At 64.1% G+C, this 227,903-nt stretch carries 210 protein-coding genes, 4 tRNA genes, 1 other RNA gene, 1 pseudogene and 1 riboswitch (2 of these 217 cut by a window edge); of the genes and pseudogenes, 104 read left to right on the top strand and 112 right to left on the bottom strand.

The features are described 5' to 3' along the window. From AC5RU3_RS08490 to AC5RU3_RS08480, 3 genes are all read right to left on the bottom strand, one after another. Window positions 1-519, bottom strand: the 5' portion of a protein-coding gene (locus tag AC5RU3_RS08490; protein ID WP_458116194.1) for a sugar phosphate isomerase/epimerase family protein. The gene continues 237 nt to the left of window position 1, outside the view; the window shows 519 of its 756 coding nt (coding positions 1-519); it begins with the start codon at window positions 517-519; its stop codon lies off the left edge, out of view. Window positions 520-564: 45 nt separating this feature from the next. Beyond that, a complete protein-coding gene (locus AC5RU3_RS08485) occupies window positions 565-1,737 on the bottom strand; it encodes a Gfo/Idh/MocA family protein (RefSeq protein ID WP_309071372.1) in 1,173 nt (390 codons plus the stop codon). 90 nt (window positions 1,738-1,827) lie between these two features. After that, window positions 1,828-2,871, bottom strand: coding sequence for a substrate-binding domain-containing protein (locus tag AC5RU3_RS08480; protein ID WP_458116195.1), 1,044 nt, complete (start codon window positions 2,869-2,871; stop codon window positions 1,828-1,830). Window positions 2,872-3,023: 152 nt separating this feature from the next. On the opposite strand from AC5RU3_RS08480, the gene AC5RU3_RS08475 reads away from it, so the two are divergent. The 4 genes from AC5RU3_RS08475 (at window position 3,024) to AC5RU3_RS08460 (ending at window position 8,234) form a co-directional block, all read left to right on the top strand. Next, entirely contained in the window at window positions 3,024-4,544 is a 1,521-nt protein-coding gene (locus AC5RU3_RS08475; RefSeq protein ID WP_493965289.1) for a sugar ABC transporter ATP-binding protein, read from the top strand. Continuing rightward, complete coding sequence (locus AC5RU3_RS08470; RefSeq protein WP_493965288.1) at window positions 4,541-5,614, top strand: ABC transporter permease; 1,074 nt, start codon at window positions 4,541-4,543, stop codon at window positions 5,612-5,614. The genes AC5RU3_RS08475 and AC5RU3_RS08470 overlap by 4 nt, the downstream gene beginning before the upstream one ends. 71 nt (window positions 5,615-5,685) lie before the next feature. Beyond that, complete coding sequence (locus tag AC5RU3_RS08465; RefSeq protein ID WP_309071375.1) at window positions 5,686-6,768, top strand: polyprenyl synthetase family protein; 1,083 nt, start codon at window positions 5,686-5,688, stop codon at window positions 6,766-6,768. A 194-nt stretch (window positions 6,769-6,962) separates the two neighbouring features. Further along, a complete protein-coding gene (locus AC5RU3_RS08460) occupies window positions 6,963-8,234 on the top strand; it encodes an ROK family transcriptional regulator (protein ID WP_493965287.1) in 1,272 nt (423 codons plus the stop codon). Window positions 8,235-8,348: 114 nt separating this feature from the next. Here the strand turns inward: AC5RU3_RS08460 and AC5RU3_RS08455 are convergent, their stop codons facing one another. From AC5RU3_RS08455 to AC5RU3_RS08420, 8 genes are all read right to left on the bottom strand, one after another. Then, entirely contained in the window at window positions 8,349-10,433 is a 2,085-nt protein-coding gene (locus AC5RU3_RS08455) for a PQQ-dependent sugar dehydrogenase (protein ID WP_493965286.1), read from the bottom strand. 341 nt (window positions 10,434-10,774) lie between these two features. Then, window positions 10,775-12,175, bottom strand: a complete 1,401-nt coding sequence (locus tag AC5RU3_RS08450) for an alkaline phosphatase family protein (protein WP_493965285.1) — start codon at window positions 12,173-12,175, stop codon at window positions 10,775-10,777. Window positions 12,176-12,229: 54 nt separating this feature from the next. Next, on the bottom strand, window positions 12,230-13,354 hold the full coding sequence (gene eboE, locus AC5RU3_RS08445) for a metabolite traffic protein EboE (RefSeq protein WP_309124368.1): 1,125 nt from the start codon (window positions 13,352-13,354) through the stop codon (window positions 12,230-12,232). Next, window positions 13,354-14,232: a TatD family hydrolase gene (locus tag AC5RU3_RS08440; protein WP_493965284.1), complete on the bottom strand. Its 879-nt coding sequence runs from the start codon at window positions 14,230-14,232 to the stop codon at window positions 13,354-13,356. The genes eboE and AC5RU3_RS08440 overlap by 1 nt, the downstream gene beginning before the upstream one ends. A 12-nt stretch (window positions 14,233-14,244) precedes the next feature. Further along, window positions 14,245-15,747, bottom strand: coding sequence for an EboA domain-containing protein (locus AC5RU3_RS08435; protein ID WP_493965283.1), 1,503 nt, complete (start codon window positions 15,745-15,747; stop codon window positions 14,245-14,247). Then, window positions 15,744-16,637, bottom strand: coding sequence for an SCO3242 family prenyltransferase (locus AC5RU3_RS08430; protein WP_309124366.1), 894 nt, complete (start codon window positions 16,635-16,637; stop codon window positions 15,744-15,746). The genes AC5RU3_RS08435 and AC5RU3_RS08430 overlap by 4 nt, the downstream gene beginning before the upstream one ends. Beyond that, a complete protein-coding gene (locus AC5RU3_RS08425; RefSeq protein ID WP_493965282.1) occupies window positions 16,634-17,884 on the bottom strand; it encodes an inositol-3-phosphate synthase in 1,251 nt (416 codons plus the stop codon). Before AC5RU3_RS08425 ends, AC5RU3_RS08430 begins: the two co-directional genes overlap by 4 nt. Before the next feature lie 77 nt (window positions 17,885-17,961). Continuing rightward, window positions 17,962-18,915, bottom strand: a complete 954-nt coding sequence (locus AC5RU3_RS08420) for a sugar phosphate isomerase/epimerase family protein (protein ID WP_493965281.1) — start codon at window positions 18,913-18,915, stop codon at window positions 17,962-17,964. Between the two features lie 383 nt (window positions 18,916-19,298). Between AC5RU3_RS08420 and AC5RU3_RS08415 the strand changes: the two genes are divergently transcribed. The 5 genes from AC5RU3_RS08415 (at window position 19,299) to AC5RU3_RS08395 (ending at window position 24,351) form a co-directional block, all read left to right on the top strand. Then, entirely contained in the window at window positions 19,299-20,507 is a 1,209-nt protein-coding gene (locus AC5RU3_RS08415) for an ROK family transcriptional regulator (protein ID WP_309072161.1), read from the top strand. A gap of 450 nt (window positions 20,508-20,957) precedes the next feature. Beyond that, entirely contained in the window at window positions 20,958-21,914 is a 957-nt protein-coding gene (locus tag AC5RU3_RS08410) for a sugar phosphate isomerase/epimerase family protein (protein ID WP_493965280.1), read from the top strand. Window positions 21,915-22,072: 158 nt separating this feature from the next. Next, a complete protein-coding gene (pyrE, locus tag AC5RU3_RS08405; RefSeq protein WP_309070694.1) occupies window positions 22,073-22,636 on the top strand; it encodes an orotate phosphoribosyltransferase in 564 nt (187 codons plus the stop codon). Then, window positions 22,636-23,631, top strand: a complete 996-nt coding sequence (locus AC5RU3_RS08400) for a thioesterase domain-containing protein (protein ID WP_493965279.1) — start codon at window positions 22,636-22,638, stop codon at window positions 23,629-23,631. The genes pyrE and AC5RU3_RS08400 overlap by 1 nt, the downstream gene beginning before the upstream one ends. Window positions 23,632-23,706: 75 nt before the next feature. Beyond that, window positions 23,707-24,351, top strand: a complete 645-nt coding sequence (locus tag AC5RU3_RS08395) for a UdgX family uracil-DNA binding protein (RefSeq protein ID WP_493965278.1) — start codon at window positions 23,707-23,709, stop codon at window positions 24,349-24,351. Here AC5RU3_RS08395 and AC5RU3_RS08390 read toward each other — a convergent pair. Beyond that, window positions 24,348-25,070, bottom strand: coding sequence for a tyrosine-protein phosphatase (locus AC5RU3_RS08390; RefSeq protein WP_458116209.1), 723 nt, complete (start codon window positions 25,068-25,070; stop codon window positions 24,348-24,350). The genes AC5RU3_RS08395 and AC5RU3_RS08390 overlap by 4 nt on opposite strands. Further along, window positions 25,070-25,861 carry an HAD-IIA family hydrolase gene (locus AC5RU3_RS08385; RefSeq protein WP_309070698.1) on the bottom strand — a complete coding sequence of 264 codons (792 nt, stop codon included), beginning with the start codon at window positions 25,859-25,861 and terminating at the stop codon, window positions 25,070-25,072. Before AC5RU3_RS08385 ends, AC5RU3_RS08390 begins: the two co-directional genes overlap by 1 nt. 67 nt (window positions 25,862-25,928) lie before the next feature. On the opposite strand from AC5RU3_RS08385, the gene AC5RU3_RS08380 reads away from it, so the two are divergent. Then, window positions 25,929-26,576, top strand: coding sequence for a TrmH family RNA methyltransferase (locus tag AC5RU3_RS08380; RefSeq protein WP_309070699.1), 648 nt, complete (start codon window positions 25,929-25,931; stop codon window positions 26,574-26,576). Here the strand turns inward: AC5RU3_RS08380 and AC5RU3_RS08375 are convergent. Further along, window positions 26,573-27,082, bottom strand: coding sequence for a MarR family winged helix-turn-helix transcriptional regulator (locus AC5RU3_RS08375; protein WP_309070700.1), 510 nt, complete (start codon window positions 27,080-27,082; stop codon window positions 26,573-26,575). The genes AC5RU3_RS08380 and AC5RU3_RS08375 overlap by 4 nt on opposite strands. A gap of 185 nt (window positions 27,083-27,267) precedes the next feature. Here AC5RU3_RS08375 and AC5RU3_RS08370 point away from each other — a divergent pair, with 185 nt between their 5' ends. From AC5RU3_RS08370 to AC5RU3_RS08355, 4 genes are all read left to right on the top strand, one after another. Further along, a complete protein-coding gene (locus tag AC5RU3_RS08370; RefSeq protein WP_309070701.1) occupies window positions 27,268-27,591 on the top strand; it encodes a hypothetical protein in 324 nt (107 codons plus the stop codon). After that, the gene (sigK, locus tag AC5RU3_RS08365) at window positions 27,588-28,187 is read left to right on the top strand and encodes an ECF RNA polymerase sigma factor SigK (protein WP_309070702.1); all 600 of its coding nucleotides are present in this window, start codon (window positions 27,588-27,590) and stop codon (window positions 28,185-28,187) included. Before AC5RU3_RS08370 ends, sigK begins: the two co-directional genes overlap by 4 nt. Window positions 28,188-28,285: 98 nt before the next feature. After that, window positions 28,286-29,305: a class II fructose-bisphosphate aldolase gene (gene fbaA / locus AC5RU3_RS08360; RefSeq protein WP_309070703.1), complete on the top strand. Its 1,020-nt coding sequence runs from the start codon at window positions 28,286-28,288 to the stop codon at window positions 29,303-29,305. Next, window positions 29,305-29,727: a DUF3151 domain-containing protein gene (locus tag AC5RU3_RS08355; RefSeq protein WP_309070704.1), complete on the top strand. Its 423-nt coding sequence runs from the start codon at window positions 29,305-29,307 to the stop codon at window positions 29,725-29,727. Before fbaA ends, AC5RU3_RS08355 begins: the two co-directional genes overlap by 1 nt. An 88-nt stretch (window positions 29,728-29,815) precedes the next feature. On the opposite strand, the gene AC5RU3_RS08350 is transcribed toward AC5RU3_RS08355, so the two are convergent. Further along, window positions 29,816-30,469: a hypothetical protein gene (locus AC5RU3_RS08350; RefSeq protein ID WP_493965277.1), complete on the bottom strand. Its 654-nt coding sequence runs from the start codon at window positions 30,467-30,469 to the stop codon at window positions 29,816-29,818. Window positions 30,470-30,576: 107 nt separating this feature from the next. On the opposite strand from AC5RU3_RS08350, the gene AC5RU3_RS08345 reads away from it, so the two are divergent. Beyond that, complete coding sequence (locus AC5RU3_RS08345) at window positions 30,577-31,446, top strand: ACT domain-containing protein (protein ID WP_493965276.1); 870 nt, start codon at window positions 30,577-30,579, stop codon at window positions 31,444-31,446. Here AC5RU3_RS08345 and AC5RU3_RS08340 read toward each other — a convergent pair. Together AC5RU3_RS08340 and ptsP are read right to left on the bottom strand one after the other, a co-directional pair. Further along, window positions 31,412-31,630 carry a hypothetical protein gene (locus AC5RU3_RS08340; protein WP_309070707.1) on the bottom strand — a complete coding sequence of 73 codons (219 nt, stop codon included), beginning with the start codon at window positions 31,628-31,630 and terminating at the stop codon, window positions 31,412-31,414. The two genes, AC5RU3_RS08345 and AC5RU3_RS08340, sit on opposite strands and share 35 nt — an antisense overlap. A 70-nt stretch (window positions 31,631-31,700) precedes the next feature. Then, on the bottom strand, window positions 31,701-33,386 hold the full coding sequence (ptsP, locus tag AC5RU3_RS08335) for a phosphoenolpyruvate--protein phosphotransferase (protein WP_493965275.1): 1,686 nt from the start codon (window positions 33,384-33,386) through the stop codon (window positions 31,701-31,703). A gap of 111 nt (window positions 33,387-33,497) precedes the next feature. Between ptsP and AC5RU3_RS08330 the strand changes: the two genes are divergently transcribed. From AC5RU3_RS08330 to AC5RU3_RS08320, 3 genes are all read left to right on the top strand, one after another. Continuing rightward, the gene (locus AC5RU3_RS08330; RefSeq protein WP_309124003.1) at window positions 33,498-34,223 is read left to right on the top strand and encodes a TetR/AcrR family transcriptional regulator; all 726 of its coding nucleotides are present in this window, start codon (window positions 33,498-33,500) and stop codon (window positions 34,221-34,223) included. Between the two features lie 115 nt (window positions 34,224-34,338). After that, a complete protein-coding gene (locus AC5RU3_RS08325) occupies window positions 34,339-36,426 on the top strand; it encodes a PTS mannitol transporter subunit IICBA (protein WP_493965274.1) in 2,088 nt (695 codons plus the stop codon). After that, the gene (locus AC5RU3_RS08320) at window positions 36,426-37,577 is read left to right on the top strand and encodes a mannitol-1-phosphate 5-dehydrogenase (RefSeq protein WP_493965273.1); all 1,152 of its coding nucleotides are present in this window, start codon (window positions 36,426-36,428) and stop codon (window positions 37,575-37,577) included. The genes AC5RU3_RS08325 and AC5RU3_RS08320 overlap by 1 nt, the downstream gene beginning before the upstream one ends. 78 nt (window positions 37,578-37,655) lie before the next feature. On the opposite strand, the gene AC5RU3_RS08315 is transcribed toward AC5RU3_RS08320, so the two are convergent. From AC5RU3_RS08315 to AC5RU3_RS08305, 3 genes are all read right to left on the bottom strand, one after another. Continuing rightward, complete coding sequence (locus AC5RU3_RS08315; RefSeq protein WP_309124004.1) at window positions 37,656-38,129, bottom strand: cupin domain-containing protein; 474 nt, start codon at window positions 38,127-38,129, stop codon at window positions 37,656-37,658. Between the two features lie 70 nt (window positions 38,130-38,199). Further along, window positions 38,200-39,312 (bottom strand): spore photoproduct lyase family protein, encoded by a 1,113-nt coding sequence (locus AC5RU3_RS08310; RefSeq protein ID WP_493965272.1) that lies wholly within the window; start codon window positions 39,310-39,312, stop codon window positions 38,200-38,202. A gap of 130 nt (window positions 39,313-39,442) precedes the next feature. After that, a complete protein-coding gene (locus AC5RU3_RS08305) occupies window positions 39,443-42,097 on the bottom strand; it encodes a calcineurin-like phosphoesterase C-terminal domain-containing protein (RefSeq protein WP_493965271.1) in 2,655 nt (884 codons plus the stop codon). A 155-nt stretch (window positions 42,098-42,252) separates the two neighbouring features. On the opposite strand from AC5RU3_RS08305, the gene AC5RU3_RS08300 reads away from it, so the two are divergent. Next, complete coding sequence (locus AC5RU3_RS08300; RefSeq protein ID WP_493965270.1) at window positions 42,253-43,569, top strand: NAD(P)/FAD-dependent oxidoreductase; 1,317 nt, start codon at window positions 42,253-42,255, stop codon at window positions 43,567-43,569. Between the two features lie 4 nt (window positions 43,570-43,573). Beyond that, entirely contained in the window at window positions 43,574-44,479 is a 906-nt protein-coding gene (locus AC5RU3_RS08295; RefSeq protein WP_309124007.1) for an RNA polymerase sigma-70 factor, read from the top strand. On the opposite strand, the gene AC5RU3_RS08290 is transcribed toward AC5RU3_RS08295, so the two are convergent. Then, window positions 44,439-45,290, bottom strand: a complete 852-nt coding sequence (locus AC5RU3_RS08290) for a DUF72 domain-containing protein (RefSeq protein WP_309124008.1) — start codon at window positions 45,288-45,290, stop codon at window positions 44,439-44,441. The two genes, AC5RU3_RS08295 and AC5RU3_RS08290, sit on opposite strands and share 41 nt — an antisense overlap. 199 nt (window positions 45,291-45,489) lie before the next feature. Between AC5RU3_RS08290 and AC5RU3_RS08285 the strand changes: the two genes are divergently transcribed. Together AC5RU3_RS08285 and AC5RU3_RS08280 are read left to right on the top strand one after the other, a co-directional pair. Beyond that, the gene (locus tag AC5RU3_RS08285; protein ID WP_493965269.1) at window positions 45,490-46,059 is read left to right on the top strand and encodes a hypothetical protein; all 570 of its coding nucleotides are present in this window, start codon (window positions 45,490-45,492) and stop codon (window positions 46,057-46,059) included. A 210-nt stretch (window positions 46,060-46,269) separates the two neighbouring features. Next, complete coding sequence (locus tag AC5RU3_RS08280) at window positions 46,270-47,559, top strand: adenylosuccinate synthase (protein ID WP_309124009.1); 1,290 nt, start codon at window positions 46,270-46,272, stop codon at window positions 47,557-47,559. 67 nt (window positions 47,560-47,626) lie between these two features. On the opposite strand, the gene AC5RU3_RS08275 is transcribed toward AC5RU3_RS08280, so the two are convergent. After that, a complete protein-coding gene (locus AC5RU3_RS08275) occupies window positions 47,627-48,364 on the bottom strand; it encodes a SurA N-terminal domain-containing protein (protein ID WP_309070719.1) in 738 nt (245 codons plus the stop codon). Between the two features lie 100 nt (window positions 48,365-48,464). On the opposite strand from AC5RU3_RS08275, the gene AC5RU3_RS08270 reads away from it, so the two are divergent. Further along, complete coding sequence (locus tag AC5RU3_RS08270; protein ID WP_493965268.1) at window positions 48,465-49,586, top strand: alanine racemase; 1,122 nt, start codon at window positions 48,465-48,467, stop codon at window positions 49,584-49,586. Window positions 49,587-49,589: 3 nt separating this feature from the next. On the opposite strand, the gene AC5RU3_RS08265 is transcribed toward AC5RU3_RS08270, so the two are convergent. Next, the gene (locus AC5RU3_RS08265) at window positions 49,590-50,093 is read right to left on the bottom strand and encodes a DUF427 domain-containing protein (protein ID WP_309070721.1); all 504 of its coding nucleotides are present in this window, start codon (window positions 50,091-50,093) and stop codon (window positions 49,590-49,592) included. A gap of 64 nt (window positions 50,094-50,157) precedes the next feature. Here AC5RU3_RS08265 and AC5RU3_RS08260 point away from each other — a divergent pair, with 64 nt between their 5' ends. From AC5RU3_RS08260 to AC5RU3_RS08245, 4 genes are all read left to right on the top strand, one after another. Then, on the top strand, window positions 50,158-50,964 hold the full coding sequence (locus AC5RU3_RS08260; RefSeq protein WP_493965267.1) for a carbon-nitrogen hydrolase family protein: 807 nt from the start codon (window positions 50,158-50,160) through the stop codon (window positions 50,962-50,964). Window positions 50,965-51,028: 64 nt separating this feature from the next. Further along, window positions 51,029-52,162, top strand: a complete 1,134-nt coding sequence (locus AC5RU3_RS08255; protein ID WP_493965266.1) for an L-talarate/galactarate dehydratase — start codon at window positions 51,029-51,031, stop codon at window positions 52,160-52,162. 49 nt (window positions 52,163-52,211) lie between these two features. Then, window positions 52,212-52,931, top strand: a complete 720-nt coding sequence (locus AC5RU3_RS08250) for a FadR/GntR family transcriptional regulator (protein WP_493965265.1) — start codon at window positions 52,212-52,214, stop codon at window positions 52,929-52,931. A 9-nt stretch (window positions 52,932-52,940) separates the two neighbouring features. Continuing rightward, complete coding sequence (locus AC5RU3_RS08245) at window positions 52,941-53,204, top strand: glutaredoxin family protein (protein ID WP_309070725.1); 264 nt, start codon at window positions 52,941-52,943, stop codon at window positions 53,202-53,204. Window positions 53,205-53,206: 2 nt separating this feature from the next. Here AC5RU3_RS08245 and AC5RU3_RS08240 read toward each other — a convergent pair whose 3' ends face one another. From AC5RU3_RS08240 to AC5RU3_RS08220, 5 genes are all read right to left on the bottom strand, one after another. After that, window positions 53,207-53,608: a universal stress protein gene (locus AC5RU3_RS08240; protein ID WP_309070726.1), complete on the bottom strand. Its 402-nt coding sequence runs from the start codon at window positions 53,606-53,608 to the stop codon at window positions 53,207-53,209. An 8-nt stretch (window positions 53,609-53,616) separates the two neighbouring features. Then, window positions 53,617-55,134: a tripartite tricarboxylate transporter permease gene (locus AC5RU3_RS08235; protein ID WP_309070727.1), complete on the bottom strand. Its 1,518-nt coding sequence runs from the start codon at window positions 55,132-55,134 to the stop codon at window positions 53,617-53,619. 26 nt (window positions 55,135-55,160) lie between these two features. After that, window positions 55,161-55,721 carry a tripartite tricarboxylate transporter TctB family protein gene (locus AC5RU3_RS08230; RefSeq protein WP_309070728.1) on the bottom strand — a complete coding sequence of 187 codons (561 nt, stop codon included), beginning with the start codon at window positions 55,719-55,721 and terminating at the stop codon, window positions 55,161-55,163. A 47-nt stretch (window positions 55,722-55,768) separates the two neighbouring features. Beyond that, window positions 55,769-56,773 carry a tripartite tricarboxylate transporter substrate binding protein gene (locus tag AC5RU3_RS08225; RefSeq protein ID WP_493965264.1) on the bottom strand — a complete coding sequence of 335 codons (1,005 nt, stop codon included), beginning with the start codon at window positions 56,771-56,773 and terminating at the stop codon, window positions 55,769-55,771. Between the two features lie 185 nt (window positions 56,774-56,958). Next, the gene (locus AC5RU3_RS08220) at window positions 56,959-57,879 is read right to left on the bottom strand and encodes a LysR family transcriptional regulator (RefSeq protein WP_309070730.1); all 921 of its coding nucleotides are present in this window, start codon (window positions 57,877-57,879) and stop codon (window positions 56,959-56,961) included. A 101-nt stretch (window positions 57,880-57,980) separates the two neighbouring features. On the opposite strand from AC5RU3_RS08220, the gene AC5RU3_RS08215 reads away from it, so the two are divergent. Both AC5RU3_RS08215 and AC5RU3_RS08210 read left to right on the top strand, forming a co-directional pair. Beyond that, window positions 57,981-59,297 (top strand): enolase C-terminal domain-like protein, encoded by a 1,317-nt coding sequence (locus AC5RU3_RS08215; RefSeq protein WP_493965263.1) that lies wholly within the window; start codon window positions 57,981-57,983, stop codon window positions 59,295-59,297. Continuing rightward, window positions 59,291-60,313 (top strand): 2-hydroxyacid dehydrogenase, encoded by a 1,023-nt coding sequence (locus tag AC5RU3_RS08210; protein ID WP_493965262.1) that lies wholly within the window; start codon window positions 59,291-59,293, stop codon window positions 60,311-60,313. Before AC5RU3_RS08215 ends, AC5RU3_RS08210 begins: the two co-directional genes overlap by 7 nt. 7 nt (window positions 60,314-60,320) lie before the next feature. On the opposite strand, the gene AC5RU3_RS08205 is transcribed toward AC5RU3_RS08210, so the two are convergent. From AC5RU3_RS08205 to AC5RU3_RS08180, 6 genes are read right to left on the bottom strand one after another with little or no spacing between them, the layout of a single operon-like run. After that, complete coding sequence (locus tag AC5RU3_RS08205; RefSeq protein ID WP_493965261.1) at window positions 60,321-61,043, bottom strand: sulfite exporter TauE/SafE family protein; 723 nt, start codon at window positions 61,041-61,043, stop codon at window positions 60,321-60,323. Further along, window positions 61,040-62,137 carry an ABC transporter ATP-binding protein gene (locus AC5RU3_RS08200; RefSeq protein ID WP_493965260.1) on the bottom strand — a complete coding sequence of 366 codons (1,098 nt, stop codon included), beginning with the start codon at window positions 62,135-62,137 and terminating at the stop codon, window positions 61,040-61,042. Before AC5RU3_RS08200 ends, AC5RU3_RS08205 begins: the two co-directional genes overlap by 4 nt. After that, window positions 62,134-63,177 (bottom strand): ABC transporter ATP-binding protein, encoded by a 1,044-nt coding sequence (locus AC5RU3_RS08195; protein WP_493965259.1) that lies wholly within the window; start codon window positions 63,175-63,177, stop codon window positions 62,134-62,136. Before AC5RU3_RS08195 ends, AC5RU3_RS08200 begins: the two co-directional genes overlap by 4 nt. 2 nt (window positions 63,178-63,179) lie before the next feature. Then, window positions 63,180-64,166 (bottom strand): ABC transporter permease, encoded by a 987-nt coding sequence (locus tag AC5RU3_RS08190; protein ID WP_309124259.1) that lies wholly within the window; start codon window positions 64,164-64,166, stop codon window positions 63,180-63,182. 9 nt (window positions 64,167-64,175) lie between these two features. Continuing rightward, on the bottom strand, window positions 64,176-65,174 hold the full coding sequence (locus AC5RU3_RS08185; protein WP_309071568.1) for an ABC transporter permease: 999 nt from the start codon (window positions 65,172-65,174) through the stop codon (window positions 64,176-64,178). A 35-nt stretch (window positions 65,175-65,209) separates the two neighbouring features. Then, window positions 65,210-66,805, bottom strand: a complete 1,596-nt coding sequence (locus AC5RU3_RS08180) for an ABC transporter substrate-binding protein (RefSeq protein WP_309124260.1) — start codon at window positions 66,803-66,805, stop codon at window positions 65,210-65,212. A 255-nt stretch (window positions 66,806-67,060) separates the two neighbouring features. On the opposite strand from AC5RU3_RS08180, the gene AC5RU3_RS08175 reads away from it, so the two are divergent. From AC5RU3_RS08175 to AC5RU3_RS08150, 6 genes are all read left to right on the top strand, one after another. Further along, window positions 67,061-68,044, top strand: a complete 984-nt coding sequence (locus tag AC5RU3_RS08175) for a 2-hydroxyacid dehydrogenase (RefSeq protein ID WP_493965258.1) — start codon at window positions 67,061-67,063, stop codon at window positions 68,042-68,044. 111 nt (window positions 68,045-68,155) lie between these two features. Next, window positions 68,156-69,040: a LysR family transcriptional regulator gene (locus AC5RU3_RS08170; RefSeq protein WP_309071565.1), complete on the top strand. Its 885-nt coding sequence runs from the start codon at window positions 68,156-68,158 to the stop codon at window positions 69,038-69,040. Between the two features lie 141 nt (window positions 69,041-69,181). After that, the gene (kdgD, locus tag AC5RU3_RS08165; RefSeq protein ID WP_309071564.1) at window positions 69,182-70,129 is read left to right on the top strand and encodes a 5-dehydro-4-deoxyglucarate dehydratase; all 948 of its coding nucleotides are present in this window, start codon (window positions 69,182-69,184) and stop codon (window positions 70,127-70,129) included. A 34-nt stretch (window positions 70,130-70,163) separates the two neighbouring features. Further along, window positions 70,164-71,813, top strand: a complete 1,650-nt coding sequence (locus AC5RU3_RS08160; protein WP_493965257.1) for an aldehyde dehydrogenase (NADP(+)) — start codon at window positions 70,164-70,166, stop codon at window positions 71,811-71,813. Continuing rightward, complete coding sequence (locus AC5RU3_RS08155; protein WP_493965256.1) at window positions 71,810-73,138, top strand: enolase C-terminal domain-like protein; 1,329 nt, start codon at window positions 71,810-71,812, stop codon at window positions 73,136-73,138. The genes AC5RU3_RS08160 and AC5RU3_RS08155 overlap by 4 nt, the downstream gene beginning before the upstream one ends. A gap of 69 nt (window positions 73,139-73,207) precedes the next feature. Then, on the top strand, window positions 73,208-74,164 hold the full coding sequence (locus AC5RU3_RS08150; RefSeq protein ID WP_493965255.1) for an AEC family transporter: 957 nt from the start codon (window positions 73,208-73,210) through the stop codon (window positions 74,162-74,164). 42 nt (window positions 74,165-74,206) lie between these two features. Here the strand turns inward: AC5RU3_RS08150 and AC5RU3_RS08145 are convergent, their stop codons facing one another. Both AC5RU3_RS08145 and AC5RU3_RS08140 read right to left on the bottom strand, forming a co-directional pair. Next, complete coding sequence (locus AC5RU3_RS08145) at window positions 74,207-74,563, bottom strand: VOC family protein (RefSeq protein WP_309071560.1); 357 nt, start codon at window positions 74,561-74,563, stop codon at window positions 74,207-74,209. Between the two features lie 30 nt (window positions 74,564-74,593). Next, on the bottom strand, window positions 74,594-74,995 hold the full coding sequence (locus tag AC5RU3_RS08140) for a hypothetical protein (RefSeq protein ID WP_309071559.1): 402 nt from the start codon (window positions 74,993-74,995) through the stop codon (window positions 74,594-74,596). A 75-nt stretch (window positions 74,996-75,070) separates the two neighbouring features. On the opposite strand from AC5RU3_RS08140, the gene AC5RU3_RS08135 reads away from it, so the two are divergent. Next, window positions 75,071-75,730, top strand: a complete 660-nt coding sequence (locus AC5RU3_RS08135; protein ID WP_309071558.1) for a cyclodeaminase/cyclohydrolase family protein — start codon at window positions 75,071-75,073, stop codon at window positions 75,728-75,730. A gap of 578 nt (window positions 75,731-76,308) precedes the next feature. Continuing rightward, window positions 76,309-77,364, top strand: coding sequence for a LacI family DNA-binding transcriptional regulator (locus AC5RU3_RS08130; RefSeq protein ID WP_493965254.1), 1,056 nt, complete (start codon window positions 76,309-76,311; stop codon window positions 77,362-77,364). 37 nt (window positions 77,365-77,401) lie between these two features. Here AC5RU3_RS08130 and AC5RU3_RS08125 read toward each other — a convergent pair whose 3' ends face one another. Further along, window positions 77,402-79,027 (bottom strand): xylulokinase, encoded by a 1,626-nt coding sequence (locus tag AC5RU3_RS08125; protein ID WP_493965253.1) that lies wholly within the window; start codon window positions 79,025-79,027, stop codon window positions 77,402-77,404. A 287-nt stretch (window positions 79,028-79,314) separates the two neighbouring features. On the opposite strand from AC5RU3_RS08125, the gene AC5RU3_RS08120 reads away from it, so the two are divergent. The 6 genes from AC5RU3_RS08120 to AC5RU3_RS08095 all read left to right on the top strand — a co-directional run bounded on the left by AC5RU3_RS08120 (window position 79,315) and on the right by AC5RU3_RS08095 (window position 87,042). Continuing rightward, window positions 79,315-80,046: an L-ribulose-5-phosphate 4-epimerase gene (locus AC5RU3_RS08120; RefSeq protein WP_309071555.1), complete on the top strand. Its 732-nt coding sequence runs from the start codon at window positions 79,315-79,317 to the stop codon at window positions 80,044-80,046. Beyond that, window positions 80,043-81,557 carry an L-arabinose isomerase gene (gene araA / locus AC5RU3_RS08115; protein WP_309071554.1) on the top strand — a complete coding sequence of 505 codons (1,515 nt, stop codon included), beginning with the start codon at window positions 80,043-80,045 and terminating at the stop codon, window positions 81,555-81,557. Before AC5RU3_RS08120 ends, araA begins: the two co-directional genes overlap by 4 nt. 167 nt (window positions 81,558-81,724) lie before the next feature. Beyond that, window positions 81,725-82,843, top strand: a complete 1,119-nt coding sequence (gene chvE, locus AC5RU3_RS08110) for a multiple monosaccharide ABC transporter substrate-binding protein (protein ID WP_493965252.1) — start codon at window positions 81,725-81,727, stop codon at window positions 82,841-82,843. 77 nt (window positions 82,844-82,920) lie between these two features. Next, window positions 82,921-84,450 carry a multiple monosaccharide ABC transporter ATP-binding protein gene (gene mmsA, locus AC5RU3_RS08105; RefSeq protein ID WP_493965251.1) on the top strand — a complete coding sequence of 510 codons (1,530 nt, stop codon included), beginning with the start codon at window positions 82,921-82,923 and terminating at the stop codon, window positions 84,448-84,450. 4 nt (window positions 84,451-84,454) lie between these two features. Continuing rightward, window positions 84,455-85,693 (top strand): multiple monosaccharide ABC transporter permease, encoded by a 1,239-nt coding sequence (mmsB, locus tag AC5RU3_RS08100; protein ID WP_493965250.1) that lies wholly within the window; start codon window positions 84,455-84,457, stop codon window positions 85,691-85,693. Between the two features lie 89 nt (window positions 85,694-85,782). After that, on the top strand, window positions 85,783-87,042 hold the full coding sequence (locus AC5RU3_RS08095; protein WP_493965249.1) for an FAD-binding protein: 1,260 nt from the start codon (window positions 85,783-85,785) through the stop codon (window positions 87,040-87,042). Here AC5RU3_RS08095 and AC5RU3_RS08090 read toward each other — a convergent pair. The 4 genes from AC5RU3_RS08090 to AC5RU3_RS08075 form a co-directional block, all read right to left on the bottom strand. After that, a complete protein-coding gene (locus AC5RU3_RS08090) occupies window positions 87,029-87,802 on the bottom strand; it encodes a hypothetical protein (protein WP_458116242.1) in 774 nt (257 codons plus the stop codon). The two genes, AC5RU3_RS08095 and AC5RU3_RS08090, sit on opposite strands and share 14 nt — an antisense overlap. Before the next feature lie 231 nt (window positions 87,803-88,033). After that, window positions 88,034-88,759, bottom strand: coding sequence for an ATP-binding cassette domain-containing protein (locus AC5RU3_RS08085; RefSeq protein WP_458116243.1), 726 nt, complete (start codon window positions 88,757-88,759; stop codon window positions 88,034-88,036). Between the two features lie 128 nt (window positions 88,760-88,887). Continuing rightward, complete coding sequence (locus AC5RU3_RS08080; RefSeq protein ID WP_493965248.1) at window positions 88,888-89,094, bottom strand: hypothetical protein; 207 nt, start codon at window positions 89,092-89,094, stop codon at window positions 88,888-88,890. 4 nt (window positions 89,095-89,098) lie between these two features. Beyond that, window positions 89,099-89,269 (bottom strand): hypothetical protein, encoded by a 171-nt coding sequence (locus AC5RU3_RS08075; RefSeq protein WP_309072144.1) that lies wholly within the window; start codon window positions 89,267-89,269, stop codon window positions 89,099-89,101. A 220-nt stretch (window positions 89,270-89,489) separates the two neighbouring features. Here AC5RU3_RS08075 and AC5RU3_RS08070 point away from each other — a divergent pair, with 220 nt between their 5' ends. From AC5RU3_RS08070 to AC5RU3_RS08060, 3 genes are all read left to right on the top strand, one after another. Continuing rightward, window positions 89,490-90,047, top strand: coding sequence for a hypothetical protein (locus tag AC5RU3_RS08070; RefSeq protein ID WP_493965247.1), 558 nt, complete (start codon window positions 89,490-89,492; stop codon window positions 90,045-90,047). A 72-nt stretch (window positions 90,048-90,119) separates the two neighbouring features. Then, a complete protein-coding gene (locus AC5RU3_RS08065; protein ID WP_493965246.1) occupies window positions 90,120-90,680 on the top strand; it encodes an RNA polymerase sigma factor in 561 nt (186 codons plus the stop codon). Beyond that, entirely contained in the window at window positions 90,670-91,443 is a 774-nt protein-coding gene (locus AC5RU3_RS08060; protein WP_493965245.1) for a hypothetical protein, read from the top strand. Before AC5RU3_RS08065 ends, AC5RU3_RS08060 begins: the two co-directional genes overlap by 11 nt. Window positions 91,444-91,462: 19 nt before the next feature. Here AC5RU3_RS08060 and AC5RU3_RS08055 read toward each other — a convergent pair whose 3' ends face one another. From AC5RU3_RS08055 to AC5RU3_RS08030, 6 genes are all read right to left on the bottom strand, one after another. Continuing rightward, on the bottom strand, window positions 91,463-91,957 hold the full coding sequence (locus tag AC5RU3_RS08055; RefSeq protein ID WP_309072148.1) for a CoA-binding protein: 495 nt from the start codon (window positions 91,955-91,957) through the stop codon (window positions 91,463-91,465). After that, window positions 91,954-93,297, bottom strand: coding sequence for an O-acetylhomoserine aminocarboxypropyltransferase/cysteine synthase family protein (locus AC5RU3_RS08050; RefSeq protein ID WP_309072149.1), 1,344 nt, complete (start codon window positions 93,295-93,297; stop codon window positions 91,954-91,956). Before AC5RU3_RS08050 ends, AC5RU3_RS08055 begins: the two co-directional genes overlap by 4 nt. Window positions 93,298-93,348: 51 nt before the next feature. Continuing rightward, a complete protein-coding gene (gene acs, locus AC5RU3_RS08045) occupies window positions 93,349-95,310 on the bottom strand; it encodes an acetate--CoA ligase (RefSeq protein ID WP_493965244.1) in 1,962 nt (653 codons plus the stop codon). Further along, window positions 95,286-96,164, bottom strand: coding sequence for an ABC transporter permease (locus AC5RU3_RS08040; protein ID WP_309072151.1), 879 nt, complete (start codon window positions 96,162-96,164; stop codon window positions 95,286-95,288). The genes acs and AC5RU3_RS08040 overlap by 25 nt, the downstream gene beginning before the upstream one ends. Beyond that, the gene (locus tag AC5RU3_RS08035) at window positions 96,161-97,213 is read right to left on the bottom strand and encodes an aliphatic sulfonate ABC transporter substrate-binding protein (protein ID WP_493965243.1); all 1,053 of its coding nucleotides are present in this window, start codon (window positions 97,211-97,213) and stop codon (window positions 96,161-96,163) included. Before AC5RU3_RS08035 ends, AC5RU3_RS08040 begins: the two co-directional genes overlap by 4 nt. 68 nt (window positions 97,214-97,281) lie before the next feature. Beyond that, window positions 97,282-98,118: an ABC transporter ATP-binding protein gene (locus AC5RU3_RS08030; RefSeq protein ID WP_493965242.1), complete on the bottom strand. Its 837-nt coding sequence runs from the start codon at window positions 98,116-98,118 to the stop codon at window positions 97,282-97,284. 5 nt (window positions 98,119-98,123) lie between these two features. After that, window positions 98,124-98,224: riboswitch (SAM riboswitch) on the bottom strand. A 232-nt stretch (window positions 98,225-98,456) separates the two neighbouring features. Here AC5RU3_RS08030 and AC5RU3_RS08025 point away from each other — a divergent pair. The 5 genes from AC5RU3_RS08025 (at window position 98,457) to AC5RU3_RS08005 (ending at window position 101,825) form a co-directional block, all read left to right on the top strand. Next, complete coding sequence (locus AC5RU3_RS08025; protein WP_493965241.1) at window positions 98,457-99,140, top strand: nucleoside/nucleotide kinase family protein; 684 nt, start codon at window positions 98,457-98,459, stop codon at window positions 99,138-99,140. 76 nt (window positions 99,141-99,216) lie between these two features. Next, entirely contained in the window at window positions 99,217-99,708 is a 492-nt protein-coding gene (locus tag AC5RU3_RS08020) for a DUF2975 domain-containing protein (RefSeq protein ID WP_493965240.1), read from the top strand. After that, on the top strand, window positions 99,708-99,962 hold the full coding sequence (locus AC5RU3_RS08015; RefSeq protein WP_493965239.1) for a helix-turn-helix domain-containing protein: 255 nt from the start codon (window positions 99,708-99,710) through the stop codon (window positions 99,960-99,962). The genes AC5RU3_RS08020 and AC5RU3_RS08015 overlap by 1 nt, the downstream gene beginning before the upstream one ends. 9 nt (window positions 99,963-99,971) lie before the next feature. Beyond that, window positions 99,972-100,727: an ANTAR domain-containing response regulator gene (locus AC5RU3_RS08010; protein WP_493965238.1), complete on the top strand. Its 756-nt coding sequence runs from the start codon at window positions 99,972-99,974 to the stop codon at window positions 100,725-100,727. Window positions 100,728-100,808: 81 nt separating this feature from the next. After that, window positions 100,809-101,825, top strand: a complete 1,017-nt coding sequence (locus AC5RU3_RS08005) for a magnesium and cobalt transport protein CorA (RefSeq protein ID WP_309072791.1) — start codon at window positions 100,809-100,811, stop codon at window positions 101,823-101,825. A 9-nt stretch (window positions 101,826-101,834) separates the two neighbouring features. Here the strand turns inward: AC5RU3_RS08005 and AC5RU3_RS08000 are convergent, their stop codons facing one another. Next, window positions 101,835-102,881: a D-2-hydroxyacid dehydrogenase gene (locus tag AC5RU3_RS08000; protein ID WP_493965237.1), complete on the bottom strand. Its 1,047-nt coding sequence runs from the start codon at window positions 102,879-102,881 to the stop codon at window positions 101,835-101,837. Between the two features lie 505 nt (window positions 102,882-103,386). Here AC5RU3_RS08000 and AC5RU3_RS07995 point away from each other — a divergent pair. The 6 genes and pseudogenes from AC5RU3_RS07995 to AC5RU3_RS07970 all read left to right on the top strand — a co-directional run bounded on the left by AC5RU3_RS07995 (window position 103,387) and on the right by AC5RU3_RS07970 (window position 108,008). Further along, window positions 103,387-104,400, top strand: a complete 1,014-nt coding sequence (locus AC5RU3_RS07995; RefSeq protein ID WP_493965236.1) for a DUF222 domain-containing protein — start codon at window positions 103,387-103,389, stop codon at window positions 104,398-104,400. A 30-nt stretch (window positions 104,401-104,430) separates the two neighbouring features. After that, window positions 104,431-104,667, top strand: a pseudogene (locus AC5RU3_RS07990) (HNH endonuclease); the annotation flags it as partial. A gap of 87 nt (window positions 104,668-104,754) precedes the next feature. Then, entirely contained in the window at window positions 104,755-105,708 is a 954-nt protein-coding gene (locus AC5RU3_RS07985; RefSeq protein ID WP_493965235.1) for an aldo/keto reductase, read from the top strand. 12 nt (window positions 105,709-105,720) lie between these two features. Next, a complete protein-coding gene (locus tag AC5RU3_RS07980) occupies window positions 105,721-106,515 on the top strand; it encodes an alpha/beta fold hydrolase (protein ID WP_493965234.1) in 795 nt (264 codons plus the stop codon). 31 nt (window positions 106,516-106,546) lie between these two features. Beyond that, window positions 106,547-107,578, top strand: a complete 1,032-nt coding sequence (locus AC5RU3_RS07975; protein WP_309071642.1) for a GlxA family transcriptional regulator — start codon at window positions 106,547-106,549, stop codon at window positions 107,576-107,578. A gap of 13 nt (window positions 107,579-107,591) precedes the next feature. Further along, the gene (locus AC5RU3_RS07970) at window positions 107,592-108,008 is read left to right on the top strand and encodes a CoA-binding protein (RefSeq protein ID WP_309071643.1); all 417 of its coding nucleotides are present in this window, start codon (window positions 107,592-107,594) and stop codon (window positions 108,006-108,008) included. A gap of 61 nt (window positions 108,009-108,069) precedes the next feature. Here AC5RU3_RS07970 and AC5RU3_RS07965 read toward each other — a convergent pair whose 3' ends face one another. Beyond that, window positions 108,070-108,897 carry a DUF1206 domain-containing protein gene (locus AC5RU3_RS07965; protein WP_493965233.1) on the bottom strand — a complete coding sequence of 276 codons (828 nt, stop codon included), beginning with the start codon at window positions 108,895-108,897 and terminating at the stop codon, window positions 108,070-108,072. Between the two features lie 58 nt (window positions 108,898-108,955). Between AC5RU3_RS07965 and AC5RU3_RS07960 the strand changes: the two genes are divergently transcribed. Next, on the top strand, window positions 108,956-109,351 hold the full coding sequence (locus AC5RU3_RS07960; protein WP_493965232.1) for an MmcQ/YjbR family DNA-binding protein: 396 nt from the start codon (window positions 108,956-108,958) through the stop codon (window positions 109,349-109,351). Further along, window positions 109,344-109,922, top strand: a complete 579-nt coding sequence (locus AC5RU3_RS07955; protein ID WP_493965231.1) for a DUF1990 domain-containing protein — start codon at window positions 109,344-109,346, stop codon at window positions 109,920-109,922. The genes AC5RU3_RS07960 and AC5RU3_RS07955 overlap by 8 nt, the downstream gene beginning before the upstream one ends. Here the strand turns inward: AC5RU3_RS07955 and AC5RU3_RS07950 are convergent. From AC5RU3_RS07950 to AC5RU3_RS07920, 7 genes are all read right to left on the bottom strand, one after another. After that, complete coding sequence (locus AC5RU3_RS07950; protein ID WP_309123678.1) at window positions 109,822-110,364, bottom strand: GNAT family N-acetyltransferase; 543 nt, start codon at window positions 110,362-110,364, stop codon at window positions 109,822-109,824. The two genes, AC5RU3_RS07955 and AC5RU3_RS07950, sit on opposite strands and share 101 nt — an antisense overlap. Before the next feature lie 55 nt (window positions 110,365-110,419). Continuing rightward, window positions 110,420-110,803, bottom strand: a complete 384-nt coding sequence (locus AC5RU3_RS07945; RefSeq protein WP_309071647.1) for a DUF1304 domain-containing protein — start codon at window positions 110,801-110,803, stop codon at window positions 110,420-110,422. A gap of 133 nt (window positions 110,804-110,936) precedes the next feature. Continuing rightward, on the bottom strand, window positions 110,937-113,225 hold the full coding sequence (gene purL, locus AC5RU3_RS07940) for a phosphoribosylformylglycinamidine synthase subunit PurL (RefSeq protein WP_493965230.1): 2,289 nt from the start codon (window positions 113,223-113,225) through the stop codon (window positions 110,937-110,939). Continuing rightward, on the bottom strand, window positions 113,222-113,998 hold the full coding sequence (purQ, locus tag AC5RU3_RS07935; protein ID WP_375164837.1) for a phosphoribosylformylglycinamidine synthase subunit PurQ: 777 nt from the start codon (window positions 113,996-113,998) through the stop codon (window positions 113,222-113,224). Before purQ ends, purL begins: the two co-directional genes overlap by 4 nt. Next, window positions 113,995-114,252 (bottom strand): phosphoribosylformylglycinamidine synthase subunit PurS, encoded by a 258-nt coding sequence (purS, locus tag AC5RU3_RS07930; RefSeq protein WP_309123676.1) that lies wholly within the window; start codon window positions 114,250-114,252, stop codon window positions 113,995-113,997. Before purS ends, purQ begins: the two co-directional genes overlap by 4 nt. A 173-nt stretch (window positions 114,253-114,425) precedes the next feature. Further along, a complete protein-coding gene (locus tag AC5RU3_RS07925; RefSeq protein ID WP_309071650.1) occupies window positions 114,426-115,004 on the bottom strand; it encodes an SSI family serine proteinase inhibitor in 579 nt (192 codons plus the stop codon). 48 nt (window positions 115,005-115,052) lie between these two features. Beyond that, window positions 115,053-115,976, bottom strand: a complete 924-nt coding sequence (locus AC5RU3_RS07920) for a 3-methyladenine DNA glycosylase (protein WP_493965229.1) — start codon at window positions 115,974-115,976, stop codon at window positions 115,053-115,055. Between the two features lie 347 nt (window positions 115,977-116,323). Between AC5RU3_RS07920 and AC5RU3_RS07915 the strand changes: the two genes are divergently transcribed. Together AC5RU3_RS07915 and AC5RU3_RS07910 are read left to right on the top strand one after the other, a co-directional pair. Next, window positions 116,324-119,389 carry a S8 family serine peptidase gene (locus AC5RU3_RS07915; protein ID WP_493965613.1) on the top strand — a complete coding sequence of 1,022 codons (3,066 nt, stop codon included), beginning with the start codon at window positions 116,324-116,326 and terminating at the stop codon, window positions 119,387-119,389. 135 nt (window positions 119,390-119,524) lie between these two features. Beyond that, window positions 119,525-119,803, top strand: a complete 279-nt coding sequence (locus AC5RU3_RS07910; protein ID WP_375164377.1) for a hypothetical protein — start codon at window positions 119,525-119,527, stop codon at window positions 119,801-119,803. Between the two features lie 28 nt (window positions 119,804-119,831). Here AC5RU3_RS07910 and AC5RU3_RS07905 read toward each other — a convergent pair whose 3' ends face one another. Beyond that, the gene (locus AC5RU3_RS07905) at window positions 119,832-121,118 is read right to left on the bottom strand and encodes an aspartate kinase (RefSeq protein ID WP_309071652.1); all 1,287 of its coding nucleotides are present in this window, start codon (window positions 121,116-121,118) and stop codon (window positions 119,832-119,834) included. 216 nt (window positions 121,119-121,334) lie between these two features. Here AC5RU3_RS07905 and AC5RU3_RS07900 point away from each other — a divergent pair, with 216 nt between their 5' ends. From AC5RU3_RS07900 to AC5RU3_RS07880, 5 genes are all read left to right on the top strand, one after another. Continuing rightward, complete coding sequence (locus AC5RU3_RS07900) at window positions 121,335-122,267, top strand: ABC transporter ATP-binding protein (RefSeq protein ID WP_493965228.1); 933 nt, start codon at window positions 121,335-121,337, stop codon at window positions 122,265-122,267. Further along, window positions 122,264-123,385: an ABC transporter permease gene (locus AC5RU3_RS07895; RefSeq protein WP_493965227.1), complete on the top strand. Its 1,122-nt coding sequence runs from the start codon at window positions 122,264-122,266 to the stop codon at window positions 123,383-123,385. The genes AC5RU3_RS07900 and AC5RU3_RS07895 overlap by 4 nt, the downstream gene beginning before the upstream one ends. A gap of 135 nt (window positions 123,386-123,520) precedes the next feature. Next, the gene (locus AC5RU3_RS07890; RefSeq protein WP_493965226.1) at window positions 123,521-123,940 is read left to right on the top strand and encodes a YybH family protein; all 420 of its coding nucleotides are present in this window, start codon (window positions 123,521-123,523) and stop codon (window positions 123,938-123,940) included. Between the two features lie 27 nt (window positions 123,941-123,967). Further along, entirely contained in the window at window positions 123,968-125,350 is a 1,383-nt protein-coding gene (locus AC5RU3_RS07885; protein WP_493965225.1) for a purine-cytosine permease family protein, read from the top strand. Beyond that, complete coding sequence (locus AC5RU3_RS07880) at window positions 125,334-125,996, top strand: cyclase family protein (protein WP_493965224.1); 663 nt, start codon at window positions 125,334-125,336, stop codon at window positions 125,994-125,996. Before AC5RU3_RS07885 ends, AC5RU3_RS07880 begins: the two co-directional genes overlap by 17 nt. A gap of 13 nt (window positions 125,997-126,009) precedes the next feature. Here the strand turns inward: AC5RU3_RS07880 and recR are convergent, their stop codons facing one another. The 4 genes from recR to ffs all read right to left on the bottom strand — a co-directional run bounded on the left by recR (window position 126,010) and on the right by ffs (window position 130,440). Continuing rightward, a complete protein-coding gene (gene recR / locus AC5RU3_RS07875) occupies window positions 126,010-126,606 on the bottom strand; it encodes a recombination mediator RecR (protein WP_458116273.1) in 597 nt (198 codons plus the stop codon). 58 nt (window positions 126,607-126,664) lie between these two features. Continuing rightward, window positions 126,665-129,385, bottom strand: coding sequence for a DNA polymerase III subunit gamma and tau (locus tag AC5RU3_RS07870; RefSeq protein ID WP_493965223.1), 2,721 nt, complete (start codon window positions 129,383-129,385; stop codon window positions 126,665-126,667). A 9-nt stretch (window positions 129,386-129,394) separates the two neighbouring features. After that, entirely contained in the window at window positions 129,395-130,315 is a 921-nt protein-coding gene (gluQRS, locus tag AC5RU3_RS07865; RefSeq protein ID WP_493965222.1) for a tRNA glutamyl-Q(34) synthetase GluQRS, read from the bottom strand. Window positions 130,316-130,343: 28 nt separating this feature from the next. Next, window positions 130,344-130,440, bottom strand: an RNA gene (ffs, locus tag AC5RU3_RS07860) — signal recognition particle sRNA small type. A gap of 103 nt (window positions 130,441-130,543) precedes the next feature. On the opposite strand from ffs, the gene AC5RU3_RS07855 reads away from it, so the two are divergent. From AC5RU3_RS07855 to AC5RU3_RS07845, 3 genes are all read left to right on the top strand, one after another. Next, a tRNA-Ser gene (locus AC5RU3_RS07855) sits at window positions 130,544-130,628 on the top strand. Between the two features lie 213 nt (window positions 130,629-130,841). Further along, complete coding sequence (locus AC5RU3_RS07850) at window positions 130,842-131,903, top strand: ferredoxin reductase (protein WP_309069859.1); 1,062 nt, start codon at window positions 130,842-130,844, stop codon at window positions 131,901-131,903. A 22-nt stretch (window positions 131,904-131,925) separates the two neighbouring features. Next, window positions 131,926-133,110, top strand: coding sequence for a fatty acid desaturase family protein (locus tag AC5RU3_RS07845; protein WP_458116277.1), 1,185 nt, complete (start codon window positions 131,926-131,928; stop codon window positions 133,108-133,110). A 40-nt stretch (window positions 133,111-133,150) separates the two neighbouring features. On the opposite strand, the gene AC5RU3_RS07840 is transcribed toward AC5RU3_RS07845, so the two are convergent. Next, complete coding sequence (locus AC5RU3_RS07840) at window positions 133,151-134,077, bottom strand: oxygenase MpaB family protein (protein WP_493965221.1); 927 nt, start codon at window positions 134,075-134,077, stop codon at window positions 133,151-133,153. Between the two features lie 136 nt (window positions 134,078-134,213). On the opposite strand from AC5RU3_RS07840, the gene AC5RU3_RS07835 reads away from it, so the two are divergent. Next, window positions 134,214-134,672 carry a glutathione peroxidase gene (locus AC5RU3_RS07835; RefSeq protein ID WP_309069952.1) on the top strand — a complete coding sequence of 153 codons (459 nt, stop codon included), beginning with the start codon at window positions 134,214-134,216 and terminating at the stop codon, window positions 134,670-134,672. Here the strand turns inward: AC5RU3_RS07835 and AC5RU3_RS07830 are convergent. After that, a complete protein-coding gene (locus AC5RU3_RS07830; RefSeq protein ID WP_493965612.1) occupies window positions 134,669-135,529 on the bottom strand; it encodes a Cof-type HAD-IIB family hydrolase in 861 nt (286 codons plus the stop codon). The genes AC5RU3_RS07835 and AC5RU3_RS07830 overlap by 4 nt on opposite strands. A 170-nt stretch (window positions 135,530-135,699) precedes the next feature. Between AC5RU3_RS07830 and AC5RU3_RS07825 the strand changes: the two genes are divergently transcribed. From AC5RU3_RS07825 to AC5RU3_RS07805, 5 genes are all read left to right on the top strand, one after another. Continuing rightward, the gene (locus AC5RU3_RS07825; RefSeq protein ID WP_309069862.1) at window positions 135,700-136,332 is read left to right on the top strand and encodes a hypothetical protein; all 633 of its coding nucleotides are present in this window, start codon (window positions 135,700-135,702) and stop codon (window positions 136,330-136,332) included. After that, window positions 136,325-137,713: a multicopper oxidase domain-containing protein gene (locus AC5RU3_RS07820; RefSeq protein ID WP_309069863.1), complete on the top strand. Its 1,389-nt coding sequence runs from the start codon at window positions 136,325-136,327 to the stop codon at window positions 137,711-137,713. Before AC5RU3_RS07825 ends, AC5RU3_RS07820 begins: the two co-directional genes overlap by 8 nt. Further along, window positions 137,710-139,209 (top strand): multicopper oxidase domain-containing protein, encoded by a 1,500-nt coding sequence (locus AC5RU3_RS07815; protein ID WP_493965220.1) that lies wholly within the window; start codon window positions 137,710-137,712, stop codon window positions 139,207-139,209. Before AC5RU3_RS07820 ends, AC5RU3_RS07815 begins: the two co-directional genes overlap by 4 nt. Window positions 139,210-139,321: 112 nt before the next feature. Next, on the top strand, window positions 139,322-139,621 hold the full coding sequence (locus AC5RU3_RS07810) for a type II toxin-antitoxin system VapB family antitoxin (protein WP_167990481.1): 300 nt from the start codon (window positions 139,322-139,324) through the stop codon (window positions 139,619-139,621). Further along, window positions 139,614-140,294: a LytR C-terminal domain-containing protein gene (locus tag AC5RU3_RS07805; RefSeq protein ID WP_309123665.1), complete on the top strand. Its 681-nt coding sequence runs from the start codon at window positions 139,614-139,616 to the stop codon at window positions 140,292-140,294. The genes AC5RU3_RS07810 and AC5RU3_RS07805 overlap by 8 nt, the downstream gene beginning before the upstream one ends. Window positions 140,295-140,332: 38 nt before the next feature. On the opposite strand, the gene AC5RU3_RS07800 is transcribed toward AC5RU3_RS07805, so the two are convergent. From AC5RU3_RS07800 to aceA, 3 genes are all read right to left on the bottom strand, one after another. Then, complete coding sequence (locus tag AC5RU3_RS07800; RefSeq protein ID WP_493965611.1) at window positions 140,333-141,028, bottom strand: DsbA family oxidoreductase; 696 nt, start codon at window positions 141,026-141,028, stop codon at window positions 140,333-140,335. A 142-nt stretch (window positions 141,029-141,170) separates the two neighbouring features. Then, window positions 141,171-142,787: a malate synthase A gene (aceB, locus tag AC5RU3_RS07795; protein ID WP_493965219.1), complete on the bottom strand. Its 1,617-nt coding sequence runs from the start codon at window positions 142,785-142,787 to the stop codon at window positions 141,171-141,173. A gap of 115 nt (window positions 142,788-142,902) precedes the next feature. Continuing rightward, window positions 142,903-144,255: an isocitrate lyase gene (aceA, locus tag AC5RU3_RS07790; protein ID WP_493965218.1), complete on the bottom strand. Its 1,353-nt coding sequence runs from the start codon at window positions 144,253-144,255 to the stop codon at window positions 142,903-142,905. Between the two features lie 103 nt (window positions 144,256-144,358). On the opposite strand from aceA, the gene AC5RU3_RS07785 reads away from it, so the two are divergent. Then, window positions 144,359-145,867 (top strand): helix-turn-helix domain-containing protein, encoded by a 1,509-nt coding sequence (locus AC5RU3_RS07785; protein ID WP_493965217.1) that lies wholly within the window; start codon window positions 144,359-144,361, stop codon window positions 145,865-145,867. Window positions 145,868-145,904: 37 nt separating this feature from the next. Further along, the gene (locus tag AC5RU3_RS07780; RefSeq protein ID WP_493965216.1) at window positions 145,905-146,450 is read left to right on the top strand and encodes a CGNR zinc finger domain-containing protein; all 546 of its coding nucleotides are present in this window, start codon (window positions 145,905-145,907) and stop codon (window positions 146,448-146,450) included. 87 nt (window positions 146,451-146,537) lie between these two features. Here AC5RU3_RS07780 and AC5RU3_RS07775 read toward each other — a convergent pair whose 3' ends face one another. The 5 genes from AC5RU3_RS07775 to AC5RU3_RS07755 form a co-directional block, all read right to left on the bottom strand. Next, a complete protein-coding gene (locus AC5RU3_RS07775) occupies window positions 146,538-150,635 on the bottom strand; it encodes a S8 family serine peptidase (protein WP_493965215.1) in 4,098 nt (1,365 codons plus the stop codon). 253 nt (window positions 150,636-150,888) lie between these two features. Further along, a complete protein-coding gene (gene thiD / locus AC5RU3_RS07770) occupies window positions 150,889-151,719 on the bottom strand; it encodes a bifunctional hydroxymethylpyrimidine kinase/phosphomethylpyrimidine kinase (RefSeq protein ID WP_493965214.1) in 831 nt (276 codons plus the stop codon). 40 nt (window positions 151,720-151,759) lie between these two features. Beyond that, window positions 151,760-152,209: a YdeI/OmpD-associated family protein gene (locus AC5RU3_RS07765; protein WP_493965213.1), complete on the bottom strand. Its 450-nt coding sequence runs from the start codon at window positions 152,207-152,209 to the stop codon at window positions 151,760-151,762. A gap of 78 nt (window positions 152,210-152,287) precedes the next feature. Next, window positions 152,288-153,115: a PDC sensor domain-containing protein gene (locus AC5RU3_RS07760; RefSeq protein ID WP_493965212.1), complete on the bottom strand. Its 828-nt coding sequence runs from the start codon at window positions 153,113-153,115 to the stop codon at window positions 152,288-152,290. Then, window positions 153,112-153,888, bottom strand: coding sequence for a FadR/GntR family transcriptional regulator (locus AC5RU3_RS07755; RefSeq protein ID WP_309069874.1), 777 nt, complete (start codon window positions 153,886-153,888; stop codon window positions 153,112-153,114). The genes AC5RU3_RS07760 and AC5RU3_RS07755 overlap by 4 nt, the downstream gene beginning before the upstream one ends. Before the next feature lie 163 nt (window positions 153,889-154,051). Here AC5RU3_RS07755 and AC5RU3_RS07750 point away from each other — a divergent pair, with 163 nt between their 5' ends. The 4 genes from AC5RU3_RS07750 to AC5RU3_RS07735 all read left to right on the top strand — a co-directional run bounded on the left by AC5RU3_RS07750 (window position 154,052) and on the right by AC5RU3_RS07735 (window position 158,297). Further along, entirely contained in the window at window positions 154,052-155,119 is a 1,068-nt protein-coding gene (locus AC5RU3_RS07750; RefSeq protein ID WP_375164376.1) for an ABC transporter ATP-binding protein, read from the top strand. A 52-nt stretch (window positions 155,120-155,171) separates the two neighbouring features. Further along, window positions 155,172-156,371, top strand: a complete 1,200-nt coding sequence (locus AC5RU3_RS07745; protein WP_309069875.1) for an ABC transporter substrate-binding protein — start codon at window positions 155,172-155,174, stop codon at window positions 156,369-156,371. A 182-nt stretch (window positions 156,372-156,553) separates the two neighbouring features. Beyond that, window positions 156,554-157,483 (top strand): ABC transporter permease, encoded by a 930-nt coding sequence (locus AC5RU3_RS07740; RefSeq protein ID WP_493965211.1) that lies wholly within the window; start codon window positions 156,554-156,556, stop codon window positions 157,481-157,483. 10 nt (window positions 157,484-157,493) lie between these two features. Then, a complete protein-coding gene (locus AC5RU3_RS07735) occupies window positions 157,494-158,297 on the top strand; it encodes an ABC transporter permease (RefSeq protein WP_309069877.1) in 804 nt (267 codons plus the stop codon). A gap of 81 nt (window positions 158,298-158,378) precedes the next feature. Here AC5RU3_RS07735 and AC5RU3_RS07730 read toward each other — a convergent pair whose 3' ends face one another. After that, window positions 158,379-159,038: a TetR/AcrR family transcriptional regulator gene (locus AC5RU3_RS07730; protein ID WP_309123939.1), complete on the bottom strand. Its 660-nt coding sequence runs from the start codon at window positions 159,036-159,038 to the stop codon at window positions 158,379-158,381. A 188-nt stretch (window positions 159,039-159,226) separates the two neighbouring features. Between AC5RU3_RS07730 and AC5RU3_RS07725 the strand changes: the two genes are divergently transcribed. Continuing rightward, on the top strand, window positions 159,227-159,931 hold the full coding sequence (locus tag AC5RU3_RS07725) for a queuosine precursor transporter (protein ID WP_493965210.1): 705 nt from the start codon (window positions 159,227-159,229) through the stop codon (window positions 159,929-159,931). A gap of 58 nt (window positions 159,932-159,989) precedes the next feature. On the opposite strand, the gene AC5RU3_RS07720 is transcribed toward AC5RU3_RS07725, so the two are convergent. The 3 genes from AC5RU3_RS07720 to tgt all read right to left on the bottom strand — a co-directional run bounded on the left by AC5RU3_RS07720 (window position 159,990) and on the right by tgt (window position 162,361). Beyond that, entirely contained in the window at window positions 159,990-160,532 is a 543-nt protein-coding gene (locus tag AC5RU3_RS07720) for a putative endonuclease domain-containing protein (protein WP_493965209.1), read from the bottom strand. A 55-nt stretch (window positions 160,533-160,587) separates the two neighbouring features. Further along, window positions 160,588-160,923, bottom strand: a complete 336-nt coding sequence (locus tag AC5RU3_RS07715; protein ID WP_493965208.1) for a hypothetical protein — start codon at window positions 160,921-160,923, stop codon at window positions 160,588-160,590. Window positions 160,924-161,110: 187 nt separating this feature from the next. Beyond that, window positions 161,111-162,361, bottom strand: coding sequence for a tRNA guanosine(34) transglycosylase Tgt (tgt, locus tag AC5RU3_RS07710; RefSeq protein ID WP_493965207.1), 1,251 nt, complete (start codon window positions 162,359-162,361; stop codon window positions 161,111-161,113). An 84-nt stretch (window positions 162,362-162,445) separates the two neighbouring features. On the opposite strand from tgt, the gene AC5RU3_RS07705 reads away from it, so the two are divergent. Then, a complete protein-coding gene (locus tag AC5RU3_RS07705; RefSeq protein WP_309069882.1) occupies window positions 162,446-163,450 on the top strand; it encodes an FUSC family protein in 1,005 nt (334 codons plus the stop codon). On the opposite strand, the gene AC5RU3_RS07700 is transcribed toward AC5RU3_RS07705, so the two are convergent. From AC5RU3_RS07700 to AC5RU3_RS07690, 3 genes are all read right to left on the bottom strand, one after another. Beyond that, window positions 163,447-164,226 (bottom strand): SRPBCC domain-containing protein, encoded by a 780-nt coding sequence (locus AC5RU3_RS07700; RefSeq protein ID WP_309069883.1) that lies wholly within the window; start codon window positions 164,224-164,226, stop codon window positions 163,447-163,449. The genes AC5RU3_RS07705 and AC5RU3_RS07700 overlap by 4 nt on opposite strands. A 41-nt stretch (window positions 164,227-164,267) precedes the next feature. Beyond that, a complete protein-coding gene (locus tag AC5RU3_RS07695; RefSeq protein ID WP_309069884.1) occupies window positions 164,268-165,116 on the bottom strand; it encodes a DUF6707 family protein in 849 nt (282 codons plus the stop codon). Window positions 165,117-165,189: 73 nt separating this feature from the next. Then, window positions 165,190-165,729, bottom strand: coding sequence for an NUDIX hydrolase family protein (locus AC5RU3_RS07690; RefSeq protein WP_309069885.1), 540 nt, complete (start codon window positions 165,727-165,729; stop codon window positions 165,190-165,192). 127 nt (window positions 165,730-165,856) lie between these two features. Between AC5RU3_RS07690 and AC5RU3_RS07685 the strand changes: the two genes are divergently transcribed. Further along, window positions 165,857-166,447: a YdeI/OmpD-associated family protein gene (locus AC5RU3_RS07685; protein WP_309069886.1), complete on the top strand. Its 591-nt coding sequence runs from the start codon at window positions 165,857-165,859 to the stop codon at window positions 166,445-166,447. A 41-nt stretch (window positions 166,448-166,488) separates the two neighbouring features. Here AC5RU3_RS07685 and AC5RU3_RS07680 read toward each other — a convergent pair whose 3' ends face one another. From AC5RU3_RS07680 to AC5RU3_RS07665, 4 genes are all read right to left on the bottom strand, one after another. Continuing rightward, window positions 166,489-166,728, bottom strand: a complete 240-nt coding sequence (locus AC5RU3_RS07680; RefSeq protein ID WP_309069887.1) for a hypothetical protein — start codon at window positions 166,726-166,728, stop codon at window positions 166,489-166,491. A gap of 460 nt (window positions 166,729-167,188) precedes the next feature. Further along, the gene (locus AC5RU3_RS07675) at window positions 167,189-167,905 is read right to left on the bottom strand and encodes a VOC family protein (protein WP_493965206.1); all 717 of its coding nucleotides are present in this window, start codon (window positions 167,903-167,905) and stop codon (window positions 167,189-167,191) included. Window positions 167,906-167,957: 52 nt separating this feature from the next. After that, on the bottom strand, window positions 167,958-168,260 hold the full coding sequence (locus tag AC5RU3_RS07670; RefSeq protein WP_309069889.1) for a DUF4193 domain-containing protein: 303 nt from the start codon (window positions 168,258-168,260) through the stop codon (window positions 167,958-167,960). 90 nt (window positions 168,261-168,350) lie between these two features. After that, entirely contained in the window at window positions 168,351-169,010 is a 660-nt protein-coding gene (locus AC5RU3_RS07665) for a DUF2306 domain-containing protein (protein WP_493965205.1), read from the bottom strand. 121 nt (window positions 169,011-169,131) lie between these two features. On the opposite strand from AC5RU3_RS07665, the gene AC5RU3_RS07660 reads away from it, so the two are divergent. Then, window positions 169,132-169,854: a TetR/AcrR family transcriptional regulator C-terminal domain-containing protein gene (locus AC5RU3_RS07660; RefSeq protein ID WP_493965204.1), complete on the top strand. Its 723-nt coding sequence runs from the start codon at window positions 169,132-169,134 to the stop codon at window positions 169,852-169,854. Between the two features lie 19 nt (window positions 169,855-169,873). Here AC5RU3_RS07660 and AC5RU3_RS07655 read toward each other — a convergent pair whose 3' ends face one another. Then, window positions 169,874-170,215, bottom strand: a complete 342-nt coding sequence (locus AC5RU3_RS07655; RefSeq protein WP_309069892.1) for a YciI family protein — start codon at window positions 170,213-170,215, stop codon at window positions 169,874-169,876. 200 nt (window positions 170,216-170,415) lie between these two features. On the opposite strand from AC5RU3_RS07655, the gene AC5RU3_RS07650 reads away from it, so the two are divergent. Both AC5RU3_RS07650 and AC5RU3_RS07645 read left to right on the top strand, forming a co-directional pair. After that, window positions 170,416-171,432, top strand: a complete 1,017-nt coding sequence (locus tag AC5RU3_RS07650) for a DUF808 domain-containing protein (RefSeq protein ID WP_458116302.1) — start codon at window positions 170,416-170,418, stop codon at window positions 171,430-171,432. Window positions 171,433-171,541: 109 nt separating this feature from the next. Next, complete coding sequence (locus AC5RU3_RS07645; protein ID WP_493965203.1) at window positions 171,542-171,802, top strand: hypothetical protein; 261 nt, start codon at window positions 171,542-171,544, stop codon at window positions 171,800-171,802. Window positions 171,803-171,848: 46 nt separating this feature from the next. Here the strand turns inward: AC5RU3_RS07645 and AC5RU3_RS07640 are convergent, their stop codons facing one another. Genes AC5RU3_RS07640 through AC5RU3_RS07615 form a run of 6 tightly spaced genes read right to left on the bottom strand, consistent with a single transcriptional unit; the run spans window position 171,849 to window position 176,991 of the window. After that, window positions 171,849-172,712: a prenyltransferase gene (locus AC5RU3_RS07640; protein WP_493965202.1), complete on the bottom strand. Its 864-nt coding sequence runs from the start codon at window positions 172,710-172,712 to the stop codon at window positions 171,849-171,851. After that, on the bottom strand, window positions 172,709-173,032 hold the full coding sequence (locus tag AC5RU3_RS07635; protein ID WP_493965201.1) for a lycopene cyclase domain-containing protein: 324 nt from the start codon (window positions 173,030-173,032) through the stop codon (window positions 172,709-172,711). The genes AC5RU3_RS07640 and AC5RU3_RS07635 overlap by 4 nt, the downstream gene beginning before the upstream one ends. Continuing rightward, window positions 173,029-173,394: a lycopene cyclase domain-containing protein gene (locus AC5RU3_RS07630; protein WP_458116305.1), complete on the bottom strand. Its 366-nt coding sequence runs from the start codon at window positions 173,392-173,394 to the stop codon at window positions 173,029-173,031. Before AC5RU3_RS07630 ends, AC5RU3_RS07635 begins: the two co-directional genes overlap by 4 nt. After that, the gene (gene crtI, locus AC5RU3_RS07625) at window positions 173,394-174,998 is read right to left on the bottom strand and encodes a phytoene desaturase family protein (protein WP_493965200.1); all 1,605 of its coding nucleotides are present in this window, start codon (window positions 174,996-174,998) and stop codon (window positions 173,394-173,396) included. Before crtI ends, AC5RU3_RS07630 begins: the two co-directional genes overlap by 1 nt. Beyond that, window positions 174,995-175,909 carry a phytoene/squalene synthase family protein gene (locus AC5RU3_RS07620; protein WP_493965199.1) on the bottom strand — a complete coding sequence of 305 codons (915 nt, stop codon included), beginning with the start codon at window positions 175,907-175,909 and terminating at the stop codon, window positions 174,995-174,997. The genes crtI and AC5RU3_RS07620 overlap by 4 nt, the downstream gene beginning before the upstream one ends. Beyond that, window positions 175,906-176,991 carry a polyprenyl synthetase family protein gene (locus tag AC5RU3_RS07615; RefSeq protein ID WP_493965198.1) on the bottom strand — a complete coding sequence of 362 codons (1,086 nt, stop codon included), beginning with the start codon at window positions 176,989-176,991 and terminating at the stop codon, window positions 175,906-175,908. Before AC5RU3_RS07615 ends, AC5RU3_RS07620 begins: the two co-directional genes overlap by 4 nt. 20 nt (window positions 176,992-177,011) lie before the next feature. Between AC5RU3_RS07615 and idi the strand changes: the two genes are divergently transcribed. Further along, on the top strand, window positions 177,012-177,557 hold the full coding sequence (gene idi / locus AC5RU3_RS07610) for an isopentenyl-diphosphate Delta-isomerase (RefSeq protein WP_493965197.1): 546 nt from the start codon (window positions 177,012-177,014) through the stop codon (window positions 177,555-177,557). On the opposite strand, the gene AC5RU3_RS07605 is transcribed toward idi, so the two are convergent. Next, window positions 177,543-178,304, bottom strand: coding sequence for a glycosyltransferase family 2 protein (locus tag AC5RU3_RS07605; RefSeq protein ID WP_493965196.1), 762 nt, complete (start codon window positions 178,302-178,304; stop codon window positions 177,543-177,545). The two genes, idi and AC5RU3_RS07605, sit on opposite strands and share 15 nt — an antisense overlap. Before the next feature lie 35 nt (window positions 178,305-178,339). Here AC5RU3_RS07605 and AC5RU3_RS07600 point away from each other — a divergent pair, with 35 nt between their 5' ends. Then, window positions 178,340-178,927: a DUF2238 domain-containing protein gene (locus AC5RU3_RS07600; protein WP_493965195.1), complete on the top strand. Its 588-nt coding sequence runs from the start codon at window positions 178,340-178,342 to the stop codon at window positions 178,925-178,927. A gap of 3 nt (window positions 178,928-178,930) precedes the next feature. Here AC5RU3_RS07600 and AC5RU3_RS07595 read toward each other — a convergent pair whose 3' ends face one another. Then, the gene (locus AC5RU3_RS07595) at window positions 178,931-180,034 is read right to left on the bottom strand and encodes a glycoside hydrolase family 76 protein (protein WP_493965194.1); all 1,104 of its coding nucleotides are present in this window, start codon (window positions 180,032-180,034) and stop codon (window positions 178,931-178,933) included. A gap of 145 nt (window positions 180,035-180,179) precedes the next feature. Here AC5RU3_RS07595 and AC5RU3_RS07590 point away from each other — a divergent pair, with 145 nt between their 5' ends. From AC5RU3_RS07590 to AC5RU3_RS07575, 4 genes are all read left to right on the top strand, one after another. Then, the gene (locus tag AC5RU3_RS07590; RefSeq protein ID WP_309069905.1) at window positions 180,180-180,956 is read left to right on the top strand and encodes a 3-hydroxyacyl-CoA dehydrogenase; all 777 of its coding nucleotides are present in this window, start codon (window positions 180,180-180,182) and stop codon (window positions 180,954-180,956) included. A gap of 39 nt (window positions 180,957-180,995) precedes the next feature. Next, window positions 180,996-182,189 (top strand): acyl-CoA dehydrogenase family protein, encoded by a 1,194-nt coding sequence (locus tag AC5RU3_RS07585; RefSeq protein ID WP_493965193.1) that lies wholly within the window; start codon window positions 180,996-180,998, stop codon window positions 182,187-182,189. 50 nt (window positions 182,190-182,239) lie between these two features. After that, a complete protein-coding gene (locus tag AC5RU3_RS07580; protein WP_493965192.1) occupies window positions 182,240-182,515 on the top strand; it encodes a hypothetical protein in 276 nt (91 codons plus the stop codon). Between the two features lie 85 nt (window positions 182,516-182,600). After that, the gene (locus tag AC5RU3_RS07575) at window positions 182,601-183,524 is read left to right on the top strand and encodes an NADP-dependent oxidoreductase (RefSeq protein WP_493965191.1); all 924 of its coding nucleotides are present in this window, start codon (window positions 182,601-182,603) and stop codon (window positions 183,522-183,524) included. A 63-nt stretch (window positions 183,525-183,587) separates the two neighbouring features. On the opposite strand, the gene AC5RU3_RS07570 is transcribed toward AC5RU3_RS07575, so the two are convergent. The 10 genes from AC5RU3_RS07570 to AC5RU3_RS07525 all read right to left on the bottom strand — a co-directional run bounded on the left by AC5RU3_RS07570 (window position 183,588) and on the right by AC5RU3_RS07525 (window position 196,871). Next, a complete protein-coding gene (locus AC5RU3_RS07570; protein ID WP_493965190.1) occupies window positions 183,588-184,973 on the bottom strand; it encodes a TspO-related membrane protein in 1,386 nt (461 codons plus the stop codon). Next, window positions 184,858-185,571: a DedA family protein gene (locus tag AC5RU3_RS07565; RefSeq protein ID WP_493965189.1), complete on the bottom strand. Its 714-nt coding sequence runs from the start codon at window positions 185,569-185,571 to the stop codon at window positions 184,858-184,860. The genes AC5RU3_RS07570 and AC5RU3_RS07565 overlap by 116 nt, the downstream gene beginning before the upstream one ends. 93 nt (window positions 185,572-185,664) lie before the next feature. Next, window positions 185,665-186,573, bottom strand: coding sequence for an RluA family pseudouridine synthase (locus tag AC5RU3_RS07560; RefSeq protein ID WP_309069956.1), 909 nt, complete (start codon window positions 186,571-186,573; stop codon window positions 185,665-185,667). Between the two features lie 45 nt (window positions 186,574-186,618). Continuing rightward, window positions 186,619-188,547: a DUF6541 family protein gene (locus tag AC5RU3_RS07555; protein ID WP_493965188.1), complete on the bottom strand. Its 1,929-nt coding sequence runs from the start codon at window positions 188,545-188,547 to the stop codon at window positions 186,619-186,621. Window positions 188,548-188,602: 55 nt separating this feature from the next. After that, window positions 188,603-189,397, bottom strand: a complete 795-nt coding sequence (locus tag AC5RU3_RS07550; protein ID WP_309069912.1) for an Fpg/Nei family DNA glycosylase — start codon at window positions 189,395-189,397, stop codon at window positions 188,603-188,605. Continuing rightward, on the bottom strand, window positions 189,390-194,060 hold the full coding sequence (locus AC5RU3_RS07545; RefSeq protein WP_493965187.1) for an ATP-dependent helicase: 4,671 nt from the start codon (window positions 194,058-194,060) through the stop codon (window positions 189,390-189,392). The genes AC5RU3_RS07550 and AC5RU3_RS07545 overlap by 8 nt, the downstream gene beginning before the upstream one ends. Before the next feature lie 64 nt (window positions 194,061-194,124). Next, on the bottom strand, window positions 194,125-194,811 hold the full coding sequence (locus AC5RU3_RS07540) for a DUF4232 domain-containing protein (protein ID WP_493965186.1): 687 nt from the start codon (window positions 194,809-194,811) through the stop codon (window positions 194,125-194,127). A gap of 82 nt (window positions 194,812-194,893) precedes the next feature. Continuing rightward, entirely contained in the window at window positions 194,894-195,628 is a 735-nt protein-coding gene (locus AC5RU3_RS07535) for a YcnI family copper-binding membrane protein (RefSeq protein WP_493965185.1), read from the bottom strand. A 78-nt stretch (window positions 195,629-195,706) separates the two neighbouring features. Beyond that, window positions 195,707-196,306 (bottom strand): hypothetical protein, encoded by a 600-nt coding sequence (locus AC5RU3_RS07530; RefSeq protein WP_493965184.1) that lies wholly within the window; start codon window positions 196,304-196,306, stop codon window positions 195,707-195,709. A 97-nt stretch (window positions 196,307-196,403) separates the two neighbouring features. Beyond that, the gene (locus AC5RU3_RS07525; RefSeq protein WP_493965183.1) at window positions 196,404-196,871 is read right to left on the bottom strand and encodes a 23S rRNA (pseudouridine(1915)-N(3))-methyltransferase RlmH; all 468 of its coding nucleotides are present in this window, start codon (window positions 196,869-196,871) and stop codon (window positions 196,404-196,406) included. Window positions 196,872-197,084: 213 nt separating this feature from the next. Between AC5RU3_RS07525 and ectB the strand changes: the two genes are divergently transcribed. The 4 genes from ectB to AC5RU3_RS07505 all read left to right on the top strand — a co-directional run bounded on the left by ectB (window position 197,085) and on the right by AC5RU3_RS07505 (window position 205,001). After that, a complete protein-coding gene (gene ectB, locus AC5RU3_RS07520) occupies window positions 197,085-198,356 on the top strand; it encodes a diaminobutyrate--2-oxoglutarate transaminase (RefSeq protein ID WP_309069918.1) in 1,272 nt (423 codons plus the stop codon). A 59-nt stretch (window positions 198,357-198,415) separates the two neighbouring features. Continuing rightward, window positions 198,416-199,732 (top strand): aspartate kinase, encoded by a 1,317-nt coding sequence (locus tag AC5RU3_RS07515; protein WP_493965610.1) that lies wholly within the window; start codon window positions 198,416-198,418, stop codon window positions 199,730-199,732. Continuing rightward, complete coding sequence (locus AC5RU3_RS07510) at window positions 199,729-203,961, top strand: Pls/PosA family non-ribosomal peptide synthetase (protein WP_493965182.1); 4,233 nt, start codon at window positions 199,729-199,731, stop codon at window positions 203,959-203,961. Before AC5RU3_RS07515 ends, AC5RU3_RS07510 begins: the two co-directional genes overlap by 4 nt. 260 nt (window positions 203,962-204,221) lie before the next feature. Further along, window positions 204,222-205,001 carry a lysyl oxidase family protein gene (locus tag AC5RU3_RS07505; protein ID WP_458116327.1) on the top strand — a complete coding sequence of 260 codons (780 nt, stop codon included), beginning with the start codon at window positions 204,222-204,224 and terminating at the stop codon, window positions 204,999-205,001. Between the two features lie 204 nt (window positions 205,002-205,205). Here AC5RU3_RS07505 and AC5RU3_RS07500 read toward each other — a convergent pair whose 3' ends face one another. The 5 genes from AC5RU3_RS07500 to tadA form a co-directional block, all read right to left on the bottom strand. Continuing rightward, on the bottom strand, window positions 205,206-206,246 hold the full coding sequence (locus tag AC5RU3_RS07500; RefSeq protein ID WP_493965181.1) for an AAA family ATPase: 1,041 nt from the start codon (window positions 206,244-206,246) through the stop codon (window positions 205,206-205,208). 79 nt (window positions 206,247-206,325) lie between these two features. Continuing rightward, window positions 206,326-206,415: transfer RNA gene (locus AC5RU3_RS07495), tRNA-Ser, on the bottom strand. A 52-nt stretch (window positions 206,416-206,467) separates the two neighbouring features. After that, complete coding sequence (locus AC5RU3_RS07490) at window positions 206,468-206,929, bottom strand: pyridoxamine 5'-phosphate oxidase family protein (protein ID WP_309069923.1); 462 nt, start codon at window positions 206,927-206,929, stop codon at window positions 206,468-206,470. 103 nt (window positions 206,930-207,032) lie between these two features. Continuing rightward, complete coding sequence (locus AC5RU3_RS07485) at window positions 207,033-207,956, bottom strand: SDR family NAD(P)-dependent oxidoreductase (RefSeq protein ID WP_493965180.1); 924 nt, start codon at window positions 207,954-207,956, stop codon at window positions 207,033-207,035. A gap of 45 nt (window positions 207,957-208,001) precedes the next feature. Next, window positions 208,002-208,481 (bottom strand): tRNA adenosine(34) deaminase TadA, encoded by a 480-nt coding sequence (tadA, locus tag AC5RU3_RS07480; protein ID WP_493965179.1) that lies wholly within the window; start codon window positions 208,479-208,481, stop codon window positions 208,002-208,004. A gap of 22 nt (window positions 208,482-208,503) precedes the next feature. Between tadA and upp the strand changes: the two genes are divergently transcribed. The 3 genes from upp (at window position 208,504) to AC5RU3_RS07465 (ending at window position 210,987) form a co-directional block, all read left to right on the top strand. After that, entirely contained in the window at window positions 208,504-209,139 is a 636-nt protein-coding gene (upp, locus tag AC5RU3_RS07475) for a uracil phosphoribosyltransferase (RefSeq protein ID WP_299167573.1), read from the top strand. Between the two features lie 450 nt (window positions 209,140-209,589). Beyond that, a complete protein-coding gene (locus AC5RU3_RS07470; protein WP_309069926.1) occupies window positions 209,590-210,432 on the top strand; it encodes a winged helix-turn-helix domain-containing protein in 843 nt (280 codons plus the stop codon). 30 nt (window positions 210,433-210,462) lie between these two features. Further along, window positions 210,463-210,987: a SixA phosphatase family protein gene (locus tag AC5RU3_RS07465; RefSeq protein WP_309124315.1), complete on the top strand. Its 525-nt coding sequence runs from the start codon at window positions 210,463-210,465 to the stop codon at window positions 210,985-210,987. Here the strand turns inward: AC5RU3_RS07465 and AC5RU3_RS07460 are convergent. Continuing rightward, window positions 210,984-212,396 carry a dihydrolipoyl dehydrogenase family protein gene (locus AC5RU3_RS07460; protein WP_493965178.1) on the bottom strand — a complete coding sequence of 471 codons (1,413 nt, stop codon included), beginning with the start codon at window positions 212,394-212,396 and terminating at the stop codon, window positions 210,984-210,986. The two genes, AC5RU3_RS07465 and AC5RU3_RS07460, sit on opposite strands and share 4 nt — an antisense overlap. 108 nt (window positions 212,397-212,504) lie before the next feature. Beyond that, window positions 212,505-212,580 (bottom strand) — tRNA-Arg (locus AC5RU3_RS07455). A 292-nt stretch (window positions 212,581-212,872) separates the two neighbouring features. On the opposite strand from AC5RU3_RS07455, the gene AC5RU3_RS07450 reads away from it, so the two are divergent. After that, entirely contained in the window at window positions 212,873-214,732 is a 1,860-nt protein-coding gene (locus tag AC5RU3_RS07450; protein ID WP_493965177.1) for a phosphoenolpyruvate carboxykinase (GTP), read from the top strand. Between the two features lie 75 nt (window positions 214,733-214,807). Here the strand turns inward: AC5RU3_RS07450 and AC5RU3_RS07445 are convergent, their stop codons facing one another. Further along, window positions 214,808-216,214, bottom strand: coding sequence for a phosphomannomutase/phosphoglucomutase (locus AC5RU3_RS07445; RefSeq protein WP_493965176.1), 1,407 nt, complete (start codon window positions 216,212-216,214; stop codon window positions 214,808-214,810). Window positions 216,215-216,337: 123 nt separating this feature from the next. Between AC5RU3_RS07445 and AC5RU3_RS07440 the strand changes: the two genes are divergently transcribed. Next, the gene (locus tag AC5RU3_RS07440; RefSeq protein WP_309069931.1) at window positions 216,338-218,452 is read left to right on the top strand and encodes a RecQ family ATP-dependent DNA helicase; all 2,115 of its coding nucleotides are present in this window, start codon (window positions 216,338-216,340) and stop codon (window positions 218,450-218,452) included. 97 nt (window positions 218,453-218,549) lie between these two features. Here the strand turns inward: AC5RU3_RS07440 and AC5RU3_RS07435 are convergent. Both AC5RU3_RS07435 and AC5RU3_RS07430 read right to left on the bottom strand, forming a co-directional pair. After that, a tRNA-Ser gene (locus AC5RU3_RS07435) sits at window positions 218,550-218,637 on the bottom strand. Between the two features lie 63 nt (window positions 218,638-218,700). Beyond that, window positions 218,701-220,791 carry a prolyl oligopeptidase family serine peptidase gene (locus AC5RU3_RS07430; RefSeq protein WP_493965175.1) on the bottom strand — a complete coding sequence of 697 codons (2,091 nt, stop codon included), beginning with the start codon at window positions 220,789-220,791 and terminating at the stop codon, window positions 218,701-218,703. 161 nt (window positions 220,792-220,952) lie between these two features. Between AC5RU3_RS07430 and AC5RU3_RS07425 the strand changes: the two genes are divergently transcribed. Together AC5RU3_RS07425 and AC5RU3_RS07420 are read left to right on the top strand one after the other, a co-directional pair. Beyond that, window positions 220,953-223,346, top strand: a complete 2,394-nt coding sequence (locus tag AC5RU3_RS07425; RefSeq protein ID WP_309123815.1) for an excinuclease ABC subunit UvrA — start codon at window positions 220,953-220,955, stop codon at window positions 223,344-223,346. Between the two features lie 62 nt (window positions 223,347-223,408). Then, window positions 223,409-225,331, top strand: a complete 1,923-nt coding sequence (locus tag AC5RU3_RS07420; protein ID WP_309069934.1) for an FAD/NAD(P)-binding protein — start codon at window positions 223,409-223,411, stop codon at window positions 225,329-225,331. 87 nt (window positions 225,332-225,418) lie between these two features. Here the strand turns inward: AC5RU3_RS07420 and AC5RU3_RS07415 are convergent, their stop codons facing one another. Beyond that, window positions 225,419-227,903 carry the 3' portion of an ExeM/NucH family extracellular endonuclease gene (locus AC5RU3_RS07415; protein ID WP_493965174.1) on the bottom strand. The gene runs 1,994 nt beyond the window's last position, so 2,485 of the gene's 4,479 nt are visible here — the last part of the coding sequence; its start codon lies beyond the right edge, outside the window; it ends in the stop codon at window positions 225,419-225,421.

Genomic DNA, 227,903 nt, shown 5'->3' with positions numbered 1-227,903 from the left:
GAGCAGCTCAGCAGGGTCCTGTCCGCCGACAGCCACCCAGTAGGTGTCCACTTCGAGTACGACGGCGGGATCCAGTGCCTCCGCGAGGACCTCAAGTCCGGTGCGCCCGCCGAAGTCGGTTTCCAACTCCCACCAGTGGTTGTGATAGCCCACCGAAATGCCGTATTCGGCACCCAGGCCCGCCGTTTCGTTGAGTGCCTCCGCGGTCCGGACGACCGACTCCTCCGTGGTCCAGCGAACCGGGTCCACCATGGGTTCGATGACGGTTCCGATGCCCAGCGTGCGGGCGGCCTCGAAAATGAGGTCGCGATCGCCGTCGAGCAGGGGAGCGTGGCCCGTTGGCGCGCTTACCCCGTGGCGAGACAAAGCCGTCTGCAGTGCGTCGGTGTTGGCTGCGAAATTGTATGGCTCGACCCGTTCGAACCCCATTGACGCGAGCCGGCCGATGGTGCCGTCCAGGTCGGTTTCCAGGGCTTCGCGGACTGTATACAGCTGTACTGACAGGGGAGGAACGGGCATATCGGATCCTTTCGCTGGCTGACGCAGGCCGGATGAACGCCTGTACTAGATAGTTTTAGTCCAGATGCTGTCCGCTTCGGCGCTGCGCTCGACACCGTTGAGCACTTTCTGCACCTGCAGGCCGTCAGCGAAGGAAGGTTCAGGCTGGCGCTTCTCGGCGATGGCTTCAACGAAGTCCTTTGCCTGGTGGGTGAAGCCGTGTTCGTAGCCCAGGGCGTGACCGGTGGGCCACCACGCGGACAGGTAGGGGTGCGCAGGTTCAGTGACCATGATGTTGGTGAAGCCCTGTCGGGTGTCCGGGGCCGTTGCATCGTAGAAACCGAGGGAGTTGAGGTTCTCAAGGTCGAAGGAGACGGCGCCGGTGGAGCCGGCCACTTCAATGCGCAACGCGTTCTTCCGGCCGGTGGACATGCGGGTCGCCTCGAACGAGCCGACTGCTCCGCCGTCGAAGCGGCCGCTGAACAAGGCGAGGTCATCCACGGTGACCTTGCCGCGGCCGTCGGTGGCGGTGCCGGCCAACCCCGAGGCCTCTCCGAGCAGGGGCCGCTCGTGCACAAAGGTGTTCAGGATGCCGCTGACGCCGGTGATCTTCTGGCCGGTGATGAACTGTGCGAGGTCGACGGCGTGGGCGCCGAGATCGCCCAGAGCTCCCGAACCGGCGGAATCCTTCTGCAGGCGCCAGGTCAACGGCGCCTGATCGTCAACCAGCCAGTCCTGCAGGTAGTTGGCACGGACCTGGCGCACTTCGCCGATCGCGCCGGACTGCACCAGGTCCCGTGCGAAGGCCGCCGCGGGCACCCGCCGGTAGGTGAAGCCGACCATGGCGAAAACGTCCTTGCCGGCACGATCCGCAGCGGCAGCCATTGCCTCAGCCTCTTCTAGGGTGTTCGCGAGCGGCTTCTCACACAGGACATGCTTGCCTGCTTCGAGGGCTGCGATGGCGATCTCGGCGTGCGAGCCGCCGGGAGTGACAATGTCGATGACGTCGATGTCGTCGCGGGCGATGGCCGCACGCCAATCGGTGTCGGTGGATTCCCAACCCCATTTTCGAGCCGATGCCTCCACTCCCTGAGCGTTGCGCCCCACGAGGAGAGTCATCTCCGGCTGGGACGGCAGGTCGTAGAACCGCGGTGCAACCCGCCATCCCTGTGAATGGGCAGCCCCCATGAATCCGTGTCCGATCAGGGCGACCTTCAGGGGTGGTACGTCGTTCAGCATGTTTCCTCTTTATCCGGCGGCAGATGTAAAAACAGGTGGATCGAGGTGGGGTGCTCTTGCCAGCGACAGAGCACCCCACCTCTCACGGTTCTACGACTCGAAGGCCGTCGGCAGGTACTGCTCAACGTTCTCGCTGGTGACGACCGGCGCGTTCAGAACGATGCGCTTGGGAACTTCAACCTCAACGAGATCGCTCATGGCCTTGTTCTGGGCGATGAGGCGGGCGAGGCGGATGCCGTCAGCTGCCTGGGTGGAGGGGTAGATGACCGTAGCTTCGAGGACGCTTTCCCCGGCCTCGATTTCGCGCATGGCGTTGGCCGAACCGGCGCCGCCGACCATGATGAATTCATCGCGGCCCGCATTGTCGATGGCGGCGAGAACGCCGATGCCCTGATCGTCGTCATGGTTCCAGAGGGCGTCGATCTGCGGTGCGGCGGAGAGCAGTTGGGAGGTTGCTGCCTCACCGCCCTGGACGGTGAAGTCAGCTGCAACGCGGTTGTCCACGTCGAGGCCGCATGATTCCAGTGCGTCCGCGAAACCACGGCTGCGGTCCTGCGTCAGCGGCAGGGAGTCGATTCCCGCAACCTCGGCGACGACTGCGTCTTCGTTGCCGTCAAGCTGCTCGCAGATGTAGGTGCCGGCGCTCACACCCATGCCGTAGTTGTCGCCGAGGATCGTGGTGCGTGCAGCGAACGGGCTGGAGAATTCGCGGTCGACGTTGATGACGGGAATACCGGCTTCCATGGCCTGGATGGCGACCTCGGTCAGCGCTGCGCCGTCGGTCGGCAGCAGGACGATGGCATCCACGCCGTCGTTGATGAACTGCTCGACCTGGCTGATCTGCAGGTTCGCATCATTGGTTCCCTCGGCGACGCGAAGGTCGATGTCACCGTACTTCTCCGCCTCAGCCGTAGCGGCAGAGTTGATGGCTCCGAGCCAGCCGTGGTCGGCCGCGGGGCCCGAGAAGCCGATTACTACGGTGTCGCCTTCAGCCTGGTTGCCTTCAACGGATGCGTTGGTGGGCTGGGTGTTGGTTCCCTCGGCCCCCGCTGTACACCCGGTAACAAGGGCACCGACTGCAAGAAAGGCACCGGTGGTGACGAGCATCTTCCGGCCCGTACGAACAGCAAGCATGTGTATCTCCTCAGTGAGTTAGGTGCGTCTTCGCAAGAGTGCGGATGCCTCTGATGCCAGCCTCTTTGCGTGACTGCAATCACAATAACAGAAGTTTGAAAGAAATCGACGACTTTATACCGATCACCGACATAATGTGTTAGCTTCGTCTCATGTTCGAAGAAGATCACCTCCAGCCGTTGCTCGAAGTTCGGGGAATCACCAAGCAATTTGCTGGTGTTCAGGCGCTCAAGGGCGTCGACCTGCAGGTACTTCCGGGAGAAGTGCACTGCGTCATGGGCCAGAACGGGGCCGGCAAATCCACGCTCATCAAGACGCTCTCCGGAGTGCATCAGCCCGACGGCGGAGAAATCCGGTGGGAGGGTGAGCCTATTTCCCTTCCGGGTCCCACCGCCGCCCTCGACCTCGGCATCGCAACCATGTATCAGGAACTCGACGTCGTGGACGGGCTGTCCGTGGCGGAGAACATCTTCCTCGGGCACGAACGTGCCAATGGAGGCGTGCTGCACGTCAAGAAGACCAATGCGGTTGCCCGTACGCTGCTGAAGCGTCTCGGCCACGGCAGTCTTTCGCCGTCCACCGAGGTCGGCACTCTCTCCGCCGCGAACAAGCAGATCGTGAGCATGGCCCGGGCGCTGTCCCGGGACACGAAGATGATCATCATGGACGAGCCGAGCGCGATCCTGGACTCGGGTGAGGTCGCGAACCTGTTCCGCGTGGTCAGGGAGCTCACCGCCCAGGGCATCGCCGTCGTGTACATCTCTCATCGCCTCGAGGAGATCCGCCAGATCGGTGACCGGATCTCGGTCATCAAGGACGGACGCAGCACAGCCAACGGGCTGAGCGTCACCGATACGTCGAAGGCGGAACTCATTCGCCTGATGACCGGTCGCGACGTCGCAAACGTCTTCCCTGAGCCCACACCCATAGCCCCGGACGCCCCGGTGGTCCTGGAAGTGGACAACCTCGAGCTCGCCGGGCACTTCGATCCGGTCAGTTTCACGGTGCGGGCCGGGGAGATCCTCGGGTTCGCCGGCCTGGTGGGATCGAAGCGGTCCGAGATCCTCGAGACGATCTACGGTGCCCGCAAGGCGTCCTCAGGCAAGGTGTCCGTAAAAGGCAAGGTGCTGCGTCCCGGATCCGTTCCTGCCGCAGTGAACGCCGGAATCGGGCTTTCACCCGAGGAACGGAAGAGCCAGGGCCTGATCCTCGATGAGCCGATCTTCAAGAACGTAACGCTCTCGACCTTCGAGCGGTTCGCCCGCGGAGGGCACCTTAACGAACGTTCCGAACGGGAGGCAGCCCGCGAGCAGATCGCTGCGCTCGAGCTGCGTCCGGCCGACCCGGACCGTCCGGCCCGGACCCTATCCGGCGGAAATCAACAAAAGATTCTTCTGGCCCGCTGGCTGGTGCACGGAACTCCGGTCCTGCTGCTGGATGAACCAACCCGCGGCGTCGACGTCGGAGCGCGCGCTGAGATCTACGCCCTCATCCGCAGACTGGCGGCAGCCGGGACTGCAATCATCGTCGTTTCCAGTGAAATCGAGGAAGTGCTCGGCCTCGCTGACAACGTCCTCGTGATCGATGACGGCACAGTACTCACCAACATCAAAGCAAGCGACATAGACGAGCACGGCGTGCTCGACCTCGTCATGAAGGGAAGTGCCGCGTGAGCGAGCAGAAAACCAAGGTGGCTGAACCGCGCGTGGATGCGCCGGCTGACCACAGTACCCCCGCAACCAACCCCTTCCAGAACTTCCTCAAGGGATCCGCGGGACGCAACCTGGGCCTGGTCATCGCGCTTGTGCTGCTCCTCGTGGTGGGCGCGGTCACCAGTGGTGACCGGTTCCTGAACCTCGAGAACATGCTCACCATCCTGCGGTACGCCTCGATCATCGGCGTCGTGAGCATCGGCGTCACGTTCGTCATCACCGCCGGCGGTATCGATCTCTCGGTCGGTTCCGTCCTGGGCCTTACGACCGTGGTGGCCAGCCTTACCAGCGTGCAACTGGCAGCAACCCAGTCTTCCTGGATCCTCATGGTGGTCGTGGCCCTTGGAGTCGGCGCCCTTGCGGGGCTTATCAACGGGTTGGTGGTCGCCTACGGCAACGTCGTCTCCTTCATTGCCACCCTGGCCATGCTCGTCGGAGCCCGTGGACTCGCCGAATTGATCTCCGGCCGCAGCACGCAGATCGTGAACAACCGCGACTTCCTGCAGGTCCTGCGTGCTGATTTCCTTGGTGTTTCAGTCCTGATCTGGATCTTCGTGATCGTGGCAGTGGCGGGCTGGTTCCTCCTGAACCGCACCACCTTCGGCCGCCGCACCGTGGCCATCGGTGGAAACCTCGAAGCCGCACGGCTGGCTGGCATCAAGGTCAAGCGCCACATGGTTTCCCTTTACGTCCTTGCGGGCGTGACGGCCGGCATCGGCGGTGTCATGTTCCTCGGGCGAACTACTGCCGGTACGTCCACCCACGGCCTGCTCCTCGAACTCGATGTGATCGCCGCCGTCGTTGTCGGTGGAACCCTGCTCATCGGCGGACGCGGAACCATCATGGGAACCGTCCTGGGTGTGCTGATCTTCAGTACTTTGGTCAACGTCTTCACCCAGAACAACCTGGACACCTCCGTTCAGGCGCTCGCCAGGGGCCTGATCCTCGTGGTTGCTGTTCTCCTGCAGCAGCGTTTCGCGACCCGTGGCAGCCGGACACGAAAGGCGAAACTCAAGCCGGCGAAGGTCTAGCCGAACCAAGGCACAGTACCCCCCGGCTCCCGGACTCCGGGAGCCGGGGGAACAGCACCGGAGGGCAGGCAGTGAATTCTGTAAATGTGGATCATGCGCTGCACGGCGACGAGGACCTCGACCTGGTCGAGGACGTGCTGCAGGACTTCTTCGCGGAGGCCAAACTGCGCGCCGTTTCGGTCAACGCGACCTACCTCGGCCTCTGGGAGGCCCTGGAGCGGGCAGCCGCGGGCGGCAAGCGTTCCCGCCCACGGCTGGTTCTGCTCGCCTACCGGCAGCTCGGCGGAACCGACGCCGCCAGTGCTGCCCGGCTCGCCGCATCCTATGAGCTCCTGCACAGCGCTCTCATCATTCACGACGACGTCATCGACCGCGATTTCGTGCGGCGGGGCAGCCCCAATGTGTCCGGGCACTATCGGAACCGGGCGCTGCGGGCAGGCTCTTCCGCTTCTGCCGCCGAGCATGCGGGGGTGTCGGCCGGGGTGCTCGCCGGAGACCTCGCCCTTTCCGGCGCCTTCCGTTTGTTGAGGTCCCTGGAAGTGCCGGACGCGAAGCGCCGGCGCCTCAACGAGATTCTCGACGACGCAATCTTCTCCTCGGTGGGCGGGGAGGTCCTGGACATCGAGTTCAGCCGGACGCCCGAGATGCCGCCGCTCGAGGACATCACCAAGACGGCCCATCAAAAAACGTCGGTGTACTCATTCGAGGCACCGCTGCACGCAGGCGCCGTGCTCGCGGGTGCCGCTGAGTCAGTGGTGGCGGCCCTTACTTCTTTCGGGCGTTATGCGGGAATCGCCTACCAGGTCGCCGACGACGTTCTCGGCGTCTTCGGCACCGAAAGTCGCACGGGAAAGACGACCTGGGGCGACCTCCGGGAGGGCAAGCGGACTGCCCTGCTGTCTTATGCCGCCACCAGGCCGGAATGGAATAGCATCGCTTCCCTCATCGGGTCCCGCGACATGACAGCGGCGAAAGCGCAGTACGTCCGGTCTGTGCTCGTGACCTGCGGTGCCAAGGACTATGCCGTCAACCTAGCCACCGAAAACGCACACCGCGCTGTGGCGCAGCTTGAATCCGACGGGGTGCCGCCGTCCCTGCGCAACAGCCTCGAACGCCTCCTCTTCTCGGTCATTTCGGACGTCACTTCGCATTAGCCGCGTCCGCACCGGTCTTCTTTCACGGATCGTGCGCTTTCTGCCGTTATCATGAGGGTACAAATCCGGCACCAAGGCAAGCTGCCAGGAAGGACCTGAACCGGGGTGGAAGGGAAGACGTCGGCGCCTGCCATGGTGCTCTCCCTCAGCCGTTCAGTTCCAGGCGCGATTGCAGCCGGACAAGTTGCCCGAACATGACCGCACCACCGCAGGACGAACGAATCCGGCGCTCCGTCGCGGGCACCAACCTAGGCAACAACCGCGACTCGACCCGGCAGCATAACCTGTCCACGGTGCTGCGGCTTGTGCATTCCATGGCTGGTGTCTCCCGCGCACAACTCACCCGAGCCACCGGGCTGAACAGGTCCACCATCGGCGCTCTGGTCGGTGAGCTCGTCCAGCTCGGCCTCGTCGTCGAAAGCGATCTGGACCAGGCCCAGCAGCACGGTCGTCCAAGCATCATGATCGAGCCGAGTCCCTCAGCGCTGGCCCTGGCCGTCAATCCTGACATCGACGTCGTGAGCGTCGCGCTTGTCTCCCTCGGCGGCCACATCGTCAATCCGGTCCGATTCCATACCGTCAGAGCACCGTCCGTTCCCGAGGTCGTGAATATCGTCAGCGCGATCTATTCCGGCATGCGCACCTCTCTGCCGGTGGGCCACCGAATCATGGGGGTGGGGCTCGCCATTCCGGGTCTGGTGGATCCCGGAGACGGCACCGTGATCGAAGCTCCGCACCTCGGCTGGCGCGACCAGCCGCTCGCTGCGCTCCTCAGCGACACTCTGAAACTTCCGGTGATCGCTGCCAATGACGCCGTCGTCGGAGCCCGCGCCCAGGCCACTTTCGGAGCAGGACGGGACGTGTCCGACCTCATCTACCTGTACGGCGGCGCCAGCGGTATCGGCGGCGGTGTCATCAGTGGCGGGCGCCTGGTTCGCGGCGCCACCGGATTCGCCGGTCAGCTGGGGCACACCCACGTGCTTTCAGGCGGCGCTGAATGCACCTGCGGGTCCCGCGGTTGCCTCGAAGCGGAGATCACCCGGGAAGCACTGATCGCAGCGGTCGGCCTCCCCGCGGGCGAAACGGAGAATCTCGAAGACGCCGTACTGGAGAAGCTTCAGGACGAATCGGGTTCACCGGAGCTCCGGAAGTTGATCGAGCGGCAGGCTCAACTGCTGGCAATCGGGCTGAAGAGCGTGGTGAACCTGCTTAATCCATCGATGATTGTGCTGGGCGGATTCCTGAGGATCCTGGTTCGTGCTGCGCCCGACGCTCTCAGCGAAGCTCTGATCACGCCTGGGACGCGCGGACCCCGGGAGAGGGTGACCATCGAGCTGGCCCCCCTCGGCGAGGACTCCATCCTGATTGGCGCCGCGGAGCTGGCCTTCGAGCCCCTGATCCGGGACCCTGCCGGTTTCCTGCGCCCACAGCACGACGACGCCGCGACTCCGGTCGATTCCGTGTAAGGCGCATACTTCTCACCACAGAAAAAGCGGACCCGGTACCAGCAAGTGCTGGTACCGGGTCCGCTTGGTTCAACAGGTTCTGCTTCCCTAACCGGTAACCGGTGTTAGCCGGTATCAGTTAGGAATGATGACGACCTCCGCCGTGCTGGTCAGCGGCGCGGATGCCTCATCGCCGGCGTCCGTGTAGGAGGCGTTGAACACTGCCGAGAGATCATCCACGGCCGGGTCATGCCCCTCAGGGACGGTGGTCGTGATGGTGCCCGTGCAGCCCGTTGTGGTGGTCTGCGGGTGGCCGTGGGTATGGTGGCCGAGAATGTAGGAGACCTGGACTCGGGCACAGTCGACGGGCTGATCATCGGTCACGCGGACCTCGAAGGAAACGGTGTCACCGAACTGGAAGTCCTGTCCTGCAACAGGGCTGATGAACTCGACCACGGGTGCCTGGTTGCCGACCTCGATGCTCACCTCAGCGGAGGTGTGCTTGCCGCGGTGCTTGCCGCCCTGGTCGGTGACCGTGAGGGTTGCTGTGTAGGTGCCGATCTCTTCGTAGGTGAAGGTGGGGTTCGCTTCCTCTGAGTCGACTACGCCATCCGAGTTGAAGTCCCAGGCGTAGCGGAGCTTGTCGCCGTCGGCGTCGTTGGTTCCTTCACTGGAGAACTGGACTGTCAGCGGTGAAGCACCGACGGTGGGCGTTCCGGATGCCACGGCGGTAGGGCTGTGGTTGCCGTTCTCGCCGATGTAATCGATCCGGGACAGCTGTGCGTCCGGGTTCTCGCCGAAGTAGCCGTCGCCGTACTCGAGCACGTAGAGGGCGCCATTGGGGCCGAACTCCATGTCAATCGGGTTGTCGGTGACGATCGAGTCAACGACGTTCTCGATAGAGGCGAGTTCGCCGTTCTCCATGGTCATGGCCTTGATGTAATCGCGGGTCCACTCGTAGAAGAAGGACTTGCCGTCGTAGTACTCGGGCCAGGCAACCGGTGCACGGCCCTTGGTTGCCTTCTCATCGAAGTTGTAGGCAGGCCCGGCCATGGGACCGATGCCGCCCCGTTCAAGTTCGGGGAACTCAGAGGAAACGCCGTAGGAGTACCAAACCTCCGGCTGGGCTACCGGCGGCAGTTCGCGGAGACCTGTGTTGTTGGGGGACTCGTTGACTGGTGCGGAGCAGTTGAACGGTTCCCCGGACACGCCGGTGGCGAAGTCGTAATCCACGTAGGGCAGCTCAGCAGTAGCGCAGTAAGGCCACCCGTAATTCGAGGGCTCGGTGATGACGGCCCACTTGCCCGTTCCCGCAGGCCCGCGCAGGGGATTGGCGGAGCGTGCGTCAGGGGAGTAATCAGCTACGAACAGTTCGCCCGTGTTCTGGTTGAGCTCAATCCGGAAGGGGTTGCGCAGGCCCATCGCGTAGATTTCGGGCCGGGTCTGAGCGGTTCCAGGCTCGAAGAGGTTGCCCTCAGGAATGGTGTAGCCGCCACCCTCGGTGGGGGTGATGCGCAGGATCTTGCCGCGCAGGTCATTCGTGTTGCTCGAGGTTCGCTGTGCGTCGAAGGCAGGGTTGCTGTTCGGGCGCTCATCGATCGGAGTGTAACCGCCTGACGCGAACGGGTTTGTGTCGTCACCCGTAGACAGGTAGAGGTTGCCCTCGGCGTCGAAGACGATGTCGCCGCCGACGTGGCAGCAGATGCCACGATCGACCGGAACCTCAATAATCTGCTGTTCGCTGGCCAGGTCGATCGAGGAGCCGTCGAACTGGAAGCGTGAAAGAACGAGGGATCCCTTGAACGGCTCGAAGTCGGCGGCGGTTCCGGTGGTGGGGGCATCGCCCTCGTTGATCCCCGGCGTTGCCGGATCGTCAACCGGAGTGTTCTGCGGCGGTGAGTAGTAGAGGTAAACCCAGTTGTTCCCCTTCGTGCCGAACTTCGGATCGAGTGCGACGCTCTGCAGGCCCTCCTCATCATGCTCATAGACGTCGAGAGCGGCTGCCAGCGTGTTCAGTCCGGTTTCGGCACTGTTGAGCCAGACCTGACCGTCGCGGGTGGTGTGCAGGACATCGTTGTTGGGAAGGACTGCAAGGTCCACCGGCTCACCCGGCGTGTCGTTGAGTGTTACCTTCTGGAAGCTGGAGTCGGCCGGAGCGACTGCAGGAGCGGCGGGAGCGTTCTTGGCCTGCGCCGGCACAACCGCGAAGGAAGTAGCCATCAGGGCCACCATCGCCAGACCTGCACCTGCTCGTGCAGCACGCTTCATGGAAAATCTGGTGGCATCTCCTGGACGCCCGGAAGCTTGCGCTATCCCGTGTCGATTGACTGTCATCGTTCACTTTCTTCTCGCCTTTGAGGACCCGGACCAGCCGGAGTCAGGTCACCTAAAACGCTAGTAGAGGGGTGCGAGTTTAGCTAGTGGTTTGAATAAACAAAGTACATATTTCTTTGGGCTCGGAGCATCCGTTTTGGCATGTCGAATCCCGCTTTGCCGGGGCAGTAAGGGCAAAGCGGAAATGGTTCTTTTTGTTGGAGTAGTTGCTTAAGTCGGCACTGGTGCTAGTTCAGCATCCCCTGGGTCTCGAGAACCAAGCCCTTCACGGCAACTGCCGGCACCTGTCGGCCCGTGGCGACCAGGTTGTTGACGGAGGCTGGGATCTCGGCCTGTGAAGCGATGATCAGCGGTGTGCCGGCTGAAGAGTCGGGCAGCCTGCCATGGGTGCCGCGGACGTGAGTGGGGTCCAGGGGGACAGTACTCATGGCGTACCGCAGGCCCAGTTTCTTCTTCAGAAGGTTGAGCCCCGCCTTCGCCTTGGCGAATTTGTCCGCAGGATCGAAAAAGAGCTCCGCGGGGTCGTACCCAGGCTTTCGGTGAATGTCGACGCCGCGGGCGTACTCCGGTGCCCGGTCGTCGTCCAGCCAGAAGTAGTACGTGAACCACGCACCTGGTTCTGCAGTGACTACCAACTCGCCAGACCTCTCATGATCCAGTCCATAACGGCCCTGAGCCTCACGATCGAGCACCTCATCCACGCCTTGAACCTCCTGAAGAAGTGCGGCTACGCGCTGCACGTCCGCGGGGTCGGCGACATAGACGTGCGCCACCTGATGGTCGGCGACTGCGAAAGCGCGCGACGTCCATGGGTCAAGTTGTTCCCTGCCGTCCTGGACGTAAACCTCGAGCAGGCCTTCGCGCCGGAGGACCCGGTTGATGTCCACCGGAGTATGTGCCTCTTCGATGCCATACTCGGAGACCACGATCACTGCGTACCCCCGGGATTCCGCCTCGTCCAGCAGCGGGGCAATGACTGCATCGAGTTCCGCAGCGGCTCGTGCTGCCTGGGGCGAATCGGGGCCGAACCGTTGCAGATCGTAGTCGAGGTGAGGCAGGTACGTCGTCAGAAGATTCGGTGACTGGTTGCGCATGACGTGCCGGGTGGAATCCACAAGCCACTGGGTTGACTTGATGGCAGCGGTTGGACCCCAGTACTGGAACAACGGGAAGTCTCCGTAATGTGCCACCAGTTCATCGTGCAGTTCGGCTGGGCGAACATACGCATCCGGAGACTTTCGCCCGTCGGCATGGTAGATCGGCCGCGGAGTGACGGTGATGTCCGTGGACATTCCCATGGCGTACCACCAGCAGATATTTGCCGACCGATACGAAGCATCCTGCCGTCGGGCGGCTTCCCAGAGCTTCTCTCCGGTCACGAGCTTGTTGTGCTGGCGCCACAGGTACACGTCCCCGAGCTCCCGGAAATACCAGCCGTTCCCGACGACGCCATGCTGGGAAGGCATCAGACCGGTCAACATGGTCGACTGCACTGTGCAGGTTACTGCCGGAAGGACGGTCGCCAATTCGGACGACCATCCCTGCGCAGCAAGATTCGACAGGCGCGGCATGTCCCGCAAAGCCTTGGCTGTCAGCCCGACCACGTCTAGCAGCAGAACCGGTTTCACTATGTGTTTCCTAACTCACTTCGATCGGGCGCTGAATGGGGAACTCCTGCAGGGTCAGGTAAGGGACGTTGCCCGGAGGAGGTGGGTCTGTGCCCACGCGATCTCGGCAGCGATTCCCTCCACGATCCCGGCGGGTGGTTCGGGCAGGACGTTCCAGGTGTAGGTCTCGATGTCGAGATGGATCTGTTCGTTATAGGGCAGTCGTCCGACTTCGGCGACCGTTTCCCGCAGAACGTCGGCGGTTGTCTCCAGCGGAGCTGACGGAATGTGGTGGAGCGGAATGTGAAAGTGCACGCGCCAGGGGCTCTCGCCCGGCAGGTCGATCAGCGCTTCTGTCAGGTCGTCGGCGGTGAGTACACCGGATGTTCCGGATTCCCGTACCTGATGGAGATAGCGCGGTTCCGCGAAGGTGGACAGCGCTGCACGCGCGGCAGGGCTGGAAGGGTCGCTGACGTGCAGGGCAGATGACGCCTGGACCTTCACGACCCGCAGGCCGGCTGCATCGATCTGGTCGATGGCTTCCGCCGGGTCCGCGAAGGACACCGCGAGATGGCAGGTGTCCACGCACAGGCCAATGAATTCCGGGTCGATGCCTGAAACCACGCGTGCGCTTAGCCAACCGACCACGTCGGACACTGTGTCAAGCACACACCCGGGCTCCGGTTCCACCGCGATACGGACCGTTCTCCCCGTGCGGTCCCGCAGCTTTCGCAGGCGGGTACTAGCCTCGGCGAGTGCGGTGGAGGCGGCGTCGTCGTCGTGCTGCGTCCAGGGTTCCCGCCAGGCGAGCGGCAAGGTCGAAATTGATCCGGCCACGCCCTCGGGCAGCAGCGCCGCAAGAATCTCGGCGCAGTCCATGGTGTACTCGAGCCTCGCGGCCTCCGCCCAGGTGGGCTTATAGACATCATGCTTGACGACGTCGTTATGGAAGCCGCCGTAGGGAAATGCATTGATCGTATGCAGCTGCAGCCCCTCCGCCGTCAACACCTCACCAAGTGCAGCGAGATCATCGGGGCTGCCGGCCAGCCGACGCGCCAGCTCCGCGGGAATCCAGAGGCCGACGCCAAGTACATCACGTCCCGCACTGCGGCGGATGGGCCCGGAGTATCCGCGCAGCTGCCGGATGACGCCGTCGAGATCTTCGGCAGGATGGACGTTCGTGCAATAGGAAAGGAGCATCAGACGCGCGCTCCCCTTAGAACGGAATTCCCCTCGAACCCCGCAGCGGCGTCTGGCAGCTCCGCCGCGTCGAAGCCCGGGATGGGGTCGAGGATCAGCTGGCCGCTCTGTCCGTAGAATTCGACGGGGTTGCGCCAGAGGACCTGGTCGACGTCGTCCGCTGTGAAGCCAGCCGCGAGCATCGCCTCTCCGGTGCGGCGGGTCTTCAGGGGATCCGACCGTCCCCAGTCAGCCGCAGAGTTGACCAGAACGCGCTCGGTTCCGTAGCGGCTGAGGATGGCTACCATCCGCTGTTCGTCCATCTTGGTATCCGGATAGATTGAGAAACCCATCCAGGCGCCTGCTTCCTTGACGAGCTCCACGTTGGTCTCGTTGAGGTGGTCGACCACCACCATGCCGGGTGCGACGCCGGATTCCCGGACAACATCGAGTGTCCGGTGAGTGCCCGCGAGCTTTTCCCGATGCGGGGTATGTACCATCACCGGCAGGGAGTACTCACGCGCCAGTTCCAGCTGCCGGCTGAAGGCCTCATCTTCAACGGGAGTCATGGAGTCATAGCCGATCTCACCGACGGCCACCACCCCCTCCTTCATCAGGTAGCGGGGGAGCTCCTCCAGAACGGGCACGCAGCGGGGATCATTCGCCTCCTTGGGGTTGAGCGCAATGGTGGCGTGGTGCCGGATACCGAATTGCGCTGCGCGAAACCGCTCCCAACCCAGCAGGGAGTCGAAATAGTCGATGAACGAACCCACGTTCGTGCGGGGCTGCCCCAGCCAGAACGCCGGTTCCACCAGCGCGCGTACTCCGCTCGCGTACAGGGCCTCGTAGTCGTTCGTGGTGCGGCTGGTCATGTGGATGTGCGGGTCGAAGATGCGCATGGCTGGCTTCCCTTAAGAAGAGGTGGAGTAGCTGGAGGAGGACCGCAGGAGCAGGTGGACATCATCCGGAATGGAGCGTCCCGCGGCAGTGCGTTCGGCCGCGTAGTCGCTTGCCATTCGGGCAAGTTCGGTGTCTGCACGCTCGTCCAGGTCTGTGACCGCCCGGAGGCTGATCCCCATGAAGATCAGCTTCAGCACCGCATGGCGCCAGCTGTGCTGATCCAGATGGGCTGCCGCGAAGGGTCCTACGGCTGCCGCGACCAGGCTGGTTTCATTCGTTCGGAGTGCCTCCTCCGTCAGACGCAACCCCACGCCGACGACGACGCCGGGAAGGGCCGGCGATGCGGTTGCCAGGGCAGACAGTCCCCTCAATACGCCGCGGCGCTCGGACGAGTCGCCGCGGTTGTAGAGCCCGAGCAGGGTTTCGGCGAGTTGGTCCGGCGGCAGGAGCCCGCCGAGTCTGCCGATCAGCTCTCCCCGGGCGTGGTCACTGACAGCACCGAACAGGACACCGGTGGGATCTGTGTCCGGATGAAGCGGCTTCCGACCCACACGGCGGGCCGCAAGGGCGAAGATCCGCGGAAGGCTGGCAGGATCGGCGGCGACCGCCGTCGTGCTTTCTTCCAGCCACCGTTCTCTTTCCTTCATGGCGTGTACTTCCTCCCAGGCGGAACGCAGTGCTCCCATGCTTCGCACCGCGAGGCCTGGACCGTCGTAGGAATGCCGCGGCAGCTCGACGGCGGCAACTCCCCGGTAGTCGAGCTCGGCCAGGGTGGCGAGCGCCGAAGTGAGGTCCACTGTGCCCTCTCCGAAGGGCAGGTGTTCGTGGGCGTGAGGGCGCATGTCGTCGAGCTGGATGTTGGCCAGCAGCGGGCCCGCCTGAAGGAGGGCTCCGCGGACGCCGTCCGGCTCCACCACAACACAGTGGCCAATGTCCACGGTGACGCGCAGATTGTCCGGCTCATCGAGCTCGGCACGGAGGCGCAGCGCGTCGGACACCGTTTCAACGAGCATTCCCGGTTCGGGCTCGACGGCCACCAGCACGTTTCGGCCGCGTGCATATTCCACGATCTCAGCGACCCTGGGAATGAGCCGCTGCCACCCGGTTTCCGGGGAAGCTCCGTCCGGAAGTACGCCGGAGAAGAAGGAGACGCACTCTGCATCCAGAGCGGCCGCGATGTCGACCGCGCGGCAGAGGAACGAGACTCTGGTGGCCGCCTCTTCGTCGACGAGAGCCGGCTTGTGCTTGTGGCGGGGATCAAGCAGGAAGCGCGTGCCTGTTTCGATGACGACGCGCAGCCCTAGCTCCCTAAGCGTCTCCCGCAGCGCCTGCAGTTGCGCGTCAAGGTCCTCGGCGAACGGATCAAGGTGTGGATGTCCCAGGGTCAGCGCTACGGCGCCGTAACCCTGCTCGGCGAGCAGCTCGAGCGCGATGGGGAGGGGATGGTCTGTGAAGCCGTTGGTTCCGTACCCCAGGCTGAAAGGCATCGGGGGCAGCGGTGGCGCTGCTGTCATGACTCGCTGATCCTCCGGCTTCGGGGACCCGAACGCAGGATCTTCCCGCCCAGATCCACCGCCGCCAGGACCGCGGCAGCAGCAGAGTTCCCGTGGCGCAGCGTGAGTGCCGCCTGCAGCGGGATCATCGCGCGAATGCCGGCCTTGGTGGCGACAAGCGCGTTCATCGCGTCCGGATTGCCGGCTGCCCGGAGCTGTGCGGGTGCACACCGGGCGGCGTACGCTGCCACCGCAGCAAGCACGGAAAGGACCCAAGTAGGGCGACCGGCGCCGGCTTTCAGGGCACCGGTGGCTACCGAGCCGGCTAACAGTGCGGTGCCGGCAGCGACCCCGGAGGCCGTCGTCGTCGTTGTTCCGTTGACTTCGCCGCGCGAAAGGAGGGTGACAGCCACCGTGTGGCCACCCATGATGCCCGCAGCGCCAAGGGCAGGGCGAAGATGGGCGGACCCGGCGCCCATGAGGACGTCGAGCGCACGGCAGGAGCCCATGGTGAGTGAGCCGAACACGGGGTGGTTTTTCGCCAGCAGATCATAGGTCCAGATGGAGACGGCGAGGGGCGCTCCCACTGCCAGGGCGCGCCTGCCTCCGCCGACAGCGCTCAAACCCAGCCCGGCAACAGTGAGAGTTGCCGCAGCAGCAAGTGCATTGCGCGCGCGGATCCTCCCGGACGGAATGGGTCGCTCCGGCCGCTCGCGGGAGTCGATCTCCCGGTCGGCATAGTCGTTGAGCGCCATGCCGCCGGCGTAGAGGCAGGCGCTTGCGAGTGGAAGGGCAAATCGCCGGCCGCTGAGCGGGTGCCCTGCGGCAGACCCGCCTGCAAGGGTGTCGCCAAGGACGGTCAGGATGGCCGGTGCACGCACCAGTTCAAGGTAGTTGTGGATCGTGCTCACAGTTGATCGGAGCTCCCTGCGCCGGCGGTGAGCTTAGTGGTGGCCGCTTTTGTCCACTCGACGAGGTTGCGGGTCTGGTGTGCGAACGCGTGCTCATCACTGCCCCAGGGATCCTTGAAGAAGAACCCCAGTGCTTCAACGTGACCGTACTCTCCGGCTGCGTGGGCAAGGGCCATCAGACGTGAGAGATCCAGCACCATCGGCGCAGCCAGCATGGAGTCATATGCGCTCCAGGTGGTCTGCAGGGTGAGACGGGAGCCGAGGAATCCCTCAATATTGATGTGATCCCACGCCACCTTTGTTTCACCCAGATCCTGGACGTTATCGATGTGCAGCGGAGTGACAGCGCCTCCGGTCAACTCCTGGAGCCCGCGGTTCTTGGACTGAAGCTTTCCCGAGACCGCCTGCGGGTCGGCGAGGGTTGCTCCGTCACCGCCGCCGAGCAGGTTGGTCCCTGCCCAGGAAAGGACACGGAGCCCTCGGGCGGCGAGCGCGGGAGCAAGGACCGAGCGAAGCCAGGTCTGGCCGGTCTTGCCGTCCTGCCCGGCGGTCGGAACGCGATGGTGCGTGGCAAGCTCACGCAGGGCGGGCACGTCCAGTGCGGTGGAGGGCGTAAAACAGATGTAGGGGGAGCCTGCCAGAATGGCGGCGTAGGCGGCGACCGAACTTGGCGGCAGCACGGCACGGGTCGGATCCTCGAGAGCAGCCAGCAACAGGTCTACGTCAGAATGTTCCGCGATCGGCTCAACCGGCGCCTCGGTGGACGCGACATCCAGGACAATCACGCGGGCCAGCGCGTTGGCTTGCCGGAACTCCGAGATGTCGTGGGCCAGCCGGCGAGCGACGTCGGCCTGTGACTCCGATTGTTGTGCTGGATCGTAACCCGGCCGCACCCGCTGGTCGGCCTCCACAAGCTGTGCGCGGACGGACTCGAACAGGTGCAACGGGAGCATCCCCGATTCAACGAGTGCCTCGGCGCGCTTCACCATGCCGACACCACTGATGTCATGGCCACCCACCACGAGGTCGCTGAAGTCAGGAAGGGCTACACCTCTGAAGGGCTCCTGTTCGGTTACGCAGCCCGTGGCCGGAGTAAGCCCGGCGGAGATGGCAGCCAGGCCAACTGCGGCGGTCGTTGCCACGGAGCCGCGGGCACCAATGAGCCAGATGCCGGTCTTCCCATAGGGGTAGGACGTTTGTTCCGTGCGTGTAGTGACGCCCGGCGTCCCTTCCGGTGATGTACCCAAGTCGAGGTCCTTTCAAAGTGCAGTAGCGCGAAGTTTCTCCGGGCGGCTCCACGGAGCCGCCCGGAGAAAACTACGCGTCAGAAGGAGTAGCAGGTAAGGAAGTTGAAGCTGTCCTCGGCGAATTCGCGGGTTGCCGGGGCGCCGTCGCGCTCCACCACGTAGTACTTCACCGATCCCTGTGCGGCATCGAGGATAGGTGCCCAGTCGATTTCGCCTTCTCCCACGTCGGTGGGGATGGCCCGCGCGTCACCGTTGAGCAGGCCGTCCTTCACATGCAGGAGCTCGATCCGGTCGCCGTGCTCTTCGATCAGCTGAACGACGTCGATTCCTGCGTCAGCAGCCCAGAGGACATCCAGCTGGAAGGTCACATAGCGCGGGTCGGTGTTCTCGACGAGGATTTCCCAAGCGCTCTTGATCTCACCGGTCTCCGGGTCAGCGAACTGCGTGGTGAATTCGCCCTGATGGTTGTGAACGAAGATCTTGCCGGTGCCGGCCTTCTTCGAGCGCTCGCCCAGCCGGTTGAGAGCATCTGCCGTGGCCAGCGTGTTCTCGAGCGTGCTGATCCCAGGCGATGCAGATCCACCGGAGCCCATGTACTTCTGTCCGATGGTCTTTGCATAGGCGATCGTCGCGTCGAACTGTGCCTCGTTGGTGCTGCCGTGCGACGTGGGAGCCTTCAATCCGTATTCACCGAGCAGTTCGGCGAACTGCTCGGCAGTGCGGCCCTCATAGGTCCCACCGAAAGGCTCGACGTTCTTGTATCCGATGTCGCTGAGCTCTGCGAGTACAGCCTCTGTGCCAGCTGAACGGGTCCAGCCTGCATAGCTGAACATTTGGATGGAGATCTTGCTCGCAGGGATGCTTCTGCCCGAGCATTCGGAGGCTGAGTTGGCGTTCGATGATGCTGCGGCGGCGACTGCGGGGCCGGTCAAGACAGCTGTTGCTGCGATGGCAAGTGATGCCGCTGCTGCCAGTCTGCGGGTTGATCCCCGACGTGAGCGCGTGCCGCCGGAATGGATGTCCTTGATCAAAGCTTCCTCCTTGAAGTGATGCTGCATCTGATGCCGAGTTCAATCCGTGATCTGTTCCGAGATTTCGTCCGTGCAAATCTGACTCTCCTGCCCCGGGTGGCCTAGCCAGAGTGCCGAAGAGACGTCGATCACAATGAACCTAACACGACTAATGACGACGAACAACGAATGTATCGCTCCTGTCGATATATTGACGTAACCGTATGCAGGTGTTAGATCGATCAGGCCAGAAGCGCTGGTCCTTCAGTATTTGATCTCGACAAAAGCGCTAAACGCCTGTCTCTCGGCTGGTATTTCTGCCCGCCCGTGATCCCGAAGCCGGGGCGCCGGCGGTGACCACCAGGGCAGCCCCGTTTCGTCGAAAGGTGTGCTGTAATTGGTCGATGAGTGACATAAGTAGCTTCAACGGCCTCGGTTCTTCTGGAGCGAGCGAGCTCTTCCAGATCCTGCGCGACGGTCGTCCCCGCACCCGCACAGAGCTCGCGGAGCAGATGGGGCTGGCGCGCTCGACCATTACGCTGCGCATAGAGGCGCTCATGGAGCTTGGGCTCGTCGGTTTCGTCGACGATGCTGTGTCCACCGGTGGCCGCCCCTCATCCCGTATCGCCCTCAAAGCGGGCAGCAAGATCGTGCTTGGCGTTGACATTGGAGCATCACACCTTCGCGTTGCGGTCACGGACCTGACCGGCCATCGCCTGCGAGAGGCTACCCGCACGATCGAGGTGACGCAGGGGCCCGACGTCGTGCTGCACGCCGTCGTCGAGTTGGCAACCGAACTGCTGGAAGATTCTGGGCGGGCGATGACGGACCTCCTGGCCATCGGCATCGGAGTTCCAGGGCCGGTTGAGCACAGGACCGGCAGGCCGATCAATCCCCCGATCATGCCCGGGTGGAACGGATTCGATGTCCCGGGTTACCTGCAGGCGCACTTCCACGTGCCCGTTCTCGTCGACAACGATGTGAACATCATGGCTTTGGGTGAGCGCAACGTCGCCTGGCCCAATGTGGACAACCTCATCTTCGTGAAAGTTGCGACCGGCATCGGTTCGGGCATCGTCTCGAGCGGCATGCTGCAGAGAGGCGCCGACGGCGTCGCCGGCGATATTGGCCACATCCGGGTCCATAACGGCGGCGGCGTTCCCTGCCACTGCGGGAACAAGGACTGCCTGGAAGCGGTGGCGTCAGGGCCGGCGGTCGCCACAAAGCTGCGTGCACTGGGCCTGGAGGCGAACTCGAGTGAAGATGTGGTCCGGCTTGTCGGATCGGGCACCACGGAAGCTGTGCATGCTGTGCGTCAGGCCGGTAGGGATGTGGGCGAGGTGCTCTCCGCCTGCGTGAGCCTGATCAACCCCTCGGTAATCGTCATCGGTGGCTCGATGGCCCTCACGGGCGAACACTTCATCGCGGGGATCCGTGAGGTCGTCTACTCGCGCACGATCCCGCTTGCCACGCAGCACCTGCAGATCGTCCAGTCCAGTTCCGGACTCGACGCGGGCGTCCTCGGCGCCAGCATGCTCGCCATTCACCACGCCATGTCGCCGCAGCGCATTGACGCAATGGTGATGGGCCTGTCCGGATCCATGGCGGGCTAGAAGGTTCTACAGCTGTCGGCGACTTTTGCTTGACAGACAACAAAACCCCAAATTAGTCTCAGATCACACAGCCCGGACGACGGCGACGCTGCCCCTGAGTACGCGCACCGGTATCCGGCCAAGCACGAGAGCTATTACTTTCAGCTTGGATTTCACGTGGGAGCAACACGTGAAATCAGGGAATTCATGACCGTTCCGGCGTGCACAAACGTCGGCGCCGTGACTTCCTGCCACCATCGCGTCTGCGCATGTTGACGGCAACGGTGGAGTGCCGAGCGCGCGGCGAAGACGCTGCGCGTCAAGCAACCAATCGTGGGCGACGCCGTCGTCCGGCCATCAACGGCGTCTGCCGTGAGTCCCCCAAGTTACCAACCCGCTGCAATGCAGCAGCAGACGCGCTTCCACCAAAGCCGGTGGCGTGCGTCATTTCCTGCCAGAAAGGCAAACAATATGTGCTTCGGATTCAATGCCCCAGGCGCCCTTCGTCGTTCACTGGAAGAGAAGGGCGTCGACCGGCGCAGCTTCCTGAGGGGAGCAATGGCGGCGGGTGTGGGTGTGGGTGTCGGTCTCGCCGGGCTCGGCGGGACGGCTGCCATCGCAGCTCCCGCGGCGAAGGGTGCAGGCCGCCCGGTTCCTCCGGGACTCATCAGCATCCAGCTGTACACGCTGCGTTCGATCATGCGGGGTGAAGGGGTCGATGCTACGCTCGCGACCCTCGCTGACTTCGGTTACACCAAGGTCGAGCTGGCTGGGCTGTACGGACGCACTGCCGAAGCGATGCGGTCGACTCTGGATTCCCTGGGAATCACACCCTCCTCGAGCCACGACGGAATCAGCGCCACTCCCGCGGCGCTGGAGACCAAGATCGCCGATGCTGTGACGTTGGGCCAGACCCACATTAATGTGCCGTTCCTTGTTTCCAACTCGGCAGACGACTGGCGCCGCTGGGCCGACCAGATGAACGCCGAGGCTGCCGTTGCCCGCGAGGCAGGCCTTAAGTACGGCTACCACAACCATGCGCACGAGTTCACCACCGATCTCGGCGGCGGCGTCACGCCGTGGGACATCTTCACCACCCGCCTCGACCCGAAGCTGGTTCACCTCGAGGTAGATCTCTACTGGGCAGTGACCGGCGGCGTCGGAGTGGGCGCAGCAGACCCCATCCAGTTCGCCATCGACACCATCCAGCAGGCTCCCCAGAAGGTCCTCCAGTACCACGTGAAGGACAAGGAAAACCTTGTCGGCGATCGCAACTTTGCTGATCTTGGAACTGGAATCATCGACTTTGCGCGCATCTTCCGTGCGCACACGCCGAAGGAATTCATCGTCGAGAACGACCAGCCGGACGTCACGCCGCTGCAGACGGCCGAGGTCGGCTACAACTACCTGCGGACGCTCCGCTTCTAAGGACCGTTCCCCGCACTACCGAAGCGGAAGCCGGGTTGGCACCTTCCATCGGAAGGCGCCCACCCGGCTTTCGCCGTCGTCGGCCTGCGTGGGACCGACGCGGCGGGCGCGTGCTTTGCGAATCGGGTCACCGCTTCGCCCCTACTAAACTGTTGCTCATGACCGATATCCCCTCCGCCCGTGACCGACTCCGCGATCTCATCCTGGAATTGGCGGTGGTAAGGGGAAGAGTAACCCTTTCCAGCGGCAAGGAAGCCGACTACTACATCGACCTACGCAGAGTCACGCTGCACCACGAGGCTTCAGGCCTGGTCGGCGAGGTCATGCTGAAAATGCTCGACGACGCCGGCATCACCTTCCAGAGCGCCGGCGGCCTGACGATGGGCGCTGACCCGGTCGGGACTGCCCTCATGCACGCCGCAGCACGCGACGCACGCGCCATCGACGCCTTCGTTGTCCGCAAGGCCCAAAAGACCTACGGCATGGGCCGCCAGGTGGAGGGTCCGGATGTAGCCGGCCGTGACGTCGTCGTTCTGGAAGACACCTCAACAACCGGCGGGTCCGCCCTAACGGCGGTGGAGGGCGTCCGGAAGGCCGGAGGAAACGTCGTCGCCGTAGCGGTGATCGTGGATCGCGACACCGGTTCCAAGGAACGGATCGAGGCCGAGGCGGGCGTTCCCTACCTCTTCGCGTACAGCAAGGACGAACTCGGTCTGGAGTAATGGCGAACGATCCAGAGCGGCTACTGGAATACGCGCATGGCCTGAAGGGCATGTCGCGCCGGCGGTTCCTCACCGGTTCCGCGCTTGGACTGGCGCTGGCCACTGACCTCTTCGTCACACGGCAGATCCAGGAAGCCCGCGAGGAGTTCACCATACTTCCGGTGGCGGACGAGTACGCCGACTCCGCTTTCCCCAACGCCCGCTGGATCCTCTTTCCCGGTTACAAGACCAGCTGGGAGGAGGGGGTCTGGATCATGAACTCCCTGCGCCCCGTATTGAGCCGGAGGGCGCGGCTTGCCGTGATGGGCTACTCCAACCGCGGTCTCGACGTGTCCACCATCGTGAGCGCCTTGCGACGGTACGTCCGTACGCAGCAAATCGAGACGCTGTACTTCTACGGCCACAGCTTCGGGGGAATGGTGGCGGTTGAAGTTGCGTCCCGGCTGCGTGAGGTCGGCGTCAACGTACGTTTCATCATGCTCGATTCCAGCCCCCACGACCGGTTCGACGTCATCGACAAGGCAATGTTCGACGGCGTTGTCTACCTCTATGAGGCCGGGTACCGGGTTCCGACAGTACTTCGGGGCGGCTACGAGCTCGCTGAGCGCATCGTGCACAAGAACGAGCGCTCCTGGTCACAGATCCTCGACCAGACTTTAGAGCAGGTCTCGCCGCTGGCTCCATCGAGCGTGCTGATCCAGTCCCAGGCGTCGTACATCTTCCACTTCAACGTCACGCGGTTCAGTCTCGGTGACACGGAAATGGCGTTCATCGGCAACCCCAATGACGGCACGGTCAATTACGCGACGGCGAGACCAGGCTGGGCTGCGGCCTTCCCCGACAATATGGTCTCCGCTGACTCCGTGACGGAAGGGGCGCTGCCGGCGCATGCAAGCCCGCAGTGGAACCCGCTGATCTACCAGGCCGTGGTGCGCGACGTACAGCAGGACTTCCTTCCACTTCCACGGGGCGGCAGGACGAAGAGCGTCCGCTGACCGAACAGGCCCCGTGCATTCTGAACTGTCACCTGCCTATAGTTCCCTCAGGTTCACTTTGCCGAGGAGGCTGACGTGGTCGATGAGGAACGTCCCGGCGCTCAGCAGTGGGTGCCGGACAAGGCCGACATAGCCGACCTTGCAAGCGCTGCCGCCCACTGCCGGGGATGTGAGCTCTACCGGGACGCCACGCAGGTTGTTTTTTCGGCTGGTCCGAGCAGCTCCGGACTGATGCTGGTGGGGGAGCAGCCGGGAGACCAGGAGGACCAGCGCGGACGCCCCTTCGTCGGTCCGGCAGGCCGATTGCTTGCGGAAGCGCTCACCGCCGCATCGATCGAGACGACATCGGTCTACCTCACTAACGCCGTCAAGCACTTCCGTTTCGAACGCCGCGGCAAGGCCCGCATCCACAAGACGCCCGACGTCGGCCACATCACCGCCTGCATGCCGTGGCTGGAAGCTGAACTGAAGATGGTCCGTCCAGCCGTCGTCGTCTGTCTGGGTGCTACCGCCGGGCGGGCCGTGCTGGGCAGGCCCGTGCGGGTGGGCGCCGAACGCGGCACGCTCCTGCCGGGGCCGGAGAAGCTGGCACCGGCGCAGGTTCTGCTCACCACGCATCCCTCCGCGCTGCTTCGACTGCGTAGCTCCAAGGACCGCGCGCCCGCATTCGCCCAGCTCGTCGACGACCTCGTGACGGCGCGGGACGCAGTACGGTCCTAGCTCCGCAGGGATTTCCTCAGCGACCGCAGGTCAGAAGCACTCATTCCCGCGCCGAGCAGGTAGTCGTCCACGGAACCGTGGTCGCGGCGCAGCCCTCTCAGGAAGGTCGCCATCGCTTCCGCCGGCGCGGTAAGGATGACCGGCAGGTCCTTCGGGACGTCATGCGCGGGCAGCTGACCCGCCCACAATTCTGCGAGCGCGGGCAGAATCTGCGGAAGCGCTCCAGTGGTGTGGGCGTAGTCCTCGATGATCAGCTCGTCCTCCACCCCTGCAACCAGAAGTACGACGGCGGTGACCACCCCGGTGCGGTCCTTGCCTGCCGCGCAGTGCACCAGTGTGGTGCGGCCATCAATGATGGGCCGCAGCGCAGCGAGTACCGCGCCCGGCCGCGCGGTCAGCCAGCTGAGGTAGTAGTTACCAAGGTCCTCCGGCGTCTTCAGGCGCAGGGTGGCGGTGGGGTCCGCCTCGGAGGGGTCAAGGGGCGCGGCCACCACATCGATGCCGGCGTCATGTGCAACCTGCCAGGGGACCCGGCCGGCCTCGCGTTCACTGCGCAGGTCAACGATGGTCTCAATGCCCTGGCGGTGTAGGAAGTCCATCGTGGCCTCGGCGTCCCATCCGAAGGGCTGGCTGGAACGGAACACCCTGCCCTGCACCGGCGCGTGGGGACTGGCCGCCGTGAGCTCGGCGATGTCCCGCAGGTTGAGGATGCCGGTCATCAGATCTGCTCGATGAGGTCCTGTACGGAGTCCACAATCTGGGCCGGGCGGAACGGATAGGCATCGATATCGGCCCGTTGGGTGATTCCCGTCAGCACCAGAACGGTATGCAGCCCAGCCTCCATTCCCGCGATGATGTCGGTGTCCATGCGGTCGCCGACCATCGCCGTGGTTTCCGAATGCGCGTCGATCTGGTTCATGGCCGAACGGAACATCATGGGGTTCGGCTTGCCAACGATGTAGGGCTCGCGGTTGGTTGCCGCTGTAATGAGAGCCGCTATTGCGCCGGTGGCGGGCAGCGGTCCCTCCTTCGACGGGCCGGTTGTGTCCGGGTTCGTGGCGATGAACCGTGCCCCGTCGATAATGAGGCGGATGGCCTTGGTGATCGCTTCGAACGAGTACGTGCGCGTCTCGCCGAGCACCACGTAGTCCGGATTCTGGTCGGTGAGGACAAAGCCCGCCTCGTGTAACGCCGTCGTCAGTCCGGCCTCGCCGATGACGTAGGCGCGGCCCGCGTTAGGAGAAGACCGCAGTTGGTCCCGCAGGAACTGCGCAGTGGCTAGGGCCGAGGTCCATAGGTTTTCCTCCGGAACCTCAAGCCCGGAGGCCTTCAGCCGGGCGGCGAGGTCACGCGGGGTGTAGATGGAGTTGTTTGTGAGGACCAGGAACCTGCGGGAGGTCGCTACCCAGCGGTCGATCAGCTCGGCGGCTCCGGGGATGGCCTGGTTTTCATGAACAAGGACACCATCCATGTCAGTCAGCCAGCACTCAATGTGTTCGTTTTCGCGCATTCGCTTCTTCCGTGACGGCAGGACAGGGCATAAATCTCGGGTCAGTCTTTCACCTTAGTCTTGAGGGGTGAAAGAAACCGTGGATAACCCGTCGGCACCGGTGGGCGTTGGGCCCTGGGAAGGTGTCTGGCCGTCGGGTCCCCAGTGGGACCCGGAACTGCTGGCCCACGGGGATGCCCGCAACGTCGTTGACGAGTACCGGTACTGGCGGCACGACGCAATTGTGGCCGACCTCGATTCCAAGAGGCACGAATTCCATGTCGCCATCGAGAACTGGCAGCACGACCTCAATATCGGCTCTGTTGTCCGGACGGCCAACGCCTTCCTCGCCCGTGAGGTCCACATCATCGGACGACGCCGGTGGAACCGGCGCGGCGCGATGGTCACCGACCGCTACCAGCACGTCCGCCACCATCCCACAGTCGAGGAATTCGTCGAGTGGGCCGAGTCGGCCGGCCTCAGGGTGATCGGTATCGACAACTTCCCCGACTCGGTTCCGCTGGAGACGTACGAGTTGCCCCGTAACTGTGTCCTCGTCTTCGGTCAGGAGGGGCCGGGGCTCACGCCCGAAGTGCATGCCGCCGCAGATGCCACACTGTCCATCGCACAGTTCGGCTCCACGCGGTCAATCAATGCGTCCGCTGCCGCAGCTATCGCCATGCACGGCTGGGTACGCCGTCATGTGTTCGGACAGTCGGTGGTCCCTGGGAGCTAGCCCCGGTGTCCGGCATCGATCGTGTCGAGGGCCTCGCGCATGCGCCTGAGGAAATCGACGACGACGGCGGCATCTTCGGGGGAAAGGGTCGTGGCCACTTCCATCATCCTTCTGTGCATGTCGCCCATGGTCTGGCGCACTTCGCAGTCGGATTCCGTGGTCGCCTCCAGCACCAGTGCCCGGCGGTCCCGTGGGTGGGGCTTTCGACGGACGTGCCCGGTCCGGGCGAGGCGGTCGACCAGGGTTGTCGTCGACGCCGAGGAGATGCCGAGCTTGGCCGCCAGCTCCTTGGGACTGACCTCGTGTCCGTCCTTTTGCGCCTCAAAGAGATAGCGCAGCGCCTGTAGATCGGTTTCGTTCATGCCCATTGATGAGCGGGTGCGACGGCGCATTGCAGTCTCTGCGGCCCGATAGTCCCGAAGGGCGTTGAGCACGTTCATTCCTTCTGCTGTCTGCCCATACCAGTAGCCCGGGGGAGTGGGAAGGGCCTGCGGACTGGTGCTCATGATGCGATTCTAGCATTTTTACTAGTCGCCCTTGCAGGACGGTCGCCTTGTAGATAGGTTACCTAGTGAAACATCGTTTGAATTACTAGTTTGTCTAGTCATCAGGAACGGAAGAACCCGCAATGACGATCGCCGCCCACCCGATCAGCACGAATCATGACACCCCTTTCCATTGCGGTGAAAGCATGTTCGAGACACCGCCGGCACGCAACCCCTTCGGACCTATTGCGGGATACACGACCTGGCGTTGCTCCTGCGGCTTTCAGCAGGACGCTCCCGTGCTGAGCGCAGCAGGGAAGCTGCGAGCAGTTGCGGAACCGCGCATAGATGAGACCAGACTGGTTGCAGCACTGTCCCAGGTGGAACGGCTGCGGTGGGAACTCGACATCGCGACCTTCGACCTTCGCATAGCCGTGGAGGACGCAATACAGCGGGGAGCATCGCCGGCTGACATCGCTTCCGCTATTGATCTAGGCCCTGATGAGGTGCAGTCGCTGGTCTCCCGATGAGTGTCCTTGAGGATTCCGCCCCCGTCGCTCCAGCTGCGGAACCGGACCTCGCAGGTCTGCTCATGCGGGCAGGAAACGGTGACGAGCAATCCTTCGCCACGCTCTATCGCCATACCAGCGCACGCGTTTTCGGCCTGGTGCGCAGAATCGTCGTGGATTCGACAATTTCCGAGGAAGTGACGCAAGAGGTATTCCTGCAGATTTGGGACCGAGCCGCGGACTTTACGCCGGAACTCGGCTCGCCGATGGCATGGATCATGACCCTCGCGCACCGTCGGGCGGTGGACCGGATCCGGTCGGAGCAGGCTTCCCGGAACAGGCTTGCCCGCTGGTCCGCATCGGAAGTCCAGACACCGTTCGACGAGGTGATGGAAACGGTTCTTGCGCGGGCTGAGACCATGGCGGTTCGGGCAGCATTCGCCGCGTTAAGCGACAAGCAGCGGCAGGCCATCGAGATGGCCTACTACAGGGGTCTCACCTACGCGCAGGTGGCGGAGGTCCTGGAGGCCCCGCTGGGCACGGTCAAGGGCCGCATCCGTGACGGGCTTGGACGGTTGAGGAGCGTCCTCGAACTGGAATCACCCCTGATGTCATAAGGTTTCCGCGCGATTAGAGCCGTCGTTAGGATGGGACGGGAGTGCGGCGTCCTGCCACACGAGCCTTCGGTCGTCCAGAACCCACACGAGGAGTTGTCATGCCCATCGCCACACCGGACATTTACGCTGAAATGATCGATCGCGCGAAGGCAGGCGGCTTTGCCTACCCCGCGGTCAACGTGACGTCCTCGCAGACGCTCAACGCAGCCATCCGCGGCTTCGCTGAGGCCGGTTCTGACGGCATCGTGCAGGTCTCCACCGGTGGTGCAGCGTACTGGTCCGGCGCCTCGGTGAAGGACATGGTGGCCGGTTCCCTCGGATTCGCCGCCTTCGCGCGCGAGGTTGCCAAGAGCTATGACGTGAACATCGCCCTCCACACGGACCACTGCCCCAAGGACAAGCTCGACGGGTTTGTGTTGCCGCTGTTGGCCGCATCCGAGGAGGCCGTCAAGCGTGGTGAGGACCCGCTGTTCCAGTCCCACATGTGGGACGGTTCCGCTGAGACCCTCGAAGAGAACCTGCGGATCGCCCAGGAAATCCTGCCCCGCGCTGCTGCTGCCAAGATCATCCTCGAAGTTGAGATCGGCACCGTCGGCGGCGAGGAAGACGGCGTCGAGAACGCCATCAATGACAAGCTCTACACCACGGTGGAAGATGCCCTCGCCACCGTTGATGCCCTCGGTGCAGGTGAGAACGGCCGCTACATCACCGCGCTGACCTTCGGCAACGTGCACGGCGTCTACAAGCCCGGCGGCGTGAAACTGCGCCCTGAGATCCTCAAGGACATCCAGGCGCAGGTGGGCGCCAAGATCGGCAAGGACAAGCCGTTTGATCTCGTGTTCCACGGCGGCTCCGGCTCCTCGGACCAGGAAATTGCCGACGCGGTCTCCTACGGAGTGATCAAAATGAACATCGACACTGACACCCAGTACGCGTTCACCCGCCCGGTTGCAGATCACATGTTCAAGAACTATGACGGTGTGCTGAAGGTCGACGGCGAGGTCGGAAACAAGAAGACCTACGATCCCCGCGTGTGGGGTGCTTCTGCCGAGGCCGGCCTGGCTGCCCGCGTTGTCGAGGCTGCCCAGTCACTCGGATCAGCCGGTAAGAAGCTCTAATGTCCGACGAATTCCGCAAGAACCTGCTCGGTCCGGAGCCCACGCTGCTCCCAGAGGAGCCGGATGTCGTTTCGCGGTTGGAAGCAGGGGAGGAGGCTGTCGACCTGGCAGCCAAGCACCCGACGTCGTCGTTGGTGTGGGCCATCCTCGCCGACGAGGCGTACCGCGAAGGCCGGACCATCGAGTCCTACGCCTACGCGCGCACCGGCTACCACCGCGGGCTCGACGCGCTCCGGCGCAACGGGTGGCGCGGCGCCGGACCGGTGCCCTACTCCCATGAACCGAACCGTGGCTTCCTGCGGGCGCTGAACGCACTCGGCCGTGCGGCGGCATCAATCGGCGAGATCGACGAGGCGGAACGCATCGCCAAGTTCCTGCGGGAATCCGATCCTGAGGCTAGCGAGAAGCTCTCGGGATCCTGATTCGTCGGGCCAGGGGTCCGCAGACGTGAGGCCGCCCTCCCATCGGGAGGGCGGCCTCACCCGTTTCACCTGGATGCTGCGGGCCGGGTCAGACGGTGTCCGCAGTAGCTTGCTGGGAGGACGATTCGGTTTCCGCGGCCGGAAGCAGCGTCGTCGTAACGTTCACGAGCTGTGGTTTCTTCGGGGCAGAGCTGAAGCCGAAGCGGACCCGCGGCCGGACGTTCGACAGCGAGCCGAGCGATTCGCCCGCCCAGGAAGCCGTCGCGGCTGTAATGGATCGCGCTCCCGTGACTCCGTAGTACTGCCTTCTGCCGTCCTTGATCGTTCCGGCGGTACGGACGCCCGGCATGAGGATTTTCGCGGCGGGATTGATGGCCGAAAGCCAGCGGGGATGGGTGCCGATTGCCGGCGGAATGAGACCGAGCAGCCTGCCCAGTCCAGTTGATTCGCCCAGCTCCGCGCGCACAGTGAGCGGACCGGCATCGAGGGACAACCGTTCTTCGTCCATGCTCACCGTGAGTGGGACAGTCCGGACAATATCGAATGAATATGCGCCGGACACATAGTCGGCCACCGCTGCCGACGGCGCGAGGAGAGTCCGCGTTCCCTCCAGGCTTTCGACCATGACATCGGTGAAGGCTCCGAAGCGGGATGTTTCCCACATACCGATGACTATGCGGACCCCCGAGGTGGTGCCGAGGCTGGCGATATGTCCTACGAACTGTTCAGTGTCGGCGCTCATGGTTTCCATTATGTACGGTGGGCTGACGCGCGCCACCGGGCCGGCGAAGTGACAATAGTTGACCCGGCCGTAACGTACCGGCAACCGGGGTCGACCATAGTCGTTCCATGAGGCGCAGAACGCATATCTCGGCCGCAGCTGACCTTCGATGTGACTCCTGCGGTGCCTTCCCCCATCCAGGGAGAGGACGGTTGACTCTGGCGAACGTGGCGGTGATGCTCCCGATCGAACTGGTGGTGCACGCGCTCGTCATCGGTACCGAGCTCTCCTATTTCCTCAAAGTAGTTGTGCTCGCTGTTACTGCAACAGCCCTTGTCATCTGGGTTGCAGAGCCGTCAGTGATGCACCTTCTCCGTTCGTGGCTTCACGCGTCGGCCCTCCGTCATCGCAACAGACTTGTCGAGGCGCCGGCACTGTGGAGGGCACGGGTGATCCTTGCGGACAGGCCCGGTGCGTTGGAGAAAATCACGCACCGGCTGGCCGGGTTGAATGTGAATATCCTTGCTATTCACGTGCACACGGTGTCCACCGGCAGCCTCGATGAACTGGTGCTTTCCGCCCCCGGCGGGCTCGCAGAACGCGACATCGTCGATGCCCTCTCCGCACCCGGGAACGCGGTGGTGGGAGTATGGCCCACCACGCCTCTCGCCCTGGTTGACGGGCAGACACGGGCTCTCAGCCTTGCCACGTGTATCGCCAGGGATCCCGATGCGCTCCCCGAATCCCTGGCCGAAATGCTGGGGGGAAACATCGTTCCGCACCAGCAAGGCGCTCTACCGTCCGGGCCGGATGTCCTGAAGGTGCCGACCGCGTGGACGGGCCCCCTCGTCATTCAACGCGAGGGGAACCCGTTCACGCCTGCCGAATCGGCCCGGGCCCACCGGCTGGCCGAGCTGGCGGAGATCGTCGACCGGAAGAGGCAAGTGCAGGCGCCGAAGTGCCCTAGCCCTCCCCGCGCTGCTCGTCTTCCTCGTTGACAGGCCTGTCGTCGTCGGCCGGGTCGGTTGCAGCGCCCGACGGCGTGGCGCCGCCCTCGCCGGTCCAGTCGCCCTGGTTACTGGCATCGTTCGCGGGATCTGACTGGACATCCGGTTCGACCGACGGCTTCCCGGGAAGGTCTTCCTGAACCTTCTGGGGTTCGTCCGAGGTGCTCTCGCTCATGGGTCTCCTCACATAGGTGCTGGCGTACTCGATACCCGATTCCATGCCCGGCGGGCAGGGCGCGTCAAGCTCAAAGCCCCAGTTCCTCAAGCACCGGCAGCTTTTCGCGCACCCGGCTCCGGGCCTCATCCGCGGTTCGCGCGGCCAGCGCCAGCTGCGCGAGCTCCTGCGCCTGATCCAGGGTCACGGTCTTGAGCACCGCTGCGACTGCGGCCAGTGAACGCGCCGTCATCGACAGTGTGCTGACTCCCAGACCCACCAGAACGACGGCGAGAGCCGGATCAGCAGCTGCCTCACCGCAGACGCCCACCGGCTTTGAGTTGCCTTCCGCGGCGGCACCTTCCACCGAAAGTCGCACCAGCCGCAGCACGGCCGGCTGCCACGGAGTGTTGAGCGCGGCAAGCGGGCCGAGTTGGCGGTCCGCTGCCATGGCGTACTGGGTGAGGTCGTTGGTTCCGAGGCTCGCAAAGGACACCTCGCTCAGGATGGTATCCGCCGTGAGCGCCGCGGACGGTACCTCAACCATGACACCCGGTGTCTTCAACCCGGCTTCAGCGCACATGGAGCTGAAATCCGCAGCTTCGTCAGCCGTGGAGATCATCGGCGCCATGACCCAGACATCGGCCTCCGACTGCTGTTCGGCACGCGCAATCGCTTCAAGCTGCCGCTTGAGTACTCCAGGAGACGTGAGGTCGGTCCGGTAACCGCGGACGCCGAGGGCGGGATTGGGCTCGGTTGCGTCGGTCAGGAAGGGGAGCGGCTTGTCAGCGCCGGCGTCCAGCGTGCGAAGGACCACCTTCTTGCCCGGGAACGCTGCGAAGACGCCCAGGTAAGCGTCCGCCTGCTCGTCCACGCTGGGTTCGCTGTCCCGCTCCAGGAAGCAGAATTCCGTACGGAACAGCCCAATGCCCTCGGCGCCGAGCCCTGCGGCCGCAACTGCGTCCTTGGCCCCGCCCACATTGGCAAGGAGCGGGACCAGGTGGCCGTCCGCCGTCGTGCCCTGGCCGTCGAAGTCTGCCAGCAGCGACGCCGTTTCTGTCCACGCGACTGCAGCGGCCCGTTCGGTCTCGCCGGGTTCGACGACGACGGCGCCCGCCGCGCCATCAACGTAGACCTCGGCGCCGTCCGGCAGGTCGTCCACCCCGCGCGCCGCCACCACGGCGGGAAGGCCGAGGGAGCGGGCGATGATGGCGGTGTGGGATTGGGGTCCGCCGCCGGAGGTCACGAGGGCAAGGACGAGTCCCGGATCGAGCGTCGCTGTATCAGCAGGGGCAAGGTCCTCGGCAACAAGCACGAACGGCGTCGAAGAGGCGGGTATGCCGGGAGCCGCCTGCCCGCGCAGCTGCGCGACGATGCGGGACCGGACGTCGAGCACGTCGGTAGCGCGCTCGGCCATGTACCCGCCGAGGTTGTGCAGCATCTCGGCCACGGAGGCAGCGGATTCCCAGACCGCCCGCTGATTGGAGGTCCCCTTGGCGATCAGCTTTGCAGCGCCCTTCAGCAGCATGGTGTCCTTGGCCATCAGCGCCGTCGCCTCAAGGACGGCCTTTCCGTCCCCGGAGGCGCGCTCAGCGCGTGCCTTGAGCTCATCATGGACCGCGGACGCGGCTTGTTTGAGTTCCGCCGTCGCCTCCTCGGCCGTTGTACCGGAGCTCAACTGCTCACCCGAGGGAGGCTCGCTGACGGGTTTGGGCATCTGGCGAACCGGTCCGATCACTCGGCCCGGGCTGACGCCTACTCCTTGAAAGTTCTGCACTGAAGGTCCTCGTTTCCTACCGATATGTGTCGCCCCGCAAGAATTTACTCTAACGAAATCAGCCTGTGACGCAGTTCATATAGCGTTGCTATAGGTGCTAGGCTAGCGGCCATGAGTTTCGAAGGCCAGCCACCGGCGAAGATGAGACTGCTCCGGGCAGCCGCAGAACTGCTGGCTAATTCCGCCGGAGCTCCCGTGTCAACCCGCCAGATAACTCAGCTGGCGGGAGTCAGTGCGCCCACCCTTTATCACCATTTCGGTGACAAGGAGGGGCTGTTCGATGCGGTGGTTTCGGCAGGGTTCGAAGAGTACGTTGCGGGCGAGCGGGACTTCGCCCCGTCCGGTCAGCCGCTGGAGGACATCCGGCGGATGTGGGATAACCACGTGCAGTTCGGGCTCAACCAGCCGGAGCTCTACCTGGTGATGTTCGGCAATATCCGTCCGGAAAGCCGCCCTGCGATCGTCGCGGATGCTGAGGCGCTCATGGAGGAGATGCTGAACAAGGCTGCTGCTGCCGGCCAGTTGAGCGTTCAACCGCGGGAGGCGGCCAGGAGCATCCTGGCCGCAAACGTGGGAGTAACACTCATGCTGATCGCAGAGCCTGTTGTTGACCGGAACCTCGACCTCTCCACAATGACCAGGGACGCCATGATCTACGCGGTGTCCTCAGACCAGGCAGAGCAGAATGGGGGCGGGGATTCCGGAAGATCGTCGGTTGTGGTGGCCGCGATCGCGTTGAATGCCGCGTTGCAGGCTTCGCACTCCGATCAATTGTCCAGTTCCGAACTCAAGCTCTTCCTTGAGTGGCTCCACCGGATCTCCACCAGTCCCACTTAAGCAACCACAGCGGGTCACCGGACGAACGAGCGGAGTTCGGGGGAGCCGCGAAGCGCTAGTTCCACATCTATCGGACCATCCTGCGCAGGCGCAGGAATCACGGTTAGGAAATCACATGGCAACAGAAACAGTTGCAAAGCCCCGCGGCGGTATGAGGGTTGGCGTCCAGAAATTCGGGACGTTCCTGTCCGGCATGATCATGCCCAATATCGGTGCGTTCATTGCGTGGGGCATCATCACCGCGCTCTTCATCGAGAAGGGCTGGCTACCGGTACCCGAGCTCGGCGGCTTCGGCACCAACGCGGAAGGTGATCCGAACACCGGCCTCGTCGGTCCCATGATCACCTACCTGTTGCCGCTCCTGATTGCCTACACCGGCGGCCGAATGGTTTACGACGTCCGTGGCGGCGTCGTCGGCGCCATCGGCACCATGGGCGTCATCGTGGGTGCCGGCATCCCGATGTTCATCGGCGCCATGATCATGGGCCCGCTCGGCGGCTGGACCATGAAGAAAATCGACAAGATCTGGGACGGCAAGATCAAGCCCGGCTTCGAGATGCTGGTCAACAACTTTTCGGCCGGTATCTGGGGAGCGCTGCTCGCCCTGCTCGGCTTCTATGCGATCTCGCCCCTGGTCGAGGCGTTCAGCACGGCCGCCGGAAACGTTGTTCAGTTCCTGGTCAACAACGGCCTTCTGCCGCTCACCAGCATCTTCATTGAACCCGCGAAGGTGCTGTTCCTGAACAACGCCATCAACCACGGCGTGCTCACCCCGTTGGGCGTCCAGCAGTCGCTGGAAGAGGGCAAGTCGATCCTCTTCCTGCTCGAGGCCAATCCCGGCCCGGGCCTCGGCATCCTCCTGGCCTACATGTTCTTCGGCCGTGGTGCTGCCAAAGCCTCGGCTCCCGGTGCGGCGATCATCCACTTCCTCGGCGGCATCCACGAAATCTACTTCCCGTACGTCCTGATGCGTCCGCTGCTGATCCTTGCCGCCATTGCCGGCGGCATGACCGGAATCGCCACGCTCGCCGTCACCAACTCCGGCCTGGTGGCCCCGGCTGCTCCGGGGTCCATCATCGCTGTCCTGGCACAGACCGCCCGCGACAGCTACTTCGGAGTGGTCCTCTCGGTCGTCCTCGCAGCGGCAGTGTCCTTCCTGGTGGCCTCTGTCATCCTGAAGACCGCAGAGCGCAAGGAGGGCGACGACGACGACCTCGCCGCCGCCACCTCCCGGATGGAATCGATGAAGGGCAAGAAGAGCTCGGTTGCCTCGTCCCTGACCGGCGCCGGCAACGTCGCGGTGCTGGCCGGACCGATCCAGAACATTGTTTTCGCCTGCGACGCCGGCATGGGCTCGAGCGCCATGGGCGCCTCGGTACTCCGGAACAAGATCAAGGCTGCCGGTTACCCGGACGTGAAGGTCACCAACGCATCGATCGCCAACCTTCGTGACGATTACGACGTCGTGGTCACACACCAGGACCTGACCGACCGGGCCAAGCCCGCGACGTCGAGCGCCGTCCATGTCTCGGTGGACAACTTCATGAACAGCCCCCGGTACGAAGAAATCGTGGAGTTGGTCAAGGAGAGCCGCAGCGACAAGGCTGCAACTGGCGCCGCTGCGTCAGCCGGCCCTGATGCGGATGCCGGTTCCTTCGGTGGAGCGCACGCGTCCGAAGCCCATCCGGCCGGCGCCGTCGCCGATGAGGATGCCGCCGCTACGTCTGCCCGGCATGCCGCCGGAGCTTCGGCGCAGAGCGAGGAGTCGCCGTCGGACATCCTGGTGGCAGAGAGCGTTGTGCTCAGCGGTTCCGCTACCTCCCGTGACGCGGCCATCGATGAGGCGGGGCAGCTGCTGCTGGCCCGCGGTGCTGTGGATGAGGACTACATCCGCGCGATGCATGAGCGCGAGGAATCCGTCTCGACGTACATGGGAAGCTTCCTGGCTATCCCGCACGGCACCAACGCGGCAAAGGACCACATCCGCAAGTCGGCAGTTTCCGTGGTTCGTTACCCTGAGAGCCTGAGCTGGAACGGCAAGGAGGTCAAGTTCGTGGTCGGCGTCGCAGGCGTGAACAACGAGCACCTGCACATCCTGTCCTCCATCGCGAAGGTATTCACAGACAAGGCGCAGGTGGCGCAGTTGGAGGCCGCAACTTCGGCAGAGGAGATCCTCGAAATCTTCAGGAAGGTCAACGCATAGTGAAGGCAGTCCACTTCGGAGCAGGCAATATCGGGCGCGGCTTTGTCGGGCTGCTCCTCCACCAGGCGGGCTATGAGGTGGTGTTCGCAGATGTGGCGGACGCGCTGATCAATGACCTGGCCGGCGCGGACAGCTACCGTGTCCACGAGGTGGGGGACCAGCCCGCAGTGCACTCGGTCGACAACTTCAGGGCGGTGAACTCAAACACCGAGGAGAGCCGACTGATTGAGGAGATCAGCGCCGCTGACATCGTCACCACGGCGGTGGGGCCGCACATCCTGAAGTTCGTTGCTCCGGTGATCGCCAGAGGGTTGGCCGCCCGGGCCGCAGCCTCCGCTCCGCTGCAGGTGATGGCGTGTGAAAACGCAATCAATGCAACGGATATCCTGCGCGAGGCGATCGAGGGCTCGTGGGACTCCGGCACCGGCCAGCTCGCTGACCGCGCGGTCTTCGCCAACACGGCGGTGGACCGGATCGTCCCGAACCAGGAGCCGGGGCAGGGCCTCGATGTCACGGTGGAAACGTTCTACGAATGGGTCATCGACCGGACTCCGTTCGGCGACAGTGCGCCGGTGATTCCGGGTGCACTGTTCGTTGACAAGCTCGGCCCATACATTGAGCGAAAACTGTTCACGGTCAACACCGGCCACGCGACGACGGCCTACTTCGGCTATCAGGCTGGGTTGGAAAAGATCTCCGATGCCATGGCTGATCCGCAGCTTGCCGCCGACGTTCGCGCTGTACTCGATGAGACCAAGCAGCTGCTGGTTGCCAAACACGGTTTCGACGCGGGTGAGCAGGAAGCCTACGTCCAGAAGATTCTGGGCCGCTTCACCAATCCGCACCTGCCGGACACGGTGAACCGGGTGGGCAGGGCGCCGCTGCGCAAACTCAGTCGCCACGAAAGGTTCATCGGTCCGGCTGCGGAGCTCGCCGAACGGGGCACCACCCCGGAGGCGCTGCTGAGAGCGATCTCTTCCGCACTGCGTTTCGACGATCCCGCGGACGCTGAAGCGGTCGAGTTGCAGCAGATGCTGAAGTCGTCGGAGGCAACGGAAGCAACCGAGCGGATCACCGGTCTTACGTCCGAGCATCCGCTGTTCTCGGACGTGCGCAAGCTCGTGGAAGAACGTCAGACAGCGTTGGTCTAGGTTCTGCCGATCCAACGAAACGGCGCCGTGCCCCATCAGGGGTGCGGCGCCGTCGTCGTTTGTTATGACTGCGGATACTTAAGCAGACTCTTCACCCTTGTCGTCGACTTCTTCTACCCAGCTCGGCGGCTCGTCGCGGCCCTCGTCCTCGTCCTTCTCGGCGTCTTCGGGGGTGTCCTGCACAATGCCCTGCGCATGGTGCGTGGGCGCGTAGATGGTGTAGAGACGGAGTGCTTCATCCCCGGTGTTCTCGACGTCATGCCAGGTTCCGGCGGGCACCTGGATGCTCCAGCCGTCCTCGACGTCCTGCTGGTAGGAGAGGTCGTCTTTCGAGGGTCCCATCTTCACGCGACCCTTTCCGGCGTCGATGCGCAGGAACTGGTCCGTGCCGTGATGCACTTCCAGGCCGATCGCACCGCCCGGCTCGATCGACATGAGCGTCACCTGCAGATGCTTGCCCGTCCAGGCGACGCGGCGGTAGGCAGAGTTTTCCGTAGTGGCGCTCTCGATGTTGAAAGAATTCGGCTTCGGTCCGTTGTCATTGATGTCCATAACTTCATCCTTGACCATCTCGCCGAGGATCGCCACAGCGAAGAATTAACTGCTTATGTGAAAGCTCAGCTCAAGTCCAGTAAAGAAGCCGCGCAGCCGGCAGGCGCCGCTGCAGCTCGTCGGTGAACCACTCGCGCATTTCCGTCATGGTCTGTTTCGGATACACGTATTTGATTCCGCCGAACTTGGAACGCTTCTGACTGCGGAGATCTTCATCCATCTCCAGTTTGGTCCGGGGATACCACCCCAGCAGCACCTCCTTGCTTGCGGGGGTGAAGCGGTGCGTGATGATTTCAGCCGTGAGATCGAGGTCGGCGATGCCGGCGACTGCGTCGGAAACGTCATCCAACAGGGCGCCATACTGCTCCTGCCAACCAGGTATCGGCATGATGGGCGCGATTGTGAGGCCAACCCGGTAACCCGCACTCGCCATGGTGCGCAGCGCCGCGAGCCGCGCGGGCATGCGTGCGGTCCCACCTTCGAAACGGTTCGCTACCTCTGCAGCGTTCACCGAGAACCGGACCCGCGTCCTACGGGCGTGGTCGAGCGCCACCAACTCACCGACGTCGTCGAACTTCGTCGTGAAGCGCAACGACACGTCGCTTCCGAACTCACCCGACCCGACGCGGGAGATTGCGGCGGCAAGCGAGCCGGTCACGCTCTCGATTCCCAGTGGATCGGTGTAGCAGGACAGCTCGAAAGTCGTACCCTCGACGCCGCGCTCAGGGGTTCCCCGCGTGACTGAGCCTCTGTCGGCGTGGGTGGAGATCCCGTTCAGCACATCGTCGATGTTGGCGTACACCCGGGTGATGGGCGGGCCCTGTAGGGAGCCGGCGAGATAACAGTACTGGCAGTGCGCGGGGCAACCTTTGGCAAGATCAATCCGCCAGTCGGCGCTCGGCGGGATGGGCTGCGGCTTGAGGGTGCTGGGAGGGGCAACCACTACGGCGAGGGTGTTCTTCGCCGATGCGTAGGTCTCGCGGTCACTCTCACCGCGAAGGCCGGTCAGGGCATTCCCGGGCATGAATCGAATGTCGTCGACGCCGGCACCTTCGCATCGGCGAATGATCTCGGCTGTGTGGGGTAGATCGGCTGCGGCCCGCGTGATCATCACGTGCTTGGGAACCCACAGGCGGGTAGGCGAAATAGCGGTCAGATCCAGGTCCTGGTATGCCGTTGTCATCACTTTGTACAACAACGCGGAGGCCCCGTGTGTTCCGTCTTCTGGACCGTAAATGGGAGCCGCCGGTGCCGAGACGCACATCGGGTGGTTGCCGCGGAGGCAACCACCCGATGTCGTATCGAGCGAGATATTACTCGGTGACCTCGAAGGTGATCATCTCAGTGAACTCCCGGCCGTGAACGTCGGTCGCGGTCACCGTGGCGGTGTGCTTGCCGATGGCCAGGTCGGTCGGTAGCTTGATGCGCCACAGATGAGACGTACGGTCGTGGACGCCGCCGCCGTGCACCAGCTGTTCCAGAGTGGCTACTGGATCGGTGTACTCTGCTCCGATCAGCGGTACATCGCCTGCCGTCATTGACTGGGTGCGTGTAGCGTCCGAAGATTTCCCGCCATCAATGGACACCTGCACAGTAGAGCCGGTGGCACCCATCCAGAAGTTGGTGGTCAACCAGGTTTCACCGAGCTCCGCTACGGTCACGGCGTGTGGATTCTCTGGAGCTGGGGCCCGACCAGGCAGACCCTTGTACTGGTCGAACCAGGCGCGGTAGGTCGGGGAGTTGATGCTGAGCGCCATCTGGTCTGTGCCGTCGTCGCCGGTGGCGGTGAAACGTTCCCGAACCTCAGTGTTCTTGATGTCCAGCGTCAGCACGCCGGGAGGAGTGCCGTCGCGCTGCACCGAGGTGGGGTATCCCTCTTCGGTTACACGGCCGTCGTACCACTGGCCGGAGACCGCAGGAACGGTCAGGTGCGTGAACGGCAGGCCCTTGTCGCCGACATCGTCCAGCCAGCCGGCCATCAGGTCGCCCTTCCGCAGGTTCTCCGACATGTGGGTGTGACCGGCCACGGAGATGACTTCACGGCCTTCGAGAATCTTGTAGATCTCCTGCAGCGGGTTCGTTTCGTGGGTTTCGCTGTAGTAGAACTCGAGCAGGGGGCTATGGGAAGCCAGGACGATGACCTGGTTCTTCGGGACGGATGCGATGTCCTGACGCAGCCACTCCAGTTGGCGATCGCTGAGGCCCGAGTCGTAGTTGTTGCCCGACGGGCCGGGGTAAACGATGTTGCTCAACGCCACCACGTGGGCCTTGCCTGCCTCGTACGAGTAATACTCCGGCCCGAACTGGGCGCGGAAACTATCGAACTCGTGTTCACCATCGCGGGAATCGAAGTCGAGGTCGTGGTTGCCCGGCAGGAAGCGGGCCGGACCGTTGAGCATGGAGGCCAAGTTGCGAGTCTGCGAGAAAAGAGACAGATCGTTGCCCACGAGGTCTCCCAGGAACAGGGCCCCGCACCCGGCGTAGTCTGTGCGGGCTGCGAGGTCGGCAAAGACACCGTTGCGCGCGAATCTGACCTCCTGTTGGTTGTAGGTCTGGACATCGGCACCGAGCACGCAGTGCTGTTCGGGCGACTGAGTGAGGTCGCTCTTGACCACAGGGAAGTTCACCTTGTCAGGCAGGGCGCCTGTGGGGGCTATGCCCCCGTACTTCAGGGCGGGGGAGCCGGCAGGCAGGTGGTTGTAGAAGAACTGCGCGACGTTGTCCTCGTCTACCGGCACCTGGTATCCGCGTGGCTGGGTGACGAAGACGGTCATGTTGTCGAATGCCGGCAGTTCGTAGCGACCCTGCCCATCGGTGGTAACGACCTCCCGGCCGTTGGAGACGGTAACTCCCGGCATGCCGGGCTCACCCCGATCCTGGGTGGAGTTTCGGTTCTTGTCGTTGAAGACAATGCCATCAAGGGTCGGTTCTTCGGCTCCCGCTGCTTCGATGATCTCGACGCTGCCCCGGTAGGCTGTAGCGGCCCAACTGTCCTTCTCGGGTTCACTGGCCGCACCCTCGACGTCGATGCGTCGCACCTGGGTGTCGATGCTGTGGGTTCCGTCCGAGACGGTGAAGTAGTACTCGTACCAGAGCTTGTCCATCGGGTCGAACACGTCGAGGATGTGTTCGTAGCGGTTATCCTGCCCAGCCTTCACATTGTGGGTCTTGAATTCGGCGTCAACGTTGCTGCGCAGATGCAGCGTAACCGTGCGAACCTGCTGATCGTCAGTGGCCGTCGCTTTGAAGGAGAAGTCGGCCATGGGATCGATGCTTCCAGCGGTCGTATCGGTCACCGACGGGGCAATCGAGTCCGGCGGAAGCACCACGAGCCCGGAAGGAACCTGATCCGGGGTAACCTCGCCGGGCGTAGCTGGAGCCGTCGTGATCAGCGTCTGGCGGGTCGGATCATCAGGGTTGACCGCGTAGTGGATGCCCTGATCAGGGACGGTGTTGTCGGCGCCGTCGAGGTTGTAATAGGCACGGTTGAGGCCGAAGCCCGTGTTGGTCGAAATTTCCAGTCCGCGCGGCGAGCCGTTAGCCATGCCACCGGTGAAGATCTCCACGAGGTTTTCGTTCATGACGAGGGACGTGCCGAATTTGGCATTGAAGTCCACGTCAGTCAGTGAGTCGTTACGACCGTTCTTGATCCAGAAGACCAGTGTGGCTCCGGGAGCGATGGAAACATTCCGCTGCTTGGCGGGCCAGTCCACCACGTTGGAGTTGCTGAGGTCCGCGCGAGGGTAGAGGTAGCGCAGGGTGTAGTCACTGAAATCGACGGGCTCCGACGAGGCGTTGTAGACCTCGATGAACTCAAAGGCGTCGGCGCCGCCCATGTTGGAGGTGTCGGGTGTGACCTCCGTAATCTGCAGCGGTGCTGTTCTCAGCGTCGGGTCGGGCTGCAGGGCCGGTGCTGGAGCGGCAGTGGCGGCAGGGCCAACCATGGAGCTGATGGCCAGCAGAACCATAGTGCCGGCGGTCAGGCATAACGGCCGGGATAAGCGGAATCTTTCGGGAAGAGGCGATTGGCGCACGAAACTGAACTTCCTGTTGAGGGTTGCCCTGTTGGGCGGAGAGCACTATCGACTCTTTCCCGGCGGAATGAACGGGAGTCAAAGGATGGGTGTCTAATCCGTCAGCTGACGGTTTCCGCGGGTGCAACTTGTTCGGTCATCGCCACCGGCGTCTGCAGGGCGTCACGGCAGCTGTCACATCGGGGACGTCGGCGGTGTCTCATGTGCGTAGAGGCAATTCAATCTGGGAGGACCAAGTGTCAACATGCAGTCGTGTGGTCATCATCGGTGCGGGGTACGCAGGAGTGATGGCCGCCAACAGGATCGCTGGAGATCAGCGGATGCAAGGATCTGTCAGCGTGACCGTACTCAATCCGATGGCCGATTTCGTGGAGAAGATCCGCCTGCATGAGGTCGCAGCAGGAAGCCGGGAGTCAGCGTTTGTGCCGATGCGCTCGCTCCTCCATGAGCGCGTGGTAATGGTTGAAGGTACTGCTTCCCGTGTCGATCCTGAGCGTCGCAGGGTGCATCTGACCGGTGACCCCATGCCGCTCGAATACGATCTGCTGCTGTATGCGGTGGGCAGCACGCACGAACAGTCGAACGTCCCCACCGGGGCGTTCGCCCTTACCAGCCACGACGACGCCGATCGGTTACGGGCCCGGCTCTTCCGGTTGGATCCGGGTTCAGTGATCAGCGTGGTTGGGGCAGGCCTGACGGGGATCGAGGTGGCGGCCGAGATCGCTGAACAGCACCCCCGGTTGGCCGTGCGGCTCCTTTCCCGCGGGCGCATCGCCGAACATCTGTCAGAACCAGGGCGCCGCGCGATCACACAACGGCTGTCAGCTCTCCGCGTCGAGATGATGGAGAATACGGACGTGCAACGGTGCGATACTTCTTCGATTCAAAGGTCGGACGGCACCTCCCTGGGATCGGCCTGCACTGTGTGGACTGTAGGGCTCAGCGCGCCCAGCCTGGCCCGAGACAGCGGGCTGCCTACCGATTCCCGCGGGCGTCTCCTGGTCGACGAATCCCTAAGGTGTCTGCGATACCCCGACATCTTCGGCGCGGGCGACGCGATCCGAGCCCCGGAAGCCGTCGCTGGTCACCTGCGTATGAGTTGTGCGACAGCCCTGCCGTTGGGTGCCCACGCGGCCGACAGCATCCTGGCTCGGCTCGACGGGCGAACGCCGGTGCCGCTCTCGGCAGGGTATATGCTCACGTGCATCAGCTTGGGGCGCCGGTCAGGACTCGTTCAGGCCGTTCGGGCGGATGACCGCCCCCGCGGCGTCATACTGAAGGGTCGGCTGGCAGGGATGACGAAGGCGCAGGTGTGCAGGATGACGTTGTCCTGGATCAGGAGTGAGCTTCGTCGAAGCGGTTCGTACAGTTGGCCGAAAGGCCCCCAGCCAGCGGAGGCGAGGTAGAACTGTGGGCGCCGCTGGTCTTTTCGAGGAACACCGTTCGCTGCTCTTCACCATTGCCTACGAGATCACCGGTACGGCGACGGATGCCGAGGATGTCCTTCAGGACAGTTTCCTCAGGTGGACCGACGTTGACGCCGCAACGGTCCAGAATCCGCGCGCCTATCTTGCCAAGACCGTGACGCGGCAAGCTTTGAATTCCCTGCGCACGGCTCAGCGCAGACGCGAGGATTACGTAGGCCCCTGGCTTCCTGAGCCCATCGTCGTCGCTCCTGATGTCGCCGATAACGCTGTACTGAGCGAGTCCCTGTCCTTCGCAATGCTCGTGGTGCTGGAGACCTTGTCCCCGGATGAGCGCGCTGTGTTCGTCCTGCGTGAGGTTTTCGATTTTCCCTACGCGGAAATCGCTGAGGCCACCGGAAAGACGCAGGCAGCCGTCCGCCAGATCGCGAGCCGGGCGAAGGCCCACGTTCGCGCGCGGCAACCCCGGTTCGACGTGGATGCGCAAAGGCAGAAAGCGGTCTCTGACCGGTTCCTTACGGCCCTTCTGGGCGGCGATATGCAGTCCCTGATGGATGTTCTCGCCCCGGGAGCGGTCCTTCTTTCCGACGGCGGAGGGAAGGTCTCGGCGGCCCGCAAGCCTGTGGTCGGTGCGGACAACATCGCTCGTTTCCTGCTGGGAATTGCCAAGACTCCCGTTCCGGAGATGCGGGTGGAGGCCACACTGCTGAACGGCATGCCCGCCCTCGTTGTCTTCAGCGGAACGAGGATTGACGTCGTCGCACTGATTCAGTCGAGTAATGACTGCGTGACGGGCGTATACCTGGTCAGAAACCCTGACAAGCTCGGCGCCGCCAGTTCGGCCGCAGGCTTCACCGACGCCCTAACCGCTCCGCGAGGCCGATCGCGTTGAACGGGGCGTGCACCTTCACGTCATTGTCGAAATACACGTAGACCTCGCGCCCGCGGCCGTCCGGGCAGGTTTTGCCGGACAGCCAGCCGCCGCACAGCGCAGCCCACTCGTCCAGTTCCGCATCCGTGTAACCGCTCGTGTAGAGCTCGGTGCTGCCATGCAGCCGGACATAGACGACGTCGCCGGTCACCTCACGGAACTGGGGCCACTTTCCTGCCGAGTCGGCCACCACCAGCCCGACGGCGTGGCGGCGCAGGATCTCCAGGCTCTCCTCGCTGCCGAAGCTCTCGTGGCGGGGCTCGAGTACGTGGTGAATGCGCCGTTCCGCGTCCGTTGTGACCCAATCGCGGTCCTTGAGCCGCTCGTCGTGGCCGCGCGCGAGCTTGGCGGCCGCCGTCGTCGTTGTTGGCAGTAGGGAGAGGAAGTTCTCCAGCAGCTCAGGATCGAAGCGGCGGGTGGCCGGCAGTTGCCAGAGAACCGGCCCAAGGCGCGGGCCCAGGGCCAGCACGCCCGACGCGAAAAAATTGGCCAGCGCCGTGTCGGCGTTTCGCAGCCCGAGCATGTGCGTGATGTAGCGCGGGCCCTTGACGGAGAAATTGAAATCGGCGGGCACGCTGTCACGCCAGCGGAGGAAGCTGTCCCGGTGCTGCAGCGAGTAGAAGGTCCCGTTGATCTCAATGGTGTCCAGTTGCGATGCGGCGTACTCAAGCTCGAGCCGCTGCGGAAGGCCGCTCGGGTAGAAGGACTTGCGCCACGGTGCGTAGCGCCAGCCGGAGATGCCGATTCGGGCTCGGGGCTGGGAATCTGGCATGGCCGAACGCTATCGCGCAGAGCAGTATCGGCACCAGTGCACTACCTAGTTGGTGGAGGTAATTTTCCTTGTTGGCGGGTCAGCACGGGCGTAAAATGCAGTCCTCAGCCGCTGTTGGGGGACAACAGACAAGGAGCCGGAGACACACTTTCCTCTACCTCCACTGCGACAAGGTCGCTCACGACAGAAGCTGAAGATCATGGATTCCGCTCTTCCCCGCGTTGCGCTGCGTACAACGTATTCGCCCCCGCGAATCGCCCTTCTGGCCGTGGGAGCCACCGCGGCCTGGATCCTTTCCGTATCGATTGGCGCCGCCCTGCGTGTGGATCCGGGCGTGGCGAAGATTGCCTTGATTGCGCACACCATCTCCCTGGTAGCCGCATTCGGTGCCGTCCTCCTCGTCGACTGGGTGGGATTCCTCTGGCTGATCTCACGACGCAAGCTCGTGGAAACCAGCCGAATCGAGTCAGCCGCCATGCCGATCATCTGGGGTGGGCTGGCCGGCCTGCTGGTCACCGGCGCCCTGGTCAACCCGGCCATGGAGAATCCGCTGACCATCGTCAAGGTCTCGGCCGTCCTGATGCTGATGCTCAACGGGATTCTCCTGATTCCGTGCATGCGCCGGTTGAATTCCATGCCGGCGGGAACCAGGTTCGGTGACGTGCCGTCCGGTATGCGGATCCACCTGCTCATCTGCCTCGCAATCTCACAGACCTGCTGGTGGACGGCCATGGTGGTCGGATTCATCAACAGCTCCGACCTGTTCTGACGTCAGGTCGCGGCGGCGGCGTTGTATGAACAACTGCTTTGTGCCGACAGCATCCCCAAACCGAAGTCCGCTAAACTTGCGTGGTAAGAGCCCCGGACTTCGAAGCGGAGAACGCTTGCGGAAGCCTTGGGGCATTCTCATGCACGGCGGCACACTTGGCGCGGCTCGCGGCGCGCCTGTAGTTGCCGCCAAACAATGGGGGAGGATCCCATGCCAGCAATTGTGATTGTCGGAGCCCAATGGGGCGATGAAGGCAAAGGCAAGGCCACAGACCTGCTAGGCGGGCGCGTGGACTACGTCGTGAAGCCGAACGGCGGCAACAACGCCGGGCATACCGTCGTCGTCGGCGGTGAGAAGTACGAGCTCAAGCTCCTTCCCGCCGGCATTCTCAGCCCCAACGCCGTACCGATCATCGGCAATGGCTGCGTCATCAACCTCGAGGCGCTCTTTCAGGAGATCGAGGGGCTCGAGGCCCGCGGGGCGGACACCTCGAAGCTGCGCGTCTCCGCGAACGCGCACCTGGTCGCCCCCTACCACCAGGTCCTAGACAAGGTCACCGAACGCTTCCTCGGCAAGCGTGCCATCGGCACCACCGGGCGCGGTATCGGCCCGGCGTACATGGACAAGGTCGCACGCCTGGGCATCCGGGTGCAGGACGTCTTCGATGAATCGATTCTCCGCCAGAAGGTCGAGGGATCGCTGAAGCAGAAGAACGAACTCCTGGTCAAGGTTTACAACCGCCGCGACGTTGAGGTCGAGGAGATTGTCCAGTACTTCACCTCCTTCGCCGAAAGGCTCCGGCCGCTGGTCATCGACTCGACCTACGTGCTGAACGAAGCGCTCGACGCCGGCAAGGTGGTCCTCATGGAGGGCGGGCAGGCGACCTTCCTCGACGTCGACCACGGCACCTACCCGTTCGTGACGTCGTCGAACCCCACCGCCGGTGGGGCGTCCGTAGGATCCGGCATCGGGCCTACGCGCATCAACCGCGCCGTGGGCATCATCAAGGCGTACACCACCCGCGTCGGTGCCGGGCCGTTTCCCACCGAACTGTTCGACGAGATGGGCATCTACCTGCAGAAAACGGGCGGTGAGTTCGGTGTGAACACCGGACGTCCGCGACGCTGTGGCTGGTACGACGCCGTGCTGGCGCGCCATGCTTCCCGCGTCAACGGGTTCACCGACTACTTTGTGACCAAGCTGGATGTCCTGACCGGTATCGAGCGGATCCCGGTGTGCGTAGCGTACGACGTCGACGGCGTCCGCCACGATGAGATGCCCATGACCCAGACCGAATTCCACCATGCGAAGCCGATCTTTGAGTACTTCGAAGGCTGGACCGAGGACATCACCGGAGCGCGCACCCTCGAGGACCTGCCCGAGAATGCGCAGACGTACGTGCGCGCGTTGGAGAAAATGTCCGGTACACGGTTCTCCGCGATCGGCGTCGGGCCGGACCGCGACCAGACGATCGTGATCAACGACCTCATCGGCGGCTAGGTCCGCTGTAACAGAAACGGCTAGGTTCCCGCAAAGGAACCTAGCCGTTTCTTGTTTGGCTTGCTGTCTACAGATTGTTGACGACGTCGGCGCTTTCCCGAAGCTCTTCCACCAGGGCGACTGCCACGTCGGATTTCTTCTGCTGCTTGACCTGCTGTTCAAGCTGCGGCTTCAACTCCTCATACGGCGGAAGCTCGCCGCCCTGCTGCGCGGCGGCGCCTGAGGCTTTGGCTTCCTCATACGCTGCCTTCAATTCCTCTTCGGAGGGAGCGGCGTCTGCTCCTTCCTCGGCGAGAAGCGCATCAAGGCGAACCTGCTGCTTGATCTGCTCCGTGGCCTCTTCCTTCGCAATGCCCTGCTCCTCAAGGGCAGCGAAGAGCTCATCAGCCGAGGCGAACTGGTTTGACGCGACCAACTCGTCGGTTGTCGCCGTGATATCCTCCTCGCTCGCCTCGATTTCACGCTTGTCGGCTTCCTGAATGAGGAGTTTGTTGCCGATGAGGTTGTCGAGGGTCTGGGTCTTGAGCTGCTCCTGGTCGACCTCCTGCCCCGTCATCTGGGACTGCATGGCCATTTGCTGGAACGCGCCCTCATAGGAGGTGCTGAACTCCTCCTTGGTGATGTCCACGCCATTCACGGTGGCGACGACGTCGGGCACTCCCTCAAGATCGGGCGTCGGCGCTTCCGCCGGGGTGCTTGCCGCGCTCTCACTCGGGGCAGGCTCAGCCTCGGTGTTGCCGGCGCAGCCGGTGGCGAACGCCAGCGAACCCGCCAGAACCGCACTCATCAGCCACTTCTTCTTCACAGACACTCCTACTGTTGATTACCGACCTGAGACTCTAGCAGCGACCTATGTGCGACGGCTTGACGCTCGCTGGGCGGAAGCTGGACGGTAGGATGCCGGAATGGCGGCAATGCAGAACTTCAATGCGGATATTTCTCTCTTAAGCCTCCCGCAACTGCTGCTCGATGTCGATGCCATCGACGCCAATATTGCCCTCAAGGAGCAGTGGGCGGCTGAGCACTCGATGGTGCTCGCACCCCACATCAAGACGACGATGACGCGTGAGATAGTCCAGCGGCAGCTTCCCGGGTCCTGGGGAGTAACGGTGGCAACGCCGGCGCAGGCGGCTCACGCTGTCGCCTGGGGAGCACGGCGAATCCTGATCGCCAACGAGGTGGTCTTCCCGCCGCTGGTTTCCGAGCTGCGCCGGCTCCTGGAGCGGAACCCTTCGGTCAGCCTGTACTGCCTCGCCGACTCCCACGCAGGCGTCGCCGCCCTGAGCCGGGGCTTCGAGGACGCGGAACGACCCCTCCATGTACTGCTCGACGTCGGAGTGGCCGGCGGCCGCACCGGCATTCGGAATGCTGCGGATGCTTCGGTCCTGGCCGCAGCGATACGGAAGGCACCCGGACTCCTCTTCGCCGGTGTCAGCGCCTACGAGGGAATCGCGCCGAACCTCCGCACACCCGAGAATCTTGCAGCGATCGACGCGCACTGTGAGGCGGCGGTGCGAATCTTTGCCGGACTTCGCGGCGGGTTCGACGTCGAACAACCCGTCTACTCGGTGGGCGGCTCGGCGTTCCAGGACCGCGCGGCGCAGTTTTTGCCCGAAGGGTCTGTGAATGTCCTTCGCTCGGGCTGCTATGTCATCCATGACTCGGGTACGTATGCGGAAGTCTCGCCGCTGCGGGGCCTGCGCGCCGCTGCGGTGGTGCGCACCGTCGTCGTTTCGGTGCCGGAGGAGGGGCGGGCAATCCTGGGAGCGGGTAAACGGGAGCTGGCGTACGACGCCGGCCTGCCCAGACTCACCGCGCACCACCGGGACGGCATCACGCTCGGGGAGCCGACCGGCGTCGTCGTTCGGCTTTTCGATCACCACGCTGTGGTGAAGGACGCCGGTGACCTACGCGTCGGGGATCTCGTGGACCTGGGCATTTCGCACCCGTGCTCCGTATTCGACCGGTGGCGGACTGCCCTGGCGGTGCACGGTAATGCCACCGAGGTGTGGCACCCGCAGTTCTGAGCCCTACCAGCCCCAGGTACCCGGTGCTCCCTTGAACGGGCCCACCACCCTGGAAGTGATCCACCCGCCGTAGAAGTCGCCGGGCTGCGCCTGAACCTCCTCGCCGTCAACAAGGCAGCGGTCCATCCTGCCGGGATAGACGGCGACCGTGCCGGCCAGCCTTTCGTAGCCGACCGTCGGGTTGGGGTAGGTCCACGCGGCGCGTTCGGCGCGTGCGGAGCCGGCAACGACGTCGTAATAGGTGGCCTCACCCTTGAATTCACACCAGGTGGTTCCCTCCACAGGCCGCAGACTGTCCGGCGCAAAATCGGCTGCCGGGAGGTAGAAGCCGGGTGGGTGGCTCGTCTCCAACACCCGCAGCGCGCCGCTGGACCGGGCAATCTCGCGCCCACCGAATTCGATGACGACGACGCCCGGATACGTCTCGACGCGTGGTGGGCGCGGGTAATCCCACACCGACTCCTGGCCCCGCTCCGGCTGCTCACGCTTCACCCTGTTGATACCCATGGGCGCCACGCTACTCTTCTGTACCCTTGAAGCAGCCCCAGTTCCTACTCGAAAGGGCCGCGTGATGAAGGTCAGTGTTGGACAGTTCAGGCCGGGCGGCGACGTCGCTGCCAACGTTGCGACGATGCGGGATCTCGCACGCGAGGCCGCTGCCGAGGGGTCTGAACTGATCGTCTTCCCCGAGGAATCGATGTTCTCCATCGGCAAGGTCGAGGGTGTCCTCGCCGAAGCGGTGGCTGCCGGATGGTCCGTCTTTGTCCAGCAGCTGTCTTTCCTTGCTGCGGAACTCAACATCGCCGTCGTCGCGGGCGGATATGAGACGAGCGGCGAGGAGCGGCCGTACAACTCCCTGGTGCTCATCGACGCCACCGGCAGGATCGTGGATACCTACCGCAAGCTCCACCTGTACGACGCCTTCAGCTATCAGGAGTCCCAACGGATCAAACCGGGCGACGGCGGTATCACCGTGGTGCCGGTGGGGGACCTGACCGTCGGGCTGATGACCTGCTATGACCTCCGCTTCCCGGAGCAGGCGAGAGCGCTCGCCGACCATGGCGCCGACGTCGTACTGGTGCCCGCCGCTTGGTTCAAAGGGGACCACAAGATTGAACACTGGGAGACGCTTCTGCGCGCCCGGGCCATCGAGAACACTGTGTGGATTGCGGCGGCTGGGACATCGTCGTCGCACACCATCGGACACTCGGCGATCCTGGATCCGATGGGGGTTCCGCAGGTCTTCCTGGATGACGAGGAGCGGGGTGTGGTCACTGCGGATGTCACCCGGAAGCGAATCGAGGAGGTCCGGGAGTTCCTCCCAGTGCTGCGGAACCGCCGCTTCGCGCCGAACGAGAAGATCGTCGAAGCGCGTTAGCTTGTATGATAAGTAAGCGAGTTGTACGATAAGTTGTCCGATCCGCTCTCCCGAAGGTTCCGCGATGACTTATTCCCCCGATGCAATCCGCCACGTCAAGCTCTCCACGGCAACGCTGCCGCTGGCTACGCCGATTTCCGATGCGAAGGTCTTCACCGGCCGCCAGAAACCGATGACCGAAGTGGTGTTCCTTTTCGCCGAGATCGTGACGGAGCAGGGCGTTTCGGGTCTCGGGTTCTCCTATTCCAAGCGGGCGGGCGGTCCGGCGCAGTACGCCCACGCACGTGAAGTGGCCCAGGCCATGATCGGCGAGGACCCCAACGATATTGCGAAGCTGTATAACAAGTTGCTGTGGGCCGGTGCTTCGGTGGGCCGCTCCGGTGTCGCCACGCAGGCGCTCGCGGCGCTCGACATCGCGCTGTATGACCTGAAGGCCAAGCGGGCGGACCTTCCGCTGGCCAAGCTGCTCGGCGCTTACCGGGACTCCGTGCGCACCTACAACACCTCCGGCGGCTTCCTCAACGCCTCGATCGACGAGGTGAAGGAGCGCGCAACCCAGTCCCTGGCCGAGGGCATCGGGGGCATCAAGATCAAGGTGGGCCTGCCCGATTCGGCTGAGGACCTGCGCCGTGTGGCAGCCGTTCGGGAACACATCGGCCCGGATGTGCCCCTCATGGTGGACGCGAACCAGCAGTGGGACCGAGCCACCGCACTGCGCATGGGCCGCAAGCTTGAGCAGTTCGACCTCGTCTGGATTGAGGAACCCCTCGACGCGTACGACGCCGAGGGGCACGCCGCGCTGGCACTGGCACTTGATACTCCCATCGCCACCGGCGAGATGCTCGCCTCCGTTGCCGAGCACGAGCGCCTGATTGCCACCCGCGCCTGCGACATCATCCAGCCTGACGCCCCGCGCGTCGGCGGCATCACCCAGTTCCTCCGCCTCGCCACGCTCGCGGACCAGGCCGGTCTGGACCTCGCTCCGCACTTCGCCATGGAAATCCACCTGCACCTCGCTGCGACTTACCCCCGGGAGCCCTGGGTGGAGCACTTTGACTGGCTCGACCCGCTGTTCAACGAGCGCCTGGAGACCCGAGAGGGCCGCATGATCGTTCCGAATCGCCCCGGCCTCGGCGTCACGTTCAGTGACCAGGCACGGGCGTGGACCACGGACACCGTCGAGTTCGGCACGCGCTGAGCCGTGCATAACAGCCTCACGCTGTCATCGCCATGCCAGCATTAAGAGCATGAAACAAACGCTGGCCATCTCACTCGTCGATAGCCTCCGCCGGCGTATTGTCGACGGCACCATTCCCTCCGGCGAGAAGCTGCCCAGCGAAAGCGCGCTGATCAGCGAGTTCGGCGTCAGCCGCACCGTTGTCCGCGAGGCGGTGTCGCGTTTGCAGGCCGAGGGGCTGGTGCACACGCGTCGGGGGAGCGGCAGTTTCGCCCTGACGCCGCCGTCGGCTGATGAGGAACCAGCCGGTGGCATGCGCCGGCCTCGTACTCTCGAGGAGCGGCGTGCGCTACTGGCGTTCCGCACCGGCGTCGAGAGCGAGGCCGCCGCGCTTGCCGCGACCAACGCCGGGGCGGGAGCTGTTGCTGCCCTGGATGATGCCCTTGCCGCCTTCGACGCGGCCGGGAACCATGCGGCCACGGCGGTCTCCTGCGACTTCGCGTTCCACCGGGCAGTGGCGGAGGCCAGTGGGAACTTCTACTTCGTCGACGCGCTGCTGTCCCTGGGTCCGGCGATGATCGTCATGCCTCCGGAACGTCTGGAACCAGCCGACGACGGCGGGCGGCCCGAGCGGCTGCGACGCGTCGCCCTTGAGCATGCTGCCGTGCGCAACGCCATTGCGTCGAAGGATCCGTTCACAGCCGCAGCGGCCATGCGCCTGCACCTGGCCAACTCGCGTGACCGGCTGGAGGGCACAATCTCCCGAGAGCAGTTCAAGCGCCGGACGTAGGATTGTTGCATGACTGCGAACCCAGAGATTATCCGCATGTACGGTGCTGACTGGTGCCGCGACTGCATCCGGACCAAGCGACAGCTCGACGAGCTCGGCATCGACTACCAGTACATCAACCTGGTCGACACCCCGGATGCGGCGGAGGACGCCCGGAAGATCTCTGGCCGGACGAACATCCCGGTGGTGGTGTACCCCGACGGCGCCCACCAGGTCGAGCCGACCAATCCCGAGGTTGAGGCAAAGCTCCGCGAGCTGAATCTGCTGGCGTAGTACTAGTCCTGTGCGGAAGGCTTGACGGCAAGAACCGGGCGGTCGGCCTGCAGGAGGATCCGCTGGGCGTGTGAGCCCATGATGAACTTGCCCACCTGTGACCGTTGACGGAGTCCGATGACGATCAGGGAGACGTTGTGCTCTGTGGCAAGCTCCAGGATCTCTTCCGCGAGGTCGTCCCTGTGGGAGGGGCGCAGCACGCGTGAGGGGATGCCGGCGTCGTCGGCGGTTGCCTGCAGGCGCTGCAGGTCCTCATCGCTCGCCACGGACTTGTCCACGCGCGAACCTTCGCGCACGGAGTTCACGATCAGGAGCTCCTCCTGGCGGAGTTTCGCTTCGCTGATGGCTGCTGCAACAGCCGCCTCACCGACGGGGGTGGGAACATAGCCAACCATGATGCTCATAACTTCTCCTAGGAATCGGCGCTGACGCGGGCGTTTTGGCGCTGCTGGCGCTTTGCCAGAGCGGACTGGATCATGGGGCCCACTGCTACGAGGACGAAGATCGCCAGCAGCACGGCTGTGATGGGACGGGTGAAGAATCCGGAGACGTCGCCTTCAAGAACGAGAAGCGAACGCCGCAGGTTTGACTCCAGCAGCTCACCCAGTACGAACGCCAGCACCAGGGGACCGGGCTCGAAGCCGAACTTCTTCATGAGGTAGCCGAGTGCGCCGAAGAGCACCACGAGCAGGACGTCAAACATGGAGTTGCGGATGGTGAAAGCGCCGAGGATGGTGATGAGCGCAGTAATGGGCGCCAGGATGGCCCCCCGGACCCGCAGGATTTTGACGAACAGGCCGACGAGCGGGATGGACATGATCAGCAGCAGGATGTTGCCGATGTACATCGAGTTCACGACGCCCCAGAACAGTTCCGGGTCCTCGGAAATCAGCTGCGGACCGGGGGTGACGCCCTGGATGAGCAGCGCTCCGAAGATGATTGCCATGGTGGCGTTGGCCGGAATGCCCAGGGTCAGCAGTGGAATGAAGGAGCTCGTGGCCGCGGCGTTGTTGGCGGTTTCAGGGCCGGCGACGCCTTCCACTGCACCCTTTCCGAACCGTTCCGGCCGCTTGGCGCGCTTCTTCTCGACAGCGTAGGAAACCATCGAGGAGATCGTCGCACCGCCGCCGGGCAGGATGCCGAGGAAGAACCCGAGGACAGAACCGCGGGCGATCGCTCCGGAGGACTGACGGAGGTCCTTGCGGGAAGGCCAGACATTCGCGACCTTGGCTGGTGCGCTTGCCGCGCGGTGGCGCTCTTCGAGGTTGTACAGGATCTCGCCGACGCCGAAGAGACCCATCGCGATCGGGACGAAGTCGATGCCGTCCGCAAGGCTCAGGTTGCCGAAGGTGAACCGTTCAGCACCGGTGAAGACATCGCGGCCCACAGTCGCCAACAGAAGCCCGACGGCGGCGGCGATGAGCGCCTTGATCTTGGTTCCGCCGCTGATGGTTGAGACCAGCAGGATACCTACGAGTGCCAGTGCGGTGTACTCCGGTGGGCCGAAGTCGAGTGCGAAGCTTGCAACCAGGGGAGCGAGGAAAGTGAGGCCGATGATGGCGACAGTGCCGCCGATGAATGAGCCTATGGCCGCGATGCCCAGAGCGGTGCCAGCCCGGCCCTGCTTGGCCAGAACATAGCCGTCGAACACGGTGACGACCGAGCTTGCCTCACCGGGCAGGCGCAACAGGACTGAGGTGATCGTGCCGCCGTACTGCGCGCCGTAGAAGATGCCGGCAAGCATGATGATCGCGGTCACGGGCTCAATGCCATAGGTCAGCGGGAGCAGTATGGCGATGGTGGCTGCGGGCCCGAGGCCCGGCAGCACGCCGATGAGCATGCCAATGACCACGCCCATCAGGCAGTAGAGAAGGTTTTGCGGGACCAGTACGACGCCGAAACCGTCGAGGACCGGGTTCAAAAATTCCATGGCGAATCCTTTGTGCCTGGTGGCGCTTAGAGCAGGTGGGGGATCGATGTCCCCAGACCCAGGATGAAGATGGCGTAGAAGGCAACGACGACGAGCACCGAATAGAGCGTTGCTGCCCGCCAGGTTTCACCGCCGAGGAACTTCATCCAGATGAAGCACAGGAGCAGTGCCGGAATCTCGAATCCGATGACCGGCATCAGCCAGACCATGCCCAGCAAGGTCACGAAGCCAAAGCCTGCCATGCGGGACAGGGGCGAGAACTTCTCGCCGTCCACGCCCCCGCGGCGGCCGATAACCAGCTGCGCGAGGGCGAGGACGGCGATGATCAGGCTGATGATGAACGGCCATGTGCCGGGGCGTGGCTGCCCGGGCGTCCCGAGGCCGAGACCAAGAGCGATCAGCATGCCTGCAACGCCGACGCCGGCCGCCACCAGTGAGGCGGCCAGATTGGCGATTGCACCGGAAGGCGGCGCAGCGTCGGCTGCCCATTCGGCGGCTAGTTCTTCCGGCGTCAGGTCCGGCAGATCGATGGCGCTTTCGAAATCCGTCGGGGCCGTGTGGGCCTGATCGTCACGCTTCCGATTCATGGCAGTGCTCATTTCAACTGATGTTCTCGACCGGGCAGGATGACCTATTACTCGCCTGCGAGCGAGATGTCGTATTCCTCTACCAGCGCCTTGTACTGCTCAGCGAGGGCGTTCCACTCTTCGACGACCTCTTCACCGGAGACTTCCCACGGCGCGAGGATGTTCTCCTCGTTGAAGGTCTGGTAAGCCTCGGTGCCCTGGGTTGCGTCGACGGACTCCACCAGACGGGCCTTTGCGTCCTCCGACAATCCCTTTGGTGCGGCGAGGGCGCGGTACTGCGAGACCGGAACCTCGTAGCCCTCTTCGATAGCGGTGGGTACGTCAGACAGGAACTCGCTGCGCTCCTTGGCGAACGTGACGATGGGGGTAACGGTGCCGGCTTCGATCTGCGGGAGAGCCTCGCCGAGCTGGATGGTAGCGACGTCGACCTGGTTGCCCATGACGGCGGTCAGAGCCGGTGATCCCGAATCGAAAGGTACAGCGGTTCCCTCGATCTCAGCCTGCGCGAACAGGACTGCCTGCGCGAGCTGGGAGCCGGTGCCGACGCCGGTCGTGCCGAAGTTCAGGTTGCCGCTGGCTCCCTTGATGTCCTCGAGCGACTCGTAGCCGGACTCCTTGCTGGCGACGAGTACGTAGTCATCCTGGGAAAGCCCCGCGATCACATCGAGGTTGTCGAGGTTCACGGCTTCATCTTCGCCGACGGCGAGCGGCGTAATGGTGATCAGTGATGCGTTCAGGAGAATAAGGTTCTGTCCATCCGCCTCCATGCCGGCGACTTCCTGTGTAGCCAGGGCGCCATTGGCGCCGGCCTTATTGACCACCGGTACTGCAACCCCGAGGTCTTCTGCCATGCCTTCGGCCATAGCGCGGGCGATCCGGTCAGTAGAACCACCGGCGTCCTGACCAACGGTGATGGTGACGGGGCCGCTGGGGAATTCTTCCGTGGATTCAGCGCTGCCGCCGCCGACGTTTCCACCGCAGGCCGACAGGGCAAGTACACCGACAGCTGCAGTGGTTGCGGTCAGCACGCGGCGGGTAAAGGATGCTTTCACGAGTTGGTACTCCTCATTCAGGAACGGCGATGTTCGACTCAGTGGGGTTTGTGCGGGATGTGATGGCACTCACGTCCCGACCCTGAGAAGACTTTACGGAGGGGCAGTGATGCATGTCCAAGCCCACTAATGCATGGAGTGATGCTCCCAGAGCATCAACTCCGGGAGGCGAGATGGGAGATGCCCTAGGTGTCCGCCCGGGTCTCCTGGTCCGAATCCTCAAGAATTACCCGTAGCAGCCGGAGCACCGCGGGGTTGGTGCTGGACTCGCCCCAGGCCACGTGCAAGTCTGCCCGGTTCAGATCAGCAAGGCCGGCCTGACCCCGGAGCTCCTCGAACTGCACCCCGGAGGGGGCAAACTCCTTCGAGGATGCCGGCACCAGAGTGACTCCCAGTCCCGCTGCCACGAAAGCGAGTAGGGCGGGCACCTGACTGGCAAACTGAGTGACTTTGGGGTGGATCGATGCACTCTCATAGAGCCGCATCACCAGGTCGTAGAAGTAACGGGCTTCGGCGGTGGAATACATCATGAGCGGAAGCCCGTCCAGCTGCTTCAGGGAGACTCCGTTACCCGTCGCGAGTTCATGGCCCTCCGGCAACGCCGCCACCAGCCGGTCTTCCAGAAAAGGACGGGTAACCACGCCGGGACGGGCGACGATGGGGCGAAGCAGTCCAATATCTATCGATCCCCTCGTGATCGAGTCCAACTGGTCGACTGAGACCGCTTCACGTAGGACAAAGGAGACTCCAGCCATGTGCGCTCCGGCCTTCCGAAGGATTCCAGGCAGGGCTACCTGACCCGCGATTGCGGTGTAGCCAATCACAATCGTGCCGGCATCGCCCGAGGACACGCGCCGAACTTCGAGAGATGTCTTGTTGCAGAGGTCGAGCACGCTACGGGCAGCGGGCAGTAGGACCTTCCCGGCGGCCGTCAGCTCAACTTTCCTGCTGCTGCGCTCGAACAACTGCGCGTCGAGTTCCCGCTCAAGCAGCTGAATCTGCCGGCTAAGTGGAGGCTGGGTCATATTGAGGCGTGCGGCGGCAGCGCCGAAGTGCAACTCCTCAGCAACTGCAACGAACGACTCCAGCTGAATCAGGGAGAACATGGATTCACTCCTTGCATGGTTTCGTGCACATTTTAGCTTGGACAGCATGAATGCTGCCGTCTAGCGTGAGAGGAATTCACGGCCGCTCTGAAAGGACCCCTATGTCGGCCTCTCCAGAAACCCAGCTTCAGCACATCTCCATACACACCGGTCAGATAACCATCACAGGTGTGACGGTCACGCCGGTTGCTCTCGTCGATCCGCCACTCCTCAACACGGTGGGTGTCCACGAACCCTTCGCGCTGAGGGCGATCCTCCAAGTGCATACCGACGCCGGTATCACCGGTCTTGGTGAGACCTATGGCGACGCTGGCCACCTGGCCCGTCTCAGTAGGGCCGCAGCAGCGGTCACCGGAGCTGATCCTTTCAATATCAACGACCTTCGCATCCGGATCACCCGAGCGCTGGCAACCGACAAGACGCAGGGCGGCCACGGGATGAGCGGTATGGTCACCGGCTCCTCCACAGCGGACCGAGTGCTTTCCCCGTTCGACGTTGCTGCACTCGATATCCAGGGCAAAGCCCTCGGATTACCGGTCAGTGCACTGCTGGGAGGTGCAGTCCGCGATACTGTCCCGTTCAGCGGCTACCTGTTCTACAAGTGGGCGGGGCATCCAGGACAGTCCGACGACGGCTGGGGTCCGGCGCTGGATGCCGACGGTATCGTTGCGCAGGCACAGCGCATGGTGGCCGACTACCGGTTCGGTGCACTCAAGCTTAAAGGCGGAGTGTTTGCCCCGGACGAGGAAGCCGCCGCTATCGAGGCACTCCGCGCCGAATTCCCCGATATGCCGCTGCGCATCGACCCCAACGGCGCGTGGACCGTGGAGACGTCAGTCCGGATAGGTCGAAGATTGGAGGGCGTCCTTGAGTATCTCGAAGACCCCACTCCCGGAATCGAAGGCATGGCCGAGGTCCGCCGCGGTGTAGACCTGCCGCTCGCCACCAATATGTGCGTAGTCAGCTTCAATGACGTTCCTCCGGCGGTTGCGGCCGGAGCCGTTGACGTCGTGCTGTCGGACCACCATTTCTGGGGCGGCCTGCGCCGGTCACAGGCCCTGGCTGGAATCGCGGAGACTTTCGGACTGGGGCTCTCCATGCACTCCAACTCGCATCTCGGCATCAGCCTCGCGGCGATGGTGCACCTCGCTTCGGCTACTCCGAATCTGGATTATGCGTGTGACACACACTGGCCGTGGAAACGTGACGATGAGGACGTCGTCCTTCCCGGATCCCTCTCGTTCCAGGACGGCGCGGTTGCTGTGCCGACGGCGCCCGGCCTCGGCGTGGAACTTGACCCGGATGCCTTGGAACGGCTGCACCGGCAGTACCTGGACAGCGGCCTCACCGAACGTGACGACACCGGGTACATGCGGCGGATCCAACCGGAGTACGAACTCAAGAGCCCGCGGTGGTGACAACCGAAGCGGGGGAGCGCAACCAGCTTCAGCGCCTTCCCCCCGTATTGGACGTGGTGGTCACTGACCCGATCATCTCGCGCTTCGCCGACAGATTGATGACTGGTGCACCGGATCACCGCTGGCATTTCGTAGCTGATGCGGCTCCGGAGGAAAGCTTTCACGCAATGACCACCGCCGACGTCGTTGTTTGTTCACGGCTGGACTCCCGGCAGGCCGCAGCCTGCGGCGCTCGCCTGGTTCAGGTCACCGGTGCGGGACTCGACCGGGTTGCTGTCGGCGCTCTGCCGGCGGAGACGGCGGTCACGAACACCTTCCACCACGAACGGCCCATCGCGGAGCACGTGCTCATGTGTATTCTCGCGCTCACGCGCAGGCTTCCAAGTGTCAGCGGTGAGTTGCGGCACGGGACCTGGCGGACCATCGCCACTGATGGGCATGTGCCGTTGCACCGCACACTGGACACCATGACGCTTGGCCTCGTGGGATTCGGCGGAATCGGCAGCGCGACCGCGAGCCTGGCCCATGCTGTGGGAATGGAGGTGGTGGCGGTTCGCAACCGCCCGGACGTCCCTGTGCCGGACGGCACCTGCCCGCGCTGGGTAGGGGGAATCTCGGACCTGCCGCGCCTGCTGGCGGAGTCCGACGTCGTTGTCATCACCGTTCCGCTCTCGCCCGCGACTGAGGGCATGATCGGATCTGCCGAACTGGCGGCGATGCGGGAGGATGCACTGCTGATCAACGTCGCGCGCGGCCCGGTGGTAGACCAATCCGCGCTGTACGCGGCTCTGAGGGATGGCAGCATTGGAGGCGCCGCAATCGACGTATGGTGGGGCGCTCCGGAGAGCGGACGCACCCCGCCCGCGGATTTCCCTTTCGCGGACCTTCCCAACGTCCTGGCCACGCCGCACTACTCGGGGCACGCGCGCTCCACATTCGAACTGCGAGCCGATGACATCGCCGAGAACGTGAACCGGCTGGCTCAGGGCCAAGCCTTGAGGAACCGGGTCCGTTAGCCCAGGATCAGCCGCCGACCGCGAGACGGACGATCAGAAGCACGGCCCCGCCGGAAGCGGCCGCCAGTGCTACACGCCGCAGCCGCCTGGCGTCCAGAAACCGGTTGAGTAGCCGTGAAACTGCAAAGCCCAGGAGCACGACCGGTGCGAGCCAGAGGAAAGCAGTCAGGGTTGTCGTGGTCACGGCGCCGGCCGCAGTGAGCAGAAGGACCGACACAATCGAGCCGACGAGGAAAAAGGCGCTCATGGTTGCGCGCAGGCGGGCCGGTGGCTGGCCCTGCCAGACAATGGCCATCGGCGCTCCGCCGATCGCGGTTGCAGTGCCCATGATGCCGGAGAGGCCGCCTGCGGTGATCAGAGCCGGGCGGGTGGGAGCCGGGCGCCAGCCCAGGTAGGCCGACCCGACGCCGATCAGGACGCTGGCTGCAACCAGCCAGGACAGGGCGGCCGTGGACATGGCGACGGCCAGCCACGCCCCGAGAACACTTCCGGGAATCCTGCCGACGAGCGCCCACGCCGCGCCCCGAAGGTCGAGCGAAGCCCGGTCGCGGATGGTCACCAACAGGGTCACCAGGCACGCCAGGAGGACTACCAGCGCCGGCAGCAGATCCGGAGCAATGAGGGCAATGACTGGAGCGGCGATCAGGCCGGCGCCGAAGCCGATGGATCCCTGGATGGCGGTGGCGGCACAGACCGCCACCGCCAGGATCACATAATCCGCAGGACTCACTTACCGGCCGGGGCAGGCGTCAGTCCAGCTTCGGCTGTGTCAGCAAGGGGAAAATGGCACTCGACAGCGTGCAGGGCGTCGGTGCCTGTCCGCCGCTGCGGCAGGCCAAGGGACACCCGCCCGGCATCCGCCGCAGTCTGTGCCGGCGGCGCCTCGCGGGCACAGATGTCCTGTGCCTTCCAGCAGCGGGTACGGAAACGGCAGCCCGACGGCGGATCCAACGGGGACGGTAGCTCTCCCCTGAGGACGATCCGCTCGGCGGGACGGTCCGCGGGGTTCAACTTGGGCGACGCCGACATCAGCGCTGCGGTGTACGGATGCAGCGGTCGTTCGAAGACATCGCTGGTAGTGCCCGTTTCGATGATCCTGCCCAGATACATGACAGCGACCCGGTCGGTGACGTGGCGTACCACTGACAGATCGTGGGAGATGAAGATATAGCTGACACCGAGTTTGTCCTGCAGCTCATTGAGCAGGTTCAGGACCTGCGCCTGTACCGACAGGTCCAAAGCCGATACCGGTTCGTCCAGAATGACCAGCTCAGGATTCAGGGCAAGCGCGCGGGCAATGCCGATCCGCTGACGCTGCCCGCCGGAGAATTCCTGGGGAGACTTCTTCGCATCGGAAACCCGCAGGCCGACGAGTTCCAACAGCTCATGCAAGCGAGCCTCACGTTCCCGCGGCGAGGGGAACAGATCGCGGTGCGTGGCCCACGGCTCAGCGATGATGTCGCCGGCCGTCATCCGTGCATTCAGTGATGCGAAGGGGTCCTGGAACACCATCTGGACCCGGCGGCGCCAGGCCAGCAGCTCTTTGCCTCGAAGGCTGAACGGGTCCTTGCCATCGAAAGTCACGGTGCCGCCGTCGGGCTTTTCGAGCAGCATCAGGGTCCGCGCCAGGGTGGACTTCCCACAGCCGGACTCGCCCACCAGACCAAGCGTTTCACCGCGGCCGACGGAGAGGTTGATGCCGTCCAGCGCCCTCAGCTCGTTGCTGCCTGAACCGTTGCCGGGAACGTGGAAGATCTTGGTGACGTCGCGGACCTCAAGGGCAGTGGTGCCGTGTTCGTGTGTCCGCTCAAGCTGTGCGGTCATGACTTGATCTCCTGTAGGGGTATCCGGGAATCGAGGAGCTCCGAGAAATGGCACGCTGCGGCGCGGCCGGGGCCGGTTTCACGAAGAGCGGGCCGTTCGGCGCGGCAGATCTCCTGGGCCAGCGGGCAACGATCCTGGTAGACGCAGCCCGGTGGGATGTTCTTCAGTTCGGGCGGACTTCCCGGGATCGAGGAGAGCGTGGCACCGCGTTCCGCGTCGGTAGGAACAGACTCGAGCAAGCCCTTCGTGTATGGGTGACGAGGGTTCGCGAAAACTTCCTGCACTGCACCAGATTCCACCACGTTGCCCGCGTACATGACGCAGACGGTGTCGGCTTCCTCGGCGACCACGGCCAGATCGTGGGTGATGAGCACAACTGCCATGTCCTCTTCTTCGCGCAATCGGCGCAGCAGGTCCATAATCTGTGCCTGCACGGTGACGTCGAGCGCCGTCGTCGGCTCATCCGCGATGAGCAAGCGAGGACTGAGCGCTACCGCCGTCGCAATGAGGATGCGCTGGCGCATGCCGCCCGAGAACTGGTGCGGGTAAGAATCGACTCGCGACTCCGGCCGGGGGATGCCCACCCGCTCCATCAGCGCGATAGCCTCCTTCCGCGCATCGGCGGCGGAGAGACCGCGGTGAATCCTGAACGATTCACCGATCTGCACTCCCACCGGGTAGACCGGGTTCAATGCCGTAAGAGCGTCCTGGAACACAATGCCAAGCTCAGCACCGGCGATCTTGCGTCGCTGCTTTGCGCCCATGCCGGCAAGTTCCTTGCCTTCCAACTGCATGGAGCCTCCCGCGACGTGCGCCACGGGGTCCAAAAGTCCGGCAATGGCCTTAGCGGTCATCGACTTGCCGCAGCCTGATTCACCGAGCAGTGCCAGGGTCTGTCCAGCCCGGGCAACGAATCCGGCCGAACTGACGGCCCGCACAGTTCCGAAGGGGGTGCGGATGTCAACGTCGAGTCCTTCCACCCGCAGCACTACGGGATGGGAATTCTCGGATGGGGGGACTGCTTGTGTAGTTTCAGTCATGGTCACTTGGACTCCTTGGCAGCAAGGCGGGTCACGAATTTTCTACGTCCCGGCAGTGCAAGCCGCCAGCGCTGTCCCGGATCGGTTGCGATGCGCAGCCAGGCGGCGAGCATGTTGGCTGCGATCGCGGTGATCACGATGGCAACGCCCGGGAAGATGGACAGCCACCAGGCCGTCTGCAGGTACTGCCGGCCCTGGGCCACCATCAGGCCCCAGCTGACATCCGGCGGTTGGATGCCGATGCCCAGGAAGGACAACGACGACTCGGCAAGCATCACGTAGCAGAACTCGAGCGTGGCCAGCGTGAGCAGGGTGGGAGTGACCACCGGAATGACGTGGCGACGGATGATCGCGTTCGGCTTTGCGCCGAAGGTCCGTGCCGCGTCGACGAAGGTTCGGCTCTGCAGCTCAGCCGATTCCGCCCGGGCGGTCCTGAGGTAGATCGGGATTCGGGTCAGCGCCAGGATCAGGACGATGTTAGCGATGGAGGGGTTGAAGACATAGAGCACGACGACGGCCAGCAGCAGCGAGGGGAAGCTCATGATCACATCGGCAATGCGCATTGAGACGTTCTCCCGCCAGCCCCGGTGATATCCCGCCCAGATACCCCACAGCGAACCGATCAGCAGGGCGACAGCCACGGCGGGAATCGCGACCAGCATGGTGGTCCTCGTCGCGACAACCAGCCGGGCCAGAACGGAACGTCCCAACGAGTCTGAGCCGAGGATGTACTCCCAACCGTTGGCCGGGACGAACGGAGCCTTGTTGGCGAACAACAGGTTCTGGCGGGTAGCCAGTTCCCCCATCAGCATCGGCCCGAAGACTGCCGTAGCCAGCACGATCAACAGGATGACGGCACCCACGGAAGCGAATTTGTCACGCAGCAGCATGCGCAGCATGCTCGGGTGGTTGTTCTTGGCGGCCGTGGGCCTGCGCTTGGCCTGCCGGCCGCCGTCGGGACCGGGCTCGGTGCGCGAAGTATCGATCATCGGATTCTCCTAGGCCTGGGCGGTCGCGGTTGGTGTTGGATCAGCGGGGGTGACCGGCTTCTCGGGTGTTCTCTTCCGCCGGAACCTCGCGCTCGCTGGGCGGACTCGAGGGTCAAGCAGCGCATAGGCCAGATCGATCAGGATGTTCAGCACGAAGATAGCGATCGCGGTCAGCAGGACCGCAGCCTGCAGGACCGCAAAGTCGCGCTGCAGGATCGAGTCGATCATCAGCTTTCCGATTCCGGGCCAGCCGAAAATGGTTTCGACGACGACGGCGCCGTTGATCAGGCCGACCGTCAGGTCACCGGCCACAGTCAAGGCCGGGGCGGCCGCGTTGCGCAGGGCATGCCGCGTGATCACCCTCTTCTGCGACGCTCCCTTGCTGCGGGCCAGTTTGATGTAGGGCTCGGACAGGGCGGAGACCATCGCGCCGCGGACTACCTGAACGAGCGCTCCGAAGGGGCGCATCATCAGCGTGGCTATCGGCAGTATCCAGGACGCCGAACTGCCGACGCCGGAGGTGGGCAACCAACCGAGGGTGATTGCGAAGATCCAGATGCCGACGATCGCCAACCAGAAGTCCGGGATCGACGCCGCGGCCATAGACACGAAGCTGGCGATACGGTCCGCTATGCCGTTCGGCTTGAGCGCTGCCCAGCTGCCGACAATGACGGCCAGGACGATGGCCAGGATCATTGTGGTCAAGGCCAGTTGGAGAGTGGCCGGGAAAGCCCGCAGCGCCATGGCGGCCGCGGACTCTCCCGTCCGGAGGGAGGTGCCGAAGTCCAGTTGCAGGACTCCGCCGAAGTAATCGACCATCTGGGCCCACAGCGGTTGGTCGAGGCCGTTTCGGGTAGCGAAGTCCTCCCGCATCTGCTCGGTTGCATTCAGCGGCAGGTACAGGCTCGCCGGGTTACCGGTCATTCTCGCCAGGGCGAAGACTCCGATGACGACGACCACCAGCGGCAGTGCACTGGAAACGATTCGTTTCCTGAGATAGGTCAGCATGGCTCCCTCTCCTATTCCACTCTCCGGATTGGGCGCTACTGAGCCGGCTTGATCTCGGCCAGTCGAAGCTCGTCACCGGTGGACGAATTCGGCTCGTAGTTGATGTTCTCAGCCTTCCCGATCATGCCGGTCTGATGCATGATGTGCGCGAACTGGACGATCTCTTCGTTCTGGTAGGCGAAGATTTCCTCGAAGGCACTCTGGCGTTCTTCGCCGGTAGCGGCGTTCGCCTCTTCGATCATGGCGTCCAACTCAGGGGTGCCGAATGCGCTTTGCGCGCCGTCGGTCTCCATGTACTGGCCCACGGTGAAGGCGGCGTCACCGGCCTGGTTGCCGTGCTGGGTCATGTGCAGGATGGCGCCTTCGTCCTCGACGAACGGACGGACCTGGTACTGCAGGTGCTGGCTGGTTTCCAGCAGCTTCAACTCGACATTGAGCCCGGCCTGGGTCAGCTGCTCCTGGAGCACCTGGCCGAGTTCCTCGATCTTCGGGAACTGTGCGTTGCGGACGATCAGGCTGATCGGTGCACTGGTGTCGACGCCGTCGGCCTTCGCTTCCTCGACCAGGGACTTCGCCTGTTCCAGATCGAACGGCCAGCCCTCAAGCCCGGTGTTGTGGCCAACGATGCCTTCGGGCACTAGCTGTGCTGCAACCTTCTCCCTGCCTGCGTACAGGCTTGCCACGATGCCTTCCTTGTCGATTGCGTAGTTGACAGCCTGACGGACCCGGATGTCGTCAAAGGGCGGCTTGTCGGTGTGCATGCGCAGCGCGACTGTTTCGTTGTTGGGGTAGGGGACGCCGAGGTCGCCGATCTGGTCCTCGGGGGCGAGGCCCATGGCGATATCCGCCTCGCCGGATGTGATCATCGCCGCGCGGACCGTGCCCTCGTCACGCCACTGGTACTCAGCCTTGGGGAAGGCGGGCTTCTCACCCCAGTAGCCGTCATACGCCGACACTGTGATCTTCTGGCCGGCCTGCCACTCGTCCAGCTTGTATGGGCCGGTGCCGATCGGCTCGCGGACCTTCTCGGTATCCGAGGTCTCACTCGGAACGACCTCCAGGAAGGAGATTCGCAGGGGCAGGATGGGGTCGGCGCCGGCGGTGGTGACCGTCAGCGTGGTGTCGTCGACAACCTCGACGGTGAGGTCGTCATCACCGAACACGTAACCCTCGACGTTGCAGCCGAGCTCTGAGTTAACGGCGCGTTCGATGGTGTGCGCAGCGTCCTCGGCGGTGAAGTCGCTGCCGTCGTGGAAGGTCACGCCTTCCCGCAGCTTGAAAGTCCAGGTGGTGTCATCTTCCGAGCTCCACTCGGTGGCCAGCTTCGGCTCGAGCTCACCGGAGCTGGGGTTGCGTTCCACCAGGGGCTCGGTGATGGTGGAGCGATCGACGACGCCGGTGCTCGTCAGGTTCGATTCGCAGGGCTCCAGTGTGGGCGGCTCCTGCTGTAGGACGACCCGCAGGGTATCCGAGGCTGCATTGGCGTCTCCTTCGGCGTTGTCGGAGTTGGCCACCGCACATCCGCTCAGCAGCATGGTGCTGCCTACTGTTGCAGATGTCAGGGCGAGGGCCAGACGGCGCCTGGTTGAGCCTGTCTTGTCAGTGGACCCGAAGGTGGGTTCAAACGTCATTGTTTCCTCCGCAGGAGCGAGTGATGAATACCGGAGCGAGTGCTCGAACGTAGCCGGCAGACTCAGCATGTGATTGGCATCACGGGCCGTCAAGCAGTGATACCTATGTGAAGAGGCCCTCCACGAAGGGAAATGGACGGTGCAGGACCGCAGAACCGCACCAGTACGCGGGAAATAGGGATCCATGCCTCAGAGGTATCGATCCATCCAAATTGCGTGTTGGACCGGAATGAACGGTTTCCCTACTGTCACTGCATGACCACCGACACAGCCGAGCAGTCTGAGCATCCCCCCGCAGCCAACGGCGAGCACATCCTGCAGGTAGGGCCAGTAAACCCGACCGTTGCCTCGGCGCTCGCCGAGGAGTTTGGTGCGTTGCGCCTGCCGGATGGTCCCCAGCGCGGCGCCTTTCTGGCCGACTACGCCGAGGGAATCCGCATTGCAGTGTGCTCCGGCCGCTATGGTGTGGACTCGGACCTCATGCGCAGACTTCCGAACCTCGAAGTGGTGGTGAACTTCGGCGTGGGCTACGACGCCACCGACGTCGCCCAAGCCAAGGAACGCGGCATCTCCATCAGTAATACTCCGGACGTACTGACCGAATGCGTGGCAGACACCGCCCTGGCCCTCTACTTGGACGTGTTGCGACAGACGAGCGCCGCCGACCGCTTCGTGCGAGGCGGCGGTTGGGAGTCCGGCTCGTCCTACCCACTGACGACGAGAGCCTCCGGCAAGAAGGTCGGCATTCTCGGACTGGGTCGTATCGGCAAGGCAATCGCGGCGCGACTCGAAGCCTTCGGCTGCGAAATCCACTACCACAACCGGCGACCTGTCGAGGGACTGGACTACACGTACCATCCGTCGCCCAGCGAGCTGGCCGGGGCGGTAGAGGTTCTGGTGATCGCTGCGGCGGGCGGACCAGACTCCGTAGGCCTCGTGGACGCCGAGGTCCTGGCTGAGCTGGGACAGGGTGGTTTCCTGATCAATATCGCCCGCGGAACCGTTGTCGATGAGCGGGCGCTGGTCTCCGCGCTTTCCGAAGGTCGCCTGGCAGGAGCGGGATTGGATGTGTTCGAGTCCGAACCGCATGTTCCTGCCGAACTGAGGCAACTCGAAAATGTCGTCCTGCTGCCGCATGTGGGAAGCGGTACCCGCGAGACACGTGCGGCCATGGCTGAACTGACGCTTCAGAACCTGCGCAGCTACCTGCAGGACTCAACGCTGGTCACGCCCATCTAGCCCTCGTCCGGAATAACCGTCCACAGGTATGCGGCCCGGGGAGCTGTACCCACAGCGATACGATGTTGCACGTCATAGCCTGAACGGCTCGGTCATACCTGCGAGGCATCAATGTTCACCCTGGATCAAGCTCGTAGCTTCATCGCGGTATCCGAGGAACTGCACTTCGGGCGGGCAGCGGAGCGTCTGAACATGACCCAGCCTCCACTGAGCCGGCAGATCCAGAAGCTGGAACGGAGCGTCGGCGTCGAACTTCTGGAGCGGGACAACCGAAAGGTTTCCCTCACAGCCGCGGGCCGCGCCTTCCTGGCCGAGGCCCGTAAGATCGTCGTCGCCGCAGAGCGTGCACCCAAAACTGCCCAACGCATTGCATCGGGGATGTCCGGCCAGCTTCGGGTCGGCTTCACTGCGGCTTCCGGATTCAGCATTCTGGGTTCCCTGCTGTCCGAGATTGCCGAGGGACTACCGGACGTCGACGTTGAGCTGCAGGAACTCGTCACAGGTGAGCAGGTGGCAGCCATCATCGACGGCGACCTCGACCTCGGTCTTGCGCGGCCCGCGTTCGATGAGGACATCTTCCAATCCCACCTGCTGTTCACCGAGGATCTTCAGCTCGCTGTGCCTGTGGGCCATCCCCTGGACAGATTCAATCGTTCGCTGAGAGTGGCAGACCTCAAGGGCGCCCCGCTGATCATGCACTCACCCACCAAGGCCAGTTACTTCTACGATCTCGTCGTGCGGAACGTACCCGTTGAGCATGGGAACGTTGTCCACACGGTGAGTCAGATCGTGACCATGGTGGCTCTTGTTGCCGCGGGCAGGGGAGTTGCGTTCGTGCCGGAGTCGGCCAGAATGCTCGGGATCGCCGGCGTGTCCTACCTGCGGCTGGCGGACATCGAGCCGGACGCCGTCGAACTCTATGCCATCTGGAGTAGGGAGATACGTAACCCCGCCCTCGTGAGGCTGCTCGAGATTATCCAGATGAAAGGGCAGTAGATGCTGGTGATAGCTTTCGAGCATCAATCCATACAAAAGTGGGCTTAGACACGCATCGATTGGCTTTCTACTCTGGAAGTACACCCACCATTCGAGCACCCCATCCCGCCCCGCGGCGGACTGCCCTAAGGAAGATGCACCGTGGCCCAGTACGCACCACAAGAACTTGCCCAGAAGCTCAAGGACGGATTGCTGTCCTTCCCGGTGACCGCGTTCACGCCGGAGCTGGCCTTCGACGAAGAGACCTACCGCAAGCATCTGTCGTGGCAGACCAGCTTCGACGTCGCCGGCCTGTTCGCTGCCGGTGGCACAGGCGAGGGCTTCAGCCTGACTCCGGCAGAAGCCGCGCAGGTCATCCGGGTCGCCGTCGATGAAGTCGGCGCCAAGGTCCCCGTCCTTGCCTCGGCCGGTGGCTCCACCGCGAACGCTGTACAGAACGCTCAGGATGCTGAGGCCGCCGGGGCCGAGGGCCTTCTGCTCCTTCCTCCCTACCTGACCGAATGCGATCAGGACGGTCTCCTCGCACATGTCAGCGCCGTATGCGCCGCAACGAACATTGGCGTGATCGTCTACAACCGCGCCAATGCCATCTACTCGGCGGACACCGTTGCACGGCTCGCCGAGCGGCACCCGAACTTCATCGGCTTCAAGGACGCCATCGGCGACATTGAGCACCTGACCAAGGTGTACGCCAAGAACGGCGACCGACTGTTCTACCTGGGCGGCCTGCCGACCGCTGAGACCTTTGCCCTTCCGCTGCTTCAGCTCGGAATGAGCACCTACTCGTCGGCGTTGTACAACTTCGTACCCGAGTTCGCCCTCGAGTTCTACGGTGACGTCCGCCGACAGGACCACGCAGCAGTGACCGAGAAGCTGCAGCGTTTTGTGCTCCCGTACCTGGACATTCGTGACCGCGTACGCGGTTATGGCGTCTCCATCGTCAAGGGAGGGCTCACCGTGATCGGTCGCTCGTCCGGTGGTGTGCGCCCGCCGCTGCAGGACCTGACCGAGGCAGATCTCGCAGATCTCGGCGCCCTTATCGACGCTGCGGGTATCCGACCCGCCTCTGCAGCACTTTCCAACGCCTGAAAACACGACGGTTATCGATCCGCAAGGAGCACTCATGCCTACACAGCACGCCACCCTTCAGGGCCACTCCATCATCGCCGGGGAGACATTGTCCGGGAACGGGGGAACCGTCAACGGGTTCAACCCGGCGACCAATGAAACTTTGGAGCCCGCCTACTCCCTGATCGATTCCTCCCAGCTCAAGGCCGCCACAGCCGCTGCCGAGGGAGCCTTCGATTCCTTCCGTACCCTCGAACCGGAAACGCACGGAGCCTTCCTCGAAGGGATTGCCCAGCGGATCGAAGCTGCCGGTGACGAGATCGTCGACCGCGCGATGCTTGAGACCGGGTTGCCCGAGCCCCGCCTGCGCGGGGAGCTCGCCCGTACCACCGGCCAGCTGCGCCTCTTCGCTGCAGTGGTTCGTCAGGGCGATCACCGTGGTGTTCGCATCGATCCGGCGATCCCCGAACGCACTCCGATGCCGCGTGCCGACATCCGTCAGCGCAAGGTCCCCCTCGGCCCCGTCGGCGTTTTCGGTGCGAGCAACTTCCCGCTTGCCTTCTCCACCGCCGGCGGTGACACTGCTTCGGCCCTGGCCGCGGGCTGCCCCGTCGTCTTCAAAGCCCACAACGCGCACCCCGGAACCAGCGAGATCGTGGGTCGTGCAATCACCGAGGCCGTGCAGGACGCCGGACTTCACCCGGGCGTGTTCTCGTTGATCTACGGTCCCGGTTCGAGCATCGGTCAGGCTCTGGTCGCCGACCCGGCCATCAAGGCTGTTGGTTTCACTGGATCCCGGGGAGCAGGAACGGCGCTCATGGCCACTGCCGCAGCCCGTCCCGAGCCCATTCCCGTCTACGCGGAAATGAGCTCGATCAACCCGGTCATCTTCTTCGAAGGTGCGCTCCGGTCATCAGACCTCGATGAACTGGCGAAGGCTTACATCGCATCCGTGACGGGTTCCAGCGGCCAGCTGTGCACCTCGCCCGGCCTGGTCTTCTTGCCGACGGGCGACGCCGGTGACAGCTTCCTCGCCGCAGTGAATTCCGCGCTGGCGCCCTCCGCAGGACAGACCATGCTGACCCGCGGAATCGCCGATTCCTGGAACGCCGGTGTGGAGGCTCTCGGCTCCCAGGAGGGCGTCGAGCTGGTTGCACAGGGCACAAAGGGCAGCACCGAGAACGCTCCCGCGCCGGCTGTGTTCGGTACCCAGGCGGAGACCTTCCTGAACAACCCCGTGCTGCACGAGGAGATCTTCGGTGCTGCGTCGCTCGTAGTGCGTTACTCCTCCACGGAAGAGCTCGTGGCTGCGGCCAAGCGCTTGGAGGGCCAGCTGACGGCCACACTGCACCTCACTGAGGCTGATCACGAAACCGCAGCCGGCGTCCTTCCTGTGCTGGAGCGGAAGGTGGGCCGTATTCTCGTGAACGGGTGGCCCACCGGCGTCGAGGTTGGTCACGCAATGGTTCACGGCGGTCCATTCCCCGCGACCTCCGACACCCGGACTACCTCGGTCGGCACGCTGGCAATCGAGCGCTTCCTGCGCCCTGTTGCCTACCAGAACATCCCGGATGCGCTGCTGCCTGCTCCTCTGCAGGAGGCGAATCCCTGGAAGCTCAACCGCCGGATCGACGGCGCTATTGAACTGGCGACAGCGGGCAGTGAAGCAGAGGGCACCGTGAAGGCGACGGGGGAGGACGCGTGACCACACAGCCGACTGTCGCCGGCGTCGAAGTTGTCCCGGTCGCCGGCCACGACTCGATGCTGCTGAATCTTTCAGGAGCGCACGGTCCCTTCTTCACCCGTAACATTGCGATCCTCACTGATTCCGACGGACGTACCGGTTTGGGCGAGGTGCCCGGCGGCGAGGCCATCCGCTCCACCATCGACGAAGCCGGCCAGTATCTCGTGGGTAAGCCGGTGGCTCAGTTCCGCAGCCTCCTGCGTGAGGTCGCGGCACGGTTCGCCGACCGCGACGCCGGTGGTCGCGGGTTGCAGACCTTCGACCTGCGCACCACAGTGCACGCCGTCACCGCGATCGAGTCGGCACTGCTGGACCTGCACGGCCAGTTCCTCGGTGTTCCTGTGGCCGAGCTGCTCGGTGACGGGCAGCAGCGCATGGCCGTGCCGATGCTGGGCTACCTGTTCTATGTGGGCAACCCGGACCTGACGGACCTTCCATACCTGCGGGAACTGGAAGGCTCCGACGACTGGGAGCGCGTCCGCCGTGAGGAGGCCATGACCCCGGAGGCTGTGGTTCGTCTCGCCGAGGCTGCGCAGGCGCGCTACGGGTTTTCCGACTTCAAGCTCAAGGGCGGCGTCCAGGCCGGCGACCTCGAGGTGGACGCAGTCACAGCGCTCAAGGAGCGTTTCCCGGAAGCCCGCATCACCCTCGACCCGAACGGCGGTTGGCTGCTTGAGGACGCCATCCGGCTCGGGAAGCGGATGCAGGGTGTTGTTGCCTACGCTGAGGACCCCTGCGGTGCGGAGGGCAAGTTCTCCGGCCGCGAGGTGGTCGCCGAGTTCCGTCGTGCCACCGGGCTGCAGACGGCAACCAACATGATTGCAACGGACTGGCGCGAGATGGCCCATGCGGTGCGCACCAACGCCGTCGATATCCCGCTGGCCGACCCGCATTTCTGGACCATGGCGGGTTCGGTTCGCGTCGCGCAGCTGTGCCACGAGTTCGGCCTCACCTGGGGATCTCACTCGAACAATCACTTCGACATCTCGTTGGCAATGTTCACCCACGTGGGTGCGGCAGCTCCGGGCGAGATCACGGCACTGGACACGCACTGGATCTGGCAGGACGGCCAGGGGCTCACCAAGGATCCGTTGCAGATCCGGAACGGGGAGATCCGCGTCCCGGACGCTCCGGGCCTCGGCATCGAGTTGGACCGTACCCGCCTCGACGAGGCGCACGCGCTCTACCTTGAGCACGGTCTGGGTGCGCGCGACGACGCTACGTCGATGCAGTACCTCATTCCGGAGTGGACCTTCGATCCGAAGCGGCCTTGCCTGGTCCGTTAGAGGATCCGTTGAAGGCCTCGTCCTTCCGAATAGGGGGATTGTTGTGAGTTCGTAGCGTCAGGAGGGTATGTGGAGGGGGTTCTTTTCGGCTTCGGCATTGTGCTGTTGCTGATCGGCGTCGGTATTGTCGCCTCGATCCTCCTCCCTACCCGGACTGCCGCGATGCAGCAGGGACTCACCCCGGTGATCTACTACATCACCAACCCGGTGCTGATGTTCATCCTGCTTGCCGAGACTGAACTCAGCGAAGTGCTCAGCGTCTATACGCCGATCGCGCTGGTTGTGGCCGCCATAACCAGCGCGATCTATGCGTTGCTGAGCCGGTTCGCGCTTAAACGACAGGCCGCACAGACTGCAGTCGGCGCCATGGCGTCCTGTTACGTCAACGCAGGCAACATCGGCATCCCGATCGCGCTCTACGCGGTGGGTAGCTCAGCCCCGGTGGTTTCAGTGTTGCTGGCGCAACTGCTGGTCATCGCCCCGGTTTTTCTCACCATCTTCGCCTGGTGCGGCAGAAAGAGTACGACGACGGCCCCCGGTCGCGACGGCGTGACACCGACGCTGGGACGGACCGTGCTGCGATCGGTAGCTAATCCGGTGACCACCGGTACTGCTGCAGGAGCGCTGTTCGCGGCCACCTCACTGACGTTGCCGCCCATCATCTGGACACCCCTGGAAATGCTCGGCCAGGCATCCATCCCGTTGCTGCTCGTGGTCTTCGGGATGAGCCTTCGCGGGCAGAAGCCGCTGGCGCAGCGGAGCGTGCGCGCCGACGTCGTGCTGGGCAGTGTGGTGAAGCTGGCACTGATGCCGGTGATCGCATGGTTGGTTGCCTACTACCTCTTCCGGATCGAGGGGACCGCGCTGCTCGGTGTGGTGGCAATGGCGGCCTTGCCCACAGCGCAAAACGTGTTTTTGTTCTCTGCCCAGTTCGGCCTAAAGGTGACGCTGGTTCGCGACATCATTCTGGTGAGTTCGCTGCTGGCCCTGCCCGCATCCCTTCTGGTGGCGTTACTGCTGGGTTGAGCCGACGCCGGCCGCCAGAGGGGGATACGGGCTTTCGATGGGTCAGCCCGAACAGAGGCAGAACGGATGCCCTGCCGGATCGAGAAACACCCGGAAGGTTGTGCCGGGCTGGTGCTCGTGCCTGGTTGCACCCAGTTCGAGCACAGCGGCCTCGCCGGTGTCGAGATCGTCGACGATCACGTCCAGATGCATCTGTTGCGGTGAGCGCTGCCCGGGCCATTCCGGCGGAGAATAGTCCTCCACCTTCTGGAAGCAGATGCACTGGCCGTACTCCGCCTGGATTTCTACCCAGTCGGGCTCCTCCTTCACCTTCCAGTCGAGGAGGGCTCCATAGAACCGTGCGAGGGCGATGGGATCGGGACAATCGATGACAGTGGTGGGAAACCGTGCAATAGCCATGCTCCACACCGTACGACCCGTCGCGGACAATTAGCGTCCGGATCCGGAGCTTTTTCTTCCTGCCGGCGTTGACGGGGGAGACGGCGTTGACTCTGCACGGCGCCTCACCGACTCATCCGGCAGCGTGATCCCGGACCAGCCGACCTTCGACCGTGCCCGCGCACGCTCGATCGCTCCAGGTACGAGGGCGAGATCGGCTCCGGCCTCAAAACAGATTTGGGCTGCCAGGGGGTGTGACCAACTGCTGCTGGGCTTGCCCTCAATGGACCCCAGGTAGAAGCCTGCGACCTCCGCGAGAATCGCAGGGGTGACGCCCTCGATACGTTTCACTTCCTCCACTGCTGCAGTGAGGTCGAACGGTCTATGGGTGGCGTGGCGGATGGCGGTCCCCGCCACCCACGAAGCAACGATTCTCGGGTTCTGCGTGAGCATGGCGCCAGCATAGAACCCGGCTCCGACAGTGAACCAGCGTTTCCCGGACACGCGCGCGTAGGACAGACTTGCTCCATGGCTGATTCGGATGAGATCACAACGCAGAAGTCCACCGTCGAGGAATGGACCCGTGCCCTCGCGGAATCCATCGGCTCACCCGGCGGTGGGGCAGGCGCGGGCGTGATGCTCGCGATCGCCGCCTCGCTGACGTCCATGGTGGCCGGCTACACCGACGCCGAGACCGATCAGGAGCACCACCTCACGGAGTTGCGCACCCGCGCCCAGGACCTCAGGCAGCGGGCTCTGCAACTGGCCGACGACGACGCCGCCGCCTCCCGCGCCTTCGGGGCGGCGTTCCGGCTGGATCCTGGGGATGAACGTGACCGGGCGATTCGCGAGGCGTCACTCGGTGCAGCGCGGTCCTCGGCGACGCTCGGTGATCGTGCCATCACCGCCATCGACGACCTGGTCTGGCTCGCCAATGAGGGCAACCGCGCCTTGATCGCCGACGTCGTCGTAGCTTTCGGCGCCCTTCGCGCAGCCGTGACCGGAGCCCGCACGAACGTCAGTTTCGACCTGGCGACCCTGCGGTCGTCCGGTCTCACGCTGGAGGAAGTCCGAGACCAGCACACCGGCCTCTGGGACACCGTCGCGAGGCTCGATTCGGCCATTGAGCGAATCGACAAGTCCATGGCCGCAGTCGATGACCGGGCTGCGCCCACGGACTCGCTGTAAGCAATCCTCGGGCATAACCCATTTCTATCTTTCTGCAATTACCCGACAATTCGGGAACAAGAGCGTGATTCCGCCAGGACTGGATTGAATACATAAAGTCGGTATGGTCTGGCTTGAGAAAAGAGCCCAGAAGAAGGCGAAGGCTGAGTCCAGCGAGCTGCTGTTCGTGAAGCTCCGCAAGAACCAGCGGTGACCGGAAGCCGAACATGTCCGGCCCCAGCGCTGTCCCTGCTCGCCCGGTTCCTTAGAGGTCGGCGTGGGAGCGCCTGACACGGACATGTTTGGCGTCCCTGCCGGCGGGCGCGCCGGATTCTGGCCTCAGCCACCCGCCGCCCGGGTAATCCGGAAACTGCTGCCCGGAGATGGAACACTCCTAATTGATAGTGCTTCCCCATGTGTTCATTTTCGGACGAATTTAGGAAATGTGCCTCCTTTTATGACTGGGCAGCGCATGAGAGCGTCTTTTCTTTCCGGCAGTGCACCATTCCGCATTTCGTTGAATCGGCAGAGTAGGCGCTTTTCTTCATATACCGGCACTCAGGTGCGGTTCACTTGACTCATCCAGTACCGTTTCGGGTGTGACCGTTAACAAGGAGTCGACGCCGTCGTCATCTCCACACCCGAAGCCCGCCGTGGGCGCCCGCTCGGCGAACATTCGGGACGTCGCGAAGGCAGCGGGTGTCTCTCATCAGACGGTTTCCCGCGTCATCAACGGGCATCCCAGTCTGCGGGAGGGTACCCGGCAGCGTGTGCTGGACGCCATGGAGGCTCTGCAGTTCCGGCCCAACCGGGCCGCCCGCTCGCTGGTGACCAGCCGTTCCGGCATGATCGGTGTGCTGGTGACGAACGGTGCCTACTTCGGTCCGGCGTCGACCCAGGCGGCGATCGAGTCCGCCGCTGCCAGTGCTGGTTACCTCATCGATACCGCGACGCTGACCTCTCTCAACGAGAACGCCTTCAAGGAGGCCTTGGAGCGCCTGGTCGATCATGCGGTCGAAGGGCTGATCGTCCTCGCGCCGCAGGAGGCCACGCTGCGTCAGCTGGCTCACCTGCCGGTCCGGCTACCGATGGTGACCGTGCATTCGACCTCGCCCGCCGACGACCACGGGCTTTCCGTGGACCAGGTGGCCGGGGCGCGGCTTGCCACCCGGCACCTGCTGGAACTCGGGCACCGCAGGGTCGCTCACATCGCGGGCCCTGAAGGCTGGGTCGAATCAAAGGAAAGAATCCGTGGATTCCGTATTGAGATGGCGAACTGGGGCCTCGATGCATCGCGGATCGTCGCGGGGGACTGGACGTCAGACAGCGGCTTCCGGATCGGTGAGGACCTCCTCGCCAAGAACCCGCCGACAGCCGTCTTCTCCTCCAACGACCAGATGGCGCTCGGGCTCATCCACGCCTGCCGTGACAGCGGTTTCCGCGTCCCCGAGGATGTGAGCGTGGTTGGATTCGATGACGTGCCCGATGCAGCGCACTATGCGCCGCCCCTCACCACCGTCCGCCAGGATTTCGCCGAGCTGGGACGACGCTGCGTCGCGCACCTTCTCACCCAGTTAGGGGTTCCGGTCCAGGATCCCTCCCGGACGGTGGTGCCCGAACTCATCGTCCGCAGGTCAGCGGCCGCACCCCGGTAGAACGCCTCAAGACGGCCACCGTGATGCTGGTCCGCGTTCATTCCACGGGCAGGGCGCTGATTGCGGCGCGTTCGACCTGAAGGCCTCGGTGGTAGCGGTCGAGGTAGGTGGCGAAGCCGTCGACGTCGGCCGGGTCAGGCTCAGTTGTTTCGAATTCCGCGCCGCCGAATACGTGCTTGCGCAGGTAGGCGTCCAGGTCGAGCTCGTTGCCGGCGGCGTTGGCCGAGGCGTACGAAGCCAGTACCGCGATGCCCCAGGGCCCTCCTTCGGACGCGGTCGCCGCGACGGAGACGGGTGCGGCGAGAGCGCCGGAGAGGAAGCGCTGCGCCACGCCTGCCGTGCGGAACATGCCTCCGTGTGCAAACATCTGATCCAGCTCGACGCCTTCACCCGCCAGGACGCGCATGCCCAGGGCGAGGGTGCCGAAGACTCCATAGAGCTGGGCGCGCATGAAATTGCCAAGGGTGAAATCGCTGTCAGGGGTGCGTAGGAACAACGGCCGGCCCTCAGAGAGTTCAGCAATCGGCTCCCCGGCGAGGTGATTGTAGGCGAGCAGGCCGCCGGCGTTCGGAGCGCCGTCGAGCGCTTCACGGAAGAGTGTATTGAAGACATCATCCGGCTCCAGGGCAGCCCCGGACGCGGACACCGCACCGGAAGCCGCCGCGAAGCGGGAGAAGAGTCCCACCCATGCGGCGAGCTCGCTGGCACCGTTGTTGCAGTGCACCATGGCCACCGGATCGCCGGAAGGAGTTGTTACCAGATCCAGTTCGTGGTGCACCTGCTGGAGTGGACGTTCGAGTACCACCATCGCGAAGATGCTTGTGCCGGCGCTGACGTTCCCGGTGCGGGGAGCAACCGAGCAGGTTGCCACCATTCCGGTACCGGCGTCACCCTCCGGCGGGCAGAGCAGTGCACCGGGCTGGAGGGTGCCCGTGGGGTCCAGAAGTGCGGCTCCTTCAGCTGTGAGCTCGCCTGCAGGCTGTCCTGCCACCAGTACGTCGGGAAGGAGTTCGGAAAGGGTCAGACCGGGGGCTGTTTGGGGTGCCAGGCTGTCATAGCGCGCCAGCAGTTCGGCGTCGTAGGTGTTGGTGCGGGAGTCGATGGGGAACATTCCGGAGGCATCGCCCACGCCAAGAACCTTCCGCCCGGTCAACTCGCGGTGCACATAGCCGGCGAGAGTCGTGATGGAGCGAATCTGCGACACGTGCGGTTCACCGTCCAGCACTGCCTGATGCAGGTGTGCGATAGACCACCGCAGGGGAATGTTGACCCCGAAGAGTTTGGTGAGTTCGGCTGCGGCCGGTCCGGTGTTGGTGTTGCGCCAGGTGCGGAAGGGGACGAGGAGTTTGTCCGCATCGTCGAAGGCCAGATAGCCGTGCATCATTGCCGAGACGCCGATGGCGCCCAGGTTCTCCAGCCGTGTGCCGTAACGGCGTTCGACGTCGGCGAGCAGGTCCGCGTAGGCCGCCTGTATACCCGTCCACACGTCTTCCAGGGAGTAGGTCCAGAGGCGGTCGACCAGCTTGTTTTCCCAGTCGTGGCTGCCTACAGCCAGAACAGTCGAAGGATCCTCGCCGACCAGGCACGCCTTGATGCGTGTCGATCCGAGCTCGATTCCGAGGCAGGCACGGCCCGCGGCAATTACGTCCTTGGGGTCAGTCATGAACAGAATCTCCTTCGATTGAACACGCATGCTCAGACGCATGCCTGCAGGAAACCAACTGGGTGGGGGCCTATCGGTTCAGGACCAACCGCAACGGTACCGACTGTCTGATCCTGGGTTGCTTGACACCAAACGCTGGGTCCAGCATATAGTGTGAACGGTCACATCGGGTAGTTCCCAATGCAGGGTGCTGGGAAGGTTGGCAGCTTCCGTCGTGGCGACAAAGACGCGAAGCGGTACCCAAGGAACTCCACCGGACCGCCTACCCGAAAGCGATGGTCGAACGCATGACTAGCACCACTGAGTCCTTCACTGATCGTGAACTGGACGCCATCAACGCCGTTCGGCGGGATGTGGCCAAGCTGCACGCCGAACTGGTCCGGTACAACCTCGTTGTGTGGACCGGCGGCAACGTCTCCGGGCGCGTGCCGGGAATGGACCTCTTCGTCATCAAGCCCAGCGGCGTCGACTACGACGAGCTGACACCGGAGAACCAGATCCTCTGCGATCTTGAAGGCAACGTCATCGCGGGATCGCCGGGCTCCGAGCGGTCACCCTCCAGCGACACCGCAGCGCATGCCTACGTCTACCGCAACATGCCGCGGGTAGGCGGAGTGGTGCACACCCACTCCACCTATGCCACCGCGTGGGCCGCCCGCGGCGAGTCCATCCCATGCGTCATCACGGCCATGGCCGATGAGTTCGGTGGGGAAATCCCGGTGGGCCCCTTCGCGATCATCGGAGATGACTCGATCGGCCGGGGAATCGTCGAGACTCTCACCGGCCACCGCTCCCGGGCGGTCCTGATGCAGAACCACGGACCGTTCACCATCGGCAAGGATGCCCGTGACGCCGTCAAGGCAGCCGTAATGCTCGAGGATGTCGCCCGGACCATTCACATCTCCCGCCAGTTGGGAGACCCGCTGCCCATCGAACAGCGCCACATCGAATCCCTTTTTGACCGCTATCAGAACGTTTACGGGCAGTCGACGCCCGCAGGAACCGGAGCCGCACTGTGACCACCCTGAAGACCTCCCTCGATGAATACGAGATCTGGTTCCTGACCGGCAGCCAGGACCTCTACGGCGACGAGACACTCCGCCAGGTCGCCGACCAGTCCCAGCAGATCGTGAAAATGATCGAGGACTCCGATGTCCCGGTCAAGGTCGTGTGGAAGCCCACGCTGAAAGACTCGGGGTCCATCCGGCGGATGGCGCTTGAGGCGAACGCCAGTGACAACACCATCGGCGTCATTGCGTGGATGCACACCTTCAGCCCCGCCAAGATGTGGATCGCCGGGCTCGACACCCTGCGCAAGCCCCTGCTGCACCTGCACACGCAGATCAACGTCGAACTGCCCTGGGCCGACATCGATTTCGACTTTATGAACCTGAACCAGGCCGCCCACGGCGACCGCGAGTTCGGTTACATCCAGACACGGCTCTCCGTGGCGCGGAAGACCGTCGTCGGACACGTCTCCAACCCGGCCGTGACCGCGCAGATCGCTACCTGGTCCCGTGCTGCGGCGGGCTGGGCTGCCGTGCACGAGCTCAAGGTCGCCCGTTTCGGTGACAACATGCGCAACGTCGCCGTCACCGAGGGCGACAAGACTGAGGCGGAACTGCGCTTCGGGACCTCCATCAACACGTGGGGCGTCAATGAGCTGGTCGACGTCGTCGAGGCGCAGCAGGACTCCGACATCGACGCGTTGGTGGAGGAGTATGAGGCGGCCTACGACGTCGTGCCCGAACTCCGGCGCGGAGGCGACCGTCACGAATCCCTCCGGTACGGGGCGCGGCAGGAACTGGCGCTGAAGTCGTTCCTCGAGGGCGGCTCGTTCGGAGCCTTCACGACGACGTTCGAAGACCTCGGCGGCCTGCGCCAACTCCCGGGACTCGCGGTCCAGCGCCTCATGGCCGCCGGTTACGGCTTCGGTGCAGAGGGTGACTGGAAGACTGCGGTGCTGGTCCGCGCGGCCAAGGTGATGGGCGCGGGTCTTCCCGGCGGCGCATCGTTGATGGAGGACTACACCTACCATCTGGTGCCTGGGGAGGAGAAGATCCTCGGCGCCCACATGCTGGAGATCTGTCCCACCCTGACCACCTCGAAGCCCACCCTTGAGGTTCACCCTCTGGGGATCGGCGGCAAGGAAGACCCCGTACGGCTGGTGTTCGACACGGACCCCGGGGACGCTGTCGTCGTCGCCATGTCCGACATGCGCGACCGCTTCCGTCTCACGGCCAACGCCGTCGAGGTTGTCCTGCCCGATGCGCCCCTGCCGAACCTGCCGGTGGCCCGTGCCGTCTGGAAGCCCCAGCCGGACCTGGCAACATCCGCGGCGGCATGGTTGAGCGCGGGAGCTGCTCATCACACTGTGATGAGCACTGCCGTCGGGCTCGATGTCTTCGAGGACTTCGCAGAAATCGCCGGCACTGAACTGCTGCGCATCGACAGCACGACGACGCTGCGTGAGTTCCAGCGCGAGCTGCGGTGGAACGCTGCGTACTACCGCCTAGCTCAGAAGCTCTAGTAACAGCAGGATAACGATCGTGATCGGTCATTCCCAGCGCAGCCGTGACGGCCTATTGTTGCGCTAGCTGTGACCGCTCACATAGCCATTCAGTACTGCGGGGACCGTCCGTCCCCGTGGATGCAAGGATCTTCCGGGCACCGGTGCCCGGCAAGGGAAGGAACAACATGAAGAAGAACATGCTTATGGGAGTGGCTGCGGCCAGTGCCTTGGCGCTATCCCTCTCGGCCTGCGGCGGCGGCAGCCGCGGCGGTGGTGGCGAAGCCGCCGAGGAAGGATCCAACGAGGGTGCACGGATCGGCGTTGCCATGCCGACCCAGCAGTCTGAACGCTGGATCGCCGACGGCGAGAACATCAAGACCAAGCTCGAGGAACTGGGCTACGAGGTCGACCTGCAGTTCGCCAATGACGACATTCCCACCCAGGTGTCGCAGATCGAGAACATGATTAACGGCGGCGCCAAGGCGCTCGTGATCGCTTCCATCGACGGAACCACGCTGACCAGCGTGCTGGATACCGCCGAAAGCCAGGACATCCCGGTCATCGCGTACGACCGTCTCATCAACGGCTCGGAAACTGTCGACTACTACACCACCTTCGACAACTTCGAGGTGGGCGTGCAGCAGGCAACGTCGCTGCTGATCGGCCTCGGCGTGCTGGACGAGAACGGTGAGGAAACCGGCGAGGAAGGCCCGTTCGACGTCGAGCTGTTCGCGGGCAGCCCCGACGACAACAACGCCACGTTCTTCTGGGACGGCGCAATGGAGACGCTGCAGCCGTACCTGGACAGCGGCGTCCTGCGCGTACCGAGCGGCCAGACGGACTTCGAGCAGGCAGCAATCCTCCGCTGGCTCCCCGACACCGCCCAGGACCGCATGGAAGACCTCCTGACCGTCGGCGGCGGAGAGACCCTCGAGGGCGTGCTGTCTCCGTACGACGGCCTCTCCATCGGCATCATCTCGGCGCTGACTTCCGGCGGGTACTCGGCGGATGACCTTCCCGTGGTCACCGGCCAGGACGCCGAGGTTGGTTCTGTACAGTCCATCGTGGCCGGTGAGCAGTACTCGACCATCTTCAAGGACGTTCGCGAACTCGGCGAGCGGGCAGTCATGATGGTTGACGCACTCATGAAGGGTGAAGAGCCTGAGGTCAACGACACCGAGACCTATGACAACGGCGAGAAGATTGTGCCTTCCTTCCTGCTCGAGTCGCAGATCGTGACCGTGGACAACTACGAGGAAGTCCTCATCGACAGCGGCTACTACACCGCCGAAGAAGTCCAGTAGGACCTTCCCTCCGATGCTGTGGCCGGTGGCCTCCGCCGCCGGCCACAGCAGTTTCCCGCACGATGTAAGGAAGCATCATGGCAGAACATATCCTCGAGATGCGCGGCATCACCAAGACATTCCCTGGCGTCAAGGCGCTTCAGGAAGTCAGTCTCGAAGTGGCCCGTGGTGAAGTCCACGCAATCTGCGGAGAGAACGGCGCGGGTAAGTCCACGCTGATGAAAGTACTCTCCGGCGTGTACCCCCACGGCACTTATGACGGCGACATTGTCCTCGAGGGCAAGACCGTCGAGTTCAAGGACATTAAGGACAGCGAGCAGCACGGCGTGGTGATCATCCACCAGGAGCTGGCGCTCTCGCCTTTCCTGTCCGTTGCCGAGAACATTTTCCTCGGCAACGAGCGCGCGAAGAACGGGCTGGTGGACTGGAATGAAACCAACACCATGGGCGCGCAGCTGCTGCGCCGGGTCGGACTGAACCTCAATCCGACAGTCCGGGCCGGGGAAATCGGTGTCGGCAAGCAGCAGCTCGTGGAGATCGCCAAGGCTCTCTCCAAGGACGTCAAGCTGCTCATCCTCGATGAGCCGACGGCGGCCCTGAACGATGAGGATTCGGCGCACCTGCTGGGTCTGGTGAGCGACCTCCGCCAACAGGGGATCTCCTGCATCATCATCAGCCACAAGCTCAACGAGATCCGGGCGATCGCCGATTCCGTGACCATCATCCGCGATGGCCGCACTATTGAAACCCTGAGTTTGCACGACGGGTCGGTGACCGAGGAACGCATCATCAAGGGCATGGTGGGCCGCGACATGGAACACCGTTATCCCGAACGCACCCCCTCCATCGGCGACGAGATCTTCCGCGTCGAGGACTGGACCGTCCACCATCCGCAGGAGCACTCCCGCGTGGTGATCGACAAGGCACATCTGTCGGTACGTGCCGGTGAGATCGTGGGTATCGCCGGCCTCATGGGGGCCGGGCGTACCGAGCTGGCCATGAGCGTCTTCGGCCAGAGTTACGGCTCGAACATCAGCGGCTCGCTGTACAAGAACGGCAAGCAGATCCAGGCCAAGACGGTGGGGGATGCCATCAAGCATGGCATCGCTTATGCGACCGAGGACAGGAAACGCTACGGCCTGAACCTGCTGGACGACATCAAGCGGAACATCTCCGGGGCAGCACTGAACAAGCTGGCCACCCGGGGCTGGGTCGATGGGTCCCGCGAAACGATCGTGGCGAACGACTACCGCAAGTCTATGAACATCAAGGCCCCCTCGGTGGCTGCGGTGACGGGCAAACTCTCCGGAGGCAACCAGCAGAAGGTTGTGCTCTCGAAGTGGATGTTCGCCGACCCGGACGTTCTCATCCTTGACGAGCCCACCCGCGGAATCGATGTCGGAGCCAAGTACGAGATTTACACGATCATTAACCGGCTCGCCGCCGAGGGTAAAGCAATCATTGTGATCTCCTCCGAGCTTCCCGAACTGCTCGGCATCTGCGACCGCATCTACACGCTCGCCGAAGGCGTCATTACTGCGGAAGTTCCCATCGCCGACGCTACCCCCGAATACCTCATGCAACACATGACCAAGGAAAAGGACTAATTCCATGGCAACCACCGTCAAGGACGCCGAACTGACGAAGGCACCGCCTCCGACCGTCGCGGGCGGGTTCGCTTTCTTCACCAGCAGGCTGCGGCAGATCGGTATCTTCGTAGCACTGTTAGTCATCGTGGGACTGTTCCAGGTCCTCACCCGGGGTGCACTGCTGCAGCCGGACAATGTCTCGAACATCATCGTGCAGAACAGCTACATCCTGCTCCTGGCCATCGGCATGGTGATGATCATCATCGCCGGGCATATCGACCTGTCTGTCGGATCGGTTGCGGCTTTCGTCGGCGCGATGTCCGGTGTGATGATCCAGGACTGGAGTTTCCCGTGGTGGGCAGCCATTCTCGTGTCCCTGCTGATCGGCGGTCTCGTCGGTGCCTGGCAGGGCTTCTGGGTGGCGTACGTCGGTATACCGGCGTTCATCGTGACGCTCGCCGGCATGCTCATCTTCCGTGGCCTGACCCAGATCACGCTTGAGAACCAGCGCATCAGCGGTTTCCCCACGGAGTACCGCCAGCTCGGCGGAGGCTTCCTCTTCCCGGGTCTGTTCCCGGCCGAGACCAACATCCTGGACTGGACCACGGTGGGCCTCGGGATCATCGCGGCTGCACTGTTGGTCATCAGCCAGCTCCGCGGACGGCAAACCCGCGCCAAGCTCAACCTTGAAACAGAGCCTATCGGCTGGTTCATGACCAAGCTGGCCTTCGGCGTCATCGTCATTCTCGGCCTGACCTACCTGCTTGCCAGCTCGCGCAGCGGTACCCCGATCGTCCTGGTTCTGCTGGGCATCCTCGTGGTGGTCTACAGCCTGGTGATGAACCGGGCCGTCTTCGGCCGCCACATCTACGCCCGCGGCGGTAACCTGCAGGCAGCCCAGCTCTCAGGCGTGAACACCAAGCGCATCGACTTCATGCTCTTCGTGAACATGGGTGTGCTCGCGGCCCTCGCCGGACTGGTCTTCACCGGACGCCTGAACTCGGCCGGGCCTGGTGCAGGCAACCTGTTCGAACTCGACGCCATCGCGGCAGCGTTCATCGGCGGTGCTGCGGTTACCGGTGGAGTCGGCACCGTCGTCGGGGCCATCACCGGTGGCCTGATCATGGGCGTGCTGAACAACGGTATGTCCCTGATGGGTGTCGGCACCGACTACCAGCAGTTCATCAAGGGAATGGTGCTCCTGCTCGCCGTCGCCTTCGACGTCTTCAACAAGCGCAAAGCATCCAACGCGCTGAAGTAGCCCCGTCCCAACCAGTTCACAGGACACGCCCCTTATACCCAGCTGTAAGGGGCGTGTCCTGCAATTTCAACGAAATCAGGAGCAGGCACATGGCGAACGACGTCGGCACCAACTGGGCGGGAAATCTCGCCTATGGCGCTTCCACCGTGCACCACCCGTCCACGGTTGATGAGGTCCGGCGGCTCGTTGCGGCTTCACCGTCCATCCGGGCGCTGGGATCGCGGCATTCCTTCAATGACATTGCGGACGGCACGTCGGAGCTCCTGTCGACGGCAGCCCTGACCGGTCCGGTCAGCATCAACCGTGAACGCTCCACCGTGACCGTCGGAGCCGGCATCCGATACGGCGAGCTGGCGGGGGAGCTGGAGAAGGAAGGTTTCGCGCTGGCGAACCTCGCCTCGCTGCCGCATATCTCGGTAGGTGGAGCGGTTGCCACAGGGACCCATGGTTCCGGCAACCGGAACCGCAGCCTGGCTGCCGCCGTCGTCGGACTGGAACTGGTGAGCGGAGGCGGGGAGCTGGTGCGCTTTGCAGCGGGTGATCCGGACTTCGCCGGTACCGTCATCAATCTGGGTGCCCTGGGAATCGTCACGAGCGTGGAGCTGGAGATCGAACCGGCATTCGAGGTGGAGCAGACGGTCTACGAGCGTTTGCCGCTTGAGAATCTGCTCCACGATTTCGACGGCGTGACGGGCGCCGCTTACAGCGTCAGCGTCTTTACCACGTGGCGGGATCCTGACGTCGCCGACTCGGTGTGGGTGAAGCGGCGCCCTGACCGTGATGCGCCGCTGGGGGATACCCTGTTCGGTGCACTCCCTGCCGACGACGAGAGGCACCCGCTGCCCGGGCTGCCGGCCATCGGCTGCACCCCGCAGTTGGGAATGTCCGGCCCCTGGTACAACCGTCTGCCGCACTTCAAGCTCGACTTCACGCCGAGCAACGGCGTGGAGCTGCAGTCCGAGTACCTGGTTCCCCGGGATCGTGCCGTTGACGCCATCAGTGCCGTGCGGGAGCTCAGCGCGGAGATCGTCCCGCTCCTGCAGGTCAACGAGATCCGCACGGTAGCCGCCGACGAGCTGTGGCTCAGCTCGAGCTACAGGACCGATGCAGTGGGCCTCCACTTCACCTGGGTTCAGGACCAGCGTGCTGTCGAAGCGCTCCTGCCGAAGCTGGAGGCGGCGCTTGAGCCGTACTCAGCACGGCCGCACTGGGGCAAGCTGTTCACCCCTGGTGCCCACGACCTTGACCGGCTCTACCCGCGCCTCGAGGACTTCCGGCTACTCGCGAAGCGCTTGGACCCTGACGGCATCTTCACCAACCCGTTCACGGCCGCCGTTATGGGGCGCTGATTCCCCGTGGTCCCTGGGACCGCCTTGCGAGAACAACCATGGCCGCGGCCAACAGCGCGATCAACCCCGCGCTGACACTGGGCAGGATGGGGAACCCGGCTGCTTCGGTGCCGGGTGTCCCGCTTCCAGCGACGGGCGCCGGGTCAGGCGACTCGCTTTCCTCCGGTGGCTCGTACATAGGCGCCCAGGCATAGGGCGGCATCGCGAACGGGGCCAGCTTCTTGGCTGCCTTTGTTTTCTCCGCAGGGGTGGGTTCCTCGACGGGAACCACCTCCACCGGCACTGTATAGACCTGGGGCGGGGCGGGGACTATGAGCTGCTGGGGAACGACCGGTGCCGGCGCCTGTTGGACCGGAGGCGCCGGGGCAGGTGCGGGCTTGGGGGCCGGCGCGGGCTCAGGCTCGGGGGCAGGCTCAGGTTCGGGCGCTGGAGCGGGCGGTGGCGGCGGTGGTTTGTCAGGTGCCGGCGCCGGTGCGGGTGCCGGGGCAGGTGCTGGCCCTTCCACGGGGGGCTCGGGGGACGGCTCCTCCACGGGGGGCTCGGGAGGGGGTGCGGGTGCCACGGGCGGCTCGTCGCGGCCACCCCGACCCCGGTTGTCTTCCTCCGGCGGCTCGTTGCTGGGACCCGTAGCCGGTCCCGACGGGGAAGTGTCACCGCCGGAGTCATGGTCCGCATTGGCGGCCGGTGCGGCGGCGAACGTCGCTCCGATGAACAGTGCTACCGCAGCGGTATATCTCAGCCAGTTGTTGGTGTGTTGCACCTGTATCTCCCAACGCTGCACCAGCGGCACGCGCCGGCAGCTCCACATTCCGGCGCGTTAGCTCGTTGGATACCAGCTACCCGACCGTAAGTGTGCTTACGAGTTTACACAACGGCTTTCGATTTGTATCCGGTCAAGCCGAAATTGCGCCGGTGTTTCAGTGCCCGCCCGCGGTGCTGTCCTGGCCAGTGTCGCCCATGCTGGGGCGCTGAACGCACCTGAGCTCCGACGTCAGCGCTGCTTGCGCTGCCCGTCCCGAATTTCGCAGATGGAAAGCGCTCCGGATACTTCCTCGGCGGCGCTGCGGCCGAGGACCACAACCCGGTCGGCAAGCCGCACCGCTTCCTCCATGCTGTTGGTTGCAAGGAGGACCGTGGTCGGGAGGGCTCGGTGGAGGGTCTGCAGCACGTTGTGCAGCACTGTCCGGGCAGCGCCCTCGACGGCCGCGAACGGGTGGTCGAGCAACACTACGCCGGGTCCGCTTGCCAGTGCCCGGGCCAGGGCCGCGCGCCGCACGATCTCGGCGGTCACATCGGTGGGCAGAAGCTTGGCGAACCGGTGAAGCCCCGCGAGATCGAGAAGCTCGGCAATTTTCGCCTTGCCCTCGCTGGCGCTGGAACCCTTGCGGAGGCCCAGTGCGAGGTTGGCCTGCAATGAATGGGTCGGCTGCAGGCCGGCGTCCCTGGGGGTCCAGGAGCAGCGGTCGTCCGTGCGCCGGACAGGTTCCCCGCCCACCAGCACCGAGCCCGACTGTGGGTGATCCAGTCCGGCGGCCGCGCGCAGGAGGCGGGAGGCACCGTCGTTCTCTGTGCCCACGAACGCGAGCACCTCGCCGGCGCGAATATCGAGACTGACATCCCGGAGGCCCTCGGCATGCAGCTTCACGAAGGAGACGGGCAGCGGCGTCGAAGCCCGTTTGAGCGCCGTGTGTGAGGGTGGAACCGGGCTGGGACTCATCGGTTTGCTCCGTAGGTATCCGGGTGTCCGGGGCACCCACGGTGCCCGCCAGTAATCATCCCTAACCTAGTCGGAGCGGGCGTGAATCCCGCCGTATAACGGTTGTTTGACGTTATATTGCGCCCGACTCAGTAGCGGTATGTGTTGAATGTTTCTTCCATGGTGCGGTCGAGCGGTGTCTCCACGGCGCACACGATCAGCCCGATCCATACGTTTCGTGCGAGGTCCGGCAGGCGCCAGGAGGAGAGCGGTATGCGCTCGGACGCGGGGATCGAGGTGCGGCCGATGTAGGCGAACAGTGCCAGCGGTACTCCCAGGATGACAAGGAGCTCCATGGCCTTACACCCCCTCCGGCGTTGGATTCGAGTAGGAGCGGCTAGGCAGTGCCGAATCTCCCCAGCCCGTGTGGGAGAAGATCGAGGGAGTGTGCCCCCTGCCGTCCGTGCGGACGGTGTGGAGGACAGCCGCGGTGAGTGCGGCCAGCAGAACCAGTACGACGATGATTTCCATACCTCGATGGTCCTCCTCGCCTCCCTGCCCCAACAGTGGCAGAAAAGACCACTATCAATAATTTTCAGCCACTATTCGACGAAGCCTGAAAGTTCTTTGGAACGTGCGTAACCCGCGGCATCGCTGCGTCGATTACCTGCATGTGAGGGTGCGCCGCTTCGTCCCCCAGCGGGGGCGGTGCACCCCCGAACCTCATGATCAAGACCGACCAAGGAGTTCCATGAACCTGCACGATCGTTTCAGCGCCCTCAGCCTGCCCGCCAAGGGCGCCGCCCTTGCCGCCGTCATCGCCGTCGGCGGTGCGGGCGTCGCAGTTGCCGCTCCCTCCGTTGAAGGCGCTGCCGACGGTGCTGCTGAAGTAACTGCGGTGGTGGCACCCGCTGAGGCTGCCGTGCCCGCCGTTCCCGCCCTGCCCGCCGTTCCTACGGTTTCCGAGGAAGATGTACCGGCCGTACCGGCGACCCCTGCCGTGCCTGCCGTACCGGCTGTTCCGGCATCGCCCGCCGCTTCCGCTCAGGCCGCCGCGGATGTCAAGGCAGCCGAAGACGCCGAAGCCAACGCAGAGGCTGAGGTTGACGCCGAAGCCGACGCCGACGTGCGTGGTTCCGGGGTAGCTGTCCCCGCGGTTCCGGCTGCGCCCGCCGTGCCTGGCGTTGACGGTGCACCCGCGACCCCGGCCGTACCCGCTGTTCCGGCTGAGGTTACCCTGCCCGAGGTCGCGATAGGAGCCGGCGTCGAGGTTGGTGCTGAAGCCAAGGTTGAGGGTTCGCGCCGCTAACACTGCGTCGCTAGGATTGCGGGGTTTGGGTGCGGCGCAATGCCGCACCCGCCCCCGGATCGAGAGGTACATGTGAGTTCCACGCTGACGGACGATCTGCTGGGTGCTGCCCAGGCAGGCGACACTGAGGCGTTGAACCGTATCTACACTGAACTTTCGCCGAGGATCCTCGGTTACCTGACCGCCCGCGGCTCGGAGGATCCCGAAGCACTCACGCAGGACGTCTTTCTCGCCCTGTTCAGCAGATTGCCTTCCATCACGGGCGGCGAGCAGGGCCTGCGCACCTTCGCCTTCTCCGTGGCGCACGCGCGTCACGTCGATGAAACCCGGAGACGCACCCGTCGGCCGGCCCTGTTCTCCTATGATCCGTCGGTAGACCACCGGACGACGGCGTCCGCTGAGTCCTCTGCCCTGGGCAACCTCACCGCCGAAGGAGCCCTCGGGCACCTCCGCTCCCTGAACAGCGACCAGAGCGATGTGCTCGCCCTGCGGATCGTCGCGGACCTGCCGCTCGATGAGGTGGCACGCGTGCTCGGGAAATCAACCGGTGCCGTGAAACAGCTGCAGCGTCGCGGACTCCACAAACTCAAACAACTTCTTGTCGATAAGGATTCGAGCAACCATGGTGCATGACCCCAGCTCCCGGGCGACGGCGCGGAACCTGCTTGCCGAGTCCGACGTCGTTGCCTCCGAAGAACTGACTGTTGCGCTCGCCGAACTCAGGGGTGTCGGTCAGCGGCCGGCGCCGCCGATCTCGCCTGCGCTCGCTGAAGCCATGCGTCAGGCAGCGGTACCTGGTGACCGCTCGTCCGAGTCCGACGGAAATGTTGTTCCGCTGCGATCCCGCAAGGCCAAGCGTCGGGGTGCAGCGGTGGGCGGCGTCGTCGTGCTCGCTATGGCTGCCGGTATGGGGGGAGTGGCCGCGCTCGGTCCGGGCAACGCCGTCGAGACCGCGATCGAGTCCGTGATCCGCTGGGTGGCGCCGTCGGAACCTGCCGAACCCGCCTCGGACAAGCAGCCCGACCCAGCTCAGCCCGCGCCGGTTCCCGCTCCGGACGTAACGCCGGTCCCTCAGGCGCCGGTGTCCGCGCCGGCTCCTGAGGGACCGGGCGCAGTGGAGCCGGGCACCCGGGGCGGGGAAGGCTCACCGACGGCCCCAGAGCCCACGACCAGCGCCGAGCCTGAGAACCACGCCCCGGCGGACCGGAAGGGGACCAGCAAAGACCTGCCTGAGGTGGGACGGAGAGTTGTTCCGCCGGTTGAGCTCCCGGAGTTGCCCGTCGAGGCTCCCCGCCCGGTTCCGACCCCCCGTTCCGTCCTTCCAGTCGATCCGCCCGGACTCACAGTTCCCGGAGGAACACCGAAGCCCGCGCCGAGTGCGGATCCCTCCCGCTGAAGCCCTTCCGTTTAAACCACTAAGCGGTGACCTGCCGCTTCGAAGAAATGACGCCGGTGTTGAAGCCGGCCAGGTTCAGCCCGCCGTGGAAGCGCGCGTGCTCGATCTTCACGCAGCGGTCCATCACCACGTTCATCCCTGCGGCCTCGGCGTCCCGGGCGACGTCCTCGTGCCAGGAACCGAGCTGGAGCCACAGGGTCTTGGCACCGACCGCTTTGGCTTCCTCGAGGACCGAGGGCAGATCGTCGTGCTTCCGGAAGACGTCCACAATGTCCGGCTGCTCCGGCAGGTCGGCCAAGGACTTGTAGACCGGCTGGCCGAGGATTTCGGTTGCGGTCGGGTTCACAAAGTACAGCCGGTACGGCGCGGACGACTGCAGGTACGTCGAAACGAAGTAGGATGCCCGCGAGGGCTTGTCCGACGCCCCGACGATGGCGATCGATGTGGCATTGCGGAGGATGTTGAGGCGCTCCGGTGCAGAGGGCCCCTCCCAGGAACGTTCCTGCGTACTCATGCCTTCACTCCCTCGTTCTTGAATTCGAGCGCTTCTTCGAGGTGGGCGGGCGTTCCTGCCACCGCCGTATCCAGCGCCTGGTCGAGGTCCCACAGGATGTCCTCGAGGTCCTCCAGCCCCACGGAAATCCGAATGAGATCCTCAGGAATGCCTGCCGCAACGAGCTGCTCCGCGGACAGCTGCTGGTGCGTCGTGGAGCCCGGATGGATGACCAGTGTCCGGGCATCTCCAACGTTGGCCAGGTGCGAGGCAAGCTGCAGCGACTCGATGAACTTCTGACCGGCCTGCCGCCCGCCTCTCACGCCGAAGCTGAAGACCGAACCGGGTCCCTGGGGCAGATACTGCTTCGCCCGCTCGTGGTGCACGTGCGAGGCGAGCCCCGCGTAGTTCACGTACTCGACCCGGGGATCGTTGTCGAGCCACTCGGCCACGGCCTGCGCGTTGGCGACGTGCTCATCGACGCGCTGCGCCAGCGTCTCCACGCCCTGCAGGAGCTGGAATGCGGACGACGGCGACAGCGACGGCCCGATGTCACGCAACTGCTCGGTACGCAGCTTGGTGAGGAAGCCGTACTCGCCGAAGTTGGCCCACCACTGGATGTTCCCGTAGGACGGGACGGGCTCGGTCATGGTGGGGAACTTGCCGTTGCCCCAGTTGAACCGCCCGCTTTCGACGATGACGCCGCCCAGCGTGGTGCCGTGGCCGCCGATGAACTTGGTGGCCGAGTGGATCACGATGTCCGCGCCGTGCTCGAGCGGACGGATCAGGTACGGCGTGCTCAGGGTGGAATCGATGATCAGGGGAACACCGGCGTCGTGCGCTATCTTGGCTAGCCCGGCGATGTCGGCGATCTCGCCGCTCGGATTGGCGATGACCTCGGCGTAGACCGCCTTGGTGTTCTCCTGGATGGCGGCCGCGTAGTCCGCTGGATCAGTTCCCGGGACAAAGGTGGTGTCGATGCCGAAGCGCCGGAGCGTCACGTCGAGCTGGGTCACCGTGCCGCCGTAGAGCTGGGACGCCGCGACGATGTGGTCGCCGGCCTGGCACAGCGCTGCGAAGGTGATGAACTCGGCGCTCATGCCCGACGCCGTCGCGACCGCACCGATGCCGCCCTCGAGGGAGGCGATGCGCTCCTCGAACGCCGCGACGGTGGGGTTGCCGATGCGGGAGTAGATATTGCCGTACTTCTGCAGCGCGAAGAGGTTCGCGGCGTCGTTCGTGTCCTTGAACACGAAGGACGTGGTCTGGTAAATCGGCACCGCCCGGGCGCCGTGCGTGGCGTCAGGGGTGCCGCCGGCGTGCAGGGCACGGGTGCGGAAGCCGAAAGTGCGGTCAGCCATGGAATGGCCACCTTTCCTGGAGGGTGTATCTGGTTCTTCTCAAGTATTGCGCTATCGCGCGGCGAGCACGTCAGCGATCTTCGGAACGCAGCCTTCGTTCTGAAGGCTGGTGGTGTCACCGAGCGGCGTTCCCTCGTAGAGCTGCGTCAGCAGTCTGCGCATAATTTTCCCGGAGCGCGTCTTGGGAACATCCTCCACAACGACGACGGCGCTGGGTCTGGCAATCGGGCCGATCGCCTTCGCCACGTGGTTGCGGAGTTCGGTCTGCAGTGTGGCGCTGTTGCCCACCTCACCGTGCACGACGACGAACGCCGCGATCGCATGCCCGGTCACCTCATCGGTTACCGGGCACACTCCGGCCTCGACCACCCGCGGATGCGATACGAGCGCTGACTCGATCTCGATCGTGGAGAGTCGATGGCCGGAGACGTTGATGACGTCGTCCACGCGCCCGAGGATCCAGGTGTGGCCGTCGTCGTCGTACTTGGCGCCGTCGCCGGCAAGGAACCAGCCCTGCTCTGCGAACTTGCGCCAGTAGGAATCGAGGTAGCGCTGAGGATTTCCCCAGACCGTGCGGGCCATCGCCGGACCGTGGCGGTCCACCACGATGAGTCCCTGCTCGCCGGGACCGACCGGTTCGCCGTCGTCGTTCACGATGCGGGTGCTCACGCCGGGAAGCGCGCGGGAGGCACAGCCGGGTTTGAAGGAGGCATCGGTGGGGCGGGGGGAAAGGACCGTCGCGCCGGTCTCGGACTGCCACCACGTGTCCACCATAGGGGCACTTCCGGAGCCGATGTTCTCCCGGAACCAGCGCCATGCCTCCGGGTTCGTGGCTTCGCCCACCGTGCCGAGGACCTTGATGGAGGAGCGGTCGTACTTGGCCGGGACGCCGTCGGGGAACCAGCCCATCAGCGAGCGGATGAGGGTGGGTGCCGTGTAGTAGCTCGTGACGCCGTACCGTTCGATGATCTCGAAGTGGCGGCCGGGATGCGGAGTGTTGGGGGTGCCCTCGAAGATGACCTGGGTGGCGCCGTTGGAGAGCGGTCCGTAGATTTCGTAGGTGTGGGCGGTGACCCAGGCGAGGTCGGCCGTGCACCAGTGAATATCACTGTCCCGCTTGGCCGGGTCAGGGTCGCTGAAGAGGTACTCGAAGCTCCAGGACGCCTGCGTCAGGTAGCCGCCCGTGGTGTGCACCAGGCCCTTCGGCTTCCCCGTGGTGCCGGAGGTGTACATGATGAACAGGGGGGTTTCGGCGTCGAAGGCCTCGGCCCCGTGTACGGGGGAGGCGGAGGCAACGGCGTCGTGCCACCACACGTCGCGGCCCTCGTGCCAGGCGATCTCGCTTCCCGTCCTCCGGATCACCAGAACGTGCTCGATCGCGTTGTTGCCGGCAACGGCGAGATCGGCGTTAACCTTCACCGGAACCGCTGCTCCGCGCCGGTACTGCCCATCCGTGGTGACGAGCAGCTTGGCGCCCGTGTCCTCGACGCGAAAGCGCAGGGCCTCCGCCGAGAAGCCGCCGAAGACCAGCGAATGCACGGCTCCGATCCGCGCGCACGCCAGGGTCACGACGACGGTCTCCACCAAAACAGGCAGGTAGATGACTACGCGGTCACCCTTGCCGATTCCCAACGCGGTCAGGGCGTTCGCCGCACGACTGACCTCTTCCTGAAGCTCGGAATAGGTGACAGTACGCCGGTCTCCTGGTTCCCCCTCGAAGAGGAGCGCAGGCTTGTCACCGAGGCCGGCCTCAACATGCCGGTCCACGCAGTTGTAGGCCGCATTCAGTGTGCCGCCGGCGAACCACTCGATGCGCGGGCCAGACAGCTCACCGCCGGGACCGGGGCGTGCCGGCTCGAAGGTATGTGCCGTCTGCCATTCCGAGCTCCAGTGCAACCGGCGCGCCGCCTCCTCCCAGAACGCAACGCGCTCGGCTTCAGTGGCCAGATCCGGTTCGATCAGCTCAGGTTCGGTCAACTCGGCAGTGCTCAGGTCCAACGCCGGACCGCCCATCTCTCGGCGATGCCGAGCAGCGCGTCGGTGGTCTTGCCGATCACCGCGAGCAGGATGATTGCGAGGAAGATCCTGTCTGTCCGCCCGTTGTTCGTCGAGTCCGTGAGGAGGAACCCGAGACCGAGCGACGAGGCAATGAGTTCGGCAGCCACCAAAAACAGCCAGGCCTGCGCGAGCGCCAACCGCAGCCCGGAGAAGATCGCGGGAACGACGGCGGGAAGCTGCACGGTCGTGAGCAGCCGGAAACCCTTCAGCCCGAAGGCACGCGCCGCCTCCACGAGGTTCCGGTCGACGTGCCGCAGCGCGAGGTAAAGCGTGGTGAAGACCGGGAAGAAGGCGCCGATCAGGATCAGCGTGACCTTCGAGTCCTCGCCAATCTTCATCCACAGGATGAGTAGCGGAACCCATGCCAGCGAAGGCACAGCACGCAGGGCGCCGATCACGGGAGCGAGCAACACGTCGGCCAGCCGGGAGAGCCCCAGTAATGCGCCCAGAGCCAGGCCGAGCGTGGCACCGAGGGCAAACCCGATCAGTACGCGCTGGGTGGAGATGGCGATGTGGATCCACAGCTCACCGCGCTCAGCGAGCTCGACGGCGGCGTTCAGCACCGCCGTCGGCGGGGGAAGCTGCACCGCACTGAAGACGCCCACCACAGAATTCAGCTGCCAGGCACCGAGCACCAGGGCGGGAACAACAAGCCCCAGCAGCAGCCGGACCGGGCGGCGGCTCAGCAACCCGGCGGAAGTGTCCGCCGGCTGGAGCGGTGAGACGCCGTCGTCGTCCGCGGTGGTGAGGGTGTGGCCGGTAGCCTCCAGACCCTCCTTGCTGATGGGGGTGGCGTTCTCATGGATCATGAGGAGGCCTGAATCGCTTCGGGGTCGGCGTTGGAGACGTAGGAGTCATCGAAGAGGGTCTCGAGGGCCTCATCGATCTGCTCCTGCGAGGAGACGTCGCCGGTCTCGACGAAGTTCGGGCCAACCTTCTCGAGGACTGCACGCTGCGCCTCGCCCGGAGCAGGATCGACGTCGAGGTTGGTGCGCTCGATGATCACGGCCTTGGCAAGCTCGACGTCGATGCCGGCGACCTCGGCGAGGATCTCCGCCGTCTCCTCGGGGTTTTCCTTGGCCCACTGACGGGCCTTCTCGTACGCGTTTACCACGGTCTGGGCCAGCTCGGGGCTTTCGGTCAGGAACTCCTCGTTGGCGTTGAGGAATCCGTAGGTGTTGAAGTCGATGTTGCGGAAGAAGAGCTCAGCGCCCTCCTGCTCGGCCGATGCCATGATCGGATCAAGTCCGGCCCACGCGTCGACCGAACCGTTGTGCAGGGCAGCCCAGCCGTCGGCGTGCTGCAGGTTCTGCACGGTGACCTCGGAGGGGTCGATGCCCGCGGACTCAAGGGACTGGATCAGGAAGAAGTAGGGGTCAGTGCCCTTCGTGGCTGCGATCGACTTGCCCCGGAGGTCCTCAAGGCTCTCGATGCCGGTACCCTCGACGGTCACCATTGCCGACCACTCCGGCTGCGAGTAGATGTCGATGGTCTTGATGGGCGAGCCGTTGGACCGGGCGAGGAGGGCAGCGGATCCGGCGGTGGAGCCGACGTCGACCGCTCCTGCGCGCAGCGCTTCGTTGGCCTTGTTGGATCCGGCGGACTGGATCCAGTTGACGGTTACGCCTTCGTCTTCCAGCTCGGCTTCCAGCCAGCCCTGGTCCTTGATGACCAGGCTCAGCGGGTTGTAGGTGGCAAAGTCGATGTTCAGTTCGGTGGCCAATTCACCGGATCCCGCCTCTTCGGTGGAGGCGGCGTTCTCGCCGGCGAGGCAGCCGGTCAGTGCGAAAGCGCTGCTTGCGGCGAGCGCTACGGAGACGACGGCGCGGCGGGTGAAGGGTGAGCGGGTGCGGATCATGATTTTCCTTTGCATGGACGGCAGCCATCGCGCGGACGGGCACGACGGCGGAACAAGTGGTGGGTGCGCTAGTGGCCTTTGACGCCGAGAGTGGCGAGCAGTGAGCTCCGCATTCGACCGAGCTCAGCCGAATTGCGGTCGCGGGGGCGCTCGCCCGGCACGGTGAGCACCTCGGTGACGGATGCTCCGGGGTGAGCCGGGTCCGCTGATTTGCCCAGCACGATGATGCGGTCAGCAAGCTGGAGGGCTTCGTCGACGTCGTGCGTGACGAGCAGGACCGTTGTGGGCTGCGCGCGGTGGATATCGAGCAGGAGGTCCTGCATCTTCAGGCGGGTCAGTGCGTCCAGCGCACCGAATGGCTCATCGAGCAGCAGTACACCTGGGTTGCGTGCGAGTGCCCGGGCCAGCGACGCGCGCTGTGCCATGCCGCCCGAGACCTCACGGGGGCGGTGCTCGGCGAAGTCGGCTAGCTCGACGAGACCGAGGAGCTCCGTGACTTTTGCCTTGCCGGTTGCAGCGCTGGTTCCCTTGGGCAGTCCGATTGCGATATTGGCACGCAGGGAGAGCCAGGGAAGGAGGCGGGGTTCCTGGAAGGCGAAGGCGCAGCGGTCGTCGATCCCGTTGACGGCGGTGCCGTCGATCAGAACCTTGCCGCCGGTAGGTGAGTCGAGGCCGGCCGCGGCCCGAAGCAGGGTTGATTTTCCGCAGCCGCTCGCTCCGACAATCGCCAGCACTTCACCGGCGCGAACCTCGAGGTTGATGTCCCTCAGGACCACATGCTCAGCGCTGCCGCTGCCAAAGGAACGGACCAGTGAGGAGAATGTCAGGGGAAGGGCTTGCTTGCCGGCGGCGCCGGGTTGTGTCTTCCGGGACGCCTGCTGCTGTGCACTCAAAAGGGTACTCATGAAACACTCCATCGCTCCTGGCAGTAGCACCCGTTCCCCTGCGAATAGCAGGTAAGGGTTGCTGCGGCGTCAACGATCCAGGTCTCTCGGCCGCTCGGGATGGTGAGCTTCAACTAAACGACTTTCTGAGCCTTCGGCGCAACATGTGTCGTAACAAAACGCGTTCCGCCAGTCCCGAGGGCGTGCCGAGGGGTACTCGAACGGCCAGTCCACCGCCCGCGTTATCAGCTGGCGGTGTTCCGGCCGGGCACGCTGGCTGGGAAGGACCGCGCAATCGGGATCCTGGCGGCACCAGACGCTGAGAACGATCATGCAGCGTCCCGTGTCAGGATGGCGGGGTGCATCTCTCGAAACTGGTTGACCGCATCGCGGGGCTGTCCGCACCGGAGGGTGGCGCCGTCGTCGTCGGAATTGCCGGACCGCCGGGATCTGGGAAGACCACGCTCGCCGAGCGGCTGGTTGCCCGACTGAACCGGGACCAGCCGCAGCCGGAAGGGCAGCGGTATGCAAACGTGCCCATGGACGGCTTCCATCTTTCGGACCAGGAGCTTGGGAGGCTCGGGCTTCTGGGCCGCAAGGGTGCGCCCGAGACTTTCGATGTTCACGGTTACGCCGCACTGCTCGAGCGCCTTCGCGCGCCTCGGGATGCGGTGGTTTACGCTCCGGGTTTCGAGCGGACCATTGAGCAGCCGATTGCCGGTGTACTCCCGGTTTATCCCTCCGCGGGAACCATCCTCACCGAAGGCAACTACCTGCTGCTCGAACGCCCAGGTTGGCGGGACATCCGCAGCATGTGCACTGAGGTCTGGTACTGCGAGCAGGAGCGCAGTGTGCGGATCGAGCGGCTGATTGAGCGGCACGTCGCGTTCGGGAAGAGCCGCGCTGCAGCGGAAACGTGGGTAGAGCAGGTTGACGAGCCGAACGCGCGGCTGATTGAGGAGTCGAAAGCCAGGGCGGATCTGGTGGTCCGTACCGGGTGGCGGGACTCACTATGCGCGTGGCGGGGCGGTGCTCTCGCGTAGGGACGTCGCAGGCGGCGTTGTCTAACCTATCGTCTTTCGATATATTCTCCTTGTAAAACAATCGAAGGAGTCCTCGATGGGTAAGTTGGCCATCCTCGCATTACAGGTCGTTATCGCGATGGTGATTGCGGGGTCGTTGTTCATTCAGCTTTGGATGGTGCCGTTGATCTCTACCGACCTAGAGGAAGCGGGCGTGCCTACCGGGCTGCGCATTACGTTCAACGCCATCGTTGTGTTCGGGATCCTCACCGTGCAGGTCAGCGCCGTCTGCGTATGGAAGTTGCTCACGATGGTCCGCAGCGGCACGGTCTTCTCTCACGGTGCCTTCCGGTATGTCGACATCATCTTTGGGGCCATCACCGCTGCCTCGTTGCTCGTGTTCGCGCTTGCCGTACTTCTCGCACCGGGCGAAATTGCCCCAGGCATTATTCTGCTGATCTGTGGGGCGTCGCTTCTGATCGGTGGCGTTGCGTTGATTGTGCTGGTGTTGCGGATGCTTTTGGCACAGGCAGTGGCGCGTGACGCCGAAGCCAAGCACCTGCGCGACGAACTCGACGAGGTGATTTGATGCCGATCATCGTAGACATCGACGTCATGCTGGCCCGCCGCAAGATGCCCGTCGGTGTACTGGCGGAGCGCATCGGAATCACTCCCGCGAACCTGGCGGTGCTGAAGAATGGCCGCGCCAAGGCGGTCCGCTTCACCACGCTCGAAGCCATCTGTGAAATCCTCAATTGCCAGCCCGGTGACGTGCTGCGGTGGGAACCTGATGAGTCGTCGGCTTCCGCCAACAACGACGGCTGCGGTGCCGATTCAGGATAAAATCACCGAGTGAGTGGGTTCGGGCCGAAGAACGGTGCAATAACGAGGATTCTCACCGGAGACGAGGCATTCACGGCCAGTCCGGTGGCGGCAGCGCTCTTCGACCCCAATGGTGTCGTCCGGGCGATCAACCCGGCCTTCAGTAAACTGACCGGCCGTCCGGCAGACTCGCTGGTCTCGATGGACGCTTTCGAAGCCTTCCCGGACAACCCCGAAAATCCCGAAGCGGACGGCGTGGCGCGGATGAAGGCGTCTTTCGAGCAGGTTCTCACCTCCGGCGTCGCGGACAACATGATCATTCAGCGGTATGACATCGCTGATCCGTTATCCGGGAAGTTTGTTCAGCGGCACTGGGTCCCGATCAACTCGCCCGTGTTCCATGAGGGACGCGTCGTCGGCATACGCCAGCAGGTCAAAGATGCCACGGTGCTCAGGGGTGATGCGCTGCGTGTGATGGAACACTACCGCGATCTCATGAACGGACTCCTGGTGACCACCGAGCAGATGGAAAACCATCAGGCGATTGTGAACGCGTTCACCGATGGCATCACCCAATTCAGGGACCTTGAGGCAGAGGTGGCACAGTTGCGGGAGGCTCTCACATCGCGCGCCACCATCGAGCAGGCCAAGGGCATGCTGATGGTCACCCGGCGCTGTTCGGCGGACGAAGCCTTCGACCTGCTGCGCAAGCTGTCCCAGGACACCAACGTGCGTCTGGCTGATGTGGCTGCAGCACTGATCTACCAGTTGCAGACGTCAAACTGACGCGGGGCTTCGGCCGTGGGAGTGGGTGCACGTGAGAGACTCGCCCAAGCACTGGAAGGAACGAGAGCAAAGGACAATCGGGTGACGATCGTTGACAACGGCGTATACGTGGACGGCCACCGTACTGCCAACCCGGTGAACCTGGATGAGACTTTCGAACTCAAGCGTGACCACGGCGGGATGGCCTGGATCGGGTTGTACCGGCCGGATGCCGCCGAGATTCAACGGGTTGCTGAAGAGTTTGCCCTACACGAGCTGGCCGTTGAGGATGCGCTTCACGGTCACCAGCGCTCCAAGTTGGAGCGTTACGGTGAGACACTGTTTGCCGTCCTGCGTCCTGCACGCTACCTGGACGCGGAGGAGATCGTCGAATTCGGTGAACTTCATGTTTTCATCGGGCCCGACTTCATCGTCACCATCCGTCAGGCTGAGTCGCCTGACCTGGCGAAGGTACGACGACGGCTGGAAGCACTGCCGGAGCTCCTCGCCCTCGGCCCGCAAGCGGTGCTGTATGCAATTCTCGATGAAGTGGTTGACCAGTATGCGCCGGTAGTTGCGGGACTCGAGAATGACATCGACGAGATTGAGGATGAGCTCTTCAACTCCGCTCCTGACGTCGCACGCCGCATCTACGAACTTTCCCGCGAGGTCATCGGCTTCCAGCGCGCAGCACATCCGCTGCGTCCTATGCTCGATGCCCTGCTGCGCGGGGCCGAGAAGTACGACATGGATCTGGAGCTACAGCGCCGCCTTCGCGACGTTCAAGACCATGTGATTCGGGTGATCGAGCGTGTTGATTCCTTCCGAATCCTGCTGCAGAGTGCCCTCTCCGTCCACGCGACACTTGTGACACAGCGGCAGAATGAAGAGATGCGTCATCTTTCGGAAGCCAGTCTCGCCCAGAGCGAGGAAGTGAAGAAGATATCCTCCTGGGCGGCCATTCTTTTTGCACCCACACTGGTGGGCACGGTGTACGGGATGAACTTCGAACACATGCCGGAGCTTGGCTGGGCGTTCGGCTACCCCTTTGCGCTGGCCCTGATGGTCCTGATGGGGATCGGTCTCTATCTCACCTTCAAGCACAAGAAGTGGATGTAGCGCGCCGGTTCAGTAGAACTCGACGGTATCGACAACGTTCAGCATCGGCTCCCCGTCCAGTAAACGCCTCGCGTTCTCCGCGAACAACTCTGCGATTTTCCGCTCCTCGTCCTCATAGGTTCCCGCGTTGTGAGGACTTACGACGACGTTTGAAAGCTCCCAGAGCGGACTGTTCGTTGGAAGCGGTTCCTGTTCAAATACGTCAAGAGCAGCGAACCCGACGCGGCCGTCGATCAACGCCTCGGTCAGTGCCTCCTCGTCGATGGTGGTGCCCCGACCGACATTGACGACTGTGATGCCCGCCTTGACCTGTTCCAGCAGGGTGCGGCTGAGCATGTGACGGGTGGCATCGGTGGCCGGAAGGCAAAGCACCACGGCGTCGACGTCGGGAAGCAGGCTGGCGAGTTGCTCCGGCGGGACGATCCGTGAAACGCCCTCTGCTTCAATGCTGCGCCGGTGAACACCGACCACCTCAACTCCCAGCGCACTGAGTTTGCGGGCCACCGCCCGCCCGATCCCGCCCAAGCCGACGACGGCGACGCGCTGGTCCGCGATCAGCGGTACCGGACGCCGTGCTCCCCATGTATGTGCGCGCTGGTCCCGGAGCAGTTGCGGCAAATTCTGCGAGCCTGCCAGCACTCCGAAGACAGCAAATTCGGCCAGCGGCTCGGCATGAACTCCACCCGATGTGGTGAACGTGATGCGTTGCAGCTCCTCCTCGGCCAGCTTCGCCGCTCTGACCTGGTTGCCGCCACCTGCCGGAGTTGTGTGGACCCACCGCAGTCGGCGATTGGCGCGTGCGGCCCTCCCCAGCTCCGCGCCGGACTGACCCGGCACTCCGTACAGTGCGTCCGCACTGTCGATGAGAGCCTCATACGCCGCCTGCTGCTGTGGTGTCCGCTTGAAGTTCCTGTCGCCCAGATGATCCCCCGGGTAAAGCTGTGGCGGCAGCAGCGTCTGATCCCTCACCAGTTCGATCCGCGGCTCCAGTTTCTCGATAAGCTCGCACAGCTGCTCAGGCAGGGGAGTGGGAACGAACACGCGCAGATCCGCCATGATTCTCCTGTCGACTAGGGGTGTGATCGAGCATATGGGATGCCGGTGACCGCGTTCCGCGGGTGCCGTGTTTCGAGGTTCCGGAAATGTCAGTGGCGGGTGTTTGGCTTTCCTCATGACGTTGGAAATGGGGCTGGAGGAATCATCGCTGTATGCCGATGACTATGCTTGGCATGACTTCCTGACTGAGCGTGACTTCCGCCCTGAGGATCTTTGGGAGTTCGACTGTGAACTTTGGTCTCCAGGGGTCGGCAGTACACAGGCAGAAGGGACCGCCAATGCCCAGCCGGAGTCGGGCGGACAAACACCCGGTCGGCCAGAGGCCCAGCTTCAGCCTTCAATGCGGGTGTGGGAATCGGCGCCTCCCACGCATTCCGCGGCTACCGGAACGGACACGGATCATGCCAATGGGTTCGGCTTGGGTTCTCCGGATCCTGCTGGTCTTTGCGGGCGGGTGGTACTCACTGGGCTCGAAGCTCTTGATAACAGCGATACAGCAGACGCCTTGAAAAAACTTGCCGGGCTCCGGTCCTGGATTGATGCGATAGAAGCGCGCATTGTCGCTGCGCTCGCCGACAGGACTCGGGATGAAGTTCTGCACCGATTCCCGAGTGGGAACCGCGCGGAGGACATGGCTCAGTCCGTTGCAGCATCAGAGGTGGCCTTCACACTGAACATCCCGGAACGCACCGCGCACCGTCTGGTTGAGGAATCCGTGCAGCTGACCGCGAAGCATTCCGCCACCCTGGAAGCGCTTGAAGCCGGATCGATTTCCCGTCGTCATGCCATCCTGATTGCGGATGAGTCGCTCGGCATGCCGCCGAACGCTGTGCCGCTCTTTGAGCGGGCTCTGCTTGATCAAGCCCCTGATATGACTGTCCCCAAGCTTGCCCGCAGGGCACGCCGCCTCCGCGAAGAGCATCAGCCGCAAACCCTTCGCTTCCGCAAGGTCAAGGCTGAAGCAGAGCGGCACGTTGAGCTGCAACCGGATGATGACGGCATGGCCTGGCTGCACGTCTACCTTCCGGCGGAGCAGGCATGCGGCATCTACCAGCGGTTGACCAGTACGGCACGAAAGCTGAAGACACCGGATGAGTCCCGTACCCTCACTCAACTCCGGGCAGACGTGTTCGTGGACCTGCTCACCCACAACTGCAGCACCAATGAGAATTCAACGTGGCAGGGTATCACCGCGCACGTGAATGTCACCGTGCCGGTCCTCGCGATGCTGGAGGTTCTTAGGCAGGACGCCGGCGTCCCGGAAGACGACTCAGCGGGCATTCAAGAAATCCCCGGCGGTAGGGCGACCGGCAACGTGGACCCGCACGGCCTCAACCAGTTCGCGGAGCTGGAGGGATACGGCCCGATCGATTCTGCTACGGCCGCTCGACTGGCTGCACATGCGCCGTCTTTCACTCGAATACTCACTCATCCGGTCACCGGATCGGTATTGGACGTCGGACGCGAGACTTATCGACCGCCAAAACACCTACAGGACTGGGTTCGTGCCCGCGACTGAACGTGCAGGCATCCCGGTTGCAACCGGGCCGCGGTTGCCTGCGAAGTCGACCACACCGTGCCCTGGTCAAGAGGAGGAACAACCAGTCATTTCAACCTGGCATGCCTCTGTCCCAAACACCACCTGTACAAGTCGGAGGGCGTCTTCAGATACCGCCAGCCCGAGCCAGGAAAGATCGTTGTTCGTTCGCGCGCAGGGACCGAACGGACGTCGACGCCCGATCCGCCGTTCGGAAGCGCAATGGAGGGTGAAGCGGTAAGTTCCTAGGGAGAGCTCAACGTCACCATCAGTGCAGCCGTCACGCGCCAGCGCCTAAGCCGAAACGCTGACACGCCGAACAGAAGTGGAGAACCCGTGCCTGACCAGCCACACAATCCCATCGATCCCCGTCCCTTGGGAGTTACCGGCATTCTGGCCAGCCCGATCACCCTCGGAACCTCGTTTCTTGGTGCGGGGACCAGCCCGGGTAGTGCTGACGAGGCAGCCGCCGTCGAACTCGCGCGGACAATGCTTCACGGCCCTTACGCACTGATCGATACGTCCAACAACTACGCGAAGGGACGCAGCGAGGAGGTACTCGGTCTCGCACTCTCCTCGGGGGGAGTAGCGGAAGGACGCTCCATCGTCACCAAGGTCGACGAGGATCCAGCTACCCGAGCGTTCGACCGGGATCGCGTCCGGCGATCCTTCGAAGAGAGCTGCCGGCGGCTGGGTGTGGACAGATTAGGGCTGCTCCACCTGCACGACCCCTACTCCATCACCTTTGAAGAGGCAGCAGCACCCGGCGGTGCAATCGCCGGAATGATCGAGCTCAAGGAAGAGGGCCTGGTTGATGCGATCGGCATTGCCGCCGGAACTGTGAGCCTGATGAGGCAATACGTTGCAACCGAAGCGTTCGATGTCCTCCTCACGCACAACCGTTACACGCTCGTCGATCGAAGTGCACTCCCTCTGATCGAAGACGCAGTGAATCAGGGAATGGGCGTGTTCAATGCCGCGCCCTTCGGCGGCGGTTTGCTTGCCCGCGGGTCCGCAAGCGGCGCAAACTACGCCTACACCGCTTCTCCACCGGAACTCCTCGAGTGGGTCGGCAACGTCGAGCACCTGTGCGCTGACCACGGCATCGAACTGCCGACGGCGGCGCTTCACTTCTCCCTCCGCTCACCGCTTGTAGACTCCACGATTGTGGGCATCTCATCAGCCAGGCGCATCGACCAGTTGGAACGCATGCGCCAGACAGACGTGTCGGCGTCGTTCTGGGAGGACCTGGAGGCGCTCGGGACACCGCCGTCGAACATCGACGACTGACTGGTTGCACCGATGCAGTTCGCCGTCACGAAGGATGGGACCCGCTTGGTATGGCGTTCCGACGGAACGGGACCCCCGCTTCTGCTGATCGCCGGCCAGGCAACAGCGCTGACAGGGTGGGATCCGCTTGTCCCTACCCTGTCGGAAGCATTCCGGGTGATCCGATTCGACCACCGCGGCGTCGGTGGGAGCGATGACGGCCCAGCGGGCCACCCGAGCACTCGGGATTTCGCTGCCGACGCCGTTAGTGTGCTCGACGCCGCCGGGATCGAGCGGGCACATGTTTATGGTCACTCAATGGGCGGACGCATTGGCCAGTGGCTGGCGATCGACTATCCGGACAGGGTCGGCGCGCTCATTCTCGCCGCCACATCCGCGGGCGGCTTTCTGGGCAGGGACCGCGATCCGGAAGCTACCCGAGCTCTCACCAGCGGTGATCCCGACCAGTTGCAACCCCTCTTTTTCGATGCCGGATGGGCAGCCGCCCATCCGGAAGCTGTTCGTACCTTCTTCACCTCGCGCGCATCACCCCAGGCGAAACGCCAGCAGTTCAGGGCAAGCAAGGAGCACAACACACAGGATCACCTGGGATCCATCCAAGGTCCGCACTCATCCTCCACGGCACAGCCGACGTGCTCACTCCGATCGACAATGCCCAGGTGCTGCGGAACCTCATCCCCCGTTCCACCCTGGCGAAGGTTCCCAACGGTCGGCACGGTTTTCACCTGGACCATCCGCAAACGCTCGACTGGATCCAACAGTTCATCACACGGAAAGCGCCGCAGATTTAGCGTGGCAGTATCTTAACTGTAGGCCAGAAATCTGCCACACTTGATCCATGCTGAAGCGAGTTGCCGTCATCGCCCTGCCGGGAGTAACGCCGTTCGAGTTCGGGGTCGCGTGCGAGGTGTTCGGTGTCGACCGCTCCAAACGCGGTGTAGGCATACCGGCCTTCGACTTCTCAATTTGCACTCCTACACCGGGACTCGTTCCCACCAATCTGGGGTTCTCCATAGCCGTCGAGGAAGATCTGAGCGCTACCAAGACCGCAGACCTGGTCATCATGCCGCCGTTCGGGGCAGACGCACCGGGACAAGGCGAAGTACACCGCGCCTTGCAGGCGGCTCACGAGCGGGGAGCCTGGGTGCTGTCCGTCTGCAGCGGCGCCTTCGCTCTGGCCGAAGCGGGTCTTCTCGACGGGCGTCGCGCGACGACCCATTGGATTCATGCCCATCAGCTCGCCGAGCAGTTTCCAAACGCCCGGATCGATGAGAACGTGCTCTACGTCCAGGACGGCACCATCATCACCAGCGCTGGAACGGCTGCCGGAATCGATGCGTGCCTTCACCTCGTGCGTACCGAACTCGGTGCAGCTGCCGCCACAAGCATTGCCCGCTCGATGGTTGTGCCGCCGCACCGCGCGGGAGGCCAGGCGCAATACATCGACCGTCCCATCTCCGTCACCCAGTGCGACACGCTGGAAGACATCCTCGTCTGGATGGACGAACATCTGGACGAGGAACACAGCGTCAGCGCCCTGGCGGCACGCGCGCACATGTCGGAGCGCACCTTCGCCCGGCGCTTCAAGGCAGAGACGGGCACGACGCCGGCTGCCTGGCTCACCGCCCAACGTGTCCTCCGCGCGCAGAGCCTGCTGGAGGAATCCGACCTGAGCATCGAAACCATCGCCCGCGAGGCAGGGTTCGGTCAGGCGGTGCTTCTGAGACACCACTTCCAGCGTGCGCTCGGCACCTCACCGGCTGCGTACAGGAGAACCTTCCGCGGTCATCCGACGCTGGTGCACGGTGCCGATCCACATCGAGCCGACCCACAGCGTGCCGAACCTTCCAACCACCTGCAACCTGCCTGAACAGGAGCCATACATGTCGCACCAGAACGACCCGGCAACCATCAAACGGCTCCTGACCACGCCAGGCCGCTGGGCCGTCGTCGGGCTTTCGAATAATCCGCGGCGGGTGGCGATGGGGGTGTCCCGCTTCCTCATCGACCAGCTCGGGATGGACGTCGTTCCCGTGAGCCTGAAGGGGGACGATGTCTACGGTCGCCAGGGTTACAAGCGACTGGCTGACGTACCGGGGAAGATCGACGTCGTCGACTGCTTCGTGAACAGCCAGAAAGTGGGGAAGGTGGTCGACGACGCCATCGCCGTCGGTGCAAAAGCAGTCTGGCTGCAACTCGGCGTGATCGACGAGGCGGCAGCCAAGCGCGCTGCGGATGCCGGACTCGAGGTCGTCATGGACACGTGCCCGGCTATCGAGGCGCCACGGATGGGGCTGTGACCGCCAACTGCTCCTGAGCTGGATGCGGCTCAGCCGCGCTCACCACTACACGCGCTTACCACTACATGCGCTGGTAGCGGGAACGCACAATCATGAAAATCCCGTACGCGATCAGCCCGAGCGCGACGGCGCCAAGGATCCACACGCCGAACGGCTGCTCCTGAAGCGACTTCAGGGCGCCGTCGAGTCCCGTAGATTCCTCCGGGTTATTCCTCACGGTAGCGATGGCAAGCAAAAGGCCAAGAACACCCAGCGCGATGCCCTTGGCGACGTAACCAACGGTACCCAGCATGGTCACGGCCCGTCCGGCAGATCCGGAGGGCTTACCCGTCAGGTTCTCCTCGAACTTCTTGGTGATGCCGCGATAAACGAAGTAGCCGCCGATGGCGAGAATACCTACACCGACAGCGAGCAGCAGTGCGGTTCCCGCCGGGTTGGCCATGAGTGCTGCGCTGGTGGATTGCGTGGCGGAGTCGCTGTCGCTGGAGCCGCCCATCGCATACTGAAGGAAGGCCAACCCGATCGCCGCGTAGATGACAGCCTTCCCGCCGTTCTTCAAGCGGAACGTCGCCTTTTTCTTGCCGCTGAGCCTGCGCGGCGTGAAGAGGGCCTCGCTGAGCAGGAAAAGCGCCAGCGCTGAACAACCAAGGAAACAGACCCACAGCAGGATTCCACCACCCGGAGAACCCGCGAGTGAGGCCATGGCCCCGCTCTGGTCCGCGCTTCCGGATCCGCCGCTCGCTACCCGGAAGGCAATGACGCCGATCAGGATGTGCAGGATGCCCGCCGCGACGTACCCTGCCCTGGCTGCAAGGAGGAACGGTTTCGAATCGGTGGCGTCTTCTGCCCCGTCAGCAACCTTTCGCGCCTGCCTGCCGATGTCTCCCATGTGCGCTCCTTGATCGTGGTCCTTATAGTGTGTCACCGCTTCGCTGTACGCTCACTATGTGGATGCAGCACAGCTTCGCGAGACCTGTCTCTCCTTTCCGGGAACCTTCGAGGACTTTCCCTTCGGGCCCGAAGCCTCGGTCTTCAAGGTGCGCGCACCCGGCGGAACAGCGAAGATGTTCGCGCTTTCGGATCTCGGTTCCCCGTCCCTGTCCATCAGCCTCAAGTGCGAGCCTGATCTCGCCGAACAGCTGCGGTCAGCACACCCGGAAATCACCGGCGCCTGGCACATGAACAAAACCCACTGGAACGGCGTGGACTGCACCGGAACGCTGCCCGACGACATCCTTCGTGACATGATCGAGGATTCCTACGACCTGGTGGTCGCTTCTCTTCCCAGAAGGAACCGCGAGTCGCTCGGCTGGTCACGTCTGATCCGAGGAAGCAATGCCTGAGATCACGCACAACGCAGTCGGGTTCACCCGGGGCGGTGTCTGGCCATCAGGTTTCAGACCCATGCGCCACCGCATCAGGGTGGGCGCTGGGGAGAACCAGTTCCGGCAACTCGCTGACGGAATCCTTGCGCTCGACCTGCACCGCGGCTCCAAGCTGCGCATCCACGCCTCACAGCCTCGCGCCGCCGTCGGGGGACTGGTGGTAGTGGGCTTCGGCATAGGAAACCTGCGCTTGAATTCTCCCTGCGAGGTGGTGTGGGTCGAAGACCCGGAGGAGCACGACGGCGACACCCGCCGCGCCGGGTTTGGTTACGCCACCCTGCCCGGACACCCGGAATGCGGGGAGGAAAGCTTCACTGCAGTCCTGGAACCCGACGGGGCGGTCTACTTCGAGCTGCACGCCTACAGTCGGCACGCCAACTGGTTCTACCGGCTCGGAGCTCCGGTTGCACGGTTCTGCCAGGAGCTGGTTACCCGCCGCTACCTGCGGGCTGCCCGTCGCCTTGCCGCCGGGACGGATTCATTCCCCAGACGAAGAGCGACGCCCCGAGCGGGTAACGCTCCTCGCTGACAGAGCCGTAGCCTGCCCTCCGCAACACCGCGGCCGACGCATCGGACTGCGCGTAAGCCTCGATCGAACGCACTTCCGGGCTCTCACCGGCATACTCCGTCAGGCGGTGCAGCGCTTCCGCGGCCATGCCGCAGCCGCGCCGGGACGGCACGATCCCATAGAAAATCTGAAGAGCTCCCGCCTGCGGCGGGCCGTCGAACCCGATGGTCCCGATCACGGAGTCATTCGCCATCTCGACGATGAGCCACACACCGAAGCGTCCGCCGTCGTCGGCGTAGAGCAGTCCTGACTCAAAGAGATGGCGCGCAGCGTCCACATCAGTGGGCTGGGGATAGTCCAGCGCCCAGGAGGGTTCCCGCTCCTGGCGCGCGATCAGATCGGCGTGCGCGGCCCGCATGGGAAGCAACTTCAGCCGCGTTGTGATGAGGGGCCTCTCCCGCATCATGCTGAGGCGCCGGTCAGCTGCGGGCGCATGCCGAGCGCCGCCCGGAAAGCAGTCAGGCCGGTACCATCGGCAGGGTCAGCAGCGCAATGAGCGGCGGAAGCCCTTGAACCAGCGCGGCCACCCACAGTGACCGGTTGGTCACAACCAGAACGACGGCGGCGAGCACCATGATCGCGAGCGCGAGGACGATCATGCCGTACCCGACGAGCGTGCCGGACAGCGACAACCCAACGATCACACCGGCAGCAAGAAACAGGTTATAGAAGCCCTGATTGAAAGCCATCGGGCGGATGATGTTCGCGTGTTCCTGGGAGGAGATCCCGAACTTCCGCCACGCAGATGGGTGGCGCCAGCGCACGCTTTCAAGCACGAAGATATACACGTGCAACAAACCCGCGATCATGGCGAAAAGCGCGCTCAAAAGCGGAAATGTCATGGATCAACCCTATCTGCTGGGCTGCTTTCACTCGGGATGGGGCACGTAACGATATGGCAGAGCACCGGTGTCATGACACCGGTGCTCTGCCTGATGGAGACTGACCTGATCGAATTGGCGCGATCGATACGGGTCAGCCGAAGTGCTTCGGAAGCGTAGCTTCGTGTGCTTCTTTCAGCTCGGCCAGCGGGAGTGTGAAGTGGCCCTGGACGTCGAGCGCCTTGTTCTCGGCGTCAACCACACCGATCCGGATGCGCGGGAAGTTCCGTGCCGTGCACATGTCGTTGAAACGAACTTCCTCGGAGCGCGGAACCGAGACGATGGCACGCGCCTGCGACTCCGAGAACAGCGCGGTGAACGGGTCGATGCCGTCACGCTCACACAGCTCGTCGATCCCGATCCGGGCACCGACACCGAAGCGCAGGGCCGCTTCCGAGAGAGCCGCAGCAAGGCCGCCTTCGGAGAGGTCATGTGCTGCGTCGATCATGCCGTCACGTGAGGAGTTGACCAGGATTGCCGCGAGGGTCTTCTCGGCGTCGAGGTCAAGCGCCGGGGGTTGCCCGCCGAGGTGACCGCGAAGATTCGCCCACTCGGAACCGTCCAGCTCATTCCGTGTGGTGCCGAGCAGGTAAATAGCCTGGCCGTCCTCGCGCCAACCGGACGGAGTCCGGCGTGCGACGTCGTCGAATACGCCCAGCACACCGACTACGGGCGTGGGGTGGATGGCGACGCCACCGGTCTGGTTGTACAGCGAGACGTTGCCGCCGGTGACGGGAACGCCGAGCTCCTGGCAGGCGTCGGCAAGGCCGCGCACCGACTCGGCGAACTGCCACATGACCTCTGGGTCCTCGGGGGAACCGAAGTTCAGACAATCGGTGACGGCCATCGGCTTGGCACCGGACGTGGCAACGTTCCGGTAGGCCTCAGCCAGAGCCAGCCGGGCGCCGTCGTACGGGTTGAGGTAGGAGTAGCGGCCGTTGGCGTCCGTGGAGAGCGCGATGCCCAGACCGGTCTCCTCATCAACGCGGACCACACCGGCGTCGTCGGGCATCGCCAGAGCGGTGTTGCCCTGCACGTAGCGGTCGTACTGGTTGGTGATCCAGTCCTTCGAGCACATGTTCGGGGAGGCCATCAGCTCCAGCACCGCGGCTCGAAGATCAGTGGGCGCTTCAGCGCTGAAGGAGTCAGCCTGAACGCCGTCCAACCACACCGGGCGGGAGTACGGGCGTTCGTAGACCGGGCCGTCGTGGGCAACCGTGCGGGGGTCGACATCGACGATCTTCTCGCCGTCCCACTCGATGATCAGGCGGCCGGTATCGGTGACCTCACCCAGCCACGAGTACTCGACGTTCCACTTGTCCATGATGGCTTCGAACGCCGCAACGTTCTCCGGCGTCACCACGGCCATCATGCGTTCCTGCGACTCCGACATCAGGATCTCGCCGGGAGTCAGCGACGGGTCGCGAAGGAGGACGTTTGTCAGCTCGACGTGCATGCCGCCGTCGCCGTTCGAGGCAAGTTCGGAGGTGGCGCAGGAGATGCCGGCGGCACCGAGGTCCTGGATGCCCTCAACGATCGAGTTCTTGAACAGTTCGAGGCAGCACTCGATGAGTACCTTCTCGGCGAAGGGGTCACCGACCTGAACGGCGGGGCGCTTGGACGGCTTCGCGTCGTCGAAGGATTCCGAGGCCAGCACCGAGGCGCCGCCGATTCCGTCGCCGCCGGTGCGCGCACCGAACAGCACTACCTTGTTCCCGACGCCGGACGCGTTGGCCAGGCGGATGTCCTCATGGCGGAGGACGCCGACAGCCAGGGCGTTCACCAATGGGTTGCCCTGGTAGACGGAGTCGAAGACGACCTCGCCGCCGATGTTGGGCAGGCCGAGCGAGTTTCCATACCCGCCGATGCCGGACACGATGCCGTGGACCAGTCGCGGGGTGTCGGGGTGGTCGATTGCTCCGAAGCGCAGCGGATCCATGACCGCGACGGGACGGGCGCCCATCGAGATGATGTCGCGGACGATCCCGCCGACGCCGGTTGCGGCACCCTGATACGGCTCAACGAACGATGGGTGGTTGTGGGACTCGACCTTGAAGGTCACCGCCCAGCCGTCACCGATATCGACGACGCCGGCGTTCTCACCGATGCCGACAAGCAGGTGCTCCTTCATCTCCTCGGTGACCTTGTCGCCGAACTGGCGCAGATGCACCTTCGAGGACTTGTAGGAGCAGTGCTCGCTCCACATCACGGAGTACATGGCCAGCTCTGCAGCGGTAGGACGGCGTCCGAGGATCTCGACGACGCGGTCGTACTCGTTCTCCTTCAGCCCCAGTTCCGCCCAGGGAAGCGGCTGCTCGGGGGTCTGCTCGGCGTGTTCGACCGTGTCGATATTGAACTTCTTGGAGGTTGTCTCTGTGGTCACTTGTTAACCAGTTTCTGCAGTACCGAGGTGAAAATACCGAGCCCGTCCACGCCGCCGCGGACTTCGACCTCACCGAAGGCGGAGGAGTCCGGGCCGAAGCCGGGTTCAACCGCGTGCTCGGGGTGCGGCATGAGGCCCACAACGTTGCCGTGCTCATTGGTGATACCGGCGATGTCGCGGCGGGATCCATTGGGGTTCCCGCCCACGTAGCGGAATACAACGCGTCCTTCGCCCTCAAGCTCGTCCAGCGTGCGCTCGTCCGCGACGAACTGACCGTCCTGGTTCTTCAGGGGGACAACAATTTCGCTGCCTTCACCGTATGAGGAAGTCCACGCCGTCGAGCTGTTTTCGACCAACAGGCGCTGGTCCTTGCACAGGAAGTGGAGGTGGTTGTTCTTGACCATCGATCCGGGAAGCAGGTGCGCCTCGGTGAGGACCTGGAAGCCGTTGCAGATGCCGAGTACGGGCAGGGAACCGCCGGACGCCGCAGCGGTGATCTGTTCCATCAACGGCGCAAAGCGCGAAATCGCGCCTGCGCGGAGGTAGTCGCCGTAGGAGAAACCACCGGGAATGATGACGGCGTCAACGTCCTTGAGGTCATGGTCGCCGTGCCAGAGCTGGACACCGGTGCCACCTGCTATGCGCACCGCCCGCAGCGCGTCGCGGTCATCGAGCGTGCCGGGGAAGGTGACGACTCCGACGCGGACTCCGGACAGGCTTTCATCGACAACTTCGGCCGCTGAGTGGCCGATCAGCGGAGTCTCGATGGTCACTGTGCGTCCTCGATGACCTCGACCCGGGTCACATCCTCGATGACGGGGTTCGAGAGCAGTGTGGCGGCCGCGTTGCGGGCGTGATCCAGCACTTCCTCGGTAACATCGCCTTCAACGGTCAACTCGAAACGCTTGCCCTGTCGGACCTCGGCGAATCCAGTGAACCCGAGACGGGGGAGGGCGCCGGCGATAGCCTTGCCCTGCGGATCGAGGATTTCAGGTTTGGGCATGACGTCAACAACGATCCGGGGCATCCGGCAACTCCTGTGAGGTGTAAACACTGGTTAGGTGCAGTTAAATGCGGTTGCCCGACGGGTGCCGTCTCACGCCTGATTTTTCGAAAGAATGGTCCAGCGCTCCGCGAGCTTGCTGTTCCATTCTACCGGCCGAACACAGCGGGCCGTGACTCGGGAGTTGGCGCGGGCAGCTAACTGGCGCCGGCGGTTCCGAGAATGGCTTCCAGCGCGTTCCAGCGCGCAATCTCGCAGCCATCAGTGGCGGAGAAGGACGCGTACACGCGGTGCCCGTCGACGGTTCCCTTCACCGTGGCGGTCTGCGGGCCGCCGTACTGCTGCGTGCACATCCTGTTGGGGTCCGGCTGCGCATTGAAGAAGGCCGCACCGAGCCGCTTGACCGCCTCGCAGGCAGCTTCCGGATGAGGAACTGTAGTGGTTTCTCCAATGCCGTCCGGCGTGCACTCAAGGAAGTACTCGACCGGCGCGGACTCCGGGCTGAGCTTGATACTGATGGCCAGCATGGCGGTTCCGACTGCTGCAGGATCCGACGGGAAGCTGGGTGTGGGCTTCGGTGATTCTGGGGACATACTGCTCTCCGGGGCTGTTGGCGACACAGATGGTTCGGCCGGCTCGGAAACGGGCGAGCTGGGAGGGGCGGCCAGTTCCGTGCCGGGTTCGCCGGGCGACCCGCACCCGCTGAGGGAGAAGGCCAGCACAGTGCCGACAAGCATGGCCACATTTCTTGCGGCGATGCCGCGTGCAAAACCCATGGGAAACCTCCTCGTCACCCTCGATGTTCCAGCTGGTTCCTGCCCGGATCAGGGGTCAACGGTCAGGTGCAGTTGATTGATGTACTCATTCAACTGTGCACGCTTTAGCTGGGATTCAGCCGAGAACGCACGCTGTGCCCGCACATAGTCCGCCCGCCCGCCGGGTGTCTCGATGGCGATGGGAGGGTAGCCCCACTCCGCCAGGTCATACGGCGAGGCCTGCATGTCCATGGCGCGGATTCGCCACGAGAGTTCGAAGCAGTCCATCACCAAATCACTGGGCAGGGCGGGAGTCAGCTTGTATGCCCATTTGTAGAGGTCCATGTTTGCGTGCAGGCAACCCGGTTGCTCGAGATCCCGCTGGGCTGTCCGCGTCGGCTGGAGCTCATTCAGCGCAACCGCCTGCGGGGCATAGAAACGGAAGGCGTCAAAGTGGGTGCATCTGATTCGGTTGGCCTCCACCACCTCGTCCGTTCCCTGGGCGCCCAACCGCAGGTTCAGGTATTCGTGCCGGATGGAGTTCTCCTCCGACTTATAGGCCATCGCCCACTCGTGCAGACCGAAACAGCCGAACTGCGCAGGGCGGGCGGCAGTGCCGGAAAGGATGACGCGGGCAAAGTCCACCGCCTCCCTCCGTGCCTCGAGGAAAGCAGCGAGATCGAGCGTCACGGCGCCGTCGTCGTTCTTGAGTCCGAGCTGCTGCCGTTCTTCGGAGATGAGGTTCCGGTAGAACTTCCAGGCCCCACGTTCGACGGCGGTGGGCCCGGTGAGAACCGTATGCGCACCCGGATGCCACTTCAGCAGCTGAGCCGGCTTCTGCGTGTAGTAGGTGAACAGGAAGTCCTCCACCGGATGCTTCTGCTGTGCCGCCCGCCGGCGCAGGTAGGGCTCGGTGTACGCTCGAACCCGCTCGGAATGGGCGATGGCACGGGGCTCCCACTCTTCGGGAGTAAGGACGGTCACAGGCACCATCCCATTATCCCCTGATGCCTGAAGCAACGGTCTTTTACCACTATCCCGTCGGAAATTGAATGAACGGGCGTTCTCAAAACCCGATTTTGCTCCAAAGCTCTGTTTACGGGCAGGTTCTGCTCAGGACCGCCCCTTGGGAACCCTACTCGGGGGTAGCCTATGTGAGGCTCCGGTAGTGATTCAGGGCACAGACCCCCACACCAGCTGCTTTCAGTCCGGCATTGTCCGGTCGCTTTTTCGATGAAAGGTAACCTCGCGTGAAAGACCCTCAATACAGGAATCCGCGGGCAGGTGGTCTGCGCAGAGCTACAGCTCTCGTGCTGGGCCTGCCGTTGATTCTCGGTTCCATGACGGCGGTCCCCGCCGCTGCAGCACCGACTGGCCCCACTGCTACCCAGCAGATCCAGACGGTCAAGAAAGTGGATCCCAAGGACTACCCGGCCGGCCGTTACATTGTGGTGCTCAGTGAGGAGCCCGCAGCAACGTACGACGGCGGTGTCCCCGGCATCGCAGCCACCAAGCCGGAAAAGGGCGAAAAGCTCAGCGGCAAGAAGGACTTCCAGAAGTACAAGAACCACCTTGAGAAGAAGCAACAGGCCGTTGCGGCCCAGGAAGGTGTGGAGATCAACCGCACCTACACCGCTGCGCTCAACGGCTTCAGCGCGACGCTGACGTCCGAGCAGGCTGTTGAGCTCGCCAAGGATCCGAACGTACGCATGGTCGCTCCGGACGTCGAGAACGCGCCGGATGACTACACCAGCATGGAAATCCTCAACCTTCCCGGAAGCAAGGGTGCCTGGAAGACGCAGTTCGGCGGCGAAAAGAACGCCGGCGCCGGAACCGTCGTCGGGATCATCGACACCGGCTACACCCCGGACAACCCGTTCTTCGCAGGCAAGCAGGTCAAGCCGCTCAAGGGCAATGCGAAGGCGCGTGTCGGAGAGCCCTACCTGACCAAAGACGGCCAGATCGCCATGCTGAAGGCAGACGGCTCAACCTTCGTCGGTGAATGCCAGGAAGGTGAAGGCTTCACCGGCGAGGAGTGCAATTCGAAGGTCCTCGCGGCCCAGTACTTCGCCGAGGACTTCATCGAGTTCGTTCCCGAGGCGAATCGGGCACCCGAGGAAGTGCTGTCGCCGGTCGACGTCGACAGCCACGGAACCCACACGGCAAGCACGGCAGCAGGCAACAACAAGGTCACCCAGACCGTAGCGGGCCGTGACTTCGGGGTGTCCTCCGGAGTCGCGCCGGCTGCCAAGCTCTCCATCTACAAGACCTGCTGGGCCGACGACGACCCGAACACCGGCGGCTGCTACTCCTCCGCCGCTGTTGCCGCGATCAACCAGGCGATCCTCGATGGCGTGGACGTGCTGAACTACTCGATCTCGGGCAGCACAACCACCACCACGGATCCTGTGTCGCTCGCGTTCCTGTCCGCAGCTTCGGCAGGGATCTTCGTCGCCACCTCGGCCGGTAACTCCGGGCCGACCGCCAGCACCGTCAACCATGGCGCGCCCTGGCTGACGACCGTCGCAGCAAGCACCTTCAGCCACGCCCTGCAGGGTACGGCCGAGTTCTCGGATGGGACGAAGTTCCGCGGAGCCAGCATCATGAGCGCCGGCGTTCCGGCGAGCCCGGTAGTACTCAGCGGTAACGCGGCAGCTGCCGGTGCTGTGGACCCGGCACTGTGTGCACCGAACTCCCTGGATCCTGCCCTCGTGACAGGCAAGATCGTTGTCTGTGACCGCGGCGTGTACGACCGCGTTGCGAAGTCGGCCGAGGTTGCCCGGGCCGGCGGAATCGGCATGATCCTGGTGAACCTCTCCGACTCCTCCATGGACACCGACAAGCACGCCGTTCCCACCGTGCACGTCAACGCTCCCCAGAGCCTGGTGCTCAAGGAGAAGGTTGCCGCCAACCCTGACATCCGGGTCGCGCTGATACCTGAGGACACCACCGGCGAGGCACTGCCGCCCGTTCCGCAGATCGCAGGCTTCTCCTCTCGGGGACCGCTCCTTGCGACTGGCTCGGATCTGTTGAAGCCGGACATCGCTGCACCCGGCGTTGCCGTCCTCGCAGGCGTTTCACCGATCGGTACCGGAGGCGATGACTTCGGCTTCCTTTCAGGCACCTCGATGGCATCACCGCACGTCGCCGGTGTGGGCGCACTGATCCTGGCCAAGAACCCGGCGTGGTCGCCGGCTGCGGTGAAGTCCGCCATGATGACCACCGCTGATCCGGTGAAGAACGCTGAAGGCGGCGTGGACGGTGACGTCTTCGCGACCGGTGCAGGTCAGGTCGATCCCACCAGCGTGCTGAGCCCCGGACTGATTTACGACGCGGGTGTACGCGATTACCTGCAGTTTGTTGAAGGCACCGGCTTCGCCGATGTCGCGGGCATCGAGGGCATCAACGCGAAGGACATGAACGTTCCGTCCTTCGCGGTCGGAAACCTGACCGGCAAGGTGACCGTCACCCGCACGGTGACTGCGCTCACCCCAGGGCTTTACAACGCCACGGCGAACGTTCCCGGCGTGAACGTCACGGTGACCCCTTCGGTCCTGAACTTCAGTGCGGCAGGGGAGAAGCGCACCTTCCAGGTGACCTTCGAGAATGCGGACGCCGCACTCGGCCAATTCGCCAAGGGTTCGCTGGTGTGGCAGGGCGCTGACAAGGTAGTGGCTTCACCGATCGCGGTCCGCCCGCAGTCCGTGGTCGCTCCGTCCGAGCTCTCCTTCACATCCGAAGGTCCGGACGGCAGTGGAATCATCCCTGTTACCGCGGGAACGAATGCTCCCGTCTCGATGATGCTCGAGGGGCTCTCCAAGGCCAACAGCGAGGCGCTTTCCCTCGTTCCCGGCCCTGTGGCCACGAGCGACAACGCGTCGAACTTCGTCACCGAGATCACCGTTCCCAGGGGGACGCCGTTCGCGAAAATGTCGGTTCTTTCCTCCGATGACACGGCGGACTTCGACCTCTTCGTGTTCGATCCCAACGGCCGCCTGTTCCAGGTTGCCACCGCCTCGGCGAGTGAGACACTCAGCCTGCCGAACCCGGTTCCGGGAACCTACACGGCAATCGTGAACCTTTACGCAAGCACCGATGGGCGGGCGACCGCTGCAACATTCGACGCCGCGATCCTGGGCGCCGACGAGGGCAACGCCTCCATCTCGCCCAACCCGCTTGACCTTGACAACGGCCAGTCCGGAGAAGTGACCCTGAACTGGACCGGCCTCGAGCCTGGCTCATATGTCGGCCGGATCACCTACACAGGATCCACCTCCGTGACCTTCGTTTCGGTCACGGTCAGCGGTTCGGGCGACGTCGAAGCGGTCGCGGTTCCCGAGGTCAGCGGCGCAGACAAGCTGCCCGCAGGACCGCGTGAGGACACCACGCCGACGAACGGTAAGTAGCAGTACGCAGGTTACGCGAAATCCCCCGCACCGGTCTGTCCGGTGCGGGGGATTTCTGCATCAGGCCGGAGCTTTTTCGACCATTCGGACTTAAGATGTGGGTACTCGAACAGCCGCAGAGAGAAGGCGATACCCATGGCTGAGAGACCCCGGCGCCGCTGGATCAAAAACCCCGCCACCATCTTTCTGGGACCGCCCGAACGGGATGCCTTGGATGGCCCGGTGGTACACCGGCATGATGAGTTCGAAACAGCCTCAGAGGCCGAACTCGCTGAACTCAACATCGAGGTGGATTCCGACGGCCATCATTACGCCGTCCGCAAGCATCCGGACCACCAGACAGTTCGCCGAACCGAACCCGTCCAGAAATACACGGACTACTTCACGAAGCCGGTCCTCCACACGGAGGAATAGCCTCGAGAGTTAGCAGGACGACGGCGTCCTAGCGGCCCGTGCCCGCGTAAACGGTCGCAACGGCGTCGCCGTCGAGATCAAACGCCGCGTGCACGGCGCGAACCGCCGTGTCCAGCAAATCGGCACTGGTGACCACCGAGATGCGAATCTCGGAGGTGGAGATCATGTCGATGTTCACGCCGGCGTCGGACAATGCCCGGAAGAACTTGTAGGAGACGCCGGGGTTGGAGCGCATTCCGGCACCGATGAGGGACAGCTTGCCGATCTGCTCGTCGTATTCGATGCTGTCGTAGCCCACGAGGTCCTGTGCCGCCTTCAGCGCCGTCAGCGCATCGGCGCCTTCGACGATGGGCAGGGTGAAGGAAATGTCCGTGTGCCCTGAGCCATGCGTGGAAACGTTCTGCACGATCATGTCGATGTTGGAGTGGGCTCCCGCAACGATCCTGAAGATCTCAGCTGCCTTGCCGGGGATGTCGGGCACGCCGACAACGGTAACCTTTGCCTCGGAGCGGTCATGGGCAACACCGGAGATGATGGGCTGTTCCAAGGGTTCTCCCTCTTGAATCTTGATGGTGTCGTCGGGGTTGGGAAGAACCCAGGTCCCCTCGAGTTGGCTGAATGATGAGCGGACATGCAGCGGCACGCCGAAACGCCGGGCGTACTCGACGCAGCGAAGGTGCAGGATTTTCGCGCCGGACGCGGCCATCTCCAGCATCTCTTCGCTGGAAATGGTTGCGATCTTCTTCGCCGAAGGGACAACGCGCGGATCGGCCGTGTAGATACCGTCAACGTCGGTGTAGATTTCACACACGTCAGCCTTCAGGGCTGCAGCGAGTGCTACGGCAGTTGTATCCGACCCGCCACGGCCCAGCGTCGTGATGTCGTTGCTGTCCTGGCTCATCCCCTGGAAGCCGGCGACGATTGCGATGTCGCCCTTGTCGATGGACGTCCTGATCCGGTGCGGCGACACTGCGATGATCCTGGCCTTGCCGTGGATCGCGTCGGTGATCATGCCGGCCTGGCTGCCCGTGAAGGACTGTGCGCTGGACCCGGCCTCGTGGATGGCCATTGCAAGCAGGGCCATCGAGATGCGTTCCCCGGCGCTCAGGAGCATGTCCATCTCGCGGGGGTTGGAGGTGCTGCTGACCTGCGCTGCGAGGTCAAGCAGTTCATCGGTGCTGTCGCCCATCGCTGAAACGACGACGACGACCTGGTTGCCGGCCGCTTGCGTCTCCACGACGCGCTTGGCGACGCGCTTGATGCCCTCCGCGTCGGCCACGGACGAGCCACCGAACTTCTGAACAATCAAGGCCATGCGCACGCTCGCTGATATTGGGTGACGGTGTCCGGCGGTATGGACGGCGCCGGTAGCAGGTCAACTACAAGGGGGTTTCTTCAAGTCGGCCACGGTCGATGAACGGCCCGTAACCGCACACCATGTTAACCGTTCGATTTCGACTCACCCAATCACAAGTCCTATTGTGCAGCGTTTCCAGACCAGGTTTCCTCACCCTGTTGTTAGGGTCGCCTCATGACCAATGGGTATGGGGGAATCATTGCCAGAGGTATCAAACGAAGTTTCGGCTCCGTTGATGCGGTTCGCGGTATCGATTTTGAGGCGCCGCCGGGAGAGGTGACAGCGCTGATCGGGCCGAACGGATCCGGCAAGACCACGCTGCTGCTGATCCTCGCATCGCTGCTGGCGCCGGATGCGGGCACGCTCACGGTCGGGGGATCGGACCCGGCGACCGATTCCGCAGCCGTCCGCCGCAAGGTCGGCTGGATGCCGGACACCCTTGGGGTCTGGGAATCGCTCAAGGCGCGCGAGATCCTCACCACCGTGGGTGCGCTGTACGGATTAACGACGGCGGCTGCTTCCACGCGAGCCGCCGAACTGCTCGACGCCGTCCGGCTCACGGAATACGGTGACGCCCCGGCCCGGGTCCTCTCCCGCGGTCAGCAGCAGCGTCTCAGCCTGGCGCGGGCGCTGATCCATGACCCGGAGGTGCTCCTGCTGGATGAACCGGCGTCGGGACTCGATCCGGGCTCCCGAGTGGAGCTGCGCATCATGCTCCGGCGGCTCGCCGGGGAGGGCAAGACCATCGTCGTCTCCAGTCACGTGTTGTCCGAACTGGACGAAATAGCAGACCGCGCCGTCTTCGTCAGCCGCGGGGAGTCCGTCAAGACCCAGACCCTCGACGAGGCAGGAAGTCAGCTTCGCCGCTACTGCATCCAGGCCGAACCGATGTCGGCCCTCGCCGACGTCCTGTCAAGTCACGGCGTCGTCTTCGAAGAGCGGGGCGACTCCCGGCGGGTCGAGTATCAGGTGTTGCTCAGCAGCACTGAGCAGGCAGCGTGGCTGCTGCGCACGCTCGTCCTGGCCGACGTCGTCGTGACCGCCTTTGCGCCGGCCGGCGGCGCCCTCGAAGAGACCTACATGAGCCTGGATACGGAGCGGCAATGAGCACGCAGTTGATCGAGAGTAGCCGCCCCCTCAGCCTCGGATATGCGACGGGGGTGCGTTCCATTTTCGGGCTTGAGATGAAGCAGAGGCTACGGGGCCGCGCCTGGTACATCATGATGGCCGTCTGGTTCCTTGTGATCGGTCTGGTGTTTTCGCTGGCGACCCTTACGACGTCGGCCACCGGCGGAGCGGGACCCTTCCTGTTCGACCTCGTGGTCGGCTTTGTGCTGTTCTTCGGGCTGCTGGTGGCGCCGGGCCTGTCCGCAAACGCGATCAATGGTGACCGCGCCGGCGGAACGCTGGCCATCCTTCAAATTACGCTCCTGACCCCTGGCCAGATCCTGTGGGGTAAGTGGCTCGCGTCCTGGGTGGCCTCGTTGGGATTCCTGGCGCTGAGTTCGCCGTTCATCTTCTGGGCGCTGGCTCTGGGTGGCGTCAACCCGCTCGAGGCCGTGGTCTCCCTGGTGGTGCTTGCCCTCGAGCTCGGGTTGGTGTGCGCCCTCGGCGTCGGGATCTCCGCCCTCGCAACCAGGCCGTTGTTCTCGATCGTCACCACCTACATGATGGTTGCCCTGCTGGGTCTCGGAACCCTGATCGCGTTCGGGCTAAGCATGACTCTGGTGATGGAGGAAGACGTCCCGGTAGTGCAGTCGTACTACAACTACCCGCCGGAGGTGCAGCTCAGCCAGGAGATTCCTTCGGAGGAGGACCTCGTGTGCGTCACCGATGAAATCACGACGACGGTCTGGCACACCGAACGTACAGCTTGGTTGCTCGCAGCCAACCCGTTCGTCATTGTCGCGGATGCTGTGCCTTATGACAGGGCCGCGGATGACCTCCCGGTGGGGTCGTTCAATGAGACCTACCGGGCGCCCGGGGTTATGGAGAGCATCAGCGATCAGGTTCGTCTTGCCCAGGCGGGTCCGGACTACAACGTCACCTGTGCCGAGGCCCAGTTCTTCGGGCCGCGGTCGCGGGACATCGAGTCTGAGCCGTTCCCGATCTGGCCGCTCGGGCTTGCCCTGCAGGGTGGGCTGGCTGCAGTGGTGCTCTGGGCGGGCCGTCGCAGGTTGGTCACCCCAGCTCGCCGGCTCTCACAGGGCACCCGCATAGCCTGAGCGCCTCCCCCTTAGCGTCGGAAGGGGCACCTATCCTCCGTCCGTTGTGACGGTTGACACGACACGCGAGGTTACCTATAGTCAACATTTATTGCCTGCAAAGCACCCATGCTTTCGGCATTTCGTAAGGAAAATATGAACAACCACGCGCTTCCCCAGCCGTCCGAGCGTGAAGTTGCCGAAGCCGCCTCCCGGATCGTGGAAGCATTTGCGGCGACGGATACTGAACGATATTTTTCCGGTTTTGCCACCGATGCGAGCTTTATTTTCCATTCCGAGCAGAGCCGACTCGAGAGTCGCGCGGCTTATCAAGCGATGTGGTCAGAATGGGTGGCAAGCGGTTGGACGGTCATAGCTTGCGACTCATCCAACCAGCAGGTCACAGTCTTCGCCGGGGGCGCCGTCTTCAGCCACGACGTAGCCACCACGGTCCGCACCAGCGATGGTGAAGAGTCGTATCGAGAGCGGGAAACCATCGTCTTCCGTTGTGAACCAGACGGTGCGCTCCTGGCCGTTCATGAGCATCTGTCGCCCTCTCCCGCCCGGACAGCGTAGTTCCCGCCCTCACTTCCAGGAGCCCTCATGAATCTCTATCAGCGCCTCGATGCGCGTCTTCAGAAAAATGCCGACGGTTTCGGTCCGATACGCGGCACGCTTCCGCTCGGCCGGATAGGAATGATCTGGCTGGCAGCCAACTTCGTTGTGACTACGCTGCTGACGGGGACTCTCTTCGTGCCGGCTGTCAGCTTCACCGATGCTCTCCTCATGATTCTCATCGGCACGGTCGTCGGCGCCGTTGTCCTCACCCTGGTCGGTAATATCGGCACCCGAACAGGACTGCCGACCATGGCGATCACCCGTGGAGCCTTCGGTACGAGAGGCAGCCTCCTGCCGGTGGCCGCAAACGTCATCATCCTGCTGGGCTGGAGCTGGGTGCAGGCGATGCTGGCGGGTGTGACCGTCAATTATCTGGTTGAGTCAACCACCGGCTTTTCCAACCCGATGCTCTTTGCTGTGCTTGCCCAGACACTGGTCGTCGCATTGGCGATTCTCGGGCACGAAGGTATCGCAAAGGTAGAGCCGTGGCTCGCCGTCGTCATCTTGGCGATCATGGCGTATGTTTTCGTCACCGCTTTCACCACTTTCACTCCGGCCGAGTTCGCTGGCATTGAAGCGGACGCGTCCCTGGGATTCACCCGCTTCGTGGTGTTGGACATTGTGATCGCCACGGCGGTTTCCTGGACAGTGCTTTCTGCCGACTTCAACCGGCTCGCGAAGTCAAGCCGCGCAGGCATCCTTGGTTCCGGCATCGGTTACGTTGTTTCCACCGTGCTTGCCATGAGCCTGGGCGCCACAGCCATCGGCTATGTTTTCCTGTCCGAGGATCCCGCTGCACCGTTCGATCCCACTGTCATCGTTGCTGCTTTCGGGGCTCCGTTGGCAGTCGTCATCTTCATGTCGGTCATGGCCACCAACACCATGGTCGTCTACGGAATGGTGACCTCCGTGGTCAATGCGCAGGCGCACTGGAAGTTCCGCTTCCTACCGACAGCACTCACCGTGGGAGTGATCTCCATCATCGGTTCCACCTGGCTTGCTCTGCTGAACCAGTTCACCGACTTCCTGGTGATGATCGGCGCGTTCTTCATCCCCGTGTTCGCGATCATGATCGTGGACTACTACATCATCAAGCGTGCAAGTTACACCCGGGACATCCTCCGCGAGGGCCAGGGATCATACTGGTACACGGCCGGGATCAATTGGTCGGCAATCGCGGTGTGGGTGATCGGCGCCGCAGCTTCCTACGTGCTGACCTACTCGTGGCCTAGCCCAATCGGGGCAACCTTGCCGGCTTTCGTTCTCAGTTTCGTCCTCTACCTTGCCCTCTCGTACAAGAGCCGCCGTTCCGGGCGCGAATCCGCAGGCCATCTGGCCGAGGAGGTACAGGTTGACGCGGTACGTTGACCTCACCCACCCCATCAGCGCCGGGATGCAGGTCTTCCCGGGCGATCCTGAAGTGGCCTTCGCTCCTGCACTAACTCTCAGCGAAGACGGCGTATCAGTTGTTGCCCTACACCTCGGATCGCACTCCGGAACACATATCGACGCCCCATCCCACAGCGTCGACGGTGGTCGGACAGTCAGCGATATCAGCGTGGACGAGTTGTCGGGGGAGGCGGTGATCCTGCATCTCACCGGCGCTGCGCCCGGGGAGGAGATCACTTTTTCCAGGATCGCCGATCAGATTCCGGATGCGGTGCCGCCGATAGTGGTCCTGGCCACAGGGTGGGATCGGATGATCGGCTCCGACGCCTACCTCGATCACCCTTACCTTGCCCCTGACGCAGCTGCTGAACTCTTACAGCGCGGCATGCGCGTCCTCGGCGTTGACACGCTCAGCCCGGATCCCACGCTACAGGCGGACTCTTTCCGCTTGCCTGTACATGACATTGTGCTGGGTGGCGACGGCTTGATCGTTGAGAATCTGCGCGGTGTCAGCAAGCTTCCAGCCCGCTGCTGGATTGGGATCTTCCCGCTGCCCCTGCTGGACCTGGACGGCGCTCCTGTCCGTGCCGTGGCCCGCACGGACGGATCATTGCAGGAGAACTGACGTTTCGCGCTCCCTAGGAGACGGTGCGGCGGCCTTCGAAGGCGCGGCCGAGGGTGATCTCGTCCGCGTATTCGAGGTCACCGCCGACCGGCAGTCCGGAAGCGAGGCGCGTGACCTTGATGCCGATGGTCTTCAGCATCCGCACGAGGTAGGTGGCCGTGGCTTCGCCCTCGAGGTTCGGATCGGTGGCGATGATGATTTCCTGAACCTGGTCGTCAGAGAGCCGGTTCAACAGTTCCCGGATGCGCAGTTGATCCGGACCGATCCCCGCGATCGGATTGATTGAGCCGCCGAGCACGTGATACTTGCCTCGGAAGGACCGCGTCCGTTCGACGGCGATGACGTCCTTCGACTCTTCGACCACACAGATCGCGGACGGATCACGCCGTGGATCGCGACAGATGCCGCAGGTCTCCTGTTCGGCGACGTTCCCGCAGATGGTGCAGAACTTCACCCGCTCCTTGACGGTAACGATGGCGTTGACGAGCCGCTTCATGTCGTCCCCGTCTGCCTCAAGAATGTGGAACGCGATGCGCTGTGCCGATTTGGGGCCTACGCCGGGTAGACGTCCCAGCTCGTCAATGAGCTCCTGAACTGCGCCTTCGTACACGGATTTGCCTTAGCTGTAGGTGGTGACTCGACGGCCCGGCCGGGACCGGGTGGCCTTGTTACTGGTCGAGGCTGCGTTCCTCGATAAGCCGTCCGTTGAGGATACGTTCGATGGCCTGCCGGCCGACCAGTCCGGATTCCTCGATGGTTTCATCGTCTGCGCTGGGTATGTCCTCGACGTACTTCAAGTCTACGGCGCCCGTTACAGGCTGCGGCTTGGGTTTGGCCGCCTCCGCCCGAGCGGCTTCATCGAGCAGCTGTTGGTAGCGGCTGGGGCGGGACGGCGGTTCCTCGTCGAAAGAGGGTTCCTGAGGACCGGGATCATCAGGGTCACGGGCCGGTTCTGCCGGCGTGAAAGAAGGGACGTCATTGGGGTTGCGCGGTCCGGCAGCGGGCTCGCGGGGTGCGGGCTGTGCAGCTGCGTTATGGACGGGTGCCGGCGGAGCGGGTGATTGCTGGGCAGGGGCCGGCTGAGTGGACGCTTGTTGCGCGAGGGCATTCGCGGGCACCTGCTGCGCGGAATATTGCCGGCTGGTCTGCTGCGGAGGCGTCTGGGATGCGCCTGCCTTGCGCACGGGTGCCTGCTCCGTGCGCGCGTTACCGGTTGGCTCGATGCCCGCGGGCGTCTGCTGCGTCTGGTTCTGCTGGATTGTGGCGGGCGCAGTCGGCCGGGCAGATTCTCCCCAGCCAGGCCGGGCTCCGGTTGCGGCCACTGGCAGCCCCCAGGAATCCTCTCCCGGGGAAGGTGTGCCGGCACCGCTCGATGCGGGGCCACTGGCGCCGGATTGCCCCTGCGCCTCTGCCGGCTGGTTCCGGCTAGTAAGTGCTTTTGGGTCGGGTTCACCCGCTGCCGCGGCGCCGTCATGGATGGCTTCAATGCTGCAGTTCAACCCAAGCACCTTGCTGATGGCCTGCTTCAGGTTGTCGCTGTGCTGACCGCGTTGAAAACCCAGCGCATTGCCCTGTGACGCAAACGCAAGGGTGAGCTGATTGTCGCTGAAGGAGCGCGGCTTTGCATCGGTGTTGACGTTCAACCACGTGCTGCGCTTGATCCGGGCCAGTTCGTCCATGATCTCGGGCCACGCCCTGCGAATCATCTCTATCTGACCTGAACCCTGGGCCGGAGCGGATTGACCCGACGGACGCTGCTCAACCGGGCGCTGCTCAACCGGGCGCTGCTCAACCGGACGCTGCTCCGACTGGGACTGCTCGGACTTGGGCTGCTGGGCCCTTGGTGCTGCTGCTGAACGGGATTCGGTGCTCTGCTGATCCCACGGATCCGAAGGTTCAGGAGGCACGCCCCATCCGCCGCCCCAGTCGGCAGCACCGGGTTCCTGCGCATGTTCCGTGGCGCGCTCGAGTTTCTCGGCCGGAGCCGGGGCCTGCTGTGGCTTTGAGTCGGCAGGAACCTGCGTGCCCGACGGCTGCCTGTCCGGGCCAGCCGCTGAAGAGGCTGCAGATACAGGGGCAGCAGCCGGTGCCTGAGGCTGTGCCGACGCAGCTGCCGGTGCCTGTGCCGGTGCCGGTACCTGTGCGGCAGCGGCCGGAGCGGAGGGCTGTGCGGTGCGCTCGGCAGTAGCTGGGGGAGCCCCGGTACCGGCCTCAGGTAGGCCATCGGCGTAGCTTAGGCGGCGTTCGATGCGGTCGACCCTGGCCAGGGTGCCCTGCTCCGACTGGTCCGCAGCGGGCAGCAGGATGCGAGCGCAGAGCAGCTCGAGGTGCAATCGCGGAGAGGTGGCGCCGGTCATCTCGGTGAGCGCAGTGTTGGTGATGTCAGCGGCGCGCGAAAGCTCCGCGCGTCCCAGTTGTTGAGCCTGGGTGCGCATGCGGTTCAGCTGATCGTCAGGTGTACCGCGCAGGATGGACGCCGCCGCATCAGGAACTGCGGCGACAATGATCAGGTCGCGGAACCGCTCGAGAAGGTCCTCGACGAACCGCCGCGGATCATGGCCCGTCTGGATGACCCGGTCAACAGCACCGAAAACGGTAGCGGAATCATCGGCGGCAATGGCATCGACCACGTCGTCGAGCAGCGAGGCATGCGTGTAGCCCAGCAGCGACACCGCGAGTTCGTAGTCAAGGCCGGAGGTTCCGGCACCGGCCATCAGTTGGTCCAGCACCGACAGGGAGTCGCGCACCGACCCGCCGCCTGCGCGCACCACCAGGGACAGAACGCCGGGCGCCACCGGGATGTTCTCCTGGTTGCACAGCAGCTCAAGGTAAGCCATCAGGGGTTCTGGGGGAACCAGCCGGAATGGGTAGTGGTGCGTGCGCGACCGGATGGTTCCGATCACCTTGTCCGGCTCCGTGGTCGCGAAGATGAACTTGATGTGTTCCGGGGGTTCTTCGACGATCTTCAGCAGCGCGTTGAAGCCGGCGCTGGTGACCATGTGGGCCTCATCGATGATGAAGATCTTGTAGCGGTCACGGACCGGAGCGAAGGTGGCGCGCTCACGGAGATCACGGGCGTCATCGACGCCACCGTGGGATGCTGCGTCGATCTCGATGACATCCAGGCTGCCGGAGCCGTTCCGGGCCAGCTCAACACAGCTGTCGCAGGTGCCGCAGGGAACCGGTGTGGGGCCCTGCGCACAGTTGAGGCAGCGGGCCAGGATGCGGGCCGAGGTGGTCTTGCCGCAGCCGCGTGGACCGGAGAAAAGATAGGCGTGATTCACCCTGTTTTTGGAGATGGCCGTCATCAAAGGCTCGGTGACGTGCTCCTGGCCGATCACGTCGGAGAACGTCTCCGGACGGTACCGGCGGTAAAGGGCTGTACTCACAGAAGAACTCTATCGGTTGGGTGGGACAGGAGCGGCATCGGTGGAGGAGAGGTGGGAGGGGTCGACAATCCACGGCTCGCGGGGCAGCAGGCGAGGATCGAATGCCCCCAGCGCAGCCTCCACTGAGCTATCCGGAAGACCGAGTGAACGCAGGATAAGCGCCCGGATTTCGGCTGCATCCCAACCCTTGGCGCCCAAGGCTTCGAGGGTGACTGCGCCGTCACGCTTGGCCAACCGTCGACCTTCCGGGTTCAGCGCCAAGGGCACGTGAGCATACTCAACAGCGGGAAGCCCCAGCAGGGACCCGAGATAGGCCTGCCGCGGTGCGGAACTCAGCAGGTCATCGCCGCGTACCACCTGGTCGATGCCCTGTTCCGCATCATCGACGACGACGGCGAGGTTGTAGGCGGGCACCCCGTCATTGCGCACCACTACGAAGTCATCAACCAGCCCGGTGTAGGGACCGTGCAGGACGTCGCGAATTCCATAACGGTCGACGTCGGCGCGGAGCCGGAGCGCGGCCGGCCGGACGCGCCGCGCGGCTTCGCGCTCGAACTGGGACAGGTCCCGGCAGGTGCCGGGGTAGTGGCCGGGAAGGACATGCGGCGCCGAAGCCGCCTCCGCGATGTCTCGCCGGGTACAGAAGCACTCGAAGAGGCGCCCGTCGCGCAGCAGGCGAGCAACGGCGTCGTCGTAGAGGTTTTGGCGTTCGCTCTGGCGGGTGATGTCACCGTCCCAGGAGAGCCCGACGGCGCTCAGCTCGGCTAGCTGCACCGCTTCAGCGCCGGCACGGACCCGGTCGAGATCCTCGACGCGCACCAGGAAACGGCGGCCGGTGGACCGGGCGAAGAGCCAGGCCAGGATCGCAGTGCGGAGGTTGCCCACATGAAGTTCACCGGTGGGGCTCGGCGCGAAGCGACCTGCGTTCACGGATCCTCCAAACGCGGCTGGCAGGGAACGTAAAGACCCCTCATGCACCTGCCAGAGCCCGCCTACCCTTGCTACCTTCCGGTCCTGGGGGAGTTCAACAGGATGACACCACATGAGGGGCCGCGAAATAGTCTACAGGAATCGGAGCAGGGGCTTCGCCGGTCGCCGGAGAGCACCCGATTCGGCACATCAGGCATGTGCGGGTATTCTGGAACCTGCTCCAAACAAGGAGGATTCGCCTAGCGGCCTATGGCGCACGCCTGGAACGCGTGTTGGGTTAACGCCCTCGGGGGTTCAAATCCCCCATCCTCCGCGCTGCACACAGAACACCCCGGCTTTACAGCTGGGGTGTTCTGCATTTCACTGGACTTTGAAGTGATCGTAAGCATGCTGAGTAAAGTGTATTGTGCAATGAGTCTTCCGAAGCATAAGTATGGAGTTCACACTGAATACAGCATCGGCTGTGTGGCCTGATACCTTCAGCCATGTGCCCATCCTGTAAGGAGTTGCGATTGGACCTGCAGGCATGACCCGGCTACCGAAGCTGAGACACGCGTTCTCGGCACTGACCACACCGCTCGCGCCGGAAGATTTTCTGTCGCTATTCAACCCGGTGTTTTCGTCACGCCAACTGCGCGGCATCGTCACGAAAGTGGTGCCGGAGACCGCAGACTCCGTGACGATCTACTTCCACCCCGGCAGGGGCTGGAAAGCACACCGCGCAGGGCAGTGGGCGCGCATCGGCGTGGAACTGGACGGAGTCCGCCACTGGCGCTCGTATTCCCTGAGCACAGCTGCCGGTCAGGATCCCGCCATCACCGTTACCGACATGGGTGCCGTGTCCGGCGTCCTTGTCCGTGAGACCAAACCCGGTGACATTCTTTTCCTTGCCCCGCCTCAGGGCACCTTCGTACTCCCTGATCGGCCGCGGCCGCTTCTGATGCTGACAGCGGGGAGCGGCATCACCCCGGTGATGTCCATGATCCGCACGCTTGTTCCCCGCCGGCCGGACGCGGATGTTGTGTTGATCCATTCCGCTCGCACGCCCAAGACAAGCCTCTTCGTCGAGGAGCTCCGCGAGCTCGCCGACCAGTTCCGACAGTTCAAGGTGAAGCTCTGGTTCACCGGTGAGCATGGCCGCATCGATTTCAACACTCCCGCCGTCCTTGACCGGTTGTGTTCCGATTGGCGTGAGCGCGCGGCCTACGCGTGCGGACCGGAGAAGTTCCTGGAAAACGCAGAGTCGCTGTGGGAGCGCCAGGCGAAACTGCCGGCCGGGAGCCTCACCATCGAACGCTTCAGCACCGCTTTGGCGGAAGGCACCGGGAACGACGGCGGACTGGTCACCTTCGAAGCCTCCGACCGGGAGGTTGAGGCGGACGGCAACACCCCGCTGCTCGAGGTCGGGGAAGACGAAGGCCTCCTCATGCCCAGCGGCTGCCGCATGGGAATCTGCCACAGCTGCCTCATCCCGCTTCGGGCAGGACAAGTCCGGGACCTTCGCACCAACGAAGTACATGGAGAACCCGGGCAATTGATTCAGACGTGCGTTTCGGCAGCAGCCGGACCCGTAAACCTCGACATATAACTCGGATCGAAGGAGTGAGAATATGACGAACCTTGTAGATCAGGTGTCAGAGGACACTGCGGTTGAAAGACCGGCAACCCGACGACGGCCGGGAGCGCTCGCCGAGACCGGGCATCCGCTTGTCCGCCCGCCGGCAGCTGCGCATCTTTCCGATGAGCAGGTTGCCGAACTGGCCCGTGAACTCGACGCCATCCGCGATGAGGTGCTCGGCCGACGGGGGAAGCCTGATGCCGCCTACATCCGCCGCGTCATCAAGGCTCAGCGCATCCTCGAGTTCGGTGGACGTGCAGCATTGCTTGTCGGACGGAACAAGGCAGCGTGGGTGGCAGGCACCACCATGCTGAGCTTCGCCAAGATCCTGGAGAATATGGAGCTCGGTCACAACATCCTGCACGGCCAGTGGGACTGGATGCGGGATCCGGACATCCACTCCACAACCTGGGACTGGGACTTTGTCACGCCCACACGGTCCTGGCAGCATACCCATAACGACCTGCACCACCGCTGGACCAACGTGGTGGGCAAGGACCGCGACGTCGGCTACAACCTCCTGCGCATGGACGACGACCAGCCCTGGCGGCCCTTCAACCTGGGCAACCCGGTGTACAACGCCGTGCTCGCGCCGCTCTTCGAGTGGGGCATCGCGCTCTACGATCTTGAGTTGCCGGAATACAAGGACGGCACCAAATCAAAAGACGCCCTTCGCCGGGACCTGCAGGCACTTGGGCGCAAGGCCGCCAAGCAGTTCGGCAAGGATTACGTCGCCACGCCCGTCGTCGCAATGCTTACCGGCTCGGGCAGGCAGGCCTTGACGGGAACCCTGACCGCGAACGCAGTCCGTAATGTCTGGGCCCACGCAGTGATCTTCTGCGGTCACTTCCCAGCCGGCACGGACACCTTCACCGAGGAAATGGTCGACGGCGAAACCCGTGGTGACTGGTATGTGCGGCAGATGATCGGTTCGGCGAACATCTCCGGCTCGAAGTTCATGCACCTGATGACCGGAAACCTCTCCCACCAGATCGAGCACCACCTGTTCCCTGACCTCCCGTCGAACAGGTACCACGAGATCGCCCCGAAGGTCCGCGACATCTGCAAGCGCTATGGACTGCCGTACACCACCGGGCCCCTGCTCAAGCAGGTCGGGTCCGCGTGGGCGAAGGTCTTCCGGCTGGCACTGCCGGACCGTAAGGCACCGGCCAGCTAGTCCGGTCTTCAGCTAATTCGGTCGCCAGCTAGTCCGGTCTTCAGCTGGTCGCCGGGTCCGGCGGGTGCTGCCCCTGCACCCGCCGGATCCGCCGAAGCGCTGCTGCCTCACTCGGTCCCTGCCTGCCCAGACCGAGCTTGATGGCTCCCAGCACCAGCAGGACAGCCGGCTTGACCGGCAACGGTAAGGGCCCGATGTGCGGCAACGACAGGCCGAGCAGTTCCCGGTGCCGAGGGGTGAGCGTGGCCACCGCCCCGGCGAAAAGGATCCGGTAGCCCAGACGCTGGGACCGCGGAAGCGGGGGTCGCTTGATGTGGGCCAGCGCGTCCTGGACCTGGTGGCTGGAAGCGAGTTCGCCGTCGTATGCGGAGAGCTGATCACGCAGTTCAGCGACGCTGCGCGGCGGGTCAGTGACGCCCATCAGTTCTCCCGCGATCGCCCACTCCTTCACGTACTCGTCCGGTCCGCCGGGAAACTTCAGCCCGTACTCCCGGTGCGCGCTGAGGAACGCGTCAGTGAACGCCAGATGCACCCACCGCAGCAGATGAGGGTCGTTGGCGGCGTAGGAACGCTCGACGCCGGCGGCGTCCACGTACGTGCCGGTCACCTTCTCGTGCAGGCGGCGTACCCAGCCTGAAGCGCTCTGCGCGGCGTCGGTGGACCCGTACGTGACGGTGAAGATCCAGCGGATGGTGTTCGCGAGCCTGCCCAGCGGGTCCTCGCGGAAGTCGGAATGGGCATACACCCCCGCCATGGCACCCGGATGCAGCGCCTGAAGCAGGAGTGCACGGATGCCGCCCACCGTCGGAGTCATGGAGCTGTGAACCGACCAGACGGCGGAACCGGGAGCGAAGTAGCCGGCGTCGTTCCCTTCCGCGAGTTCCTCTGTCCAGGCGGGCGGTTCGGCACCGGTGCCGGTGAAGGTGTTCTTGAGTTCAACCCGCAGGCGGGAGAGGGGTGACGCCATCGCTCCAGTATGCAGGTTCCTCCTGAACGTCCCATCCGGATGAGGGGCGGTCGACGAACTGCAATCGAGTACCAAAGACAACGACAGCCAAGGAGCACGAGTGTCCGCGCAGAAACTTCATGACATCCCTCTGACCATGATCGACGGCACCGAGCGGACCTTCGGCGACTTTCAGGGCAAGACCGTCCTGGTGGTGAACGTCGCCTCGCAATGTGGTTTCACACCCCAGTACGCGGCGCTTGAGGAGCTCTACCGGAGGTATGCGGACCGCGGCTTCGTGGTGTTGGGCGTGCCCAGCAATCAGTTCATGGGGCAGGAACCCGGAACCGACGAGGACATCCAGGCATTCTGCTCCAGCACCTTCGACGTCACGTTCCCACTGACCCGGAAGACCGATGTCCGCGGCCGGGACCAGCACCCGCTCTATGCCGAGCTCACCAAGTTCAGGAACGGCGTGCTTCCGGGCCTGGTGAAGTGGAACTTCGAGAAGTTCCTGGTGAACGACGCCGGTACCGTGGTTGCGCGGTTTGCCCCCACTGTCGAGCCTGACTCCGACGAAGTTGTGTCTGCGATCGAGAAGACTCTGAACGGCTAGACGGCGGAAACGGCAGCCTCGGCGCAGCGCAGCAGGAAAGCGGCGCCCGCGTCGTCGTGGATGAGGTCACCCTCGGTGAGGACGGGGTAGGGCTTCTCCGGAATGCCGTCGGCGGGCCGGACGTCCACATGGGCGACGCTGTAGCCGTGCTCGTGCAGGTAGTCCGCCATGGCGTAGTCGGTGCGTGAATCGCCCACGGTGCGCCAGACATGCGGAACAGCGCCGTCGATCAGGGTGAGGGCGCGCTCCGCGCCGAGGTCCTTGCCGACGCGCACCGATTCAATGTCCGTGGAAATGATGGTGGGGTCCACCCGGTAGTCGACGCTGTCGTCGCTGTCCGGAAGGTGGTGCGCCAGGCGGCACACGCCCATGTCGAAGTGCTGCATGATCTCAAGGACCGCGGCGTCGAACGGTCCCTGACGGTCGAGGTAGTCCTCGTTCTCCACATCGAGGCGCTGCTCGATTGACACCATGGCGCGCTTGGTCTCGTCAAAGAACATGTGGTCAGCGAACTTCTGCTCCACCAGCGTCCGCACCTCGCTCCCGAACTCCTGGGGCAGGGCCAGAGTCTGGTCGACCTGGACGGGCGTGGGGCCGTCGGAGTCGAAACTGAACCAGGTGGCGCCCTTCTCACAGATGGCGTGGAACCTGACGCCCTCCGGGATGCCCGCAGCCAGCATCGGCTTCATGACCTCTTCGCGGATGAAGTCATCAGACCGGCCCGTGTTGAAGATGACCGGCCAGCCGGCTGCCGCGAGGCGGATGAGGGCGTCGATGATCTCGAACCGGACGCTGCGCGAGACGGGGCTCGCAACCGGCCCGTCGACGTCGAGCAGCAGGCCCATAGGCGTGGGCATGGACGCGGAAGGAGGCACCGAAGAAGTCACTGCCCCAGTATCCGCGGAACCGGGGAAGGCAGCGAAATCCATGACGGCGAAATCGCCGGAACTGCTCGAGCAGGGTTTCTCCAAGGTCCTGGTCGGAAGATTGAAGCCTGCAGCATCCATGCACGTATTAAGGGCGAGTAATGGCGATTGAAAAAATCGCGCTGGCCGAGCAGGGTGCGGCTGACCTGATGCCTGGGGAGGCAGCCGACTATCCCACCGGACTTACGCGGAGAGTTTTTGGCATTCTGATAGGCACCGGTGCTCTGGGCACCGCTGCGGGCTGGGGGATAGTCTCCGCCGCCGGTGGCACCGAGGAGGTTCCGACGTCGTTCGGGTCCGTCCGGATTGCAGCGGCTGAGCGGCAGGCACGGCTGGTAGGCGGGGTCGGAGGGCACGCAGCCGGTGGCCACTCCTCGAGCGGAGCCGCTCCGCCCGGCGCGGGGTCCCAACCGTTCAATCACACCTGGGGCGAACATCTCGCCGTCGAGCTGGACGTGCGCAACACCTCCGAGCGGAACGTCTTGTTCGCTCCCGGGCAGCTGCGCCTCGTGGTGACAAAGACGACGACGGTCACCAACCGGGCCGCCGACGTATCCAAGATCCTGCTGACTCCCGGTTCCCAACGCAGCCTGTGGATCAGCTTCCTGGTTCCAACCGGCGCCGCGGGTCTCGCAGCCCAGTTCACGGATCCCTGGGGCGGTCCGGCGCCGCTGGTGCTGGCCCTTCCCCGTATTTCCCTTCGACCAGGCTCCCTGGAGGATCATCATGGCTGAGCAGTTGCCTCCTGACATACTGGCCCGGGCGGACCTCCTCAAGCTCGGAGCAGCGGCCGGACTGGGCTTTGCAGCGCTGCCGCTGGTTCAGCCTGCCGCGCCCAGGCACCGAGTTGCCCGCACACCCGTCCCGCTGGCCCTAGCGCCGATCCCCGGCGTCCTGGACGTCTACATCAACGACGGCTACCTCAAGATGGTCGACGACACCCTCGTCTACCATCGCGGATTCGGCAGCCGGCCCACGGACATTGACGACGCGAGTCCCAGCCTCACCATGGACCCGACGATCATCACCGTGGGGGGCGATGTGATCCCCAGCCGTACCTACCCGTTGGAGAGGCCGCTGCCGCCGCGTGGCACCCCGACTCCGGTGGGTCCGGACCCGGCCAACCCCGGGCAGTACTTCATCCGGCGGAACTACTGGGCGAGTTACTTCCCCCAACGCACCATCATCGCGGAGTTGGGAAGCACGGTTCGGATGCGGGTGCAGAACCGGCTGAACAAGCCGCACACCCTGACGGTCTTTGGAGCGGCACCCGGTGGTGCGGACTACACCACCGGCGCTATCGGCCCCGATGCAGTGGCCATGATCGAATTCCCCTGTCCGCCCCCGGGCACGTACATCTTCGCTGATCCCACGAATGCGCCGGTCGAACGCGTGCTCGGACTCTTTGGGGTGCTTGTAGTGATGGACCCGGAGCACCAGTGGGACATCGCAGCGGACCGCGCAACCTTTGAGCGTCAGTGGCTGTGGATTTCCCACGCGGTGGAACCCCGCTGGGCGTCCATGGAGGCCGCGGGCCAGACCGTGAATGCCGCACAGACCAGGGCCGTACCGCGGTATTTCACCCTCAACGGGCGCAGCGGATTCGAGTCCCTCGGGATCACGTTCGACGAGGCCGTCAACCTTGCCACCGAGGAGGAAACCCTGATCTCCGGATATCCCCGACAGCTGGACGTCCGTCAGTTCGGAGAGGGCACGGAAGCGGGCACGCTCAGAGGCGGACAACTGGTGCGGCTGGTCAATCCCGGAATCGTCTTCCACCAGATGCACTTCCACGGCAACCACGTCTGGGTGGTCCGCCGAAACGGCGTGGACTGGCCGCGGCACGAGGGCTTCGTTGATGCAGACGGTCACGTGGTCCTGCAGCAGTGGGAGGACGTCGTCGAACTCGAACCCATGGACCGCAAAGACATCATCATCCCCATCAAGCGGCCGCCGGACGCCATTGATCCCGTGTGGTTCGCGCGTACCGGCGACTGGGTCTACCCCATGCACTGTCACGCCGAACCGTCCCAGACTGCTGCGGGCGGAATGTATCCGGGCGGTCTAGTTGCCCACTGGACCCTGAAGGGTCCCAACCCAGGAGGCAATCAGTGAGTATCTTCAGCCGTAAGCGCTCGGTTCGCACGACCGAGAAACTGCAGAAGCTGGCCGAGCGCCGTCGTCGGGAGGAAGAACGACGGCGTCAGGAGGAGGCGCGCAAAGCCAAGCGGACGCGGAAACCGACAGCATCGCCCAAGCCGACAGCGACGGTGAAGCCCTCCGTGAAGCCGAGCGCGAGCGCCAAGCCTTCGGCATCTGCTTCAGCGAAGCCGACCGCGTCCGCAACAGCGACCGCAACCTCTACGGCGACCGCTACGGCGACCGAGACCGCGACCGCTACTGCGACCGCTACAGCGACCGAAACCGCGACTGCCAGCGCTTCCGCGACTCCCTCGGCGACCGCTGTACCGACGGAGGCGCCTGACCCCGTCGTCGTACCGGAACCCCAACTGCACCACCGGTTCCAGAGCCAGGTGGACTTCAGCTCCGACCAGCTGGAGGTCTCCAACCCGGTGACGGAGTTCCTCCAGACGGCTGCGGTCTCTGTTGACTTCGATTTTCACAGCCGCGACCTCGTCCTGGACGACGGCGCCGAATTCGAGATGTGGAGTTTCGAGGATGACCGGTTCGAGCGCGGGTTCCCCGGGCCTACGCTCAGGGCTCAGGAGGGAAAGATCTTCCATGCCACCGTCCATCCGAGCAAGGGCCCCCACACCATCCACTGGCATGGCATGGAACCCGACCCCCGGAACGACGGCGTGGGCCATACCTCCTTCGAGGTCGACGGGCAATACACCTACCAGATGCAGCCGGAAGCAGGCCGTCCCGGTGACCCCAACTATGGCGCCGCGGGGACGTACTTCTACCACTGCCACGTCAACACGCCGCTGCACGTCCAGATGGGCATGTTCGGCCCGCTGGTCATCGACCCCGTGGTTCACCCGGATTACCCGGTGAGTCCCGGCGCCCGCCGGGCGTTTGTGGACGGACCGGAGTACGACATTGATACAGAAGCGCTGTTCGCTCCCTACTGCCTGGACCCGCGCTGGCATGAAATGAACCATGCTGACGGGCTCTCAGGCGAGGACGCCGGTCTGAACCGGTTCGAGCCGCGCCACTTCTACCTCCTGGGTGGTGAACTGGCCCGGCGCCCCGCAGGCAAGGAGATCGTCTGGAGTCTGTCCAGGCTTCGCGCCAACGTGGTGGGCGGTCCCAAGAAGCCGACTTTGTTGCGGACGGTGAACGCGAACTACCTGCCCAATCTGGTGACGTTTACCGACGCCGGAGGAGCGGAGGTGCCGATTGCCGAAATCATCTCGCATGACGGACGCCCCTTCCGGGACACCTCGGTGCCCAACGCGCCGGCTCCACCATGCAGGGACGCAGAGTACCCGCTGACTACAAGCAGGCTCGCCTACGGGGCAGCTGAACGCTATGACATGCTCCTTCTACCGCCCGCACCCGGCAGGTACTACCTGAACGTCCAGTGGGAAGACTGGATCACCGGCGCCGTGATCGCAAAACGAAGTGTGCCGATCGATGCAGCCTGATCAGGAACGGTTCCTCCAGCCGAGCGCTTGAAGCTATAACCATTTGGCGACGACGGCCGCGCCGCCGTGGCGTCACATTCCCTTGCGGCGATATCTTGCCTAGGCTGTATTGGTGATCTTTAAAGCAGTGAGCGATGGACGCCCCTACCCCGACCATGGACACGTGACGCCCAAGGACTGGGCAAACGTGGCCCCACGCCAGGTTCGGCTGGACGAGCTCGTCACAACCAAGACCACCCTCGACCTTGAGGCGCTGCTGGCGGAAGACTCCACATTCTTCGGCGATCTGTTCCCGCACGTGGTGCAGTGGAACGACACGCTCTACCTTGAGGATGGCCTGCACCGCGCGGTTCGCACCGCGCTGCACCAGCGAACCATCCTGCACGCCCGCGTTCTGGTTATCGATGGCTAGAACGCCCAAGCGGAAGCCCGTCCGGTCCAAGAGGAACCCGATCGAGTGGCACGGACACCGCATTGTTACTGAAAACGACCTCGAAACGGTTTTCGCAGACGACGGCAACGTAGAGCGCCCGCACATCTACATGCGCAGGCTGCGCCACGGCATCGTTCTGGTGTTGCTCGTAGCGCTACTGGCCGCAGCAGTGTTCTTCGCGCTCGCCCTGGCGCGGGGAGACATCAAGCTCCCGGTGCCGGAGGCAACGCCCACCCCCGTCAGCGCCTGCCCCCTCGGGCCGTTCGACCTCGTCGATCCGGCGACGGTGACTGTGAACATCCTCAACAGCACCAGCATCGCCGGGCTCGCCGGTAATGCATCGGCGGCACTGGAGGAACGCGGATTTGTCCTGGGCACCATCGGAAACCGCTCGGTCGCCCAGACCAACATGACCGCCATCATCGTGTCCGGGCCGGACGGGCACGCACAGGCATTTACCCTGCAGCGCATCATCCCCGAAACGGTCTACGTCGAGGACGAACGCCCCGACGCTACGGTCGACGTCGTCCTTGGCTCTGAGTTCGAATCGCTGGTGCCGGCGGAGGAAGTAAACGCGGAACCGGGTGGGCTCACGTGTGAGCTTGCATCAACGGCGAGCGCCACGCCGTCGCCGTCGCCGTCCGCTCCCTGACGAACGCAGGCAAAAGAACGACGACGGCGACGGGCCGGCTAACAGCCGTCCGGTCCGCAGGCCTCGCCGTCGGGGGTTGCCGACATGGGGATCAGCGGGTGGCTTTCCTGCCAGGCCTGATCCAGCGCCTGTCGGAATAGTTCGGCGGGTTGCGCTCCGGAGATGCCGTACTTCCGGTCGATCACGAAGAACGGGACGCCGCTGATGCCCAGTGTCCGAGCCTCGTTGATCTCGTGCCGCACGTCCTCCGCGAATCCGTCGCCGGCGATGGTTTCGCGCACCGACTGCTCATCGATCCCCAATTCCTTGCCGAGCATCACGAGGACTTCCACGTCCGAGGTGTCGAGCCCCCGCTCGAAGTGCGCCGAAAGAATCACTTCCTTGGCGTCGTTGCCCTTCCCGAGCGACTTGGCGAGGTGCAGGAACCGGTGCGCAGTGAAGCTGTTGCCGACCACGACGGCGTCGAAATCAAAGTTCACGCCGACGTCGGCCGCTGATGAGGTGAGCTGGTTCCACATCTGACGGACCTGCTCGGGTGCGATGCCCTTGCGCTCGGACAGGTACTGCTGCTCGGTGCCCTCATAGTGCTCGGGGAGACTGGGGTCCAGCTGAAAGCTCTTCCACGTCACGTCGACGCTGTCCCGGTGCGGGAAATCGGCCAGGGCCTTCTCGAAGCGGCGCTTGCCCACAAAGCACCAGGGGCATTTCACATCGGACCAGATTTCAATATGCATACCGTGGGCAACGGGACGACGGCGGTGCGCATTCCCGCTCACCGCCGTCATTTGCCTCACGTGTCCCAGCACGCTCCGAGTCGGCAGAACACTCCCCGTTTGCACCCTCTTGGGGGCCCGTCCTGCCAAGGGAACGTGAAGATTACCGCTGCAGGGCCGGTGCCGGAGCCTGCCTCGCGCAGAGGTGCCGGGTGTAGGCGGGCAGGGTGAGGAACTCAGGGAAGTCGTCACCGAGAGCCACCTTCTCGAACAGCCGGCGGGCGTCGTCGAACCGGTCATCATCGAAGCGTGGGAGCCGCTCGAACTCCTCCTCCAGCAGCTGCGAAACCCACTCCAGGGTGACGATTTCACCGGTGTCGGTCACGGCCTGGGCATGTACCCACTGCCAGATCTGCGATCGGGAGATTTCCGCGGTGGCGGCATCCTCCATCAGGTTCTTCAGCGTCACAGCACCGTTCCCGCGCAGCCAGGCCTCGAGGTAGCGGACTCCGACCTCCAGATTGGTGCGGATACCCGCTTCCGTAATGAGCCCCTGGGTGCCGGTGAGGTCGATCAGTGCGCGGTCATCGGGCACGACGTCGGTGCGTTGCCGGTCGAGCTGGTGGGGCAACTCGCCGAGCACGACGTCAAAGACAGCGCGGGCAACCGGAACCAGGTCCGGATGGGCTACCCATGAGCCGTCGAAACCGTCGCCGGCCTCACGCACCTTGTCCGTGTGGACCTTCTCGAGCGCGACGGCATTGACCGCCTCATCGCGACGGCTCGGTATAAATGCCGACATGCCTCCGATCGCATGCGCACCCCGTCGGTGACAGGTGCGTACCAACTGCTCGGTGTAGGCGCGCATGAACGGCGCGGTCATGGTGACCATGGTGCGGTCCGGCAGGACAAACCGGGGGCCGCGCAGCCTGAAGTTCTTGATGATCGAGAAGATGTAGTCCCATCGGCCCGCGTTCAACCCCGAGGAGTGTTCGCGCAGTTCGTAGAGGATTTCGTCCATCTCGAATGCCGCCGTGATCGTCTCAATCAGGACGGTGGCGCGGACGGTCCCGCGGGGAATGCCGAGCAGTTGCTGGGCGCGGACGAACACGTCGTTCCACAACCGCGCTTCGAGGTGGTTTTCGAGCTTGGGGAGGTAGAAGTACGGCCCCCGGCCCTGATCAATGAGCGTCCGCGCGTTGTGGAAGAAATGCAGGCCGAAGTCCGCGATGCCGCCGGAGAGTGGTTCGCCCTCAATCAGGATGTGCTGCTCGGGCAGGTGCCACCCGCGAGGACGCACGACGACGGTGGGGAGCGTCTCTCCGAGCCGGTACTCCTTGCCCTCTTCGGTGGTGAAGTCGATTCTGCGCCGCAGGGCGTCGTGGAGGTTCAACTGGCCGTTGATGACATTGGACCAGGTGGGAGTCAACGAATCCTCGAGATCCGCCAGCCAGACGTTCGCCCCGGAGTTCAGGGCGTTGACAGTCATCTTGCGGTCCACAGGGCCGGTGATTTCCACCCGCCGGTCCTCCAGACCGGGAGCCGGCGGCGCGACCTTCCAGCCGTCGTCGTTCCTGATGTGTGCGGTGTGGGGAAGGAAGCGGGGATCCTCGCCCTGGGCAATGCGGCTGCGTGCTTCGCGGCGGCGCTGCAGCAGCTCCTGGCGACGCGGTTCTGCGAAGTCATGCAGTTCACGGAGGAAGTCCAGCGCTTCGGCGGTAAGGATTTCATCCTGGCGGGGGATCGGTGGGGCGGTCAGTGTGATGCCGGTGGTGTTCATGGTGATGCTCCTGGCTGAATGTCCAGATCGAGTGGGCAGAAATGACCGCAGCGGGGCGCCTGGCTGGTCCTCAGCGCCCACTCGATGGGAAGGGAAAGGGAAAGGGGAGGAGGGTTCAGGAGAACTGCTGGGTCTCGGTGGAGCCGGCCAGGGCAAGGGTGCTGCCGGTCGGGTTGAGGGCGCCGGCTACCTGATCGAAGTAGCCGGTGCCGACCTCCCGCTGATGCTTGGTGGCCGTGTAGCCGCGTTCTTCGGCGTCGAACTCGCGTTGCTGGAGGTCCACATAGGCGCTCATGCCGTCGGTGGCATAACCGTGCGCCAGATCGAACATCGAGTAGTTCAGGGCGTGGAACCCGGCGAGGGTGATGAACTGGAAGGTGAAGCCCATGGCGCCGAGCTCGCGCTGGAACGTCGCGATGGTGGCGTCGTCGAGGTGCTTGCGCCAGTTGAACGACGGGGAGCAGTTGTACGCAAGCATCTGATCAGGGAACTCGGCCTTGACCGCTTCGGCGAAGCGCCGCGCCAGCTCCAGATCAGGCGTGCCGGTCTCCATCCAGATCAGGTCCGCGTACGGAGCATACGCATGAGCGCGGGCGATACACGGCTCAATGCCGTTGCGGACCTCGTAGAAGCCCTCGGGAGTCCGTACTGGTTCCGATCCGGCCCGGATCAGGAATGGGCAATCCCGCTCATCGACATCCGATGTGATCAGTGTGGCCGCTTCGGCATCCGTACGGGCCACAATCACCGAAGGGACGCCGGCGACGTCGGCCGCCAGCCTGGCCGCGTTCAGCGTGCGGACATGCTGCTGGGTGGGAATGAGGACCTTACCGCCGAGGTGGCCGCACTTCTTCTCCGAAGCCAGCTGGTCTTCCCAATGCACCCCGGATGCTCCTGCGGCGATCATGGACTTCATCAGCTCGAAGGCGTTCAGCGGCCCGCCGAAGCCGGCTTCAGCGTCGGCCACAATCGGCACCAGCCAGTCTGTGAATTCCTCCCGACCGCTCAGAACGCCTTCAGCCCACTCGATCTGGTCCGCCCGCTGCAGCGCGTTGTTGATGCGCCGAACCACCTGCGGGACCGAGTTCGCCGGGTAAAGGGACTGGTCCGGGTAGGTCTGCCCGGACAGGTTGGCGTCCGCTGCCACCTGCCAGCCGGACAGATAGATAGCCCTCAGCCCGGCCTTCACCTGCTGTACGGCCTGGTTGCCGGTCAGTGCGCCCAGCGCATGGGTGTACTCGCCGGTCCGGGCCTGGTCAGTGAGCTGCTGCCAGAGCTTTTCTGCTCCCCGGCGGGCGAGCGTGTGCTCCTCCTGCACGCTGCCGCGAAGGCGTACGACGTCGGCAGCAGAGTAGTCGCGCTGGATTCCTTGCCAGCGCGGATCGGCTGCCCACTCGAGTTCGAGGTCGCGGACTGCTTCCGTATAGGCGTTGGTGTTGTCACCTGGGTGTGCGGCTTCCTGCGTCATTGCAATTGTCCTTCCGGGATGCGTGGTGCCTGTGCGGTTGTGCTGGTGAAGTCAACGATTCTGCATCCTGTAATGGGCATCTAGATGAAAGCTCTGGAAAGAAATGCGATTCTTCGCGTATGGTCAAGAAATGACGACTTCCAGTTGGAATCGCACCCGTCTGCCCGACGCCGAGCCTGCCCCTGACGGGGGAGATGCCATCAGCCTGGGCCGCCGTCTCCGCCACCTCCGCAAGAGCCGTCGCATGACGCTCGAGGAGTTGGGCGCCGTCGTCGGAACTGCCCCCTCCCAGCTGTCCCTCCTGGAGAACGGAAAGCGTGAGCCCCGGCTGGGCATGCTGCAGTCCCTCGCGAAGGCGCTGGAGGTGAGCGTCGACCAACTGCTGGGCGCGGAACCACCGAGCAGGCGCGCCGCACTGGAAATCGCGCTGGAGCGGGCGCAGCGGGGACCGCTGTACGAGTCCCTGGGGCTGCCGAAGGTCCGCACCTCTGCACGCCTGCCCATGGAGGCGCTGGAGGCGCTCGTCGGGTTGCAGGCTGAACTGGAGCGGCGGATGAACGAGCAGGTGGCCACCCCTGAAGAGGCCCGGCGCGCCAACGCTGAACTTCGGGGAGTCATGCGCCGGCAGAACAACTACTTCCCGGATATCGAGGGGGAGGCGCAGAAGGTTCTGGAGTCCGTGGGGCATACGCGGGGGCCTCTCTCGCAGCATCTCATCGCGGACATTGCGGCGCACCTCGGGTTCACGCTGCACCATGTCAGCGACCTGCCGCATTCCACCCGGTCCGTGACGGACCTGAAGAACCGGCGGATCTACCTGACCCAGTCACAGCGGACCGACCATGACCCGCGGTCCGTGCTCCTCCAGGCCCTGGGCCACTACGTGCTGCAGCACAAGACGCCGGAGAACTACCACGAGTTCCTGCGGCAACGGGTTGCCACCAACTACTTCGCGGCTGCCCTCCTCCTGCCCGAGGAGGCCACGGTCGAGTTTCTCCAGGCTGCCAAAGCCGCGAAGGAGATCGCCGTCGAGGACATCCGGGACGCTTTCGCCGTCTCCTACGAAACCGCCGCCCACCGGTTCACCAACCTCGCCACCGAGCATCTCGCTATTCCGACGCACTTCCAGAAGACACACCAGAGCGGCATCATTTACAAGGCCTACGAGAACGACGGCGTGACCTTCCCCCAGGACCATACCGGCGCCATTGAGGGGCAGCCCTCGTGCCGGAAGTGGACGTCCCGGATGGTGTTCGACGTGCCTGACCGGTTCTCCGCCTACAGCCAGTACACCGACACCCCGAGCGGTACTTTCTGGTGCACGGCCCGAACGGAGCACGCCCCCAGCGGAGAGTTCTCGGTGAGCGTCGGCGTGCCCTACGCGCACGTGAAGTGGTTCCGGGGACGGGAGACCACCGTGCGGGGTGAGTCCCGCTGTCCGGAGGAATCGTGCTGCAAGCTGCCGCCCTCGTCGTTGGCGCAGGAGTGGTCCGGCTACGCGTGGCCCAGCGCGCGGGCGCACTCCCATCTGTTGGCGGCCATGCCGCCGGGGGCCTTCCCCGGCGTGGATGAGACGGAGGTTTACTCCTTCCTCCAGGCACATTCGGACTAGCGTCGTACAGTGAATGCCCACTCGAACGGGGAGCTCCATGCTTTTTGCCAATGACACTGAAGAGGGTCTGCGGAGTGCCGCCGCCCTGGTCAATACCGAGGACGGTGAACAACTTTCCGACGTCGGTGCTCTCGCGCAGTTTGCCCGCGACTGGAACTGGACCGGCAACCTCGCCCTCGATGATGACGAGCTCGAGGCAGTCCGAACGCTGCGCCCCAGGCTTCGGTCGCTGTGGAGTGGCGACGAAGACCAGGTTGTGGAGCTGGTGAACGGCCTGCTGCGCGAGTTCAATGCCCTTCCGCAGCTTGTCCGCCACGATTCCTGGGACTATCACATTCATGCCACGCCGCGCGAGGCCCCGCTGTCGGCTCGGATGGCGGTCGAGGCGGCGATGGCGTTCGTTGACCTCGTGCGCAGCAAGGAGCTGAGCCGGTTGAGGGTATGCGCATCGCCGGACTGCGACAATGTGCTCGTGGACCTGTCAAAGAACCGTTCCCGGCGGTTCTGCGAGTCGGGCTGCGGGAACCGGGCAGCTGTCGCGGCCTACCGGGCGCGGCTGGCCGAACGGGCGAAGACGGCCTGAACGTCCACCTGTCCGCAGGGACGGAAACAGGAGGAAGCCCCCGGCTTACGCCGAGGGCTTCCGATAGTGCTCACCTACCAGTGAAGGTTACGGAACCATCCAGGTGAAGCCGCCCCAGCCCTGTCCGTTCTGGACCTTGCCGGCGAAGCCGCCAGTGCCGTTTCCGGAGTAGAGGAAGAGCCGTCCGGCGGAGTCACGCGCGAGCAGGTCGGCGTTGCCGTCTCCGCTGAAGTCGCCCGGAGCCACCAGGGTGAAGCCGTTCCATCCTGAGCCGGGCTGCGTGCGGGCGCCGAAGCCGCCTGATCCATTGCCCGGGTAGAGGAAGAGCCTACCGGCGGAGTCGCGCGCCAGCAGGTCGGCCTTGCCGTCGCCGCTGAAGTCACCCGGCCCGACAATGGTGTAGCCGTTCCAGCCTGAGCCGATCTGCGCCGGCGTGAGGAACCCGCCTGTCCCGTTGCCCGGGTAAAGACGCAGCGCGCCGTTCCCGGCACGGGCAATCAGGTCCACGGTGCCATCACCGTCGAAATCACCTGGAGTGACGATGGCCAGGCCGCTCCAGCCGCTTCCGATCTGCTTGCCCCGGGTGAGCGTACCGGTGCCGGTTCCTGCGTAGAGCCAGAGCCGCCCGGCGCTATCCCGCGCCACGACGTCGGCATTGTCGTCGCCGCTGAAGTCACCGGGAACCAGGATGGCATTCATTGAATTCCAGCCTGTGCCGATCACCCGGCTCTTCAGGAAGCCGCCCTTGCCGTTGCCGGGGTAGAGCAGCAACTGCCCTGCGGAGTTGCGGACAAGAACGTCCGGGATGTTGTCGCCGTCGAGATCCTTGGTAGCCTCCTGCTCACCTGCCACCGCAATCGGCACGATCTCGTCCTTCTTCCCCGTCGCGTTGTGGTGGTGAAGGAAGAGTGCCTTGGCGTCGGTGACGTTTTCCTGGCGGTTGACGTTGAGGGTGACGCCGTCAGCGGAGACGAACGATGCGGCATCGGGCACGCCGCCCTCGAACCACAGGGCGGGCTCGGTGACGTTGAAGCTGATCCAGTCCGTGGTATCCACTGGAGCTCCGCTGACACCGTTCTCATCGACATTCAGCACGTTGGACGTTGCAGCGCGGTACTGGATGGGCGCTGAAGCACTCAAGGCAGCAGCGTCCATTCCCAGCTCCGCGACGGGAACCGGGAACGTCACCACATTGGTGTCGAAGGTGTTTGTGTCCACGCTTCCGTCGACCCCGTTGGCGAAGTACAGGTCAGTGTCGAAGATCGGCGCTCCCGCATCGTCGATCGTGATGACCTCGAAGAGGATCATGTCGAGCGTCGGCGCTGCGGGCCCAAGGTCCCCGGCACGCAGGGTGCTGACCACGTAATCGACCGTGCTGTCGCCGTCCGTATCGATCTCGATGAAGACACCGTTATTGCCGCCGAGCTGTGCCCAGTTCTGCCAGGTGCTGACGCCGAAGTTTAGGACCCCTGCCGTCCGGTCCCCGGCCGCGTCGATCAGCGCCGGAACCGTTGAGGCTGCGCCGACTGCTTTCAGGTCGAACGAGTACAGGGACTCCAGCGGGCGAGTCTCGGCCCGAGGGCTTTCGACACCCAGGACAAGCGGCGACACAATCGACTGGTAGGCCGATTGACCCGGTACACCCTGGGCAAGGCCACGACCTGACAGGGTCACGGTGCTTTCCAGGTCCGCGGGCCCGTCGAAGGCGGCCTCCGCGCCGGCCGAGATGGCCGACGTCGGCTTCGGAGCCGAGTAGACCGGAACGCGGAGTTTCTGCCCGTCCGTGCTGGTCAGTTCGACCCGGCCGGACACGTCGGCGAGGTACTGGCGAGGAAGGCCAGCCTGGACTGCTTCCGCTGCGGGGTCCATCGTCTTGGCGAGCGCGGCCGGATCAGGAATCGCCAGCGTGACAGTCAGCGCGGCCGTGTTATTGGCCGGCACCGTGACTACTGCCGGGGAAACCGTCACCGTGACGCCGGGCATGGTCGATGCCTCGAGGTATTCTGCGTTATACGTGATGGGAGCATTGGACCGGTTCTCGACGGTCACCTGCCTGGTCACCGACAGGGCTTCCGTGCCGAGTTCCAGCACGCCGAAGTTCACCGAGGTGAGGGCGGGCTGGTCCTTGGCGTAGGCGAACACCGGTGTGTCCAGGGCCTGGATGGCGTCAACACGTCCTGATCCGACGCGGTTCGGTGCGTAGGCAACACCGTCGGCCGTAAGCAGGTCATGTGTAGCCGTATTCATGATGACGCTCTTGGCCTGATACGGGTTGTACTCATGTGCCGAGAGCACCAGGGCCGCGATACCTGCCGTATGGGGTGCCGCCATGGAGGTGCCGCTCTTCACCGAAGCGCCGTTGCCGGTTCCCACCTGTACCGAACCGATGAGGACTCCCGGTGCCGCGACGTCGGGCTTAAGGACGCCGTTGGAACCGTGGACGCCCCGCGAGGAGAAGTCCGCGAGGGTGTCCTGCGCATTGGATGGAGAGGTAGCCGTGGCCTGGAAGGTGGGGTCGAGCTGAAGGACCAGGGTTCCTGCTTCCGCGGCCGGCATCAGCCTGGTGGTGTCACCGGCCGAGAGCTGGATACCCGGTATCGTGGCGTTTCCGCCGATCCCCGCTGGGAAGATGTCAAGTGTCGTGCCGATGACGACGCCGGCGTAACCTGCAGCAGCTGCGTTGTTCCAGCGAACGGTGGATCCGCATTCGCGGGTCGCGTCGTTGTCGTCCCAGAAGAGCCAGACCCATTTTCCTTCATTCACGCCTGCGGCAGGCAAGGCGGCGCAGCCGTCATTGTTCGCGCCGGCTGGAGCCATCACCACCTCACCCCGAAGGGTTTCGGGAGTAACACCCGCTGCAGCGTAGTCGAAGTTCACGGTGTACTGCCCGGCGGCCTGACCGGCGACATCCGCCGGAGCCAGCACATCAGCGCGGTCCATCGTGATCTGTGATCCGACGCTCGCTGCGACAGTCAGAGCTGACTCAGCACTTCCCGGGGAGCCGCCGATGTCGTACACGTCGCCGTCGTTCCCTGAGGACACCACGGACAGAATGCCCTGTGCGGTCAGCGAGTTGACGATGTCATTTTCGGGATCGTCGTACGCGGGGAAGGCCGAGCCCAACGACATGTTGACAACCTGAGCACGGTCGTCGAAGTTGCCGTCACCATTGGGGTCGAGGACGAAGTCCAGCGCCTGCCCCACAACGAGGCTTGAACCGGTGCAGCCGAAAACGCGCAAGGCCACCAGGCCGGCGTCGGGAGCCGAACCCGGACCGATGCGCATCTGGTTGACAGCCTCCGGGGTGAGATCACTGTAGTCGCCGTCGAATGTGGTGCCGTCCGCATTGACGCCATAACCGGCGGCGGTGCCGGCGACGTGCGATCCATGGCTTTCGCAATCCAGCGGGTTCAGGTCGGGTACCGGCTCATCGTTCTCGGGGTCGTCAGCGTTGTACGCATCGCCCACGAGGTCGTAGCCGCCCTTGAACTTGTCCGGATCAAAAAGTGCCGGATCGGGCTCTGCATCCGCCTGGGCCTGCTCGTACGCCTCAATGGTTCCAGGGCCGCCGAAGCCGGCGTGGGTGTAGTCCAGACCGGTGTCCAGCACTGCGATGGTGATTCCCTCGCCGGTGATGTCGCGCGCCGTCCATGCCTCGAGAGCGCGGGTGTCGATGTCTGCGCCCTTGTTCTCGACGGTCTTGGGGACGATCGCGGTGATCTTGACGACGTCAGGTCGCGCAGCGAGCGCTTTGATCGCGTCGGCGTCACCCTTGATCGCCACACCGGGCAGGGTGTTGGTGGTGGTGTAGAGCTGGGAAGCGCTCGCTTCCGCTGTGACCTCGTTTGCCTTCACCTGGATGCCCGTGCGGATCTCCTTGACGCGGTCCGCCCGGGGGACCGGTGCGGTGAATCCGTTGCTTCGTACCTCTGTGGGCTGAGTCTGTTCGAAGGCGCCCTTGCCCGAGAACTGGACGTATGCCGCCGTCGGGCCTGTCCTGGCCGCGAGTTCGCGGCTGACCTTGGCCTCGAACGCCGGCTGAAGCGCGATCCCCTCGGCCGTGGGCCCGCCGGAATCCGGTGCCTCGAGTGCCGATGCCGGTGCCCACATGCTGGAGGCCAGGGCGAGGCCGGTCAGCGACGCCAGCACAGCCCTTCCTGATCTCCGGCGGTATGACTTGCTCATGCTGCTCCTTAGGAAGGAAGAGTCAAGGCCATACCGCTTGAGTCCGTTCCGAGCCCCCGCAGCACTGCTGGCTCAGCCTAAGACTGGTGTGAGTGAGAATCCCTGTGGTGCGATGGGTGCCAGCAGAACGGTGAGCCCCCGCGGACTCCCCGACTACAGCTTCATGTGTGAAGGGTCACAAGTCAACGAATGTTGGTGTCCCGACCGGATAAATCGTCCTGAGGAATGACGCGGTCAGTCCGGGCGACGGGAATCACCCTGCGGGCTGCTCCTGAAGGTCTCCCGCGCCGCCCTGCCAGACGGCGTCGAACGGTGCGTTCGAGGACACCCGGTTCTTAATCCCTTCGGTGACAAATGCCTTGGCGGTGCGCGCCGCTTCCAGCGGTGTGGCACCCTTGGCGAGTTCCGCGGCGACTGCTGCGGCAAGGGTGCACCCTGCACCACTGACTGCGACATCACCCACCTTGGGGGCACTGAGGACTTCCAGGGTCTCGCCGTCGTAATAGACGTCGACGGCGTCGCTGCCTTCCAGCCGCACGCCGCCCTTCGCGAGCACGACGGCGCCACTCGCCGCATGGATGAGCCGCGCCGCTTCCTTGAGATCCTCCACGGATCGGATCTCGATCCCCGAGAGTGACTCCGCCTCGAAGTGGTTCGGGGTGACAAAGGTTGCAAGCGGCAGGATGTTGGCCTTGAGCGCCTGGTCCGTGTCCAGTGCGGCGCCGGGCTCCTGGCCCTTGCAGATCAGAACCGGGTCCAGCACAACGTTCTGCCAGTCCTGTGCAGCGAGAGCGGTTGCGACCGTGTCGATGGTTGTCGGCGTACCGAGCATTCCGATCTTGACGGTATCGATCGTGTAGCAGGACTGAATCGCCTCAAGCTGATCGGCGATGACCTGCGCTTCAACCGGGACAAACCGGTGATTCCAGCTGTCCTTCGGATCGAAGGAGACGATGCAGGTGAGCGCGGCAATCCCGTAGGTACCGAGTTCCTGGAACGTCTTCAAATCGACCTGCGCGCCGGCGCCTCCGGTGGCCTCAGAGCCGGCGATGGTCAGGGTGATTGCGGGTGCGTCAGTAGCCATTGCATCAGTGTGCCCGACGGTTCGGGGCTAGCGCCAACGGCTAGCGTGCCCTGCCCTCGGCCAGCAGGCTGATGGACTTGTTGATCCGGGCGGAGCGGGTCTCCGGTTTCTTTGCGCCTGCGATCTGCAGCGCGTGCCAGCTCTTGTTGCTGTAGGAGAGCGTGTCCCAGAACGCTTCCGCCGCCGGATTCTGGTGGAGTGCGGTCACAAAATCCGCGGGTACATCGACTTCCCTCGGGGCGGTATCCAGCTCAACGTCGACGTCGTGAACTTCGCCGGCCTGAATGCCGGCTTCCATGCGCCGGTCAGCGCTCACTCCAAACATGTAACGCCCACCCATGGATGCGATGGATGTGCGGAAGGCGAAGCCGTTGACGGTCGCCACGATCTTCGGATGCTTGCCGCCGCCCAGGGCCTCCACGACCGATTCCGGGACTTCGAAGCCCGCCGTGGTCTTGCCGGTCGATTCGAGTTCAGCGCGAAACTTCACGGGTGCCTCCAGAGTCGTGAACGGAATGATCGGCAGTGCTGCGAGTGAATTATTCCTTGAACGGTCTGACGGTCTCAATCAACTCACTGCACTGCGATCCGCCGCGATTGGGTGAACGACAGCCAACGGCAACCGGTCGCAGCGGAGCACGGACAGTTCCGAACCTGCGTACCAGTCTCCACGGGGCTGCACTGTGCGAGGAGTATCAGTATCCACCGAGGGCTCAGCCTGGTTCCCTCCTCCATCAGAAGGCGGGAACGTCGAGAAGGCATCGGGGGCGAGTAATGTACCAGCAGCGACCTGTGGGTCAGCTGAGATCACAACCCTCCCGACATGATTGATGAGGGCCGCTGCAGGATCCAACTCCCGGAGGACAGGGAGCAGCAGTGGTTCGAGAGACTCGACGAATACATCCGCGCCCGCCACGCCCACACTGCGGCCTCTGACCGTAACTGGGACCGTCATGGTCATGGTGTACTCATCCGTGCAGAGGAAATCGACGTAGGGCCCGGTGACGTGTGGTTCCCCTTTCTCCATCGGAGTAGTGAACCATTCCCGGCGCACGTACGCGTCGGTGGCAGCGGCCACCGACGGCAACACCAGTGGTTCCAATGCCTCGCCCTGCCACCAGGCCATGTGCCAGACGGTGTCCGCAATCGCGGAGTTCGCGGCAACGAATCCGGCCCCAACTACCGGCCACCGGTGGCCGTTGACCAGTTCCGCCACCAGGGGCAGGGTCGCTGCATTGACAGCCTTCGCCCGCGGGGGTCTTCCCTGGTCCTCGAACAGGCTGGCCAGTTCCGGAACCCACCCGGATACTTCAGCGAGAATGCCCCTGAAAAATCCGGACACCTGCTGGAGCGCTTCCGCCTGCGCCGCAACGGTCCCCGTGGATTCGAAGCTCATCCCGTCCTCCTCTGAGGTCTCTCTCGTTCCGACCCGGCCGGCGGCTCTGCCAACCGGGAATGTTCATCGATGAGTGCAACCAGCCCGGTGCGTATCTGGGCGATGACAGCCTCGCGAGCGGCCGCAGCATCCGCGGCTGCTATGGCATCGGCAATGCGCTCACATAACTTCACCATTGCCGTGTCGAAGTCCTTGTCCTCGTGCAATAAAGACATCAACGGGCCGAAGTCCTTGTGGAGGCGTCCGAACTCCCTGGTGAGGCGAGCCGATTGGCTCAGGGCAGCCAGTTCGAGAAGGAATTCACCGACGAGCGCGCCACCGCGGCCGGAACCGATCAGTGTGCGCCGCAGGACCTCGACGTCGTCCGGCCCTGCGGAATCGGCTGCAAGTTCAGCGGCCGTTGCCGCGATAGCACGGTAGTGGATGGCCAGGTCCCGGAGTTCGACCCGGCTCATCCGCCGCAACCGGTTGCGCACCAGTTCAGCGCGTCGTCCGGCTGGAGCGGTGATGAAGGTGCCGCCCTCCCGGCCGCGGCGGGTGGCAACCAGCCCGCGGGAGCGAAGAGCAACGAGGGCCTCGCGTGCTGTCACAGTGGCTACGCCCATCGCTGAAGCCAGTTCGGCCTCGCTGGGTAGGCGGTCGCCGTCGATGAGTACACCGGCCGCAATTCCTTCGACTATCCGGTCCTCCACCCGCTGAGCCTTGCCGACCTCACCTAACGGGGCGAAGACAGTCGCCAGCATGCGCTGACGCGGCGAGGAGTTCGGAGGCATGCATCCAATCCTTCCAGACTCGCTTGCCCGGGTTGCCCGTTCGGGTGAGGAATTCGTAACCGCGAATTTACCGCGTGTGATCCACTTTACATCTAACGTCTGGTTTCATATGTTTAACGCCGACGTAGCGCACATCACATCCTGCTTCCGAAAGGACCCCGCCGTGCAAGCCACAGCACCCTCCGCCGACATTGTCCAGGACCGCACGGGCACAGCGGATACTCCCGCGATCGCAATGCGGGACGTCGTCAAGACGTTCGGCGACTTCACAGCGGTGAAGGGGCTGGACCTGGACATCAGGCAAGGCGAGTTTTTCTCATTGCTCGGCCCGTCCGGCTCCGGCAAGACCACGGTCCTGCGTATGATCGCCGGTTTCGAGCTACCCACGTCGGGTGCCGTCAGGCTCGCAGGACATGACGTCACGCGCAAAGCGCCATTCGAGCGCAATGTGAACACCGTCTTTCAGGACTACGCGCTCTTTCCGCACCTGACCGTTGCCCAGAACGTGGAGTACGGTCTGAAGCTTCGCAAGACCCCACGGGCCGAGCGGCGGAGGCTGGTCACCGAGGCGCTTGAAATGATCCGGCTGCCCCAGGTGGCGGACAGGCTGCCCTCTCAGCTGTCGGGAGGGCAGCGTCAGCGGGTGGCTCTGGCTCGGGCGCTTGTCCTTCGTCCACAGGTGTTGTTGCTGGATGAACCGCTCGGTGCTCTCGACAAACAACTCCGTGAACAGATGCAGGTTGAGTTGAAGCAGATCCAGCGAAGCGTTGGCATCACCTTCGTCTTTGTCACCCACGACCAAGAAGAAGCGCTTACGCTGTCCGATCGGGTCGCCGTCTTCAATGACGGCATCGTCGAGCAGGTTGGATCCCCTGAAGACCTCTACGAACGGCCACGCAGCCGCTTTGTTGCATCCTTCCTGGGAAGCACCAACCTCGTCGAGGGTGAACTTGCCCGTCAGCTCACAGGGTCTCCAGCACTACTGAGCATCAGGCCCGAGCACATCCATATCCGACCTCTCGATGGCGCGCCAGTCGGGGACGACGTCTCCACTGTCGAAGCGGTGATCGAGGAGATCGTCTACACCGGACCCACCACACGATTTGTTGCACGGACCGACGCAGGGCAGACCCTCATTGTTCAGGAGCAGAACGATTCCCGCGCTTCGGGCGTCCACCGTGGAGACCGGGTCCGTCTTCAGTGGTCGTCCCGCTTCAACTACGCCGTCTAGACCTACACACAATCCGCAGTAACCCCGGTATCACCAAGGAAGGTACACCCCCATGAGAATTACCAAAGCCTTGCCCCTTGCGGCACTTGCCTCTCTCTCGCTGGTCCTCGCCGGTTGCGGCGGTTCAGCCCCTGCAACCTCGAGCGGGGGCGGCATCCAGGTCCCCGATATTCCAGCGGCGACTGAGGTGGGGGAGTCCGAGGGGGAGGTCAACATCGTCGCCTGGGCGGGTTTCGTTGAAGACGGCTCCACCAACCCCGACGCTGACTGGGTCACCGAGTTCGAGGAGCAGACGGGCTGCACGGTCAACCGCAAGGTCGGCGCCACCAGTGATGAGATGGTGCAACTGATGCGTACAGGCGAATACGACCTCGTCTCCGCTTCGGGCGATGCCTCCCTGCGGTTGATTGCAGGTGGCGATGTTGCCCCCATCAACACCGATCTGATCCCCAACTTCGGGAATATCGTTGATGGACTGAAGGGCCAGATTTACGACACGCTCAACGGCAAGAGCTATGGGGTCCCGATCGGGCGCGGCGCAAACGTCTTGATGTACAACACGGAAGCTGTGCCGGAGGCACCGGATTCGTGGGAAGCGACCTGGGACCCGAACAGCGAATACGCAGGTGAGGTGATGGCGTACGACTCCCCGATTTTCATCGCCGACGCGGCCGTCTACCTGATGGCTACACAGCCCGAGCTGGGAATCGAGAACCCCTACGCATTGGACCAGGACCAGTTGGCCGCAGCGGTCGAACTGCTGAAGGAGCAGAACGGAATCGCCGGCGAGTACTGGAATGACGCATTGAAGGCGGCCTCGTCCATTTCCTCCGGCACAGCTTCGCTGGGCACCGGATGGCAGGTGGTTGTGAACATCGCGCAGGCCGACGGCGGGAACGTCGAATCAGTGCTGCCGAAGGAAGGTGCCACAGGCTGGTCGGACACCTGGATGCTGTCCGCGAAGTCGAAGAACCCGAATTGCGCCTATCAGTGGATGGACTGGGCTTCCAGCGCCGAGGTGAACGCCAAGATCGCCCAGAACTTCGGCATGGCTCCAGCCAACGCTCTGGCGTGCGAGGGTTCCAAGGAAAACGAGGAGCACTGCGCTACGTTCCACGCCACTGACGAGGATTACTACAAGCAGGTCTGGATGTGGACCACTCCCGTAGAGCAGTGCGTCGACGGCCGCACCGACGTCACCTGCACCAACTACCAGGAATGGACCAAGGCGTGGACTGAGGTCAAGGGCTAAGGCCTCAAGCCCACTGCCTGTGTTCCACCAGGGAGGGGTACGGCGCGCGGCGGCTGCCGCCGTCGTACCCCTGCCGTGGAGGCACTGCAGCTCGACGCGGCAATCGCCAGCGTCATTCACCGCTTCGAACAAGCTCAGCACCCCTGAAGGAGGAACGACGGGCACGCCCGCCGGACATCGCCATGGCAGTACCAACCCTTGAGCCGGAAACCATACCCGGCAGCGGCCCTGAACCCGGCGGAAAACCCAGCGGGCGAGGTGATGGGATCTCCCGGCTCCTTCACGCCCGGCCCAAACTCAGGCTTACTGCGTTCCTTGCCCTGCCTCTCGCGTGGCTCGGCGTGCTCTATATCGGATCGTTGATCCTCCTGTTCATCACCGCCTTTTGGACCACCGACACATTCACATCGAAAGTGATTCCGGCTTTCACGCTCGAGAACTTCGTTGAGATTGTCACGGTGCCGGCGTACCAGTTGACTGCGCTGAGGACCGTCGGGATTGCACTCGCCGTAACCGTGCTTTGCGCCCTGCTGGCGCTGCCGCTTGGTCTCTACATGGCGAAAGTGGCATCACCGAGGATGCGCGCTGTCCTGGCAATCGGCATCACCTTGCCGCTCTGGGCGGGCTACCTGGTGAAAGTGTTCTCGTGGCGCATCACCTTCATGAACGGCGGTCCGCTCGACTGGGTATTGGCCCCCCTTGGCATCACGGGACCGGGATACGGTACTGCTGCTCTGGTGGTGACTCTGGCCTACCTCTGGTTCCCCTACATGGCCGTACCGGTTTATTCAGCATTCCGTCAGATCCCGGACAACCTGTTCGACGCTTCGTCCGACCTGGGCGCAAAAGGATGGGCGACTGTGCGAACGGTAGCCCTCCCGCTTCTGAAGCCCGCGTTCATTGCCGGCTCTATCTTCACGTTCTCGCTGAGCCTGGGTGACTATATCGCCGCCCAGTTCGTCGGTGGAAAGACCCAGGTGATCGGCACTGTCATTGCGTCCAACATCAACCTGAACCCGCCGCTCGCTGCCGCGTTCGGCACAGTACCCATTGTGGTGGTTGTCCTGTACCTCTTCCTGGCCCGCAAGTCCGGCGCCCTCAAGCAGCTCTAGGAGCCGATTCATGAGACTCTCATCCTCCGCCAAGGTCACCTTGCGGATCTTCGCCGGTCTGGTCATGGCTGCCATCTACCTGCCGTTGATGCTGGTGGTCCTCAACTCTTTCAACGCAACCACCTCCGGAGCTTTCCCCATCACGGAGTTCACCACCGACTGGTGGAGTGCCGCCTTCCAGAATGAGGGCGTGCGTGAAGCTCTCTGGACCTCCCTGCGGGTAGCAGCAGCGGCAACGGTGATCGCGCTGGTATTGGGAACGATGATTGCCTTTGCGCTTTCCCGCTACGAGTTCTTCGGCAAGAACACCGTCAACCTGCTGGTGGTCCTGCCGATTGCACTGCCCGGCATCGTGACGGGCGTGGCGTTGAACAACACCTTCAAGACAGTGCTGGAACCGCTCGGGATAGGTCTTGGCCTGTTTTCCGTCATTGTGGGTCACGCGACGTTCTGCATCGTGATGGTGTTCAATAACGTGCAGGCACGGCTCGGCCGGATCAACAGGGGCCTCGAAGAAGCCGCCATGGATATGGGCGCCAACACCGTCAAAACCTTCTTCAGCGTGACCTTCCCCAGCTTTCGTTCGGCCTTTGTGGCGGGAGGCCTGCTCGCCTTCGCGCTCAGCTTCGATGAGATCGTCGTGACGACCTTCACGGCGCCGCCGGGTACAGAGACGCTACCCATCTGGATCTTCAACAACATGGCCCGCCCGAATCAGGCTCCCGTGGTCAACGTGATCGCGGCCGTGTTGATCCTTGTCTCAATGATTCCGGTATACCTCAGCCAGCGCCTGACCGGCGACGACAAGAAATAGGCGTCGGGCTGAACGTACCCCAGTGAGTGTCGCCGGTGCCGCTGGGGCGCGCAGCCGGCCGCGCGCCGTCGTCGTGCTGGTTTACTGCTTTGTGTTCTTGATGAGCTGCACGACGTCGTCGACAATCTTCCGCACAACCGGCAAGCGGGACAGGATGACGAGCTTGGCGATCAACGGGGCGGCGTTGTCGATCAGACGGCGTGTGCGACGTTGGCCGGGGGAGCGGTCGTAGACCCAGAAAAGGGTGACGCCCATATAGACGAGCCAGAGGAGTTCGGGCAGGTCCGCGCGGATGGCAAGCGGAGGCTGCGGCCGGGCGGTATTGACCGCCTGGTTGAAGAGGGCAATGGACTTGGCCCGGGCTACGGAGGAATCGTCGCTGAAGGGACCCAGGTTCGACGACGGCTGGATGGCCACGCCGATGAAGTTGAACCCGAAGTCGTGGTACGGACCCATGACGTCGATTCCGCTCTGCAGGATGGCGCGCAGGTGCTCGCCCAGGTTTTGCCCATCCCGCAGGAGCGGCAGGGACCTGGCACGATGCTCGTCCTGCAGGGAATGGTACAGAGCCTGCACCAGATCGTCTTTGGATGAGAAGTAGTAGTAGGCGTTACCCGTCGAGACGCCCGCTTCCGCGGCGATCGCACGCATGGTGGTCTTGTCGTAGCCCTGCTCCCTGAAGAGCCGCAGCGCTGTGGCTACGAGCCGCTCCCTCGTGGCTTCGCTCTTCTTCTGCTGCACGGGTCTCCTTCTTGAACACGTTCAAAAGAGTCTAATCGAATTGAACGCGTTCAATTTCCGGCCCTTGTATCTGTAGTTCAGGGAGCCGGGGAGCATGGGACAATTGATGGCGCCCCGGGGCAGCCGGGTGACAGTGCTAATACAGCGGGCCGTTCAGGCTGCGCGAACCACTTCCAGAATGCGAACCTATGACTCAACTGCAGCAACATGCCCGCGCTCGTTACGCGACCCCAGGCAGCCCCATTTTCTCGATCATGCTGGCGGTGCTATCCGTCATCGTCATCCTTTCCAACATCGGCGCCTCGAAGGGCGTGGTGATCGGGCCGGTCGCCGGCGACTTCAGCATCATCACGGACGGCGGATTCTTCCTCTTCCCGCTCGCTTACATCCTCGGCGACGTCATCAGCGAGGTGTACGGCTTCAAGGCTGCGCGCCTCGGGATCATTGTCACGTTCGTACTGTCGGCGTTCGCTTCCCTTGCCTATGCGGTCATCATCGCGCTCCCGGGATTCGACGACGACTTCGGTCTGGTGAAACAGGAGGCGCTGGAGCTTGCACTCGGCCCGGTTCCGTTGATTGTGCTCGCGTCGCTGCTGGGCTTCCTGGTGGGGCAGACCCTGAACTCGTGGGTGCTGGTGCGCATGAAAGCCCGCTTCGGGGAACGCAGCGTGGTGGCGCGACTGCTGGCGTCGACGGGCGTCGGTGAGTTTGCCGACACACTTATCTTCTGCGCCATCGCCGCCTCGGTCATCGGCATCACGGACTTCCCGACGTTCCTGAATTACCTCTTTTTCGGCTTCCTCTACAAAACGCTGGTGGAGGTACTCCTGCTACCCGTGACCACTGCGGCGATTCGCTGGGTGAAGCGCCGGGAGCCGAGTTACGCCGCCTAACATTCGCAGAAGTGCCGATCCCGCGCAGGATCGTGGGACCTTTCCTACGATCCTGTGCTTAAGCGGCACTTCTGGTGCGCTTCCACCACACCTTCCGGATGCGCGCGCGGGTTGCCTCGGTGAAGAGATCGGACCATTCCAACCGGATGAAGATCCAGCCTTCCTCCATCAGGGCCTTCTCTCGACGGCGTTCCTGAAACAGCACGTCGGGAGTAGGAGCGTAATCGAAGTACTTGGTTTTGCCGTCAAACTCAAGGGCGATCTTTTGTTCGAGCCACGCAAAATCGAGCCTGTGCTCACCTACCCGGGTGCGCACTACCACTTGCTGCTCCGGCATGGGTAAGGGCATCCCGGCAAGCAGATGGCAGGTGAGAGTCTCACCTGGGGACTCTGATAGCGGGCTACCGTTCTCTATAACCTTTCGGGCAACCTGCACGCCTTTGAAGCCCTTCTGGCGCTGCGCAACGTCATGCAGATCGGCTCGCTTCACACCGAGGCGAAGTGCATGGTCTGTGATGATGAGCCCCTGCCGGTAGGAGAGAATCCGGGCACAATCCACAACCGTACGCGCGAGTGAAGTGACACGCAGTCCGTCCACCATGTCGAGGTCCCGGGGTAACAGGGGCGCTCGGTGTCGGACCACATCGCCAATGTGCTCACGGGATGAGCCGGCGTCGGGTGATATGGACTTGCGCGTCCGCACGCCACAGGCTGAGACCGTGAATCCGCGCTGCAGAGGTGTGGCTGTAGGTGGCTGTTCGTAAAGCGCGACTTGCATGATCATGCGCCGTGATTCTGAAGCGCGCTTTCTGTGTTTCGCTCAGCGAGTTCCAGTACCGGGCCGCAACGAAAGCATTGACCTGGATGCGGGTGAGAACGCCGTCTTCTATGAGTTTCGGGATGCGCCGACGGGAAACGCCCATCTCCTCCAGCTCACCGGTACGCCAGCAATTCGTGGACGCTTGCAGCCAGGAGTAGGCGTCTACTGTCATGGCAACAGCCTGACGGCTGACGGCGAGAGGCGGGGACGCCGTCGTCGTTATGTGGAAAAACTGGCGCTCCCTGGAGACAAAGGCGCCGGTTGCGTGCAGGATCGCACGAACTTCACCGCCTCCGTGCACAAAACCGGCACTTCTGCGAGGGGGCGGGTTGGGCGTTTGCCGGGGGGTGGGGGCCAGCCTACCGGGACGCGGCGTAGTACCGCCCCAGCACCTCCGCCTTCAGATCGAAGTAGGTCCCGTCCTCGATAGCGGCTCGGGCGTCGTCGACCATGCGGATGACGAACCGCTCGTTGTGGATCGAGATCAGCGTTGCCGAGACCATTTCCTTCGCCTTGAAGAGGTGGTGAATGTACGCGCGGGTGTAGTGCGTGCAGGTGTAGCAATCACACCCCTCCATCAGGGGGGTGAAGTCACGCTTGAACCGGGCATTGGACAGGTTCCACCGGCCGTCGGGCGTATAGAACGCGGAGTTGCGGGCAACGCGGGTGGGGGAGACGCAGTCAAAAGTATCGGCCCCATTCTCGATACCGGTGAACAGGTCATCGGGTTCCGAGATGCCCAGGAGGTGTCGCGGCTTGTCTTCGGGCAGCTCGTCGGCGCACCACCCAAGAATCGTCCCTAGATTCTCCTTCTCCAGGGCACCGCCGACGCCGAACCCGTCGAAGTTCATCTCCCCTAGGTCACGGGAGGCCTTGCGCCGCAGGTCCTCATACTGGGCGCCCTGAATGACACCGAACAGCGCCTGGTACGGCTTGTCGGCGCGTTCGACGGTTAGCCGCTCATGCTCACGGATGCACCGCTCCGCCCACAACCGCGTGCGCTCCAGCGATTCCTCCTGGTAACCCCGGGAGTTCATCAGGGTGGTCAGCTCATCGAACGCGAACATGACGTCTGCTCCGAGCTGGTGCTGGACCTGCATCGAAATCTCGGGGGTGAACCGGTGGCGGTCGCCGTTGAGGTGGGAGACGAACCACACGCCGTCGTCGTCTATGTGAGCCAGGCGCTCCTTGCCCACTGCAACGCGGTCGTCGTCACCGGCGTTTTCGGATGCGGCAGCCGAGTTCATCGTGATGACCTTCTTGAACCCGGACCCGAGGCTCATCACCTGGAAGCCGCCCGAATCCGTGAAGGTCGGCCCGTCCCAGTTCATGAACCTCCCCAGACCGCCTGCCTCGTCGAGGATGTCAGCTCCGGGTTGCAGGTAGAGGTGGTAGGCGTTGGCCAGCAGCGCCTGCGCGCCGGCTTCCTTCATAGACTCGGGCAGCACCGCCTTGACCGTGGCCTTGGTTCCGACGGCGATGAACGCGGGCGTCTGGATCTCGCCATGCGGAGTGGAGATGGTCCCGGTCCGCCCGTGCAGGCCCTCACCGGCCTGGGTGGTTTCACTGAGGCGTTTACCGATGGAGAACGAAAAGTCTGTTTGTGGCACCCGCCCATCTTCTCAGCAATCGGTGGGGAGCTCCCGACGGATAGTCTGGAGTGCGGAGCAGGCGACCGAAAGGAACAAAAGTTCGTGCATGCGGTGACCGCATACTTCCGGGTGGGACCGGCCCAGAACGACCACCTCCCGGCCCTCCGGGTAGCCCTCGGTGTTGCTGTTCCGCTCGTCGTTCTCCTCCTCATCGACCGCATCGACCTTGCCGCTTTTGCCGTCTTTGGCGCATTCACCGGGATCTTCGGCCGCGGAGATCCTCACGGCATCAGGCTTCAGCACCAGAGCGGCGCCGGCGTGCTCCTCCTCACCGCGATCACTGCAGGCGTCCTGGTCGCAAAGTACGACGCCGGTCCCTGGGCTGTGGTTATTGGTTCAGTCCTGGTGGGAGGACTGGGTTCTTTGGCGGCGGACCGGTGGGTGCTGCGGCCTCCCGGTCCCTTCTTCCCGGTCTTTGCCTTCGCCGGCTCAGCGTCCATCCCGAGCACCGCAACGATCCCCGAAGCGGTTGTCACTGCCGTCCTGAGCATCCTGTTGTCGTTGGCGATCGGCACCGCCGGTTGGCTCCTGCCCGGCGGCAGATCCGGATGGCCGGGACGCCGTTTCCGCCCGCGGTCGCCGTCCGGGCACCTGAGCGCCAACGCCGTCCGGTACGCTCTCGCCGCCGGTGTCGCCGGAGGCATAGCCACCCTGCTCGGCATCGGCCACAACTACTGGGCGATCCTGTCCGCCATTGTGCCGCTTGCCGCAGCGACCCGATCCACCCGTCTTCGGCGCGCGTTTGACCGGGTCTCGGGGACGGTGGGCGGCCTCGGTGTGACGGCTGTTCTACTCGCCGTGCCGCTCGTGCCGTGGCAACTGGTGCTTGTGCTGATCGTGCTGCAGTTCCTGACCGAGATGTTCGTGATCCGCCACTACAGCCTTGCGCTGGTCTTCATCACACCCTTGGCGCTGCTCATGAGTGAACTCGCTGCGCCGGTGGGTGACACGGGAAGTCTCCTCGCCGACCGGCTTGTGGAAACCGTGATCGGCGCGGCGGTGGGCGTGGTCGTCGTTCTGGTGATTCGCGATCCGCAGAAGGTCTAGTCCACCTTCGAGGTCTCCAGCGGGCCGGAGGACGGGTAGTGCTGCTGACGGAAGGAATCCCAGCTCTCCCAGGCCGAGTGCAGCGCGTGGGCTCCGAGGCCGTAAGTGGAAATCACGGCGAGACTGGATCGGCGTTCCAGCGACGGAGCGTCGGCCACGATCACCAGACCCTCGCCGTGATCCGCGTAGCCGGACACGGTCAGCCCGAGCTGATGATCGGTACGGAACCAGACCGAACCGGTCAGCTCGTGGCTGTTGGGGAGGTTGAGGGAATAGGAGTCGCCGGGTTGCTGCAGCTGCTCTGCGTTCAACTTCTCGATGATCGACTCACCGTCAGCAGGTTCGCCCGAGAAGAAGGCGGTGCGTCGGGTGCCCGAGGGGTGGCGTTCCAGGGCGAACCGCAGTTGCTGCAGGAACGTGATCCAGCCCTCGGTGATCTCGTCGGGTTCGGCCTCGACCCGTTCAATCGTGACCTCGACGCCGTCGCGCGCGGGTTTGATCCGGAAGGTGTCACCGCCGTCGACCGTCAGGGAAGTATGGTCCGGCCCCTCGACCACCGACGGCGCAAAGTAGATGGATCGGATTTCCTCATCCAGGGTATCGGCGTCCCACCCGTGCCATTGGCGCAGGAGCCGCGGCTCGCGGAGCATGAGCCAGACCTGACGGCCGTCCGCATTGATGTGCACGCTGAGCGGGTTAGCCCCCGCCGCCGGGGCGCCGCTGCCCGGATGCTGTTCGGTGCTGGACTGGGTGAGGGAGCCTGCCGAGTCGCTCATGCGCGACACTCTACTCCCGCAGCATCACCCTCACCAGCGGTTCACAGTTTGGCGGCGAGGGCCCTGATCGAGAGCAGTTCGTGGGCGATACGCCGGTCCAGCGCCTCAGCGCTCAACGTCTCAGATCCGCCGTGCGCCCGGAGGTACAGCAGCACCGATAGCCGCAGGCCTCGCCAGTCTTTCTCGGCCGCCGGATCATTCGCCGACCGCGCGATCTCCCGGTCGTACAGGTTCGGCTCGTTGAGCTGCCGCTGCCGCACCGCCGCCGCGAGCTTTGCCTTCAGCGGGTCGGTCTCTGCGTCGTCGGCGGTACGCAGTGCGGTGGAGTAGCCGGCGGCGCGGGAGGCATCGCCGTCGTTCTGGGTGAGGTGCGCTGCGAGCGCGAGGCAGCCTTCGATCAGGTTCCAGCGGCCGAAGTTGCCGTCGAACGGCTGGTCCGTCAGCACGTCGCAAACCTTCAGCGCGCTCACAGGATCCGACAGGTCTACGTAGAGGGTCATCGCGAGGTCGCGGATGTCCTGCAGGTTGCTGCCGGATTTGAAGTTGACTCCGCGTGTCAGCCGTTCAGCGAGTTCCTGGACACGCGGGCTCTCGGCATGGATCGCAGCAACATGGGCGACCAGTGCCTCCGGCGACCCCTCGTCCGTGACGATCTGCGCGAGTTCCTCGGGCGCCTCAACCTGCACTGTGGAGCCCGTGGCTATCCGCACCTTCTCCCCGGATTCGAGGATGGCCACCACCACTGCCGGGACACCGAAATCATCAAGCTCGACGGCGGTGTCCACCACTTCGCTGGTGCGCTCGCCTCCCGGCAGCAGGAGCTTGCGGCCGGCGGTCACTGCCTCGGCGGCAAGCGGCTGAATCCGCGCGTCCACGTCGCTGTCGATCATCGGAAGGTCCCACCTCGCTGCACCTGTTGCTCCCGACCCCGAAAGGAGCCGGTCTCTAAAGAACGGTAACGCCTTAGCGGCCCCAACCGGCGTAGGCGAGCGCCTGACGCAGCAGGCTGTCGCGGCCACCGGAGAATTCCGCGCTCACCGTAGGGCTCAGAGCTTCTTCGGGTGTAAGCCAGGTGAGTTCGAGGGCGTCCTGCCGCGGGTTGCACTCCCCGGTGACGGGGATCAGATAGGCCAGCGCGACGGCGTGCTGGCGGTCATCGGTCAGGCCGGTTTCGGAGGGCGAGGGGAAGTACTCGGCAATGGTGAAGGGCACGGGACACGGGGGCAGCTGGGGCAGGGCGAAGGGCCCCAAGTCCTTCTCGAGGTGCCGGAGGAGGGCTGCCCGGATGGTCTCGCGGTACATCACGCGGCCGGAGACGAACGTGCGCACCATCTCGCCCTGCGCGCTGCCCTGGAGCAGCAGCCCCACCTCTGTGACGTATCCGAGCGCATCGCACCGCACCGGGATGGCCTCGACATAGACCATCGGCAGTCGGCGGCGTGCCTCGTAGAGGTCGTCCTCGTTGAGCCAGCCGGGGTTAGGGTCTGGTGTGCGCAGGTTCATACCTTCTGTTTTATAGCAGACCTGGCGCTTCTCGACCCTGACTCGCTGCACTTCGGCCATTGGCTGAATCAGGATTTCACTGTTCAGGGGGACTTTTCCGACCTGCACGCTCCAGTACCCTGAACGCATGGCCGCCGAACTGCCCGAACTCCTGCTGTCCGACCCGCAACAGTGGCGGGACTGGCTGGAAGAAAACCACGCGTCGTCGCCTGGGGTTTGGCTTGTCCTCCACAAGAAGGGCGGAAGTGTGACCACCCTGACCTGGGCCACCGCACTGGATGAGGCGCTGTGCTTCGGGTGGATTGACGGACAGGCCAAAAAGCGGGACGACGAGAGCAGCCTCCAGCGCTTCACCCCCCGCGGCCCGCGCAGCATGTGGTCACTTCGCAATGTGGGACACATCGAGCGGCTGGAAACAGAGGGCAAGATGCGCGACGCCGGTCGTGCCGCCGTCGAGAGCGCCAAGGCGGACGGGCGGTGGGAGCGGGCCTATGCCGGCCCGGCGACCGCCGTCGTGCCGGATGACCTTGCAGCGGCGATAGCTGCGGACCCGGATGCGCAGGCAATGTTCGACGTGCTCACGTCACAGAACCGGTTCGCGCTCATTTTCCGGCTTGGACAGCTCAAGACCGTCGCCGGGCGGGAGCGAAGGATCGCTGCGTTCGTCGAGATGCTGGCGAGGCATGAGGCACCCTATCCGCAGAAGCGGAAGCCCTGACTCAGGGGGCGGTCCTCCCGGCAGGGACGGGGTCCAGATCCTCAGACCGCGCGCAGCAGCCGTGGACGCTTGCCCGCGATCGCGCTGCTGGCGCGCCGGTTTAATTCCTGAGCTAGTTCTTCCTTCCGGAATTCGGTCTCCATCTCGGGAAACCCCTGTGCGTACTCGGCGTCCAACTCGCGATGGACCTTGCTGTTGAGTACGTGGAGTGCGCAGTCGTCCAGCAGTCGCAGGTCTTCCGGGAACGGTTCAGTGGGATCGATTTTGCTGTTGTAGCTCATGGCTCTTGTCCTAAACGATTGTCCGGACGTCCATAGCCTGTTTTCTTGACGGGACGTCTCTTGTGTCCGTGTGGGGTCACCAATGAGCCGCTGACAGGCGGGAGGTGACGCTGGAGCTTGATAGGGCGCACCTGGAAGTGCGCAGTAACTGGTCCCTGCGGGGGATAACGCGATCGCGTGGCAGTGGACCCTGCTGGCTGAAGATCCGCTGGAGGTATCTGATCTGGACCGGCACGAGGCCTAAGAACTGGCTCGTGAACGGTCAAACAGTAGTGCTGATAACGCCGTACTGAGGAGTAACTGGTACCCCTCTCTGCTCACCGTACCGTAAAGGTGCCGAATTGGAACATCCCAGGGTGACAGTGCACGGGCTTCGGGGACTCTCGCGGGGCTGGATGCCGCGGGCCTGGGGCGCGTCGATGGGCTGGTCGGTCAGGACCCACCCGACTGAAGCTGGGCCTTAGTCCCGTGCGGTCAGCACGCACAGCTCATTGCCCGACGGGTCGGCGTAGATACGCCACGGCAGATCTCCCCAGTCCGTGTGAAGCTCACGGCCGCCGCGCTCCGCGATGCCTGCTGCTACTTCGTCGGGGTCTTCTCCGGCCTCGAGGCGAATGTCGAGATGCAACCGGTTCTTCAGTTCGCCTTTCGGCGCCGGCTCGGGGCACAGCTCGAGCACAGGGCCTCGCAGCGAAGGGTGGCGGAGGGAGGGGTAAGCCCCGGCCACAGGGATCCATCCGGTCAACCAGGACCAGAATCCGGCGTCGCGCTCCGGGTCGGCTGAGTCCAGGGGCAGCGCAGCGATCGGCCCGCTGTTGGCGTACGCCGCCCGCTGCTCCATCACGCAGCAGGGGTTGCCCTCTGGATCGGATAGGACCACCCAGGGCACGTCACCTTGCCCGACATCGAGTGGATCGGCGCCCAATCGGAGCAACCGGTCCACCACCTCGGCCTGATGGGCGCCGCCCTCAAGGTCGAGATGGAGCCGGGGTTGGCGCGCTGGGGGTTCGGGAACTCGTGGGAAACAAAGGTCGAGTACGGGCCCGCCTGCGAGGGCAAGGCGGGTTTCAAAGATGTCGTCCTCGTCCGTTAGGCGCTCTCCACCGACCGCCGCCTCCCAGAACCGACCCAGCCGCTGCGGTTCAACTGCGTCGATGACGAGGTTCTCCAGATACATGGCTCACACCCTAGGCCAGTCCGGCCGAGTGTGCCCACAGATCCGGGTGTATTCAGCTCTCGCAGTCGGCGCAGAACTTGGCGCCGTTATCTTCTCTTGCAAGCTGGCTGCGGTGCCGTACCAGGAAACAAGACATGCAGGTGAATTCGTCCGCCTGTGCGGGAACAACGTGGATCTGTAGTTCCTCGTCGAGCATTGCGCCGGGCAGGTCGAAACCTTCTGCGGTATCGGCTTCATCGACGTCGATGACGGCTGTCTTTGCAGCTGAGCTACGCTCGGCTTTCAGCGCCTCGAGCGACTCGTTCGCCGGTTGATCTTCCTCGCGGACGCGGGGGGCGTCGTAGTCAGTAGCCATGTGGGGTGCTGCTCCTCCTTGTTGATGTGCTGAAACATCGTACAGGTCAGGGGACCGCAGTGCATTGTCGCCTGTGATGACGTTGCTCACTCACCTTCTGCGGATGAAGTACTCGGCCACCGCCAGGTTGATGGCCCAGGCGGCTCCCATCAGGACTGCCCGGGTAGTCACATCGGGCGGGCTCGAGAGGACTTCCGGCACGATGAGGATGAGTGCCTGGGTTCCCGCGCCGAGCGCGATCGCGTAGGCGCGGGTCATCCACGCCCCGTGGCCCGCGAAGTCGCGCCGTATGACCGCGCGGATGCCAAGGACAATGCTCGCCGTCATGGCAATTCCGAAGATGAGGCGAAAAACCAGCAGGAGCAGCCCGTCGCTGGGCGGCAGAGCGTAGAAGAGCGCCATCCACAGGCCGGAAAGCGCACTGAGCAGACCTGCAGGGATGAGGATCCGCCCGGCGATCCTGTGCCACTGTCGCTTGCCCCTCCGAAGGGAGGGGGCGAACTGGAATGCGCCGAGGATCGAATAGACCACGACGGCGACGATGTGGATGACCACGGGAACGGGGGAATCGAAGAAGCGGGCGTTGCGGTCCGTGATCGGTGCGCCTCCCGTCAGTTCGCCAAGACGGACTGCTCCGGCGAGTACGGGAATCAGGCTCAAAAGGATCAATCCGGCGGGCACGAGCCACTCCCGTCTCCGCCTTGCCGCAGGGCGGATTGCCGGGTGTACACCTTCGCTGACCGTTGCCATAGTTTGTCCTTCGGAAACGATGTAACCCGATAAAGGTGTACTGCGTACACCAGCGATTCCCCTTGAGTGTAGGTGTACGCCGTACACTAGTCAATAGGCGTCCTGAGAGAGCGGAGAAATGATGAGCGGGGAGAAATCGCAGTCCTTACGGCTGCGGCTCAATCGTGAACGCGTTCTCCGGTCCGCAGTCGGGCTCGCTGACTCGTCCGGTGTGGAGTCACTGAGCATGCGGAAGTTGGCTGCGGAACTCGGCGTCGTTCCCATGGCCCTCTACAAGCATGTTGCCAACAAAGAAGAACTCCTCGATGGCATGGTGGACATCCTCATTGGTGAGATAGGCCCGCCGCTCATCGGAGCGGAATGGAAAGACGCCGTTCGCCACCGCATTCTCTCGGCCAGGGAGATGCTTCAACGGCATCAATGGGCGCGTCGGGTGTTCGAAACCCGTACCACCAAGACGCCGGGCGTCCTCGCCTACATGGATTCCTTCATCGGCATCTTCGTTAGCGCCGGTTTCACGGTGGACCTCACCCATCACGTAATGCACGCGATCGGGAGCCGTATGTGGGGGTTCACCCAGGAATTATTCGAAGACCCCCCCGGCCATCCGGAGGAAGCCCCCGGAGAGATGGGCGAGGCGGAATTGGCGATGCTCCAGGAGATGGCCGGGCGCTATCCCAACATCCTGCGTGTCGCTACAGCTTCAGCTCACGAGCAGGACTCGGTGGTCGGAACCGGTTGTGATGACCAGTTTGAATTCGAGTTCGCTCTTGACCTGCTGTTGGACGGTATCGAAAGGCTGCATGCCCGGGGCTGGTCATCGCGTCCGGCGGCCCCGCGCTGAGCCGGGCGGAGGAGGACGGTCAGCTGGCGGGGTCGTACTGGAACGCTCGAACCTCCTGCGCGCAACGGCAGGCAACCGCAATCTTTGCGGCCCATTCCAGCGCTTCCTCCCGGGTAGGCACTTCCAGCACGGTGTACCCGCCTTCGAGATGCTTCGTCTCTGGGTAGGTAGCCTCAATCACGGTCCCCGTGCCGTCCACCATCACAGGCGGCACGCTCTCATCGATGCCGCCGCCAAAAACCCAGACGCCGGCATCTTTGGCCTCCTGCACGACGGCGTGCGCCGCGTCCGAAACGGACTGCAGGTCCTCTTGAGGAAATCTCATGGCGCTGCTCGGGAACGAGATCAGATACTTTGTCACGTCTACTCCTTTGTCGTCATACCGGGACCGACTGTAGCCCTGCAGACCCAGGCCCGCCAGAGATTCGAAACGCTGATTCCGGCACAGCCGTCCATGACGACGGCTTGTCAGTCGCCATATACTCCGAACATGCCAATCAAGTACCTTGACCGAAGCGTTCACGCCGAGCAACCCGTTCCCGAGCACGCCGGGAGCGACCAGTGAGCGGCGGTCTCGTCGCCCTGCTGGACGACGTTGCAGCCCTGGCACGCATAGCGGCCGCATCGGTCGACGACGTCGCTGCCGGAGCAGCGAGGGCCGGGGTCAAGGCCGCCGGCGTCGTGATCGACGATGCCGCCGTGACTCCGCAGTACGTATCCGGCGCGGACCCGTCCCGTGAACTACCGATGATCAAGAGGATCTTCTGGGGCTCGCTGCGAAACAAACTGTTGGTCATCCTGCCGGCACTGCTGCTCATCAGCGCCTTTATCCCGTGGATAATCCCCTTCATCCTCATGCTGGGCGGCACCTACCTCTGTTACGAAGGTGCCGAGAAAGTCTGGCACAAGCTGCGCGGCCACCACGACGACGAAAAGGCGCCGGCCGTCGAACGGGGGCCGGACGCGGAAGCCAAGGTCATCAAGGGTGCCATCACCACCGACTTCATCCTGTCCTGCGAAATCATGGTCATTTCGATGAACGAGGTCGCCACTGAGTCAATCTGGTCCCGGGCGCTCATCCTTGTCGTCGTCGCCATAGCCATTACCGTCCTCGTGTACGGAGCCGTTGGCCTCATTGTGAAGATGGACGACATCGGACTTCACCTGACCACCAAGGACTCCGCGGGCTCCAAGCGCTTCGGCGAACTGCTGGTGAAGGGGATGCCTGCTGTGCTGACCGCGATCACCCTCGTGGGAACGATCGCCATGCTCTGGGTTGGCGGACACATTATGGTGCAGGGTGCTCACGACCTGGGCTGGCACCTGCCGTATGACCTGATCCACGGCCTTGAGGAGCCCTTTGCCGGGATCGCCGTGGTGGGCGGCTTGCTGGCCTGGCTCGTCAACACCCTGTGCTCAGCCATCGTCGGACTCGCCTGGGGTCTCCTGGTCATGGCGATCGTGCATCCGCTGCTCAAAGCGTTGCCGTTCGGGAAGAAGAAGGGCGGGCACACGGAGGGCGACGTCCGCGCCGCTATCGCCGGCCACCGGTCAAAACATCACGAAGAGAAAAGTTAACACCCCCCAAAGTCCGGGCCCGCAACTGCTCGCGGTGGTGCCCCTCTTCGCTGCACAATTAAACATGGCAGTCAGGGGGGCCCGGGCGACGGGCAAATGGATTGGCCGCATGGCCCTGATTCTGCTTGTGATCAACGCTCTCGCTACGTCGGCCGTCTTCTTTCTGGTCGAAGACGGCGTCGACACCGGGTTCGGGGTCCTCTTCTTCGTCCTCTACATCACACTTCCCCTGGCTGCAGTGTCACTCATCCTCAGCGTGCTGGGAGTCTTCCGCCAGAGCGGATTGGTGCCCTCGGCGATCACCATGGGCCTGATCGCCGCGGGGCTGGCCTTCGGCGTGTACGGATTCGTCGGAACCCAGCTCTTCTGAGCTGCGGGAAAAAAGAACCTTAGCTGCGGGAAAGGAACGCGGAACCTCAGCGGATCGCGGCGTACCAGATCAGCAGCATCGTCACGAAGAACCCCGTCACGTAGTTGAGCCAGAGAAACCGTTCCCACCCGCGGTGGGCGAGTTCGGCGTCGTCGTCATCCAGGGACGCAAACGGAACAATGTTGATCACGTACGGCAGCACCAGGAACGAGGCGAGCGGTCCCGGCCACGGGGTGAAGAGCATGAGCGCCCCTCCCACCAGATAGGCGGCAATCGCGAACCTGACGGTCGCGCGCCCTCCGGTGACGGTGGCAATCGAAGCGATGCCGCCGGCGCGATCCGCGACGACATCCTGCACGGCACCAAACGCCTGACTGGCGACGCCCCAGAGGAAGAACGAGCCGATCAGCGCCCACAAGGCAGGCGTGAATTCTGCCTTCCCCAGGACCAGTCCGTATACCGCCGGGCTGACGAAGTGCGTGCTCGAGGTGAGGGAGTCAAGGAACGGGCGTTCCTTGAAGCGGAGCCGGGGCGCGCTGTAGGCGATGACCGCGAAGACGGTGACGGCAAGCACCAGCCAGGACAAGGGTCCGCCGAGCAGCACGAGGATCGCGAGGAACGGGACGTTGGTGGCGATCGCTGCGCGGAGCGTGATGGTGTGCATGGTCCTGTCAAGGACAGCACCCTCGACGCCCCCCTTGCGCGGGTTCCGCAGGTCCGACTCGTAGTCGAACACATCGTTGATTCCGTACATCGCCAGGTTGTACGGGATCAGGAAGTACACGGTGCCGATGATCCAGGCGAGGTCGATCTGCCCGGCGGTGAGCAGGTATGCCGCCGCGAACGGGAATGCGGTGTTCACCCAGGACAGCGGGCGCGAGGACACCAGGAGGGTTCTGATGGTCTTCACAGCTGCCGCTTCCGTTTGCGCTCGCCAAGAATTGTCCACAGCGCGGGGAGGAGAAGGACTGCCGCCACGGGGTAGGCGAAGTCCTCCAGCGGGGCCAACCCGATGAAGACCCCCGAGATCAGCTCCGGCGCGTAGCTGAAGAGCCCCACCGCAATCATCAGGCTGTCGAAAACAGCGGTCAGGACAAGAACGACGACGGCGGCGCCGCCCGCCGCTGCCAGCGCTACCGTACGACGGCGTCCCTTGAGCAGGAAAGCGCCGGCGGTTCCGACCGCCAGGGCGGGGAGGAGGAAGACTGCGTTGAGTGTCCAGTACGTCATGGACGTCCCCCCGCATCACCGGTGCGCTCGCTGAGGCCACGACGCCGGATGGCCTCATCGAGGGCGCGGCGGAACATGAGGAAGAGGTTCATCACGAGGTAACTGAGGAAGGTGAGGAACACGACCTCCTCGAGCGGCAGCTCCGGGGCCAGGTTGACGCCCAGCATCACCTCGGTCTGGCCCCGGTAGAAGATGCCCAGTCCGATTCCTGCGAGGTCCCAGGCCAGGAAGAAGAGCACACCGGCGGCAAGCACGGCGGCGGCGCGGCCGGCGTCGTGCCAGAAAAACAGACGCAGGCGCTGGTCGAGAAGCATCATGCAGCCCAGTGAGGCCAGGAGGAAGAGCAGGTAGACCGCCCCCATCACGCGACCGTGTTCTCGCGGACCAGGCCGGGACGGAGGGGCACGGGCAGGGGGCCGGTGCTCACGTCCCTGCGCAGGCGCTTGATCACGAGTTCGGCACTGATCAGGCACATCGGGATCCCGATGCCCGGAATGGTTGAACCGCCCGCATAGTACAGGCCCTGAACCTTGCGGCTGATGTTGCCTGCACGGAAGAACGCGCTCTGCTGCAACGTATGCGCCGGTCCCAGCGAGGTGCCCTTCCACGAGTGGTAATCACGTTGGAAGTCCGCGGGCCCGTAGCTGCGCCGCAGGACAATGCGTTCGGCAAGGTCGGGAATTCCGGCCCATTGGCTGAGCTGGGTGATGACGGCGTCCGCGACGCGTTCCACACGCTCGCTGCCGCTGCCTCCGAGGCCCGGATCAGCAGGGATCGGCACGAGCACGAATACGTTCTCATGGCCCTCGGGCGCCACGTCAGGATCCGTGGCGCTGGGCTTGCACACGTACATCGACGCCGGCGAGGGCACGAATGGGGTCCGGCCGAAGATAGCCCGGAAGTTCTCCTCCCAGTCCGCGGTGAAAAGCAGCGTGTGGTGCTCCAGTTGCGGCAGTTCGCCGCGAACACCCAGGTACAGCAGGAGCGCGCTCGGCCCGGCAGTGCTGCGGGACCAGTAGCGTTCGGGGTAGGTCTGCAGGTGCCTGGGCAGCAGTGCGGTTTCGGTGTGGTGCAGGTCCGCAGCGGAGACGACGACGTCGGCCGCCGCAGTGGATTCGCTCCCATTGGACCGGTAGCGGACACCGCGTACCGCAGCCGGGCGTTTCCGTGATCCTGTCGGTGCGGTTTCGATGCCCAGGACCTCGGCCCCCGTGCGGATGGTGACGCCTGCATCCTGCGCAAGGCGCTCGATAGCGTCTACCAGCCGGGCGAATCCACCCATCGGGTAGAGCACACCGTCGTCGAGGTCCAGGTGGCTCATCAGGTGGTACATACTCGGCGCCGTGAAGGGCGAGGTCCCGAGGAACACCGCCGGGTACTCCAGAATCTGCTGCAGCCGCGGGTCCGAGACGTAGCGGCTGGCGTAGCGGTGCAGGGGCTCGAGGAGCAGTCGACCGAGGCGCGGCAGGCGGCCGAGGACATCGGGGGTCAGCAGAGACGTGAACGACTCGAACGTGGCGTAGAGGAACCGTCGGGTGGCCATCGTGTAAGTGTCGGCCGCGGAGTCGAGGTACTGCTCCAGCTTTGCACCGGCTCCGGGCTCAAGCTTCTCGAACAGCTCCACCACACGGCGCCGCTCGGCGGGAACATCGACCGGATCACTGAAGCCTTCGGACAGAAGGCGGTACCCCGGGTCGAGTTTCACCAGGTCCAACTGCTCATCCGCCGACGTACCCAGCAACCGGAAGTAGTGGTCGATGACTTCAGGCATCAGGTACCAGGAGGGACCGGCGTCGAACCGGAATCCGTCCTCGCTGAAGGAGTGGGCACGCCCGCCTACGGCGTCCTGCTTTTCGAGCACCGTCACGGAGTGGCCCTCGGTGGCCAGGAGCGCCGCGGTTGCCAGGCCGCTGATGCCGCCCCCGATAACGACGACGGTCCGTCCTGAGGGAATGCGTGCTTTCACTGCGCCTCGACCCGGTTCTGGTGGGTGCCCGTCGGTTCCAGGCCGCGCCGGCCGGCAAGCACGCTGGCCGCGATCCGCAGCTTCACCGTGTTGGGAACGCTGATGCGCGTACGGATCAGTTCCGGGGCGGGCGTCGCACGGATCCTGTCTGCCAGTTCGGCGAACAGTTCCTGGGCCAGCGCAACGGCCCTGCGGCTCGAAGGTGGGAGCCCCCGCAGCACTACCCGGGATTCGTGCAGATCGTTCTCGATGTCCTTAAGCAGCCGCAGCTTGGTGGCCTCGTCGAAGCTGGCGGGAGAGACCTCCGGAAAGTAGCTGCGGCCCAGGGATGTGAAGTCCTCGGCAAGGTCCCGAAGGAAGTTGACCTTCTGGAATGCTGCCCCCAGGTGACGGGCGCCGCGTTCCAGCCGCGCTGTTTCAGGGGCGCTCACGGGGTGACCGTGGAGGAAGCACTTCAGGCACATGAGTCCCACGACTTCGGCCGAACCGTAGACGTACTCCGTGAAGGACTGCGGCGTGTGTTCCGTCTGGTCGAGGTCGGCGCGCATGGAGGAAAAGAACGGCCGGGTCAGGTCGGTGCCGATCCCGGTGCGCCGGGCCGTGTCCGCGAAGGCATGGATCACGAGGTTGGTGCTGTACCCGCTGGCCAGGGCATGCTCGGTTTCCCGCTCGAACTCGTCGAGCTGCCGGCGGGACTCGACAGGTTCAAGTCCTGCGGCGGAGGTGACGCCGTCGACGATTTCATCGGCCACGCGCACCAGCGCATAGACGGACTCAACCTGCCGGCGGACCCCCGGCTCGAACAACCGTGAGGCGATCCCGAAGGACGTGGAGTAGGAGCGCAGCACCACCGCAGACGCTTTCAGAGCCGCATCGGTGTAGTCAGCCAGCGCGTCGCGATCCCGGCTCATACGCGCACCCGTTCGGTGACGACGTCGGACAGGGGCGCCAGACCGTTCCGGAGCCCTTCCGGCACCGAGGGGTCCAGGAGTGCCTGCAGCGCGCGGTCGGTGAGGTCGGCAGCCAGCTGCATGGACCGGTCCCGGGCGCCGGACTCGATCAGCAGTTCCCGGGCTTCCGCTGCTCCGGCGGCAGAGAGATCCGGGGTGGACAGGAGAACGGCAATCCGCGGCCACTGCGGCTGCTCGGCGGCGTACGCGGTCAGCGCTGTCCGTTTGCCTTCCCTCAGGTCGCCCCAGCCCACCTTCCCGGTGCGGGTCTCATCACCGAAGACCCCGATCAGGTCATCTGCCACCTGGTAGGCCGTGCCGATGCAGCGCCCGAACTCCCCGAGCGTGTTCACCAGCCGGTCCTCTGCGCCCGCGAGCACGGCGCCCGCCTGCAGCGGCGCTTCGAAGGAGTAGACCGCCGTTTTCAGCCGTGCCATGTCGAGCACTTCATCGACGGGTTGCGGCGTGGGGTCAAGGGGAGCGAGCACATCGAGTAGTTCGCCGGCAGCGGAGGCAAAGATTGCTTCGTCGAGAAGATCGCCCAACTTCCGCCGGGTGACAGGGTCGGCGTCGACCTCACCCAGGAGACGGTAGGCGTTGGACAGGGCCAGGTCACCGGCGATGACGCCGACCGAGAGCCCCGCGTGTTCAGCTCTCGCCGGCGGGTTTCCCTGCGCGACGGCACGGTTGCGGTACGCACCCGATACGTTCGGAACGCCTCGGCGGGCGAAATCCCGGTCCACGACGTCGTCGTGCACGATCAGCGCGGTGTGAAGGAGCTCGAACGAGGCGGCGACCGTTGCCACCGTCGTCAGGTCGGTGCCGCCGAGCAGGCTGTAGACGGCCAGAACCAGGCGGGGGCGGAACCGCTTCCCGCCGATGGTGCAGGCTTCGAGGTGCTCCCACATGGTGCGGTAATCGGGGTGCATGGTTTCCGCCCGGTTCTTCGACCGGTCGAAGAAGGACGCAAGGACATCGTTCACCAGCTGGCTGTCGACAGAACCAGCCAGTGTGGTCTCCTTGTCCATAGGTAAAGTAAACACGCGCGATCCTTTGGAGGGAAATGAACCGTTTGGAAGAGTTCGTTGTGCTGGCGGCCGAGGATGGCACACCCATCGGAACCCAGGACAAGGCAACGGTTCATACCACCGCAACCCCGCTTCACCTGGCGTTTTCAACGCACGTCTACGACGACGACGGCCGCATCCTCATCACCCGTCGGGCCCTCAGCAAGCGGACCTGGCCGGGTGTCTGGACCAACTCGTTCTGCGGACATCCAGGGCCGCATGAAGCCACCGAGGACGCCGTGGTGCGGCGTGCCGAGCACGAGCTGGGCCTTCGACTGGACTCCGTGGAACTCCGTTTGCCTGACTTCCGCTACCGGGCGGTCGACGCATCCGGCGTGGTCGAGAACGAGATCTGCCCGGTCTACACCGCCCGCGCGGTGTCCCCGGTGAACCCACGCGAAGACGAGGTCATGGAGTGGCAGTGGGCCGACCCCCTGCAGCTCACCACCGCCGTCGCCGCCGCACCCTGGGCGTTCAGTCCGTGGCTGACCCTGCAACTGCCGCTGCTCTACCCCGAACGGTTCTCCTCACCCGCCGTGTAACGCCCGACGACGGCGCTCCCAGGCCTCGCCCAGAGTCCAGCGCCAGCGGTCCCACGGCGGGGCCATGCGCCAATGCAGGGCCAGAGTGTGCACGGCGCGCGTGAAACGCAGCCAGCCCTTACGACCGCCGGCGAGCGCACGCGCGGAAATTCCCACCTGCAGCGACCTGTCGTACACCGTGCGCCGGCCGGGTTCGAGTGCGAAGCCGAAGTCGACGTCGTCGTGCACGTTCGGATCGTGCCGGTGGACGCGCTCGCGGACCGATAGCCAGTCGGAGCGGCGGAAAGCGCAATTGGAACCGAAGGGCGGCCAATGGCCGATGGCCAGCCCCATCGACACGAAGTAGCCCTGCATGTAGGCGATGGCGGCAACGCGTGCGCGAAGCGGGCTGGTGTCGTAGAAGACCCCCGGGCCGGTGAGCACCGCGAGATTCGGTTCGGCGTCGAAGCGAGCGGAGATACGTTGCAGCCAGTCCGCCGGCGGGATGGTATCCGCGTCGCAGCGCACGATGACGTCACCGGAGGCGGCGTCGTACCCGGTGGAGGCAGCTGCGGCGATCCCAGGAATGGACTCATGCACAACGGCGGCACCATGACCGGCGGCCACCGCCGCGCTGGTGTCTGTGGAGTTGTTGTCGACCACGATCACCTCGAGCGGCGCCAGTGTCTGCCCGGCGAGGGCCTCAAGGCAGCGGGCCAGCGGTCCGGCGTCGTCTTTGCACGGGATGACCACTGACAGGGACGGCATGACCCCGATCCTAGCCGTGCACGTAGGCTGGAATCATGATCGCCGACCTGATCCGCCGGCCGGCCACGCATGCCGAAGTGGCAGCGGACGGCGTACGGGCCGTAGCCGTGCTCAGCACTATTGCCATGGTCTTCTGGTGGGGTCCGGTGGACTTCTGGGTCTTCTTCCTCGCGCTTGGCGGTCTCACGCTGTCGCGTTATGCCCGTCCGCACCCGGTGTTTGACGCCGTCTACGGGTGCGCACTGATTTTCGCCTGCTGGAGCAGCGTCCTGAACCTCTACGAGGTGATCTCCTGGTGGGACCTGTTGGTGCACTGCGTCTGCACCGGTCCCGTCGCCGGAATGGCCTATGTACTCGCCACGCACATCGGGCTGCTGCCGGCCGCCGGTAACTCTCGACGCGACCGCGCCGGCGTCGTTCTCCAGGTGGTGCTGCTCGGTATGGCGCTCAGCGTGCTGTGGGAGTTCGCGGAATGGGCCGGCGACGCGTGGCTGACTGAAGGCATTCACGTCACCTATCCGGACACCATGGGCGACCTCGCCGTTGCCACCCTCGGCTCGTTGGCCGCCGGGCTCCTCCTCGCTCGGCTGAAAAAGAAGGCGCCGAAGGACCCTTACGTCTGAGGTTCAGAGCGAAGGCCCATCCGCATCTGGGTTCCTGATGTCCGCCACCCGGCAGGCAGCCTCGAAGATCATCCACGCCTGCAGCTGCCTCGACAGTTCCACCGTTCCTGCGCCGGCGGACTCGCCCGGTTCAGCAGGAAACACCAAAACAGTACGACGGCGCTGCCCGCCGGCTTCCCGCTCGCCGCGCCCCTCCCACAGGGCACGGGCCGTCGTCGTAATGAGGGTTCTCGCGAGCGTGCGCGTGAACTCCGGCAGCGCGGGTGATTCCGCCGCGAGGCCGAGGTAGCGGACGAGGATTCCGGTGAAGAGGCCGCCGTCGCCGCCGCCGTGGGTGCGCAGGGCGCCCGTCGGCAGCACGAGGTGCTTCGCTACAGCCAGAACGAGGTCGGATGCCCGCTGCAGGCTTGTGGGGTCTCCGAGCGCCAGAAGTGCGCCGAGGACCGGCCCCTGATTGTAGGTGTAGACGTCGGTCACCATGCGTTCGCCGGGCATGCGGATCCCGTCGAGGAGCAGACCGGTCGAGGGGTCCTGGAGCCGCGCGAAAAGCCAGTCGACCAGGCGCTCCGCCTCCTTCGTCCGCCCGACCCTGGCGAAATGCAGGGCCGCGGGGGCAGTGGCCGGCGTGTTCTTGAAGTCGCGGGACATGTTCCAGAAGAGGCCGCCGCCAAGGTCCGGAGTATGGGCGGACGCCAAAACGGGGGTCAGGACGCGGAGCGGGCGCGAGCCTGCGATGTCAGCCGAGCGCCAGGCTGCGAGGGCCAGCCAGGCCATGTCGTCGTAGTAGCGGTTGGTCCAGCGACCGCCGTTGCGTAGGCGGATGGTGCGCAGAAGGCGCCGCGCGCGCAAGCGGTGGGCGGCGCCGCCGTCGGTGTTCCCGGTTGCGCCTCCGGACCGCGCCTCGCGTTCCGCGGCATCGAGCAGGCAGTCGAGGTAGTGCGCCTGCCACCAGTAGTGCCACGGCACCTTCGGCCGGGCGGGAAGGGTGACCCGCGCGAGGTGCGTGCCGGGCAGGCCGTACAGCCTGTGGCCGAAGGCTGCGGGTATCGAGGAGGAGGCGGCGGCTGCGGCCTCGCCGAAGGTGCTGGAGGGCTCTCGGGTGGGCATAGAGACACCCTAGACCGCGCCGTCGTGCCCGTCTTTGAGCACTGTGCACAGTGGCGGACACGGCGGATGAATCAGTGCGCTGCATCACAGTAGGCTCGGGAGGAAGCGGTTTGGCCCCGCTCACTCACGACGCAAAGGAGATGTCATGGACTGTGCAGGAACGGTGGCGCTGGTGACCGGGGGTGCGTCCGGGCTCGGCCGGGCAACCGCCCAGCGACTGCACGACGACGGCGCGGCGGTCGTGATCCTCGATCTGCCGCATTCGGACGGAGCCGGTTTCGCGGAGTCGCTGGGGGAGCGCGCCCGCTTCGTGCCGGCGGACGTGACGAGCGAGGAGGAGGTCCAGGCCGCTGTCGACGCGGCGTCAGAGCTCGGGCCGCTGCGCATCGTCGTGAACTGCGCGGGGGTGGCCACTCCCGGAAAGGTGCTGGGCAGGGAGGGCGTGTTGCCGCTCGAGCAGTTCAGCAAGGTCATCAACATCAACCTCATCGGTACCTTCAACGTGCTGCGGCTGGCGGCGGCGGCCATGGCGGCCACCGATCCAGTGCAGACCGAGACGGGGACCAGCGAGCGCGGGGTCATCATCAACACGGCCTCTGTCGCTGCCTTCGACGGGCAGATCGGGCAACCCGCGTACTCCGCATCGAAGGGGGCAGTGGCGGCCATGACCCTGCCGATCGCGCGGGAACTGGCGCGTTCCTTCATCCGCGTCATGACCATCGCTCCGGGCATCTTCGAGACGCCCATGATGGCCGGGCTGCCGCAGGAAGCCCAGGAATCCCTTGGGAAGCAGGTTCCGCACCCGTCCAGGCTTGGTAAGGCCACCGAATACGCTGCGCTGGTTGCACACATCGTGGAGAACCAGATGCTCAACGGTGAAACCATCCGGCTCGACGGTGCCATCCGCATGGCACCCAAATAGACCATCCCTTCGACTGTTATCCCCCGAAAGGACAGCTCAATGGAGAGCGGCCTCCCCAGCGCAGACTTCTACGGCTTCGAGTCCCTGCTCAGCGATGTCGAACGGGCGAAGCTCCGGGACGTTCGCGACTTCCTGGCCAAGGAGGTTGCCCCGTATGCAACCGACTGGTGGAACAGGGCCGAGTTCCCACTGGAGGTGCTCCCGAAACTCGCCTCCCTCAACCTGAGCACCCCGGTGCAGCAGGGCTACAGCTACCTCTTCAGCGGTATGGTCATTGCCGAGCTGACCCGCGCCGATACCTCGCTGGCAACGTTCTTCATGGTGCACCACGACCTTTTTGTGGAGGCGCTGCACGAATTCGGCACGGAGGAGCAGAAATCCCGGCTGCTCGATGACGCCATGAATCTCACGATCACGGGTGCGTTCGCGCTCACCGAGCCCCTTCACGGTTCCGATGTGGCCGGCGGCATGGCCACCACGGCCACCCGCGACGGTGACACCTGGATCCTGAACGGTGCAAAGCGCTGGATCGGCAACGGTACCTTCTGCGACTACATGCTGCTGTGGGCCCGCGATACTGCGGACGGAGCTGTGCGCGGCTTCATTCTGGATGCGACCCTCCCCGGGGTGACACGGACAGCGATCGAGAACAAGATCGCGCTGCGCACCGTGCAGAACGCCGACATCCTCCTGGACAACGTGCGGGTGTCCGAAACCGACCGTTTCGCGGGAATCAACAGTTTCACCGATACCAAGCATCTGCTGCGCGGATCGAGGATACTGGTGGGCTGGCAAGCGGTAGGGCAGCAGTTGGCGGCGTTCGACGCAGCCCGGGCGTACGCCGTCGAGCGCCAGCAGTTCGGGCGTCCGCTGGCCGGCTTCCAGCTCCTCCAGCAGCAGCTGGTGCGAATGCTCGGGAACACCACGGCGAGCCTTGGCATGATGGCGCGCGTGGCGCAGCTGCAGCAGGACGAGCATCTGGGACCGCAGGGGCTTCCGCACAGCGGAGCCGACATGGCGCAGGCTGCGCTCGCCAAGTCCTACACCTCCTCGTTGATGCGGGAAACAGTGGCCCTGGGCCGATCGATCTTCGGCGGCAACGGGATTGTGACTGACTTCGGGATGGCGAAGATTTTCGCCGACGCCGAAGCCATCTTCACCTACGAAGGTTCCTTTGAAATCAACACACTGATTGTCGGGCGGGCGGTCACGGGAGTCTCTGCCATTCTTTGAATGCCTGGGTTGCGGTTGCCGCCGCGGACCATTTCGCACCACGGTGGAGTATGAATACCGATGCATCCCTCCCGATGCTTACTGTGCGGGAGACCGCGGCGGTCCTGACGAACGTCTTCGCGCCGAATATTGCAAAAGGCCCTGCGGCATGCCCGGGACGCCACCTGGTGTTGATGCTCACCAGCGCCTTCCTGTCGCACCTTCTCGACGGATCGGCGTTGAAGCTCGAGTCTCCCGGGCGGCTCAAGGTGGGCGGACGGCTGCCTGGAACGCTGGACAACTATTCCCTGCGCTTTGGGGTCGAGGCGAACGCTCCCCAGATGTGACGAGGTCCTCGCCGTTCCTCGGAATGCTGGGGAGGGTCCGCACGGTTCTTCTGGGGGAAGCAGAACCGATGGAAGGAAATCCCCAGTGAAGGCAGTGTTCTATTCGAAGTACGGTGACCCCAGCGTCCTTGAGTACGGTGAGCAGCCGGAGCCGAAGGTGGGCCCGGACACGGTCCTCGTCGAGATCAAGGCAACCTCAGTCAATCCCGTCGACTGGAAGGTGATGGGCGGTTACCTTGACGGCGCACTCACGGCGCACTTCCCGGTCATTCCCGGATGGGACGTCTCCGGCGTCGTGATTCAGCCAGGGCCCGCCGTCCCCGAGTTTGCTGCCGGCGACGAGGTCTTCGGCTATGTCCGGATGGACACCGTCGGCCAGGGGACCTTCGCGGAACGGGTGTCCGCCCCAGTCCGCACCCTCGCACGCAAGCCCTCGAACCTCTCCTGGGCGGAGGCGGCCACGATTCCACTCACCGGACTCACAGCCCTGCAGACACTGGATGCACTGGACGTGTCGGACGGTGACACGGTGCTCGTCCACAACGGCGCCGGCGGCGTGGGCACGCTCGGCATCCAGATCGCTCGGGCCCGCGGCGCCAGGGTCATTGCCACAGCGTCGGAGCGCAACCACGACTTCCTCCGCGAACTGGGTGCTGAGCCCGTAGCTTACGGGGACGGGATCGCTGACCGGGTCCGGAAGATCGCCCCGGACGGCGTGAGCGCCGTCGTTGATTTCGTTGGCGGTGCCGATTGGCAGGCATCCCTCGACGTCCTCAACCAGCCGGGACGGGTGGCATCCATCGCCGACGCGAAGGTGAAGGAACTTGGCGGACGGTATGTGTTTGTGCGTCCGGACGCACAGGGTTTGTCCACACTCGCCGACCTCATCGAGGCAGGCCACGTGAAACCTGTGCTCGCCGCCACCTACCCTCTGGAGCAGGCCGCGGAGGCGTTTACCGCGAATATGGCGGGCCATACGCGCGGGAAGATCGCGCTCACGGTCGGCTGATGCGTCCGGGATGAGCCAGCGGGAACGGCTGGTCGGCGCACATGCGCCAGCCGTTCCCGAGGCTCAGCGCCGGTCGTCGGGGCGGCCGAACCGTCCGGGGTACTCGTCGTAAAAGTCATCGTCGTCGTCCTCGTCATCGAGGTTGAGCGGCGGAAGGTTCGCTGTCTGACGACGGCGAAGGGCGCGCCGGTAGGAATGATCCACCCGGTGGCGGCGCGAGCCTGACGTGATGAGGAGCAGGAACGCCGCGAGTGCCGCGATGCCCGCGATGAGCAGGGACTGTGGTTGCCCGATGACGCGTTCCACCACGATCCAGCCGACGCCCCAAACCACGGCGAGAGCGACGGCGATGCGCCCCCGGTCCGTGGAGCACACGACGCTTCCAATGACGACGACGATCCCCAGCCCCACAAGCGCCCACCGGAAGTCGTCATCCCACAGCCACGAAAAGCCGTTCAGGGAAAGCACCGCAGCACAGTGGCTCAGCGCCGTGAACCCGGTCCAGCCAAGGAAAAGCCCGAGCGGTACATCGACGAGGGAGCCCTCCGTCGAGGTGGCGGCCGGCCAGCGGTTAAGCCACCGCAGGGAGAACAGCAGCAGGACAAGCAGGACGCCATGCAGGATCAGGCTTTCGAGGTACAGTCCGGCCGAAATCATGAGGGCCAAGCCGAAGTTCAGCAGTACCGCGGCCATCACAATCCAGCCCAGCCTGCGGTGCCGCGGACTGTTTGATTCGCCGGGCAACCATTGGTGCACCACATACCCCACCAGGCCGAGCCCGATCAGCGCCCAGATAGCCAAGGCGTAGCGGTGGGGCGAGAGGAGCGAAAGATCGGGCCGGAAGAGATCGACCGTCCAGATCTCCGTTCCGCCGAACAACCCCGCCGCCCAGGCGGTGCCTGCCAACGATCCGAGGACCACGACAGTGACCAGAATGCGCCGGACCACGTCCAGCGGCCAGGAGCGAACGTTCGCAGCGGCTGACCGGGAAGCTGACGCCGTCCACTGTGCAGTACGCTTCCCGGATTGAGCTGCCCACGCCGAGGCAGCGCTGGAAGCAGTCCTGAGTTTCTCTGCGCGAGCCGCCTTCAGCTCTTCTTCTCGTGTCTTTGATGGTGTTGCGTCGGCGCCCTGGTCCTGACGTTCCTGGCCCGGCCGTTCCTGGCCCGGCCGCCCGGTGGGGTCCGAGTCCGACGTGCCGCCGGCGGGAGGACTGGAAGGGGCGGGCGCCGTGACCGGCGCGTCCGAGGGTGCGGCGACCGTCGCCGTCGTGCTGGTGGCGTCGCGATCGTCCGAGGGAACGGGCGTCTTCGGGCGTGCTGCCTTCAGCCTCTCAATGACGCTGGTCGTCTCGCTCGGTGGGGGTGGAGGAACCGCTTCGGGTGTCTTCCGGGGCGGGACGGGCGGGGGTTGGGGCAGCCGGTGGTTGGACGGAGTCGGCATGCTCATGTGTCTTTCGGACCTCCCGGCGTTGCTTCAGCGCGAAGAACGCTGCAATGATCAGTCCCACCAGAGTACCCACCCCCATTCCCAGAAGTGCGCTAGCCCACATGGGGAAGCCCGTTGTGGCATCGGAGATGTAGCCCAGGCCGACCAGCCAGACGGACCACAGGATTCCGCCGAGTGCAGCGAATCCCAGGAACGGACGGAGGGGGAGTTCAGCTATCCCGGCGGCTGCAATCCCTGCGGTCCGCCCGCCGGGGAGGAAGCGGAGCGCAACCAGGCCGGCGTAGGTGGGGGACTTTCCGGCTTTCTCGACTGCGCCTCGGATCCCGCGGTGGACGGCCCGGCCCCAGCGGAAGCGGTCCAGCCAATGTGTCAGCTTTCTTCGGAAGAGCAGGTAGAGCGCGAGGTCGCCCAGCAGGCTACCGGTAACGGCTGTCAGGAGGGACACGGGCAGCAGCACGGACCCCTCGGAGGCCAGCGAACCGGATGCGATGACCAGGAACTCGGACGGCATAATGGGCGCGAAGACGTCGGCCACAACTACGAGCAGTGTGACCGGATGAATCATCAGGGACCACTCTGCGAGCGTCGACAGGTCCACCTGTACCAATTTACAGGGCGCTGTTCGCACACGACCCTTCGGTACGCAGTTTGGTCTGCCTCAGGATTTGGGGTGCGTCAGGCGAGTGCCGCCTCAGGCGAGTGCGGAGAGTTCCAGGCCGCTGGTGAACGACGTCGGCCGGAAGGAGAGCGGGTCGACGAACTCGATGTGCCGGGCGAGGAGCTGGAGCGGCTTCGAATAGTCATCGTCCTGCTGGGGGAGCAGCACCGGGTAGAACGGGTCGTTCAGAATCCCGAGACCCAGCCCGGCCATGTGCAGCCGGAGCTGGTGGGTCTTGCCCGTGTGCGGCTGCAGCCGGTACCGGCCCATACCGTTGCGTTCCTCGAGGAGCTGGACGCGGGTTTCGGCATTCGGCTCGCCGGGAACCTCCTGAGCGAGGAGGTAGTCCCGTGACTTCACGATACGGCTGTGAACAGTGCGCGGGCGGATGTCGAGTTGCAGCGACGGATCGATGGGTGCGGCGGCCTCATACTCCTTGCGGATCCGCCGATTCTCGAACAGGAGCTGGTACGCACCGCGGGTGGCAGGATTCGTCGAGAACATGAGGATTCCCGCCGTCATACGGTCGAGGCGGTGCATCGGAATCAGGTCCGGCAGGTCGAGTTGGACCCGCAGCCTCACGAGCGCCGATTCAGCGACATACATGCCGCCGGGTGTGGTGGGGAGGAAATGCGGTTTGTCCACCACCAACAGGTTCTCGTCCTGGTGCAGGATGCTCAATTCCACCGGGAGTCGCTTCTCAACCGGCAGTTCCCGGTAGTACCAGATGAAGGTGTGCTCGGTGAGGGGCGTGTGGCGCGTCAGGCGCTCGCCGCCGAGCGCAACCACCTCGCCACGGTCGAAGCGCTCGGCAATGCCGTCCGGATCCACGTGGTTCCAGCGGTCGAGGATGTACTCAAGGGCAGTGCTCCACGGGCCTTCCGAGGGGAGGCGCAGCCGCGTGGCGTTGACGCCGTTGCGGACCGGGAGCGGAGATTGCATCACCTATCAAGGGTAGCTAACCCTTCCGCGCTCGATATCAGCCGGTCAGCACCCGGTGACGCGGTAGAGCGCTGCTGTTCCCTCACTGTCCACGCGCTCAAACCCGTTTTCCCGGGTGAGGTCCTCCAAGCCCGCTGCCCTTTCGGTCTCGCCCGGGTGCACGGAGCTGATGCCGAAGTCGAGGACGTAGCGCACTCCCGTTTCTTCGACCGCGGGGCAAACCTCCGGATTGGTGGACATCTCGTCCAGGGCGGCGAAGACAACCTTGCCGGCAGCCGATGATGGGAGGACCCCGTACGGAAGCAGGGTGGGGATGCCCGTGTAGGAGTAGGACAGGGAGGCTCCCGTCAGCGGCACCCCGACAACGACCGCGCCCTCCTCAACCTTCTCGGGCAACCGCTGGATGAGCGCCAGTTCCTGGCTGGTCAGCAGCTGCGAATTCTCCGTAAAGCGGTACTTTGCGGCCGCTTCCGTGACCCCTCGCTGAACCGCACCCAGCGGCGCCAGCGCCACTCCGACGAGCAGCAGTACGACGACGACGGCGGCCGCACGCTTCCTGCTTCCACCCTGCCCACGCAGGAAGGAACGCACCGCCGGTCGTCGGGCAGCGACGTCGATGAGTGCGACAGCTCCAAGCGACGCGAGGATGATCCCGGCCACCGGCAGCATGGCGCTGATCCTGAAGAAGTCGTTGTACCAGACGCCGGCTACGATCCACCGCAGGTCCGGCACTTCCTTCCAGTTCGCGACAACGAACAGCATCGCCGCCAGCGCGTACAGAGCCAGTGTCCAGCGGCGGCGCCTGCGACGAAGAACGACGACGGCTCCGGCAAGAGTCAGGGCGGCGGCAAGATACGCGGGGGGCCGGTAGAGCGGCGAATGCAGGACCACCTCGACGAGGGCCTGGCCCGCGTTGCCGAGTTCGTCCCAATTGTCTGAACTGCTCCGTGCCGGGCGCAGGTTCATCCAGGCGACCGCAAGCACCGCCAGGAATGCGCCGGTCGGCAGCAGCGTCTTCCACGGAGCCTTGTTGTCCCTGCGCAGGCGGCTGTAGGCGGCGGCGAGGACCATCGGCAGGCTGAGGCCCAGAGCGCCGACGAGCGACGACGGATGGGCGAGGGCCAGCCCGGGGAGAACGCCCAACAGCAGCAGGAGGTTGCCGGCCGTCGTGGTACGCAGGGGTGAACCGACGCGCATCAGCTGCACCACGAGCCCGAGTACCACCGGCAGCAAGGCGAGAGACAGCATGAAGGGGTAAACCACGCCGAACTCGTACAGCAGGTAGGGGAAGCTGCTGTAGGCGCCGGACAATACGGCCGCACTCAGCAGGGCCGCGCGGCGCTCGCCGGTGACCCGCGTGACGAGGAAGAGGCAGCCGAATGACCACACCGCCAGGACAATGGCGAGGTTCACCACGTTGATGGCCGCCGGGATGGACAGGCCAGATGACATCAGAACCACCGCGACCAGCGCATGCCAGCCCGCGGGATAGAAGGTGGGTGCCCGCGTTCCGAGGTACCCAAGGTTCGGTGAGGACGCATTGCCGCTTTCCGCAATGTAACGAATGGCGTTGAGGTGGAAGATGTTGTCGTGCGACTGTGCGATGTTCTCCGGGTCACCGAAGATCCACAGTGTGATCAGACCGACGGGTAAAGCTGCAACACCCCACGCAATCAGGGTCCGGCGCAGCGGTCCGCCGGGGTCCATTGCGAGGGCATCCCGAAACCGCCGGCGGATCAGCCACAACACCAGGGCAACGCCGGCGGAGACGCCGAAGAGAGGCCCCAGCGACCAGCGCACGCCGGCCAGGGAGGCAACTTCCGACGCGACGACGACGGCGGTCACACTCAGAGGGCCGGCGAGGGCCAGCAGGGTGAGGCGCCGCAGGCCGAGGATCGCACCCCAAAGCAAGCCCGGACCAAGGAGAACCACTAGCGCCACGAGGAAGCCGGGGAGCGCGCTGAACCAGCTCATGGTCTCCCTCGGTAGGCGGTACGGATGGTCAAACGGGTGCCGGTGAGTGTCAGCGTTACGCTGAAACCCGTGCCGGTTGGCAGTGGGGGCAGTGGTAGAGCACGCGTTGTTCGAGCTCGTTGTCCCCGAGTTCACTGCGGACCACCCGAGTTCCGCACCGAAGGCATCCCCGGTCGGTCCGCCCGTATACCCACAGCGGATCGCGAAGCATTGATCCCGTGGTGACGCGGGTTGACCGCTCCTTGTTCACGTCAAGCAGACGATGCGCCAGCTCCACCATCCGCGGCAGGTTCTTCACCTCACCCACCGGTGTGAGCGGATGCTCGCCGGCAAGAAAGCACAACTCGCACCGGTACACGTTACCGATTCCTGCGAGATTCCGCTGGTCGAGGAGGGCAAGGCCGATGGGACGGTCGGGATCTGAGCGCAGCCGGCGGAGCGCTTCTTCCGCGTTCCAGTCAGGTCCGAGGAGGTCAGGACCAAGGTAGCCGACGGCGTCGTCCTCCTCTGCCTGGGCAATCACCCGCAGGAAACCGAGCTCGAACCCCACCACCGCGTTCGTGTCGGTTTCGAGGATGCACCGGGCCTTGAAGGCCGGTCGGCGCCACTTCCCGCCGCGGGGGTATACGTGCCAGAGGCCCTCCATTTTCAAGTGGGAGTGGATACTCCACTCGTCCTCCACCCGGATGAGCAGGTGCTTGCCGCGGGCGGTGACATTGCGCACCGTGCGTCCGGTGAAGTCCACCGTGGCGAAACGGGGCACCCGGATGTCGCACCGGGTGAGTTCCTTGCCCCGGAGTGCGCGATCGAGGTCGCGGGCGGCCCGCCAGACGGTATCTCCCTCAGGCACGGATCCTCAATCCACGCGGTGTGCTGTAGAAGCCGGCGTCGCCAAGGGCACGTCCGGCCGGGGAATCGAGGGCGGACTCACCGTTGATCTTCTCGACGGCCATCTTGTCTGCTGCGCCGTGTCGGATGGCTGTGACCAGCGCCTCCGCTGCCGCTGTGAGGGCATCCGTGTCTTCGGTGTACGTCAGCATGGTCTTCCCACCGCGCTCCACATACAGGGCGAGCTGTCCGTCGACGAGCACCACCAGGGCGCCGGCCTTTCGGCCCGGGCGGTGACCGCCGTCGTGTGCAGGCCAGCCCAGCGCCGCGCCGAACGGGTTGGCCGGATCGGTGGCGGCAAGGGCAACGGCGGCCGGCTTCTTCGCCACGGCGGCATCCGGGCGGGCATCGGCGCTGAAGGAGCGGAGCCGGTCGACCGTCGACGGCACGGCGAATTGGGCGGCGCCGAGGTGCTCGATGAAGTAGCCGCGGCGGCAGCGTCCCATCTCCTCCAGGCGGGAGAGCATTTTGTACATCAACCCGAATCCGCCGGGGATACCCTCGCTGGCGACGGACCCGCGGGTGAGGATCCCGTAGCGATCCATGAGCAGCTCAGCCGTGGCGTGCGCCTGGATGGTGGTGTCGCCTTCGACGGCAGGAAGCAGGGACCACCGGCCGGCCACCTGTGGAGGAGTGCTGCGCTGGTAGCCTGTGCCGCCGTCGTTCGCGGCCGACAACCCCGCAGTCCGCAGACTGCTGCCGGTGAGCGACGGCGCCCTGCCCAACCGCCCCATCCTCGCCGTCCGTGCTCGCGGGGTGGGGGTGCGCTGTTTGTGGGCGGTCTTCCCGCCGGCCAGCAGGGAGCGCACAGGTGTGAACGTGTCATTGCCGATCCGTCCGGCCCACACCAGGTCCCACAGGGCGGCGGTCACCGTGCCGTCGGCGGGCTGATTGCCGTTGGTCAGCCCCTGCACCAATTGGCGGAAGAAGTACGCGCCACCGCCGGCGAGCAGTTCCAGGAGTTCCTGCTGCAGCGCGGTGGGCTCGAACTCCGGATCCGGCCGCAGGGTCAGTGGGGCGTTCTCCGCCAGATGAAGCGAGATCCAGCCGTCATTGCCGGGAAGGGACCCGGCGCCGGACCACACGACCTCACCTGTTGCGGCCAGCTCATCGAGCATGGCCGGGCTGTAGTTGGACACGCGCGAACGGAGGATGAGCGGTTCCCAGGCCGAAGCGGGGATGGGCACACCGGACAGTTGGTCGATGACAGTGGCGACACCGTCGAGCCCGCGCAGACCCGAGCCGACGTGCTGCCATGCAGGCAGGAACCGGCCGTACGCCGCAGGGTCCACTGGCTCGACCTCGTGCCGCAGGGCCGCCAGGGAACGGCGCCGGAGCCGCCGCAGGACCTCCGTGTCACACCATTCACTTGAGGCGGCCTGATGGTCGGGCGCGGACTCGGTCGGGCGGAACTCGCCTTCCACCACCCGGCCGTCCGCGGAAAGCCGCTGCAGGGCAGTGACGACGACGGCGACACCCAGTCCCAGCCGTGCTGCGGCTTCGGCGGCGGTGAAAGGACCGTGGGTGCGGGCATAACGGCCGACCAGATCGCCGAGCGGGTCCGGCACCGGTTCGATGAACGCCAGCGGGACACCCATCGGCAGCGGCACGCCGAGGGCGTCACGCAGCCGGGCGGCGTCTTCCACTGCAGCGATGCGCTCGGCGCCGGCTACGTTCACCCGCAAGGCCCGATTCGCCTTGACGAGGGCTTCCACGTGGTCGGTGGCGGCGTCGGGGTCCTCCGACCGTTCGGCGATCTCGGCGGCGGTCAACGGCCCTAGCAACCGCAGGAGATCGGCAACGCCCTCAAGTCCGCGCGCCTTCCTGTCTGGAGCAAGGCGCTGCAGTTCCTGCTCGGTGTCCGCGATAACGCCGGCGTCGAGCAGCTCGCGCAGTTCGGCTCGGCCCAGGAGTTCGTTGAGGAGTGTGGGGTCGAGTGACAGAGCAGCCGCCCGGCGTTCCGCCAGCGGGGAATCGCCCTCGTAGAGGAAGGAGGCTACATAACCGAACAGCATGGTGCGGGCGAACGGTGAGGGCTGCGAGGTTGTGGTCTCGACGATCCGCAGTTCCCGGCGGTCGATCTGCCCGGCGATGTCCTTCAGCGCAGGGAGATCGTAGACGTCCTGCAGGCATTCGCGCACCGTCTCGAGGATGATCGGGAAGGTGGGGAATTTGCGCGCCACGTCCAGCAACTGGGCCGAGCGTTGCCGCTGCTGCCACAACGGGCTGCGCTTTGAGGGATTCTGGCGGGGCAGCAGCAGCGCTCTTGCCGCGCACTCCCGGAACCGGGACGCGAAGAGCGCCGAACCGCCCACCTGCGCCGTGACGATGCCGTCCAGTTCTTCGGCGTCGAAGAGGAACAGGTCAGCGCCGGGCGGCTCGTCTTCCATGAGGGGAACGCGCAGCACGATGCCGTCGTCGGAGGCCATGGCTGAGCCGTCCATTCCGTACCGCTGTTCGAGTCGTGCTCCGACGGCCAGCGCCCAGGGTGCGTGAACCGGCATGCCGAAGGGACTGTGAAGGACCACCCGCCAGTCGCCGAGCTCGTCATGGAAGCGCTCGACTACAAGGGTGCGGTCGCTGGGAACGACCTCCGTGGACTGCTGCTGCTCACGGAGATAGGCCAGGAGGTTGCCGAAGGCCCATTCGTCCAGGCCGCTTGCGGTGCACCTCGCGGCGGCGTCCTCATCCGACGCGTTGGTCAGCTCCCGGACGAACTTCCCAAGGGCGCGGCCGAGTTCCACCGGGCGGCCGAGGGAGTCGCCCTTCCAGAAGGGAAGCTTGCCCGGTTGGCCGAAGGCAGGGGACACCAGCACGCGGTCGTGGGTGATGTCCTCGATGCGCCAGCTGGTGGCGCCGAGGGCGAAGACGTCACCGACGCGCGACTCGTAGACCATCTCCTCGTCCAGCTCGCCGACCCGACGCCCGCCCCGGTTCGACCCGGCGTCCTCGGAACCGACAAGGTAGACGCCGAACAGGCCGCGGTCAGGGATGGTGCCACCGGAGGTGACTGCCAGCCGCTGTGCACCCGGCCGGCCGGTGATCGTCCCCTCGACGCGGTCCCAGACGATCCGGGGCCGCAGCTCGGCGAACTCGTCCGAGGGGTACCGTCCGGCGAGGAGATCGAGCGTTGCTTCGAAGGCGGAGCGCGGGAGGGTAGCGAACGGTGCTGATTTCCGGACGACGTCGAACCATTCCTCGACGTCGATGGTATCCAGAGCCGCCGCCGCAACGGTCTGCTGCGCGAGGATATCGAGGGGATTGGTAGGGATGTACAGCGGTTCGATCTGACCGGCGAGCATTCTCTCGACCGTGACGGCGGTGTTCACGAGGTCTCCGCGGTGCTTCGGGAAGAGCACGCCCTCGGACACCTCGCCAACCTGGTGGCCAGCCCGGCCAACACGCTGCAGCCCGCTGGCCACGGAGTGCGGCGACTCCACCTGGATGACCAGGTCCACCGCGCCCATATCGATCCCCAGCTCGAGCGAAGACGTCGCGACGACGCAGCGCAGGCGGCCTGACTTCAGATCATCTTCGATCAGGGCACGCTGATCCTTGGACACGGAGCCGTGGTGTGCCCGAGCGAGCAGCGGCTCTGCACCTTCCGTCTGCCCGGCCTGCGCCATCACCTCGGCAGGAGGGCGCTGCGGCTCGGCCTTCTCCCCAGGCGCAGCAGCACCCGGTGAATCCCAGAATGAAGCCGCTTCGAGACGCTCAGCGTGGATCTCGTTCAACCGGGCCGTCAACCGCTCGGCCAGACGGCGGGAATTTGCGAAGACGATCGTTGACCGCTTGGTCTCGATGAGATCCACGATCTTCTCTTCGACATGTGGCCAGATACTCGGTGACGGGGTAGGGCCGCCGTCGTCATCCGAGGCAGGTGAACCGCCCAGCTCCGTCATGTCCTCCACGGGAACGGTGACGGTGAGGTCCCAGGACTTCTTGGACGGCGGTGCCACGATCTCCACGGGAGCGTCCCCGGCGAGGAAGCGGGCGACCGTCTCCTTCGGTTCGACTGTTGCCGACAGGCCGATGCGCTGCACGGGCTTGTCGAGCATCGCGTCAAGCCTCGCCAGGGAAACGGCGAGGTGCGCTCCGCGCTTTGTTCCGGCGACGGCGTGGACCTCATCGATGATGACCGTGTCCAGGTCCGTCAGCGTTTCCCTTGCCCGTGAGGTGAGCATCAGGAAAAGTGACTCTGGTGTGGTGATCAGGATGTCGGGAGGGCGGGTGAGCAGCGTACGGCGCTCGGCCTGCGGGGTGTCACCGGATCGAACGCCGACGGTGACGGAGGGTGCGGGAAGTTCGAGCCGCTTGGCCGTCTGCGTGATGCCGATCAACGGCGCCCGAAGATTTCGCTCCACGTCCACGCCGAGAGCCTTCAGCGGTGAGATGTAGAGGACACGGGTTGAACGTTTACCCTCGACCGGCCGGGCTATGAAGCTGTCCAGCGCCCAGAGAAACGCAGCGAGGGTTTTTCCTGACCCGGTCGGTGCAACGACAAGCGCGTGGGACCCGGCGGACACCGCGTTCCACGCGCCCTCCTGTGCGGGCGTGGGTGCGGAGAAGGCGCCCTCAAACCACTGGCGTGTGGCGGGCGTGAATTTCCCTAGCACCGATGTCATCGACTCATCATCTCCTACCCTTCCGACATTTTCTCAGGTGGGCGGACAAGCCGCGGGGGGCCGGTTATGGCGCGAGCGGCTTGGTCGGCGCCACCGTCATGAGCACCACGTCCTCCGAGGCGCACGCCATGCCGACCTGGTCAACGAGCAGCGACGCAGTGTCGTTCGGTGGGTACACCCGCAGTCCGGTAACTTCCGTCGGTTCGCACTCAGCGCCGTAGTTCTCGGCGTTGGTTTGCTTGACAGGCGCAACGGCCATTTCTCCCGGCGCCAGAACCACCTCGGCGGATTCGCCCGGCTCGCGGTCTGCGGGAGCCCCGACCTGCTCGCCCGCGGCGTCAACATAGGAGACCCCCGGGTAGCCGGTGATCTCGCATTCCTCGTCGGACGCGTTGGTGAAGATGATCTGCCGGTAGACGCTGCCCGCGGCGCCTCCTCCCATTTCGGTTTCAAGCGCGGCACTGAGCATGTCGGCGGTGCATGCGCCGTCGGTGGGCGCCGCCGTCGGGCTGGAGGTTGCGGCCTCCGAAGGATCCGGTTCGCCGCTCTCAGTGGAGTCGGCGGACGGTGACGCTGATGCCGGAACCGAAGACTCCGGCGAGGAGCTGGCTTCCACCGTGGGAGCGGCGGCGGACGACGCCGGACTGGTGGATTCCTGGGCGGGCTCCCCGGACGCGCAGCCGGCCAAGGGAAGCGTTCCGAGGAGAACGGCGGCGGCGAGCAGGCGGGGAGTGGAGAGGCGGGTAGTCATAAAACCACCCTTACGGCGAAGGTTCCCCGCGTCAAACAGCCTCGGCGGTGCAGGGCTGAGTGACGCAGGGAACCCGCTTCCGTTACGCCTTGGCCTTGCGGGTGCGCAGAAGGGCAGCCACTCCGGCGATCAACCCGAGCACGCCTGCTCCGAGGCCGACATAGCCCGCGGTCCCAGCGCCGGAGGTGTCATCGCTCGCGGACGCACTCTCCAGGTCAGCGGTTTCGGCAGCGGATTCCGACTCCACCGCCGCTTCCTCTGCCTCGCCGTGCCCGCCCTCTTCAGCACCGGTCAGGGTGATGGTTGGGGCCGGAGCCTCAAGGCTGTGCGGGTCTTCACCTTCGGCGGGAATTTCAGCCCAGTCGGTCTCGCCTTCCACGCAATTCTGCAGCACGGGGAACGCGATGGTCTCGCCTTCGGCATCAGGCAGCTGGACCGACATATCGAACTGCTGCAGATAGCCGTCCTCGACCGGGGTCTCGGCGGTGTACACAATCTGCCCGACGCGCTCCGTGACGCTGGACCCGTTGTCCAGGGTCAGCGGTTCGTCGAGCTTCTCGGTCACTTTCTCCACGGTCCAGCCGGGAACAATCTCCGGCTTGGCGTCCACCAGCGGCTCCGGCAGGGAGATGGTGAGCTTGTTGGTCGGCGAGCCGTCGCAACCGTGGGAGAAAGACACGTTCAGGACGGCGAACGCCCCGGCCGAAGTGGTGTCGGGTTCGATGGTCACGTGTGCGGCGGCGCCGGCGAGCCCAAGGCCCATCAAGCCGGTGGTCGCGGCGGCAGCTGTCAGGGTACGGCGGACTAAAGTCTTCATGGTGTTACCTCTCAGGGGTGCTAGCTCAAGGGCCAGCGGGATCAGGGAAATGGCGCGTCAGGAGAACGCCGGTGTGAGTCAGTGAGAGGTGGGCAGGGGCGGACCGCGCAGCGGTCGGAAGTCCAGCAGGGGTGCAAGGTAGTTGCGCGCCGGGATGTCGGGGAGGGGCGGCAGGTCGGTGACCGGCAGGATGGCTCTCATCCGGGGAAGCATGACGAGCGGCCGTAGCCACTGCACCGCCAGCTCAACCGCGGACTCCCCGTGATGCAGCATCAGCGCCGTGACCACGACCGCTCCTGCGTGCGCGCCGAACATCACCGGATTATCGAACAGCGAGAAAGCATGCGCATGCTCAAGCCCGCCGGTCGGCGAGCAGTGCACCTGTTGCGGACCGAAGTGGTCACGGGCGGCTGGGACGCACGCCGCCGCCGTCGTAAGCATGGTGAAAGCTTCATGAAGGAGGAGTTGGCCTGCGCTCAGGACGCCGAGCACGGCCGGAAGCGAAAGCTTGCTCCGCGACAGCACGGTGGCGGCGAGGAGCGTGGTGACCGCGAGTGCGCCCAGAATGAAGGGGCTGGGGAGCGCTGCTCCACCCGCCAGGTGAGCGGCTGCGGCAAGGAAGAAGACGACGACGGAGCACGCTGCGGCCCGCAGGATGCGGGCGTGGCTGCTCGTCATGGTTCCTCCTCCCCGTATCGACTTCTTCTACTTCCGGTAGAAGAAGTGGTGTTGTCCTACTGTATTCGCTGCTGCGGACACTTTGGCTCGGTCGTACTCACTCGTGATGGTAGGGCCGGCGCCCTGCAATTTCCTGGGACCGATAGAGTTGCTCGGCAAGAATGAGGCGCACCAGTTGGTGCGGGAATACGAGCGGTGAGAGTGACCACACGAAGTCCGCACGCTGGTGCACTTCCGTATTGACGCCGTACGCCCCGCCGATTATCAGCGTGATGTTGCGTGACCTGTCGAGCGGTTGCTGGAGCCGTGCAGCAAGGGTGGGGGAGTCCACGGCTTTGCCCCGCTCATCGAGAAGGATCACGTAGTCACTTGCGTTCTTGCCTGCGAGCCGTTCAAGGAGGCGGGCAGACTCCTCGTCGCGAGCAGCGTCGCCCTCGCGGGCTGAATGCGGGATGAGCTGCCACGAGAGGTCGAAAGGCTTCTTGAGCCGCTTCTCGTAGCGGGCAATTCCCTCGGCCACCCAGGATTCATGTTTCCGGCCGACAGCCAGAGCGCGTAATGCCATGTGTATCAACGTAGCGCGACCGCCAACACACCCCCGTATCGAGGTTTTCATAAGGTACGCCCCGGAAGCTTCCTGCATAAAATAGATGTGTGCATACGTGCACACATCTACCCGGCGCGAGGCTCAGCTTGCCGGGACGTTCCAGCTCCGCTGGGACTGTTCATATCGGTCCCTACCACCAGACCCCGGTGGTAGGCGAACCTAGGAGCCACCATGGATGTTTTCGAAAGCCTCGAATCGAATGTCCGGTCCTACTGCCGAAACTGGGACACGGTTTTCTCCCATGCGGAGGGAAGCACGGTCCATAGCGAGGACGGAAGGGCGTATGTAGATTTCTTCTCCGGTGCAGGCGCCTTGAACTACGGCCACAACAACCCCCTCCTACTTGCACCGTTGATTCAATACCTGCAGTCCGGTGCCATCGTGCACTCACTCGACATGAAGACGGCGGCCAAGCGAAGATTCCTGGAAACCTTCCGTGACCTGATTCTGATCCCACGCGGACTGGACTACAAGGTGATGTTCACCGGGCCGACCGGCACCAATGCCGTCGAAGCCGCCCTCAAGCTCGCCCGCAAGGTCACTGCTCGGCACCATGTCCTCAGTTTCACCAACGCGTTCCATGGGATGACCCTGGGCTCGCTGTCGGTGACGGGCAATTCCATGAAGCGAGGGGGAGCGGGCATCCCGCTCAACAACGCTTCAAGTCTTCCGTACGACGGTTACCTTCCTGATCAGGCGGATCACCTGATGTGGCTACGGCAGGTCCTGGAGGACAAGGGGTCAGGGGTCGACATGCCGGCGGCCGTCATCGTGGAGACTGTCCAGGGCGAGGGAGGGCTCAGGGCAGCGCGGATGTCCTGGCTCAAGGATCTATGCGAGCTGTGCCACGTGCATGGCATTCTCCTGATCGTTGACGATGTACAGGCCGGTTGCGGACGATCGGGGTCATTTTTCAGCTTCGAGGCGGCGGGGATAACACCCGATATCGTCTGCCTGTCGAAGTCCATATCGGGTTTCGGGTTGCCTATGGCACTGACGTTGTTCCGGCCGGCACTGGATATCTGGGAACCGGGCGAGCATAACGGGACCTTTCGCGGACATAACCCCGCATTCGTCACGGCGACCGCAGCACTCGAGGAGTACTGGAGCGACGGGGCCTTTCAGGAAGAGGTCGGCGCTCGCATAGCCCAACTGCACGAGGGGTTGGGAACCATTGCCGCCCGCACCTGCGGGGCGACGGTTCGCGGGCGGGGCATGATCGCCGGGATCCACTATCAGGACCCGGAGACAGCCCGCAAAATCACCGCGGAGGCTTTCCGCGCCGGCCTGCTCGTGGAGACTTCAGGCCCGCAGAGCGAGGTTGTGAAGACGATGCCGCCGCTCACCATCACCGCGGACGACCTTTCGCGGGGCCTGGGCATACTCGCGGAGGCTGCCTCCTCGGTCACCGGTGATTCCTTCGCTGAAGCTGACGTCGCATGACGGCGGGCGCTGAAGCACCCCCGGCTGATGGTGTCCCTTATGCCGGTGGATCCGCGTACGTGCATTCGGTGGGAGCACCTGGATGCCAACCGCCATTGGGAAGCCTGATCGTACAAAAGTTCGGTGGTTCTTCTGTCAAGGATCCCGCGTGCATCCAGCGGGTGGCTCATCGGCTCGCCAGCGCGCACTCGGCCGGATACAAGGTGGTGGGCGTGGTTTCTGCGATGGGCGACACCACGGACCAGTTGCTGAAACTGGCGGGCTGTGTATCTGAACATCCGTGTCAACCGCATCTGGATGCGCTATTGATGACGGGCGAGCTCATTCCGACGACACTCCTCGCCATGGCCCTTGCTGATCTCGGCGTAAGCGCCCGCACGTTCACTGGCAAACAGGCGGGAGTCCTGACCGACCACGCCTACGGTCATGCTCACATCGTTGAGGTCAAACCCCATCGAGTCCGCGACTGGGTCGATCAGGGAGGCATCGCCATCGTGGCGGGATTCCAGGGCAGGGTCCGGAAGAAGAAGCGAGAAATCACCACCCTCGGCCGAGGAGGATCCGACCTTACCGCCGTAGCGCTCGCCGCAGCGCTGGGAGCGAGTATCTGCGAAATCTATACCGACGTTGACGGCGTTTACACGGCAGATCCCCGGGTGGTGCCAAGCGCCCGAAAGATCGATGCACTTTCGAGTGAGGCGATGCTTGAACTGGCAGCGTCCGGCGCGGGTATCCTGCATCTCCGAAGTGTTGAGTATGCTCGCCGGTGGAACATTCCCATTCACGTGCGGTCGTCGTTCACCCAGAATCCCGGAACTCTTGTCCTGCCGTGCTTGGACGGCAACCGCCGGAGATCCGCAGGGGAACAGCCTGTCGTCTCGATGGTAACCAGCAACAACTCCGCGGCCACGGTCACGATCGCCGATGTGCCGGGGAGACCCGAGGCCACCGTGGGGATTTTCGAGGGCCTGATCAAATCGGGGGTGGCTTTCACCACGATTTCCCAGGCCTCGCACGCATTGGACCACACCAGTTCTGACGTTGTGTTTGCACTTCCATCAGCCGAAGCGTCTACGGCGGTTGCCACCCTGACCGCGCTGCAGGAGACCATCGGATTCAGCAGTGTTCAGGTTCAGGATCGGATGGGCCGGATCACGGTTTCCGGGCTTGGCATGCGATCGTCCGCGGAGGTGCTTTTCGTATTTCTCCGGGAGCTTTCCGACGCGAACATTCCCGTCCAGCTGATGGAAACGTCGGAGCTATCCCTTTCGGCGGTCATCCCTGCAGAATCGCTCCCACTCGCGGTAGCAAGGGTTGAAGCGGCATTCGGCCTCGGGAAAGCCTGGTCGGCTCTTGAAGAAGAGGGGAACCCATGAACAGAACGTCCCAAACCGATTCCGGAATGAACCGCCCCGTCCAACTGCACGGCGTCGGGTCCTTTGGATCGAGCGGAGCCGGACCCGTCCTGAAGGCGGAGGACATCGACCACACTGCCCGCTGGCGGGCGGGCGAGCGGCTCAATCACCTGTTTGAGGGCCGCTGTGACAGCCTGCGGAGCCAGGGGCAGGGAGGCCAGCTGGCCGTTGACGCGGGGGAAGTCATCCTCAGCTATGACGAGCTCGATGGACGGGCGAACCAGCTCGCCCGGCACCTGCTGGTGTGCGGCGCCCGTCCCGGAGACCGGATTGCCCTCCTGTTCGATCAGCCGTGGCAGGCCTATATCGCAATGCTGGCCGTGCTGAAGATCCACGCAGCATACGTCCCTCTTGACCCCGGTTTTCCGGCGGACCGGCTGAAGTACATAGTGGAAGATGCCGACGCTGCCCTGGTCCTGTCCCTCACGCATTTGAAGGATCTGCTCCCTGAAGTCGCTGCCCCCGTAGTGTGCCTCGACCATGTGCGCATACATGTCGCGGCCGAGGATCCGTCCCGCCTGTCTGCCCTTCCCGAAGGCGGTGTGGAGGATGAATTGGCGTACATCATCTACACCTCCGGTTCGACCGGGCGCCCTAAAGGGGTTGGAGTTGAGCATTCCAGTATCTGCAACTTCGTCCGTGTTGCCGCGGAGGTTTACGGCTACACACCGGAGGACCGCGTTTACCAGGGCATGACCATCGCCTTTGACTTCTCTGTAGAGGAAATATGGGTGCCATGGATGATCGGAGCCACTCTGGTTCCCAAGCCCGGCGGTTCCAGCCTTCTGGGAGCTGAACTGGCTGATTATCTGCAGGACCGCCGTATCACCGCGCTGTGCTGCGTTCCGACCCTGCTGGCCACCATCGATGAAGACCTGCCCGGCCTGCGATTCCTGTTGGTCTCCGGTGAGGCCTGCCCCCGCGACCTGATCACCCGCTGGCACCGGCCCGGACGCCGGTTCCTGAACGTCTACGGGCCCACGGAAGCGACTGTCACCGCGACCGTGGCCGTCGCCGACCCGGACCGCTCAGTAACGCTGGGGGTGCCCCTGCCCACCTACTCTGCCGTGATCCTTGACCCTGACGAAGACAGGGCCCTGCAGATCGGCGAAAGCGGGGAGATCGGATTGGCCGGCGTCGGACTAGCCCGCGGATACATTCATCGGCAGGACCTAACTGAGCGGGCGTTCATCGCGGACTTCCTCCAGCTCGACAACAACCCGTCCGGCCGGATCTACCGCACCGGCGACTTGGGAAGAATCAATAACGACGGTGAAATCGAATACTTTGGCCGCATTGACACCCAGGTGAAGATCCGTGGCTACCGTATTGAACTGACAGAAATTGAATCCGTTCTTCTGCAGGTACCAGGCGTCGCTCAGGCGGTCGTGTCGACCTACGAACCTGAGCCCGGGTTGGTGGAGCTGGCCGCCTACTACACGCTGCGCCATGACACCGTGGACCTCGATCCGCATGACATCTACAACATGCTCAGGGTTCGACTCCCGGGCTACATGGTCCCGGCCTACTTCGAACAGCTCACGGCCATTCCGATGATGGCCAGCGACAAGGCCGACCGGAAACGCCTACCGCAGCCGGCGAACAGGCTTAGTCTGGCCGTTACCGGCACCTATACGGCGCCTGCGACGACAATGGAGGAATTGCTGGCAGCGGAACTCGGCGCGGTCCTTCGTCTGGATCGAGTCTCCACCGACGCACACTTCTTCAATGACCTCGGTGCGAACTCCCTGCTGATGGCGCACTTCTGCGCCAGGGTTCGAAGGCATACAGACCTCGTTCCGCCCGCGATGAAGGACATCTATCTGAATCCGTCAGTTCAGCAACTCGCACTGCTTCTGGGCGCGAGCCAGCCGGAGACCGACGGCGGAGCGGCGCCCGCCACGGAGGCCGTTCCGGCGCGGAGGACTGCCAGCACGGCACAGTTCGTCATGTGCGGGGCGCTGCAGGTGCTGATCTTTTTGGGCTACCTCACGTGGGCCTCGCTGCTGCTGGTCTTAGGTTATGAGTGGATCTCGGCGGGCGGCGAACTCGTGCAGATGTGGGCCCGCGCCATAGCTTTCGGTGCTGCAACGTTCGTGGTGCTGTCGCTAGTGCCGGTCCTGTTGAAATGGATCCTGATCGGACGGTGGAAAGCGGCGGAAATCCAGATCTGGAGTATGGCCTATGTCCGGTTCTGGGCGGTCAAAACCCTTATCCAGACCAATCCTCTTGTGCTGTTTGCCGGCTCACCTCTGTACCTGCTGTACCTGCGGATGCTCGGTGCGAAGATCGGAAAGGGCGTCGTTATCTTCTCCCGCATGGTCCCGGTGTGCACCGACCTGTTCACCGTGGGAGATGGCACCGTCATCCATAAGAACTCCTTCTTCCTGTGCTGCCGCGCCCGCTCGGGAGTCATCGAGACGGGTCCCGTGACCTTGGGACGGAATGTGCTCATCTCCGAGAAAACAACCCTGGACATCGGCAGCTCGATGGGAGACGATGCCCAGCTGGGGCACGCCTCGTCCCTGCAAACATCGCAGTCGGTACCAGCCGGGCAGACGTGGCACGGCTCGCCCGCAGCCCTTACCAGCACGAACTACCGGCGCGTGGAGCCCACCAATTGCAGCACCCGCAGGCGGGTTACTTACAGCCTCCTTCAACTGGCGAACCGTCTCTTTCTCGTTTTTCCGGTCGGGCTGCTCGGCTTGTCCGCCCTGCTGCCGGAGTACCTGGGACTGGATCATCTGAGACTGGGAAACCTAGGCTTTTTCCTAGACACCATGCTGGTGACCTTGACGCTGTTCATAGGCGGTTTCATCACCGGTTTAGTTGTTGTCCTGACCGTTCCGCGGCTGTTGAACACCATCCTGAAACCCGATACCGTCTACCCGCTCTACGGCCTGCACTACTCGTTCCAACGCGCCCTGGCGAGGATTTCGAACATAAAGCTGTACAAGGACGTGTTCGGGGACAGCTCCTACATCACTCACTACCTCTCCGCGCTCGGGTACAACCTTGGCAAGGTGGAACAAACCGGATCGAACTTCGGCCCCGAGGTGGCCCACGAATCGCCCTACCTGTCCTCCGTCGGAACAGGAACCATGGTTTCCGACGGCCTGAACCTTATGAACGCCGACTTCTCCAGCACGTCCTTCCAACTGAAACAGGTACGGATCGCTCCACGGAACTTCCTCGGTAACGACCTCACCTTCCCCATCGGTGCCCATGTGGGAGAAAACTGCCTGCTAGCGACGAAAGTAATGATCCCCATCGACGGACCGGTCCGGACCGGGATAGGGCTGCTGGGCTCGCCGCCCTTCGAAATCCCACGCGCGGTCATGCGCGACGCCCAGTTCGACGAACTGAAGATCGAGGAAGCAAAGAACAGGCTTTTGCCCGCCAAGAACCGGCACAATATCGTCAGCATGGTCCTGTTCCTGTCCGTACGCTGGTTCCTGCTGTTCGTCGGCACCCTGCTGACCGCTGTTGCTGTCACCCTCCACGGAGTTCTCGGTGCTCTCGCACTCGCCCTGGCGACGCTGGCATTTCTGGTATTCCGCGTCCTGTTCTCCGTGCTGGTCGAACGCGCAGTGATGGGCTTCCGGCACCTGACCCCGCAGTACTGCTCCATCTACGACCCATACTTCTGGCGCCATGAGCGGCTGTGGAAGCTGCTGGCGACACCGCCATTCAACGGGACCCCGTTCAAAGCGCTCATCTGGAGAATGCTCGGCGTGAAGGTCGGAAAGAGGCTCTACGATGCCGGGGTCAATATCCCAGAGAAAACCCTGGTGACCATCGGGGACGACTGTGCCTTTAATGAAGGCACCGCCATACAGGGCCACTCCCTTGAGGACGGAACGTTCAAGTCGGACCACATCGTGCTAGGCGACCGCTGCTCTCTAAGCGTTGAGTCCTTCGTCAACTACGGGGTCACCATGGGCAACGGCGTCGTCCTCGAAGCTGACTCCCTCCTAATGAAGGGCGAGGATGTGCCGGACAACTCCGTCTACGCCGGCAACCCCGCCCGCGAAACCAGAAAGGCAGCAAGGACGGCGACAATCCCGCCCGGCCCGCGGCACCGGGCAGCAAACAGGCGGCTCCCAGCCAGCTGGCGCCCATCCCACGGCTCCCACCGAATCCCTGCCCACGAGGCACATCGGAAACCCGCCCTCATAGCGCGCCACTAACCGAATCTACGAATAGGACAACGTCAATGGTACGCAGAGCAAAGCCACCGAAGCTCACAGAAACCTTCACGGAATCCCCAACCTGCTGCCAACACGGCTATGGGGGAGGCTGCTGTTCACATGCAAAAGCCAACCGGCCATGCGGCGGCCCCTTGCCAGGAACGACCAGAACCAAGATAAGGAAATCACCTTCCTCCGACATCAGAATGATCTCATTGCGGCGGGCAATAGCTTCGTCGACCTGTTACTGGCGCCCCTGCGTGGCGGCGGTCCTAGCGATCACGGTTTCTTCATGTTCTGCGCAGGGCGATGCGTCGTTGGACCCTGCAGAATCCTCCCCGCCGACGGCCGTCGAAGCATCGCCGGCAGCTTCGGCTGGCGCGGGTGATCTACTCCCCGACCTGGTAATGCTGCCGCTGCAATCGATCCACATCGGTTATGACCGCGGCGAGAAGGTGCTTCGCTTCACCGCCGATGTCCTCAATGACGGTGACGGTCCGATGCAAGTGACCGGTACCCGGTCCAGTACAGAAGAGCCCGATCTGAAGGTTTCTCAAGACGTCCTGCAAGCAGATGGTAATTGGAGGTCGGTGGAAACGGACGCCATCATGCGGTACGAAACTTTCGACGGGCACGACCACTTCCACCTGCAGGAGTTCGAGCGCTACCGGATGCGACCGGAGGACAGTGACGAGTGGCGGGGCTCCCGCAAGGAAGGATGGTGCCTACGTGATGACGGCGCCCTGCGCGACACACCCTCCAGATACAGCGACGACGACTATTACTGCGGCGAAGACGAAGAATCAGAGCTTACGGAGCTAATTCAAGGAATGACCGAAGGATGGGTGGACTCCTACGACTGGTACCTCGAGGGTCAATACATCGAGCTGAAGGACCTGAAACTGCCCGGAAACTTCTGCCTCGAGGCAGAGGCAGATCCTAACCGTGCCCTTACCGAGAAAAACGACGACAACAACCTGACCTCGACCCTGGTGCACATCACCGAAAGAGAGGCCACCGTCGTCAAACAGGGCTGTTAACGCTCGAAGCTTCCGGTAACTCGGAACTTCCTCCCTTCTCCTTGTAGCGTGCAGGATCGGAGCTCCTGGCTCGTGGAAGACGGTGCCTTAGAAGTGGAAGGCATATCCATCGGGGCGGGCTGTTCACTCGGGGTGAATGCCTTCGTGCACTACGGGGTAACGATGGAGGACTCCGCTGTACTCGAGGCGGAAGACCACGACTGGCTAACCGACCAGCCAGCGCCACCAGCGTGATTGTTCCGGTTCCGGCGTCCGTTCCGGTTCCGGCTCCGGCTCTTCCCCCAGGGCCAGTGCGGCCTCGACGATGTCGTCTGCCGTGAGCGTCATAACGGCCTCACGGTCGAGCGCGTCGAGACTTTGATCCTCCGACGACAGCCGCAGCGCCTGACGGTTAAGGGCCTGCTCGAACAGCGTGCGGGCGAACCGTGCGTTGCCGGAGTCCTCGCCCGCGTGAAGCCCGGCGAGGATGCGGCGCAACATCTGGTCGGCACCCGGCTCCAGGGTGTACTCATGCTGGGCCAACATCCGGTGGAAGATCGTCTGGAGTGCGTCGACGGAGTAGTCGGGGAACGTGATCTCGCGGGCAAACCGGGAGCGCAGCCCGGGGTTTGAGAGCAGGAAGGACTCCATCAGCCGCGGGTATCCGGCCACGATCACGACAAGGCGGTGGCGGTGGTCCTCCATTCGCTTGAGCAGGACCTCGATCGCCTCGGGGCCGAAGTCCATCCGGCCGTCCTCCGGGGCCAGCGCGTAGGCCTCGTCGATGAACAGAACGCCGTCCAGCGCACGCCGGATCACCCGGTCCGTCTTGATGGCGGTCGCGCCCACGTACTGTCCCACCAACCCCGACCGGTCGACCTCGACAAGGTGGCCCTTCTGCAGCAGACCGACCGTGCGGTACATCTCCGCCAGGAGCCGCGCCACGGTGGTCTTGCCCGTGCCCGGGTTTCCGAGGAACACCAGATGCTGTGAAGTGGCCACCTCCGGTAGGCCATGCGTCTTACGGCGGGCCTGGACCTGGAGCAGTGCGACGAGGGCCCGGACCTGTTCCTTCACGGTTTCCAGTCCGACCAGGGCGTCGAGCTCGGCCTGCAGTTCGGAGAGCGGTCGGGCCGGTCCAGGCCTCGTACCGATGAGATCGCCGACCAGGTCGTCGACGCGCTCCGAACCGGGCAGCTTGAGTTGGTCGGCCAGATGACCGATGGTTTCGCGCAGGTCATCGAGCGGATTCCGGCTGGCAGCCATGCCTCCACTGTAGTACTGAGCGGCACCAACAACGCAGAAGGTCCCAGTTACCTTGGGGGTAAACCGGGACCTTCTCACGTGGCGGTGACGGTGGGATTTGAACCCACGTTGGCTTTTACACCAAACAACATTTCGAGTGTTGCACCTTCGGCCGCTCGGACACGTCACCAACGGTGCCCTACTTTACCGGCTGAGGTGCCCTCCGCCCAAAATGGGCAGTACTACAGGTTCACGACGTCGTTCTTGCCCGGATCGGGGCGCTCGCCGGTAACCATCCCCTTGGCGATTTTGAAGGCGGCCACGACGCGCGGTGTATCCATCGACCAGTACTCGGCAGTGTCCGCGTCGACCTTGATCAGTGCCACCGAGGGATCGTCCTTCCCATCGAACCAGGGCTTCACGGAAGCGCTCCACAGCTCGTCGATCTTCGCCCGATCCTTCGTCAGCATGGCGGTGCCGGCGATGGAAAGGTACCCCTTGTCGCTGCTGATGGACACGTTGACCTGTGGGTTGGCCCGGATGTCGTCCGCCTTCGGAGAGGGATCCTCCGTGAAGAACCACAGGTCGCCGTCGAACTCCGCCTCCTGGACCGCGAGCGGTCGGCTCACGAGCTGACCCTGGGCATTGATAGTGGTCAGGATCGCGATGTCCGCGTCCTTGACGATCTTGATGAGTTCCTTCATGCCGTCCTACTGCGAGTTCATTCCTTCTCCATATTCCTCGTGCTCGTTACTCTTGGTGCTCGTTACTCTTGGTGCTCGTTCGATGTGCTGCGCGAGTGGTCATTCAGTGTGGGGGTGTCCTCCGGTGAAGGCGTCCCAGCTTCCCCCAGCCGCCCGTGACTGAATTCGACCCCGGCGATGACCGCAGGACAGTACCCGGATGTGCCCCTTCCCCGCCCCGCCGAAGCGCGACGAGATCCATCAACGGACCGACGCACGCATCGTAGATTCGGGGGAGCAGCGCATGCAGGGGTATGAAGGTCCGCTGGACCGCCCCCACGATGGTCACCGCGCGGGGGTTTTCAGCACAGCGGAGAATCGCCTGCGCCACCCTGTCAGGGCGGACCACGGGCGGCAGGGGATGCACGTCATGTCCGGTGTAGTTCGCGGCGTGTTGATAGATGGGCGTGTCGATCGTGGCAGGCAGCACGAGTGAGACGTGTAGCTCCGGCGTCTTGCGCAGCTCCTGCCGGAGTACGCGTACCAGGCCGTACAGGCCGAACTTGCTGGCCACATATGCCGATACATAGGGGGACGTGATTCTTGAGTAGACCGAACCGATGAAGATCAAAGTCCCAGTGCCGGCCTCGCGCATGTGCGAGAGCGCATGCCGGGCGGTAGCCGCCGCACCTACCAGGTTGGTGTCGATGATCTTGCTGAACACGTCCGAAGGCGTGGCTTCGAAGGTGCCATAGCCATACACCGAGGCGTTGATCACGCACACGTCGATCCGGCCGAACTCGGCGATGGCCGCTTGCATCAGGGCCGCTACCTGACCCTCATCGCAAACGTCCGTCGGCACGCAGGCCACGCGGGCGCCCCGTTCCCGGCACTCGTTCGCGACTTCCTGCAGGTTTTCCTCACCACGCGCGGCCAGCACCAGGTGGGCTCCCTGCCCAGCGAATGTGCGGGCGGTGGCTCTACCGATACCGCTGCCGGCGCCGGTAATAACGACGACGGCTCCGGCAATACTTCGACCGCGCTTCACGGGACCTCCAGGGAGTTGATAAGCACGCTTATCAACCACACTACGTCAGCCTCTGCGGATAGCGAAGAAGTCCTTCAAAAGCGCAGAACACTCATCTTCCAGGACCCCGGGGAACACCTCGGTCCAGTGATTCAGGCGACGTTCACGCAAAACGTCGAAGACGGACCCTGAAGCCCCGGCCTTCTCATCCCACGCCCCGAACACGACGCGCGGAATCCGCGCCAGCACGCTGGCTCCCGCACACATCGCACACGGTTCCAGGGTCACCACCAGGGTGCAGCCCTCAAGCCGCCAGGCCCCGATGGCTGCCGCAGCCCGCCGGATGGCCAGGACTTCTGCGTGGGCGGTTGGATCGCCGGTTGCCTCGCGCTCATTCCAACCGGTGCCCAGCACCATCCCGTCAGGACCGACGACGACGGCGCCTATCGGCACGTCCGCCGTCTCGCCAGTGCGCCGAGCGGCTTCCAGCGCCAGTACCATCCACGCGTCGTAGTCCCGGGGCGCAGGAGCAGGGCGGGCGGGCATGAGCCAATGATACTTTTGACCAATGCGCGTTCTGGTTGTCGACCATCCCCTGGTGTCCCACAAGCTGACGGTCCTGAGGGACAAGAACACTCCGTCACCGGTCTTCCGGTTGCTCACCGAGGAGTTGGTAACGCTGCTGGCCTACGAGGCCACCCGGGATGTGCGCGTGGAGCCGGTGCAGATCGAGACTCCGGTGACCACCGCCGTCGGGACGGGCCTGGTGAAGCCGACGCCTCTGGTTGTCCCTATCCTGCGCGCCGGGCTCGGCATGCTTGAGGGAATGACACGCCTCGTGCCCACTGCGGAAGTGGGATTCCTGGGAATGGCGCGCAATGAGGAGACCCTCGAGGCCATCACCTACGCCGAGCGTCTACCGGATGACCTCACCGGCCGGCAGGTGTTTGTTCTCGACCCGATGCTCGCCACCGGCGGCACCCTCCGCGAAGCGATCAAGTTCCTGTTCCGCAGAGGCGCGGCCGATGTTACGTGCATCTGCCTGCTCGCGGCGCCCGAAGGCCTTGAGGCCCTCAGGCAGGAGTTGGAGGGGACCAACGTCACCATCGTGCTTGCCTCGATTGACGAAAAGCTGAACGAGAATGCGTACATCGTCCCCGGTTTGGGCGACGCCGGTGACCGCCTTTACGGCGTCGTAGGTTAGCCTCCCGCTGTCCACAATGTGGTCAGCGGGGTGTGGCACCCGGTTCGCAACCGGCTCACTTTCCAGACGGATTGCTTTGTTCTCTTCGCGAATGCCGCGTACCGTCTGCGATCCGGCGCCGCTGGCACGGCGTGCTTGACGATTAGTCCGGCGGCGTTGCCTGTCCAGAATGCGGACGCTCTACCATTGTTACTTGCGCGTAGCGGATTGTTACGTGCAATAATTCGAATTGTGAACACCAACTCAGCAGCATCTGCAGCCGCAGCTTATTTCCCGGGCGTCTTGCCCGCACAGGGAACTCGCTGCTGTCGAATGTGCGCGTAACGGTTTACCCCACCCTCTTACGCATTTTCTAGCCCAACGGCGGGCTCCACAGAAGCTCCATCCCGACCGGGCACACCCCTGCATTCGAGCCGTGATGACGGCGATTCACCATGAGGTTGTTTAGACATGACCGTTTCTTCCGGATACGTCCACATTTCCCTCCGCAACGCGCAGAACCGCGCCAGCCTTCAACGGCAGGCTTACGGGCAGCGTCCCGGTTTCCCCGCCTACAGCCAGCCAACTGCTGCCGCTTATGCTCCGAGCTACGGACAGCTGAAGCCCGTCCCTTCGCCCGCTGACTCTGCTCAGCCCATCACGGCGCCGGTTCCAGTGGTGACACCCAACGGGATTCCCGGACCGCAGGCGGTCACCGGCGACACCACCGCACGCGGATTCGTGCTGTACGTCGCGCTGGACGAAGACACTGCCGCTGAGCACGACACCACACTGAGCAAGCTGGCACAGGATGTACGGGCCTATGTCCGCACCCTGGTGCCCGGCGCCCAGAGTCACGCTGCAGTTGCGCTTGCTCCTTCAGACGCCGTCGGCACTGACATCGACGTGGTCAGGCAGGCGCTGGGGGACCCGACGGTCAACCGCCGGCCGCGCACCGAGCAGCAGCCCACTCCGCCGCCTGCACCCCGTCCTACCGGTGTCCTGATCGATCTCTCCAGGCGCGAAGTTCACCTGGACGGTGAAATCCTGAACCTGACGTTCAAGGAGTTCGAACTCCTCAACTACCTGGTGGAGAATGCCTCCCGAACCGTGGGGCGCGAGGAACTCCTCAGCGGTCTGTGGCGCAATGCCGATGAGGTGCCTAATGAGCGCACCATTGACGTACACATCCGCCGCCTGCGCTCCAAGCTCGGCCGGCTGGCCAACACCGTCCGCACTGTCCGCGGCCAGGGATACCGGTTCTATGAGCACCCTGAGGTTGTTGTGTGGGCCGCTCCGGAGTACTCCATCTAGCTGCCGCCCGTCACGAAGTAGGGTGAGGGAATGTCCTCACACCACCTGAAGCGCCTGATGCTCCTGCGGCATGCCAAGTCCGACTGGCATGGCGAAGTGGCGGACCATGAGCGCCCGCTCAGTGCGCGGGGGCATCGGGACGCACCGCTCATTGGGCGCTGGATGGTGGAGAACGACGCCGTACCTGACCTGATTTTGACGTCGTCGGCCCTGCGGGCGCGCCAGACCTGCATTTGGGTGTGCCAGGAATTGGGGGAGAAGGCCCCGACGCCCCGGCTGGAGCCGAAGCTCTATGCGGCCAGCGCCACGGAGATGCTGACGGTGATCAACCATGTTCCGGAGACAGCGACGAGCGTCCTCTTGATAGGGCACCTGCCTGGCATTCAGAACCTTGCCATGCGCCTGGCGTCAGCCGATTCGGACGAGGACTCCGTTGTGGACCTGGCCACGCATTACCCAACGGCAGGGCTGAGCGTCCTTAGCCATGGCGGCCGTTGGGCTGAACTCGACGGCCGCGACGCCGATGTGACCAATTTCGTGGTCCGCCGCGCCTAAAGCCCGTACTTCTCGAGCAAACGCAGCCATACCTCGCTGATTGTCGGATACGCAGGCACCGCATGCCAGAGCCGGTGCAGCGGCACCTCCCCGGCAATGGCGATGGTCGCCGCGTGTAGGAGTTCGGCGACGTCCGGGCCGGCGAAGGTGACGCCGACGAGGACGGAGCGGTCTTCGTCCACGATCATCTGGGCCCAGCCCTCGTATCCGTCCGCATGCAGCGAGGAGCCGGCGACCGCGAGTTCGAGCGATGTCTCGCTGACGTTCAGCCCATCCCGTCTGGCCGCCTCGAGGGTTCGGCCCGCCATTGCGATCTCGGGATCCGTGAAGACGACCTGGGGCACCGCATAGGTGTCGGCAGTCGCAGCGAACCGGCTCCAGGGTTCGGGTTGCCCGCTCAGGGAACCGTTGGCTCGCGCAACGATCGCGTCCCCCGTCATCCGGGCCTCGTACTTGCCCTGATGGGTGAGCAGCACCTTCCCGGCTGCATCACCCACGGCATACAGCCACGGGTGGCCGCTGACCTGTCCCGAGTCATCCGTTTCCAAGCCGCGCGGCTCAAGTCCAAACTGTTCGATGCCCAGACCTGACAGGGCCGGACGGCGTCCGGTGGATACCAGAAGCTTGTCCGACTCCACCACGGTGACACCGGCCAGGGTCACACGGAACCGGTTGCCGTCGTACGCGACGGAGGTGGTGCCGGTGTTCAGGTGGAGGGTGACGCCGTCGTTCTCGATGCCCTGCTGGACCAGGCGGGTGGCGGGTTCGGGGTAGGAGCCCAGCAGCGCGCTCCGCGCGACGAGGGTCACCGATGAGCCGAGTCGGGCGTAGGCCTGGGCCAGTTCTGTGCCACTGACGCCGCCACCGAGGACGGTGAGGCTTTCGGGAATTTCCTTGGCCGCTGTCGCTTCGCGGGTGCCCCAGTATGGGAGATCCTTCAGGCCATCGATGGGCGGTATGGAGGGCGTGGAGCCGGTCGCAAGAACGACGGCGTGCCGGGCTTCCAGCGTGATGGCGCCGTCGTCGGTGATGACTTCAACGCGACGCTCACCGGTGAGGCGGGCACGTCCGCGGACCAGCGTGATGCCGGCGCCTTCCACCCACTCAACCTGCGAGGAGTCGTCCCAGTGCGATGTGAACTCGTCCCGGCGAGCCAGCACTTGCTGCGCATCCAGTGTGCCCGTCACTGCCTCGCGCGAGCCGGCCACTGCACTAGCGGCGTGCAGCGCAGAGCTTGGCCGTAATAGCGCCTTGGAGGGCATGCAAGCCCAGTAGGAACATTCACCGCCGACGAGTTCGGACTCAACGAGGACAACGGAAAGTCCGCCTTGAGCCACACGGGCGGCAGCGTTCTCGCCGACGGCGCCGGCTCCGATAACAACGACGTCAGGATTTTGGGAAGGGCTCATGGTCCTGAGCCTTTCACTGCGGTGAAGGCTGGGCAAGGGAGCGCGCAATCCCGGTCGGTCGCACAGAGGTTAAAGCAAAACCGCCCCGGTTTCCCGAGGCGGTTGGACTGGTGCGCGCGAAGGGATTCGAACCCCCAACCTTCTGATCCGTAGTCAGATGCTCTATCCGTTGAGCTACGCACGCATTTCAAAAGTCTTTTGAGTGACTTTCTCATGGCCGTTTGGCCGTAGATAACTTTACAGCCAATCGGCACCTAACGCTAATTGAGCTCAGGAGCGGGAATCTACTGAAAAGTAGTATAGACCGGTCTATGTGACCTTTGTCACAGGGTGAAACGTTATTCTTTTTCGACTTCCGCGGAAACTCGCGGTTTCGGCGCGGCTCAACTCGTACTGTACTCCTGCAATCGCAGTAGTAGCCCGTGATCACGCCCCTAGCATCGATACACACCACCCACCCAACGAAGGGACAAGAAATGGGCGATACCGCGCGACAGCCGCTGCTCGCTGACCGAGCGAATGACCGGAACGCAGCGACAACTGCACCGACAACCCACCAGGAACTGCTGGCATGGGTTGAGGAGACTGCCGCGCTGACACAGCCGGACCGGGTGTATTGGGTCAACGGATCCGAAGAGGAGAACCATCAGCTCAGTGACGAGCTGGTCTCCGCCGGAACGTTCACAAGACTCAATTCTGAACTTTTCCCCAACTCCTTCGCCGCGTTCTCCGATCCGGCCGATGTTGCCCGCGTCGAAGAACAAACTTTCATCTGCTCTCGCAACGAGCGCGACGCCGGCTTCACCAACAATTGGATGGACCCGGACGCGATGAAGGAGAAGCTGCGCAGGCTCTTCGCCGGTTCGATGCGCGGCCGAACCATGTACGTGATCCCCTTCGTCATGGGCCATCTGGACGCCACGAGCCCCAAGTTCGGCGTTGAGATCACCGACAGCGCCTATGTTGTGACCTCCATGCGCATCATGGCGACGATCGGCACAGAGGTCCTCGACCGACTGACCGAGCTGAACGCGGAATTCGTTCCGGCGCTGCACTCCGTCGGTGCACCGCTGGAGCCGGGACAGCAGGACGTGGCGTGGCCGTGCAACAAGGAGAAGTGGATTGTGCACTTCCCGGAGGAACGCTCCATCTGGTCCTTCGGCTCCGGCTACGGCGGGAACGCACTGCTCGGCAAGAAGTGCTACGCGCTGCGGATCGCTTCCGTGATGGCCCGGGACGAGGGTTGGCTCGCCGAGCACATGCTCATCCTGAAGCTCACCTCCCCCGCGAACAAGACGTACTACGTCTCGGCTGCGTTCCCATCCGCGTGCGGCAAGACCAACCTGGCCCTGCTCGATCCGACCATCGACGGGTGGAAGGTCGAAACCCTTGGGGATGACATCACCTGGATGCGATTCGGCAAGGAAGGCGAACTTCGCGCGGTCAACCCGGAGGCGGGCCTGTTCGGCGTAGCCCCCGGCACCGGCTGGCAGACTAACCCGAATGCCATGCGCGCCATTGCCAAGGGCAACTCCATCTTCACCAACGTGGCGTTGACCGACGACGGCGGCGTCTGGTGGGAGGGGATGACCGAGGAGGTGCCGGCGCACCTGACAGACTGGCAGGGCAACGACTGGACGCCCACATCAGGCGCCACCGCCGCGCACCCGAACGCACGTTTCTGCACGCCGATCGACCAGATCGACATGCTCGCTGAGGAGTTCAACGATCCTGAGGGTGTCGAGCTGTCGGCCATTCTGTTCGGCGGTCGCCGCAAGACCACGGTTCCGTTGGTCACCGAGTCCCGTGACTGGACCAACGGCATCTTCATGGGCTCCACCCTTTCCTCCGAAACCACGGCCGCCGCTGCAGGAGCAGTAGGTCGGGTGCGTCGTGATCCGATGGCGATGTTGCCCTTCATCGGTTACGACGCCGGTGACTACCTTAGCCACTGGCTGAAGGTGAGTGGGCAGGCAAATCAGGAACGGCTGCCGAAGATTTTCCTCGTCAACTGGTTCCGCCGTACCGCTGACGGCGGTTTCGCGTGGCCTGGCTTCGGTGACAACTCCCGCGTGCTCAAGTGGATCATCGAGCGGCTCGAAGGCCAGGCCGAGGGAGTCGAGACGCCCATTGGGTACGTCCCTGCGCCTGATGCCCTCGACCTGACCGGGTTGGACCTCACGCCGGCGGACGTCGAGCAGGCGGTTCGCGTCGATGCTGACGAGTGGGCAGCAGAGCTCAAGGGTATTGAGGAGTGGTACCAGCAGTTCGGTGATTCCCTCCCGCAGGAGCTTTCCAGCGAATTGCAGCGCCTGAAGGAGCGGTTCGCCGCCTAGGCGGCAGTCAAGACACTTGTGGCCGGTTCTGCTTGAAGGCGGAACCGGCCACACTGCTTATTGACCGAGCAGCTGTTACTGGCGGATCTGCTCCAGGACGGCTGAGGTCAGGTTTTCGAGTGTCTGGGGATTTTCTGCTTCCGCGTTCAGCCGCAGGAACGGCTCCGTGTTGGACGCGCGGAGGTTGAACCACCACGATCCGTCGTCCGCGGTGAAAGTGAGGCCGTCGACTTCGTCGACCGTGACGCCATCGTTGTCGAATTCCTGGCGCACGCGCGCAATAGCAGCCCGGACGTCGTCGAGCTTGGTGTTGAGCTCGCCGGAGGCAAAGTAGGGCTCGTATTCGCGGCCGAGTTCCGACAGCGGCTCATTCTGCTCGCCGAGCGCCGCAAGAACGTGCATGGCTGCGAGCATGCCGGTGTCAGCATTCCAGAACTCCCGGAAGTAGTAGTGGGCCGAGTGCTCGCCGCCGAAGACTGCGCCTTCCTCGGCCATGACTGCCTTGATGAACGAGTGCCCTACGCGGGTCCGCACCGGGCGGCCGCCCTCCGCACGGACAAGCTCGGGAACCGCACGGGAGGTGATCAGGTTGTGGATGATTACAGGTTCCTGCTCGCCGGCTGCCTGGGCGCGGCGGATCTCCCGGCGCGCAACCATACCGGTGATGGCGCTCGGCGAGACGGGATTGCCCTGCTCATCGATGACGAAGCACCGGTCGGCGTCACCGTCGAATGCGAGGCCGATGTCCGCCCCGTTGCTGACCACGGCCTGCTGCAGGTCATGGAGATTCTCGGGCTCCAGGGGGTTGGCTGGGTGGTTGGGGAAGGTGCCGTCGAGTTCGAAGTAGAGCGGGACAATCTCCAGCGGCAGAGCCTCGAGGAACTCTGCACCAAGAACGGCGGGAGTGGTGAGGCCAGCCATGCCGTTGCCGGCGTCAACGACCACCTTCAGCGGATGGCTTCCGGACAGGTCCACCAGTGAGCGCAGGTACTGTGCGTAATCCTTGAGAACGTCGCGGGAAGAAGTGGAGCCCCGCCGGTCGGCTGACGGGATGGAACCTTCCCCAAGATACTGTTCGGCCAGTTCCCTGATCTCCGCCAGGCCGGACTCGGACGACACCGGCACGGCGCCGGGCCGTGACATCTTCATACCGTTGTACTGCGCGGGGTTGTGGCTGGCGGTGAAGGTGACGCCCGCTGCGTTGAAGGTTCCGCTCGCGTAGTACAACTCATCGGTGGAGATCTGGCCCAGAAAAATAACGTCGGCGCCGCGGGCGGTAGCTCCCTCCGCGAACGCTTCGGAGAACTCAGGGGAGGAAGGACGCATGTCTCCTCCCACCAGGATCGTTTCCCCGGCAAGGCCGATTACATCGACAAAAGCAGCACCTACTGCCCTGACGGACTCCACGGTGATGGTTTCACCGACAATCCCTCGAACGTCATAGGCCTTGAACGATGCGGAAAGGTCGATGGTTGTAGTCACGCTGGAAAGTCTAACCGGTCTGTTACCCGCCACCGCGGGGTGGGGAGTAACAGACGACGACGGTTGTCCACACTCGCGAAGAGGGCCACGGGAGCGTCGGTTGCAACTGCCATACTGGGGCGCATGGCTGAAACAACCACCCTGCACCAGCAGGCGCTCTCTATTCTCCGAACCCTTGTGGGTCGTGAGGATGCCGCTTTCCATGAGGGGCAGTTCGAGGCGATCGAGGCACTGGTTCATGGCGGCCGCCGCGCTCTGGTGGTTCAGCGCACCGGTTGGGGAAAGTCAGCTGTCTACTTCGTTGCGAGCCTCCTGCTGCGTTCGGCCGGTGCCGGGCCCACCCTCATCGTGTCACCGCTGTTGGCCCTGATGCGGGATCAGGTGGCGGCTGCCGAGCGTGCCGGGGTCAGAGCCGCGGCGATCAACTCCGCGAACCAGACGGAGTGGCAGGAAATCACCGCACAGCTTGAAGCGAACCAGCTCGACGTTCTGCTTGTCTCGCCCGAACGGCTCAACAATCCGGGTTTCCGGGAGAATCAGCTCCCCGAACTTATCCGGCGAACCGGGCTGCTGGTGATCGATGAAGCCCACTGCATCTCCGACTGGGGACACGATTTCCGGCCGGACTATCGCCGGCTCCGCGACCTCATCACCACCCTGCCGTCCGGCGTTCCGGTGCTGGCAACTACTGCTACTGCCAACTCGCGGGTGGTCGAGGACGTCGAGGATCAGCTCGGCACTGACGGAACAGCCGTTTATACGCTGCGGGGGGAACTTGCCCGGAAGTCGTTGCGGTTGGGTGTGCTCCGCCTTCCCAGTCCGAAGTCGCGGCTGGCATGGCTGCTGACTCATCTGGGGGAGCTTCCGGGGAGCGGCATCATCTACACCCTTACCGTCTCAGCCGCAGAAGACACAGCGCGGCTCCTGCGTGAAAGCGGTCATGCAGTGCTTGCCTATACAGGGCGCACCGACCCTGCGGACCGCGAATCCGCAGAGCAGGCGCTGAAGAACAACGACGTGAAGGCTCTCGTCGCCACCAGCGCCCTCGGGATGGGATTCGACAAGCCGGATCTTGGATTCGTGGTCCATCTCGGGGCGCCCTCGTCGCCGGTCGCCTACTACCAGCAGGTTGGCAGGGCCGGGCGAGGTACGCCCAACGCAGACGTCCTGCTGCTTCCGGGAAATGAAGACCGCGACATCTGGGAGTACTTCGCTACTGCGTCGATGCCGGCAGAAGACAAGGCGCAGCGCATTCTTGAGGAGCTCGCCGGTGGTGCAGTGCTCTCCACCCCGGCTCTGGAGACCCGCGTCGATGTGCGCCGCTCACCTCTCGAGCTCCTCCTGAAGGTGCTCGATGTGGACGGGGCAGTACGGAAGGTCACCGGCGGGTGGCAGGCAACCGGAAACCGCTGGACCTACGATCGCGAGCGCTACGCCCGCATTTCGCAGGCACGGGTCCACGAACAGAACGCGATGCTCGATTATGAGAACACCGGCAGTTGCCGAATGGAGTTCCTTGCCGCTGCGCTCGACGACCCCTCGGCCGCACCGTGCGGCCGGTGCGACAACTGTGCCGGCCCGTGGTACTCCGATGAGGTTTCGCACGATGCCTCGGAGAGCGCGGGAAGCGCCCTCGGCAGGGTGGGTGTCCTTCTGGAGCCCAGGGGGCAATGGCCGTCCGGGATGGACAAGCTGAATGTGCCCGTCAAGGGCCGTATCGCCGCCGACCAGCAGGTCTCCGCCGGTCGCGCGCTGGCTCGCATGACCGACCTCGGGTGGGGCAACCGGGTGCGAGAACTCCTGGCAGATGCAACGGAGGATGCGGCACTGGATCCTGCCGCCGCGCAGGCCTGTGTCCGTGTTCTGTCGGAGTGGCACTGGGACACCCGCCCGGTAGCGGTGGTCAGCATGCCATCCCGACGGCGTCCCCTCCTCATCCGATCACTCGCCGAGGGCCTGGCCGGAGTCGGACGTATTCCGTACCTCGGCGCACTGCAGTTGCCGCAGGGATGGCCAAGCGGCAGCTCCGGCGGCAACAGCGCGTTCCGTCTCGCCTCGGTATGGGAAAAGTTCGCGGTGCCAGAGGAAGGCCGAGCCTGGTTCGGAGCGAACCCGGGGCCGGTGCTGTTGGTCGATGACCTGGCGGACAGCCGCTGGAGTATCACCGTCGCCGGAAGGGCGCTCCGGCAGGCGGGTGCTCAGGAGGTGCTTCCCTTCGTGCTCGCGCTCAAGGCCTGACGCGGCCGGTGGAGGCACCCGCCCCGCACCGGTTGAACCAAAAGAAAAGGCGCCCTGGGAGTTGATTTCTCAATTCGCAGGGCGCCTGATCCAAACGCGGAGACGGGGGGATTTGAACCCCCGGTGGGCTTTAGACCCACACTTCATTAGCAGTGAAGCCCATTCGGCCGCTCTGGCACGTCTCCAGCAGCTATTACTAGCCACCCAAGACTACCCAGAACCTCCGGGCAAGAGCAAAATCAGCCAAGCTACAGCCCGCCGGTCAAGGCCTTCCACACGAACTCGTAGGACATGGCATGCATGCGCGCAGCCTGGCGGTTATCCGACGCGCCCGCATGTCCACCTTCGAGTGCCTCGTGGAACCATACGTTCTCCACACCGAGCGACTTCATTCGTGCAGCCATCTTGCGCGCCTGCACCGGGCCAACCCGATCGTCACTCGTGGCCGTCCAGATCAGGGTCTTCGGGTACTTCCTACCCTCCTGCAAGCGGTGGTACGGGGAGAACGTCTGAACGTATTCCCACTGCTCCGGGTTGTCAGGATCACCGTACTCGGCGATCCACGAGTACCCCGCGGAAAGCTTGGTGTACCGCTTCATGTCGAGCAGCGGCACGCCGCACGAGATTGCCCCGAACAGGTGCGGATACTGCGTCAGCATGTTCCCGACCAGCAGGCCGCCGTTGCTCCTGCCCGTGCAACCGAGCAGCTCAGGGCTGGTGACGCCGCGGTCCACCAGATCCTGCGCAATCGCGGCAAAGTCCTCGTAGGCGCGGTGCCGGTTGGCATGCAGGGCCGCCTGATGCCACGCCGGGCCGTATTCACCGCCACCGCGAATGTTCGCCAGTACATACACGCCTGAGCGGCCGTCACCGGTTCGGCGTTCCAGCCAGCCCCGCCCGATGACCCCGCTGTACGCCGGCGTCATGGCATGCTCAAATCCTCCGTACCCGGAGAGCAGGGTCGGGTTGCCGCCGTCGAGCACGAGGCCCTTCGGCGCGACCTGGAAGTAAGGCACCCGGGTGCCGTCAGCGGACACTGCGAAGTGCTGCTCCACCTCGAACGCAGACTCATCGAAGTACGACGGCGACGCCTTGACTTCCTCGTGACCCCCGCCGATGGTGCCGCGCACCACCGTGGTAGGCGTCAGGAATCCGGTGGCGACAAGCCAGTAGTCGTTACCGGCGTCGTCGTCCTCGTCATCCACGGCGTACGCGTCCACCGAGTGGAGGGGCGGGCACGCGTCCAGCAATTCTGAAGACCAACCATCGGCTGGATTGAGGACGCGGATTTCCGAGGAGACATCCTTCAGCAGGTTCAGCAGGAGGCGGTCGCGGGTCCAGCTCCACGACTGCAGGGCCGTGTGCTCGTCGGGCTCGAAGACGGTTGTCAGTGCGCGTTGCCCGCTCAGGAAAGCTTCCAACGGCGCGGCCTGGAGGGAGCCGCCACGGTACGTTACACCGTCCAGCTCGAAGTCGGTTCTGGGCCGCAGCACCAGCCATTCCCGGTGCAGCGACACGTTGACGTCATCCGGAACGTCGACATGCACCCACTCACCGTCGCGGCGCAGATACGTGCGGCTGGAGTAGAAGTCAACGATGTGCGCTGCGATGTCCCGCTCGAATCCGGGGGTCTGGTCGTGCATCACCACGGCCATCATCGAGGTTTCCGGAATCTCGAAATACAGCTCCGCAGAATGGAGTTCCTCTCCACGGCGGAGGGTGCGCACGGTGCGCGGGTAGGAGCTCGTGGTCATTGTTCCGGGGCCAAAATCCGTGCCGACGTGAAGCGCATCCGGTCCGGCCCAGCTGATCCTGCTTTTCGCCACCGGGATGTCGAAGCCGCCCTCGACGAACGCGCGGTCAACGACGTCGTACTCGCGGTACCGCTGCGCGTCGCCGCCGTCCGGCGAAAGCGCGATGAGCACGCGCCGATAGGGCTCGCCCTCGTCGGGGCGCAGGAACATGGCTCCGCCCCACACCCATTCCTTCTCCTCGTCTGCCGCCAGGGCATCCACGTCGAGAAGGACGTCCCACTCCGGCGCGTCCGTCAGGTAGCTGTCCCAGGTGGTCCGCCGCCACAAGCCCTTCGGGTGATCTTTGTCACGCCAGAAGTTGTAATAATGCCCGCCGCGCTTGGAAACCATCGGAATGCGGTCCGTGGCATCGAGTACCTCAAGGAGTCGCTGTTCAGATGCTAGGAACTCCGGGTTGACGAGAGCTTCCTCTGTCACGGAGTTCTCGCTGCGCACCCATTCCAGGGGCTTCTCTCCGTAGATGTCCTCCAGCCAGAGGAACTCATCCTCAAGTGCAGAGTCGGGCTGCTGCGTGGTGTGCGTCATACCGTTATCTTAGGCAACCTGCCCCATTTTCTCTCGGTACCGACCGGGTCTGCCCATTGGCGATGCCACCTGATTAGATAGATCCAGTCTGGATAGTGCCGGGGTACCGCCACACGTCCGCCGTCCCGGATTCCACCCGCTCCGCAGCACCTGGAGGCAGAATGAATACGGCCACAAGCACTGATCTGGACAGTGCAGACACGCACATCGCGGATACCCATGAAGTGATCCGGGTGCAGGGAGCCCGCGAAAACAACCTCAAAGACATCAGTGTGGAGATCCCCAAGCGGCGACTGACGGTATTCACCGGCGTCTCCGGATCGGGCAAGAGCTCCCTGGTCTTCGCAACCATCGCCGCCGAGTCCCAGCGGATGATCAACGAGACCTACAGCGCCTTCGTGCAGGGGTTCATGCCTTCGCTTGCCCGGCCGGAAGTCGATCTGCTCGAGGGGTTGACGACTGCCATCATCGTCGACCAGGAGAGAATGGGAGCCAACCCGCGCTCCACCGTGGGAACGGCGACGGATGCCAACGCCATGCTCCGCATCCTCTTCAGCAGGTTGGGGTCGCCGTATGTCGGTCCACCTACCGCGTATTCCTTCAATGTGCCGACGCGCAAGGCCAGCGGTGTCATGTCCACCGACAAGGGCGGCCGCGTGGAGAAGAGCGTGGTCAGCCAGGCGGTATACCTCGGTGGCATGTGCCCGAGATGCGAGGGCATGGGCAACGTCAGCGACATTGACCGCACCGCTCTCTACGACGAGGCCAAGACGCTCGCCGACGGGGCGCTGACCGTCCCCGGCTACTCGATGGACGGGTGGTACGGAAGGTTGTTCGAGGGCATGGGGCTGCCCATGGACAAACCGATCGAGAAGTTCACCAAGAAGCAGCTCGACACGATGCTGTATGCGGAGCCCACCAAGATCAAGGTCGAAGGCGTCAACCTCACGTTCGAGGGGATTATCCCGAAGATCCAGAAGTCGATGCTTTCCAAGGACCCGGAAGCCATGCAGCCGCATGTGCGTCGGTTCGTTGAGCGCGCCGTGACGTTCCAGACCTGCCCCGAGTGCGAGGGAACACGGCTCACCCAGGCGGCTCTGTCCTCGAAGATCCAGGGCAAGAACATCGCCGAGCTCTGCACCATGCAGATCAGCGATCTTGCACAGTGGCTCCGGGACCTCAAGGAGCCTTCCGTTGCACCGTTGCTCAAAGGGCTTCAGCACCTTCTCGACTCGTTCGCCGAAATCGGGCTGGGTTACCTTTCCCTCGACCGGCCGGCCGGCACGCTCTCGGGCGGCGAGGCGCAGCGGACCAAGATGATCCGGCACCTGGGATCCTCACTCACCGATGTCACGTATGTCTTCGACGAGCCGAGCATCGGCCTCCATCCGCACGACATCGAGCGCATGAATAAACTGCTGCTGCAGTTGCGGGACAAAGGCAATACTGTGCTGGTCGTTGAGCACAAACCCGAGACCATCACGATCGCCGATCACGTTATCGACCTGGGGCCCGGGGCCGGAACCGGTGGCGGCGCGGTCTGTTACGAGGGAACTGTCGAGGGACTGCGGGAAAGTGACACCGTCACCGGTCGCCATCTCGATGACCGCGCCAGGCTCAAGGAGCAGGTCCGTTCCCCGAAGCAGGTGCTGGAGATCAGGGGAGCTTCAACACACAACCTGCAGAACGTCGACGTCGATGTCCCCCTGGGGGTCCTGTGTGTGGTCACGGGCGTGGCCGGTTCCGGCAAGAGCTCGCTGATCCACGGATCCGTTGCACAGCGCGATGGCGTTGTAGTGATCGACCAGGCGGCCATCCGCGGCTCCCGGCGAAGCAACCCCGCCACCTATACCGGACTTCTTGAGCCCATCCGCAAGACGTTCGCGAAGGTCAACGGCGTCAAACCCGCTCTGTTCAGTTCCAACTCGGAGGGTGCCTGCTCCACCTGTAACGGCGCAGGGGTGATCTACACCGACCTGGGCGTGATGGCGACCATGGAATCCCCGTGCGAAGAATGTGAAGGCAGGCGATTCCAGGCCTCAGTACTTGAGTACACAGTGGGTGGAAAGAACATCTCCGAAGTGCTTGCCATGCCCGTTTCGGAGGCGGTCGGGTTTTTCGGGGACGGCGAGGCCCGTACCCCCGCCGCCCACAAGATCCTCGAACGGATGGCCGACGTCGGCCTCGGCTATCTCAGCCTGGGGCAGCCGCTCACCACACTGTCCGGCGGCGAGCGGCAACGGCTCAAGCTTGCCACCCAGATGGGGGAGAAGGGTGACATCTACGTCCTTGACGAGCCGACGACCGGACTTCACCTGGCCGACGTCGAGCAGCTGCTTGGGCTGTTGGATCGCCTCGTCGACTCTGGGAAATCAGTCCTGGTCATTGAGCATCACCAGGCGGTGATGGCGCACGCAGACTGGATTATCGATCTCGGTCCGGGCGCCGGGCACGACGGAGGCACAGTGGTCTTCGAGGGAACGCCGGCCGACCTCGTCGCTGGGCACTCCACGCTGACAGGCAAGCATCTGGCGGCATACGTAGCCACGGGATGAGGGCCATGCGGGCGATGAATCGGTTGAACAGAAGCTCAGCGCACGGCGGATAACCTAGATGGATGGAGACAACGCGGGCTGTACAGGTGGCCATTATCGGCGCCGGCCCGCGTGGTATCTCCGTTCTCGAGCGCCTCATCGCGAACTGGCGCGCACAGGCCGAGGTTGATCGTTCCGTCGTCACCGTCCACCTGATCGATCCTCACCACCCCGGCCCCGGTCATGTCTGGCGCACCGACCAGTCGCGGCACTTCCTCATGAACACCCCGGCACTGTTTCCCACTGTCGTGCCGGTCGGTCAGGCCGCCGCCGAACGTGCGCAGTCGCCCGTGCCACTGTCCTTTGACGACTGGCGGCAGCGCATGGACGCGGCTCCTGATGCGCGCCTGAGCGATGCGGACCGTTCGGAGCTTCGATCGCTCAGCTCGGTGGACTTTCCGAGCAGGGCGATCTATGGGCGATATCTCGAATGGATCTTCTCGTCTTTGACGGGCTCGCTGGGGGACGGCTTCGATGTCATCGTGCATTCCTGCGAGGCCCAGCATGTCGAGGCGCTGCCTGCAGGTTTTCGGATCGAACTCAGCGAGGGCAGCACGGTGGCGAGCGACGCCGTCGTACTGGCTATGGGCCACCTTCCCGCCCAACTCAACCCCGAGCAGGAAGCCCTGCGCGACGGCGCAGCGCGGCTTGGCCTTCAGTACTGGGCCCCCAACGTGCCGGCCGACGCCGATTGGAACCGGCTCCCGGCCCGCAAGCGTGTCCTGTTCCGCGGGCTCGGCCTGAACTTCTTCGACATCATCACTCACCTCACGGAAGGCCGTGGCGGCAGATTCGTGACGAGCGGTGAACCCGCGGGCAGGGCGCTGACCTACCAGCCCTCCGGTAGGGAGCCTCTGGTGATTGCCGCGTCGCGCCGAGGAACTCCGTACCGCGCGAAAGCGAAGCTCGACAGTTATGTTCCACGCAGTGTGCAGCTCCGCTACTGCACGCTTGAACGCGCCGGCAGCTTCGCAGCGAACGGGATTCAGCCCGGTTTCGACCACGACCTGTGGCCGCTGCTCCACCGGGACGCCGTGTGGGCGTACTACAGCACGCTGGCCCGGATCTCCGGGCTTCCCGATTCGTTCTGCGCGTCGCTTCGGGACGTGCTCGACGACTCTGACAGGGCCTGGCCACGGCGGTTGGAGGATCTTCTTGAGGCAACCGTCCCGCCTGCCGACCGGCTTGATCTCGAAGCGCTGGCACAGCCTTTCGGGAGGCACCGGTTTGCGTCCTCCGACGAGTACAACCGGGCGGTGCTGGATTATCTCGAGAAGGACGCGGCCGGCTCCGACCGCGGCGAAGATGACCCTCTGAAGATGGCCATCGGTGCGATGAACGCCGGGCGGTCCGTCATCAAGCAGGTCGTCGCTGACGGCGGCCTCACTGAGGCCTCCTGGACCGCTGAATTGCGCGGCTGGTTCGAGCCGCTCGTCGAAGGTCTTGCGAGCGGACCGCCCGCATTGCGGATAGAGCAGTTGGCTGCATTGGCAAGGGCGGGCATCGTACGCTTTGCAGGTCCTGCTCCGCGATTCGAGCTCGACGCCGAATCAGGTCGGTTTGCTGTCTCCTCGCCCTGGGTGGATGGAGGCAAGTACGAGGCCGGTGCCCTCGTTGAAGCCATGATGCCCGCCAACCGTGTAACCCAGAATCAGACCGTCCTCCTTCGCCGGTTGCTCGAGGACGGGCTTGTTCGTGCGCGAACCACTATGTCCGAAGACGGTGTGCCTGAAGTTTCCCCGGGCCTCGACGTGACCAAGCCGCCATACCGTGCGGTGGGCGCGAACGGTCTCGTGCAGGAGAACCTTTTCGTTCTCGGCCTTCAGCTGAGTTCCGTGCAATGGGGAACTGCGATTGCTGCCGAGGCCGGTGCATCGCTGGATGCCGGGGGCCGGACCCTCCGCGATGCCGATGACATCGCCTTGGCTGTCCTCGGCCGACAGTAGCGGGTATCCCAGATAACAACAAGAAGCGCCCCTCCACTGCTGCGAAGGGGCGCTTCCTGTGTGAGTTAGTTCAACGGCGGATGCGTTCTAGCCGCGGGCCGCCGCAAGGCACCTGCGGTATTCCGCCATTGCCTGGCCGTAGCTGTTGGGTTTCTCAGCGCCGGGTCCGCGCTTCGGCTTCACCGGTGCAACGCACGCGTCCTCCGCAGCCGCTTCCACAGTGACCGGCAGGGTGACGGTAGTGCCGGATTCTTCTGCCACCACAACGATCCTTCCGGGTCCGGCAACTGCTTCCGGAACGGTGACGGTAACCTGCGCAGCGCCGCCCGCGACGGGAGTGCTTCCCAACTCGGTGACGTTCCCGTCAGCGTCAACGAAGCTTGTCGACAGGCTGGTGTTAGCCGGGCTGCCAAGTGAGGTCAGATCCAGCTTCGCAACACTGAAAGTTACGGAGTCACCCGCGGTGACAGTGGCCGGTGCATCCTTCACCACTACGCCCCTACGGTCGAAGCTCGGCGACAACGGGCTGTTCTGCTCGATGTAGCTGATCCACGCGTCGCGGTCCACCAAACCTGAGTCACGGACGTCGGTTCCCTGCTGGAAGACGGTGAAGTTGTCGCCGCCCTGTGCCAGGAAGCTGACCGTACCGATCCGATATTCCGCGGCCGGGTCCAGCGGTGCGCCGTCGATAATCACGGAGGTGATGCGGGATCCGGCTGCCAGGTCCGGGTTGTAAGTGTAGGACACGTTGTCGGAGAGACCCAGGGCGAGGAAAGACCTCGATGAGCCTTCCGGCTGCCACTGCTGCTCCAGCATCGTTGTGAACTGCTCGCCGGTCAGTGTGACGGTCCACAGGTTGTTGACGAAAGGCAAGACGGCGTTCGCTTCGGCGTAGGTGATCACGCCGTCTTCCCCGTAGTAGAGCTCGTTGCGAAGGCCGCCCGGGTTGATGACGCCTATCTGGGCTCCGCCCCGCTCTGTTGCCGAGAGTGATGCCTTCATGGAGTCGGCGACGAGATTGCCCAGCGTCGATTCGTTGGTCCGGTCGTCGCGGCCGCCGTTCACAAAAGCGGTTGTGATGTCCGAAGTGACCGAACCCACCGCACGGCTGCCGATGACCTCGGCCTCAGCGAGCGCCGCATCGACGATCGCCTTGACCGCGGCGACGCGGGGATAAGTTGCTACGAGGGTGGCCGGGGCCGTGGCGGTGCGCTTGACGTTCTGCGCGGTGTAGGACTCAACCTCTCCCGTGGCGTTATCCACGGTGAGGGTGATCTGCCCGATGTACTCGCCGTAGGAGCCGGTCTGAACTACCGGACGGGTTTCACCCTCGACACCGGGAACGGGAGCGTCCCACACATACTGCTTGTGCGTGTGTCCCGTGTAGATAGCATCGACGAGCGGCGAGGTGCCGGTGACGATATCTGCGAATGCATCGCCCGCGGCGACTTCCTGTTCGAGCGTTGATCCCTCGGCTACGCCGTCTCCAGCGCCCTCGTGGTACTCGGCCACGATAACGTCAGCGAGGTCCTGCTCCTCGATCTGCGCAGCGACGCGGTTCACTGCCTCCACGGGATCGCCGAACTCCAGGTCCGCGATGCCGCCGGGGCTCACGAGCGACGGCGTTTCTTCTGTGACTGCGCCGATAACAGCTACGTCGATCCCTCCCACCTCCACGATCTCGTACTCCTGCATGGCAGGAGTGGTGGTGCCCTTCTGGTACACGTTCGCACCGAGGTAGGGGAATTCCGCGGCGTCAGCCACCCGCCCGCTCAGGTCGGCGAAGCCGCCGTCGAACTCGTGGTTGCCCACCGCTGAAGCCCTGAGGCCGAGTGCGTTCAGAACGTCGATCGTAGGCTGATCCTTCGCGACCGAAGAGGCAAAGAGCGAGGCCCCGATGTTGTCTCCAGCCGAGAGGAACAGGGAGTTCTCCTCGCCGTACTGTGCGCGCAGTTCTTCGACGGTTCCGGCGAACTTCACGGTATTCGCATCGATTCGACCGTGGAAGTCGTTGATGCCCATGAGGTTGAGCTCCGTAGTGGCCTTAGCGGGCGCCAGGTCCAGCCCGACAATCACCGGATCGTGATCGCTGGCCCTGAACTGATTGGGCTCGTAAAGGTTGGTCGCGTTGTAGTTGTAGCGGCTGTACTCCAGCGCCACCGACTCCACCGCGTTGATGTTCCATACGTCTACGCCGGAGACCATCGCGTCGGCTTCGGGCGACGCAAGGATGTGATCCAGCGACCCCACAAGGCCGGAGAAAACGTAGGAGTATCCGTCGGTCTTGGCACCCTGGTTGATGTAACCGGCGTCGTACAGGACCTGCATGGGATCCTCGGCCGAGTAGGAGTTGAAATCACCGGCGAGGAAGACCTTGTCTGTACCGGCGTCCTTCTTGAGCTGGTCGGCGAAGGCCACGAGAGCCGTTGCCTGCTCAACGCGGTCCGCGTTGGAAGCGCCCTGGCCATCACCCTGGTCAGCGTTCTCACCGCTGCCTGATCCCTTCGATTTGAAGTGGTTGGCGATCACAAGGAACTTGGTGGAGTCGTTTCCGCCGGGCAGGTTGAAGGAC

The sequence above is a fragment of the Arthrobacter sp. MDB1-55 genome (assembly GCF_059092925.1).
Note: the sequence above shows the minus strand (reverse complement) of the source record. Positions and strands in the feature narration are given on the sequence as shown.

Bases quoted from the DNA above. Each gene is read 5' to 3' on its own strand.
- AC5RU3_RS08485 (WP_309071372.1), bottom strand. From the start codon at position 1,737: ATGCTGAACGACGTACCACCCCTGAAGGTCGCCCTGATCGGACACGGA.
- AC5RU3_RS08480 (WP_458116195.1), bottom strand. From the start codon at position 2,871: ATGCTTGCTGTTCGTACGGGCCGGAAGATGCTCGTCACCACCGGTGCC.
- AC5RU3_RS08475 (WP_493965289.1), top strand. From the start codon at position 3,024: ATGTTCGAAGAAGATCACCTCCAGCCGTTGCTCGAAGTTCGGGGAATC.
- AC5RU3_RS08460 (WP_493965287.1), top strand. From the start codon at position 6,963: ATGACCGCACCACCGCAGGACGAACGAATCCGGCGCTCCGTCGCGGGC.
- AC5RU3_RS08455 (WP_493965286.1), bottom strand. From the start codon at position 10,433: ATGGCTACTTCCTTCGCGGTTGTGCCGGCGCAGGCCAAGAACGCTCCC.
- eboE (WP_309124368.1), bottom strand. From the start codon at position 13,354: ATGCTCCTTTCCTATTGCACGAACGTCCATCCTGCCGAAGATCTCGAC.
- AC5RU3_RS08440 (WP_493965284.1), bottom strand. From the start codon at position 14,232: ATGCGCATCTTCGACCCGCACATCCACATGACCAGCCGCACCACGAAC.
- AC5RU3_RS08435 (WP_493965283.1), bottom strand. From the start codon at position 15,747: ATGACAGCAGCGCCACCGCTGCCCCCGATGCCTTTCAGCCTGGGGTAC.
- AC5RU3_RS08415 (WP_309072161.1), top strand. From the start codon at position 19,299: ATGAGTGACATAAGTAGCTTCAACGGCCTCGGTTCTTCTGGAGCGAGC.
- AC5RU3_RS08410 (WP_493965280.1), top strand. From the start codon at position 20,958: ATGTGCTTCGGATTCAATGCCCCAGGCGCCCTTCGTCGTTCACTGGAA.
- pyrE (WP_309070694.1), top strand. From the start codon at position 22,073: ATGACCGATATCCCCTCCGCCCGTGACCGACTCCGCGATCTCATCCTG.
- AC5RU3_RS08400 (WP_493965279.1), top strand. From the start codon at position 22,636: ATGGCGAACGATCCAGAGCGGCTACTGGAATACGCGCATGGCCTGAAG.
- AC5RU3_RS08390 (WP_458116209.1), bottom strand. From the start codon at position 25,070: ATGACCGGCATCCTCAACCTGCGGGACATCGCCGAGCTCACGGCGGCC.
- AC5RU3_RS08385 (WP_309070698.1), bottom strand. From the start codon at position 25,861: ATGCGCGAAAACGAACACATTGAGTGCTGGCTGACTGACATGGATGGT.
- AC5RU3_RS08375 (WP_309070700.1), bottom strand. From the start codon at position 27,082: ATGAGCACCAGTCCGCAGGCCCTTCCCACTCCCCCGGGCTACTGGTAT.
- AC5RU3_RS08370 (WP_309070701.1), top strand. From the start codon at position 27,268: ATGTTCGAGACACCGCCGGCACGCAACCCCTTCGGACCTATTGCGGGA.
- sigK (WP_309070702.1), top strand. From the start codon at position 27,588: ATGAGTGTCCTTGAGGATTCCGCCCCCGTCGCTCCAGCTGCGGAACCG.
- fbaA (WP_309070703.1), top strand. From the start codon at position 28,286: ATGCCCATCGCCACACCGGACATTTACGCTGAAATGATCGATCGCGCG.
- AC5RU3_RS08355 (WP_309070704.1), top strand. From the start codon at position 29,305: ATGTCCGACGAATTCCGCAAGAACCTGCTCGGTCCGGAGCCCACGCTG.
- AC5RU3_RS08350 (WP_493965277.1), bottom strand. From the start codon at position 30,469: ATGAGCGCCGACACTGAACAGTTCGTAGGACATATCGCCAGCCTCGGC.
- AC5RU3_RS08345 (WP_493965276.1), top strand. From the start codon at position 30,577: ATGAGGCGCAGAACGCATATCTCGGCCGCAGCTGACCTTCGATGTGAC.
- AC5RU3_RS08340 (WP_309070707.1), bottom strand. From the start codon at position 31,630: ATGAGCGAGAGCACCTCGGACGAACCCCAGAAGGTTCAGGAAGACCTT.
- AC5RU3_RS08330 (WP_309124003.1), top strand. From the start codon at position 33,498: ATGAGTTTCGAAGGCCAGCCACCGGCGAAGATGAGACTGCTCCGGGCA.
- AC5RU3_RS08325 (WP_493965274.1), top strand. From the start codon at position 34,339: ATGGCAACAGAAACAGTTGCAAAGCCCCGCGGCGGTATGAGGGTTGGC.
- AC5RU3_RS08315 (WP_309124004.1), bottom strand. From the start codon at position 38,129: ATGGACATCAATGACAACGGACCGAAGCCGAATTCTTTCAACATCGAG.
- AC5RU3_RS08310 (WP_493965272.1), bottom strand. From the start codon at position 39,312: ATGACAACGGCATACCAGGACCTGGATCTGACCGCTATTTCGCCTACC.
- AC5RU3_RS08305 (WP_493965271.1), bottom strand. From the start codon at position 42,097: ATGGTTCTGCTGGCCATCAGCTCCATGGTTGGCCCTGCCGCCACTGCC.
- AC5RU3_RS08290 (WP_309124008.1), bottom strand. From the start codon at position 45,290: ATGCCAGATTCCCAGCCCCGAGCCCGAATCGGCATCTCCGGCTGGCGC.
- AC5RU3_RS08285 (WP_493965269.1), top strand. From the start codon at position 45,490: ATGGATTCCGCTCTTCCCCGCGTTGCGCTGCGTACAACGTATTCGCCC.
- AC5RU3_RS08280 (WP_309124009.1), top strand. From the start codon at position 46,270: ATGCCAGCAATTGTGATTGTCGGAGCCCAATGGGGCGATGAAGGCAAA.
- AC5RU3_RS08270 (WP_493965268.1), top strand. From the start codon at position 48,465: ATGGCGGCAATGCAGAACTTCAATGCGGATATTTCTCTCTTAAGCCTC.
- AC5RU3_RS08265 (WP_309070721.1), bottom strand. From the start codon at position 50,093: ATGGGTATCAACAGGGTGAAGCGTGAGCAGCCGGAGCGGGGCCAGGAG.
- AC5RU3_RS08260 (WP_493965267.1), top strand. From the start codon at position 50,158: ATGAAGGTCAGTGTTGGACAGTTCAGGCCGGGCGGCGACGTCGCTGCC.
- AC5RU3_RS08255 (WP_493965266.1), top strand. From the start codon at position 51,029: ATGACTTATTCCCCCGATGCAATCCGCCACGTCAAGCTCTCCACGGCA.
- AC5RU3_RS08250 (WP_493965265.1), top strand. From the start codon at position 52,212: ATGAAACAAACGCTGGCCATCTCACTCGTCGATAGCCTCCGCCGGCGT.
- AC5RU3_RS08245 (WP_309070725.1), top strand. From the start codon at position 52,941: ATGACTGCGAACCCAGAGATTATCCGCATGTACGGTGCTGACTGGTGC.
- AC5RU3_RS08240 (WP_309070726.1), bottom strand. From the start codon at position 53,608: ATGAGCATCATGGTTGGCTATGTTCCCACCCCCGTCGGTGAGGCGGCT.
- AC5RU3_RS08235 (WP_309070727.1), bottom strand. From the start codon at position 55,134: ATGGAATTTTTGAACCCGGTCCTCGACGGTTTCGGCGTCGTACTGGTC.
- AC5RU3_RS08230 (WP_309070728.1), bottom strand. From the start codon at position 55,721: ATGAATCGGAAGCGTGACGATCAGGCCCACACGGCCCCGACGGATTTC.
- AC5RU3_RS08220 (WP_309070730.1), bottom strand. From the start codon at position 57,879: ATGTTCTCCCTGATTCAGCTGGAGTCGTTCGTTGCAGTTGCTGAGGAG.
- AC5RU3_RS08215 (WP_493965263.1), top strand. From the start codon at position 57,981: ATGTCGGCCTCTCCAGAAACCCAGCTTCAGCACATCTCCATACACACC.
- AC5RU3_RS08200 (WP_493965260.1), bottom strand. From the start codon at position 62,137: ATGACCGCACAGCTTGAGCGGACACACGAACACGGCACCACTGCCCTT.
- AC5RU3_RS08195 (WP_493965259.1), bottom strand. From the start codon at position 63,177: ATGACTGAAACTACACAAGCAGTCCCCCCATCCGAGAATTCCCATCCC.
- AC5RU3_RS08190 (WP_309124259.1), bottom strand. From the start codon at position 64,166: ATGATCGATACTTCGCGCACCGAGCCCGGTCCCGACGGCGGCCGGCAG.
- AC5RU3_RS08185 (WP_309071568.1), bottom strand. From the start codon at position 65,174: ATGCTGACCTATCTCAGGAAACGAATCGTTTCCAGTGCACTGCCGCTG.
- AC5RU3_RS08180 (WP_309124260.1), bottom strand. From the start codon at position 66,805: ATGACGTTTGAACCCACCTTCGGGTCCACTGACAAGACAGGCTCAACC.
- AC5RU3_RS08175 (WP_493965258.1), top strand. From the start codon at position 67,061: ATGACCACCGACACAGCCGAGCAGTCTGAGCATCCCCCCGCAGCCAAC.
- AC5RU3_RS08170 (WP_309071565.1), top strand. From the start codon at position 68,156: ATGTTCACCCTGGATCAAGCTCGTAGCTTCATCGCGGTATCCGAGGAA.
- AC5RU3_RS08160 (WP_493965257.1), top strand. From the start codon at position 70,164: ATGCCTACACAGCACGCCACCCTTCAGGGCCACTCCATCATCGCCGGG.
- AC5RU3_RS08145 (WP_309071560.1), bottom strand. From the start codon at position 74,563: ATGGCTATTGCACGGTTTCCCACCACTGTCATCGATTGTCCCGATCCC.
- AC5RU3_RS08140 (WP_309071559.1), bottom strand. From the start codon at position 74,995: ATGCTCACGCAGAACCCGAGAATCGTTGCTTCGTGGGTGGCGGGGACC.
- AC5RU3_RS08135 (WP_309071558.1), top strand. From the start codon at position 75,071: ATGGCTGATTCGGATGAGATCACAACGCAGAAGTCCACCGTCGAGGAA.
- AC5RU3_RS08125 (WP_493965253.1), bottom strand. From the start codon at position 79,027: ATGACTGACCCCAAGGACGTAATTGCCGCGGGCCGTGCCTGCCTCGGA.
- AC5RU3_RS08120 (WP_309071555.1), top strand. From the start codon at position 79,315: ATGACTAGCACCACTGAGTCCTTCACTGATCGTGAACTGGACGCCATC.
- chvE (WP_493965252.1), top strand. From the start codon at position 81,725: ATGAAGAAGAACATGCTTATGGGAGTGGCTGCGGCCAGTGCCTTGGCG.
- mmsA (WP_493965251.1), top strand. From the start codon at position 82,921: ATGGCAGAACATATCCTCGAGATGCGCGGCATCACCAAGACATTCCCT.
- mmsB (WP_493965250.1), top strand. From the start codon at position 84,455: ATGGCAACCACCGTCAAGGACGCCGAACTGACGAAGGCACCGCCTCCG.
- AC5RU3_RS08095 (WP_493965249.1), top strand. From the start codon at position 85,783: ATGGCGAACGACGTCGGCACCAACTGGGCGGGAAATCTCGCCTATGGC.
- AC5RU3_RS08085 (WP_458116243.1), bottom strand. From the start codon at position 88,759: ATGAGTCCCAGCCCGGTTCCACCCTCACACACGGCGCTCAAACGGGCT.
- AC5RU3_RS08080 (WP_493965248.1), bottom strand. From the start codon at position 89,094: ATGGAGCTCCTTGTCATCCTGGGAGTACCGCTGGCACTGTTCGCCTAC.
- AC5RU3_RS08075 (WP_309072144.1), bottom strand. From the start codon at position 89,269: ATGGAAATCATCGTCGTACTGGTTCTGCTGGCCGCACTCACCGCGGCT.
- AC5RU3_RS08070 (WP_493965247.1), top strand. From the start codon at position 89,490: ATGAACCTGCACGATCGTTTCAGCGCCCTCAGCCTGCCCGCCAAGGGC.
- AC5RU3_RS08060 (WP_493965245.1), top strand. From the start codon at position 90,670: ATGGTGCATGACCCCAGCTCCCGGGCGACGGCGCGGAACCTGCTTGCC.
- AC5RU3_RS08055 (WP_309072148.1), bottom strand. From the start codon at position 91,957: ATGAGTACGCAGGAACGTTCCTGGGAGGGGCCCTCTGCACCGGAGCGC.
- AC5RU3_RS08050 (WP_309072149.1), bottom strand. From the start codon at position 93,297: ATGGCTGACCGCACTTTCGGCTTCCGCACCCGTGCCCTGCACGCCGGC.
- acs (WP_493965244.1), bottom strand. From the start codon at position 95,310: ATGGGCGGTCCGGCGTTGGACCTGAGCACTGCCGAGTTGACCGAACCT.
- AC5RU3_RS08040 (WP_309072151.1), bottom strand. From the start codon at position 96,164: ATGATCCATGAGAACGCCACCCCCATCAGCAAGGAGGGTCTGGAGGCT.
- AC5RU3_RS08035 (WP_493965243.1), bottom strand. From the start codon at position 97,213: ATGATCCGCACCCGCTCACCCTTCACCCGCCGCGCCGTCGTCTCCGTA.
- AC5RU3_RS08030 (WP_493965242.1), bottom strand. From the start codon at position 98,118: ATGAGTACCCTTTTGAGTGCACAGCAGCAGGCGTCCCGGAAGACACAA.
- AC5RU3_RS08020 (WP_493965240.1), top strand. From the start codon at position 99,217: ATGGGTAAGTTGGCCATCCTCGCATTACAGGTCGTTATCGCGATGGTG.
- AC5RU3_RS08015 (WP_493965239.1), top strand. From the start codon at position 99,708: ATGCCGATCATCGTAGACATCGACGTCATGCTGGCCCGCCGCAAGATG.
- AC5RU3_RS08000 (WP_493965237.1), bottom strand. From the start codon at position 102,881: ATGGCGGATCTGCGCGTGTTCGTTCCCACTCCCCTGCCTGAGCAGCTG.
- AC5RU3_RS07980 (WP_493965234.1), top strand. From the start codon at position 105,721: ATGCAGTTCGCCGTCACGAAGGATGGGACCCGCTTGGTATGGCGTTCC.
- AC5RU3_RS07975 (WP_309071642.1), top strand. From the start codon at position 106,547: ATGCTGAAGCGAGTTGCCGTCATCGCCCTGCCGGGAGTAACGCCGTTC.
- AC5RU3_RS07970 (WP_309071643.1), top strand. From the start codon at position 107,592: ATGTCGCACCAGAACGACCCGGCAACCATCAAACGGCTCCTGACCACG.
- AC5RU3_RS07965 (WP_493965233.1), bottom strand. From the start codon at position 108,897: ATGGGAGACATCGGCAGGCAGGCGCGAAAGGTTGCTGACGGGGCAGAA.
- AC5RU3_RS07955 (WP_493965231.1), top strand. From the start codon at position 109,344: ATGCCTGAGATCACGCACAACGCAGTCGGGTTCACCCGGGGCGGTGTC.
- AC5RU3_RS07950 (WP_309123678.1), bottom strand. From the start codon at position 110,364: ATGCGGGAGAGGCCCCTCATCACAACGCGGCTGAAGTTGCTTCCCATG.
- AC5RU3_RS07945 (WP_309071647.1), bottom strand. From the start codon at position 110,803: ATGACATTTCCGCTTTTGAGCGCGCTTTTCGCCATGATCGCGGGTTTG.
- purS (WP_309123676.1), bottom strand. From the start codon at position 114,252: ATGCCCCGGATCGTTGTTGACGTCATGCCCAAACCTGAAATCCTCGAT.
- AC5RU3_RS07925 (WP_309071650.1), bottom strand. From the start codon at position 115,004: ATGGGTTTTGCACGCGGCATCGCCGCAAGAAATGTGGCCATGCTTGTC.
- AC5RU3_RS07920 (WP_493965229.1), bottom strand. From the start codon at position 115,976: ATGGTGCCTGTGACCGTCCTTACTCCCGAAGAGTGGGAGCCCCGTGCC.
- AC5RU3_RS07915 (WP_493965613.1), top strand. From the start codon at position 116,324: ATGACGGCGGTCCCCGCCGCTGCAGCACCGACTGGCCCCACTGCTACC.
- AC5RU3_RS07910 (WP_375164377.1), top strand. From the start codon at position 119,525: ATGGCTGAGAGACCCCGGCGCCGCTGGATCAAAAACCCCGCCACCATC.
- AC5RU3_RS07905 (WP_309071652.1), bottom strand. From the start codon at position 121,118: ATGGCCTTGATTGTTCAGAAGTTCGGTGGCTCGTCCGTGGCCGACGCG.
- AC5RU3_RS07900 (WP_493965228.1), top strand. From the start codon at position 121,335: ATGACCAATGGGTATGGGGGAATCATTGCCAGAGGTATCAAACGAAGT.
- AC5RU3_RS07895 (WP_493965227.1), top strand. From the start codon at position 122,264: ATGAGCACGCAGTTGATCGAGAGTAGCCGCCCCCTCAGCCTCGGATAT.
- AC5RU3_RS07890 (WP_493965226.1), top strand. From the start codon at position 123,521: ATGAACAACCACGCGCTTCCCCAGCCGTCCGAGCGTGAAGTTGCCGAA.
- AC5RU3_RS07885 (WP_493965225.1), top strand. From the start codon at position 123,968: ATGAATCTCTATCAGCGCCTCGATGCGCGTCTTCAGAAAAATGCCGAC.
- AC5RU3_RS07850 (WP_309069859.1), top strand. From the start codon at position 130,842: ATGACCCGGCTACCGAAGCTGAGACACGCGTTCTCGGCACTGACCACA.
- AC5RU3_RS07845 (WP_458116277.1), top strand. From the start codon at position 131,926: ATGACGAACCTTGTAGATCAGGTGTCAGAGGACACTGCGGTTGAAAGA.
- AC5RU3_RS07840 (WP_493965221.1), bottom strand. From the start codon at position 134,077: ATGGCGTCACCCCTCTCCCGCCTGCGGGTTGAACTCAAGAACACCTTC.
- AC5RU3_RS07835 (WP_309069952.1), top strand. From the start codon at position 134,214: ATGATCGACGGCACCGAGCGGACCTTCGGCGACTTTCAGGGCAAGACC.
- AC5RU3_RS07830 (WP_493965612.1), bottom strand. From the start codon at position 135,529: ATGCCCACGCCTATGGGCCTGCTGCTCGACGTCGACGGGCCGGTTGCG.
- AC5RU3_RS07825 (WP_309069862.1), top strand. From the start codon at position 135,700: ATGGCGATTGAAAAAATCGCGCTGGCCGAGCAGGGTGCGGCTGACCTG.
- AC5RU3_RS07820 (WP_309069863.1), top strand. From the start codon at position 136,325: ATGGCTGAGCAGTTGCCTCCTGACATACTGGCCCGGGCGGACCTCCTC.
- AC5RU3_RS07805 (WP_309123665.1), top strand. From the start codon at position 139,614: ATGGCTAGAACGCCCAAGCGGAAGCCCGTCCGGTCCAAGAGGAACCCG.
- AC5RU3_RS07800 (WP_493965611.1), bottom strand. From the start codon at position 141,028: ATGCATATTGAAATCTGGTCCGATGTGAAATGCCCCTGGTGCTTTGTG.
- aceB (WP_493965219.1), bottom strand. From the start codon at position 142,787: ATGAACACCACCGGCATCACACTGACCGCCCCACCGATCCCCCGCCAG.
- aceA (WP_493965218.1), bottom strand. From the start codon at position 144,255: ATGACGCAGGAAGCCGCACACCCAGGTGACAACACCAACGCCTATACG.
- AC5RU3_RS07785 (WP_493965217.1), top strand. From the start codon at position 144,359: ATGCGATTCTTCGCGTATGGTCAAGAAATGACGACTTCCAGTTGGAAT.
- AC5RU3_RS07780 (WP_493965216.1), top strand. From the start codon at position 145,905: ATGCTTTTTGCCAATGACACTGAAGAGGGTCTGCGGAGTGCCGCCGCC.
- AC5RU3_RS07775 (WP_493965215.1), bottom strand. From the start codon at position 150,635: ATGAGCAAGTCATACCGCCGGAGATCAGGAAGGGCTGTGCTGGCGTCG.
- thiD (WP_493965214.1), bottom strand. From the start codon at position 151,719: ATGGCTACTGACGCACCCGCAATCACCCTGACCATCGCCGGCTCTGAG.
- AC5RU3_RS07760 (WP_493965212.1), bottom strand. From the start codon at position 153,115: ATGAGCTTCGAATCCACGGGGACCGTTGCGGCGCAGGCGGAAGCGCTC.
- AC5RU3_RS07755 (WP_309069874.1), bottom strand. From the start codon at position 153,888: ATGCCTCCGAACTCCTCGCCGCGTCAGCGCATGCTGGCGACTGTCTTC.
- AC5RU3_RS07745 (WP_309069875.1), top strand. From the start codon at position 155,172: ATGAGAATTACCAAAGCCTTGCCCCTTGCGGCACTTGCCTCTCTCTCG.
- AC5RU3_RS07740 (WP_493965211.1), top strand. From the start codon at position 156,554: ATGGCAGTACCAACCCTTGAGCCGGAAACCATACCCGGCAGCGGCCCT.
- AC5RU3_RS07735 (WP_309069877.1), top strand. From the start codon at position 157,494: ATGAGACTCTCATCCTCCGCCAAGGTCACCTTGCGGATCTTCGCCGGT.
- AC5RU3_RS07725 (WP_493965210.1), top strand. From the start codon at position 159,227: ATGACTCAACTGCAGCAACATGCCCGCGCTCGTTACGCGACCCCAGGC.
- AC5RU3_RS07720 (WP_493965209.1), bottom strand. From the start codon at position 160,532: ATGGTGGACGGACTGCGTGTCACTTCACTCGCGCGTACGGTTGTGGAT.
- AC5RU3_RS07715 (WP_493965208.1), bottom strand. From the start codon at position 160,923: ATGACAGTAGACGCCTACTCCTGGCTGCAAGCGTCCACGAATTGCTGG.
- AC5RU3_RS07700 (WP_309069883.1), bottom strand. From the start codon at position 164,226: ATGAGCGACTCGGCAGGCTCCCTCACCCAGTCCAGCACCGAACAGCAT.
- AC5RU3_RS07695 (WP_309069884.1), bottom strand. From the start codon at position 165,116: ATGATCGACAGCGACGTGGACGCGCGGATTCAGCCGCTTGCCGCCGAG.
- AC5RU3_RS07690 (WP_309069885.1), bottom strand. From the start codon at position 165,729: ATGAACCTGCGCACACCAGACCCTAACCCCGGCTGGCTCAACGAGGAC.
- AC5RU3_RS07685 (WP_309069886.1), top strand. From the start codon at position 165,857: ATGGCCGCCGAACTGCCCGAACTCCTGCTGTCCGACCCGCAACAGTGG.
- AC5RU3_RS07680 (WP_309069887.1), bottom strand. From the start codon at position 166,728: ATGAGCTACAACAGCAAAATCGATCCCACTGAACCGTTCCCGGAAGAC.
- AC5RU3_RS07675 (WP_493965206.1), bottom strand. From the start codon at position 167,905: ATGTATCTGGAGAACCTCGTCATCGACGCAGTTGAACCGCAGCGGCTG.
- AC5RU3_RS07670 (WP_309069889.1), bottom strand. From the start codon at position 168,260: ATGGCTACTGACTACGACGCCCCCCGCGTCCGCGAGGAAGATCAACCG.
- AC5RU3_RS07665 (WP_493965205.1), bottom strand. From the start codon at position 169,010: ATGGCAACGGTCAGCGAAGGTGTACACCCGGCAATCCGCCCTGCGGCA.
- AC5RU3_RS07660 (WP_493965204.1), top strand. From the start codon at position 169,132: ATGAGCGGGGAGAAATCGCAGTCCTTACGGCTGCGGCTCAATCGTGAA.
- AC5RU3_RS07645 (WP_493965203.1), top strand. From the start codon at position 171,542: ATGGCCCTGATTCTGCTTGTGATCAACGCTCTCGCTACGTCGGCCGTC.
- AC5RU3_RS07635 (WP_493965201.1), bottom strand. From the start codon at position 173,032: ATGACGTACTGGACACTCAACGCAGTCTTCCTCCTCCCCGCCCTGGCG.
- AC5RU3_RS07630 (WP_458116305.1), bottom strand. From the start codon at position 173,394: ATGGGGGCGGTCTACCTGCTCTTCCTCCTGGCCTCACTGGGCTGCATG.
- AC5RU3_RS07620 (WP_493965199.1), bottom strand. From the start codon at position 175,909: ATGAGCCGGGATCGCGACGCGCTGGCTGACTACACCGATGCGGCTCTG.
- idi (WP_493965197.1), top strand. From the start codon at position 177,012: ATGAACCGTTTGGAAGAGTTCGTTGTGCTGGCGGCCGAGGATGGCACA.
- AC5RU3_RS07605 (WP_493965196.1), bottom strand. From the start codon at position 178,304: ATGCCGTCCCTGTCAGTGGTCATCCCGTGCAAAGACGACGCCGGACCG.
- AC5RU3_RS07600 (WP_493965195.1), top strand. From the start codon at position 178,340: ATGATCGCCGACCTGATCCGCCGGCCGGCCACGCATGCCGAAGTGGCA.
- AC5RU3_RS07595 (WP_493965194.1), bottom strand. From the start codon at position 180,034: ATGCCCACCCGAGAGCCCTCCAGCACCTTCGGCGAGGCCGCAGCCGCC.
- AC5RU3_RS07590 (WP_309069905.1), top strand. From the start codon at position 180,180: ATGGACTGTGCAGGAACGGTGGCGCTGGTGACCGGGGGTGCGTCCGGG.
- AC5RU3_RS07585 (WP_493965193.1), top strand. From the start codon at position 180,996: ATGGAGAGCGGCCTCCCCAGCGCAGACTTCTACGGCTTCGAGTCCCTG.
- AC5RU3_RS07580 (WP_493965192.1), top strand. From the start codon at position 182,240: ATGAATACCGATGCATCCCTCCCGATGCTTACTGTGCGGGAGACCGCG.
- AC5RU3_RS07570 (WP_493965190.1), bottom strand. From the start codon at position 184,973: ATGAGCATGCCGACTCCGTCCAACCACCGGCTGCCCCAACCCCCGCCC.
- AC5RU3_RS07560 (WP_309069956.1), bottom strand. From the start codon at position 186,573: ATGCAATCTCCGCTCCCGGTCCGCAACGGCGTCAACGCCACGCGGCTG.
- AC5RU3_RS07555 (WP_493965188.1), bottom strand. From the start codon at position 188,547: ATGAGCTGGTTCAGCGCGCTCCCCGGCTTCCTCGTGGCGCTAGTGGTT.
- AC5RU3_RS07545 (WP_493965187.1), bottom strand. From the start codon at position 194,060: ATGACATCGGTGCTAGGGAAATTCACGCCCGCCACACGCCAGTGGTTT.
- AC5RU3_RS07540 (WP_493965186.1), bottom strand. From the start codon at position 194,811: ATGACTACCCGCCTCTCCACTCCCCGCCTGCTCGCCGCCGCCGTTCTC.
- AC5RU3_RS07535 (WP_493965185.1), bottom strand. From the start codon at position 195,628: ATGAAGACTTTAGTCCGCCGTACCCTGACAGCTGCCGCCGCGACCACC.
- AC5RU3_RS07530 (WP_493965184.1), bottom strand. From the start codon at position 196,306: ATGACGAGCAGCCACGCCCGCATCCTGCGGGCCGCAGCGTGCTCCGTC.
- AC5RU3_RS07525 (WP_493965183.1), bottom strand. From the start codon at position 196,871: ATGGCATTACGCGCTCTGGCTGTCGGCCGGAAACATGAATCCTGGGTG.
- ectB (WP_309069918.1), top strand. From the start codon at position 197,085: ATGGATGTTTTCGAAAGCCTCGAATCGAATGTCCGGTCCTACTGCCGA.
- AC5RU3_RS07510 (WP_493965182.1), top strand. From the start codon at position 199,729: ATGAACAGAACGTCCCAAACCGATTCCGGAATGAACCGCCCCGTCCAA.
- AC5RU3_RS07500 (WP_493965181.1), bottom strand. From the start codon at position 206,246: ATGGCTGCCAGCCGGAATCCGCTCGATGACCTGCGCGAAACCATCGGT.
- AC5RU3_RS07490 (WP_309069923.1), bottom strand. From the start codon at position 206,929: ATGAAGGAACTCATCAAGATCGTCAAGGACGCGGACATCGCGATCCTG.
- tadA (WP_493965179.1), bottom strand. From the start codon at position 208,481: ATGCCCGCCCGCCCTGCTCCTGCGCCCCGGGACTACGACGCGTGGATG.
- upp (WP_299167573.1), top strand. From the start codon at position 208,504: ATGCGCGTTCTGGTTGTCGACCATCCCCTGGTGTCCCACAAGCTGACG.
- AC5RU3_RS07470 (WP_309069926.1), top strand. From the start codon at position 209,590: ATGACCGTTTCTTCCGGATACGTCCACATTTCCCTCCGCAACGCGCAG.
- AC5RU3_RS07465 (WP_309124315.1), top strand. From the start codon at position 210,463: ATGTCCTCACACCACCTGAAGCGCCTGATGCTCCTGCGGCATGCCAAG.
- AC5RU3_RS07460 (WP_493965178.1), bottom strand. From the start codon at position 212,396: ATGAGCCCTTCCCAAAATCCTGACGTCGTTGTTATCGGAGCCGGCGCC.
- AC5RU3_RS07450 (WP_493965177.1), top strand. From the start codon at position 212,873: ATGGGCGATACCGCGCGACAGCCGCTGCTCGCTGACCGAGCGAATGAC.
- AC5RU3_RS07440 (WP_309069931.1), top strand. From the start codon at position 216,338: ATGGCTGAAACAACCACCCTGCACCAGCAGGCGCTCTCTATTCTCCGA.
- AC5RU3_RS07430 (WP_493965175.1), bottom strand. From the start codon at position 220,791: ATGACGCACACCACGCAGCAGCCCGACTCTGCACTTGAGGATGAGTTC.
- AC5RU3_RS07425 (WP_309123815.1), top strand. From the start codon at position 220,953: ATGAATACGGCCACAAGCACTGATCTGGACAGTGCAGACACGCACATC.
- AC5RU3_RS07420 (WP_309069934.1), top strand. From the start codon at position 223,409: ATGGAGACAACGCGGGCTGTACAGGTGGCCATTATCGGCGCCGGCCCG.